Here is a 230,686-nt window from a genome sequence, read left to right as displayed (position 1 = left end):
GCCTCCACCTTGTTGCAATCGCATCAACCCATTGTGGCCTTTATTGTAGCGTGCACGGCAATTGTGCTGCCCGGCTTGTACCTGACCGGGGTGATTGCCATGCAGGCCAATGTATTACGCACGGTACCCAAAGCCTACAGCGATGTGATTGCGCGCCTGTTTTCACAACTGCACCCATGGATGATGGCGGATGTTTTTATCGTCGCCGCGCTGATCAGCCTGGTGAAGCTGACCGGCATGGCCGATGTGCATCTGGGCGCCTCGTTCTGGGCGTATTGCGTGTTTGCGCTACTCTTGCTGATGACGACACGCTCGGTGGATATAGACTGGCTGTGGTACCGGCTGGCAGGCGAACCGGAAACCCCGGAAGATATCCGTTGCGGCATCACCGCCGCCGAGCAGCATGTCACCGGCTGCCCGACTTGTGGGCTGATCAACCACCTGGCTAGTCATCCTGATAACGAAGGCCATCATGCCAGCTGTATCCGTTGTGGCACGCTCTTGCATGCGCGCAAGCCGCACAGCCTGCAGTTCACCTGGGCGCTGTTGCTCACCGCCATCATTTTATATATCCCGGCCAATGCCTACCCGATGATGATTACCACCGCGCTGGGGCAAAGCCATGCAGCCACCATTATCGGCGGCATGATGGAGCTCTGGCAGCATGGCTCGCAACCGATTGCGGTCGTGATTTTTGTCGCCAGTGTACTGGTGCCCATCCTCAAAATGCTGGTGTTAATCCTGTTATCGTGGCTGGTCAAACACCCGGGGCCACTCAATGCCCTGCAAAAAACACGGCTCTATCATCTAACCGAGTTTGTCGGCCGCTGGTCCATGGTGGATGTGTTTGTGGTCGCCATCATGGTGGCACTGATCCAGTCCGGCAACCTGATGTCGGTGTTGCCCGGCCCCGCCGCGCTGGCCTTTTGCGCCGTGGTGATTACCACCATGCTGGCCGCAATGGCGTTTGATCCGCGCCTGTTATGGGATACTCAAGGAAAACAATATGACTGATACGTCTGATGACAATTTATTGGCCCGGGTAGGCAAGCAGGCCCGAGTTTCACCGATCTGGATCGTACCCATTGTTGCGTTGCTGATAGGCTGCTGGCTCATCTATGACAACTATACGCGTGCTGGCAAGCAAATCACGCTCTCAATGTCCAACGCCGAAGGCATAGAAGCCGGCAAAACCAAAATCAAGGTACATAGCGTCGATATCGGTCTGGTCGAGCAAGTCAAACTGTCCGAAGACCTTGGGCACATCCAGGTCATCGCCCGCATCGCGCCAGATGCGCAACCGCTGCTGGTCAAAGATACGCAATTATGGGTAGTCAAACCCCGGATCGGCCTTGAGGGCATCAGCGGCCTCAATACCGTGATCTCAGGCGCCTACATCCAGTTGCAACCGGGCAAGGGTCATGAAGAAACAGACGAATTTACCGTGCTCGACCAGCCCCCCATTTCATTGAATGGCGCCGGCGGCGTACATATTAATTTGATCGGCACCGTCGGCAACGCCTTGCGCATTGGTGACCCGGTCACCTATCAGGGCCTGCGCGTGGGCCGGGTGGCGAGCGCCACCTTTGACCCCAAGCAACGCAAAATGCAGCATGAGTTGTTTATCGAGCAGCCCTACGACGTGTTGATCACTGAAAACACGCGCTTCTGGACCACCGTTGGCATAGACCTCAAGTTGGATTCCGAAGGCTTCAAGGCCAGCATCCCCACCGTGGAGTCGCTGATTGCAGGCGGGGTTAGCTTTGGCCATGCCGACAACCGGCCCATGGGTAAACCGGTGCCGTCCGAAACCACCTTTGAGCTGTATGCCAATGAAGAAGCTGCCCGCCAGCAAACCTACGACCAATATCTGGAATATGTGCTTCTGGTGGATGATACGGTGCGCGGACTCTCCAGTGGCGCGCCGGTCGAGTTCCGCGGCTTGCGCGTAGGCACGGTGATGCAAGTGCCGTGGAAATTCAACTCGCCCGCACGCAAACAGGACTTTAACTATGCGATTCCGGTGCTGATTCATCTCGAACCTGGCCGTCTGGCAGACAGTGGCAAGGCGGACCTCAACGAGTGGAAATCGCGCCTCGGCATTATGCTCAAAAACGGCCTACATGCCACGCTCAAATCTGGCAACCTGCTGACAGGCTCATTGTTTGTCGACTTGAACATGGACAAGCACGCACGCAAAGTCAACTACAAAGCCAAAACCTTTGAAGGCTTGCCAGTATTGCCCACAAGCGCGACCAGCCTGGCACAGATCGAAGAGAAACTGTCTGATCTGCTGGATAAACTGAATAAGCTCAATGTCGAGCCAGTATTAAGCGGCCTCGATAAAAACCTGCAACAATCCGAGCAAACCTTGCGGGAGATTCGTGCGCTGAGCCAGCAAGTGAACCAGTTTGTGGCACAACCAGAGTTCCAGCAAATGCCGGCCAACCTGAACCAGACCATGCAAGAGTTGCGCACCACCATCAAAGGCCTGTCGCCCGACTCACCGGCTTACCAGGAGCTGAGCAGCACCCTGCAACGGCTGGAAAAGGTCTTGCGCGAAGTCCAGCCGCTGGTGCGTACGCTGAATGAGCAGCCCAATGCCATCCTGTTTGACCGCAAACCCGGTAACGACCCGCTGCCACTGGCACCGGCAACTCCATAAGGACAGTTTTCATGCATATGCCTTTTTCTTTCTTGCGTACGACAATTTGCCTGCTCTGCAGCCTGTCGCTGACCGCTTGTCTGGGCAACCGCCCGCCGGTCAATACCCAGCGCTACAGCCTGCCAGAAGTCAGTCTGCCAAATACCACCACACCCCCTACGCGCATCCTTATTCTGGGCAATCTGGTGCTGGCCGATGCGCTGGACAGCGACCGTATTCTGATCCAGCTCGATGACATTACCATTCAGCCCGCGCGTGACCATTTATGGAGCGCTTCGCTGTCTGAAGAATTACGGCAAGGCCTGCGCAGCCGGCTCGCCCAACGCCTGCCTGACACCCTGGTCACCGATGCCTTGCCCGGCACCAAGCTGCAAGCCAGCCGCTTGCAATTGCGCATAGATCAGTTTCAAGGACATATGCGTGGCGAAGCGATCATGAGCGGCCAATGGCAATGGCTGTCCGCCGATCAACGCCCGCTCAAAATCCAGCCGTTTCAATTTACCACCCCGCTCACAGAAAACGGTTACCCGGCACTGGTCCGCGCACTGGGGCAAGACTTGGACAAATTATCTGACCAGATCGCCAGCCAGATCAAAGCAATGCCAAGCCAACCCTGAAACATGATTTAGTACACCACCCCCTTTCACTCAAACAGCGTCCCAGACAAGGGCGCTGTTTGGCCTATAACGCATCACCCGCAACCACACCTTCGTTAGTAATTCTTTGCGTTTCTTAATCCATTTCCCCACAAGAGAGACAGGAACTTTTCAGGTAAACTGACTTGTTAGATTTACTCTTGATGGATAACAGTCTTGCAACGCTTTCTCCTCTGTGCCCTGATGCTGCTCTTGACCTGGCTGCCCACGCAAGCCCAGGCTGACGCGCAATTGTCGGGCACAACCTGCATGAGCAGCGAGGGCGAAATCGTAGGTAATATTCCGCTGCAAGGCGGCCGCTTTGTGTGTCAGGGCGTGCTCAAGATCACGCAGGCCGGTCAGTATGTGATTGACTTTAAAAACACCTCTACCCTGGCCCAGTTCCAGCACGAAATTTCTGATGGTCACCACACCATGCATGTGCTGTCAGGCGGACTCAGTAGCGAGCATACCGACCAGCTTCTGCTCAGGCATGGCCGCCTCGTAGCACTGCAGCCGGGGACCTACCGGCTCATTACCTGGCTGCAATCCCCTTATTATCTGGCGCAACCAGAAGTGTTTGTGACTGACCTCGCCAGCCACCAGCAACAAACCAATGTCAGCACTGCCGTGAGCCTGTTGCTGCTCGGCATTTTGCTGGGGATTTTCAGTTACTACATGGCCATCGGCATCATGCCCGGCCACGTCACCGAGCGCATGTATGCCTTGTTTATTCTGGGCAACCTGATTTTTCAAAGCGCGGTGCTCGGCCTGTTCAAGCAATTGTTTGACTGGCACTGGTTCTACCTGACCAGCCTGCCTATCCTGTTTTCTAATCTCGCTTATATCAGCTTTGTCTGTCATTTACTCGGCATCAGCCCGTTTCGCCATAGCCGGCTTTATCAGGTTTCGATTGCGGCCAGGCTGACGCTACTGGGGCTCATGGTGTTCGCCATGATCTACCCCAACTGGATGCTGGAAATGGACAGGCTAGGCGTGGCCATTTTTCTGGTCTTTGGCCTGGTGTGTGGCATCCGTTTGAGCTTGCAAGGTCAGCGCGTGGCGCAGTTATACCTGCTGGCCATTTCCATTTTTGGCGTGCTAGGTGGTTTGACGATTACCGCAGATCGCCTCAGCTCAAACGCCTGGACCGTAGAGCAACTCGGCCTCATCGCAGTGACCGTGGAAGCCGTCGCGCTGTCACTGCTGGTGGCATACCAGATCAACCGTCTGCACAAAGAAAAAGAACACATGCTGGCCGAGCTCGAATCCACGCGCTCGCTGGCCATGACAGACCGCCTGACTGGCGTGCCCAACCGACATGCGTTAGAGAATCAAATGCTGCATTTCCCCGAGCATGGTTGCCTGATGTTCCTCGATATCGACAACCTCAAGCATGTCAACGACCAATATGGCCACGAGGCCGGGGATCAACTGCTCAAGAGTTTTAGCCGCATCCTGACGAACAAGCTGGATACGCATGGCAAGCTTTACCGCCTGGGGGGCGATGAATTTGCCATCGTCTGCCATGAGGATGATGTGGAATGGTGCCAGCACCAGTTGGAATACACGCACTTGCACCTGCAAAAAGAAGGCATCGTTGGCGCGGGCACCAGCGTAGGCATCGTGTTTGCCCACGAAGCCACAGACACCGAATCGCTGATGCGCATCGCTGACAAACGCATGTATGCCGATAAGCGCGCACGCAAAAATCGCAAAGAAATGGTACAGGTCTTTACGCACTAAGCCTGCGCAACAAAGCGCCGTTGGTTTTTTGCGACGTCATTGACACAGATGCAGCCCTGAACGCCAATGCGCGCCCTGATACATGCCATCCGCGCCTAAATCCGTTACACTCTATTCTGCACGCGCGCTATGCTAAGCCTGCACCGTCCGTGACTTTAATCTTGATGGTTAAAACCAAAAGAAGTCCTCGCGCAACGACCCCATTGATCTTGCCTTATGGCGCGCTGCCCAACCATAAGAGAAACCAATGCCATTACTGACATCGCTACTGATTCTGATCGTCACCGCCCGCCTGCTCGGGCAAGTGTTCAGTCGCTTTAGCCAACCCGCTATTATTGGCGAAATGTTAGCCGGGGTATTGCTTGGGCCCAGCCTGCTCAACCTGATCACGCCCAGCCCAGCGCTGTCTGGCATCTCTGAGTTTGCCGTGTTCTTAATCGTGCTGTCGGCCGGGCTGGAGATGAACTTCAAGGAGGTCATAGATTCCATGCGCGGCAAAGGTGCAGTCATTGCGCTGCTGGGCTTTTTATTGCCACTCACAGGCGGCATTCTGGTCGGGGTCGGCTTTGGTCTGGATGTCAGCCGTACAGTGTTTCTGGGCCTGTGTGTCTCGATTACAGCGCTACCGGTCACCGTCAGCATTCTGCAAAGCTTCAAACTGCTGGACTCCACCATCGCACGCTATTCAGTCGCCACGGCGATCTTTAACGATATCGCCGCGCTGCTGGTGTTAGGGGTGATTCTCAACTTGCCCGAACAAAAATCCTATCAGGCCGTGGCCGCTGCCACGTTTAACGCGAGCTGGAAGCTGATTTTGCTCATGACGCTGATTGTCAGCATTAGTGTGCTGATCAAGCAGGTCATTCAAAGAGGCATTCTTATCGACCAACTGTCAGAAAAGCTGGTCACCATCATCGGCAACGAGGCCCTGTTCGGCTTGCTGCTCCTATTGGTACTCGTATTTGGTTCAGTCAGTGCCGCGCTCGGGTTTCACTTTATCATCGGCGCCTTCTTTGGTGCCCTGCTCATAGACCGCACCTTTTTTTCACCCGAACGCTACAAAGAACTAGAGCTCACCTTAAGCTCCATCACCGGTGGCTTTCTAGCCCCGGTATTTTTTGCCTATCTCGGGCTGGAATTCAAAATCCAGGTCATAGATTCAGTCTGGTTTGTCGCTGTGGTGCTGGTGGTGTCGATAGTGACTAAAATCCTGGCCGGCTGGCTAGGGGGTCGCCTCATAGGCCTGAGCAAAAGCGATGCACTGGGCATCGGCTTTATCCTCAACGGCCGCGGCGTGATGGAGCTGGTCATCGCCAGCATCGCCTACGAACGCGGCTTTATCGGGCAGGACTTGTTCTCAGTGCTAGTGTTGATGGGCGTAGTGACAACAATGATCACGCCGCTCATGTTCCGCAAATGGGTGATGCCAAAACTCCCCAAGACAACGAATACAAGTAATCCTTAATCAATAACAAGGCTCGCAGGTTTTTATCATCGCCTGCGCGAGCTGGTAGCCGCTCATCCATGCGCCTTCTACCTTGCCGCCATTGAGCCAGTCGCCACACATACCTAGTTGCTGGGCGGCATCCCAGGCAAAGCCCTGGTGCAGATAATTGGCACAATCCGCATAGCGCCAGCGGTGCACACTGTGTTCCATGGGCGCTTCACCGCCCAAGGCCTGGAATGCCGCCAGCAACGCCAGCGCAACCTCCTCTGGTGCACGCTCAATATTGGCCTCGGACCATTCAGCGCTGGCATGCAATACCCAGACCTCCTTGACCGCACTGCCCTCAGGCAAACGCCCCGGCTTGCTACTGTCTCTTGCCACCCAACTCAGCGGGCCCGCATTCACAAACAAGCCATCAAACGGCAAATCGAGCGTATGTGTATAGCGCCCCATCAAGGCCCAGCAGCCACGCATGTTTACACTGGCCGCCAGCGCCTGCATCTCCAGATTAAAGCCTAGCAGCGCCTGTGCCTGCGGTGCCGGAATCGCCAGCACAACCTTATCAAACACCTGCGGATACGCGCCGTGCTCTTTGCTGTGCACGCGCCATTTCCCCTCGGCAAAGGTAATCTGCTGCACCGTCTGCTCCAGCTCCACGGTTAAAGACTGCGCCATCTGCCGCGCCGGGCGCGTATTGCGCGGCACGCCAACATAACGCTGTTTTTCAGACAGCTTGGCGCGTAAACCGGTCTCATTCGCCTCGTAAATGCGCCCTTGCCATTCAGCCACCACGCCCGCCTGCAACCACTTTTGCACCTGTGTCACAAACGGCTGCTGGCTCACCGTAAAATACTGTGCGCCATGGTCACACTGCCAGCCCTCGCCCAATCGCGTAGACACGCGCCCCGAAGGCCCACGGCTCTTTTCAAACACCGTCACCAGATAACCGGCCTGCTGCAACGCCTGGCTGCAAGACAAGCCTGCCATCCCCGCACCAATCACCGCAATATTTTTCACGCCACCCACCCCTGTTTCCACACTGCGCGGTCTTGCAACGCATGCCAGTCAATCACCTGCACGCGCCCAGTCATGACCGCTTCTAACTCAACGGTTTCAATCACTTGCGTCTCCTCGTCACCCATCTTCTCATCGCTTACGATGAGCTTGGTCACCATAAAGTGTTTTTCTTTATTCACGGGCTTTACCGCTGTCCACTTAGAATGTAACAGCTTTTTAGGATTAAGCCGCAATGGTTTTGTTTGCATGATCGTGTGACAACGTAAATCCAACAATTTATCCACTATTTAGAGAGATTTCTAACGCATGCTAACCGTTGCAAGCCCCCCCGAACTCGGGATTGACCAGCCTCACTGACCAGCATAGTCTCAAAAAGATTAAAAATCATTTAAATACCATTTGAGAGGAGTCAGGCATGCATCAAAAAGGCATATTCAAACTACTCTGTCAGGGCTTAGTATTATCTTTATTCACCATCGCTATGCCAGCCAAGGCAGTCGTATACTCGGTATTTGGCAATATTAACTTTGTCGCAAACGGATCAAACGTCAGCCTGCTGACGGGTCAAACCATCCGCGACGCACTCACCAACCAGTATGCCGGGTTTACCGTCGATGTTGATACCACAGTGGCAGACACCAACCCTGCCGTAAATCAAATCGAACTGCGCAACGCAGTGACCTCCACCGCAGTCATCGGCAACACCAGCCTTGCCCTGAGCAACAACCCGTGCCTTACTCTTGACATTGACTGCCGTGTCACCTCAACCAAAGACGGATTTAACGCCAACTTTGATACACAACTCATCAGCAGCCAACTGCACAGCACCGCTGCACTCGGCCTGAATGGAACCCTCAGCTTTTTTATTAATACCAGCGGGCAAGATTTATTCGTGTTTGCACGGCAAAAAGTCATAGACCCATTTGATGGCAATACAACCGTCAATTTCTCGGTGTTTTACAATGAAGGGGGCAGTGGCTTTGGCTCGCAACGTGTGAATTTTCAACTGGCTAACATCACAGCAACACCTGTGCCAGAGCCTGAAACTTATGCCATGCTTGGCTTGGGCCTATTGGTCTGTGCAATGATCAGTCGACGCAAACGGACGCAGCGTTAACCCTCATGTGCTGATAATACCCCCCTTAAAAGGAGTATTCAGCGTGCCAACTCGCCCCATGTTTTTTACATGGGGTTTATTTTTTAAATGGTATCGATAGTGCCCACATTAGGTTGATTGTCTTTTTCGTTTATTTCGTTTAATCTAATACTATATCAAATTTGATTAAGAGACATTCAAAATGAACACACTACAAAATGTGGTGCATTTACCCTCTAAGCCAGAAATTGAAGCCGCCAAGCACTCCAGCCGCATGCTCAGCAAATACGCTGATGCTGACCGTGTGCAACTGACTTTGCGCGCTAACAATGGTGTGGCAGAGGACATTGTATTACCTGGCCAGGTCATGCAGATGTTGCTGGATATCGTCTCTGAAATGGCCAAAGGCAACGCCATCAGCCTAGTGCCAATTCATCATGAACTCAGCACACAAGAAGCAGCCAATCTGCTCAATGTCAGCCGCCCGCATTTAGTCACCCTGCTAGAAAAAGGTGCCCTGCCGCATCGCAAAGTCGGCGCACACAGAAGAGTATTAGCCAGTGATGTGTTGGCTTATAAAGAAGCATTACTTGCCCAACGGAATACAGCATTAGATGGACTTACCGAGCTCTCTCAAGAATTAGGGATGGGATACTAAACAGATGGCACGCTTTGCCGTCTTGTTTGACGCTTGCGTGCTCTACCCAGCGCCACTACGCGATAGTTTAATGCGTCTGGCAAACTGTGATTTATTTAAAGCCTATTGGACAGATGCAATCCACGAAGAGTGGATAAATGCGCTTGTGCGCGATGGAAAGTACCCACGTGAAACCCTTGAGCGCGTGCGCGACCTGATGGATGGCCACGTGCCAGATGCAAAAGTAGAAGGCTATGAATGCTTGATTGAAGGCTTAACGCTGCCTGATCCAGATGACCGCCACGTGCTGGCCGCAGCCATCAAATGCAAAGCCGATGCGATCGTAACCTTTAACCAAAAAGACTTTCCTGCAGAAGACTTAAAAGCTTTTCAGATAGAAATCATTCATCCGGATGATTTTATTTACTACCAGATAGACATGGCACCCGCCATTTGCTGCAAGGCATTTAGAGACCAACGAAACGCGTTGAAAAAGCCACCGATGGCTGTTGAAGAGTTTTTAACCTGCTTGCAAAAACAACAATTACCGCAAACCGTTTCATTGCTTAAGCAGTATTCTGAGTTGATTTAAATACGTGCTCGGCCACTCTGCCCACAATTATTCAAAGGGCTGTAAGTAGGTAATGTTTTTATTTTTTAAAATCGGAATAATTCATGCAAATAGTGCCTGCTACAACACTCCTTGAAATCTCAAAAGACTTTGTTGATCATAGGTCCAGACGAGAACAAAGCTGGTACTGGTACTCGGAAGAGGATCACGGAGGAGCAATCCCATTTGCTGTACAAAGCTTGTATCGTGGGCAAAATAAACGTTACTTGCCAATGTTACCTTCTATTGCCCGGGGAATGATCTCTCAAAACACTGGAGAATTATGGAAATACGCTATTTCTGATCAAGCTAGAATTGTACTTAGACTTGCTCAATCGTGGTGGTTTTCCCGAGAGCTTAATCATCATCCAATTACATCCCATGCGGCTAATCAAAAACTAAAACTTGATCGAATTGCACTTGCACAACATTATGGGATTCCAACTGGATACCTTGATCTTACAGATGACTTCAATGTCAGCGCTTTTTTCGCCACTTGCTATGAAACTAAAAGTGGCTGGCAACCAGTCACTTCAGGAATGGGAGTCATCTATAGAGTAAACCCCTTAGAGATTAGCAATTACTTTCCTTTAGGCCCTCAGGCTTTACCAAGACCAACAGAACAATGTGCTTGGGTTACAGAGCTTCCGTTTTGCCACGCTTTTGATGATTGGCCTAATGTGAGAATGATGAACTTTAATCATGAAAAACATATCGGCGAATACTTTCTTGAGATGTTTTCTGGAGGTGAGAAATTATTTCCGCCTGACCCACTAGCTGACGTTGCTTTGGAAATTCTTGCTTGTCGAGAAATTCCTGGCGATCTTATTGAAAAAGCATTGGAGTCATTCGCAAAAGACCCTCATGGCATTAGGATAGGACATTTAAAAACAATACGTAAAGAACTGACGAAGATAACGACATTAAACAACTATAGAAGATTACTGACGGACGAGAAGGTATCTTCACTTATTTCAGATACTGAATGGCGTTTAAAAATGCTGCAACCTGTCACAGCCAGAGCTCGCACTATTCGTCGAGTACCAATCCAATAGAAGACAATAGTTTTTAAACCTCTTGTGATTTATGGCTACATCACCATATAAGTCGAAACACTTAGTATCACCAACAATCATCCGCGTTAAAATACCGCCACACTCGTTTTATTAGAATTAATATGGATAAACGTATCCCCGTCACGCTGCTCACTGGTTTTTTGGGTAGCGGCAAAACCACCCTGCTCAACAAGCTTCTGCATAACTCCGCGATGAAAGACACCGCAGTCATAATTAACGAACTCGGTGAAGCAGGCTTGGACCAGATTTTTGCCAATAGCCAGATTTCGCAAACCATAGAGAGCGAGCATATTGCCGATAACACGGTGTTGTTGAGTTCTGGCTGTTTGTGCTGCTCGCTCAAAAACGAGCTGGCCGACACCATGCGCGATTTGTTTTTTAAGCGCAGTTTGCAGGCAGTGCCTGAGTTCAATCGCCTGGTGATTGAAACCACGGGCATGGCAGACCCTGGCCCGATTTTAGCCAACCTGATGAATGAGCCTGTGATTGAATCAGTCTATCGTCTGGACGCGGTGGTAGTGACGATTGATGCGGCTTATGGCTTGCAGCAGATTGCCGAGCAGAAAGAAGCACTCAAACAAGCTGCCGTGGCGGATGTGTTGCTGATTACCAAGCGTGACACGGCTACGCCAGAGCAAATTGAGGCCTTGCAGGCCAAGCTGAGCGAGATCAACCCGAATGCGACGCAGCAATTTGTGTTGCATGGCGAGATAGACCCGATGCAGATTATTGATGTAGGCTTATTCGACTTTGCCAGCAAGCAGGCGAGCCCGCAGCGTTGGTTGCGTGCCCCGGCCAGTGGGTTTAGTGCGGCGAAAAAAGGCACCTTGCCCAAAGCGCCTGCGCATGATGGGGTGAGCACGTTTACCGTGTATTTACCCAAGCCGATGGCTTATGCGGATTTTAAAAGTGTGATTTTAAAGCTGTGCCAGACGCATGGTGAAAAGCTGCTGCGCATGAAAGGCATTTTGCATGTGGAAGATGCGCCTGCGCCGCTGGCGATCCACGCCGTGCACTTTACGCCCTACCCGCCCACCTTGCTTGAGGGATGGGATGAAGAGGAGCCGATTAGCCGCGTGGTGATTATTGGCAAGGGGATTGATGAGGAAGCAGTGCGTGAAATGTTGACGCAATTCTAGCGGTTTGTGTTTGAAACCGTTGGGCATTTAAAGAGTTTATTAATCGCTATTTACGTTTGGAGTTTTCATGGCGAAGTTTTTGGAAAAAATTTTAGAGAGTTTGATTTTTAAGAGCCGTTGGCTGATGGCGCCGATGTACCTCGGCCTGGTCGGCGGGCTGGTCATTTTACTGGTGAAATTTGGCCAGGAGTTTATGCATATTGCCGGGCATCTGGGCTCGCTCACCGAGCAAGAAACCGTGCTCTCGCTATTGGCGCTGGTGGATATCACCTTGGTGGGTAACTTGCTGATTATGGTGATTTTTAGCGGCTATGAAAACTTTGTCTCACGCATTGATACGGCTGATAGCGAAGACCGCCCTGAATGGATGGGTAAAGTCGATTACTCCGGCCTGAAACTCAAACTGATTGGCTCGATTGTGGCGATTTCTGCCATAGACCTGCTTAAGGCTTTTGTGCACCAAAGCTCTGGTACCGCCACGTTTAGCACCGAGCAAATGGCTTGGCTGGTGGGCATTCACCTGACCTTTATCATCACCGGCGTTTTGTTTGCCTGGATGGATAAAATTGCCGGGCATGGGGATGACCACTAAGCCCTGCCCGGCTTGACTGAACAGCGTTGCTTGTCTTTAAAAGGCTAAACTACAAAACCCGCTGCGGCGGGTTTTTTGTTGCCTTAGAAACCTATTAAATCTTGCAAAAATAACAGCGTTTAAGGAACCTGTTAGCTATCGCGTTAATCATATTGACAACTTTATTGGGGTGGTTAAATATGAAAATTCCTGTTTTCACTTTTATTGTTTTTTTAATTCCATCGCTGTACCAAAACACGCATGCCGACGAACATGCGACAACGCCAGATTGCAATAAACTGTCGCCTAATTACAGCATGAATTATCTGGATGAAAACACCGATGGCATGATTTCTTTGCAGGAGTATTTGCAAGGCGACCCGACGCATCAGAAAAAAATGTTTGAGCATATGGATGTCAATCATGATGGTGTGCTGGATGTTGCGGAGCAAAAAGAAATCGAGCAGGTGTATCAGCTCATGCATGAGAAGCGTGCAGCGAGCAGCCACAAAACCTGAGCCAATAAAAAAGCCCCATCACTGGGGCTTTTTTTTACATGCGGCTGATTAAGCCTTTTTAAAACGGCGGGCGACAATCGCGCCCAAACCCACGAGCATCAAAGCCATGCTTTCTGGCTCTGGCACTGGGGTGACAACTGAGGAAAATGGCGTCAAGTTAGCATTGAAGCTATAGTTACCACCACCATTGATGTTGAATCTCAGGCTGTAAGTACCTGAGGCCAGGTTGCTAAAATTGAATCTATAGACATCACCGCTGGCAGCAGTAAAATCTGCCAGGCCTTTAATCAGCGTATTGTTTTTGTAAAGACCAAACACAAAGTCCTGGTTACCATTTTTCTGCAGGGCACCGTCTAGGTCGAGTGAGCCCAGCAGATTAAAAGCGGTATTCTGTGGAGCAAAGTCAATGATTTCAGTTTTACCCGAAGCTGCTCCTGGCTCATCGTAGCCATTTGTGATTGTAATCGTAGCTGCATTTGCATTTAAAGCTGCAAACATGACCCCTGCACAAGTCAGTTTCCAAAACATATTTATATCCCCAATTTGTTTATATAGTTACTACGATAACAATTATACTTTAAAGTAACATTTAAGCCTAATCCCCTGATCAGACTAAGCACAGGCTTGGTTGCGATTCATACATCGACGATAGTCCATCTCAAGCATTCTTCCTGCCAGCGGATCAGCGTCTATAGCGTGTTTGTTTGATCTATTGAATACAGACACTAACCCGTCTCATATCCCAGCATGCCTTTACACCTGATTAGTCTCTAATCCTATTGGTATCGCGATAATAATTACAAGATAAATTTATATCAATGAGGGTGAAAAATGGACTGGAATATTTTTAAAAAGCTTAGCAAACAACCTTCTCAGGAAACACTGCTCAGGCAGCTGGATCAAGAAGGACAACTGCGCGCGATTGATAAAGTCATGGGCGTGATTGAGTTTGACCTGGAGGGAAACATCCTTGCGGTCAACGACAACTTTGCGGCGGTGACGGGTTATAGCAGGCAGGAGCTGGTCGGCCAGCACCATCGGCTGCTGGTGGATGCCGCGTATCAGGCAAGCCCGGAATATCAGGCACTCTGGCAAAAGCTTGTGCGCGGCGAGCCAGATCAAGGCCTATATTTGCGCAAGGGCAAAGACGGCAAACAAATCTGGCTGCAGGCCAGTTATAACCCGATTCTCGATAAACAGGGCAAACCATTCAAGGTTGTTAAATACGCCACTGATATCTCGGCAGAAAAACGCAAGAACGCTGACTTTGCAGGCCAGATTTCTGCGATCGACAAGGTGATGGGAGTGATTGAATTTGACCTTGACGGGAGAATCATTGCCGTGAATGACAACTTTGCCGCAGCCACTGGCTATAGCAAGCAGGAAATCATCGGCAATCACCACAGCATGTTTGTTGAAACCGCTTATAAAAACAGTGCGGAATATAAACAGTTTTGGGACAAACTGGCCAAGGGTGAGGCCGATAACGCGCAATACAAACGCATCGGCAAAGGCGGCCGAGAGGTTTGGCTACAAGCCAGTTACAACCCCATTTTTGATGCGACAGGCAAACCGTTCAAAGTCGTCAAATATGCCACCGACATCACCGCTGAAAAAAGAAAAAATGCGCAGTTTGAAGGACAAATTGCGGCCATCAACAAGGTGATGGGCGTGATTGAATTTGACCTCAAAGGGAATATCACACATGTAAACCCCATTTTTGCCGCAGTCACCGGTTACAGCGCGCAGGAAATCATCGGCAATCACCACAGTATGTTTGTCGAACCGGCTTATAAAAACAGTCAGGAATATAAACAGTTCTGGGAAAAACTGGCGCGCGGCGAAGCCATGAGCGGCCAATGCAAGCGCTTGGGCAAAGGCGGCAAAGAGATCTGGTTGCAAGCCAACTACAACCCGATTCTGGATGCCGCTGGTAAGCCGGTGAAGGTGATTAAATACGCCACCGACATCACGGCAGAAATCGTTAAAAATGCAGACTCTGCCGGACAAATTGCGGCCATTAGCAAAGTGATGGGGGTGATTGAATTTGATTTAAAAGGCACGATCACCCATGTCAATGACAACTTTGCAGCCGTCACTGGCTACCGCCCGCAGGAAATCATCGGCAACCACCACAGTATGTTTGTGGAGTCAGCTTATAAAAATAGTCACGAATATAAACAGTTCTGGCAAAAACTGGCACGTGGTGAACCTGATAACGGCCAATATCTGCGTGTAGGCAAAGGGGGTAAGCAGGTCTGGCTACAAGCGAGTTATAACCCGATATTGGATATGGAAGGCAAACCCTTGAAGGTGGTGAAATACGCGACTGACATCACCGACAAAATGCTAGAAGCACAAGCCATGAAACAGGCGGTCGATGAAACCGGAGAGGTGGTGGCATTAGCTAAAGCGGGTGACTTGACCAAGCGCATCAAGACAGATGACAAACAAGGAGAGATCAGGGAATTGTGCCTGGGGGTCAACAGTATTGTCGACACCATGGCTGAGATCCTCGCTGCCATCAAAATTGCCGGAGAGACCATCAAGACCGCCGCCAGCGAGATTTCTGTGGGTAATAATGATTTGTCTCAACGTACAGAAGAGCAAGCCAGCTCGCTGGAAGAAACCGCGGCCAGTATGGAACAGATTGCCTCTACGGTAAAACAGAATGCTGAAAATGCCAAACAGGCTAACAGCATGAGCGCGCAAGCCAGCGAAATTGCTGCACGCGGTGGCGAGGTATTTGGCAAGGTGGTCATCACCATGTCCGAAATTACCGAGAGCTCGTCACGGATTGAGGAAATTATTTCAGTGATTGATGGCATTGCTTTTCAGACCAATATTCTGGCCTTGAATGCAGCCGTGGAAGCCGCCCGTGCGGGGGAGCAAGGCCGTGGCTTTGCCGTCGTCGCCAGTGAGGTGCGTAACCTGGCCCAACGCTCAGCCAGTGCGGCCAAAGAGATTAAACAACTGATTGTAGATTCTTCTGAAAAAGTCTCGAGCGGCTCTCAGTATGTCAATCAGGCAGGCAGTACGATGGACGAGATGATAGGCGCGATACGTCAAATTTCGGACTTAATCACTGAAATCACTTCTGCTTCGCGTGAGCAAAGCATAGGCATCGAACAGGTGAATACTGCAGTGACGCAACTGGACGAAGTCACGCAACAAAATGCCGCCCTGGTCGAAGAAGCGGCCGCGGCGGCCATGTCACTGGTAGACCAGGCCGAGCAATTAAACGAGAAAGTCAGTCACTACAAATTGAATCACAGTGGCAATACTGCCGGACAACAAAACCAGTTCACGCTACAAAACACGCAAAAAAGACGGGCGTAGCGGCTCATATCAGTGCCACTACCCGTCATGAAACGGATGCCCGGAGCGTATGGGCATCCTTTTTAGGCATAAACGGCTGGCTTCCCCTTGATGCCCTGTTCTGGCTGGCGATCAAGGGGGCTCACCCTACAATTGCACGCGGCTACCCAGCTCAATCACGCTATTGGCCGGGATATTGAAAAACTCGACCGCACTGCTGGCATTGCGCGACATCACCGAGAATAACTGGTCACGCCAGCGTGGCATGGCACCACCTACATCCGGCACGATAATCTCGCGGCTCAAGAAATAAGAATTGGTGAACGGATCCAGCGTCTTGCCATCCAGCGCCACCGAGCGCAAGGCTTGCGGAATATCAGGATGTTGCATAAAGCCATACCGTAACTGGATTTGCCAGAAGCCTTCTGCCAGCCGCGTCACCCTCACACGCTCTTCTGCGCTCATAAACGGCACCTCCTCAAACGTGACATTTACAAACAGGTTATGCTGATGCAGCACCTGGTTATGCTTGAGGTTGTGTAACAGCGCTTGCGGCACAGTCTCAAGATTGGAGACCATGTAAACGGCCGTGCGCTGGACGCGGGGCAGCGTACAGTGTGCCAGTGACTCGATAAAAGGCAGCAATTTGGGGTCAGACTGCGCAATGCCGTTGAGCAGGCTAAAACGGCCTTTTTTCCAGGTGGTCATGAACAGGATCAACACCACACTGAGCGCAACCGGAAACCAGCCACCTTGCATAAACTTCATGGAGGCAGAACTGAGCAAAATACCATCTACGCTCGCCAATACGGCCGTCAACAAGCCTGCCAGCCACAGCGGAAACTGCCAGCGCTTGCACATAACGATAAACATCAGGATGGTGGTAATCAGCATGGTGCCCGTCACGGCAATGCCATAGGCCGAGGCCAGTGCCGATGAGCTTTGGAAAGCCAGACAGACAATGATGACGGCGATCAGCAGCGCCCAGTTGACGGAGGGCATGTAGATTTGGCCGGACTCGCTGGCTGAAGTGTGAATAATGCGCATACGAGGCAAAAACCCTAATTGAATCGCCTGACGTGTCATGGAGAAAGCGCCAGAAATCACTGCTTGCGAGGCAATAATGGTGGCCAGAGTGGCCAAAATCACGGCGGGAATCAGCAAGGGCTCGGGAAACGACAGGTAAAACGGATTGTTGACGGCTTCAGGATGATGCAGCAGCAAGGCGCCCTGGCCCAGATAATTTAAAATCAGGCACGGAAATACCAAGCCCAGCCAGGCCAACTGAATGGCCGGACGGCCAAAGTGACCCATGTCTGCATACAAGGCCTCGGCCCCGGTCACGGCCAGCAAGATGGCGCCAATCGCGATAAACACACCAGCCCCGCGTGATTGCAGAAACTGCCAGGCATACTGCGGATGAATGGCCTGCAATACTTCTGGCGCCTGGCTAATTTGCCAGACACCGATACAGGCCAGCGCCAGAAACCAGCTAATGACCACCGGGCCAAAAAAACGCCCGACGGCATGCGTGCCATGGCGCTGAACCCAGAACAAGCCGATCAGGATGCCGATTGAGATCGGCAGCACCTGCGCAGCCAGGGTGGGCGACGCCACTTGCAGGCCTTCTACGGCAGACAGCACCGAAATGGCCGGCGTCAGGACACTGTCGCCATAAAACAGCGCCGCCCCGAGGACGCCGAGTAATAACAGCACAGTGCTACGCTTGTCTTGTGGACGCAAGCTGGAGACCGCCAGCGACAGCAAGGCCATGACGCCGCCCTCGCCTTTGTTATGAGCCCGCAGCACGAGCAGGACGTATTTAAACGTCACCACAAACATGAGTAACCAGAAAATAGACGAAATCGCGCCAAGGATATTGGGCTGGTTGAGCGGCACACCGGTGCTCTCGCTAAAAATGACCTGTACGGTATAGAGCGGACTGGTTCCGATATCGCCATAGACGACACCGATCGCCCCTAAGGCCAAGGCGGCCAGACTGCTTTTTTTGGTGGAAAACGTTTCCATCACATCCCCTTATGGTTGATTGATGGCGCAAGTGTGCAATCAGGCGTATATCAATCGCATATACATGATGCAATGTTTACAACGCCTATGGTCATGGCGACAATGATTAAGCCAGCCGGTAGCCGATCCCCAGCTCAGTTAAGACGACTTTAGGCTCAGCGGGCTGATCTTCGAGCTTGGCGCGTAAACGGCCGATGTGAATACGCAGGTATTGCGTATCGTTGAGATATTCTGGCCCCCACACCGCTTGCAGCAATTGAGCATGGGTAAAAATGCTGCCAGGTTTACTGGCCAGTTGCATGAGCAAGGCGTGCTCGATGGGCGTCAGGTGCAAGGGCGCACCAGCCTTGGTCACAATTCCGGTGGCACGGTTAACGCTGATACCGGCGTACTGATACACATGGTCGCGCATTTGCATCATGGCAGAACGCCTAAGGGCCGCCTGTAATCTGGCCAGCAATTCCTGCAAGCCAAATGGCTTCATCAAATAGTCATCTGCGCCCAGATTAAGACATTGCACTTTGTCTGCCTCATCCTGCCGTGCGGACAGCACCAGTATCGGCACATCGGAATAACTGCGCAGATGCGGAATCAGTTGTTCGCCCTGCCCGTCTGGCAAGCCAAGGTCGAGTATCACCATGGCAAAGCCGCTGGCCTGCCTGGCCTGAGCCAGGTCACGTGCATGCTGCACGTGATAGCCATGCGCAGACAGCGCGGGCAGCAGAAACTGGTAAACACCCGGATCATCTTCGACCAGCAACAGATGTGGGTGCGTAGAATGATCGACTGGTTGGCTCATCCGGCTTCCCCTGCACTCAAGCTGGTAGCGGGCACAAATGGAAACAACATACGCACACAGGTACGCCGGGCGACTGCCGTTTTATCTAACGGGCCTGCATTTAATGGGGGCTGATCTGACTGCTGCGTCAGTTGCAATTGCCCTTGATGCAACTGCATGATGGTATTGACGATACTCAGGCCAAGGCCAAAGCCACGGCTACCACTGCCCGCAGGACGGCGCGAGTGAAACGAGGCAATCTCAAAATCTGGTGCAAAGCCGGGACCTTCGTTGATCACCGACAGTACCAGCCAATCCGCTTCCCTTGCCAGCTGCAATGCCACGGGCGTCTCAGTGCTGCGCCATTGCAAGGCGTTATCCACCAGATTAGAGAGCGCATGCGCCACCAGCACCGCATCCATATGCACCAGCCATTCTTCGCCCTCTGCAACAGCGGCAAACGCCAGTGATACGGGGGGCGTGCGCTGCAAGTAGCGGTGCATCACATGTTGTACCACCTCTTGCAACGATTGCCATTCGCGATGCAAGGCGCGCTCGCCCGCTTCCAGCTTGACCAGAGTCAGGATATTTTCTGTGGCCTGGCTTAAATAACCGGCTTCTGCCAGGATGCTTTGCAGTAACTGTGTGGACTGTGCGGGTGCCAGCGTAATCTGCTGGTCAGCCAGCACATTGGCCGCGCCTAAAATTGCCGTCAGTGGCGTACGCATATCATGCGACAAGGCGGTCAGCAGCGATTTTTTGAACTGGGCCTCAGTGGTCTCGCGGGCGGCGTCTGCCAGGGCAATCTGCTGCCTGAGCTTGAGCGTGGCGTCAGCACATTGTTGTACCAACCGCTGTAAAAAATGCAGGTCTGGCGCGTGACCGACAGGCACAGCCACCACCAGCACTTCGTGCTGCGGGAAACCAAACGGTAGTAAACATTGGCCCAGCGCTGGCCAATCCTGAGTGCCTGCGCCGATGGCACGCTGGTAATCGAGTGCCCATTGCACACTGGAAGGCTGTACAAGCAGCGTGGACTCACCGGCCAGTCGCTGCAATTGCATGTCGGGCGCCAATTGCACCACACAAACCTGCCAGCCCAATCCCTGTTGCACATGCTGGCAAGCGGCCTGCAATAACGCTGCAACGCTCAAGTGGCTGGATAACACTTCGGCCAGTGATTGAAAAAAACGGGATTGTTGTGCGGCCAATTGTGCCTGTTGCCTTTGCCGCTTGAGCTGTTGCATGGCTCGGCTCACCGTCAATGCCAGCACGGCAAACACTATGAGCATCACCCACGATTGCAGGCTAGCCACGCGCAAGGTGTACAGCGGTTCAATAAAACAGTAATTGATCAGCAGGACAGCGGCAATCGCCGTCAGCATGGCGGTGGCAAAGTGCAGGAAATAGGCCGCCCACAACACCCATAGCATATACAGCAAGGTGAGCAGCGTGACACCCAGGCTGGCAAAATGCCAGACACCCACCCAGGTGGTGAGGGCCATGCCCGACCACAGTACTAGCTGATATTGCCAGTCTGGCCGATGCGACGTTGTGGGGTTAACAAAGCCGTCTGCCATCTGCTGCTCCGGGCGCTAGCGGCCGTAAATATCCTGATTTTTATAATTGGGCCCAAAGAACTCTTTCATCAAAAAGTCTTCGAGACCCGCGCTGTCAGCAGGCCGCGCTGAAAGCGTGACAGTACGGCCCAGGCGGTTGGATATCCAGTCAAAATCACCGTTATAGTGCTCACGGATGATACTGATCATTCGTCTGACCATCACCAGGCGGATATCTTCACCACTGCGCGCTTCCACCTCGTAGTACTGCGTATTGGCCGAGGTGTAATCATTGACCCAGCCCTTGAAGCTGAAGGTTGCATTCAAGGGATCCATGCGGCGGATCTGGAACAAGCCGTTGGTACCGAACTTGAGATTGTTCATGATGTTTTTGGTGCGGCGCTCATCCTCGGAAGGACCACGCTCGGCCGCTGCAGCAGCATCATTGGCCTGTTTGGCCGAGATCTCATCCGCATAACGGTCGGTCTGCTTGCGCTTGATAAAACTTGAAAAGTCTTCCACCGGCGGTGGCGGCAAGTTTGGCGTAGGCTCTGGCCTGGGTTGCGGCTTGGGCTCGGGCAATTTAAAGGCGCTATCCGGCCGCTGTGACTGAATAATCTTTTTAGGCAGCTTGAGCTCAGATTTGGGCGGTGGCTTCGGTTTGGGTTCAGGCCGCGGTTGCGGAGTGGGCGGAATCTCAGGCGGCGGCGACACCACTTTGGGTTTGGTCGGCGCCGGCACGCCCAAGTCGAGCACAATATTCAGCGGCGCTTGCGCGGGCTCCTCAAGCGGCTTGAGCAAATCGAGTAAAAAGCCCCAGAACAGGATGGCGTGTATCAGCAGCGACACCAAAATCGCCCACATCAGGCGTGCCGGGATGCGCAACACGCGCTCGCGTTGCTTGGGCTTTAGCCAGTTAGGCGTACTAAATGGTTCAAAGGGAGAAGGCTGCATGAACAGGGTTGGTCACAGGTTAGCAGTGGTCACGCGATACTATTGCATTTCTTGCCAGAGTTTTTCAAGACGTTTGATTGAGACAGGATAAGGCGTCCTTAATTCCTGCGCAAATAATGATACACGCAACTCCTGTAATTGCCACGCAAAGTCTTGTAACTGGTTGGTTACAGGCAGATGCGCCTTGCGCAATTGCTCAATTTTTTGCTGCCAGCGCTGCTCCAGTTGTACCAGCGCCTGCGTATGGCGGCCATCACGCTCTATGCTGGTCGGATATTTGTCTATGCGCAGCTTGATCGCCTTGAGATAACGCGGCAGATGCGGCAATTGCTCCCACGGGGTCCGGCTAAAAAAACCGTGATACAACAAACCCTGTAATTGTTGCTCGCAGTCGCGTTTGATTTTCTGCGTCACCGGCGTCATTTTCTGTAACTGGGCAACCAGCACCTGATACTCATTGGCAATCAGTTGCGCCTGCCGGGTCAGCGCCTCGGTCACCGCTGGCAAGCGGGTCCGCGCCCGTGTTTTCAGTTGCATAAACTCGGCATTGCTGCGCGGCAAGTCGTCCTCGGCAATAAAGGCGCGGTCAGCAATACATTGCAGCATGTCTTCACGCAACTGGTCAGGATTCATGATGGCGCGCAACAGCAAGGCATACTGGTTAAAGCCTGGCAGGCCTTTTTCCAGTTGTTTGACCTGCTCCTTGAGCTCAAAACGCATCAGGCGGCAGACGCCTTTACGGTGAGCGGCCAAGGCGGCTTCTGGCGTATCAAACAGCTTGATGGCCACGCTGTCACCATTGTCTTCGAGGCCCGGATAGCCGGTCAGTTGGCGGCCATCTTTGCTAAAGGTAAGGGTGGCTGGCAAGTCGCCAAAATCCCACTGCTTGAGCCCGGATTTTTCAATGCCGGGCGAGCCGGTTCTAAACGTCAGTTGCGCGGCCGAGCCCAGTTGTTTTTTGAGCTGATTCCAGTCGCGGCCCATGCCTAGCTCACGGCCTTTTTCGTCGACCACGCTAAAGTTCATGCGGTGATGTGGTTCCAGGCCCGCCAGGTCAAACTCTTCCGGCTTGAGCTTAAGCCCGGTTTTTTGCTGGATAAACTCAGCCAGAGCGGGCAATAATGGCTGCGCAGTCTGCTTGGATTCGAGGAAGCCGGTCACGAACTCCGGCACCGGGACACAGACGCGGCGCAGGGTTTTGGGCAAGGCTTTAATCAGTGCCGTCACCTTGTCACGTACCATGCCCGGCACCAGCCATTCAGTGACGGTGGCATCAAGCTGATTGAGCAAGGCCAGCGGTATCGTCGCCGTCACCCCATCCAGCACATGCCCGGGTTCAAAGCGGTATTTAAGTGGCACGACTTCGCCGTCTACCACCATGGTCTCGGGAAACTGTATCTCGGTAATGGCACTGGCGCCATGGCGCATCAGCGATTCGCGCGTCAGGTACAACACCTTGGGATTGGCTTTTTCAGCGTCCTGCCGCCACTTTTCAAACGCAGCGCCATTATAGACACGGTAAGGGTCTGCAATCGACGGCACCACCTGGTCATAAAATACAAACAACTGGTGTTCGTCGACCAGCACGTCCTGACGTCTGGCTTTATGTTCCAGCGCCTCCACTTCGGCGATCAGGCGACGGTTAGCTTCAAAAAACGGGGCCCGCGTGTCAAACTCCATATTGGCCAGGGCTTCACGGATAAAAATTTCACGCGCTTCGGTCGGCGCAATCGGCCCATAATGTACGCGGCGTTTGGGCACAATGGTCAGCCCGTACAAGCTCACGCGCTCCCAAGCCACCACTTGCGCGGTTTTGCGGTCCCAGCGCGGGTCGCTGTAATGGCTTTGTGTAATGCCACGGCCGCCGCCTTCATGCGCAATTGGTTCTATCCAGTCCGGGTCAATTTTTGCAACGCAACGGGCATACAGCTTGGTGGTGTCGACTAACTCGGCGGCCATCACCCACTTGGGGCGGTTTTTCTTGAGCACCGAGCCCGGTGCAACGGTAAAGCGGATCCCGCGCGCGCCGGCATAGGTCTCGCTATCGCCATCTTTAAAGCCGATATTGCCAAGCAAGCCGGACAGTAACGCACGATGGATTTGCGCATAATTCGCTTCTTGCTGATTGGGCTTGATATCAAGCTCATCCACCATTTCCAGCAACTGCGCATGCAGCTCACGCCATTCCTTCAGGCGCAAAAAGGAGAGAAAGTTCTGATGGCACTGATTGAGCAAATCACGGTTGGACTTTTTGCTTTTGAGCGCCTGCTCATACCAGTCCCATAGCTTGAGATAACTCATAAAATCAGAATCATCCGCCTTGAATTTGGCATGCGCATTGTCGGCGGCCTCGCGTTTATCCATGGGCCGCTCACGCGGATCCTGGATGCTGAGTACGCTGGCAATAATCAGAATCTCACGCACACAGCCTTCTTTTTTTGCGGTCAGAATCATGCGCGCCACACGCGGATCCAGCGGCAAGCGCGCCATCTGCCGACCCAGCTCGGTAATCTCCCGACGCTCGGTCACCGCCCCCAGCTCCTGCAGCAACTGATAGCCATCGCTGATCAGGCGTGAAGAAGGCGCCTCAATAAACGGGAATTCACCGACATCCCCCAGCCGTAAATCCGCCATGCGCAAAATTACACTGGCCAGCGAGCTACGCAGAATCTCGGGATCGGTAAACGCCGGACGCTGGTTAAAATCATCCTCGCCGTACAAGCGCACGCAAATGCCGTTAGACACACGCCCGCAGCGCCCTGCCCGCTGCTTGGCCGCCGCTTGCGAAATTTTTTCAATCTGCAATTGCTCGACCTTGGCGCGTGGGCTATAGCGGTTGACTCGGGCCAGTCCGGTATCAATCACATACTTGATACCAGGCACGGTTAGCGAGGTTTCCGCCACGTTGGTCGCCAGCACAATGCGGCGCTGGCCGCTGGGCCGGAAAATCTTTTGCTGGTCCTCTATGCTCAAGCGCGCGAATAGCGGCAAAATCTCAATCGACTTCAGCTTGGGCGAGCGGCCCTGGTATTTACGCAGATGCTCGGCGGTATCACGGATTTCACGCTCACCCGGCAAAAACACCAGAATATCGCCATCCCCCAGACGCAACAAATCCTCGGCGGTATCGAGGATGGCATCTTCCATGACTTCCTCTTCGTCATCCTCTTCCAGCCAGCGCGTCTCGGTACGCGGCGGCTTGCGCTTGATGCCCATCAGGTCCTGCGCAAAACGGTCTATGTCATCCAGCCCGTCATCAATCGGCACTTCCACGGCCACCATGGTGGTTTTGTTGCCCAGCGGCCGGTAACGGATTTCCACCGGATAAGTCCGGCCAGACACTTCAATCACTGGCGCGCCATCAAAGTGGTTCGAGAAGCGGTCTGCATCAATCGTCGCCGAGGTGACGATGATTTTCAAATCTGGCCGCTTGGGGAGTAACTGTTTGAGATAGCCCAACAGAAAATCAATATTCAGGCTGCGCTCGTGCGCCTCGTCGATAATGATGGTGTCATAGCCGTTAAGGAATTTATCGCTCTGCGTCTCCGCCAGCAAAATCCCGTCCGTCATCAACTTGACGTAACTGCGCTCGGACAACTTGTCGTTAAAGCGCACCTTGTAACCGACCACCTCACCGAGCGGACTTTGCAGCTCCTGCGCAATGCGCGACGCCACCGAGCGCGCAGCAATCCGGCGTGGCTGGGTATGGCCAATCAAGCCACTCACCCCGCGACCGAGCTCGAGGCAGATTTTGGGTAATTGTGTGGTCTTACCCGAACCGGTTTCACCACAAACGATCACCACCTGATGCTTGGCAATCGCCGCCGCAATCTCATCCTTTTTGCCACTCACTGGCAACTCTGGCGGGTAATCAGGCCGGGGTAACGCCGCCTGACGTGCCTGCAAACGCTGCTGGGAAGCCTGCACCTTGTGTGCAAGTTCCACCAGCGCTTTATCCACGGGTTTATTTTGTTTTAAAGCATCACGTAGCTGCTGCAAACGACGCTTGAGCGGAAAGCGATCAGCCAGCATGCACTGGGGGAGTTGTTTTTCGAGTTGGCTGATGAGTTGGATGGGAGAGACGGCAGTCATAGGGAGGTGATTTTATCATGGCATGCGAATTGGCATGCAGCCTAGCTGCTTACATATAACTTAAGTTTCTCTAGTTTAATGTATGTTTTTTCGCCTTAATGGCGAGTTACTTTTTTTGCTTGCCCCAAAAAAGTAACCAAAAAGAGGGCACCCAGCCATCCCGGCCTTCGGCTGCCTTGCGTTGTTGGCTACGGCCGCTACGCTTAACATCGCTACGCGAGTTAGCCTACGCCGTAACAGACTGCTTAGCAGTCTTAGTTATCAACAAAGTAAGCGGTCACGAAACTCGCCCTAGCAGCTTGCACACACCGCAAGCTGCCGCGGAGCTCAGACAGTCGCTCCCTTATTTCTTACTTTGTCTCCGCTACTCAGCGTGATGAATGGGATTTGACTCGCCAAACTCACATAGTAGAAATTTGGAGGGTACAAAAACAAAATTCTTTTTATTCAATGCACAATCGATGGTGCTCATGGGTTTTCGGGCCCCTATCTGCCGCGCCGAGTAGCGCAGGCAAAATAAGATGGAGCGAGCGGCTGTCCGAATCCCGCGGTGGCCTGCGTTTTGTGCAGGCCGCTAGGATGAGTTCTGCGAGCGCTTATGCCTAAGTCCGGCAAAGCAACGGACGATAGTCCTAAACCGAGCAACGCAGGAAACAAGCGGAAGTTGGGGTGCACTTTCTTTTGGTTACTTTATCTTTGTGCAAGCAAAGAAAAGTAACTCGCCTACAGGCGAAACAGAACATCACATACAACACACACCAATCCGCGTGGGCATTCATGCCCACCCTACAACTTCTACTTTTCACCTAAGATTGAACGGGATGCAGGGCAAAGAAATTAACTCGCCGACAGAGGAAAATGACCTATCCAACATTCATAAACCTCTAATTAAAATTCTAAAAATTACTTCCTCACACACTCCTCCACTCCCGTATTGCCACCTTTAAACCCAGGCTCAAAATAAAACTTCCTAAAACTCAACTGCCCCTTGGCATTTTTCTTAAACTCGGCAATCCCGGTTCCATAATCATGCGTCTTGCCGCCATATTCGCCATTTTCCATCGGCAAGGCAAAATGCATCGCCGCATGCATGCCGTGCACGGCAGCGTGGCCTTTATAGGTGCCATAGTCCGGCACAGCCAGTTCAAAATCATAGCTGGCATCCGCGCCTTTACTATGTTCCGGGCGCAATTTCATGGTAACTGTGCCGGTGTATTTGCCTTCATGTGCATCGTCACCGGTACAGCTGTAAACACCGCTTAAATCCATCGCATAGGCGTTGATTGCAACAAAAACGCCGACCAATCCAAGCATCCATTTCATTGTGTGATCCTTTCTGTGTCAATTATTCCGGTGGCCGTACCCGTACAAAGCGCGCAAATTTGGGTTTGCCGTTTTTGGTGAGGTCGCGGTAGGAATAGGTCACCTGGCTGCCGATCGGCGGCGGGTTTGCGCGATCGCTATCTTTAAAGCCGGTGCCAAGTTTAAAACGTATCCCTTGCGCGGTTTCTACCAGTAACGCGCCCATTTTACCTTGGTATTTACCTTTGCCGGGCACGTAGGCAATGACTTTGGCTTCGGCATCCAGCTGTGGCTTGAGTTTGAGTAGCACATGGCTACGGCCGGTCAGATAAGGTGCATCGGCTTGATGCAACATGAGGCCCTCGCCTTTGCGGGCCACCACCCAGTCCAGCGTGCGTTTGAGGGCAGCGGCATCTGCCACGCGAAACTGTTTGATGGCTTTGAGATACGGGCTCTGCTGACGCTTGACCAGTTGCTCGATGTGCTGGGCACGTTGAGTGAAAGTGCCTGGGGCCATTGGCAGTTCAAACACATAATAGGCCACATGCCGCCACTCTGCTTCATCAGGCTGGGCGCGGCGCACGGTGGCAGAGAGTCGTTCAAATTGTGCGCGGGCGATCCACAGTTCACCATCCAGGGGCTGTTGGGGGAATTTTTGCACAAACCAGGCCGGCGCGTGGATGGGATGGCCCTGTCGACTGATCAGTTGTTTGCCATCCCACACGGCGCGTATGCCGTCTAGCTTTTCGCTGACCAAGTAGTCGTTGACAGCGATGCCTTCGTGGTAGACCTGTGCCAGCAGGATTTCTGGTACCTGCGCATAGGCTGGCATGCCAGGCTGACTGATCAGCCACAGTAAAAAACAGATGCGCATCCATATCATCATCACCGCCCCAATTGTTAATTTAATTTAACAACCGTAAGTTAGCGGAATTTAACTAGGTAGGCAATACACGGATGGCGAAAACGAGCATCCTGGAGGCTGCTGGTGCAAACAATCAGACACGGCTATAACAACTGGCACCACAGTTTGTCGTGATGCATGACGTCCATCCACAGCGCCACCAGGCTGAGGGCGACCAGCAAGCCGCCACTCAGGCGCATGCCTGCCGCTTCACTGAACCAGCGCGGCAGGCTTTGCTGGCCCGCGCGCCAGAAAAAGGGGGCCAAGGCGAGGATGGTGGCGGAACCGGTCGCGAAGGCAATCATGACCAGTGCGCCTTGCAGCCATTGCGACTGGAGGGAGGCCAGCATTACCGCCGAGTACAGCAAGCCGCAAGGTAGCAAGGCCCAGACGATGCCGGTCACAAAATAGCCCGACCTGGCATGCGCGGTATGTTGCTTGATCCATGCCCAGACCAATTGGGCCCGCTGCACCGCCCATTGTGGCTGTCGGCCGAGGATAAGCAGCAACACGCCCCAGGCGAAGATCAGCGTATGCGAGAACGTCCACAATGGTTGAAACAGATGGCTCTGATTGGATAACCAGGCCAAACCGCGCAAGGTTTCGGCAGCAATCGCGCCGAGCAAGCCATAGCCGAGCATACGGCCCAGGTAAAAACTCCATGGGATGGTCTGTACGACACGCAGAGGGATGGAACGCGGGGGACTAGAAAGATTCGGCGGCGTTTGCATGGCGCCGCAAGCAGCGCCACACATCAGCACACAGTGCGGGCCGCCTGCCAGCCCCATGACAAAAGCAGTCAAGAGTAAACTGGCTAACATGCCAGCAGTTTAAAGGATTTTGGAAAACCTTGCACGGTTGGCATCGTGCTGCAAATAACGGTCAAACACCATGGCAATGGCGCGCACAAAATACCAGCCCATTTCGGTGACTTTGAGGCCATCGTCTTCGAGTACGACCAGGCCTTGTTTCTCTTTCTCGGCCAATTGCGCAATTTCTGCCTGAAAATATTGCTTGAAATTGACCATGTAAGACAACTCAATGGATTCGTAACTCAGTTCACCATGGCACATGACCGCCATGATCACGGCACGGCGGATCAGGTCATCGCGGCTTAATGCCAGCCCTCGCACAATCGGTAACTGGCCTTGGTCAAGAAAGTCGTAATACTCTTCGAGGGTTTTGGCATTCTGGCTGTAAGTAGCACCGATCTTGCCAATCGCGGAGACACCCAAAGCCAGAATATCCTGATCAGCCATGGTGCTATAGCCCTGAAAGTTGCGGTGTAACCTGCCCTGTTGTTTGGCAATCGCCAGCGGGTCATCAGGCAAAGCAAAATGATCCATGCCGATAAAGACATAGCCTGCCAGCATCAGCTGCTGAATCGCTTCTGACAGCATTTGGATTTTATCTACGGCATGTGGCAAGTCCGCTTGCAAAATCCGGCGTTGCGGCTTGAAACGTGACGGCAAGTGCGCGTAGCCATATAACGCGATACGGTCTGGCCGCAATTGAATGATCTGGGCGATGGTCTGGCGGAAGGTCGCCGGGGTTTGCTTGGGCAAGCCGTAAATCAAGTCGGTATTGATAGAGGCAAACTCCAGGTCGCGCGCATGTTGCATCAGGCTTTCAACTTGCGCATAAGACTGCACCCGGTGCACGGCCTGCTGTACCTCGGCATCAAAGTCTTGCACGCCAAAACTCAGGCGGTTAAAGCCCAGCTCGCGCAAGTGTTGCAAGCGTTGCTGATTGACGGTACGTGGATCAATTTCAATCGAGTATTCACCGTCTTTGGCAAAGGCAAACGCCTGCTTGAACATCTGCATGAGTTGGGTCAACTCGGCATCATTGAGAAACGTCGGCGTGCCCCCGCCCAGATGCAACTGGTTGACGGTTTGCTTTTTGGCAAACTTGTCCAAGTGCAAATCAAGCTCGCGTTGCAGGTAGTTGAGGTAAACCGCGCCTTGCTCATAGCGCTTGGTGACTATCTTGTTGCATGCACAATAAAAACACAGCGAGGCACAAAACGGGATATGCACATACAACGAGAGCGGCTGCGTCCAGTTGCTGATATTGCGCTGCTCGGCCGCCTTGAGATAAGCAGCGGCGTCAAACGCCTCAACAAAGCGGTCTGCTGTCGGATAAGAGGTATAACGAGGCCCGGAGACATCATAGCGCTCAATATGCTCTTGAGTAATCAGCAACGGGGAGTTCATGGTTTCTGGCAAATTCTTTCCTATCAGTATCCCGAAACTGGACTTTACGGGTTCATCTGGCGCTACTGTGCCATAAACCAATGCAGGGCTTTTTGACACACGTCAAATGCAGCTTGCGTCGCCTGCTGCATAATGCGCCTAAATACAAAAGGAAGAGGTCACACCATGTTCAATGAAATCGCAACCGAAGAGGCGTATAATTTGCCGCATGTTCAACGTCAGTCAAGGACGCCCTCCATGCAAGCAGAATCCAGTTTCAAGGTTGCCTGCTCCAATTGTAACTTGCGTGAACTGTGCCTGCCGGTAGGCTTGAGCACAGATGAAATGACTAAACTGGATGGCATGGTTGCCACCCGCAAAAAAATCAAGCAAGGCGGTCACTTGTATAGCAGTGGCGATGCTTTCACCACGCTTTATGCGATCCGCACTGGGTTTTTCAAGACCTGCGTCGTCTCGGAAGATGGCCGTGAACAAGTCACCGGCTTTCAGATGGCCGGTGAAATCATGGGCTTGGATGGCATTGTCAGTGACAAACACAACTGCAACGCCATTGCCCTCGAAGACGCCGAAGTCTGTGTCATGCCCTTCAATCATGTCGAAGACCTGTCGCGTGAGATTCCTGTCTTGCAACGCCATGTGCACAAAATCATGAGCCGCGAGATCGTGCGCGAAAACGGCGTCATGATGTTGTTGGCCAATATGCGCGCCGAAGAACGCCTGGCGGCGTTTCTGCTCAACTTGCTGCAACGCCTGCATGCACGCGGCTACTCCAAAAGCGAATTGATTTTACGCATGACGCGTGAAGAAATCGGCAGCTACCTGGGCATGAAACTGGAAACAGTCAGCCGTACTTTCTCCAAATTTAGTGATGAAGGCATTATTGAGGTCAAGCAAAAGAATATCCGTATTCTGGACCACGAAAAGCTTAAAACCATCTTCAACGCCAGCACCTGCTAGGCGGCAGCTGACTGTTGTAAGCACTGAGGGATGCCACTGCCTTCGTCTCTATTTGAGGCCTTACAGCGCATGGCCGCGCAACAAGCCTGGCAATATGTTTATCCCGTGTGGTCCCGCCGTGCGCAGGGCCTTTCCATCGGCATCAACCTGCACCCGAATCAATGCTGTAACTGGCATTGCATTTATTGCCAGGTGCCGGGGCTGCATCGCGGCCCCTCCCCTGTCATTGACTTGGACCACCTGCAAGAAGAATTAAGCGCCTGCTTGCACTGGCTAAGACAGCACTTACACGCAGCAAAGCGTATATTTTCGGAAGATGTGCAGGATATCGCTTTTGCCGGAGATGGCGAACCGACCACCTCGCCGCAATTTCCTGAAGCCTTGGCACTGGTTGAGCGATTGTTGAGCCAGACATCACCAACAGACCGTCCGGCACGGGTCAGGCTCATTACCAATGGCAGCCAAATGCATCTGACCACGACACAGCAAGCCTTAAAGGTACTGCAACAGATGGGGGGAGAAGTCTGGTTTAAGCTGGACGCAGGCAACGATCCGGAAATGCTGGCAGTGAATGATGCGCGTTTGCCACTTAGCCTGCATCTGCAACGGCTGCAGGCTTGCAGCATGGCTTGCCGGACCTGGGTGCAAACCGCTGTGATGCAGCGACGTATCGCGGACCAACTGGTCACCACCCCCGCATTGGCCGGCTATGTGCAGGCGTTGCTACCTCTTAAAGAGAACATTGAAGGCATTTTGTTGTATGGCATCGCCAGACCTAGCCAGCAAGACACGCTGGCCAGCATTCAAGCACCAGACATCCGGCTATTACAGCAGTATGCTCAGGCTTTGCGCACGCAAGGTTTCAACGTGCGCCTATTTGCCTAAACGCTGATCCCCTACCCGCAATGCTCGCGCCTGAATCAGGGATTAGTGCTCGTCAGCGCTGAGAGATAGGCAGACAGTTTACTGTTCAGCAGGTTTCAGACCGGTCTGCGCATGGTTACGCGCCTGGATGGCGGGCGCCATGGCATCTGTCTGGCCGTCTTGCGCTTGCGCATCCAGCGTTTTGTTGATTTCTATGCCCTTGCGGTAGTAATCATCAATCGCTGGATCAGGATGCGTAATCGCCAGATACAAGGTGATGAAAGAAGCCACAATCACGGCAGAAGGGCCGCCTATAATCATCCAGACATAAGGGTTGTGATACCATTTTTTCTGGTCAACCGCTTTAGCGGCCGGTTTCTGCTGTGCTTGGTGTTGTGACAATCTTTGCTCCATTAGTTGCTCGGCACAATAAAGACCGACTTTTCTTTGACCGCTTCGCTGGTTTGTAAATCCGTCATTTCGAAAAAGATTTTATGCGAACCAGCTCTGGTGACCCCATCAGGCAACTCCAGCTCAATCACCACATTGCGTGTCTCAAACGGCCGCAAGCCTTTGAAGTCCTGGCTATTCTCGTCAGCAAAATGCACCGCCAAGCCTTCGAGCCCCGTGACCTTCAATGCGTAGTCATGCACGGCTTCGGTATCATTTTCAAGCTTGAGGTTATACACGTTCTCAATCATGCCTTCATCAGTGTAGCGAGACATGACTGCACGATCACGTAACACATCCAGCCTGAAATCAGGCTTGAAGTAGAGACTGACTACCATACCGATGGTGAGCGCCAATAAAATCGTTGTATAAATAATCACGCGTGGGCGTAGCAAACGTTGCAGCATTTGCTGACGGCTCCAACGGTTGGTGATGCCGTTCTGCGTGGAGTATTTGATCAAGCCCTTGGCATAGCCCATTTTGTCCATCACATCGTCGCATGCATCAATACAGGCACCGCAACCAATACACTCGTACTGCAAGCCTTTACGGATATCAATTCCGGTCGGACACACTTGCACACAAATACTGCAATCAATACAACTGCCCAGGCCATTGGCATTCTCGCCAGCTTTTTTAGAGCGTGCACCACGCGGTTCACCGCGTGCCTCGTCATAGGTCACAATCATGGTGTCATCATCAAACATGGCACTCTGAAAGCGGGCATAAGGGCACATATATTTGCAGACTTGCTCACGCATATAGCCTGCATTGCCATAGGTGGCAAAGCCGTAAAAACAAATCCAGAACGTTTCCCAGCCACCCAATTGCCAGTTCACAATATTGGGCACCAGCTCGCGAATGGAGGAGAAGTAACCGACAAACGTCACGCCTGTCCACAAGCCAAAGGCGATCCAGGCAAACTGCTTGAGCGATTTGCGCGTGAGCTTGTTCAGATTCCATTTGCTATCATCGAGGCGCATACGTGCGATACGATCGCCTTCGATTTTATTTTCCATCCACATGTAAATCTCGGTATACACCGTTTGCGGACAGGTGTAGCCACACCACAAGCGACCGGCAATGGCCGTAAACAGAAACAGCGACAGCGCAGACACAATCAGCAAAAACGACAGATAGATCAAGTCCTGCGGATGAAAAATCAGGCCGAAGATATAAAAGCGTTTGGCATCAAGGTCAAACAGCATGGCCTGACGACCATCCCATTGTAACCAGGGTACGCCATAAAAAAACAGTTGCGTAGCCCACACCATGACCCAGCGCCAGTTGTTGAACATACCGGAGACGCTACGGGCATAGATCTTATCTGCGGATTTATAAAGTGACAAAACCACCTCCTGTTCAGGGATGGTGGTTTTGTTCACAGCGTTTTGTTTAATATCGCTCATGGGTTATCTGCATTCGCCTATTTGTTGGAAAGACCCCAAACATAAGCAGTCAGCAGATGAATTTGCTCTGGGCTGAATTTTTCTTTCCAGGCTGGCATCACGTTGTTTTTACCTTCATGAATACGCTTGATAATCGCGGCTTCACCTTGACCATGCAACCAGATGTTGTCTGTCAGGTTAGGTGCACCAATCGCCTGATTGCCCTTACCTTCTGGGCCATGGCAAGCAGCACACACCACAAATTTGTCTTTACCGGCATTGGCACGACCAGAGTCATGAATACTGCCAGACAAGCTCAATACGTAGTTGGCGACGTTTTTCACATCTTCTTCAGAACCAACAGCAGCAGCCATGGGAGGCATGATGCCATTACGACCATTGTTGATAGTCAGCTTGATCGTATCAGGTGAACCACCATACAACCAGTCATTGTCGGTCAGGTTAGGAAAGCCACGGCTCCCTTTGGCGTCAGAACCATGACAAGCAGCACAGTTGTTCAAGAAAATACGCTTACCGATGTCGCGGGCTTCAGGAATCTTGGCCACTTCTTCTACCGGCATGGCTGCATATTTGGCATACAGCGGGGCGATCTTGGCATTGTTCTTTGCCACTTCAGCTTCGTACTGCTTGACTTCCGACCAGCCGAACTTGCCATTGTAAGTCCCCAGGCCAGGAAACAGGTACAGATAGGTCAGGCCAAAAATTACGGTAATGATAAACAACCCTACCCACCACATTGGCAGCGGATTGTTCATCTCCTTGATGCCATCCCATTCGTGACCATTGGTGTTATCGCTATCCAAAGGCACTTTGACGCGGCTTGCGAAAATCAGCAAACCGACACAGAAAGCAATCCCGCCCAAGGTAATGGTCGAAATCCAGATCGGCCAAAAACCATTTACAAAATCATTCATGATGTTTTCCTTAACCTTTCCGCGCAGTGTTTAGTCTTGGTCGAACGGCAGATTTTGCGCGTCCTTGAATTGCGCGGAGTTGCGATTGCGCCATGCCCAAATCAAAATTGCCACAAACAGGACGAAACTCAGTACTGTAAAAAATATGCGTAGTATGTTGATATCCATGGCGCGTCTCCTTATTTCAGGTGTGTACCCAACACTTGCAGGTAAGCCACCAGTGCGTCCTGCTCGGTTTTGCCTTTGATTTCATCCCCTGCAGCCTTGATCTGCGCGTCGGTGTAAGGCACGCCAACTTTACGCAGCGCAGCCATATGGTCACCAATGGTTTTGTCGTCAACCAGGTTTTCTTCCAACCATGGATAGGCTGGCATGATGGACTCAGGCACGACATCACGTGGGTTGTGCAGGTGCACACGGTGCCAGTCATCACTGTACTTGCCCCCTACACGGTGCAAGTCAGGACCCGTACGCTTACTGCCCCACTGGAACGGGTGATCATAAACATACTCACCAGCAACCGAGTAGTGGCCATAACGCAGCGTTTCAGCGTGGAAAGGACGAATCATCTGTGAGTGGCAGTTGTAGCAACCTTCACGCAGATAAATGTCACGGCCAGCCAGTTGCAACGCGTTGTAAGGCTCCAGACCACGGATAGGCTCGGTGGTTGACTTCTGGAAGAACAAAGGCACGATTTCGACCAGACCACCAAACGAGATCGTGATGAAGGTCAGCACGATCAGCAGGAAGTTGCTGGTTTCAATCTTTTCGTGAAAATTGCCACTATTGTTTTGATGCGTAGCCATAGTGAATTCCTTAAGCGTGAGCAACCACAGCTGGCACTTCTACAGTGACTGCTTTGCCGTTAGTTGCTGTTTTATATGTATTCCACAACATGATGATCAAACCGCTCATGTACAGGAAACCACCCAATGCACGTGTGAAGTAGTATGGGAACTTGGCTTTCACACTTTCAACGAAGGTGTACGCCAATGTGCCGTCAGCGTTCATGGCACGCCACATCAAGCCTTCCATCACGCCGGAAATCCACAACGCAGCGATATACAACACCACGCCGATGGTTGCCATCCAGAAGTGCACTTCAATCGCTTTCACGCTGTACATTTGTTTTTGACCAAACAAACGTGGAATCAGGAAGTACAGGGAACCGATAGACACGAAACCAACCCAGCCCAGCGCACCAGAGTGCACGTGACCCACGGTCCAGTCAGTGTAGTGAGACAAGGCGTTCACAGTCTTGATCGCCATCATCGGACCTTCAAAGGTACTCATACCGTAGAAAGACAATGAAACGATCAGGAAGCGCAAGATAGGGTCTGTGCGCAGTTTGTGCCATGCGCCAGACAAGGTCATGATACCGTTGATCATGCCACCCCAGCTTGGTGCAAACAGGATCAGAGACAACACCATACCCAAGGACTGTGTCCAGTCAGGCAAAGCGGTGTAATGCAGGTGGTGAGGACCCGCCCACATGTAAGTGAAGATCAGTGCCCAGAAGTGAACGATAGACAAGCTGTAAGAGTAGACAGGACGCTCAGCTTGTTTAGGCACAAAGTAGTACATCATGCCCAGGAAGCCCGCAGTCAGGAAGAAACCTACCGCGTTGTGACCATACCACCACTGCACCATCGCATCCTGTACCCCGGCGTAAGCAGAGTAGGACTTCATGAAACCAGCAGGAATCGCAGCACTTTCAACGATGTGCAACAAAGCCACCGCCAGAATAAATGCACCGTAGAACCAGTTAGCTACATAGATATGCTTTACTTTACGGATACCGATAGTACCGAAGAAGTTGACTGCATAAGCAATCCATACCAAGGCAATCAGGATATCGATTGGCCACTCCAGCTCGCCGTACTCCTTACCCTGGGTATAACCCAAAGGCAGAGAAATGGCAGCAGCCACGATAACAGCCTGCCAGCCCCAGAAGGTGAAGCTGGACAACTTGTCGCTGAACAAACGTGTCTGACAGGTACGCTGAACAACATAGTACGAGGTAGCAAATAAAGCACAGCCACCAAACGCGAAAATCACTGCATTGGTATGCAGTGGTCTCAAACGGCCAAAAGAGGTAAACGGCAGGCCCAGGTTCAGCTCTGGCCACACCAGCTGGGACGCAATAATCACGCCCATCAGTGTACCCACAACACCCCAAACCACTGCCATGATTGCGAACTGGCGGACTACACTATCGTTGTAGGTCGCAGCCTTCACGGTTGCATTTTGCATGGATTTCTCCCAATGATTAAAACAAACACCCAACACTAAAAAAACTTCTAGTTGTTCACCCTGATATTCTCAGAGATGTCACAAATTTGATTTGACTCACATCAATACTGCTTAAGAATCCCCGTTCCTGCTTGAGAATTCCTAATCCTGCTCGAGAATTCTGGACCCCTCTTCCTCAAGGTCTTCAAATTGCCCGGTTTGAATGGCCCACCACAAGCCACCCAAAATCACAAACACCAGCAACACTGCCAGTGGGATCAGTAAGTATGCAATTTCCATTGAGCGATGCCTAACCTTTCTGCCAGGCCGACTTATCCCAGTCGGTCAATCGCAATGCATTTAACAGTACCAGCAACGAACTGGCCGCCATCCCCAACCCGGCTAACCAGGCAGGCAACAGCCCCATAATCGCCAAAGGCACCCCGGCCGCGTTATACAACGCCGCCCACAACAAATTCTGTTTTACGATGAGGATGGTTTTTTTGCAGTGTGAAATGAGCGAAACCAGCACGCCGATATCATTGCCCAACACTACCATATCGGCCTGTGCCTGCGTCAAAGGGACGCCGGAACCCATTGCAATAGAAGTATGCGCTGCTGCAATGACAGGGCCGTCATTCAAACCATCACCTACCATCAACACTTTCCGCCCCTGTTGTTGCAGCTGCTTGACATGCTGCAGCTTATCTTCTGCTTTTTGTAACCCTGCTGCTCGCTGGATACCCAGTTGTGATGCAAGGTTTTTAACGGCCGCTATTCTATCACCAGATAACAGTTGAATATCAAGCCCGGATGCAATTAATTGTGAAACAGCCGCCTTGGCGTGTGGCTTCACTTGCTCAGACAACGCCAATGTTGCCAACATTTGGCCATTGCTAGCCAGATAGACCACTCGCAACGCCTCGTGTTCCGGCTTGACCGTGATCCCGCAAAATTCAGCATTGCCCAATTTTAATGGCATGGAATCACCAGACTGTGTGATCAAGGTCGCAGACATGCCACCCCCCACAATTTCTTGCCAGTCCTGCATCTCCAGCTGGTCACTCGCGTCTTGCCGGGTAGCAAATCCATGCAAGGCCTGCGCCACCGGATGCAGGGAATCACGGCTCATGCTGGCAATCACATCCAGCAGCCACTGATGATCTTGCCCGGCGGCCATTTCGACCGCGCTGACCTCTTGCAAGCTCTCGGTCAGGGTTCCGGTTTTATCAAATACAATGGTGTCAATTTCGCTGAGGGCCTGAATCGCCTGCAGACGGCGGATCAGCACCCCGCCTTTGGCAAAGGTACCCGCACTGGCCAGCATGGCGGCAGGCGTTGCCAGCGACAAGGCACAAGGGCAAGTCACCACCAGCACCGCCACTGCTGACATAATCGCTTTGGCCGGATCGGTGGTCCACCAGAAAACCAGGGCATACAGCGCGGCCAGCAGCACGCCCCACAAGAAGGGTTGCGCCACTTTATCAGCCAGCAAGGCGATGCCAGGTTTCTCGGTTGAAGCAGAGGCCATCAGGTTCACCAGCGCATGATACTGCGTACCCTCACCCACTTGCTCCACCTGCATTTCAATCGCCGAAGTCAGGTTACCCGAACCGGCAATCACAGTCGCGCCGGCAGGTTTCAACACCGGGTCCGACTCACCTGTCAGCATGGATTCATCGGCACTGGTATTGCCGACCAGCACCTTGCCGTCGGCGGCAAACACTTCGCCAGGGCGCACATATAGCACATCACCTAAATTGATATTGCTGGCGGCGATTTGCACCCACTCGCCTGCTTCATTCTTCTTGAGAACCGCATGTGGCAAGCGACGCATCATGTTTTCCAGCGCGCCTGCCGTGCGGTTGCGCAGCTTCACATCCAGCCAGCGGCCAACCAGCAAAAAGCTGACAAACATGGTCAGAGAATCGTAATAGACCACATCGCCCCACCAGCCACCCGGCACAAACGTGGCCAGCGTACTCATGATAAAGGCAGCCAGTATGCCCAGTGACACCGGCACATCCATGCCTAACTGGCGTTGTTTGAGACTGTTCCAGGCCTGGGAGAGAAACGGCGTCGCAGAAAACAGCATCACGGGCAGTGTCAGCACCCATGACGCCCACTTCATCAACTGCACCATATCAGGGGCCATGTCATTACTGCCGGTCCAATAAGTCGGATAGGCATACATCATGACCTGCATCATGCAGAAGACGGCGACCACCAGGCGCCACAGCATCTTGCGCTGCTGCACAGTTCTGTCGCTGATGGCGTTGTATTCGTTAAGCGGAAGCGCTGGGTAGCCAATCTCGTTAAGACCGGCAAACCATTGCGAGGGGGAGGTTTGATGCGCATCCCATACCACACGGACGCGCTTGGAAGCGGCACTGGCATGCACAGCCAGCACACCACGCATTTGTTTCAATGCCTGCTCAATGCGACCACTGCAGGCGGCACAATGCATGCTATCAACCCAGACATGCGAGGTCCACACCTCGTTGGCAGAAGCATCACGCTGACTAAACCGCTCCCACTCGGACTGGACATCCAGCCCCTGCCAGGGATTTGCACTGCTCACTGCTAAAGGGGTTGCCATTGGGTGATGGAGCATCCGTGAAACAATCTATAACTTTATATTATATGATTGAATATAATATAAATCAATGTGTTAGCGAACTTTTCAAGCTGTCATTAAAGCAGCAAACGATCTTCTCTTTGTTGATTTGGCGCAAACATCGCGTCCATGACAGCCCAAGAAAACCGCCTGATGCGCATGCAACCATTATTTCACACGCATCCCCGCTTGCGCACCACTGTCAGGTGAGAGGATATAAGGCCCACCACGCTCATCGCTGGCGGCCAACACCATGCCCTCACTCATGCCAAACTTCATTTTGCGTGGTGCCAGGTTAGCCACCATCACAGTCAGCCGCCCCACCAGCGTCGCCGGGTCATAAGCGGACTTGATACCGGCAAACACCTGACGCGGCTTCTCTTCGCCAATATCGAGTTGCAGCTTGAGTAACTTCTCTGCACCCTCTACGTGCTCGGCGCTGACAATTTTGGCAATCCGCAAATCCACCTTGCCAAAGTCATCAATCGAAATATACGCCCCCTCTTCTGCCGCCTTGGCTTCGACTTTCGCTTCTACCTTTACTTCAGGTTTGGCAGTCGCTGCCGCTTGCAGGCTTTCTTTATTTGCTTCGACCATGGCTTCGATTTGCTTGGCCTCCAAACGCGTCACCATATGACTATATGCCTGGATCGTTTGCGCAGCCAGACCTTGGTTCACATGTGACCACTGCAAGGCTGGCACGTTCAAGAAAGCCTCCACCGCACTGGCGATATTTGGTAACACCGGCTTCAGATAAATGGTCAACAGACGGAACATTTCCAGCGCATTACTGCAAATGGTATGCAGCTCAGCCGCCTTGCTTTCGTCTTTAGCCACCACCCACGGCGCCGCTTCGGCGACATAGCCATTCGCCGCATCGGTCAGCTTCATGATTTCACGCAAAGCACGCGCAAAATCACGCGCAGCATAGGCTTCGGCAATCACAGGCGCGGCGGCGCGCATTTCATCAATCACAGCATGCTGCGCCGGAATGACCTGATTATTAAACTTCTTGGCGATAAACCCTGCCGTACGGCTGGCGATATTGATATATTTACCCACCAGATCACTATTCACCCGGGCAACAAAATCTTCCAGGTTGAGATCGATATCCTCCATGCTGCCATTCAGTTTAGCGGCATAGTAGTAGCGCAAGTATTCAGGATTTTTGACATGTTCCAAGTAGCTACGCGCCGTGATAAACGTGCCGCGCGACTTGGACATTTTTTCGCCGTTCACAGTCAAAAAGCCATGCGCAAACACCTGCGTAGGCGTGCGGTGACCGGAATATTCCAGCGTGGCTGGCCAGAACAAGGCATGAAAATACAGGATATCCTTGCCGATAAAGTGATACAGCTCGGTCGAAGAATCCTTTTTCCAGTACTCATCAAAGTCCAAACCAGCTTTGGCACACAGATTTTTGAAGCTGGCCATGTAGCCAATTGGCGCATCCAGCCAGACATAAAAATACTTGCCTGGCGCATCCGGGATTTCAAAGCCAAAATAAGGCGCATCGCGCGAAATATCCCAGTCAGAGAGTTTGTTCTCCCCCACCTCGCCCACCCACTCACTCATCTTATTGGCCGCTTCGGCTTGCAAGGTGCCGGATCGGGTCCAGTCACGCAAAAAGTCAGCGCACTCGCTCAGTTTGAAAAAGTAATGCTCGGTTTCCTTACGCACTGGCGTTGCCCCGGACACTGCCGAGAATGGATTAATCAGGTCAGTCGGGCTGTAAGTTGCGCCGCACACTTCACAGTTATCGCCATACTGGTCTTTGGCGTGGCACTTGGGGCACTCGCCTTTGATAAAGCGATCCGGCAAAAACATGCTTTTCACCGGGTCAAAATATTGCTCTATGGTTTTGCTGGCGATTTTGCCGTTGGCCTTGAGCGCTTTGTAAATGCCAGAGGCCAGTTCGCGGTTTTCTTGCGAGTTGGTGGAATAGTAGTTATCAAACTGCACCAGAAAATCCGCAAAGTCCTGGCTGTGCTCGGCATGCACTTTCTCAATGAGCGCTTCGGGTGTGATGCCTTCTTTTTCCGCACGCAGCATGATAGGCGTGCCATGGGTGTCGTCCGCACACACGTAATGCACAGTGTGCCCCTGCATCTTCTGGAAACGCACCCAGATATCGGTTTGGATATACTCTACCAAATGACCTAAATGAATACTGCCATTGGCATAAGGGAGTGCAGAAGTGACCAGAATTTTGCGTGTCATGACAACAGGGTTTCAAGTAAAAGCGCTATTTTAGCAAACCATAAGACACTTCAGCGATTCCTGGCCAGATATTTGATACAAGCCAACACCGCGCCCGCACCAGATTGGTTTATTAAAGCCAACCTGGCTGATTACAACCAAATTAAAATCATAACCATCTTCTGACTACTATCATTAAATTTGCAGGCGAAACAAGTATTTACCGCCACCAGCCTACCCAATATTTATTCAGGAACAATCTTTGCGTGTGTTTTGCCGTTTATAAAACCCCTTATCGCGTATCGCATGTTCTGGCATGGTATCAATCTACATTGGGCATATACGACGTTGCTTCCTGGCATCCGTCGCAAAACGCTTTGCCCGCATCATGCAAAAGATATTTTGCATGATGGCTTTTTACGTTTCGCCCTGACCACTAGCCCACACCGCAACCAGGAACCACATGCCTACCTGCGGACCATCGTGCAAAACCTGATTCTGGAGCAATACCGCAAAGACAGCTACTTTGCTAACTATCAGCAACAGGCAGAGCTTGAAGAGCCTGTCACGGTGTCAGCTGAGCACCTGGCTGATATCAAACAGCGCTTGGAACTCGTGACCCAAATCATTCAGGACCTGCCGCCCAAATGCCGCCAGGTGTTTATCATGTACCGCATTGAAGGCTACGCGCAAAAAGACATCGCCGAGCAGATGCACATCAGCCTGAATATGGTCGAACGGCATCTGATCCGCGCTTTGCTAGACCTGCGCGCGGCCCGTGAGCAGTTTCTCAAATAAGCGCATGTCAGCTCACAAAAAAATATCGGAAACCGCTGCCCGTTGGTTTATCCGCATGCAAGAGGCAGCGCCCGATGCGCCTGAGCGTAGCCAGTTTGAGGCCTGGCTGATGCAACACCCATTACACCAGCAGGAATATGCAAGCATCAGCGACGCCTGGCAAGGCATAGACTCCATAGGCGACCTGCAAACCATGGCGCAGGCCAAACAGGCCGATGTTTTTTTCAAACAAAGCGAGCGCAGAAAATCGAGGCAAAAACTGGCAGGCACGGTGGCCGGCGTGGTCGCGGCGCTGTGCATAGGCTGGGCAGGCCTACACCAGTATCAGGTTTGGCAAAGCACGCCCACGCTACAACTCGCCGCGCAGACCACTACCGCCCAACTCACCACGCAAACGCTGGACGATGGCAGCCTCGTCACACTCAACGCCAACTCACGCATCGAGATCAAGTACTACCGCAACCAGCGCCACATTGACCTGCTGCAAGGCGAAGCCGTGTTTGAAGTGCAACCAGACCGCGACCGCCCCTTTGTGGTAGAAACCCAGCGCCTGAAAGTCACCGTGCTGGGCACGCGCTTTGCCGTTAACAAGCTCAAACAACTTGAGCGTGTGAGTGTCGATCACGGCAAGGTACAAGTGCTCGACAAGCAAGACCAGCAAGGGCTGATTCTGCAAAATAACCAGGTCGCTGAAATTAACCAGCACGGCCTACAAGCTCGCCCACAAGTGAGCGCCCAGGACTATTTCCGCTTTATTAGCGGCACCTTGGTATTTAATCAGGCATCGCTGTCAGAAATCGCCGAAACCCTCTCGCGCTACCAGCAACAACCAGTCACCAGCGATGATCGTTCCAGCGAAAAAATCAGCGCCGTGGTCGCCATTAAAGACAGCAACAGCTTTATCGCCACCCTGCCCCGTATCGCAAATGTCCGCGTGCACCGCAGCCCAGAAGGTATTCAACTAGAAACGTACCCCGTAGCCAAATAAACCAAGCGTACATCATTACATTTTTTTGCAATCAACATATCAGGGTTTTGACTCCCCATGCATTAAGGCAATAACAAGCCAAAAAGTAACGGGGAAGTCAGATGCATACACCAAAAAAATTGATTCTGGGCGCAGCCATCGCCGCCTGCTTTAGCAGCCAGCCTGCCTGGATCAACCCTTTATGGGCAGCAGAACTTAATACCAAACTGCCACAACCCGAAGAAGAAATACTCTTTACACGCACAATCTCAATCGATCTGCCTAGCCAGCCGCTAGCAGCCTCTTTAAAAGCCATCAGCACAAAACTTGGTATCAACATCACATTCAATGACGCTTTAGTCGATGGCAAAAAAGCGCCCGCCATCAGCGGTACCATGCTGACAAAAGAGCTATTTAAAAAATTGTTGGCAAACAGCAATCTTGAAGCCAAATTTAACCAATCAACCCTTTATATTCAACCCTCAGCTAAAACAGCCAAAGAGCTAAAAGACGAAAAAACCAGCCTTGATTTGGATAAAGTCGAAGTGCGCGCCAAGAAGTTTTACGAGGTGGGCCCCATGCCTGGTTTGGCACTGACGAAAGAAGAGATTCCTGGCAATGTGCAATCTCTGACAGCCAAAGATATTAAAGAGGCGCATACCCTAACAATCACTGACTTGATGAACCAAAAGCTGCAATCCGTCACAGTCAATGACTATCAAAGCAATCCATTTCAGATGGACTTGCAGTACCGTGGTTTTACGGCCTCACCGCAAATAGGCACTGCTCAAGGGATTTCAGTATTTTTGGATGGCATCCGTGTCAACGAGCCGTTTGGAGATGTGGTGAACTGGGACATGATTCCCATGAATGCTTTGTCATCTTTGGAAATGATTCCAGGCTCAAACCCAATTTATGGATTGGGGACACTAGGTGGCGCATTAACGATGCGTACAAAGAGCGGGTTTGATGGCAAAACGCTGGACGCCGAAGTGCTGGCAGGGTCATTTGGTCGCAAACAATTACAGATTTCAGCAGGTAATAATAATGGCGTAGTCGCTGGCTTTGTTTCTGGTAACTTCTTTCTCGAAGATGGCTGGCGAGATAATTCACCAAGTAAGGTTAATCAGGTGTTTGGTAAGGCTGAATGGCAAAGTGAGCGGGCAAAAATAAGTTTTTCTGGGCTATACGCGGGTAATAAATTAACCGGTAATGGTCTTTTGCCGCAACAAATGGTCGATCAAAATCCTAAGCAGGTGTATACCTCGCCCGATGAAAGTAAAAATGATCTCTTCCAGTTCCAGTTAAGTGGTATTTGGGATGTCACCGACACATTCAATATTTCTGCCCAAATTTATAACCGCAAAAGTAAACGTATTAGTCACATGTCGGACATTAACGAGAACTTTGGCGGCGCTTCTCAGGGGCCGGCAAAAGCAACTGTTCGTGACAACAACCGGCAAATACTTCCGGGTCTTCCTGACGTGAATAATGATGGTCTGCCTGATTACAATAACTATGCCTATAACATCGCAGCAAGTGCTAATAACATAGCATTGGCTTATGTTAGGGATGGTTCAAACAATATTATTGGTACAGCAGAATGTACTGATTTATCTACAGGATGTGCTGATGACCTTGTCCGCGGAACAAGTTTTGCAGAACAAGCCAGTTATGTGGATGCTAACGGTAATAAACAATTCGTAACCGATCAGAAGCAAGTGGACGCTTTGGATGGTTCTGGAACAAAAGTATGGAACTGGATTTATGACCCCCGAAAAGACTCGGATAACTTTGGTGAAAAGTCAAACGTTCCAGATGCTTTTAATGCTGCCGTGACACCAGAGTATGCCGCGCTAGTTAGAGAGCAATTTGAAAATAGAGGTGTGATTGTTGCTACAAATAACTCAACGGGGACAGTCTCAAGCGGTGTGCATGCTGGTACCGGGAGCCCTTCATTCCAATACACTGGAGTAAACAGGGATGTGGGCGGGATAATATTGGGTGCCTACACGGATGCAGATGGCTTTTATCATGATTATTGGGAGTTAACTACAGTTAATACTGCTAACGTAGCAGGGACACCTATCGATGGTATTACTGGAGTGGGGCAATTTCCAACATTCTCCCCTGTTGTAGTAGGTGCCAATGGGCAGGGTATTGCTCGTGATGGCAAATTCGGCGCTGGAGGCGGAACCGAAACCGGGTACATTGAGGGCACCCCTACCGCCATTTTTACTGATACAGAAGTAGAGCAGCTGGGTAAAGGGGCTTCATTACAGTTTAACTGGAATCTAGACAAGCATAAGTTTATGGTGGGTGCTTCTCTAGATAAATCTGATAGTGATTACTACAGCAAGCAGTATTTGGGGCTGCTAGATGCAAATCGGCGTGGCTATGTGGCACCTAATTTATTGGGTTGGGAGTATTTTGCGAATAGTCCAGAACGTGGTTTTCCGCTCAATGATTTTACGGGCGATTCGCTCACTAAAAGTTTGTATTTAAGTGAAACATGGTCCCCTACAGAAAAACTTAACTTCACTTTCTCTGCACGTTACAACCGTACCTATGTGAATAATGCCTTAGCGGTTAATCGATTAAGTTCGTTCGGTGATATCAACCGTATTCTTAATATCCTAAATCTTCCAGCGCTTTGCCCAGATACTGACAATGATGGCATTGTAGATGCAAATGAATGCCCCAACGGGTTGGATGACTATATTGTTTTATTCAATGAATCATTGGCAAATATAGATCAATTTGGACAAAATACTGCTGCATTGCGTCCGCCAGAAGTAGAGAAGTTTAAATATCGTTCTTTTAACCCTTCAATCGGTGCGACATGGCAAGCGCGCGATGATTTGAATGTTTATGCCAACATGGGGCGCGGTGCCCGCACACCTACCGTCATCGAATTGGGTTGTGCTTATGACCCCACACCTCTCTCAGATGGTCGCCCACGTTCTTTGGCCGAACAGCGGGTATGTAATCTACCTGGAGCCCTCTCTGGCGACCCTTATCTCAAGCAGGTTCGATCAACCAGTTTCGAAATTGGTGCCCGTGGTCAATTAACTGACAATATTGAATGGAACGCTGCGCTTTATCGTACCGACCTCACAGATGATATTTATTTTGTTGCGGTGAATGCGACCGCCAGTTATTTCCAGAATATTGGCGATACCCGCCGGCAAGGTCTTGAAATGGGCCTCAAGGGTAAATGGGGTAAGGCCACTTGGGGGGTGAACTATGCGCTGACAGATGCAACCTTTCAGTCTAGATTTAAGCTTGCAAGTGCGCATAACAGTAGTGCTGGCAATGTTTACGATATTAATAGCCAGACAGGTGTAGGGACTTATCAACAAATCACTGTGAGTCCTGGCGATCGCATGCCAGGTGTTGCATTACATAACCTTAACGCAAATTTCGCTTACGACATTACCAGTAACTGGCGCGTAGGCCTGAATGCGGTTGTGCATTCTGAGGCATTTATTCGTGGTAATGAAAATAATAAACACCGCGCCGGACCTGCATCACCCATCACCGGGCCATTTTGTAATAACGGTAATACCGTCTGTACGGTCCAGCGTGCTGACTTTGGTGAAGGTAAGACAGATGGTTATGCGGTATTTAATCTCAACACCACCTACAAAATCAGCCCTGAATGGACGCTAGGTTTGCGTGTCAATAATTTATTTAACGAACAGTATGCGAGCGCAGGGCGTTTGGGACTCAACGCTTTCTCACCATCTATTCGCGGGGTCATTGGGGAAAGTGGTTTTAACTACAACAGTGCTGATTGGCAAGGAGCAAGCTTTCTAGGAACAGGTGCGCCGCGATCGGCTTTCGTGACGTTGAGTTATGAATTTCAGCCTAAAAAACTGGAGGGGTTGAATGAATAAAATGACTATTCACTTGCATAAGCCTTGATCAAACAAATCTCAGAGGGATAGACTCGAGCAAGGGGGCAGACTCGTTTGAAAGTGTTTAGCATGACTTTTCAAGACGCTCAGCAAGCCATACTTTAATAATTGAGCCTGGTCACGCCCAGCCGTAACGCCTCTCGGTCAAGCGACTCAATCATCCATGTAGGAAAATCGACATTCACCCTTTTTTGCGCTTGCATGACGCGTGTTGCTTTTGATAAATCCAGCGCAGCAGTGATATCAACCCCGTCATCAAACTGCTGTTCAAAATCTTTAGCCTTCATAAAGTTCCACCTCCTCGTTACGTGAGCGACGAACAGATAAATCTTAGAATAATTGGGCAAAGTAAAAGTAGAAAAATCTCACTTTTACTCTGACCCCGCTGCACGCCGTTAATCTTCGCACCTGCGGCGCAACATAAGCGCCTGCATTCCTACTCCAAAATACTTTCTTTTGATTTATACCAAACCATTTGCCATGGTGAGTGACATACTACTCAAATGATCAGTGAAAACGAGAGGGTTGCGCATATGTCTAAACACATGGTTTTAATGGACGAGCATGAGCTGAAATGCATCAATCGTTATTGGTCGGCGTGTAATTATTTGGCTGCGGGGATGATTTACTTGCAGGAAAACCCGCTGTTAAAAAAACCGCTGGAAGCTTGTCATATCAAGCAACGTCCATTAGGCCATTGGGGTTCCAGTCCAGGATTGAGTTTTACTTATATCCACATCAATCGCATGATCAAAAAATATGATTTGAATGCGATTTTTATCGCCGGTCCCGGGCACGGCGCACCCGGTGTACTGGCGCCCGTCTATTTGGAAGGCACTTGCAGCGAAATTTATCCCGACAAAGCGCAAACTGAACTCGGTATGCGCAATTTGTTTAAAGACTTTTCTTTCCCGGGTGGATTTGGCAGCCATTGCACGCCTGAATTGCCGGGTTCCATTCATGAAGGCGGTGAACTGGGGTATAGCCTTTCGCATGCCTTTGGGGCTGCGTTCGATCATCCGGATTTATTGGTCGCTGTGATGGTCGGTGATGGTGAGGCGGAGACTGGCCCCTTAGCCACCGCATGGCATTCAAACAAGTTCCTAAACCCTATTCGAGATGGGGCGGTGTTACCGGTATTGCATCTCAATGGCTACAAAATTAACAATCCCACCGTATTGGCGCGGATATCACACCAGGAACTGGAAGAGTTGCTCAAGGGCTATGGCTGGACACCTATTTTTGTGGAGGGGAATGATCCCGAGCGCATGCATCAGGAGATGGCGCAAGCCCTTGAAACCTCTATTAAGTCAATTAAGGATATCCAGCAAAACGCGAGAACCAAAAATGATACCAGCCGCCCTCGCTGGCCAATGATTGTGTTACGCAGCCCCAAAGGCTGGACTGGCCCCAAAACGGTGGATGGGCATCAAGTGGAAAACAGCTGGCGCGCGCATCAAGTGCCAATCAGCAAACCTGCAGAGAACCCTGAGCATCTTGCGCAATTGGAATCGTGGTTGCGCAGCTATCAACCTGAAAGCTTATTTGATGCAGAGGGGCGCCTATTGCCTGAGCTGGCTGAGTTAGCCCCTCGCGGCACCAGTCGCATGAGTGCCAATCCGCATGCCAATGGCGGACTGTTACGCCAACCGCTGGCTTTACCAGACTACCGCCAGTATGCGGTCATGGCATCACGGGCAGAAGGTGCCCTCCACTCCAATACGCAACCGCTGGGTTGCATGCTGCGCGACGTGCTATCGGCCAACCCCAACAATTTTCGCGTATTTGGGCCTGATGAAACCAGCTCGAACAAGCTGCAAGACGTGTACACCGCCAGTAAAAAGACCTGGCTGGCTGATAGATTGCCTGAGGATGACGATGGTGGCGAGCTGGCGGCAGATGGCAAAGTCATGGAGTATTTGTCTGAGCACACGCTAGAAGGTTGGCTGGAAGGTTACCTGCTAACAGGCAGGCATGGTTTCTTATCCACTTATGAGTCATTCGTACATGTGATCGACTCTATGTTCAATCAGCATGCCAAATGGCTGGATATGTCAAAAAAAGTCAGTTGGCGTGTGCCGGTTTCTTCTTTGAATTTATTGATTACTTCTACTGTCTGGCGACAAGATCATAATGGTTTCACGCATCAAGACCCAGGCTTTCTAGACCTTGTGGTTAACAAAAGTCCGGAAATTACCCGTATTTATTTACCCCCCGATGCCAACTGCCTGCTCTCTGTGGCTGACCACTGTTTGCGCAGCACAGATTACATTAATGTGATTGTCTGCGACAAACAAAAACACCTTCAGTATCTGGATATTGAAAGTGCGACTATCCATTGTACAAAAGGGCTGGGGATTTGGGACTGGGCCAGCAGCGACGCGGGCAGCGAACCCGACTTGATTATGGCATGTGCGGGTGACATTCCTACCAAGGAAGCGCTTGCGGCCACCCAGCTGCTCATGCACCACTTCCCTGCGCTCAAAATCCGTTTTATCAATGTCGTCGATTTATATAAATTGACACCGGATAGCGAGCATCCGCATGGCTTATCCGATAAGGAGTTTGACCGCCTGTTTACCACGGACAAACCCATCTTGTTCAATTTCCACGGCTACCCCTACCTGATTCACAGGCTCACTTACCGGCGCGCCAATCACGCCAACCTGCACGTGAGGGGCTATCGCGAAAAAGGCAGTATCAACACACCGCTGGAACTGGCCATCCAGAATAAGATTGACCGTTTCAGCCTGGCGATTGAGGCCATTTACCGTATCCCCGGCCTACGCAATATCGGTGCCCATGTGCAAGAGGAACTCCTGAACCGCCAGCTCGCCTGCTGTGAATACGCCTATGAGCATGGCGTGGATATGCCTGAAGAGGATGAGTGGCAATGGCAGAAGTAAACACACAAAACATGTTGAATGATGACCAGTCTTTACTGGTGATCAACTGTGGCTCGTCCAGCCTCAAAGCGGCCTACTTTGCATCCGACAAAGCCCGCCAGAATTACCATTATCGTATCGACCCAAACCTTCCCGTCATAGAGGGCTTTGAGTCTGCATTTAAACAGCTTTTTGCAGAGTTGGGGGCTGCCCGCCCAACCCGTATCGCGCACCGTTTTGTGTTTGGCGGCCATATTGAGGACACGGCGCGTTTACTGACAGTGGAAGAACAAGATCGTCTTGAAAAACTGATTTCGTTCGCACCCTTACATCTCCCACTCAACTTGTTGGGGGTCAGGCTTTGTGCAACTCACTATTCTGCCCACCCCCGACTGTCGCAGTGGGCATGTTTTGACAACGGTTTTCATTACAACCTGCCTGCATTGGCATACCGCTACGCCATCCCCGAATCAGCGCAGCTACGTCGATTTGGCTTTCATGGCTTGAATTATGCGCATATCGCCAAGCAGCTACCTGGATTGCTGGACCATACGATCACGCAAGGCCGTATCGTTGTGGCCCATCTTGGCAGCGGATGCAGTGTCTGCCTCCTTGAAAACCTGCAATCAGTGGATACCAGTATGGGCTATAGCACAGCGGGCGGCATCCCGATGGCGACGCGTAGTGGCGACCTTGATCCCGGCGTGATGCTGGCACTCGCAAATCAGTTGAACAGCGGGCAACTGGAGGATTTGATTTTTCACCAAAGTGGCCTGCACGCCCTCTCCAATGGCGAAAGCAGCGACATGCAAACGCTGCTGGACAGCGATAGCCCTGCTGCAAAATTTGCGCTGGATTACTTTGCCTGTAGCGTGCGTGCCATGATAGGAAGTTATGCCGCGAAAGCAGGCGGCATTGATGCATTGGTGTTTACAGGAGGCATAGGCGAACACGCCAGCAAAATAAGAGCATTGATTTGTGACCCGCTCTCATTTTTAGGTTTTAGCTTGTCCGCAAGCGCCAACCAAACCCATCAAACCTGGATCAGTGACCACTCCTCCAAACCTATTCTGGTCATTCCTGCTGATGAAGAAGCTGAAATGGCTGCCGAGGTCACCCCTAAAAACTGATTTATTCCCTCCTTCTGCCTTGCACTTGCTATATGACTTGCACCTTAAAAGTACGCAACACCGCTTTTTCCAGCTCAATCACTAAAAACATCAAGATGGCGAAGGCCAGAATAAATAACCAGCTAGCAACATCAATAGGTTCAGTACTGAACACCGATTGCATCCACGGCGAATAAGTAAATAAAGCTTGCAAGACGATCATCACGCCACAAACGACTAAAGTGATTCGATTCTCGATGAAGGCTGAAATCCGCATGGATGAATGCGTAAAGTATTTAACATTGAATAAATAAGCCATCTGGCACAGGATCAGCATATTGACGGCAGTTGTTCTAGACATCGCCAAACTGTGCCCACGCAATAACTCCCACTCAAAGGCTGTAAAAGTGAATGCCATGAGCAGGGCGCTGACAATAATAATTCTTGTTGCAAACAGCTTGGTAATCAGGGGTTCTGTGGGCAATCTGGGCGGCCTTTGCATCACACCGCGTTCAGGCCGCTCAAAGGCAATGGCAAGCGAAAACGTCACGGCTGTGACAGTATTGATCCATAAAATCTGACTAGCTGTGATGGGCAATGATAATCCGCCAAGGATGGCAAGTAGAATGACCCCGGCTTCCGCAACATCGGTCGGCAAAATAAACAACATCGACTTTTTGATATTATCGAGTACCACTCTCCCTTCTTTGACTGCGTTGCTGATGGTGGCAAAGTTGTCGTCGGTTAACACCAGATCAGCCGCTTCGCGGGCAGCGGCAGTGCCTTTATTACCCATCGCCACCCCAATATCAGCGACCTTGATCGCAGGCGCGTCATTGACCCCATCGCCGGTCATGGCAACCAACTCGCCAAGCGATTGCAACGCTTTCACCAGGCGCAATTTGTGTTGCGGCGATGCTCTGGAAATCACATCCACCGTTTTCATCTGTTCGCGAAGCTCAGCATCATCCATTTTTTCTATCTGTTCGCCAGAAAGGATGGCACTGGCATTCAAACCTATCTGTTTGGCGATGGCACTGGCAGTGATGGCATGGTCGCCCGTGATCATCACCACACGCAACCCGGCGGCCTGGCACTCTGCGACGGCTGCCATCGCTTCCGCACGCGGAGGATCCAGCATGCACACCATGCCAAGCAGTTCAAAATTGTCATCCATCGCAGCCATCGACAATGTGGTGCTATTCGTGGGCAGGATGCGTCTGGCTAACGCCAGCACGCGTTCTCCGCGTTTGGCAGCTTCTGCCATGCGTGCTTCCCAACGCTCAAGATCCAGCGGACCTGACAGATCGCGCTGACAATGCGCCAGTACAGTTTCTGGTGCGCCTTTGAGCAACACCACACCTTCACCCTTCTGACTGTGATGCAAAGTCGCCATGTATTGATGCTCAGACTCAAACGGTATGCAATCCAGCCTGGGGTAGCGTTGATGCAAGTTCAGTTTGTCTACGCCGGCTTTAGCGGCGAGCGTTTGCAGTGCGCCTTCTGTAGGGTCGCCTATCAGCTCCCAGGCGCCCTCCTCGTTTTGCTCAACCCCCGCATCGTTACACAGCGTGGCGCACATGAGCAAACTCTGTAGGTCATGGGCAAGAGTCACATCAAGCCACTCGCCATTTTTAAAAAAGTCGCCTTTAGGGGCGTAGCCCAGGCCAGATACGTTGAGCGTTTGCTCTGGCAAGATGACCGTCTCCGCAGTCATTTGATTACAGGTGAGCGTCCCCGTTTTATCAGAACAGATCACGGTCACGGAACCCAGTGTTTCTACTGCGGCCAGTCGACGGACAATTGCCTTGTTTTTCGCCATTACCCGCGTTCCAATGGCAAGCACGATAGCCACAATCGCAGGCAAGCCCTCTGGAATGGCTGCCACCACCAAGCCCACCACGGCTACAAATAAGTCCAGCAATGGCATCTGTCTCACCCAATAACCAAAGGCAAAAGAGAAGACGCCGATGATTAAAATAAGCAGCGTCACTTGTTTTGCAAACAGGCCCAGGCGACGGGTTAATGGCGTCTCTAAGCTTTGCTCATCGCTGACCATGGTGCCGATTTTGCCGATTTCGGTCTGTTTGCCCGTGGCTACCACAACGCCATGCGCATACCCCGCGGTGACCAATGTACTGGAATAGGCCATACAAAGGCGGTCTGCAACAGGCGCCTCCACCGCAACAATGTCTATATTTTTTTCAACAGGGACAGACTCACCTGTTAGCGCGGCTTCCATGACAAAGCAATTTTTCACCTGCATCAGTCGCAAGTCTGCAGGCACGAGATCACCGGGCTCCAATATCACCACATCTCCAGGCACCAATAGACTGGCGTCTATGTCTGCTTGCTGCCCATCACGCAACACTTTTGCCCGCGTTGCCATTAACGAGCGCACTGCTTTTAGCGCTTCCTCAGCCTTTCCCTCCTGCACAAAGCCGATCAGTGCATTAATTATGATCACCGCCGCAATCACCCCTGCATCCACATAATCATGCAGCGTAAAAGTAGCAATGCCCGCCACCATCAAAACGTAAATAAGTGGATTATGAAATTGCAAGGCTAACCGGAGCCACATTGACTTTGCGCTGGGCTGGGGCAATCGATTCTCACCAACCATGCGCAAACGTGCCATGGCAACAGCGCTGGATAAGCCTGTTTTTTGGGTATCAAAGGTATCTAGTACTGCTGGTAATGGCAGGGCATGCGACGGACTGTCTTGAATATTGATCAAACCATGTCTCCTTAGCACCTTGGCAAGATAGAGCAAGTAACCGCGAAACACGCAAGCAATGAGAAAAGTTGCCGCTGTGATGGGCAAACTCTCGGTAAGATTCTAATTCGATTTGAGGTGCATGCTTTGATATAAGATAAAGCAATGCAACATGAGGCATGTCATCACATGCTCATGTTGCAGACGACAAGACCAATTATTGCGATCCAATATGCATTAATCTGGTCTATAGGGTGACATATAACAGCCTGATTGAAAACCCTGCCTTTAGCTTAACCCGAGGCTGCTTGAAGACAGGGTGCCTTGCATGAAATCGGTTTAACCTTTTGGAATCAGCACCGCACTCATGGTATGGATCACACCGTTATCAGCATTGATTTCATCACCAATGACTTTGACGTTTTCCACTTTCACGCCATCACCCACTGTGAGTTTCAAATCTGCGCCTTCTAGCGATTTAACCTTGCCAGCGCTCACGTCTGCCGAGGTAATTTTGCCTGGATAGATATGGTAGCTGAGCACTTTTTTGAGCTCGGCTGGGTTAGCCATTAACGCTTTAAGTTTTGCTTTAGGCAACTTGGCAAAGGCAGCATCGTTAGGGGCAAACAGGGTGATCGGGCCTTTTTCGTTCAGCGTACTTTCCAGGCCAGCGGTCTTCACGGCTTGCAAAAAGGTTTTGAAGTCGCCTTCTTGATCCACAGTTTGTAGCAAAGTGTCTGCATTAGCGTGGTGGGTGTAGCTGATAGCCAGCAAAGTGAGTGCAAGTAGTTTGTTCATGCGTGTTCTCCAGAATTATTGTTTAACTGAATCAAAAGCTTTTATTACCGAGACTTTTAGCGGCTGGTGTGCGGCTGTCGTCGATGTGCTTACCTTAGCAAGCCAGCCTTACGCTTAACTTACCGGGGCATGGTCAAAACTTACAGCGAGCTTAACACCCATGAAGCATGTGTGCAGGGATGATCAGTTGGACAATGGTTATCGCAGCTTTAAAGCGAGATGTTCATAAACCCGTCATGCAGGCTTGGCATGATCATGGCACCTTGTTGCGGAGCTTGTGTGATGACGATGTTGATTGTGACGGACACTTTTCAGCAAACCAATGGCGTGTCTACGACCTATAAAAACCTGCGGCGGGTGGCCAAATCACGCAACTTGCGGTTTCGGGTATTGCATCCCAGTCTTTACCGCTGGATTCCTTTACCGTTTTATCCAGAAATTCAGCTAAACATTCAACCTTTTCGCTTATGGCGTACGCTTAACCGTATCCAGCCCAAACAATTGCATATTGCCACCGAGGGCGTCATGGGCCTGGTGGCGCGCCACTGGTGCAAATCGCGCGGGATTGCGTTTACGACCTCCTATCACACGCGCTTTCCTGAGTACCTCGAATTAATGTGGCGGATCCCCGCACGCTGGACCTATGCTTATTTACGCTGGTTTCACCAGGGTGCACATGCCACCTTTGTCACCACCGAAAGTATGCGCCAGACCTTGCAGACGCATGGATTCAAGCATCTGGTGATTTGGTCGCGGGGCGTCTCAGAACAGTTATTGAGCGTTGCGCAGCCGCCAGTGGCCGGACAAAAATTGCGCGTGTTGAACGTCGGCCGGGTGAGCCGTGAAAAAAACCTGGATGCGCTATGTGAGCATCAGGATCAGTTTGATATTACTATCGCTGGCGATGGTCCTTATTTAAGCCAGCTTAAGCAAAAATACCCGCGCGTCAATTTTGTCGGCTATCAATATGGCAAGGCACTGGCGGCGTTGTATGCACAGCATGATGTGTTTGCCTTCCCCTCCCGCACCGATACATTTGGCATTGTGATGATAGAGGCCATGTGCAACGGCCTGCCCGTCGCAGCATTTGATGTGACGGGCCCCAGAGATGTGATCAAACATGGCTTTTCAGGCATGTTGGCCGAAGATTTTACGCAAGATCTTGCGCAAGCTATTGTGCAGTGTTCATCGCTGGATAAAGAGGCCATACGCGAGCAGGCCCGCAGCCAGTGGAGCTGGGCGCATTGCTTTGAGACGTTTCAAAAACACTATCCTGACCATAGCTCCTGTGCGCGCTCACAGCCCGCCACGACCAACGCAGAGATTGCATGACGAATCAGGGGGGATGGAGTAGAATTCCTGATTTAATTAGTCAGGCATTTCTGCGGGAATTCAAGGCATGGCCATCAGCGATATTGTGATTCAAAGCACGCTCAAGTTGAGCATAGACCCTAATACTGGCAAGGATTTTGTCAGCAGCAAATCAATCAAAAATATACAAGTCAATGGCAATGATGTCAGCCTGGATGTGGTGCTAGGCTACCCTGCAGCGACACAACTGGACCTGATTCGTGCACAAATTACCGAGGCATTAAAAAGCATTGCCGACATTGGCAAAATCACCGTCAATGTTGGCAGCCGCATTGTGGCGCATAGCGTGCAACGCGGCGTCAACTTACTGCCTAACGTGAAAAACGTGATTGCCGTGGCGTCTGGTAAAGGCGGCGTGGGCAAATCCACCACGTCAGTCAATCTGGCACTGGCCTTGGCTGCTGAAGGCGCCACCGTCGGCTTGCTCGATGCGGATATTTACGGGCCTAGCCAGCCACAGATGCTAGGCATTTCCGGCCGCCCGGATAGCGCCGATGGCAAGAGCATAGAACCGATGCGTGCGCATGGCATCCAGGCCATGAGCATCGGCTTTCTGGTCGATACCGACACGCCCATGGTGTGGCGCGGTCCGATGGTGACCGGCGCTCTGGAGCAATTGCTGCGCGATACACGTTGGCAGGATCTGGATTATTTGGTGATTGACCTGCCTCCTGGCACCGGGGACATCCAGCTGACTCTGGCACAAAAAATTCCGGTCACCGGCGCGATTATCGTCACCACCCCACAAGACATCGCCCTGCTCGACGCGCGCAAGGGCCTGAAAATGTTCGAAAAAGTCGGCATCCCGATTTTAGGCATTGTAGAGAACATGAGTACGCATATCTGCTCCAACTGCGGCCATGAAGAGCATATTTTTGGCGCAGGCGGCGGCGCCTTGATGGCTAAAGACTACAACGTGGAGTTGCTCGGCAGTTTGCCGCTGGATATCAATATCCGCATGCAAGCAGACGGTGGCCAGCCTACCGTAGTCGCCATGCCGGATGGCGCCATTGCAAAAACGTATAAAGAAATTGCACGCAAAGCAGCAAGCAAAATCGCCATTGCCAGCCTGGACCACAGTGCCAAGTTCCCCAACATCGTCATTCAAAATACATAATCAATCAAGCCGACAGACTGCAATGACCGCCAGTGAACATGAGATTGCAGAAACGCTGATCGGCAAGGATTATGACGCCATGGACGCGCACACCCAGCGCGTCGCCCGGCACCTGACCGAGCGCAGGCATGTGTCTCGCAATACGGCAGATGAGAGTGACGGTAGCATGACCACCGCTCAACGGGCCGCCGATGCAGTAGCTCGTTTTGGCGGCTCCTGGACGTTTATTTTTGTGTTTGCTCTGGTGCTGATCGCCTGGGTCGTGCTGAACTCGGTCATTTTGCTCAAATATGACCGTGCGTTTGACCCCTATCCTTATATTCTGCTCAATCTGTTTTTGTCTATGCTGGCCTCGATACAAGCCCCCATCATCCTGATGTCGCAGAACCGGCAAGCAGAAATAGACCGCAAACATGCAGAGCATGACTATGAAGTGAATTTGAAAGCAGAATTGGAGATTTTGCTGCTGCATGAAAAAATGGATGGCTTGCGCGAGCAACAGTGGCAGGAACTCATAGACTTGCAGCAACAGCAGATTGGCTTGCTCGAGCAGTTACTGGCCGAGCAAAATAAAAAACCATCTTAGCGACAGCACGCACAGGGTGATAAAAAAAGCCACAAAGCGTTCTCTGCGTGGCCTTTATGTTCTCGGGAGCTTAAAACGATTTAGCTCAAAACCACACCAAAGCAATACACATCCACGCCATTCGGTGACTGGATTAATGTCGCCGGAATCGCTACACCTTTACGCCAGTTATCCACCGCCTCCTGCTTGCCCGCACCCGTCACCAGAAACATGACCTCATGCGTATCGTTCAGCCGCTTTTGGCTAATCGTAATACGATCCGCGGGCGGTTTGGGCGAGTTAAACACCGGCACGGCATCAGCACTGTTATCAACCGCCTGGCCTGGGAATAAACTAGCAGTATGCCCATCTTCACCCAGCCCCAAAATCACCAGATCAAAGGTGCGCACGCCTTTAAGGATCTCGCTATAAGCCAGCGCGCCAGCCACATTGCCAAGCTCGGCCGGAATATCATGAATCTGACTTTCAGGAATCGCCACATGGCTTAACCAGGCATCGCGCGCCATTTTGCTGTTGCGCTCCACATGATCGACTGGCAAACAACGGTCATCATTATGATAGACATGCCATTTTGACCAGTCGGCATCAGCTTTTGCCAACAACTGATATACCGCCTTGGGTGTACTGCCGCCTGCCAGTACAATCAGAAAACTGCCATGTTTGGCAATGGCGGCGTCAGCAGCAGCCAGAATTCTGTTAAGTGCTGCCTGGTTGATTTCTTCCTGGGATTGAAACGTGTGCCAACGGGTTTGAGCATTCAAAGACATAGAAAACCTGTAAAAAACAATACAAAAAAGCTTGCGCAGCCTTTTAGACCGTGACTGCATTTGTTATAATTATAGCTGACTCGACATGATAATTCTGCAAAATTATCCGAAGCACTGATCGGGTTCATGCCATCCAAAAGATGGGTGTCTCTTAAACTATCCTCACACCATAGGAAAATCCGAATGAAATTAGCAATGATTGGCTTGGGCAAAATGGGCGGTAACATGGCTGCTCGCTTGCTGCGTCACAAAATTAACGTGGTTGGTTTTGACTTTAACACCGAATTCGTTAACAGACTGGTTAAAGAAGAAGGCCTGGAAGCAGCGACCTCCGTTGCGGATGCAGTTAGCAAACTCGAAGGCCAAAAAATTGTTTGGTTGATGTTGCCCGCTGGCGAAATCACCGAAAATCAAATCAAAGATTTGATCCCGATGCTGAACAAAGGCGACATCATCGTCGATGGCGGCAACTCAAACTACAAACATAGTCAGCGCCGTGGCGCAATGTTGGCCGAGCATGGTATCGGCTTTATCGACTGTGGTACTTCCGGCGGCGTTTGGGGCCTGGATAACGGCTACTGCCTGATGTACGGCGGTGAAAAACAATATGCTGATGTATTGGCTCCATATGCACAGGCATTGACCCACGCGGATCGCGGCTGGGCACACGTTGGTCCTGTCGGTTCTGGTCACTTCACCAAAATGATCCACAACGGGATCGAATACGGCATGATGCAAGCCTTTGCTGAAGGTTTGGACCTGATCAAAGGTAAAGAAGAGTTCAACCTGGACTTGGCACAAATCACTGAACTGTGGCGTCATGGTTCCGTGGTGCGCAGCTGGTTGCTCGACTTGACGGCTGAAGCACTCAAACAAGACCAAAGCCTGCAAGAAATTGCACCATACGTTGCTGACTCCGGTGAAGGCCGCTGGACCGTGGTTGAAGCGGTTGAGCAAGGTGTGGCAGCGCCAGTGTTGACCACTGCATTGCAAGCACGTTTCAGAAGCCAAGACTCAGAAGGCTACAGCTACAAGCTGCTGTCACTGATGCGTAATGCATTCGGTGGCCACTCAGTGAAAACCAAGTAAGTGATATAAGCCTCTCATCATGAGAGGCTTTTGCTTATTTGTTCATAGCCACATGCTGACACGACTAAGTTTAAGAACTTATTAACGCTAGTCATAAACATATGGGAAAGGCCTGCCCTTTCCCGTTTACATTTTTATCTTAAGGTTAGAAATGACGAATAAAATTGATCCATGCACCCTGGTATTATTTGGCGCGAGTGGCAACCTTGCCCGCGTAAAATTGTATCCTGGTTTGTTCAGGCTAGACCTGCTGGGCCGCCTGCCTGATGACATGAAAATTATCGGCGTTGGCCGTCAAGTGGTTGATCTGGATGCCTGGCGTGCAGACATCAAATCCATGCTGGATTCCAAATTCAAAAAAGGGTATGACCAGAAAGTCTTCGAGCGCTTTATCGCCCGTAACTTCTACCATGCCAACCCACCGACTGACCCAGACGCGTTCAACAAACTGAAAGCCACGCTGAGCGACGAAAAAGTATTTCCGCAGAACCTGGCTTACTTCCTCTCAGTACGTCCGGTAGACTTTGCACCAGTCGTTGAATCACTGGCCAATGTAGGCCTGACTCAGGAAGACAAATACTGGCGCCGCGTGGTGATCGAAAAACCATTCGGTACCGATCTGCCATCTGCCAAAGAACTGCAGGCTGCCATCACCAAGCACCTGAAAGAAAGCCAGATTTACCGTATCGACCACTACCTGGGCAAATCCGCGCTGCAAAACATCTTGCTGCAACGCTTTACCAATACCGTGTTAGAGCCGATCTGGAACAACCAGTACATTGACCACGTGCAAATCACCAACACCGAAATGCTGGGTGTAGGCGACCGTACGCAGTTCTACGACAGCACAGGTGCTCTGCGCGACATGTTGCAAAGCCATATTCTGCAAACCTTGGCACTGACAGCCATGGAGCTGCCAAAAGACCTGTCACCGGAAGGCGTGCGCGACGCTAAAATCAAGTTGCTTGAACAGATTCGTCCGATTCCGGTTAACGAGCTCGAGAAGCATGCTTTCCGCGCGCAATACAGTGCCGGTGAAATCAATGGCGAAAAAGTGCCAGGCTACCTCGAAGAACTGGGCAACAATGACAGCGTGGTAGAAACCTATGCTGCCTTGAAACTGTTTATTGACAACCCACGCTGGAAAGGGGTGCCTTTCTACATCCGCACCGCCAAGCGCCTGCACGAAGCCGATACCCGTATTGCTATCCGTTTCAAAAAAGCGCCATTGCAAATCAATGACCAGGACCAAAACTGGCTCATCATCGGCATCCAGCCACGTGAGTGCATCAAGCTCGAAATCCAGTCCAAGATTCCTGGCCTGGATGTACAAACCCGTACCATCCAGCTGGATGCAGCCAACCGTTGGGACGCAGACGACTCCGTAGATGCTTACGAGGCCTTGCTGCTGAACCTGATGCAAGGTGACAACTCCAACTACCTGCATATTTCTGAAGCCGAAGCACAATGGCGCCTGGTGGATCCAGTGGTGAAAGCCTGGGCAGAAGACAAGCGTCCGGTCCATCAGTACCCTGCCGGTAGCCGCGATCCAATCGAGTCCAAAGTGATTTTTGAAGCGGAAGATCAATTCTGGCGCTACAGCATTGAATTGGGCGGCGATAAGTAAACCTTGGGGGCTCATGCCTCCTCGGTAGATTAATTCGCCTCAAAGCCAAAAAAATTTGCAAATTTAACTCTAATTGTTGTTATTATTTGCACTCACTAAAAGCGGAGTTTAAACTCCGCTTTTTTCTCTTTATTGCATGCGTTGATGACGCAAATGACTGGATATCGTAATGAGCATTAAGTCTGATAAATGGATACGCAGGATGGCTGAACAACACGGCATGATCGAGCCGTTCGAGCCCACGCTGGTCCGCGAGGTGAATGGTCAAAAAATTGTGTCTTACGGCACCTCCTCTTACGGCTACGATATCCGTTGTGCGGACGAATTCCGCGTGTTCACCAACATCAATAGCACCATAGTCGACCCCAAGGCATTTGACCCACAGTCTTTTGTCGAGGTCTCAGGCAAAGGTTATTGCGTCATTCCTCCCAACTCGTTTGCACTGGCACGTACGGTCGAATATTTCCGTATCCCGCGTTCCGTGTTAACGATTTGCCTTGGCAAGTCTACTTACGCGCGCTGCGGCATTATTGTCAACGTAACACCGTTTGAACCTGAGTGGGAAGGCTATGTAACGCTGGAGTTTAGTAACACAACACCGTTGCCAGCCAAGATTTATGCGGGTGAAGGCTGTGCACAAGTGCTGTTCCTGGAGTCTGATGAAGTCTGTGAAACCAGTTATAAAGACCGTGGTGGCAAATACCAAGGTCAAATTGGTGTCACATTACCAAAGATATAATCACACTCTTGAACACAATCAGAACATTTCACCACAGAGGCACAGGGTTAAGCGCTGACTTTCCCTGTGCCTCTGTGTCTTAAGCGGTAAAAGGATTCCTTTATGAAATTTAGATTTCCCATTGTGATTATTGACGAAGATTTTCGCTCAGAAAACTCGTCTGGCCTGGGCATCCGGGTGTTGGCCAAAGCGATTGAAGAGGAAGGTCTGGAGGTGCTTGGTGTGACCAGCTACGGCGACCTCACCTCTTTCGCGCAGCAGCAAAGCCGTGCCTCGGCGTTTATCCTGTCGATTGACGATGAGGAGATCGTTGAAGAGAAACCAGAAGCCATCGAGCAGCTGCGTAATTTTGTACAGGAAATCCGTTACCGTAACGAAGAGATTCCGATCTTTTTGCATGGCGAGACCCGCACCAGCCGCCACATTCCAAATGATGTGCTGCGTGAGTTGCATGGCTTTATCCATATGAACGAGGATACGCCAGAGTTTGTGGCACGCCTGATTATCCGCGAAGCCAAGGCCTACCTGGACAGCCTGCCACCGCCCTTCTTCAAGGCGCTGACGCATTACGCGGCTGATGGTTCCTACTCCTGGCACTGCCCCGGTCACTCCGGTGGCGTCGCGTTTCTGAAATCACCGGTCGGCCAGATGTTCCACCAGTTTTTTGGCGAGAACATGCTGCGGGCAGACGTGTGTAACGCGGTAGATGAACTCGGCCAATTGCTGGACCATACCGGCCCGGTCGCCGCTTCCGAGCGCAATGCCGCACGTATTTACAACTGCGATCACCTCTATTTTGTCACTAACGGCACCTCGACCTCGAACAAGATCGTCTGGAACTCCACCGTCGCGCCTGGTGACATCGTGGTGGTTGACCGTAACTGCCATAAATCCGTATTGCACTCCATCATCATGACCGGGGCGGTGCCGGTATTCCTGATGCCAACGCGTAACCACTTTGGCATTATCGGCCCGATTCCGAAAAGCGAGTTTGCCTGGGAAAATATCCAGAAGAAAATCGAACGCAACCCGTTTGCCACCGACAAAAACGCCAAGCCACGCGTACTGACCATCACGCAATCCACCTATGACGGCGTGCTATACAACGTTGAAGAAATCAAGGAAATGCTGGATGGCAAGATCGACACCCTGCACTTTGATGAAGCCTGGCTGCCACATGCGACCTTCCATGACTTTTATGGTGACTACCACGCGATTGGCGCAGACCGCCCACGGTGTAAAGAGTCCATGGTGTTCTCTACCCAGTCCACACATAAACTGCTGGCTGGCCTAAGCCAGGCCTCGCAGATTCTGGTACAGGATGCTGACCAGAACCGCCTGGACCGCGATGTGTTCAACGAAGCTTATCTCATGCACACCTCTACCAGCCCGCAATACTCTATTATTGCCAGCTGTGACGTGGCTGCCGCCATGATGGAAGCCCCAGGCGGCACCGCCCTGGTAGAAGAATCCCTCAAAGAAGCCCTGGACTTCCGCCGTGCCATGCGTAAGGTGGATGAAGAGTGGGGTACCGACTGGTGGTTTAAAGTCTGGGGCCCAACAGATTTGTCCGAAGACGGCCTGGAAGAACGAGATGCCTGGATGCTGAAAGCCAATGAGCGCTGGCACGGCTTTGGCAACCTGGCCGAAGGCTTTAACATGCTGGACCCGATCAAAGCCACCATCATCACCCCCGGGCTGGATGTAGATGGTGAATTCTCAGAAGAATTCGGCATCCCGGCAGCGATTGTGACCAAGTACCTGGCTGAACACGGCGTGATCGTCGAAAAAACCGGTCTCTACTCGTTCTTTATCATGTTTACCATCGGCATTACCAAAGGCCGCTGGAACACCATGGTCGCCGCATTACAACAGTTTAAAGACGACTACGACAAAAACCAGCCATTATGGAAAGTGCTGCCGGAATTTGTGCAGAAGCATCCACGCTACGAACGCGTCGGCCTCAAAGATTTGTGTACACAAATTCACGAAGTCTACAAAGCTAATGACGTCGCCCGCCTGACTACAGAAATGTATCTGTCTGACATGGTGCCAGCCATGAAACCAACTGACGCCTTCTCAAAAATGGCCCACCGCAAAATTGAGCGCGTGGCCATTGATGAGCTCGAAGGCCGCGTGACAGCTGTGCTCTTAACCCCATACCCGCCAGGTATTCCACTGCTGATTCCAGGTGAACGCTTTAACAAGGTCATTGTGAACTACCTCAAATTTGCACGCGAATTCAACGAGAAATTCCCCGGCTTTGAGACCGATAACCATGGTTTGGTGAAGCAAGTCGTGGATGGTAAAGCCGTGTATTACGTGGATTGTGTGCAGCAGGAAGATTAGCTCTTTAGCTTCACTCAGCTATTTTTTACTGAGCTTTCTTTTTTGTGAGCTTCAGCAAAGGCAACTTAATGGTTGCCTTTGCTATTTTACCGAGACCTCTGTTTCGCCTGTGAGCGAGTCACCTTTCTTTGCGTACATTGAACAAGGTTGTATTAGGCATTAACAGGATGGGTGAATGATTTATTTCGCCTTTTAGGCGACCGTTCTTTCTTATGCTTGTCCAGAAGAAAGAAGGCAAAGAACAAGACACCCTAGCTTCCGCTTGTTTCCTGCGTTGCTCGCCAAAACAAGCGGTCACGAAACTCGACCTGGCAGCTCACAAAATACGTGAGCTGCTGCGGGACTCGAACAGTCGCTCCCTTCTTCCTTGTTTTGGCTGCGCTACTCGGCGCGGCAGATAGGGGCCCGAAAACCCATGAGCGCCACCGTTTGTGGGCTAAAAAGAAAAGAATTTGAGTTTTTGAACGGTCCAAATTTCAACAGTGTGATTTTGATGAGATAAATCCCATCGCATCACGCTGAGTAGCGCAGACGAAGTGGGGGATGTCGGCCATCGGCTGTTCGAGTTCCGCGGTGGCTTGCGTTTTGTGCAAGCCGCTAGGGCGAGTTTCGTGACCGCTTACTTTGTTGATAACTAAGACTGCAGCGCAGTCTGTTACGGCGTAGGCTAACTTGCGCAGCAATGTTAAGCGTAGCGGCCGTAGCCAACAACGCCAGGAAGCCGAAGGCCGTGATGGCTGGGTGCCCTCTTCTTTGGCTACGGCCGCCACTTTGTGGCTTAACCTAAAGGTTAGCCTACGCCGCAACACTCCGTTAGTTGTGGTTACTTTCTGTGGGGCAAGCAACAGAAAGTAACTCGCCTAGAGGCGAAAAAGAAAGGTGGAATTCCGTAAATATCTAAGAAGACTTGCAGCAAATTCAATACGCGCTCTTCAATTTTAATCAGATTAGTATTAACCTTGCATGAATTCGGCCTACGCCGGAATGACGAAAAACTGGACTAACTTGGATTGAGATTAAGCATCGAAAAAACAATAACCTTATTCTTTTTTCGATGCATCAAGCCAAAGGCTTCTATCATCGCCGCTGATAAACCATATCACTATAATGCAAGCCATTCTCCGAGGTATTCCCTTCCTCACTCACCAATTCCCACTCATGCATCTCGATTTCCGGGAAAAATGCATCCCCGCCGACATGAGCATATACCCGCGTAATGTATAGCCGCGTGACATAAGGCAGGCCCTGTGCATACAACTCCGCGCCGCCAATCAGAAAGGGTTCTTCATCACCGGCACAGGCTGCAAGCGCTTGTGGCAGTGAATGTACAACCTTGGCCCCTTCAACCGCGTATTCAGTATCGCGAGTGACGACTACCGTGGTGCGTCCGGGCAACAAGCGACCCAGCGACTCATAGGTTTTGCGGCCCATAATAATGTGATGGCCCATGGTCAGTTGTTTGAAGCGCTTGAGGTCTTCGGGCAGGTGCCAGGGCAACTGATTATTGTGACCAATGACACGGTTGTCTGCATGGGCGACGATCAGGGAAAGGGCTTGCATGGTGATACTCACTAAAAAGCCGACAGGCGCTTGAGGTCACGAATGATGGCCTCGCTATGCCCGTCAGGGTTGACGTTGCTGTAGGACTCGGCAACGACGCCTTGCGGGTCAACAATAAAGGTCATGCGCTTGGCGGCCTGGAAGACGACAAGGTTAAACAAGGCGCCATAGGCATCAGCCACCTGACCATTGCTGTCCGCCAGCAACGGAAAAGACAAGCGGTGTTTTTGCGCAAATGCGGCATGGCTGGCAACGGTATCGACACTGATACCTACCACCTCGGCACCCAGGGCATGGATCTGCTGGATATCATCCCTAAACTGGCAGGCTTCGCGTGTACAACCAGGCGTATCATCTTTGGGATAAAAATAAAGCACCAGCCATTTACCCTGCCATTCGGAGAGTTGCCTCAGGTTTCCTTGGGCATCGGGCAGACTGAATGCGGGTGCTTTCATGCCGACGCTGACACGTGTAGAAGGCTGCTGATATTGGCGATAGCCCCAGACGGCTAACCAGAACAACAGGCCGTACATGATCAGTTTGATCAGCATTGAGTTTCCTTTCTTTGGGTAAATGACATTCAGGTCGTTGACGCTGACAGCTGCTTATTGTACCTTAATCCGCCATCCATCCATTTAAGGTCGCCCGCAATCGCTTGAAGTGTTGCCAGTTATCCCATGAACAATGAAGCCATTGCAAAACTGCTGAAACTGATTGCTGCCGATCCGCAGAAGTGGGATGCCTATCAAAAGCTGGCAGGCCTAATGCTGCAAAACCAGGAGTTTCATGCGGCTGAGCAATATTTGCTGCAAGCGATCAGTCTGCGGCCTGACCTGCTGGAACTGCGGGTGCAGCTAGGCAACCTGCATATGCGCACGCAACAGTTCAAGGCGGCGCATGAGTGCTACAAACAAGCCATTGCCCTGGATGCCAAACAGGCACAGCTTTATTACCTGGATGCACGCGCACTGAAAAACCTGGGCAGAACGCAAGAAGCCATTTTGCGCCTGCGTACCGCCATCAAGCTTGACCCGCAACGACTACCCGCTTTTACCGAATGTACTGACCTGATGCTGCAACTGCAGCAAGTCGACCAGGCAGCCAATGTTTTACGACAGGCAGTGGCGGCACATCCGGAGCATGCCCATTTTCACTATCGTCTGGGGGTGTTATGCATGCAACTGCAACAGACAGGCGATGCGCTACTATGTATGAATGAGGCGATCCGCATACAGCCTGACTTTGCCGATGCCTATCATCAGCGCGCCTTGATTCTGCAATCACAGGGCAAGCCACAAGAGGCCGTGCTAAGTTTTGATGAAGCTATCCGCTATCAACCAAATTTGCATTTACCGTACAACAACCGTGGCGTAGTGTTATGCCAACTGGGGAAGTACACTGAAGCGATTGCCGATTTCCGCCTGGCTTTGCAGTTGAACCCTGGGTATGCAGCTGCCCAATGCCACCTGGGCTTGGCGCTGTATGAAAACAGGCAGCACGATGAGGCTTACGCCTGCCTGGAGACGGCGCTTAAATTGGCGCCGAATCATGCACAAGCCAGATATACCATGAGTATGCTGCGATTGGCACGCGGAGAATTCGAAAACGGCTGGCCGCTGTATGCGGCGCGTTTTCAAGTGCTTGCGGACAAACACCGGCCAGATTTAAACTTGTTATGGTCATCGGCAGGCGCTCTGGTCGGCAAAACCATTCTGATCTGGGCCGAGCAGACGTTGAGCGACACTCTGCAATATTGCCGTTATCTGCCTATGGTTCAAGCCTGCAAACCTAACCATCTGGTATTAGCCGTCCCTGAGGCTTTATTTGACCTGTTTAATGAGTATTGGGCGCATGATGCAACGATTCTGGTCGTTTGCCAGGATGGACGTAGCCTGCCGCATTTTGACGTATTCTGCCCCATGCTGAGCTTGCCAGCGGTGTTTAACACGCAACTGGATACGATACCGGCCGGCTTGCCTTATCTGGGGGTAGAGGCACGCCACAGTGAACCCTGGCAACAATTACTGGGGCCTGGCCGTCGGTTGCGCATCGGGCTCAACTGGTGTGGCGAGGCGACGAACAAATATGATCAGTGGCGCAGTATTCCGCTCTTTCTGATGGCGCCTCTGCTGAATATGGAAGTCGAATGGCACAGCTTGCAAAAAGAGTTCAGGCGCGAAGACCATATCATGCTCAAACGGTTTCCCATGCTGGAATGTCATCACCCGGAATTAATAAACTTTACCGCCACTGCGGGGCTGATCATGCAAATGGATCTGGTGATATCAGTTGACACCGCCGTCGCGCATTTGGCTGCGGCCTTAGGCAAAGAGGTCTGGTTATTACTGCCGCAACATGCGCATTTCCGCTGGTTACAACAGCGCGAAGACAGTCCGTGGTATCCAGGCATGCGCCTGTTCAGACAGGGGGATGACGAAGCTTGGGAGCAAGTGATTGACCGGATACATCAGGCCGTCACCGATGTGCTGGCCCAGCGTCATGAGCGCCTGATCGCAAGCGAACAAGCCGCACAAGACTAATGTTGTGGCACGCCGACGATATGTTTGACGCGCTCAACATCAACATGCAGCAACTCGGCAATATCTTTGTAGTCATCGGGCAAGGCAGCATTATCCCAGCCGTCGGCAGAATGTCTGGCCAGATTCACGGCTAACTGCACATTGCGCACCCTGGGCAGGTCTGCGCGCGCTTCGTCCATCAGGTCACTGAGCAATGGCGGCAAGTTAAAGACCTGCACCAGCTCGGCCTGTAACTCCAGCAATCTGAAACCCAGCACCTCTTGTTGAACAACCCGGCTACGCAACGTTTTATCTGCGTCCTGGCGCTGGCTGATTTCGCCCATCGCATCCGGGTTAAAGCACCACATGAGCATTTCGGCAAAATCATGCAGCGAGGCTGCCACCCTCACCTCTTCTGCGTGCAAATCCATCAAATGCGAGGCAAACTCTGCGGAAAAATAACCGGCACGGTGAGCCCGTATCATGAGCTTGAGCAAATCGATCAAGGCGGACATATGCTCATGCAACACATCCTCCACATGCGGAACGGTAGGAATCTGCGCGAAAAACGTGCCAGTGCCCATCATGATAATTGCCTGCTCGACCTGTACCAGGTCCTGTAACTGATGACGGCTGCGATGATTATTGGCGTACGCCAACACCTTGAACATCATGAGCGGATCATTAATGACCACACGTGTAATGTCACGGGCGCCCGTTTCATCTTCACGCGCCTGTAATTGAGCGATCTCTCTGGCCGTCTGCCGCAAGACCGGAATCTCTGCCGCCTTAAAAAAAGCCACCCAATCTTTAACGGTGCGGTTGGCTCTTGCTTCGGTGAGTGTCACCATAAGTGTGCTCCAGCTAAAATCATGCCCGAGTATAAATCATTGCCATCAAGTGCCATGTCGGGATCAATTACACTAATGCCAGTCAGTTTCTTTTATGACTCAACTCTATTAACGGCGTTCTTGCGCATTCCTTGAGCGAAGTAGGCCAAACATCATGACTGCTATGTGTCTATGTTAGAATGTTGTTTTAGTTAATGATTCCGAAAGCCTGTCTGGGAAACGGATTAACGTAAGAGCGGTCACTCGTTTATGGCAATTGTTCTGCATACCCCCGAAGAAATTGAAAAAATGCGCATCGCAGGTCGTCTGGCCTCAGAAGTGCTGGATTACATCACACCGTTTGTCGTGGCGGGGGTGACCACCAACAAACTGGACCAGCTTTGCCATGATTACATCGTCAATGAACAGCAAGCGATCCCGGCCCCATTAAACTATGCACCAGATGGCCATGCACCCTACCCCAAGTCTATTTGCACCTCGATTAACCAGCAAATCTGCCATGGGGTCCCTAGCGAAAAAGAGCTTAAAAATGGTGATATCGTCAACCTGGACATCACAGTCATCAAAGACGGCTATCATGGCGATACGTCACGCATGTTTATGGTCGGCAGTGTCTCACCACAGGCCAAGCGGCTGTGCGACCTCACCTACCAAGCCATGTGGCGCGGCATTGAAAAGGTCAAGCCTGGTAACACGTTGGGCGATATTGGCTATGCGATTCAGTCATTTGCCGAAAAAAATGGTTACAGCATTGTGCGTGAGTTCTGCGGCCATGGCATCGGCAAAAAATTTCATTGCGAACCCCAGGTGTTGCATTATGGCAAACCCGGGGCAGGCTTGACGCTCAAGCCTGGCATGATTTTTACCATCGAACCCATGATCAATGCTGGACGCCGCGACATCAAATTCATGCCGGATGGCTGGACCGTGGTCACCAAGGACCGTAGCCTGTCGGCACAATGGGAGCATACCGTACTCGTCACTGAAGAGGGCTTTGAAATCATGACCGTCTCAGCGGGTACGCCAGCCCGGCCCACGCTCTAAGGCACGCATGTCGATGGTCAGTCCCGCATGACAGTCATTGGCAAGGAACATCTCAAGCATTGGCGAGCGTCAGTACAACTGACACGTCAACAACTGGCCGATGCTTATCTGGCCAAGCCGCAAGCCAAACGCCTGCTACAACAACATACGCGCTCACTCGATCTACTGCTTAAACAGATTTGGCAGGCTTATGCCCTGCCAGACAGTGCTTGCCTGGTTGCGGTCGGCGGCTATGGCCGTGGCGATATGTTTCCCTACTCGGACATTGATTTGCTGATCCTGATGCCGGAAAACAGCGATGCTGCGCTACAGACGCTGGTTGAATCGCTGATTGGCACCTTGTGGGATATTGGTCTCAATATCGGTCATAGCGTGCGCAGCCTCAAAGAGTGCCTGGACGAAGCGCAGCTGGATGTCACCATCATGACCAACCTGCTGGAAGCCCGCTGGCTGAGCGGAGACAAAAAAACTTTCCAGTCCTTGACGCAGTTACTGCATGCACAGCTGGACCAAGCCCGTTTTTTTGCTGAAAAACTGCGTGAGCAACAAATCCGTCATGCCAAATTTCATGACACGGCTTACAACCTAGAACCCAATGTCAAAGAGAGTCCAGGCGGCCTCAGGGATTTGCATATGGTTCTTTGGGTCGCGCAAAGCCAGGGCTTGGGCAGTGATTGGAACGCGCTTGCCCAGGCGGGGTTATTAAGCCGGCATGAAGCCATTCAACTCAAAAAACACGAACGTTTGCTGCAAAATCTGCGCATCCGCCTGCACCTGATGGCCAAGCGCCGGGAAGACCGCCTGGTATTCGACTTTCAAAACACGCTGGCGGAGCAGATGGGCTATCAGACCAATCCGCAAAAACGTGCCAGCGAACAGTTAATGCAAGGCTTTTACCGGAGTGCCAAAGCGGTCATCATAGAAAATGAAGTCCTGCTTAAATTACTGCATGCACGCATTCAGCCAGAGACCAAGCCGCCGCAAGCATTAACTGAAGACTTTAGCCTGTCTCAGGGCTTGCTGAGTGCAAATGCGCCAGACCTGTTTCAACGCAAGCCCGAAACCATCTTGCAATGTTTTCAACTCCTGCAGCAATACCCGGAAATTACCGGCTTTAGTGCGCCGCTCGTACGTGCATTGCAGGCGGCACAGCCGCTGATCAACCATCAATTCAGACAACGCGCCAATCACAAAGCCTTATTCCTGCAGATTTTGCACAGCCGCGAAGGTGTACACCGCAGCCTGCGACGCATGAACCGGTATGGCATCCTCGGCCGCTATATCCCGGTATTTGGCCGCGTCATCGCACAAATGCAGCATGATCTGTTTCATGTCTATACGGTAGATGAGCACACGCTGAATGTCTTACGCAACCTCAGACGCTTTGCCAAACCCGATTTAAGACACGAATTTCCGCTGTGCAGCCAACTATTTAATGCATTCAGCCAGCCACATTTGCTCTATCTGGCGGCCATTTTTCACGACATTGCCAAAGGCCGTGGCGGCGATCATTCGCTGCTGGGCACCCTGGACGCGCGCCGATTCTGCAAACAACATGGCTTAAGCAAAACGGATACAGAGCTAGTCGCTTGGCTGGTTGAGGCACATCTAAAACTGTCCAGCACGGCACAAAAAAGTGATTTATCCGACCCCGATGTGATTGAAGCCTTTGCGCATCTGGTGGGGACAGAATATCGCCTGACAGCGTTGTACTTACTGACGGTGGCCGACATTCGCGGCACCAGCCCGAATGTGTGGAATGCGTGGAAGGCCAAACTGCTCGAGAGCCTGTTTTTGCAAACGCGGCGAGTGCTGCAACAATCACTGAATACCGAAGCCCAGCTCAGCTTACGCAAGCAGGAAGTGTTGCAGAAACTTAGCAGTTTCAACCTTAAAGAGTCTTCCGTGGCAGCCCTGTGGCAAGCCTTTGGCAATGGCTATTTCAGTCGTTTTGACAGTGATGAAATCGCCTGGCAAAGCCGATTACTGATTCCGCATCTCAATACCGAACAAGCCATTGTGCGTGCCCGGCTCAGCCCTAAAGGCGACGGCATTCAGGTGATGATCTACAGCCGAGATCAAAAAGAGATTTTTGCCCGTATCTGCCATTTTTTTGACAGCATGCAATACAACATTGTACAGGCCAAGATTTACACCACCGCTCACGGCTATGCCCTGGATAACTTTATTGTGCTGGAACCTGAAACACGGCAGATCAGCTATAACGGCTTATTGAAGCATATTGAACAAGGGTTGAATACGCAATTGATCAGCCATGAGGCGATTCCCGCGCCAATTCGCGGCCGGGTCAGCAGGCAAGTCAAACATATGCCGATTAGCACGCAAGTGAGTTTTAAAGCCGTGCCCAATCCACAGGACGCAGACCAGCCTTTTCAACAGCTGGATATCATCGCCAATGACCGCCCAGGATTATTGGCCAGTATGGCGCTGATTTTTCAGCAACATGGCATTGCATTACATAATGCCAAGATCAACACCTTGGGCAACCGGGTAGAAGATAGTTTCTTGATCTCTGCGTGTAATAACGGCCTGCTTGATGCAACATCCATCACCAACTTGACGCAAGCACTCCATCAAATATAGCCGGCTCACTCAAAATGGTAATGCTTTTTCAACGGCTGTTTGACTTCCCACACACAATCCAGCCCACTGGCAAAGGTGACTAAGTCACCCGCCCCAAAACTTACCGGCTCGCCATCTTTAGGTGTCACGGTCACCTCCCCTTGCAAGATGTAAGCAATCTCGCTATTGCTATATTGCCATGGGAAAATAGAGACTTCTTTTGACCAGGTTGGCCACTGATCCACACCAAGTGCGGCGAGTGTCTCGGCGCTGGGACGCTCGACCTTAATTTGATTCACAGGATGATGACTCATGTGTATTCCTTTCTTGCTTAGGATAACGGAGGCCCATCAACAAAAAACCCTGCCGGATTGACAGGGTTTTCATCATACGCCCACTTCAATTAAAAGTGTTTGTAGTGTTTTTTCAATTGCTTGACCACTTCCCACTGGGATTTCAGGCCTTTTGGAAACTCTACGTAGTCACCCGCTTTGATGGTAACAGTTTCGCCACCAGCTGGCGTCACTTTGAATTCACCTTCCAACACATAGGCTTTTTCAGTCATGGTGAAGTCGAGTGGGAATTTTGATGGAGGGCAATCCCAAATGTTCCAGCTGGACACGCCCAGCTCGTTCAATTTCTCTTGGGATGGGTTGCTATCGATAATGATTTGAGCCATGACGGTTCCTTCATGTAAATATAAAAAACTGCAAATAGAAATGCCGCAAAACTGCGGCATTTCATGTCTGGCGGAAGAGGTGAGATTCGAACTCACGGAGGGCGTGAACCCTCGACAGTTTTCAAGACTGTTGCATTAAACCGCTCTGCCACTCTTCCCGAAAGCGCGCATTATAGCAAACAATCAGTCATCTGGAAGCGTTATTCCAGGAAAAAGTACATCATTAAAGCCAAATTTTGTCAGATCACGGATACGCATGGGGTAAAGCACGCCAAATAAGTGGTCACATTCATGCTGGACCACCCGCGCATGAAAGCCGCTCACCGTGCGGTCAATCACGTTGCCTTGCGGGTCAAAGCCACGGTAATGCAGGTGCTGATAACGTGGCACCAGGCCGCGCATGCCAGGCACAGACAGACACCCTTCCCAACCCTCTTCTTCTGCCTCATCCACAGGTGTGAGTTCGGGGTTGATCAAAATCGTAAAAGGCACGGCTTCGGCATCCGGATAACGCGGATTGGCACCGACGCCGAACATCACCACCTGCAAACTGACACCAATTTGTGGCGCGGCAATGCCTGCGCCCTGCATATGCGTCATCGTGTCGTGCATATCCTGAATCAAGGCATGCAACTCGGGCGTATCAAACTCGGTGATCTTGTCTGCTACCCGATAAAGTAAAGGCTCGCCCATTCTCAGCACAGGTTTGACTGCCATTTCTGCTCCTCTGACTGCCGTTTAAGCCACAGAACAATCATTATCTGACAGGTATTGCGCAATGACGGCACGGACTTTATCCATGGTTTGCTGCAGCAAAGGCATGACCTGCTCAAACTGGATAGATTGTGTACTATCGCCGCGACCAGCCGCAAAATTGGCTACCGGGCAGATGGCCGCATAAGACACGCCCAATTCACGCGCCAATACCGCTTCCGGCATGCCGGTCATGCCGACAAGGGTGGCACCATCCCGCTCATAGCGGTCTATCTCTGCGGCGGTCTCCAGCCGCGGCCCTTGCACGCAAGCATACACACCACCATCCACCACGCTGCAGCCCACATCGGCAGCGGCTTTGAGACAGCGTTCACGCATGGCTTGTGAATAAGGTTGTGTGAAGTCTACATGCCGCACAGGCAGCTCTATGCCATCGTGATAGGTGTTATTGCGGCCATAAGTGTAATCGAGTATCTGGTTAGGCAAGACGATATCTCCCGGGATCAGATTACGCGTAATGCCGCCCACCGTGGCCACTGCCAGCAAATCACAGACGCCGACCGAATGCAGGGCCCAGACATTGGCCCGGTAATTGATCGCATGTGGCGGAATCGTATGCCCACCACCATGACGGGCTAAAAACACCACCTCTTTGCCATTGATTTCGCCAAAGACTAAGGGCTGCGAAGGTTCCCCATATGGCGTGCGCACGATCAAGCGCTTAGAAATGTTCAAATTATCCAGTGCGGTGAGCCCAGTGCCCCCAATAATGCCTAACATAAGTTCTCTTTATGATTGTTCATCTGCAAGGCGTAAGCGTATCATGGATTTATGGCATACTTAAGCCATGCATGCCTTTTCCAAGCCCGCCCAGCCCCAACCTAGCCTGACACTGGCGCACACGCATTACGAAAACTTTCCGGTTGCATCCTTGCTGTTACCGGCCCATTTACGTCATGCAGTGACGGTCATTTACCAGTTTGCGCGCGAGGCAGACGATATTGCAGACGAAGGCAACGCGAGCGAAATCGAGCGCCTGCAAGCCCTGCAGGCTTATGAAGATGAGTTATTATTGATCCAGGCCTATATACAGCCCTCACAGCCATTGTTTCAATCGTTGCAAGCGGTGATCCGGACTCACACTCTCGATGTTCAACTGTTAATCGACCTCATCGATGCTTTCAAACAGGATGTGGTGAAAACCCGTTATGCTAACTTTGAGGAAGTACTGGATTATTGCCGCCGCTCGGCAAATCCGGTTGGCCGCCTGATGCTGCAACTGTATGGCAGTGACAGCACGCAACATCGGCTGTGGTCCGATCAAATATGCAGCGCGCTGCAACTGATTAACTTTTATCAGGACATTGCGCTAGACCTGCAAAAGCATGGGGCCGTCGGACGGATTTACCTGAGTCAGGAGGACATGCTGGCGGCAGGCATCAGTGAGCAGGATTTGCGAGCTCAACGGCTGGACAGACACTGGCAACAGTTCTTTTTGTCACAAGTGGGGCGTGCTGAGGCCATGTTAAAGGCTGGCAAACCGTTAGGTCGCGCCCTACCTGGACGGATCGGTTTTGAGTTGCGCATGATGATTGCCGGTGGCGAACGTATCGTGCATAAATTAAAATCCTGTCGTGGCGATATTTACCATCACCGCCCGACCTTGAAAGCCTATGATTGGCCACTGATTTTGCTGAAAGCCCTGTTTAAACGATGACGCCGCAACAATATTGCCTGCAAAAAACCCGTGAAAGCGGTTCCAGCTTCACGCTGAGTTTTGCTTTTTTACCCAAAGCCAAGCGCGAGGCGATGACGGCGCTGTATGCCTTTTGCCGCGAAGTGGATGATGTGGTGGATGAGTGTACCGACTACCAGATCGCCCAAACCAAGCTTGGCTGGTGGAAACAGGAAGTTGAGCGGCTGTTTCATGCCACGCCGCAACATCCGGTGACGAAAGCCTTAGAGCCCGTCATCAAAACCTATGGTTTGCAAGAAAGCCATTTCATTGAAATCATCGATGGCATGCAAATGGATACGCAATACAATCGCTATGCGGATTTTGAACAGCTGGGCCTGTACTGTTACCGTGTGGCAAGTGTGGTCGGCTTGCTGTCAGCGCAAATTTTTGGCTATAAAAATCCGGCAACCTTGCAATACGCGCATGACTTGGGCATGGCGTTTCAACTGACCAATATCATCCGCGATGTCGGCGAAGATGCGCGGCGCGGACGCATTTATATTCCACTGGATGAGCTGGAGCGTGACAGTGTCACCGAGCAACAACTGCTTAATAGCGAAGCCACGCCGCAAACGCAGGCCTTGCTGCTCAAGCAGATTGCCCGCGCGGAACTGTTTTATGACAAAGCCCTGCAGCAGCTCCCGCCAGAAGATCGGAAAGCCCAATTACCAGGATTGATGATGGCGGCCATTTACCGAACACTGCTGCAGGAAATCAAACAAGATCCCAACCTGGTACTTAACCATAAAATTGCGTTGCCGCCATTTAGAAAGCTCACCTTGGCGCTGGGCGCCTGGTTTAAATCCCGCCGTTCATGAGTGCAGTGTTATCCAGGGCTAATCAGAAAACATCCCAAACCGTTAGCGCCACCGCGAAGCTTCGCAGAGTAGCGGTGATTGGCGCCGGTCTGGCCGGGTTGTCTACGGCGTTGCGCTTAGGTCAGCAAGGCTATCAAGTATGCGTCTTTGAGGCCGCCCCGCAGGCAGGTGGCCGTGCACGTGGGGTATTGCACTCTTCAACCACGCTGGATAACGGCCAACATCTCTGCCTGGGCGCCTATCATGCCACGCTGGCCTTGCTACGCGATGCCGGCCTGGATCACAGGCATGTGTTCAAGCGCTTGGCGCTGGCATTGCACATGCACGATGGCCAGCATCGTATTTCGCTGGTCACCCCAGAATGGCTACCCGCCCCGCTGCATCTGCTGTGGGGCTTAATCACCGCGACGGGACTGGACTGGCAAAGTAAATGGCGCGCCATCTGCTGGATGCGGCAGTTACAAAAAACCGCTTTTACGCTTGCGCAGGATATGCCGGTATCCGGCTTACTGGCTCAAGCACAACAAACGCCACTGGCGATCAAGTACTTGTGGGAGCCCTTATGCCTGGCTGCACTGAACACGCCGCTAGCGCTTGCCAGTGCACAGGTATTTTTAAATGTACTCAGGGATAGTTTTCAGCATCGTCGTCAGGACAGTGACTTTCTAGTGGCTAGATCTGATTTGTCCACCGCCCTCATTCAGCCGCTGTTAACGCAGCTACAAACACGGGGGGTTACAGTCAGGCTAGGGACCACTGTCACCGCCATCGAGGCTTTTGAACATGGTTGCAAACTGACACATCAGCAACAAGAAGTGTTTGATGCGGTGGTGCTTGCGGTCGGACCACACCAACTGAAAACCATCGCAGGCGCACCTACGTTGCCCTGGCGCGAGTATCAACCCATTACCACCATTTACCTGCAATTCAGCGAGCAGATGCGCTTGCCGCACCCCATCATGGGCTTATGCGGCGGCTGGGCACAATGGGTGTTTGACCGCGGGCAGTGTTGTGACCAGGCCGGATTGCTCGCCGTAGTCATCAGTGCGCATGCGCCCTTTGAGATGGACAAGGCCGTCCTGGTCACACATTGCCTTAATGAGATTAATGCTGCGCTCGGCAACTACGACATGGCATTGCAGCAAACGCCTCTGTGGACAAAAATCATCACAGAAAAACGCGCCACCTTCAGTTGCAGCCCGGCTTTAAAGCGGCCTGGCCCTCAAACCGCACATGCCCGCATCTTTTTAGCCGGAGACTATGTCGCGAGCCCTTATCCGGCCACCATAGAAAGTGCGATCCGTAGCGGCGAGGCCGCTGCGCAAGCAATTGCGCGATTACTGGGCTAGCAGCGCCAAGACAGGCGATTAGCCTTTACACACCACCGCCAGGTGATTATTCGCTGGTCTGTAAATCCCATCACCGCTATCAGGGAAGGTTTCGGTGTAAGACAAACGTTTGTCTAGCTCATACCCCCCGGCACACTGTTCACCCGCCTTGCGCTGGCATTGCTCCCAGGTCGTGTTGAATTCACTGCATGTCAAGGTATAGCCCGTTTTACCATTGTTGCCTGTATATTGCTGCGGGCTGACACTGGCACAAGCCGTCATTAACAGTGGCAAAAGAAAAATGATTTTTTTCATTATTTTTTCTCCTTTAATACATATCGTCATCTTATTGTCATATTTTTGTGAATCTGACTTTATTTCGGCCTACATTTTGTAGGAATAGTTGCATTAAATTTTTATGACAATTACTTTTATATAAATTAAAATTATTGGTTTATATAAATTAAAATTATTGGTGATGCACGCGATCTCTGCTCTGTATCGAACTCGCTACAAATGCCTACAAAATGCGCGGCCTTTGTAACTGACATAACCCAGTGGGTTTTTTATACTGTTTTCAATGTCATTGATTGAAAGGAGTTAAGCATGAAATATGCGACCGTCATGGCCACCGGCTTATTCGTCCACATGTCAATCTTCGCTTCAGATATATTACCGACAGAAGATTACGCAAACCTGACAGGGGAAAAAGTACGCATCCTCAAACAACTGGGCGAACATGCAGAGTGCATCCGTTTGGCTGATAACGAGCAGGCTTTGCGCGATTGCCAGGAGAAACTGAGCCAACACCAACTCACCCAGGATCCACTCGCGCGTGACCCGTCTGTAAAACAAAGAACAGCCAGAAATATAGAAAAATTAAAGACAGATAACCCGAATCAAAACGAGTTTTTTTGACACGGCCATCAAGCCGCTTGAGTGAACCGACTTCCCTGTGGTTGCCTACCCTCTTCTGGGCAACCTCATCCTTAGGCAACGATAGGACTCCCATCTATCGTTGCCATTTTTTTATGCACGCATGACGTCTATGGCCTGTTCCAGCCTATCCACGGCCTCAACCTGCATACCGGCAATGCCGCCTTTGGGCGCATTTGCTTTGGGGATAATGGCATGGGTAAAGCCCAGTTTGGCAGCTTCCTTAAGACGTTCCTGGCCCCGCTGCACGGGCCGCACTTCGCCAGCCAAGCCCACTTCACCAAAGACAATCAGCTTGTTTGGCAACGGTTTGTTTTTCAACGATGAAACAATCGCCAGTAACACTGCCAGATCCACCGCAGGTTCACTGATTTTGACACCACCGACGGCATTGATAAACACATCCTGGTCATAACAGGCCACGCCTGCATGTCGATGCAACACTGCCAGCAACATAGCCAGCCGGTTCTGCTCCAGACCCACACACAAGCGCTTGGGATTGGGCGCATGTGCCGTATCCACCAACGCCTGGATTTCGACCAGCAAAGGCCGTGTACCTTCTTGCGTGACCGTGATACAAGAGCCAGGCACCGGCGATTCATGGTGCGATAAAAACAAGGCGGAAGGATTGCTGACTTCGCGCAGCCCCTTTTCGGTCATGGCAAACACACCGAGTTCATTGACCGCACCAAACCGGTTTTTAAACGCGCGAATCAGCCTGAAACTCGAATTCTGGTCGCCCTCAAAGTACAGCACGCTGTCGACAATGTGCTCCAGCACGCGCGGGCCCGCCAGCGAGCCTTCTTTGGTCACATGGCCGACCAGAATCATGCTGATCCCAAGCTGCTTGGCCACCCGAGTGAGTTGCGCAGAACATTCACGCACTTGCGCCACCGAGCCTGGTGCAGACTGCAAAGCCTCGGAATACACGGTCTGAATCGAGTCTATCACCACCACGTCCGGCTGATGCTGCTGCAATACCTGGCTGATTTTTTCGAGATTGATTTCCGCCAGCACATCGACCTGGCTCGCATCCAGCCCCAGGCGATGTGCCCGCATGGCAATTTGCTGCGCAGACTCCTCACCGCTGATATAAAACGCTTTGAGCGATTGCGAAACCTTGCACACGGTTTGCAGCAACAAGGTCGATTTACCAATGCCAGGATCGCCACCGATGAGCACCACACCGCCCGCCACCAGCCCGCCACCCAGCACCCGATCAAACTCGGTAATGCCGGTCGCCTGACGGGACACATCCTGCGCTTCAACATCAGCCAGTTTTTGTAATTGGGCCGTTGGCGCCAGACTGGCAAACCGGCTTGTCGTTGTCGTTGCCGCTTCCGGCACCGTCTCTACCAGCGTGTTCCAGGCATGGCAGCTCGGGCACTGGCCTTGCCATTTAGGTTCGACCGCCCCACACTCGGTACAGCTGTATTGCGTTTTTGCTTTAGCCATAGTGCTTGAACGGGACCCTGGCGGTGACCGCACACAATAATTCATAGCCTATGGTCCCCGCTGCTTGCGCAACCTCATCTACAGGGACTTGCTCACCCCATAACTCCACAATGCTGCCAACGGTTGCGTCAGGGATATCAGTGACATCTACCGCCAGCATATCCATAGACACGCGCCCCAGCGTACGAGTCAATTGACCATTAACGGCAATCGGCGTCCCTGTTGGCGCATGTCGGGGATAGCCGTCGGCGTAACCACAAGCGACAATGCCGACCTTGGTCGGCTGATCTGCAGTAAACAAGCTGCCATAACCAACACTCTCCCCGGCCTGAATTGACTGCAAGGCGATAATAGCGGACTGCAAGGTCATGACAGGTTTCAGGCCCAGCATGGAAGCATGCTGGTCGGCAATCGGCGAGGCACCATACAACATGATCCCTGGGCGCACCCAATCGGCATGGGTTTGCGGCTGCTGAATCACGGCAGCCGAATTCGCCAGGGAGCGCGCATAAGGCTGATTGGCCATGACCGCCTCCACGGTGGTCATGGCCTGCTCAACGCCATCTACAATATCCGCATTGGCAAAATGCGTCATCATGACGATCTCGCGCACATTGGCGCATGCAGCAAGAGCAGCTAACGCCTGCGGATACTCTACTGGCGACAAGCCAAGCCTGTGCATGCCGCTATCCAGCTTGAGAAACACTCGAATGGGGGCACTCAACGCGGCCTGCTGCAACCAGGCAATCTGCTGCACCTGGTGCACGACAATATCCAGCCGGTATCTGTCGACTTCAAGCAATTGCTCGGGCGCAAACACCCCTTCAAGTAACAATATGGGCTGCGTATAACCCGCTTCACGCAAAGCGATGGCTTCACTAGGATTGAGCACAGCGAAAGCATCTGTTTCGCTGAGCCCTTGTGCCGCATTCAGCAAACCGTGACCATAAGCATTGGCTTTGACAACGGAGATGATCTTGGCCGCTGGCGCGTAACGTTTGACCTGCGCCAGATTGTGTCTAAGCGCAGCTAAAGACAGATGAGCAACAATCGGACGCATTAATACTCGTCCGGCATGTAGGCCGCGTTCGCATAGTCGGCAAAACGCGTATGCGCACCCATAAAGGTCAAGCGCACCCGGCCAATCGGGCCGTTACGCTGTTTGGCGATAATAATCTCGGCCGTGCCTTTTTCAGCACTGTCCGGGTTGTAATACTCATCGCGATACACGAACATGATCAAGTCAGCATCCTGTTCAATCGCGCCGGATTCGCGCAAGTCACTCATCACCGGGCGTTTGTCTGGCCGTTGGTCCACGCTACGGTTAAGCTGCGAAATCGCAATCAGCGGCACATTGAGTTCTTTGGCCAGCGCCTTCAGCGAACGTGAAATTTCTGAAATCTCAGTTGCACGGTTTTCGCCCTGACGGCCGGCTGGCGAGCTCATCAATTGCAAATAGTCGATCACAATCAGACCAAGTTCGCCTGTTTGCCGATGCAAGCGACGGGCACGCGCCCGCACGTCAAAGCTGCTTAAACCGGCCCCTTCATCAATATAAATCGGCGCCTCGTTCAATTTACCCAGCGCGGTGGTGAGCTTTTCCCAGTCCTCATCCTCAAGGTTACCGTTACGCATCTTGTGCTGGTCGAGGCGGCCAATTGAGCCGATCATACGCGTGGTCAGCTGTGTTGCCCCCATCTCCATCGAGAAAATAGCGACCGCTTTATTGGTCTCAAGCGCGACATTCTCAGCAATATTAATTGCAAACGCGGTTTTACCCATGGACGGACGACCGGCAATAATCACCATGTCACCGCCTTGCAGGCCTGAAGTCATCGAGTCAAGATCGGTAAAGCCGGTGGGGATCCCCGTCACATCAGAATGATTTTCGCGTGAGTACAGGTAGTCAATGCGGTCAGCCACTTGTGGCAAAAGCACTTGCATGCCCAAAAAGCCCTGGCTCTTGCGGTTACCGCCTTCGGCAATCTGGAAAATCTTGGCTTCGGCTTCATCCAGTAACTGCTGTGCATCGCGACCATTCGGTTGGTAAGCACTTTCGGCAATATCAGTGCCCACTGCAACCAGTTGGCGCATGACAAAGCGCTCATGCACAATTTCTGCATAGCGGCGGATATTGGCAGCAGTGGGCGTATTTTGCGCCAGCGCACCCAGATAAGCCACACCACCAACCGTGGTCAACTCACCACTGTTTTCAAGCGATTCAGCAACCGTCACAATATCGGCTGGCTGGTTGCGCTCAATCAGCCGTGCGATATGTTCATAAATCAATTTATGGTCATGCTGGTAGAAATCCTGAGGGGCCAGAATATCGGCAATCTTGTCCAGCGCTTCGTTATCCAGCAACAGGCCGCCCAGCACGGACTGCTCAGCTTCAATGGAATGTGGAGGGAGTTTTAAGAATTCGAGTTGTTCATCAGCCATCTGGCGATTATACCGAAAAGCTGACTGGCATTTTTGGGTTTCAGAACAGATGAAAGATTAAAAATACTTTAGCCACAGAGATCGCAGAGGAGATAGAGAAAAACCTCATGTACTTTATTGGTACGTTATCAAATAACGCTTTGTGGCAAAAAAGCAAAAAGGCTACCGAAGTAGCCTTTTCTTGTCATGCATGCAGATGCCTGATTAGGCTTCTGGCGTCACAGTCACAGTGATATCTACCACTACGTCGTGGTGCAATGCCACGCTCACAGCGAAATCACCAATGGTCTTAAGTGGGCCGTTTGGCAGGCGCACTTCAGCTTTTTTCACTTCGTGGCCTTGTGCTTGCAAGCCTTCAGCGATGTCCATGTTAGTCACGGAACCGAACAGACGGCCATCCACACCCGCTTTTTGAGCGACTGTCAGTACAAAACCAGCCAGTTTTTCGCCACGCGCTTGCGCTGCGGCCAACAGGTCTGCCTGTTGTTTTTCTAACTCGGCACGCTGAGCAGCAAACACTGCCTTGTTCGCTTCGGTCGCGCGTTTTGCTTTACCTTGTGGGATCAGAAAGTTGCGGCCGTAACCGTCTTTCACTTTAACCACGTCACCCAGGGAACCCAGGTTTGCTACTTTTTCCAATAAGATTACTTGCATGTTGTTCTCCTAAGCCGCCGATTAACCTGGGTGTTTGTCTGTGTAAGGCATCAGCGCCAGGAAACGTGCGCGTTTTACCGCGGTTGTCAATTGACGTTGGTATTTAGCCTTGGTACCAGTCATACGGGCTGGGATGATTTTGAAGTTTTCAGAAACGAAATCTTTCAACAGATCTACGTCTTTGTAGTCAACTTCTTTGATGCCTTCTGCGCTAAAACGGCAGTAACGGCGACGTTTGTACATATCTCTTGCCATGTGAAACTCCTTAAATTCTTTAATACTGTATTCGCTGTAACTCTTGTATGTGCAGTACCACTTGTGTGCTTTTTGCACTGCGCTGTGCCAGAAAACCCTTCACTTTGATCTGATCGCCGCTTTGCAATGGCAGATTGGCTTTTTCACCAATAATCACTGCGGGTAACTGACACTGTACCTTCCGATTCATCCCAGCCTCTAGCTGCTCTGAATCATGTTGCAATTGCAATCGCAACAAGGGCAAGCCCGCCGGTGTGTATCGCAACGTTTCAACTGCTTGAACCGTCGCTGCAATCACCAGCGTATTCACAACACTTAAGCAGCCGCCTCTGTGCTAGCAGCAGGTGCGTCACCAACGATGGTTTTGGATTTTTCCTCTTTCATCATTGGGCTTGGTGCGGTGACCGCTGTTTTCGTCGCGATGGTCAGGTGACGTAATACAGCATCATTAAATTTGAAGCCATGCTCCAACTCTTCCAGCACTTCTTGGCTGCACTCGATGTTCATCAACACGTAGTGTGCTTTGTGTACTTTTTGGATTGGATAGGCAAGTTGACGACGGCCCCAGTCTTCCAGACGGTGGATGTTGCCGCCATTACCTGTGATTTGTGCGCGGTAACGCTCAATCATCGCAGGCACTTGTTCACTCTGGTCAGGGTGAACAATAAACACGATTTCATAGTGTCGCATGAGATTTCCTTATGGTTAAAGCCACCTTCGGATCAAACTTAAGAATGCCTGATCAAAGTGTGGCAAGGTTGCAAAGCACGCGATTATAAACCCTTTTTGAAGGATTGATCAAGAACCGATTATGTTTTAGGCGGATTCTCTAGGGATTTGTCTTCTTTTGGCAGGTAATAAGGGTCAGCGACGTAGCCAGGCCCCTTCATGATAATGATCACGATCAGGCCTATCATGGCGGCACCGATAAAGAACCAGAAGGTAAACAGCAAGCCCAAAAACATGGAGTTGCGTTCCAGGTCATGAGCCAGCAAATCACCTGACTGCCACCAGTCATAAGCAATGGGGGCAGCAAACACCACGCTCCCCAATAGCCACCATTTAGGCAGTTTCTTGAGCAGCTGCCATTCTTTATAGCTAGGGTAACGCACGCCACCAGGAAGTTTTTTCAGAATACCCATGAATGTCTGGACCTTAAAGCCATCTCATCACACCAGCCTTATTTTACCTTAAGGCCCCAAGTAGTAGGAAAGCGATGTGGCCAAATCGTTCAACCCTTGCGCCATATCAAGTGCGCACTTTGCAAGGATTCCCCCATGCATGGTTAAAGAATTGCCAGCCTATGCCGTAAAACCCTTAAACCATGAAACATCGGGCAATGCTGCCCTGCTCATTACCGTTTGAGGTCATTGCATGCTGGTACAAAAAAAACAAACCCACTGGGAAGGCATTTTGCAAGCCATACAGAAATCATATGCGATTAAACGGCATATTGAATTCTTTCAATGGCTGAAACAAGATATTCATCCGCTGATGCGACATGATGCACTATTGGCAGCGTGGGGCGACTTCAGCACCGGTGAACTGCATTTTGATGTCTCTTCTGCCCTCCCGGAAATGTCCACCCAACGCTTGCTGGAAGACTCTGCCATTGTGAACTACCTGATGTGCAACCTGTACAAACGCTGGGTAGAAAACGATGAAAAATGGTTTGTGATTAACCGTTTTGATGCCACGGGCATTCATGCACAGTCACCCAACCCGTTCACGCAACAGTTGATAAAAATGCATTCGCTCATGGTATACGGCGTACGCGATACCCGTGGCAAGTCAGACTGTATTTATGTGTTTTTTGACCGTACCAAAGAATTTCATGTCCCAGACCAGATGCTGGGCATGATCATGCCGCACCTGGATGCGGCGATCCGCCGTATTGGACACCTGAAACCGGTGATTAAAGACGAGGACCTGCTGGACAGCATGGCGCAAGGCGGGTTATCAGACCGAGAGCAGGAGATTCTGCATTGGGTGCGCAGTGGCAAAACCAATCTGGAGATAGGCATGATTCTGAATATCAGTGCCAATACGGTCAAAAACCATCTCAAACGCATTTTCCAGAAACTGGATGTTTCTTGCCGGGCACAAGCGGTAGCCAAAACCGGGCTGAGCAATGGCGCCCGCAGGCCAAGCTAGACTAACCGCGTCCAGTAAAGCGCTGAATCTCGCGCATTTGACGCTTGGTCGGACGCCCCATGCCACGGTCGCGCTCGGCAAAATGCTCCGCCCCGCTCTCTTTCATCTGCTGGCGTATTCGTTGGCTTTCTTCAGTCTCGCGGTATAGCAAGGCGGCTTCGGGCGCGCCGCGCCGCACATTGCTGAGCGCCAGCACTTCCACTTCTATCTGCATATCCTTGTTTTTAATACTCACGCGCATGCCGGGCTTCATTTCGCGTGCATTTTTGGCGCGGTCGCCATCAATGCGCACCTTGCCGGCATCGACGGCGTCGGCCGCCAAACTGCGTGTTTTAAAAAAACGGGCGGCCCATAGCCATTTGTCTAGACGGCAACCGTCGTCTTTTTCTGGCGGTGCCTCTTGCTTGCGGTGATGCGTGCGTGGCATAAATCAGAAATGTTGATGGTCTTGTTGTTGCTGGATATAGGCCATACGTGCCTGATTACGTTCCAGCGTTTGCCGGTAGCTGGCGAGTGCAGCTTGCGCGCGTGCCATGAGCGTATCACCCTGATAGGTGCCATCCGCCTCTTGCACGCCGGCTTCGCAGTCGGTCAGATGGGCAATGCCTTCCAGCACATGGTCAATAGCAATAATTTTGAACATGCCATTATTCACGGCCGTGACGACGGTCTCATCCAGCAGCAGGTGACGCTGGTTACGTTTGGGGATAATAACACCCTGCTCGCCGTTTAAGCCCAAGGCCTGGCAGACGCGGAAATAGCCCTCGATTTTTTCATTGACGCCACCAATCGGCATCACTTCGCCAAACTGGTTGAGGGCGCCGGTGACGGCCATGCCTTGCTTGATCGGCAAGCCAGTCAGCGCAGATAACAGCGCAAACAATTCGGCACAGGAGGCAGAGTCGCCTTCTACGCCATTATATTCTTGCTCAAACACCAGCGAAGCGTTCAGGCTCAACGGTGCCAACGCCCAAAAACTGGCACTGAGCCAGTTTTGCAGAATATAAATGCCTTTGTCATGCGTAGGGCCGCTCATATTCACTTCGCGGTCAATATTGATCACGCCACTGCGGCCTGGATAACAACGGGCGGTAATCCGGATAGGCGAACCAAAACTGGCGTCGCCCAACTCGATATGCGTGAGGCCATTCACCTGCCCGACCACACTGCCATGCACCTGTATCAATAACTCATTATCAATAATCGAGTCACGAATCTGTGTTTCAAAAAACTGCTGACGCAACAAGCGCGCAGACAGGGCCTGCTTGACATGCGCATCGGTCACCAGACGTGCTTCAGCAGCCACTGCAGCACTCTCATGCATGAGCTGATCCAAATGCACAAAGCGCGTACTGATACGGCCTTGGTCCTCTTCTAGCCTGTGCATGAACTGCAACAGCACATTCACCGCCGCGCTCGTAAAATGTGGCATCACCTGTTGCTGGCATTTACGCGCAATATAGCCGGCCACCCAGGCATAATTGTCCAGCGTCGCGGCAACGCGGTCTTCAAACTCGACTTTTACCGGAAAGAAGTCAAAGAAATCGGGCTGCGCTTCAAGGCAGTCGTAATAATCTTCGCGGCTGGCAATCATGACAATTTTGACATGGACCGGCAAGGCGCCATGGCGATTGCCGCCAGCCCCTTGCTGTGCATGGTTGGCCCAGTCTTCAATCTGCACCTCGCGGTTACGCATGAGACGGTAAAGCTTTTCGAGCAAGGCACTGCCGTTGCCTTCGTCTTGCATCAGATCACGCAAATGCAGCAGCAACATGCCTCCATCGGCCTGGTGCACACTGCCGGCACGCAAGCGTAAGAACTCCGGCCATTGCGCCGACTCTCCTGCAGCGGTTTCCAGCATGCCAAACAAGGCGGCAAAGCCGGGGTCTTTGTCCTCAACCACAGGCTGCTTGATGCCGGAGGTGAGGTTAGCGCGCTGATCGACCAGCAGATTTACCCGAAAACGCGATAAGAAGCCGTCATTGACCAAGCCGTCAGTGCCGCTGTCGCCCTCACTGCCGACTTGCTGCCAGGCTTGCAGATACCCCAGCACCTCGGGTTTGATCAGATTAAAAAATGGCGATAACTTGGCGCTGCTTAATTGCGAGCGCAAACCATCCACGCGCTCCTCAAGCCAGGTTTCGGCCTGCGAAAAATTGACCTGGCCATTGGCATCCACCCATTGCTGCATCTCTGCCACCAGCGACTTGATAAACGACTCCATCACAGTCCGCAATTGGGCGCCCAGCCCGGCCGGCAGCTTGATGTAGTTGGCGCAGGATTGCTGGCTAAAATCATACAGCGCCACCAGGTCGGTCAGCGTGGTATCAATCCCGGTCATGGCAGAGGCTTTCATCGCCGCCAGTGTGAGCCCAGCACGACCGGAACCAGGCGTGCCCAGCACCAGCACATTACAGCCATCCTGTTGCAGCGACAGGCCCATCATCAGTGTTTTCTGTGCTTCTGGCTGTAGTTTCCAGCCGTAGTCGGTCAGGCTAAGCTCACTCGCATCCAGCAGGTCGGCGGTGGACTCAAATGACATGGGTGACAGTTTGTAGGAAACGGTCATTTCTTCAGGACTGAGGACTTGCATCATTTAGGGCTGTTTCCATTGTTGTTTTGCTTGTTCATCAGAGGCACGGGCTTCTACCCAGTGTTCGCCAAACGCGCCGATTTCTTTTTTCCAGAACGGCGCATCGGTCTTTAAATAGTCCATCATAAAAGCACAGGCTTCAAAGGCTGCCTGGCGGTGCAAGCTGGTAGCAGCCACCAGCACAATCTGCGCCTGAGCAGCCAATAGGCCGACACGGTGGATGATACGCACCCCAAGCAATGGCCAGCGACTGGCCGCCTGTTGCGCAATACCCTGCAAGGCCTTTTCGGTCATGCCAGGATAATGTTCGATTAACATCTGGCTTATTAACTGACCTTCACTGGCGTGCTCTCTTACCCAGCCGACAAAATTCACCAGCGCACCGGCCTCTGGCGAGGCTAGACGCAAGCGCTGCAACTCGCTGGCCAGGTCAAAATCCTCAGGCTGAACAGAAATATCCAGAAATGGTGGCTTGCTCAAATCAGCCTCCGGTCACAGGTGGAAAAAACGCCACCTCATCACCTTCATCAAAGGTTGCCATATCGTCGACCAGTTCATGATTGATGGCCGCACGCACTACCCCGCTGCCGTTAAACAGTTTTTGCCAGGTCTCGCCGCGGCCAGACAACCAGGACTTAAGTGCGACGATGGTTTCTATCTCATCCGGCAGCTCAACGTCTTCAGAGGAGTAATTCACCACCTCTTTGATGCGTGCAAAATATAAAATGGTGATCTTCATGTAGGGGTGCTCTTTCCAACCTCGTCTAATTCATCCAGCAACTCCAGCGTTTCCAGACCAGCCTCTGCCAGCTCGACTTTTTCAATCTGGGCGAAGCGTCTGGAAATCTTCTGGCTGCTGATATGCACGTCTTGCGCATTTTCATGCGCCTGCCGGATATTATCAGCCAGTTTTTTCATGCGGGTATCAAAGCGGTCAAAATCTTTACTTAATTTGCCCAGCTCGTCTTTGATGATATGCACCTGTTTGCGCATCTCCACATCTTTGAGCACTGCGCGTGCCGTATTGAGCACCGCCATCAGGGTGGTCGGCGACACCAGCCACACACGTTTCTGCATCGCGTAATCGACCACATCCCTATGATAGGCATGAATCTCGGCAAACACCGCTTCAGCCGGGATAAACATGACCGCGCCATCGGAGGTCTCGTTGGCGATGATGTATTTGCTGCTGATATCATCAATGTGTTTTCTGATGTCGGCCTTGAACAGCTTGGCGGCTTGCGCCTGCACCAGATCGCCCTGGCTGCTATCTATCATGCGATGGTAGTTTTCCAGCGGAAATTTACTGTCAACGGCCACTGTGCCAGTTGGCTCGGGCAAAAATAAAGCACAGTCCACGCGTGCACCGTTACTCAGCGTATGTTGCATGGCAAAACTGCTATTGGGCAACACATTGCGGATCAGCCCTTCCAGTTGCACTTCCCCATAAGCACCGCGGCTGCGCTTATCCCCCAACAGTTCCTGCAAACTGACCACATTCACACTGAGACCATCAATTTTCTTTTGGGCTTCATCAATGGTGGCCAGTCGCTCCATCACACTCACAAAGGTCTCATTGGTTTTTTTGAACCCTTCTTCCAGGCGGATAGACACCTTGCCACTCATCTCCTCCAGGCGGCCATCGACGACTTTGGTCAGTGCTTCAATGCTTTGCGTCAGGCTTTGAGTCGTCGTTTGCAAGGCGGTTTTAAGCAAGTTTTGCTGGGCAATGCCCTGCTCGGACAAGCCATTACGCAAGCTCAGGCTGAGTTGTTCAGTGCTCTGGCTCAAGTGGTCGCGCTGGGCAACCTGTAACGCCTGCATCGCTTCACGCGTCGCGGTCAGCTCTTGCGACAATTGCGCCCGCAAACGGTCTTGCTGGTCGGTATTCAGGCTTTGCAAGCGATCAGCCAGATGATTGAGTGACTGGTGCATCTCCTGCATCATCATGCGGTGCTTTTCTTCAAGCTGCTGCGCCAGTAACTGTGCCAGCGCCTGCTGCGCAGCCTGTTGTTGCCTGCGAGATTGCCACACTAGCATGGCAATAATCACCACTAATAAAAGAAGCTGAATAATTTGAAACGTCATGCAGGCATTATAGCCGATGACTGGGAGGGCCACACTGCCCGGCTGCAAATTCGGCCGCCGGGCGGCAGGCCCATCGCATGCGCCATGCGATCAGAGCAATCAACACGTATTCTTTGCGATGCCTGGGCATGCAGTCCAGACATCGCAAGCGATCAGGCCGACGCGACTAATGATGATGCGACTGCAAGCCAGGCGCATCGTGCGCTTTGGCCAGCCATTGCATTTCGGAAGGGTTGTGTTCCATATCGCCCAAATCGGCATAATCCACATGCTGGTACTGGCTCAACGCCGTCAAAGAGGTTTTGGGCGCGACTTCGACGGGCTGACCAGGCTTGGCTGCCGGTTGCAGCGCCTGCAACTGTATGCTGACCGTGTGTTGTGGATAGGTATATTCGACCTTGTAGGGCAATTTTAAGGCCGGAATCCACCAGACCTGACTACGAATACCATTGCCCAAGGTACCACTATACTTCTCAATAGCATAGCCATACTGTTCGCTGGCTTCGTCTGCCACTTTTTGCAGGCTGGCCAACTCGCTATCGGTGACCAATTGCGTCTTCAGTTGCCATGTGGCTTCATCCATTTTGATCGCCAGCAGCTTCAAATCCACATCGCTGTAATCGATGGTGCGCTGCTCGTCATGCATCAGGTAAATATAGCTGAATTGCCCACCCGGTTTTTTCTGCCACAAGCTGCTGTGGTGTGCTGGCTCGCCATTTTGATACAACTGACGAATTTCCACCTCATCCTGGTCACGCATCAGCCACCATTGCAAGTGCTTGGCGGCATCGGCCTGGCATGGCAAGGCGCACTGCACGGTGTCATAGCGTGCAGTGACGATTTCTTCGGCCTGCGCACCAGCGCTTATCATCGCCATCACCAGCGCAAAACAGCCAGCGGTTTGTTTCAATCTCATGATGATTCCATTTCTTACTAAAGGCAGAGGGCAGCTTGCGCTGCCCCACTGTTAAACCAATTGATGTTCAGGTCTATTCTAAAGACAGTCGATTAAAAACCGAATGCATCTTTCATGACTTGATAAATGTAGCTTTGCTCTTGTACCCCATGGACCAGATAGGCTTTAGGGCCGACGGCATAAATCGCAACCTCTTCACCAGCATGCGTTTCAGAGCTCAGTGGCACCAGTGCCTCCTGGTGGAAATCTGGGTCCTCAGTATCCACGCCTGACATGTCGACCACGCGGCCTGCAGCAATCGCCTCATTGTAAACCGCATCACCTGGTGAGTTAGTGTGATAGCCTGGGCCGTTGGCAAAGCTCACGGTGGTGTAAGGCTTGCCATCAGCCGCCAGCGTTGGCGTGGTTTTACCTGGCTCAACCACTTTACCCAAAATCGGGTTACCACGTTTTGGATAGCCGCCTATGGTCAGGGTGTGGCTATGGTCAGCTGTGACAATAATCAAGGTGTCGTTCAGATTCACTTTGGAAGCCGCTTCACGCACCGCATCTGACAGCGCCACCGCATCTTTAAAGGTACGGTAAGCATTGCCTGCATGAGAAGCATGGTCAATCCGGCCACCTTCCACCATCAGGAAAAAGCCATTCTGGTTTTTCTTCAAAATGTCGATGGCCTTGCCCGTCATCTCTGCCAAAGAAGGCTCACCAGCGATATCGTTAGGACGGTCTTGCTCGTATTCCATGTGGGAGGGGTTGAACAAGCCCAAGACTTTATTGGTCGTGGCTGGATTCAAGGCATTGAATGCCGATTGATTTTCGATATAGACGCCACCAAACTTGTTCACATATTCTTGCGTCAGGTTACGGCCATCGGTACGGCGGCCTTTGGCGCCTTCGATATCTTTAATACTGTTAGGCAAAAAGTAGCTACGGCCACCGCCAAAGACGACATCAACGCCATCGCCAAGCTTGCCATTGCCAAAGTTATCAATCAGTTGTGCGGCAATATCCTTGACGCCATTGCTAGCCGCCGCCGCTGACAGGTTAGCGTTGGCTTCCCAGTCACGGTTGGAAATATGTGCATAGGTGGCTGCCGGGGTGGCATGCGTGATACGGGCAGTCGACACCACACCAGTGGCTTTGCCAGCTTGCTCGGCCTGTTCCAGCAGGGTGGTTACTTTATTCGCATTGATCACGGCAGGGTTAGCCTCATTGCGCGGAACAGACTGGTTCAATGAAATGATGCCGTCATTGGTTTTCACGCCAGAAATGATGGCGGTCATGGTCGGTGCAGAGTCAGAGGTCTGCTGGTTGGTCGAATAAGTTTTGGACAGGGCCACATAAGGGAACTCTTCAAAAGACAGTTTGTTGCGCTCACCATCCTTGCCTTTGAGCTGACCTTCAAAAATACGCGCGCCAGTGACCGTCGAAATCCCCATACCGTCGCCGACAAACAAAATCACGTTTTTGGCTTTGCGTGCATTCGGTACCAGTTTTTTACTGTCGCTCAGGCTTGCTGCGCCATCGTTGAGCCAGAACTGGGCGTTTTCCTCAGCCATCAAAGGTTGTGTCAGGGAGACTTGTGTCCCCAGCAGCATGGCCAACAGAGCAGTACGTTTTAAGTTAAACAGTTGCATGATTGTTTCCTCAAAGATATTCGTTATAAGTTATTGTGCGCGTCTACGCATAATGGCGGCAATCAAACCAAGCCCCACCAGCATCAAGGCATTGGTATCCGCTTCAGGGACTGCAGAAGCCGTTTGCAAGCTAATATTGTCTACGCCGAGTTGAAGAGAACCCTGGTTGGCGACACTGGCGAAGCGCAACATGAATTGGCCACCGCCAGACAGGATGGAGGTCAGGTCAAACTGGTAGCTCAGGTAGTTGTTGGCAGCCAGCGTGCCATTGGCACCGCCCAGATACAGGCTCTGCAGGACATCGCCCTGGCTGGTAGAAAAAGGATCACTGCCCGCCTTTAAGATATCCACACGGACATGCTGGTTTGGATGATCGGTTGCGTCAACGGTGTAATCAAGGCCACCTGCATCGACAGCACTGCTGGCTGACTGATTGTTGACAAACATTTGGAAGGTCAAGGTCGCCTGGCTGACCGCCGACGTCGTAAAGTTTTGATACAAGATGTTGCTGGCCAGGCCGTTATTATCGAGCAAACCGTAATGTGTGCCCTGATAAGCGCCAACGGTGGTGTTTCCGGTGACTTCAGTCGTGGTGCCTTGCTGTGCCAGTACGCTACCAAGGATGCCAGCTTCAGCCACTTGCCAGCCGACGATGTCATAGGCGTCTACGCCCTGCAGCTCGAAGCCACCATTTTGGATTAATTCAGCGGCGTGTGCTTGAGAGAGCAAAGTCGCTCCCATCAACCCAGCCATGAGCCAAGGTTTCAATGTCATCATTCATCCTCTCGCAGATGGTTATATTACGTTTTTGTACACGGTTAAGTGCTTGTCATGTCACAAGTCATTTGCTTGTGTTAGCCCATGCATTCTTGAAAAACTCTGTGTCAGACAGGTTACGGAAACATGAAATTTATGTGACATGCCTGACTAGTTTTAAGCTGTTCAACACCCCCTAAAACATTAAAAAATGTAAGCCAGTGTTGGGTTCACGCAACCTTCATAAAACCATCACGCCCACTAGTCATGATGAGCTACGTTTCGGGCGCAGGACCACTGAATGCCTGTTACACAGCCAGGTTACGATTTCCGGGCTCAAGAATTGTTCTTGTGCTCTTGATATGGGGATGATTTATGAATTTTTTTCGTTTGTTACCAATTTCTGCTGCAGTATGGATGGCCTTAAGCGGACCAGCTTTCGCCGCGGCCAGCACCTCTGGTGTTGTGATCGGCTTGCATGGCGCCAAGCTTGCCAATACCCTGGTTTGCATTGACGCCAACCTGAATGCTCGCTGTGACAGCGGTGAAGTCAGCACACAGACCAATGCCAACGGCGAGTTTAACCTGGCAGGCCATGGTGCTCTGGTGGCGCAAGCAGGGAAGTCTGTGTACCGCGCAGCTGCCGAAAACACGACCGTTGTCAGTGCGTTGAGCACCGAAATCCTGGCGCTCATGGAAGGCAGCAATCTTGATTACATGACCGCACGCGATCGTCTGGCCGCCAGACTACACGTCAGCGGATCACAGCTCGAAGCTGACTTCACACAAACGAGCACTGGCGCCGACCTTGACAGCCTGATGACCGAAAACGATGAGCTGCAAAATCGCCTTGCCGAAGCGGTGCGTGAGGCTGGCAGCAAAGGCAATCTGAATAAAGCGCTGAGCAACCGTCTAAATCTGGACAAAATCGAGCATTTTGTCGTGATCTACCTCGAAAACCGCAGTTTTGACAATCTGTTTGGCAAATATCCAGGCGCCAACGGCCTGAATACACCGCAAGCTAAAGCGATCAAACAGGTAGACCGAGACTACACCACGACGCTGACCACCTTGCCACCGGCTTGGGGTGGCATGCTGGCCAATGGCCAGAAAAACACCGCTGGCCAGACCATCACCCAGGCACAAACCACTGGGGTGTGGCCCAATGCGCCCTTTCAGGTCGATGCCACGAGTGACCAGTTTGGCTATGGCCTGGTGACTGGTAACAACATCACCCGCGATCTGTATCACCGCTTTTTTGAGAACGCCATGCAAATCAATGGCGGCCTGAATAACCTTTATGCGGCCTTTAGTGATGCCGGTGGTTTATCCATGGGTTATTTTGATGGTAGCAAAATGCAACTGTGGGGGCTGGCGAAAAAGTACACCCTGGCAGATAACTTTTACCAGGCCGCATACGGCGGTTCATTCTTGAACCACCAGTATCTGGTCTGCGCTTGCGCACCGGCAATTTCCGCCGATACCGTCGCCAATAACAAAGCTTCTCTCAACGTCTTGACTACCCCAGTCAACGGCGTGCCACAATTGGCCCGCAACAGCTCCATGAGCGCCTCTGCGATTGGCACCAACGCCACCAACACCTCATTCAAGAGCGGCAATATTGCCCCATTGGACTACTTTGGTGCGGGTGACGGCTATCGCGCCGTGAACACCATGCAGCCACCATTCCAACCCAGTGGCAATGCGCCGGTGACCAGCGCCTCAGGTAACCAGTTGCTGTACGCCAACCCATCAGCTTCGACCACCTTGCCAGCACAAACCATCACCACCATTGCAGACCTGCTGGATAGCAAGCAAATCAGCTGGAAATGGTACTCAGGCGGCTGGAGCGACGCGGTCAATGATCGCAGCAATGTCTACAAGTCAAACAGCTTTGGCGTGGCAGATGCGACCCATGGCGACTTTCAGGCCCATCACCAGCCATTTAACTACTATGCAAATTTTGACCCAGTGGCCCATGGCACCTACCGTAACAGCCACCTGCAAGACCGTGCAGATTTGTTGAATGACATTACACAAGGCACCTTGCCAGCCGTGTCGTTCTATAAACCGATTGGCAACCTGAACCAGCACCCAGGCTATACCAACGTCACCAATGCGGATGATGAAGTGATGACCATCATCAGCCAGTTGCAAAACAGCCCGCAATGGAATAACACCCTGGTATTGATTACCTATGATGAATTTGGCGGCCAGTTTGACCATGCCGTGCCCCCAAAAGGCGATTTGATCGGGCCAGGCACACGTATTCCGGCCTTGATCATTTCACCTTTTGCCAAAAAAGGCGCAGTCGATCATACCCAGTATGACACCGGTTCTGCCTTGCGTTTTATCACACACCGCTACTCACTGCCACCATTGGACGGCCTGAAAAAGCGTGATGAAAGCTTGCAAAGCCATGGTGCCAACATCATGGGCGACCTGACCAACGCCCTGGCATTCTAATCATTACAACATACGGCGCAGTTGGGTATCCCCAATTGCGCTGAATGAATCTTAACTTCTGGAGAAGAATCATGATCAAATCTTTGGGCTTTGCCACCCTGCTGGCCTTCACCTTCGCATCCAACAGCAGTGTTGCGGCCACCCCTACCATCGTGTTTTCAAGTGCTGACTATGTGAGCGAATCTGCCGCTTTCGGTAGTTACATCATCGATAACACGGATTATCTGGGTGTACGCCTCACCTTGAGCAGCAGCATGGATATTTCCTACATTGGCGGTAACTTCAGCCAATTCTCCGATGGCAATATCTTTGGGGCGATCGTCAGAGCCGGTGACTGGAATAGCAGCACCCTGGGCGCCAACAGCCTGGCACATACCGTCTTTGCAGCGACCGGTGGCGATCAACTCGCTTCACTGGGCAGCACCGTTCATCTGGCCGCAGGCAGCTATGACATCATCTTTGGTTCCGGTCAATTTGGCGCGACTGGCTACAGTGCACTGGTTGACACACAAGATGCTGCCAGCACCAGCAATATGTTCCAAAGTACCGACGCAGGCGTGACCATCAGCGCGCTGTCCGGCACGGCTGTACGCGTAACCGCCGCCGCAGTGCCAGAAGCCAGCAACACTGCGATGATGCTGGCCGGCCTGGGCTTGACTGGCCTGATGCTGCGCAGACGCCAGTCCAAATAATCACATTTTGTGCCCAACAAAGCGGATGAGCAGCCTGTTTATCCGCTTTTTTACTCACCTCATTCACAACCATGCTCAACTTGAAAACATTATTGCTGACCGTGCTTTGCTTCTCTTCTTTGCAATTGTCAGCTCAGGAAGATGAAGCCTTAGTCCCGCCGCTGGTACAAGAACCCCAGGCGGCCAGTACGCTGTCACCCGCCTCACGCACCCAGGCATTGACGGCGCTGGGCAAACGTCTGTTTCATGATCCGCAACTATCGGCTTCGGGCAAATTATCCTGCGCCAGCTGCCATCAGGCCCAGCACGCGTTTACGCCAGGCAACCCGCAGCCGGTTCAAAAGGGTGGCGACCATATGCAGTTAATGGGAACACGGGCAGTGCCTACCCTGATGTACTTGCAATCCACCCCGCCTTTCACAGAACACTACACCGAAGATGAGGGCTTACAGCCTGGCCTGGATAATGGTCCGGCAGGCGGATTCACCTGGGATGGCCGCGTCAACACGCTGGCCGAGCAAGCAAAAATCCCATTATTTTCAAGCAATGAAATGGCCTCGACACCGAGCCTGCTGGCCAAAAGAATACGCCAGGCTTATCCCCAGGCGTTCAGCCAGTTGTTTGGCACGGCCAGCTTGCAAGCCGACGCCGCCATCACGGATGCGGTTTTATTGGCGCTGCAAACCTACCAGCAAGATGCGACAGAATTTGCGCCCTACTCCAGCAAGTTTGATCACGTCATGCAAGGCCAGGCCCGCTTTACCGCGTTGGAGGAAAAAGGCCTGCGGCTATTTATGGACCCCAACAAAGGCAACTGTGCCAGTTGTCACCAGGCAGCAGTCGTCCATGGTGCCCTGCCGCAATTTACCGATCATGGCTATGCTGCACTGGGTCTGCCACGCAATCCACACATCGCGCAAAATCATGACCGGCACTATTACGACCTCGGCTTGTGCGGCCCGGCCAGACAGGATTTGAATGCAGAGTACTGTGGCTTGTTTAAGGTGCCGACGCTGCGCAATGTGGCGCGCAAAAAAAGCTTTTTCCATAATGGCGTGGTACACACCCTCAGAGATGCCGTGCGCTTTTATGCTGAACGCGATACGGCACCAGAAAAATGGTATCCGCATGACCGTACCGGCAAGCGCCTCAAATTCAATGACCTGCCAGAAAAGTATCAAGACAATATCGAGATGAAAGCCCCGTTTGGCCAACAGCCTGGTGACCCCGCCCCGCTGGATGCAAAGGAGATCGACGCGATTGTGGCCTTTTTAAAAACGCTCAACGATGAAGCGCGCACTGGCAGCCGCCTGGCCAGAGCACCATAATCGCAGCGCGCTATCCCCAAAAAGAAAAAGCCCCGACGGGTCGGGGCCAAAGAGACTTTAAACTTGAAAAACACGCCACAATTACACAAAAGCATCCAAAATGCTGACAATGAGCAGGATGAGCAATCCAAACCATAATACTTTTAGATTAAACCCTGTCATTTCTTGTGTCCTTGCGATGTGTGTAGAATACTTGCCTGGTTAAGCCGCCACAATGGCCCGTTCGGGTCATCTGTTTCAACCTCCGACCACGCCAGGCCAGACTGGCAAATGTGAGCATGACCACCATGGCTGATTAATGTTTTTACCGAATATCCAGACATTGCAGTCCTTAAACCCACTCCCGTGCCCGGCACTCGCTTTTAAGGTAGGCATAGTAAACCGGCGCAGCGACGATGCCTGGCAGCCCAAAAGTGGCCTCCATCAGTAACATGGCGACCAGCAACTCCCAGGCATGCGCGCGGATTTGCCCGCCAACAATACGTGCGTTTAAAAAGTATTCCAGCTTATGAATAACAATTAAAAAGGCTAGCGAGCCCATGGCGATCACAAAGGAATGGCTGGTACTGACTATGACAATCACGGTATTGGACATCAGGTTGCCCACCACGGGCAGCAAGCCAACCAGAAAGGTAATCGCAATCATGGTCTTGGTGAATGGCAGATGTACGCCGCACAACGGCAAAATCACGATCAGGTAAATCGCGGTCAGGCTGGCGTTGACCGCGGAAATTTTCACCTGCGCAAACACGATATTTTTAAACGCCAGCGCAAACAGCGTGATGCGATTGAGCAGGCTTTGCGCAAGCGGTTTATGGTTACCGTGTGTTTGCACATCATGCAAGGCGACCATGGCCCCGATCACCATGCCGATCAGAATATGCGCCAGATGATGCCCGGCCTCCTTGCCCAGCAATTGCCAATCTGCCGAATGTGAACGTAACCACTCAATCACGGTTTGCTGCAAGGTAATCGCATCATCTGGCAAACGCTCGTTGAGCCAGGGCGGCAACACTTTGCGCGAGTCTTCAATGATTCTAGCCAGTTGATCAAACAACATGGCCAAACCGCCGCTGTCACTGCGGATCAGCGTCACAATCCCCATGCCCAAGGCAACCAGCAGGCCGATCACCAGCGTGGCAATCAGCATGACTGCCAGCCATTTGGCATATTTACCCGGCAATTTGCGTGCAATCAGCGGCGAAATGACATGAATCAGCTCAAACACCAGCATGCCGACCAGTAACGCGGGCAATAATTGCACCTGCAATACCAGCCACATTAACCCTACCATGAGCAAACAGGTGGCAGTATCCAGTCGTTGGGTTTGGTTCACGTCGAACTCCGGTTCCTCAGTTGTTCAGTCTATTGCGCGACTAAAACTTGGCGCGTATTTGTTGGGCGGCATCCAGGGGCAGCTTGAGCAGAAAATGCACAGCCTCATCAAACTGCTTGTCCAGAATTTCGCCCTGGCACTTTTGTACTTCGCGGGTCAGTTCATCTACCCGTTTATAACTGGTTGAGATCTTCAGTTGCACCATCTCGACGAAAGGCATGCTTCCGGCTTGATCCATGGCCTGCTTGGCCGTGCCGCCATACGCCCGCACCAAGCCGCCAGTGCCTAAATTGATGCCACCATAATAGCGCACCACCGCCACACAGCAATTGACATAATTCTGCCCATCCAGCATTTGCATGATGGGTTTACCCGCCGTGCCTGCCGGCTCACCGGCATCTGAAAACCGCGCGACGATGCCCTCTGGAGTTTTCATGCGAAACGCATACGCCAAGTGGCCGGCAGTTTGATGCTCGCTGGCAAACTGACGTAAAAACAGGGCCAGTTCGCGCTCGTTTTCACAGCGCTTGGCGCGGGCGATAAAGCGGGATTTATTGATGGTTTGATCGGCTTGACCGAGTTGGCTAAACGTTTGCATGACACAGACTTCAGGATAACCCCTGTATTCTACCATCTGCATCGACGCTAATCCGGCTGCTGGCGGGCTGTTTGGGCAAGCCGGGCATGGTCATCACGTCTCCACAGATAGCGACTACAAAGCCTGCACCACGCGACAAACGCAGCTCTCGCACATGCAATGCATGATCCGCGGGCACATTGCGCAACTTGGGATCACACGAGAACGAATACTGCGTTTTGGCGACACACACCGGCAAGCCCTGGCTGACTTCTGCCAGACGGGCAAGTTGCTGTTGTGCCAGCGCACTAAAGGTCACCCCGCTGGCCCCATAGAGTTTTTGCGCAATGGTGTCTAGCTTTTCAGTCAGGGACAAATCGTCTGCATACAGTAACCAAGGCGTCGATGCTTGTTGGGCCTGGTCAGCCACCGCGTGCGCCAGCGCAATCGCCCCGGCGCCGCCCTGTGCCCAGTGATGGCAGACATGCAGACTGGCGCCCAAGGCTTGTACGGCTGCCTGTACTAACGCGATTTCGGCCTCGGTATCCGCGGTAAAGTGATTCAGCGCCACCACCACCGGCAAATTGAAATGCTGGCGTAAATTCGTCACATGCTTGCGAAGGTTGGCCACGCCTACCTGTAAAGCGGCGAGGTTTTCGCGGTTCAAGTCCGCCACATCCACCCCACCGTGATATTTCAAGGCGCGCACTGTAGCAACGATCACCGCCACATCCGGCCGCAGGCCAGACTGGCGGCATTTGATATCCATGAATTTTTCTGCACCGAGGTCGGCACCGAAGCCAGCTTCAGTCACCACATAATCCGCCAGACGCAAGGCGGTTTGTGTCGCTACCAGAGAGTTGCAGCCATGAGCAATATTGGCAAACGGCCCCCCATGTACCAGCGCCGGCGACCCTTCCAGGGTCTGTACCAGATTGGGTTGAAAAGCATCTTTAAGCAAGGCGGCCATGGCGCCTTCAGCCTGCAAGTCACTCGCCAGAATCGGGCTGCCTGCTGTACTCAAGCCGACCTGAATCCTTCCCAGTCTAGACGTCAAATCGGCCAGATCGGTCGCCAGGCAAAAAATGGCCATCACCTCACTGGCGACGGTGATATCAAAGCCGGTATGGGTATTATTTTCCAGCGTGAGCCGTCTTAAGGCGCGATCATTCATATCTATACAGCGGCGCCAGCTGACGGTGTCAAACTGCAGCGCATTGCCCTGATATATATGGTTATCTACAAGGGCAGCCAGCAAATTATTGGCGGCACTGATGGCATGAAAATCACCGGTAAAATGCAGGTTGATATTTTCCATCGGCACCACCTGCGCATAGCCGCCGCCGGTCGCCCCGCCTTTCATCCCAAACACCGGACCCAGAGAGGGTTCACGCAAACAGGCCATTGCCTGATACCCCGCCTGATTCAAGGCATCGGTCAATCCTATCGTGGTCGTGGTTTTGCCTTCGCCTGCCGGGGTCGGATTGATCGCCGTGACCAGGATCAATTTGGCTTTGGCAGGTTGCGCCTGCAAGCGGTTGACGGTGGCCTGCGTCAGTTTGGCCATATGCTGACCATAGGCATGCACATCGTCCGCCACCAGCCCAAGTTTGCTGGCTATGTTAACGATGGGCGTTAGCGTGGCGGCCTGGGCGATCGCGATATCACTGAGCATGTCTCTTCCTGACTGACTTCACGGTTAACGCTTGCTTTTGCCATTCCCCATGATGGAGCCTAGCACGCCACGGATAATCGCCCGCCCCAGTTGTGAGCCGATGGCGCGCGCGGCTGATTTGGCCGCAGACTCCAGCACCGAGTCTGAGCGGCTGGTTTTACCGCCTAGAATGCCGCCCAAATCAAAGCCTGAACTTTCTTCCTGTTGTTGTGCCTGCGTCGCAGCACTGGCCTGCTCCGCCCGCTGCTTGAGAATCTCATACGCAGATTCACGATCCACCAGCTTGTCGTATACGCCCACAACTAGAGACTGCGCCATCACCTGCTTGCGCTCCACATCGGTCGCCGGTCCGATCCGGCTCTCGGGTGGACAGACAAACACGCGCTCAACCGGCGTCGGCGCGCCTTTTTCATCCAAAAATGACACCAGCGCCTCGCCCACGCCTAACTCGGTAATCGCTGTGGCAACATCCAGCTTGGGATTGGCACGAAAGGTTTGAGCCGCCACTTGTACCGCTTTCTGGTCGCGCGGGGTAAACGCGCGCAAGGCATGCTGCACCCGATTACCCAATTGACCCAACACCACATCCGGAATATCCAGCGGGTTTTGCGACACAAAGTAGACGCCCACGCCTTTGGAGCGCACCAGGCGCACTACCTGCTCGATTTTTTGCATCAGAATGGTCGGCGCATCATTAAACAGCAAATGCGCCTCATCAAAGAAAAACACCAGTTTTGGCTTATCCAGGTCACCGACTTCAGGCAGTTTTTCAAACAACTCGGAGAGCAACCACAGCAAAAGCGTCGCATACACACGCGGCGAATTCAGCAACTTGTCCGCAGCCAGAATATTGATAAATCCCAATCCTTTGCCATCGGTTTGCATCATGTCTTCGAGATTCAAGGCCGGCTCACCAAACAGCACATCGCCACCTTCTGTCTCCAGTTGCAACAAGGCTCGCTGAATGGCACCAACACTGGCGGTAGAAATATTGCCGTACTGGGTCTGATAGGTGGCGGCATTTTCGGCACAATGTTGCGCCATGGCGCGCAAATCCTTTAAATCCAGCAGTAGCATGCCATTGTCATCGGCGATTTTGAAAATCGCATTCAAGACACCGCCCTGCACCTCATTAAGGTTCAGCATGCGTGCCAGCAGCAACGGCCCCATCTCACTCAAGGTGGTGCGCACCGGATGGCCTTTTTCACCAAACATATCCCAGAACATGACTGGATAGGCTTTATTCGCATAGCCAGTCAGCGCCAGCTGCTGCACACGCGCCTCGACCTTGGCGTTGCCACCGCCAACCTGACTCATGCCAGACAAATCGCCCTTCACATCAGCCATAAATACCGGCACACCAATACGCGAAAACTGCTCCGCCAGGCTTTGTAAAGTGACCGTTTTACCTGTCCCGGTAGCCCCGGCGATCAGGCCATGACGGTTGGCCATTTTGGGCAGCATCACACTTTCGATGTCATTATTTTTTGCGATGAGCATAGGTTGAACCATGGAATGCACTCTTAACAATTAAAGTTAAGTTGAGTATAGGGGATGGCTCTAAAAAGGGGAAGATTGTTGTTTTGCCTTAAATGAGAAATCGTTTAAAAAACTTTTAACCACAGAAACACCGAGAAAAGCGATGAGTGTGCACCACAGTAAATCAGAACATAGCGGATTGATGTTGTTCCCTCTGTGGCCTATGTGTTCTCTGTGGTTAAAAAATGTTTTTGTAAGAACTATCAAAAATCCCCACGTCGGGCTTTTTCCATCAACTCAATCAAGGCATTTTCAAGCTGTTGTGCCGAGGCTTGCGCCCTGGCGGTGGGATGCTTGATATTTTTCAAGTCATGCGTGGGTCTGTCCAGCCCCAGATAAAGTTGCCGCTTGCCGTGCGCATCCGGCTTTTCATAAATGGCCAGGCGGCAAGGCGCAAACACCAGAAATTCGGGGTGATCGAGGATAATTTCGGTGCCCATGCTCAGGTTACAAAAGGTGCGGACTTCTTTGATGCCTTGCGGATCCTGGCCGCGCTGTTTCATATGGTCACCAATCGGGAAGTTGGCAGGGTTTACAAAATTCATGCCCTCAGAGAGCGATTTAAGGCTATCTACCAGATCCTGATAACTCACGCCAGGCTGCACCGGCACTTCATAAATGGCGTTATCGAGATCCACATCTGGCATGCCATGACCAATGACACGGACATGCGCCGGCGCGGCCCAAACCGAGCAATGGATAAAAAAACAGAGGCAACACCATCCCTTGAGGTGACTTAAACGCATGAAAGACCTCTCTATCTGTGAAGACTATGCAGCATTACAGCATGCCGCTACGCAGACCAATGTGACGCGCATCACAAGTCCTGATGCAAGGCCCGTTGCACACTGCGCTTGTCATATTGCGGTGACAGCATGGTAATAAAGTTAAGCATGTAATCACGCAAAAAAGCATCCCTGCGCACACCCAGATAAGTGGTGCTGTCAGGAAATAGATGGCTGCAGTCCAGACTTTTTAGCGGTGCATCGCGGGTTTCCTCATAAGCCATATTGGCAATCAACCCAATACCCAGCCCCAGATTGACATAGGTTTTGATCACGTCTGCATCAATCGCCGTAAACACCACATTGGGCTGCAGACCGGCATCGTGAAAGACTTTAGACACCAGTGTGCCGCCAGTAAAGGCAAAGTCATAGGTGATCAGCGGATAGTTGACCAGATCTTTCAGGCTGATGGTTTTCTTTTCCAGCAAGGGATGTTGCGACGGCACGACCAGGCACCGGTTCCAGCTGTAGCATGGCAAGCACGACAAACGGTCATCCTTGCTGATGTTCTCGGTCGCAATGCCGATATCGGCTTCTCCGGCAGCAACCTGTTCGGTGACTTGCGACGGGTTGCCCTGATGAATCGTCAATTTCACATTGGGATACTGCGCCATGAACTGCTTGACCGCAGCAGGCAGGCGATAACGCGCTTGCGTATGGGTAGTGGCAATGGTCAGTTCACCACTGTCTTCGCGGCTGTATTCGTCGCCCACCCGTTTGATATTCTGCATGTCCAGCATGACACGCGCGGCCAGCTCGACAATTTTACGGCCAGGCTCAGTCACGCCGATGAGGCGTTTGCCATTACGCTGAAAAATCTGCAATCCCAACTCTTCCTCTAACAGCTGGATTTGCTTGCTAACCCCAGGTTGGGAGGTATGCAATGCCTCAGAGGCAGCAGAAATATTCAAATGCTGCCGCACCACCTCATGCACATACCGTAACTGGTGAAACTTCATAGATCACCCTTTATAACCAAAAGCTATATCATAGAAGAATTTATTATTAAATCAACACTTAAAAACTTGTTATGATGCCGCGCTTAACTTTTCAAGATACTCCTCATGGAATTCGGATACATATTGGCAGGCTTTGTCGTGGGCTTTTTGGTTGGTCTGACGGGCGTTGGCGGCGGCTCATTAATGACGCCAATTCTGTTGCTTATTTATAACATCAAGCCCGCCGTCGCCGTAGGGACAGACCTGCTCTATGCCTCGATCACAAAATCTGTGGGGATTTTTGCGCATGGCAAACTGGGCAATATTGACTGGCGTATCGTCAAACGCTTGGCCATGGGTAGCGTTCCAGCGTCTCTGTTAACGCTGTGGGCCTTGCACAGCATGGATTTACAGTCAGGCGAAGTGGTATCCACAATCAAATTCTGGTTAGGCATTGCCTTGATGGTGACCTCAGCGGCCGTGCTGTTACGCAACAAATTAATCGCCTTAGTCTCCAAAGACGAATGGATTCCAGCCCATTACGTACCTCCGGCCACCGTATTACTCGGGGTTGTACTGGGCGCGCTGGTCACGCTGACCTCGGTCGGTGCGGGCGCGCTGGGGGTAACAGCGCTGATTCTGCTATATCCCAAGGAGAAAATCACCACGATTGTCGGCAGTGATATTGCGCATGCCGTCCCGCTGACGCTGGTGGCCGGTCTAGGCCATGCCTCCCTGGGCACCATAGACTACCAGTTACTCGGCACCTTGCTGATCGGTTCCATACCGGGCATTTACCTGGGTAGCCATATGAGCTCACGTGTTGCAGAACACTGGGTACGTATTGCCTTGGCTATGATATTGATTTATGTAGGCTTTAAGCTAGTTTTCCATTAAAATACTGCCTCTTCGCTTTTTGCGAACAAAGTGACTCAAGCATGTACAAATACGATCCTATAGACCAACAAATTGTCAATGAACGTGTCGCCCAGTACCGCGACCAGACCCGCCGCTATTTGGCAGGCGAACTCACGGATGAAGAGTTCCGCCCGCTGCGTCTGCAAAACGGCCTGTATATTCAGCGCCATGCACCGATGCTGCGGATTGCCGTACCTTACGGACTCATGTCCAGCAAACAATTACGCAAACTGGCAGACATTGCCAAGCGCTATGACCGTGGCTATGGTCACTTTAGTACCCGTCAGAACTTGCAGCTCAATTGGCCCAAACTGGAAGACACCCCGGAGATTCTGGCTGAGCTGGCGACCGTAGAAATGCACGCCATTCAAACCTCAGGCAACTGCATCCGTAATATCACGACCGACCAGTTTGCCGGCATTGCGCCCGACGAGATCATTGATCCGCGCGCCATTGCTGAAATCATGCGCCAGTGGAGTACCTTCCATCCTGAATTCGCCCTGTTGCCACGTAAGTTCAAGATTGCCGTCTCAGGCACTGAACAAGACCGTGCGATTGTGCAGGCGCATGACATTGGCCTCGAATTTTACAAAGACGCACAAGGCCAGATGGCGATCAAAGTCTGGGTGGGTGGTGGCTTGGGCCGTACACCGATCCTGGGCACTGTGATTCGCGAACATCTGGAATGGCAACATGTGTTGTCTTACTGCGAAGCGGTGATCCGTGTCTATAACATTCACGGCCGTCGTGACAACATCTACAAAGCCCGCATCAAGATTCTGGTGAAGGCGCTGGGCATTGATGAATTCAGACGCCAGGTAGATGAGGAATGGGCCCACCTCAAAGACGGTCCACTCACCATCACTCAAGCCGAACTAGACCGCGTGGCGCATTACTTTGAGCCCATGCCATACAAAACATTACCAGCGCATGATGCCTCTTTTGATGCTGCCGTAGCCAGCAATCCGGCATTTGCTGCCTGGGTCAAACGTTGTGTCCATGCGCACCGTGTTGCAGGCTATCGCGCGGTGACCTTGTCACTGAAACCACACGGCAAAGCGCCTGGGGATATCACCAGCGAGCAAATGCACGTGGTGGCTGACTTGGCCGATGCCTACAGTTTTGGCGAGCTGCGCTCCTCTCACGAGCAAAACCTGATTCTGGCCGACGTGCAATTGTCTGACCTGTTTGCCGTGTGGGAAAAAGCCCGCGCAGCCGGACTGGCCACGCCTAACATCGGCTTGCTGACGGACATTATCTGCTGCCCTGGCGGTGACTTCTGCAGCCTGGCCAATGCCAAATCGATTCCGATTGCTGAAGCCATTCAGATGCAGTTCGACAATCTGGACTACCTGTATGAAATCGGTGACCTTGAGCTCAATATCTCTGGTTGCATGAATGCCTGCGGCCATCACCATGTCGGCCATATCGGCATTCTGGGTGTGGATAAGGATGGTTCGGAGTGGTACCAGGTCACCATTGGTGGCAAGCAAGGTAATGATGCCAGCATCGGTACCGTGATCGGCCCTTCATTCTCGGCAGAAGAAATGCCAGGCGTAGTCAAACGCCTGATTGAGGTCTATGTGCGTGAGCGTAGCGACGAAGAGCGTTTTATCGACACGGTACGTCGTTTGGGCGTAGCGCCGTTCAAGGCCCACGTCTACGCTGAGAAGGAGTCTGCATAATGAGTCAATTAATTCAACTGGGCAGCAACGGCCAGGCCAGCATTGTGGCAGATACTTGGACCCGCGTGGTCCCACCGGCCCCGGCTGAAGAGTCTGTCCGCAAGCAGGCTGGGAAAGTCGTGCTGTTCAAACTGACTGGCGAGCAAACCTATAGTCCAGAACAAATTGCGAATACGCAGATACCAGCCACCGGCAAAATTCTGGTGCCGCTCGCTGTCTGGCAGGCCCGCAAGGCAGAGTTGCAAGTGCGCCTGGCGGCTGGCGAGCTCGGCATTGTGCTGGCCACCAACGAAACCGCCGAGACACTGCAAGCCGAATTTGCAGATTTGAATACCTTGCCAATCATTGCGATTTATGTGGAACGCTTTGCCGATGGCCGCATTTTCACCTTGGGCAACTGGCTACGCACGCGTTACGGGTTTAAAAACGAATTGCGCGCGATTGGCGATGTATTGCGTGATCAATTGTTCTTTCACAAGCGCGCAGGCTTCACCAGCTTTTTAATTCGTGCTGACCGCTCGGCCGAAGATGCACTGGCCAGCCTGAATGACTTCAGCCAGCCCTATCAGGGCGCGGTAGGTGATGTGCCAGTGTGGAGAAGGATACAGCGCGCATGAGTTTCGGCGTCAGCATGCTCAAACCGGCAGCCAGCAATCCTGCGACACGCCCTGAGCTGACAGAAGCCCTGGTTGCTTCTGTCCAGGCCAAGCGCGCCCAAGTAGTAGCCCTGCTTCAGTCTGCGGCGGCAGAGTTTCCGGCCATCACTTTTGCCAATAGCTATGGCGCTGAAGACATGGTGTTGACTGACTTGATCGCCAAAGAGGCCCTGCCCATCGAGATTTTCTCACTGGACACGGGTCGACTGCCCGCAGAAACCTACACCCTGATGGGGGAAGTTGAGCACACCTACGCCACCAAACCGGTGGTGTTTTTCCCCAAGCATGAAGCCGTAGAGCAGTATGTGCGTAGCCAGGGCATCAATGCCTTCTATGACAGCATAGAACTGCGTAAGGCCTGCTGCCATATGCGCAAAGTGGAGCCGCTGCAACGTGCACTGGCTGGCAAACAAGCCTGGATCACCGGCATGCGTGCTGAACAAGCCACCACCCGCAGCAATTTGCCTGTCCGTGAATTTGACGCAGGCAACAAACTGGAAAAATTCAACCCGCTTAGTGACTGGACAGAAAAAGAAGTCTGGGCCTATATCCGGTTGCATGAAGTGCCTTACAACGCCCTGCATGACCAGTTTTACCCCAGCATTGGCTGTGCACCTTGTACGCGTGCCGTCGCCATGGGTGAAGATATCCGTGCCGGTCGCTGGTGGTGGGAAGATCCGACCAGCAAAGAGTGCGGTTTGCACGTAAAGAAATAGTTAACTGCCGGTAAAACGTTAAAGCAGTAATGAGCGTGTATCTACGTTGATCGGCGGTAAAAATTTGATTGGTAATAAATTAAGATGACAACGAAACAACCTTTATCACATCTCGACTGGCTCGAAGCTGAAGCCATTCATATCCTGCGTGAAGTGGCTGGTCAGTGCGCCAACCCTGTGTTGCTGTTCTCCGGCGGCAAGGATTCGTTGTGCATTTTGCGTCTGGCAGAAAAAGCCTTCCGCCCAGGTCGCTTCCCTTTCCCGCTCATGCATATCGACACCGGTCACAACTATCAGGAAGTGGTCAATTTCCGTGACCAGCGCGCTGCCGAGCTAGGCGAGCGCCTGATTGTGCGTTCAGTGGAAGACTCCATGAAGCGTGGCACTGTGGTGCTGAAAACGCCGGATGAGCCACGCAACAAACATCAGTCGGTGACCCTGCTGGAAGCCATTGAAGAGTTCGGTTTTGACTGCTGCATCGGCGGCGCCCGCCGTGATGAAGAAAAAGCGCGCGCCAAGGAACGGATCATGAGTTTCCGTGACGAGTTTGGCCAATGGGATCCGAAAAACCAGCGGCCGGAATTATGGAACCTGTACAACGCCCGTGTGCACAAAGGGGAAAACATCCGCGCCTTCCCGATCTCAAACTGGACGGAAATGGATGTCTGGCAATATATCGAGCGTGAAAAACTGGAGCTGCCTAGCATCTACTTTGCCCACCAGCGCGATGTGGTGATGCGTCATGGTGCGATTTTCCCGGTCAACGTGCCGCTGACTTCTGGCGAATTGATCAACCAGCCCAAGGCCGGTGAAGAAGTCATCAACATGCAGGTACGTTTCCGTACCGTCGGTGACGTCACCTGTACAGCGCCCGTCATTTCTGATGCCGATGATGTGAGCAAAATCGTGGTAGAAACCGCCACCACCACCATTACCGAGCGTGGCGCAACGCGTCTGGACGATCAAACTTCCGAGGCTTCGATGGAGCAGCGTAAGAAAGAAGGTTATTTCTAATATGACAACACAACACAACGACTCTTTGCTGCGCTTCATGACCTGCGGCAGCGTGGATGATGGCAAAAGCACGCTGATTGGCCGCTTGCTGTATGACACTAAAACCATCCTGGCAGATACGCTCAACAACATTGAACGTACTTCGAAAAAACGCGGTATGGAAGCCGTGGATCTCTCCTTGCTGACCGATGGTTTGCAAGCCGAGCGCGAACAAGGCATTACCATTGATGTGGCTTACCGCTATTTCAGCACCGGTACCCGCAAATACATCATCGCCGATGCCCCTGGTCACGAGCAATACACCCGCAACATGGTGACCGCCGCATCAACGGCTAACCTGGCGATTATCCTGATCGATGCGCGTAAAGGCGTACTGACCCAAACCCGCCGCCACAGTTATCTGGCGCATCTGGTCGGCATTCCCCATATTGTCGTGGCAGTGAACAAGATGGATCTGGTCAATTATGACCAAGCCGTCTTTGACAAAATCAAGGCGGATTACACGGCATTCGCCACCGAGATCGGTCTGGCGCAAGCGCGTGACATCAAATTCATTCCCATGTCTGCACTCAATGGTGACATGCTGGTAGACCGTCTGGAGAATCTGAACTGGTACCAGGGCGAAACCTTGCTGGAGCTGCTGGAAGCGGCCCCGGCTTCAAATAGCGAGGCATCAGAAGCCTTCCGCTTCCCGGTACAGTTTGTCTGCCGCCCACATGATTCAGCCAATCCCGACCTGCATGATTTCCGTGGCTTTATGGGGCGCGTTGAGTCCGGCGAAATCGCCGTCGGTGATGCGGTCACAGTATTGCCGAACGGTTACCAGTCTAAAGTCAAGGCGATTCAACTGGGCGCCGAGCAACTGCAACGTGCGCAAACGGAGCAAAGCGTAACCCTGCTGCTTGAAGATGAAATTGATACCTCACGCGGCGATATGATCGTGAAAACCAGTCAAGCGCCTGAAGCCGTCAAACACATTGAAGCACATGTCTGCTGGCTGTCAGAAACCCCATTGTCGCCGGCACGGACTTACATAGTGCGTCACACCACGCGCGAATCCAAAGCCAAAATCGGCAGCATTCAATACAAGGTAGACGTCAATACGCTGGAGCAACAGGCGACTACTGATCTCAAAATGAATGATATCGCCCGCGTAAGCTTTAAGCTGGCGCAACCGCTAATGGTAGACAGCTATGATAAAAACCGTGCCACCGGCGCGTTTATCGTTATTGACGAGAGCACCAACAACACGGTTGGCGCAGGCATGATTGTCTAAACCAGCGCAAGCGGATGTCACACAAAGCCATCCATCGTCAATTTGGCTAAATTGCAATAAAATATCGTTTTGGCCCTAAAAGCCCACAAAGGATTTAAAACATGACTTATGTAGTAACCGAAAATTGTATTCAGTGCAAATATACCGACTGCGTAGATGTGTGCCCGGTAGACTGCTTTGTTGAAGGCCCTAACTTTCTGGCAATCAACCCGGATGAGTGCATTGACTGCACGCTGTGTGTGGCCGAATGCCCGGCAGAAGCCATTTTCTCTGAAGATGATGTGCCAGCCAACCAGCAGCACTTTATCGAACTCAATGCCCGTTTGGCAAAAGTCTGGCCGACCATTACCGCACGCAAGGAACCCTTGCCGAATGCCGATGAAATGAATGGCAAATCCGGCAAGACTGAACTGCTGGTCGAATAAGTTTTTCTGGCCTTGAGGTCACAAAAAAGCCGCTTTTAAAAAGCGGCTTTTTTATTGCGACTGGCATCCAAGTGCTTAACTGTCCATGGCTATGAGCAGTTTTTTAACTGGTGCATAACTGCGCCTGTGCTCAGGCGTGACGCCATGTAAGGCCAGGCGCTCAAGATGCAACGCGGTGGGATAGCCTTTATGCTGGGCAAAGCCATAGTCGGGATATTGCGCGTCTAATTCCAGCAATGAAGCATCTCTGGCGGTCTTGGCCAAAATAGAGGCTGCCGAAATTTCAGCCACTTTGCTATCGCCTTTGACAATGGCTTCACAAGGGATCTGGAATGCAGGTTTACGATTACCGTCCACCTGGATCAGTGTGGCCTGTACATCAAACTGGTCGCACATGGCCTGGTAAGCACGCTGCATGGCGAGCAGGCTGGCCTGCAAGATATTGATCCGATCAATATCTTGCGCACTGACGCTGGCAATGCCCCAGGCCAAAGCCTGTTGTTTGATGGTGATCGCCAGTGCGTCACGCTTGGCTTCAGATAACTTTTTCGAGTCTGCCAGGCCTGCGATAGGTCTGGACGGATCCAGAATGACTGCGGCGGCATACACTGCGCCAGCCAAAGGTCCCCTACCTGCTTCATCAATACCACACAGCATTTGCATCGCGTTAAGCCTGAAGAAACTGTCTAATCACAGCCGCCGCTTTTTGCGCGCTGTTTTGCTTGAGCTGCGCGTGAATATGGCGATACTTTTCTTGTAGCGCACTCAAGCCAACTTTATCAGCCAGCAGATTGTAGAGTGTTTGCGCAATGCGCTCCGGAGTCGCGTCATCCTGTAACAATTCAGGCACAATAAACTCACCAGCCAGGATGTTAGGCAAGCCAACATAAGGCTGCAGACGCATACGTTTAAGCAATTGCCAGCTCATATTGGACATCTTGTAGGTAATGACCATCGGCTTCTTGAGCAACGCGGCTTCCAAGGTTGCTGTGCCTGAGGCGACCAGCACCGCATCTGCGGCTGTCATCGCATCATGTGCGTGGCCGAACATGATTTGCAGGTCTATGCTGGTCTCAGGTTTTTGCGTTAATAACTGGTGCCAGGCACTGGTAAAAATATCACGGGTTTCTCGCGTCACCAATGGCACCAGAAACTGCGCTTGCTGGCCGTTTTCACGCATCAGGCGATCAAATACAATCGCTGTTTCCAGAACAAGTTCTGCATGAAACGTCACCTCTGACTGGCGGCTACCAGGCAGCATCGCAATCACCACTGTGTCTTTTTTGAGTTTGAGTTTCTCGCGGGCTTGCTCAACAGGCGGCTCCATCGGTAGCGCATCCGCCAGAGGATGGCCGATATAGGTGACAGGCACGCCGACCTGCTGGTAAAGCGCAGGTTCAAACGGAAACAAGGCCAGCATATGTGAAACCGCCCGCTTGATTTTGTGAATCCGGTTTTTACGCCACGCCCAGATAGAGGGGCTGACATAATGCACAGTCGCGATGCCCTTGGCTTTGAGCTTACGCTCCAGCCAAAAGTTAAAGTCTGGGGCATCAATACCGATGAATACATCGGGCTTTTCAGTGAGAATCTGCTTGTACAACTGGCGGCGTAACTTGAGCAGGCCCCATAGATGCTTGAGCACTTCAAGATAGCCACGTACCGATAAACGTTCGATCGGGAATAAGGATTTGGCACCCAGGCTCATCATTTTAGGACCCGCAATGCCAAAAATCTCGACGTCAGGTTGCGCTGCTTTCAGCTCCTGAATCAAGTGATAGCCCAGCAAGTCTCCGGAGGCCTCTCCCGCCACCATTGCAATCTTAGCCATAATGTGTGTGAATTAACGGACAATGCCGCGCGTGGTCTGCGCGAGAAAACGGGTCATCAAGCCAATTTCCGGGCAGGATGTTTCCATGTCAGCCAAGGCCGCTTTTGCTTCTTCTAACGACAAGCCTTGACGATAAAGCACTTTATAGGCGCGCTTGATTTGCTGTATGGTCTCAGCACTAAAGCCTCTACGCTTGAGGCCCTCGGCATTAATCCCATGCGGCTGCGCGTCATACCCCGCTGCCGTCACATAGGGCGGAATATCCTTGAACACCACAGACCCAACCGCGGTAATAATATGCTCACCGATCTGGCAATATTGGTGGATTAAGGTAAAGCCGCCAAGAATGGCATGATCATAAATAGTGACATGCCCTGCCAGCGAGGAGTTATTCGCCATGATGGTATGGTTGCCAACGATGCAATCATGGGCAATATGTACATAAGCCATAATCCAGTTATGACTGCCGATTTTGGTCGTGCCTTTATCCTGAACCGTGCCACGATTAAAGGTACAAAACTCACGGATGACATTGTGATCACCGATTTCCAGCAGCGTAGGCTCATCCTTGAATTTTTTGTCTTGTGGCTTTGCCCCTAGCGATGAGAATTGAAAAATCTCGTTATGCTTACCAATGGTGGTGGGGCCTTCAATCACCACATGTGAGGCGATTTTGGTACCCGCATCAATACGGACACCCGCACCTATGGTGCTATACGCGCCCACTTCGACCGAGCTATCCAGCTCGGCTTTGGGATCAATAATTGCGGTAGGATGAATCAAACTTTGCATGTTTCGCCTGCTACGCCCTCATGAGCGCAGTATCATATCGTTATTTTTCAATGGCTTTCAGGATACACATCATGTTGGCCTCGGCCACCACTTCGTCTCCTACTTTGGCCACGGCGACATATTTCCATATACCCTTCAGGATACGGTCAATTTTGACATTGAGCACGATCTGATCACCTGGGGACACCGGCTTTTTAAAGCGCACATTGTCTATGCCAGCAAAATAATATACGGAGTCATTGGTCGGCTTGGTACCCATCGTTTTAAATGACAGGATGGCTGCCGCCTGTGCCATGGCCTCAACAATCAAGACGCCCGGCATCACAGGGTGGTATGGAAAATGGCCTGGAAAATAAGGCTCGTTGACCGAAACGTTTTTGACGGCGGTGATCTCTTTACCCAACTCCATAGACAGTACGCGGTCAACCAGCACAAACGGATAACGGTGCGGTAAATGTTCTAGTATCTCATGAATATCCATGCTATTCATTGGGTTCTCAGCCATAGTCTCTCTCAATCTTTTGAATGTCTCTGTATATTGCTAATTGCTTGCTCAAGCTGCTTGAGCTTGAGCTGATATTGTTCCAGATGCCGGATATTGGCCGCGGTCCGCAACCAGTCTGCATGTTTTTGGAATGGCATGAGCGCCGTATAAGTGCCTGCCTGCTGGATAGAGCGCATAATCATGGAACCAGGCGAGATGGTGACACCATCTGCAATCTGCAGATGGCCCAAAATCATGGCCGCGCCACCGATTTTGCAATGTTCACCGATCACTGCACTTCCTGCGATGCCCACGCAGCCAGCAATCACCGTATGCGCGCCAATGCGGACATTATGGGCGACCTGTATTAAATTGTCCAACTTCACACCGTCTGCAATGACCGTGTCATCCAAAGCGCCGCGATCGACTGTGGTATTTGCACCGATATCCACGTGATTTCCGATCACTACCCGGCCTATCTGCGGTATTTTAACCCATTCGCCCTGCGCTTCTGCGTAACCAAAGCCATCATTTCCAATAATACAGCCAGAAAACAAATGGCAATGGCTGCCAATCTGGCTGCCATGCTTGACCACCACACGCGGTTCCAGCACGGTATGCGCACCAATGCTTACATCGTCTTCGATCACGCAACCGGCACCAATTCTGACCCCTTCGCCCAGCACAACGCGGTCACCAATATAAACCTGCGCCTCAACGGTTAACTCGGACTCATGCTGTACCGCTTGCCCAAGCACGGCGGTTGCATGAATCTGGTTCTGGTAAGTACGCGGCGGATTCAATAGCGCGGACAGCCTTGCGAAGTAGGCATAAGGATTATCCGTCAGAATACACGGCAGTGCCGTTAAATGCTGATGCTCAGGCCGTAAAATGATGGCAGATGCCTGAGTGGCCTGTAAGGATTGTGTATATTTGGTATCGTTAAAAAAAGCAATGCTGCCTGGCTGCGCCTGCGACAAGGAAGCCATGCGAGACACGGTCAGGGCGCTCGCATGTTGTGACTGCTCGCCTAGCCATAGCTCACCGCCCAGAGACGCAACAATCTCTTGTAATGTATAGTGTTGCGCCATAAAAAAACAACCCTAGAAAACAACTTTAGAAAAATAACTCGAAAACAACATGACTAAGCAGCGGACAACCCAAAGCCAGGCAAAATCTCTATTTTTTACCTAGCAATTTCAGCACTTTATCCGTGATATCAATACGCTTGCTGGCATAAGCAACTCCACTGTAGGCGACTAGATCATAGCCTTCGTTCTCAGCCACGGTCTGAACCGCTTTATTGATACGTTCTTGCAACAAGGCCAGCTCTTCATTTTTGCGCAAATTAATATCTTCACGCAATTCACGCTGCTTGCTCTGAAATTCAAGGCGTGAATTGTTCAATTGACGCTCTTTCAGGCGGCGATCTGACTCAGTCAAATTTGAACGATCATGATCGAGCTGCGTTTCCAACTCACGAATCTGTTTTTGCAGCTTATCAAGCTCGAGTGAGCGCGGACTAAACTCTTTTTCAAGCTTTTTACCCGTCTCGGCGGTTTGCGGTGCCTCTTGCAGAAGCTTGTCCACCTGTACATACCCGACTTTGTAATAATCGGCGGCTTGTGCATGAGCACAACACAATACAATCGCTAGCACGCTAAACCAGATGCTTCTCATGAGAGTCCTCCTTTCCGCGCCAGCATGATGAGTGATTTGACACAGCATGCGTTAGAACTGCTGTCCAAACTGGAATTGCAGCACTTGTGTGTTGTCATAACTTTTACTATTCAAAGGCTTGGCCAGTACCAATTTCAACGGTCCAAATGGCGACACCCAGGTCACGCCTGCACCGGTTGAGAACCGCAAATATTCCGAGTTAATCGGATCATCTTGCCCGTAAACTCCCCCCGCATCCAAGAACACGCTCAGTCGGAACTGACTAGACTGGGTGACAAACGGCACTGGCATAAACAATTCCGCATTGCCTAAAACCTCTTTGGTGCCGCCCAGCGCATACGTTGAACCTGACGTTGGGTTTATACCTCTAGGGCCTAATGAAGAGTTCACAAAACCGCGGACACTGTTTACACCACCCAGATAAAAGTTTTTAAAGAAAGGATAGTTTTTACCACCATAACTGTTCGCATAGCCAACTTGCCCGTTTAGCATGAAGGTAAAGTTATCATTTAACTCTTTATACCAGGCATGCTGGTAAGTGGTTTTGTAATACTGCAGATTGAGCCCCGGCACACTGACCTCGCCAGAGAGTCTTTGTAACACACCGCGATGCGGGAAAAGAATGCTGTCCCTGGAGTCAAAGGTCCAGCTGGCATTGGCCACTAAGGAGTTGCTGTCACAGCCACTGGTATTACCGCAGAAGTTAATGTATTGGATCGGACTGCTGCTACTCAAGCTGACATTGGTAAAGTCTAGCGTCAGCCCGGCATTGACAAAGTCCCTTTCTGACAGCGGCATACCAAAGTTAACACCCACGCCATAAGAACGGCTGCTATAGGTACCCACATTTAACAAACTACTATTGGTATTACCAGTGTTGACATCACGCCGGTAAATATCAAAACCACGACTGATCCCGTCTGGGGTGAAGTATGGGTTGGTATAGGATAACGAGTAGGTTTTATTGTAGTTACTGGTATTAACCACCAACGCGACACGGTTACCGGTGCCGAGGAAGTTCGGCTGGTTGACGTTGAAGCCCAGAATCACGCCACTGCTACTGGACAAACCAGCACCGAACTGGACACTACCGGTGGCCTTTTCTGCAACCGTCACGTTCATATCGACCTGATCATTGATGCCAGGGACAGAAGGCGTCTCCAGCTCGACCGTGTCAAAGAAGTTCAAGCGCTGGATACGCTCTTTTGAACGCTTGATTTTATCGCCTGCATACCAGGCAGACTCTAGTTGACGCATCTCGCGTCTGACCACCGCATCACGCGTACGTGTGTTCCCTTGTACGTTAATCCGTCTGACATAGACTTTACGGCCAGGATCAACAAAGAAGGTAAATGCAACAGTATGCTCTTGCTTATTGATCTCGGGCACCGCGTTGACATTGGCAAAGGCATAGCCTTCTTCGCCCAGCTTGTCATTAATGTTTTTGCTGGCGTCGGTGACTTTTTGGCGATTGAATACTTCGCCATCCTGAATATTAATCAGTTTGCGCAGATCGTCTTCTGGCAGCAATGTCTCGCCAGCCAGCTTGGTTTTGCTGATATTGTATTTATCACCCTCGGTGATATTGATGGTGATATACACGTCCCGCTTGTCTGGCGAAATGGAAACTTGCGTGGAATCAATCGCAAACTCCAGATAGCCCTGGTTCATGTAAAACGAACGTAAGGCTTCCAGGTCCGCAGTCAGCTTTTGCTTGGAATACTGGTCATCCTTGTTCCACCAGCTCATCCAGTTTGGAGTCGTCAGTTGAAAGTTTGCACGCAAATCCTGCGTGGTAAACAAATGATTACCCACGATATTGATATCGCGGATTTTGGCTGCAGGGCCTTCGGTAATCTCAAAGCGGATAGCGACGCGGTTACGCTCCAGCGGACTTGCCGTGGCTTTAACCTCTGCGCTGTACTTGCCTTGTGACAGATACTGGCGCTTGATTTCCTGTTCGGCGCGATCTAACTGGGCTTTATCAAAAATCTGCCCTTCGGCAATGCCGATCTGCTTCAGGCCCTCTTTGATTTTGTCCGTTTGAAACGATTTGTTTCCGCTAAAATCAATTTGTGAGATAGAGGGGCGTTCCTGAACGGTGACAACCAGCACATCGCCTTCATTTTCAATACGCACATCCTTGAAAAATCCGGTGGCATAGAGGGATTTAATCGCTTGCGCAGCTTTTTCATCACTCATGACATCGCCCACCTGCATGGGCAAGTAGTTAAATACAGTCCCAGCCTCGGTGCGTTGCAAACCTTCAACGCGGATATCTGAAATGACAAACGGTTCTGTGGCGTAAGCGCTGAAATGCATCACTCCAGCTAACAAACCCAACCACAATTTGGAACTTGATTTTATTCTCATTAACTATGCTTTCAACCAATCAGGTAGCGATTAATGTCGTTAAAAAAAGCAATTAACATTAACGCGCCCAATATACCCAAACCCAGTCGCTGACCAATCGCCAGCACACGTTCAGGTAACGGTTCTCCTCGTATCAACTCCGCCATATGATACAACAAATGACCGCCATCCAATACTGGAATCGGTAGCAGATTCATGACGGCAATACTGATACTGAGCAAAGCAATAAAGCCGATGTAGGGTTTAATGCCCATATCGGCCGATTCACCAGCCGCATCGGCAATACTGACCGGGCCACTGATCGCCTTGAGTGATGCCTGACCCGTGACCATTTTTCCCAGCATTTTGAGGGTGAAGGCAATGGTCTCCTGCATTTTTTCCAACGCCCGGCCCGCCGCCTGCATCAGACTAAAGTGCCTGACCACTTGATAAGGCGTCAAATCCACTGCTGCCATATCCACAGCCGCCCCCAGACGGCCAATTTTCTGACCACCTTGCAGAGTCAGTTCTGGCAACAGTTTGACTTCATAGGACCTTTCAGCCCGCTGGTATTCCAGCTTTAGCGCTTGCTCTGGACTCGCACGGACCAGTTTGACGAATTGCTGCCAGTCTGCAATCGGCTTTTGATTCACCTTGAGGATACGATCCCCAGGCTGCAAGCCACTTTTCTCAGCCACCGAGCCAGGCAAGACCTCCCCAATCACTGCTGGCACCGTCGGCATCAAGACGGCCAAACCCACTTTTTGCATCACTTCGCCATCTGGCTCGCCCGCTAACTGTTGCAGCGGCAACTGATGCTGATGCAGCTCGCCTTGCGGGGTTTTAGTCACGACACGCAGGCTACGGTGTGCCATCCATTGATCCAGCATTTGCCACTGCACCTCTTGCCATGTCGCCACCGCTTGACCATCCAGCGATACAATCAGATCGCCTTGGCGCAGTTTGGCGGCCGCAGCCAATGAGCCAGGCTCGACCGGACCAATCAAGGGTTTCAGGCCAGTCTCGCCTTGCGCAATCAATCCCCAATAACACACGAATGCCAGGAGCAGATTGGCCAGCGGGCCGGCAAATACGATCCACATTTTGGCCGCAATGGACTGACGATCAAAGGCCTGCGACCAATCCACATCGGGACGAGAAGGCATTTCAGTCGCTTCACGGCTATCCAGCATTTTGACGTAGCCGCCGAGCGGGATCCAGGAAAGCACCCATTCTGTGGCCTGGGGATGGGCTTGAAACTTGAAAATCGGCCGACCGAAGCCGATGGAAAATTTCAGGACACGCACGCCACAACTGCGGGCGGCCAAATAGTGGCCAAACTCATGGATAGTCACCAGCACGCCTATGGCGACAATAAAAGCCCAGACCGAAGTCATACACTCGCCACCTTGCGCAAGGGGCTGACCGCCTGCGCAGCCAGCGCATGCTCAACAAACTGTCTGGCCTGCTGATCAACCGCCAGCAATTGCTCAATCGAGCTGACTGTTTCGACCGGCAGCGATTGCAAGGTACGTTCTATCAGGCATGGAATATCCAGATAATGGATTTTTTCCTGCAAAAAGGCAGCGACCGCCACCTCGTTGGCGGCATTCAGGATTGCTGGCGCCGTGCCCCCTGCGGCCAAGGCCTCATAAGCCAGACGCAAACAGGGGAAACGTTGCGTATCAGGCGCCTCGAACTCCAGCTTGGCGACGTCAATCAAACTCAAGGGTTTGACCCCAGAGGCAATTCGGTCTGGATAGCCCAAGCCATAGGCAATCGGCGTACGCATGTCTGGATTACCCAGTTGCGCCAGAATGCTGCCATCCACATAAGAGACCATAGAGTGAATCACACTTTGTGGATGCACAACGACTTCTATCTGATCTGGACGCGCATCAAACAACCAGCGCGCCTCAATCACTTCCAGCCCCTTGTTCATCAAGGTGGAGGAGTCTATCGTAATTTTTGCACCCATCACCCAGTTCGGGTGCTTGAGCGCCAAGGCAGGCGTCACTTCCTGCAATTGTGTCTGTGTATACCCGCGGAACGGGCCGCCTGACGCGGTGAGAATAATCTGATTCACACCGACATCTGCCAGCGCTTGATAGCTCTGACGCGGCATGGCCTGAAAGATCGCGTTATGCTCGCTGTCAATCGGCAGCAGGGTGGCCTGACCCTGCTTGACGGCATCCATAAACAATTGGCCAGCCATCACCAGAGTTTCTTTATTAGCCAGCAGGATTTTCTTACCCGCACGGGCCGCGGCCAAGGCAGGCAACAATCCGGCAGCCCCAACTACGGCCGCCATCACGATGCTAACGTCTTCATGCGCAGCGACTTCACTCAAGCCATCTACGCCAGACAATACCTCCACTGGCAGTTGCTCGGCAGCCAGGCATTGTTTTAGTTGTCGCGCGGCTTCCGCATCCTGCATCACAGCAAATCTTGGCTGGTATTGGGCACACTGTTGCAACATGAGGTCAACTCGACTGTGTGCTGCCAGCGCGAACACACCATAGCGCTCAGGATGCTGGGCAATCACATCCAACGTCTGCTGACCGATGGTGCCAGTGCTGCCTAGTATGGTGACGTATTGCAAATCAACCTCTTAAAATGAATGAGCTTGCGCGCAGAAGTGAAACCAGAACAGCAGGCACAGCCCGACCGGCAACGCTGGCACAACGCCATCGACCCGATCCAGCAAGCCGCCATGCCCAGGCAAAAACTGTCCACTATCCTTGAGGTTGGCTCGGCGCTTGAAAAATGACTCAAACAAATCGCCATAAATACCCACCACCGTCACCAGCCACAAGCCTGGGAAAATCCAGCCTGTAGCCACCCAGCCGCTGCCATACACAATCCCCGCATAGCCTGTGACGGCGATTAACGCCCCAAGCACGCCCTCCCAGGTTTTGCCTGGACTAATCGCTGGCGCCAGTTTATGACGGCCGAATTGTTTACCCGCAAAATAAGCCGCACTGTCAGCCAGCCAAATGGTGGAAATAATCACCAGCAGCACATAGGGATTCACCGCTTTTGCGACAACCAGCGCCATCCATAACGACAGCATCAGTCCGGCACCCACCCATGCATTCACAAAGGCACTGTTAAAAAAAATATTGAAGTACAAGGCCACTGGCACAATCAATAGCCAGAATAGGCTGGCAAGTGCAAAGACCTGTAACGATTGATAAAAAAACCAGTGAAAGCCCAAGTTAAGCAGGCCAAACAACAGGATTACGCCTGCCAGACTAGAAATTGCCAGATACACCGTGGTTTGCACACGATTAAACTGCAAAAAGCCAGACCATTCACGCAGGCAGACTAGCGACAACCCCAACATAATCAGGGCCCAAGCCAGCAATGGCAGCAAAAATAAGGCTGGCAAAAACAATCCCAGCAAGATAACCGCAGTCACAATTCTTGTTTTTAGCATATCCTTGCTTTTAGTCTCTCTAGGCGTCGCTACCATCAACCAGTTGCTCACTGGTGCGGCCAAAGCGGCGTTCACGTTGACGGTATGAAGAGAGTGCGGCTTCAAAGGCGTCATCATCAAAATCGGGCCACAAGGTGGGCGTAAAGTACAATTCCGTGTAAGCCAACTGCCAGAGTAAAAAATTACTGATGCGGGTTTCACCACCAGTGCGGATAAACAAATCCGGCTCTGGCGCATATGGCATGGAAAGGTAAGGCAGCAGATCACACTCCTCGATCTGCTTGAGGTCGGGCCGTGCCTGCATTAACTGGTTCATGGCATTGACCACATCCCAGCGCCCACCGTAATTGACAGCAATCGTCAACACCAATCCGGTATTGGCAGCCGTTTTCGCTTCGGCCTCGATCATTTTTTGCTGTAATGCCGCGTTAAAGGCACTACGATCACCAATCAATTTCAGGATCACGTTGGCGTCATGCAGTTTCTTGACTTCGCGGTCCAGGGCCTCCAGAAACAGGCTCATCAAAAAAGTCACTTCCTCCTGCGGGCGGCGCCAGTTTTCACTGCTAAACGCAAAGAGGGTGAGGTAGTTGATTTGCAGCCGGACACAGGCCTTGACCATGGCGCGCACAGATTCCAGGCCACGTTGATGCCCGGCGACACGGGGCAAAAAACGTTTTTTGGCCCAGCGCCCATTGCCATCCATAATGACGGCGACGTGCTGGGGCACTTCCTGAACAGGCGGGACTTCTTTGGTAGAGCTGGAGAAAAAACCCAAAACAGTTTCCGTTCGCGCAAATGGCTGTTAAACAGCCATCAGGTCCGCTTCTTTTTGTTGCAGAATTTTATCGACTTCCGCCACAGCTTTGTCTGTCATTTTTTGCACTTCATCTTGTGCGCGGCGCTCATCATCTTCAGAAATAGCTTTGTCTTTAATCAGTTTTTTCAGAGCATCGTTTGCATCACGGCGCACATTACGGATCGCCACTTTGGCGCCCTCGCCTTCCTGACGCACAATTTTGGCGAGGTCGCGGCGACGCTCTTCGGTCAACATAGGCATAGGTACGCGAATCAAATCACCATTGGTAGCAGGGTTAAGCCCTAAATCACAGTCTCGGATCGCTTTTTCTATTTTGGCAATCATGTTTTTCTCATAGGGCTGCACATTCAAGGTACGTGCATCGCCCAAATTGACATTCGCAACTTGATTGACTGCCACCACAGAGCCGTAATACTCCACCATCACATGATCCAGCAAGCCGGTGTGTGCACGGCCAGTACGGATTTTTGCCAGATCCACTTTCAGGGATTCCAGCGATTTATGCATTTTCTGCTCGGCAGATTTTTTAATGTCTTCAACCATTTGATTCTCCAATCGACACGCGGGGCTTAAGCCATCACGCGTGTACCTTCATTTTCACCCAGAATGACACGCTTCAACGCGCCTTCTTTAAAGATACTGAATACCGCAATCGGCATTTTCTGATCTCGGCACAGCGTAAATGCAGTTGCATCCATCACTTTGAGGTTTTTATTGATCGCCTCGTCGTAGGTCACCATATCATAACGGGTCGCTGTCGGATCTTTTTTCGGATCTGCCGTGTAAATGCCATCGACCTTGGTCGCCTTCAATACAATTTCGGCATCAATCTCAACGCCGCGCAAAGCAGCTGCCGTGTCCGTGGTAAAAAACGGGTTACCAGTACCCGCGCCAAAAATCACCACTTTACCTTCTTCCAGGTAACGAATGGCTTTACCGCGGATATAAGGCTCAGCCACCGCCTCAATATTCAATGCACTCTGCACACGTGCCGGCAAGCCTGCGTGCTTCATGGCATCCTGCAAGGCCATCGCGTTCATCACCGTGGCCAGCATACCCATGTAATCCGCAGTCGCCCGGTCCATGCCCTCTGCGGCAGGGGCAACACCGCGAAAAATATTGCCACCGCCGATGACTATGCCGACCTGTACGCCCATACTGACGATTTCTTTGACTTGCGCAACAATAGCCGTCACTGTTTCGCGATTAATGCCATATGCGTCATCGCCCATCAGCGCTTCACCTGATAACTTGAGTAATATGCGCTTGAAAACAGGTTGTGCCATAATTATTTTCCCAAACTCAAAAATGTGCCTATTTAATCACAAAAACGTCATTTTTTGGATGTTGCAGGCGCAATTAGAAATAAAACTAGTGATTCGCGGTAAAACTACAAGGCTGATCCATAAAAACCAAAATTCAGCCATAAAACAAAATTCAGCCATAAAAAAAGTGGAATCCTAAGATTCCACTTTTTGTGAGACGCGACTAGCCAGTCAATTAGACTTTTGCAGCAGCAGCCACTTCAGCCGCGTAATCGACTACGGCTTTTTCAATGCCTTCACCCACGATGTACATGCTGAAAGAAGCCACGCTTGCCCCTTTGGATTTCAGCAATTGCTCAATGCTCAGCTTGTCATCTTTCACAAAGGCCTGGCTCAGCAAAGTCACTTCTTTCAAGAACTTCTGCACCGTACCTTCTGCAATTTTTTCCAGCATGGCTTCTGGCTTGCCAGCTTCTTTGGCTTTTTCGATAGCCACACGACGCTCGGCTTCAATCAGCGCAGCATCCACACCACTGGCATCCAGCGATTTTGGTTTGGCTGCAGCAATATGCATTGCAATGTCTTTACCCAGCGCTTCGTCGCCACCCACCAGATCAACCAGCACACCAATTTTGCTACCATGCACATAGCTGAACAATTGGCCTTGTGCTTGTGTACGCACAAAACGACGTGGGGTGATGTTTTCGCCAATTTTACCAACCAGTTGCGCACGCACAGACTCCGCTGTTTCGCCACGCAATGGTAAAGCCCCTACCGCGTCAATGTCAGCAGGATTGTTTTCGTTCACAGTTTGTGCCAAGTCGCTTACAAACTTGAGGAATTCTTCGTTCTTGGCGCAGAAGTCAGTTTCAGAGTTCACTTCGATCAGTGTACCCAGTTTGCCATCAGCGGTAATGCTGATGCCTACGGTGCCTTCTGCAGCCACACGACCAGCCGCTTTGCTTGCCTTGTTACCAAAGCGTACACGCAGAATTTCTTCCGCACGAGCCATATCGCCTTCAGCTTCTGTCAAAGCCTTTTTACAGTCCATCATTGGGGCATCGGTGCGCTCACGTAAGTCTTTCACCATGCTTGCGGTAATTTCAGCCATTTATTTGCTCCTTTTATTCAACGACCTGAGCGGCCGCCATCAATATTCTTTTCACTATACAGAGACTGTGTGACAGCCAGATTGCGCCAGACACCAGCGCATTTACGTGCCCATTCTGTCAGCCTATGCAACAGAAGACACAATAGAAAAAGGGGCGATGCGCCCCTTTTCATGCCACCGGGAATTACTCAGCCACTGCCTCAGCAGGTGCAGCTTCTTCCTGTGCAGCCTTCACGATTTCAGAAATCGCGTTTGCACGACCTTCCAACACGGCATCAGCCATGCCACGTGCGTACAAGCGGATTGCGCGTGAAGAGTCATCGTTACCAGGGATGACATAAGTGATGCCATCTGGTGAGTTGTTGGTATCCACGATACCAATCACTGGAATACCCAGTTTACGTGCTTCAGTAATCGCGCCGCTTTCATGACCAACGTCGATCACGAAAATCGCATCTGGCAAGCCACCCATCTCTTTAATACCACCGATGGAACGCTCCAGCTTTTCGATTTCACGCTTGATGCCCAAAGCTTCTTTTTTACCGAACTTGTCGATGCTGCCATCAATCATCATGGCTTCAAAGTCTTGCAAACGCTTGATAGATTGCTTCACGGTTTTGAAGTTGGTCAGCATACCACCCAACCAGCGATGGTTCACGTATGAACAACCAGCACGCTGTGCTTCTTCTTTCACGATATCGCGGGCTTGACGCTTGGTGCCCACAAACAGAATACGGCCCTTGTTTGCTGCCAAAGTGCGCACATATTTCTGTGCTTCTTCAAACAGTGGCAGGGTTTTTTCCAGGTTAACAATATGAATTTTGTTACGATCGCCAAAAATGAACTCTGCCATTTTCGGGTTCCAGTAACGAGTTTGGTGACCAAAGTGAACACCGGCCTCCAACATTTGACGCATAGTCACGGACATGATTTTATCTTTCCATTCAAAGGGTTATTCATAAACTTGCAATCAAAAACACCGCATTTAACGGCACCCAATGTGATTGCAAGCAAGTGTTTGACAAAAAAGTCAATCCAAAATTATAGCGCTTAATCCGAATACTATCAAGCACTTAAGCATTTTCAGCTAAGCTGGCGTCCCCGTCAGGACTCGAACCTGAAACTAGCCCTTAGGAGGGGCTGGTGATATCCTGTTTCACCACGAGGACAGCGGCGCTATTTTAAACGCTTGTCTGCAAAACGACCACCCTGTTATTCAAAATCGCTGACGCCTCCCTCAGCCAGCTTGCCGAGCCCGATGGCTGTGAGTAACATGCACCTACAAACTTTCTAACTGACAGACAGAGATATGGATACTAACTCTATCAATCGTTATGCCTCGGCGATACGCGAGGCAATTGTTGCGCATGAAGCGGATATCGAATGCCTGGACCGCGAAATAGGCGATGGCGACCACTACATTAATATGAAGCGTGGCTGTGAAGCGATTGCAGGACTGGCAAACGAACTCAATGGCCTAGACGCATCTGATGCCCTGAATAAAATTGGCATGAAATTACTGAGCACCATAGGCGGGGCATCTGGGCCGTTATTTGCAAGCTTTTTTATGGCCATGGGCAAATCGCTTAAAACCAGTGAAGCAATCAGCATCAACCACCTTGCCGCCGCATTTGACGCTGGTGTACAAGCCATTATGCAACGGGGCAAAGCCCAGACCGGTGAAAAAACCATGCTGGATGTGCTGGTCCCCGTCGCCCAGACCTTTAAACACATGGCAGAACAAGGCCACACCCGCCCGGAAATTGCAGCCGCCCTGAAAAAGACAGCCAGTGAAGGTCTTGAGTCCACGCGTAATATGCTGGCCACCAAAGGTCGCGCGGCTGGATTGGGTGAGCGCGCCATTGGTCATCTCGATGCGGGGGCAAAAAGCTGCCAGGTCATGATTCATGCAGTATGCGATCTCGTGCTTGCCGGTTAAGGGCATTGCAGATCAAGTTTGCCCCACTCACCCCTCTACGCGGCGCACTGGGTATCAGGCTTAGCTTAGCCAGCTGTGCACGGTTTTAATCACGGAGCGAAAAATGAAAAAATTTTTAAATCAGGTTGACCAGATGCTGACTGAAAGTCTGGCTGGCTTTGCCACTGCACATCGCGAGCTGGTGCAAGTGCAATTTGAGCCGACCTTTGTCAGCCGCAAACAAAAAGCACAAAACAAGGTCGTACTGATTTCCGGTGGCGGTTCAGGCCATGAACCTTTGCACGCGGGCTATGTGGGCAAAGGCATGCTGGATGCCGCTTGCCCCGGCCAGGTATTCACCTCGCCTACCCCAGATCAGATGCTGGCGGCAGCCGAAGCGGTGCATACGGATAAAGGCGTGCTGTTTATCGTGAAAAACTACGCCGGGGATGTCATGAATTTTGAAATGGCGGCTGAAATGCTGCCGTTTGAGCATGCCACGGTGCTGACCTCGGATGACTGTGCCGTCGTCAATAGCACCTATACCTCAGGTCGCCGCGGCGTTGCAGGCACCGTCATTGTCGAAAAATGCGTCGGCAGCCTGGCGGAAAGCGGCGCTGACCTCGCCGCCTGCAAGGCGCTTGGCGATAAAATCAATCTACGCACTTCCAGCATAGGCGTCGCCCTGACCAGCTGCACGGTTCCTGCGGCAGGGAGACCCACTTTCGATATCACTGAAGCTGAAATTGAAATGGGGGTAGGCATCCATGGTGAACCAGGTCGCCGCCGTGAAGCCATGCGTGCAGCAGACGCCATCGTCACGGACATGGTCGCCGCGATTGTGCATGATATTGAAGCCAAGCAACTGCCTGGTGCGGGCGATATCCTGCTTTTGGTGAATGGCCTGGGCGCGACACCGCTAATGGAGTTATACCTGATTTATCACGCAGCCGCAGAACAGCTGACCGCCAAAGGTTATCAAGTCACCCGCAGTCTGGTTGGCAACTACACCACCGCCATTGACATGGCAGGCGCCTCGATCACGGTCTGCCTGCTGGATCAGGAAATCCTAAAGCACTGGGATAGCCCAGTGCATACTGCTGGCTTGCGCTGGGGCTGCTAACGCGATTAGCTACTTTAAACGCTGACCCTAGTCAGTCCGCTCACAGGCAGCAAAGGCAACTGCATTAATTTATTTTAAATCGCCATTTTCTCGCACATTATGATTGCTTCCTGCTTGCGGCAGGTGTATGTTAATCCAAGGGATGCAAATCCACTGTTCATATCAGTGTGGACATAACAATAAACAAAAGCAGTATATTTGAGTGATGATGCATGTCAGCAACAAACCTGTGGCGGACTTCCTGAATTCAGATTCAGTCTCGGCTTCATTTTTCAGCAAATCAGACTGGACCGCCTGATGAAGCGCCTGCTCAACCACAAACAATCGCTGACGCTGGATGTCATGTTGCAAATGGCGATCAGGGTCAGCATCGTCATCGTCGCGGTCAGTGCGCTCACTTACTGGCACATCTACAAAACGCTGGTGGCCTCCACCATTGATGGCCTCGAACATTACATCAATGAACGCGGCCAGCGTGAAAGTGCCATTTTCAAGTTGGCCGAGTCCAATCACCAGATTTTCAGGGCCACCTTTCTCGCGCACTGGCAACAAGATTTTTTCTACAATGACCGCTTCTTCTGGCAAGTCTTCCAGCGCATGCCAGACCACACCATACACCTGCAAAAAAAAGCCTACGATGGCTTTTATAATCAATCCGGCCTGATCAGCAAAGACGTCACCGCATATATCGGCGCCAAGGCCCCGATTGCCAATAAGGATTTCAGGAAGAAATTACTTCTGTCGTATGTCATGGTCGATCACTTTGGCACGTCGTGGACCAAGCAGTTTGCCAACCTGTATGTCTCCATGCCAGAAAATGTCAATATTGTGTACTGGCCAGGCATGCGTTGGGCTGACAACGCCAGTAGCAAACTGGATGTTCTCACTGAAGAGTGGGTTTACATCACCACCCGGCAGCGCAATCCTGAGCGCAAGAGTGTCTGGACTGGCCTCTACTTTGACCCGACCGCCAATGAATGGATGGTGTCACTGGAGACCCCTATTGATATCACTGAGACAAACACGCTGAATGTGGGGCATGACATTTTGCTCAATGCCCTGTTTGACCGCGTGTTTAATGACCATCTGTCAGGGACCTACAATTTTATCTTCCGCGAAGATGGGCGCTTGATTGCGCACCCGGCCAAAGAGACAGAAATGAACCGTACACGGGGCATGCTGATGATCCCTGACCTCAAAGACGGGCATTTGAGCCAGCAGTTTCAGGTGCTGACTCAATCCATCAAAAACAGGCAGCAGGCTTATTTTATTGTTGAGGATGATGACGCATTTCTGGCAGCCACACAAATAGAAGGCCCTGGCTGGTGGTTTGTCACGGTCTACCCAAAATCTTTATTGTCTGCACCGTCCATGAGTGCCGCCAGGTTTATCCTGATTGTCAGTGTACTGGCATTGGTGATAGAGCTGATCATGCTGTATCTGGTGATGAAGAAAAAAGTCATTCAACCGCTGGAGACGTTTATGGCAGCTTCCAGCGCCATTGAAGCGCAGCAGTATGAAAAAATCACCAACCATACCCTACCCTTGCCCTTTAAGTTGCAAAACGAGATTGGCAAGCTGGCGAGGATGTTCAAAAGCATGTCTGGCAGCTTGCAACAATACCGCAATGAGATGCAACGCCTGAACCATTCGCTGGAAGATCAAGTAAAAATCAGAACCCGGGCGTTGCAGCAGGCAAAAGACAAAGCGGAAAAAGAGGCTACCATAGACAGCCTGACGCAAATCCCCAACCGCCACTCTTTTTATAACCGAGCCAAAGCCATACTGCAACAGGCAGACCATACCGGTGCACCACTGTGCTTCCTGATGCTGGATATTGATTTCTTCAAAGTGATCAATGACTCTTACGGCCATCCGCAAGGCGACCAGGTGCTGATTGCCTGTTCACGGACGATTGAAAATGCCATCCGCGACAAGGACTTGCTGGGTAGACTGGGCGGTGAGGAGTTTGCCGTGGTCTTACCCGCCACAACAGCCGAAGAAGCGCGCGTGATTGCTGAACGCATCCGTACCTCGATCGCAGAGTTACGCTTTTTTACCCCACAGGGCGGCCATGAATTCAGCACGACGATCAGCATAGGCATTTCGTGCGCGAATGAAACGATTTATGCCTATGAATTGCTTTATAAGCATGCCGACCTGGCCCTTTATCAGGCCAAGCAAACCGGACGTAACCGGGTAATTTGCTACAACAGCCAATGGCAACCACCCGTCACAGATGCGCAAGCCTGGAATGCAGGCGAATAACGCGTTTCTCAGTCAGACTTGGCCCAGGAACTGCTGCCCCAGTAACTTCTGCCAAAGCGCCTTGACCACGGTTCTCTGCGGCAGTAATTCCGCATCTTCAACAATGGCATCTTGCCCTTGCAACTTGGTGTGATGGATCAGTCTCCGGTATTCACGGTAGGCTGCCGCAACCGCTTCTGCCATGGTTGCAGAGTCAATCAGCCCCAATTCGGCACAGCGCTCCAGCAAGCCGATATTGCCAATATTTTCGGCCAGGCCGGGATGCTTAGCCCCGTGCAATAACACCAGATATTGCACCATAAACTCGACATCAATAATGCCGCCTGGCCCTTGCTTGAGATCAAAGCGGCCAAGCTTGGACTTGTGGGCTTCGCGCATTTTCTCGCGCATGTGCACAATATCTTGCTTGAGCGCAGTTGCATCTCGTGGCTGCACGATGATCTCACGGCGGATCTGTTCAAAGGCCGCGCCGATGTGTTCCAAGCCCGCCACAAAACGTGCACGCGTCAGTGCCTGATGCTCCCATACCCAGGCTTTATGATGCTGATACTCCCTGAACGCGGCCACCGTACTGACCAGCAAACCACTATTGCCATCTGGGCGTAACTGCAAGTCGGTCTCATACAGCAAGCCGGCATTGGTCAGCGTGTTAAACCAGGTATTCAGGCGCTGAGCAAAGCGCGCATAGACCTCCGGGGCCTGCTCCGCGTCATCTTCATATAGAAAAATAATATCCAGATCCGAGAGATAGCCTAATTCTTTGCCGCCCAGCTTGCCGTAGCCGATCACGGCGAACTGGGGCGTATCGCGGTGTTTGATCGCCAGGTTTTGCCACACGGTCTGTACACTGACCTGCAAGATCACGTCGGCCAGTGCGCTTAAGTCGTCCGAAATCGCCTCCAGCGACAACGCTGTCATCACATCCTGCGCCGCAATTTTAAGCACGCTGGCATGCTTGAAATGTCGCATCGCATCCATTTGCGCTTCCACATCGCCGTGCAAGGCTTGCATCTGGCTTAGCAGCTCGGTTTTCAATTGGGCTGCATCCAGTCGCTTGAACAAGGTCTGCTTATTGAGCAACTCATCCAGCAAAATGGGGTGGGCAGAGACATACTGTGCAATCCACGGGCTGGCGGCACACAGTTTGACGATCAGCGACAGGGCATCAGGAAACTCTGCCAACAAAGCCAGATAGCTGGCGCGGCGGCAAATACTTTCCAGCAAGTCCAGCGTGCGAATCAGCGCGGTATCCGGCGTGGTGCTCTGTTGCTGTGCAGCTTCCCGCAACAGTAATGGCATCAGTTGATCCAGCCGGCGACGGCTTTGCTCGGGCAATTGCTGGATGCGTTGGCTCGCCCGCGTCTGCTGCAACAAATGCACGATATCGCTGCCACGCGTATAGCCTTGCGCAGCCAGCCATTGCTCACTGTCAGCGGCACTCAGCGTCCCTTGCCAAACAGCCGTTTCCTGTTGTAAATCCTGTTGCTGTTCGTCCTTAAAGGTTTCATCAAAAAAACGTTGTATGCGGTCTCTATGCAGATTGAGTTCGACTATAAAACTGGACCAGTCCGGCTGCTTGAGCATCTGCAGCAAGTAACCACGGTAGGTCTCAGACTCAGGCAAATCCTGGGTTTGCTGATCGTCGATGTACATGAGTCTATGCTCTAGGTTGCGCAGATAGACATAACTTTGCTTGAGGGCAGAGACTTCGTCTGCGGGCAACATGCCGCGCATCGCCAAGCAGTCGAGCACCGCCAGCGTCGGCTTGATTTGCAAATCCGGCACTTGACCACCACGGATCAGCTGGAACAACTGCGCGATAAACTCGACCTCGCGGATGCCGCCCCGCCCCAGCTTGATATTGTCCGAGAGCTTGCGCTGCAGCACATCGCGCTGAATTTGCAGCTTGAGGTCGCGCATGGAGGCGTAAGCGTTAAAATCCAGATATTTGCGGAACACAAACGGCTTGATCAGCCTGGTCAGTGCAGCGTCTGGCCCATGGACAACCCGGCCTTTAATCCAGGCGTAACGCTCCCACTCCCGCCCATAATTCTGGTAGTAATCCTCCAGCGCATCGAGGTTGCAAACCAGTGCGCCTTCCGAGCCAAACGGGCGCAAGCGCATATCCACGCGAAAGACAAAGCCTTCCGCCCTGACTTCATCCAGCGCCACAATGACCTTTTTACCCAGTCGCGTAAAAAAGTCCTGGTTACTGATGGACTTTTCTCCATTGGTGTTACCTTCTTCTTCATAGGCAAAAATCAGGTCTATATCAGAGGAGACATTCAATTCACGCCCGCCCAGCTTGCCCATGCCGACCACGATCAGTTGCTGCGGCGCGCCCTTGGCTGAGCAAGGCTGCCCATAGATATCAGCCAGGCGGGCGTGGTAGAAGGTGATAGCCGCAGCAATTGCCGACTCGGCAAGCGCGCTTGTGGTTTCCACCACCTCGGCAAAATCCGCCAGACCATTCAGGTCACGCACGATCAAATGTGCCATCAAGCGCTGCCTGATCAAGCGGATTTGTTGCAGAAAAACAGATTCTTCACTATTTTTTTCAATTAAAAACAGATCTTTGACATCTTGAGTCTTATATGTCTTATATAAGTTATCTAACAGATCAGTTACAAAATCTGGATGTTTTGTAACGAATCTGGCAAAAAAGGGGCTACAAGCAGCCGCATGCAGCAAATAGGCGGCCTCTGTAGACGCGACCTGCTTTTCTGTTAGAATTTGGGCAAGCTGTTGCATGGGCTGTGGCTCTAGTAACGGGATGTGTGCTCGGAGAGTTTGTCAATCAGAACCAAAATAATAACACCTGAGGTTCGCTCACACTTTCATTTTTTGACATTGATTTTTGGGGGGACGCTATGTCTATCGAATCTGTACTTCATGAACACCGCGTATTCGCGCCGGGCAAAGAGTTTTCAAGCCAGGCCGCGATCGGCAGCATGGAGGAATACCAACGCCTGTGCCAGGAAGCGGCACAGGATTACGAAGGATTCTGGGCCAAACTGGCTCGCGAGCTATTAATCTGGCACAAACCGTTTACCAAGACACTCAATCAGGACCATGCCCCCTTCTACAAATGGTTTGAAGATGGCGAGTTAAATGTGTCCGCCAACTGCCTGGACAAGCACCTGCAAACCATCCCCAACAAAACCGCCATTATTTTTGAGGCGGATAACGGCGATGTGCGCAGTGTGAGCTACAAAGAACTCTACCACCAGGTCTGCCAGTTTGCGAATGGCCTCAAGTCACTCAAGCTGGTCAAGGGTGACCGCGTCATTATCTATCTGCCCATGGGCATTGAAGCCGTGGTCGCCATGCAGGCCTGTGCCCGTCTGGGCATTATTCACTCGGTGGTGTTTGGCGGCTTTTCTGCCAAAAGCCTGAATGAGCGGATTATCGATGCTGGCGCGGTGGCGGTGATTACCTCAGACGGCCAATACCGTGGCGGTAAAACGCTGCCGCTCAAACAAGCAGTCGACGAAGGCATTGCCATGGGCGGCTGTGACAGCATCCGCCATATGGTGGTGTTCAAGAAAACCGGCATGGACGTCGCCTGGGATAGCACCTGTGTCTGGTGGCATGACCTGATTGCAGGCCAAGCCGACACCTGTGAGCCGGTGATGGTAGACGCAGAACATCCGTTGTTCCTGCTCTACACCTCAGGTTCGACCGGTAAACCCAAAGGCGTGCAACATAGCTCGGCGGGCTATCTGCTGCACGCCATGAACACCATGCGCTGGACCTTCGATATTAAGCCCAACGATATTTACTGGTGTACGGCCGATGTGGGCTGGATCACCGGTCACAGCTATGTCGCTTACGGCCCGCTTGCCATGGGGGCGACCCAGATTGTGTTTGAAGGTATTCCGACCTATCCGAATGCAGGGCGTTTCTGGGAAATGATTCAGCGCCACAAAGTCAGCGTGTTCTACACCGCGCCCACCGCGATCCGCTCCCTGATCAAAGCCGGTGAAACCGACTTTACCACGCACCCCAACCACTTCGATTTAGCCAGCCTGCGTTTGCTGGGCACCGTCGGCGAGCCTATCAACCCCGAAGCTTGGATGTGGTACTACGAACAAGTGGGCGGCAATCGCTGCCCGATTGTCGATACCTTCTGGCAAACTGAAACCGGCGGCCATGTGATAACCCCGCTACCAGGTGCGACTCCCTTGGTGCCAGGCTCCTGCACCCTGCCCTTCCCTGGCATTGATATCGACGTCGTAGATGAAACCGGTAAAGCCATTGCCTGGGGCAATGGCGGTCTACTGGTGATTAAAAAGCCGTGGCCCTCCATGATCCGCACCATTTACAACGATCCCGAACGTTACAAAGCCAGCTATTTCCCGGCTGAACTGGGTGGCAACCTGTACCTGGCGGGGGATGGCGCCGTGCGTGATGCTGACACTGGTAATTTCACCATCATGGGCCGCATTGATGACGTATTGAACGTGTCCGGCCACCGCCTGGGCACCATGGAAATCGAGTCTGCGCTGGTCGCCAACCATTTGGTGGCCGAGTCTGCGGTGGTCGGCAAACCGCATCCGATCAAAGGTGAGTCTGTGGTGGCTTACGTCGTGCTGAAAGGCAAGCGCCCAGAAGGCGAAGAAGCCAAGAAGATCGTGGCCGAATTGCGTGACTGGGTAGGAAAAGAAATTGGCCCGATTGCCAAGCCGGATGAAATCCGCTTTGGCGACAACCTGCCCAAGACTCGCTCGGGCAAAATCATGCGCCGTTTGTTGCGTAGCCTGGCCAAGGGGGAAGAGATTACCTCTGACATTTCGACCCTGGATAACCCGGCCATCCTAGAACAGTTGAAACAGGCCGTCAATTAACCCTCTGCTGCCGATGGAAGGGTTAATTATTCTGATTATTTTCGCAGCGGTGGCGATCTTCCTCATGCGAAAATAATCCGGCTAAGTGTTTGATTAGCCAACCCAGATTTTATATCTGGGCGGCAGACCTACTTGAATGTCAACTTGCGCAGTTCGCGTCTTTTCTGCTTAATTTTTTTGGCAATAGAATGACTATTGCCAAAAAAATTGCACAAAAACCCATCAAACTGCACGTCGTTGCCTTTTCAAGTCCCAATATAAAATCTGGGTTAAAATAGCACTTTTTTCCAAAGCGCTATTTTTTCATGTCCAGTTTGCAGCAAGAAGTTGAACGCCGCCGTACCTTTGCCATTATTTCGCACCCGGATGCGGGTAAAACCACCCTCACCGAAAAACTGCTGTGGTTTGGTGGCGCGATTCAGGTCGCGGGTGAAGTGCGTGGTCGTAAAGCCGCCCGTCATGCCACCTCGGACTGGATGGAACTGGAAAAGCAGCGCGGCATTTCCGTTACCTCATCTGTGATGCAGTTTCCCTATCGTGAACACATGGTGAATTTGCTGGATACCCCCGGCCACGATGACTTCTCCGAAGATACTTACCGCACCCTGACCGCCGTGGACTCGGCCGTCATGGTCATTGACTCGGTCAACGGCGTCGAAGCGCAAACCATCAAGCTGCTCAATGTCTGCCGCATGCGCGACACGCCCATCATCACTTTTATCAACAAGCTGGACCGTGAAAGCCGCGCACCGATAGAGTTACTTGATGAAATCGAGACCACCTTGGGGATGGAATGCGCGCCCATGACCTGGCCGATTGGCATGGGCAAGACCTTCCGCGGCGTCTACAGCCTGGTGAATGACAGCATCCTGTTCTTTGATCCCCGTGCTGAAAAAGGGACTTCTGAAACGATTCAAGGCCTGGATAATCCACGTCTGGACGAGCTGATTGGCTACCAGGCGCAAGAATTGCGCGTTGATATTGAGCTGGTCCGCGGTGCTTCCAACGAATTCAACAAAGAGCGCTATCTGAGCGGCAAGCAAACGCCTGTGTTTTTTGGCTCCGCGGTGAACAACTTTGGCGTGCAATCCTTGCTGGATGCAGTAGTAGATTTATCGCCACCGCCACAGGCACGCAACACGGCGACACGCGCAGTCGCCGCCAACGAAGACAAGTTTGCCGGCTTTGTCTTCAAAATTCAGGCCAATATGGATCCCAAACACCGTGACCGCATTGCCTTCTTGCGCGTGTGCTCTGGCCGCTTTGAACGTGGTATGAAAATCAAGCAAGTCGCCACTGGCAAGATGCTCAACGTTAACAACGCCATCACCTTTATGGCGCAAGACCGCACCATCATGGATGAAGCCTATTCTGGTGACATTATTGGTATTCCCAACCACGGCACCATCAAACTTGGCGATACCTTTACCGAAAATGAGGCTCTCAAGTTCATTGGCATTCCGTCATTTGCGCCTGAATTTTTCCGGCGTGCACGGATTAAAAATCCGATGAAAATGAAGCAGTTACAAATCGGCCTCAAACAGTTATCCGAAGAAGGCGCGGCGCAATTATTCCGCCCGCTGCTGTCGAATGACCTGATTTTGGGCGCAGTGGGGATGCTGCAGTTTGACGTGGTAGCACACCGTCTGGAGCATGAATACGGCGTCGATATGGTATTTGAGCCCTATGACTGCTATACCGCGCGCTGGCTCAAAGGCTCGGATGCGGATTTGAAAGCCATTGCAGATAAATATGGCTTTAACGTTGGCCTGGATAGCGCGGATGATTATGTCTACCTGGCACCCAACCGCGTCAACCTGCAAATGGCGCAGGAACGCTACCCGGATATCCAGTTTATGGAAACGCGCGAAATCGCCTAGCGAATCGCTTTATTATCCGTATAGCCTCTGTCCTCGCCCCGTTAAGCACCGCTTACGGGGCGTTTCTTTTACTCGTGCGCAGTGTTTAGACGACTTTTGACCCGTTGCTCAAGGTCATCCATCAGCGTATAAATCAGCGGTACGACAATCAGGCTTAACAAGGTGGAGGTCACCAGCCCCCCTATCAGCGCATAAGCCATGGGCGTACGGAATCCAGTCCCCGCCCCGGCGCCGATGATCACTGGCAGCATGCCCGCAATCATGGCAATCGTGGTCATGATAATCGGTCGGCTACGCTGCTGGCAGGCGGCAATGATCGCCTCAACTCTGGACAAGCCTGCGGAGCGGCATTCAATGATGGCGTCGACAATAAGGATGCCATTTTTGCCGACGATGCCCATCAACATGAGGATGCCGATCACTGCAGGCAGAGAAAGCGCCTGATGGGTGAGCGCCAGCGCCAATAGCGCGCCACAGATGGATAAGGGCAAGGCCATCATGATGGTAAAGGGCTGCAAGAGCTTTCTGAACAGCAGTACCAACACCATCCATACCAGGAACAAGCCGCTCAGCATGGCCATGCTAAAGGTACTGAACATTTCACTCAGCATTTCGGAATCGCCAGTTTCACTGAGGCTGATGCCCGCAGGCAACTGCTGCAGGGTCGGCAATTGCAGTACCGTCTGCATCGCATCGCCCAAGGAAATGCCATTCAGATCAGCAGAAATGACGATTTGCGGCATACGGTCATAGCGCGTGATGCTGGCATAGTCATGCATCAATGACAAATTGGCCACAGCATCCAGCGCGACAATCTGCTGGGTATTGGTCGTCACCGGCAGCTGACGCAAGAATGCCAGCGCAGACTGTTCAGGCACTCTGACAGCACAGCGGACCGGGACGGACTGATTATCCAGCAACACATGTGCCAGTTGCTCTTCACTGCCGCCTTTCAAGGCGATCTGCAGCTCCTCGGCAATCGCACTGGTGGTGACGCCCAGGCGCGCTGCTTCATGCGGCTTGGGCGTCACCACCAGATTGCTTTTCATGGCCGGCACCGTGGACAACACGTTAGAAAACGCCGGCAGTTTGCGCATGTCATGTTCCAGTGCCAACGCAGTGCGGTACAAACGTTGCGAGTCATGCCCGGTTAATACCAGACCAAAAGCCTTGCTGCCATTTTCATTTAAGGCACTCAATCTCACATTGGGTACGCGGCGCAACTCATATAACGCTTGCAGCTTGAACTGATCGACACCGATGTTGCGCTGTGACCGCGCCACCAGCTTGACTATCATGGTCGCGCGATTGACTTGTCCTGCAACCATGGTCTCGGCGTCACGTCCACCAATCCAGGAATACACGCTGCTAACCTCAGGCTTGCTTAGCAAGGCTTCAGTCACCTGCTCAATCGCAGCATCGGTTTGTTTTAACTGTGCTTCCGCAGGCAGCTCCACCTGCAACATGAAAAAGGCTTTATCTTCTTGCGGCATAAAGTCTGCTGGCAAGATCAATAACAGACTGGCCGAAAGCAGCAGTAACAGCCCCACCAGCAACAGGCTGATCCGTCTATGCTTGAGCGACTGTTCCAACCATCCTTGATAAAAGTGATACCAGCGGCCTTGCTGTGCCACTGGCGGAGTCGACTTTAGAAAGTAGGCGGCCATCACCGGTGTGATGAAACGTGCGACCAATAAGGAGAAAAAAGTCGCCGTTGCGACCGTGATGCCAAATTGAATGAAATACTGGCCTACCAGCCCGCCCATAAAACTGACCGGGACAAAGACGGCAATAATGGCAAAGCTGGTGGCAATCACGGCCAGGCCAATTTCATCCGCCGCGCGCATGGCGGCTGGATAAGGCGCTTGGCCGGTTTCCATATGGCGGATAATGTTTTCAATCTCGACAATCGCATCATCCACCAAGACCCCCGACACCAGTGACAGGGCGAGCATGCTGACCAAGTTCAAGGAAAACCCCAGCCAGTGCATGACAATAAACGTCGGGATCACAGAGAGGGGAATGGCAATGGCGGCAATCAGGGTGGCACGGGTGGAGCGCAAAAAGGCGTACACCACCAAACCTGCCAACAACACGCCTTCCAAAAAGGACATCATGGCAGAAAAATACGTTTTTTTGGTAAAGTCGATCTGCGTCTGCACCCGATCGGCCTGGATATGCGGCTGCGTCTGTTGCCAGCGCTGTATGGCCTGCTCAATCGCCTCTGCGACTTTTAATTCATCTGCTTTCGCCGTTCTATAAATCGCAATACCAATGGCTGGCTGACGATTAAGCCGCGTTAATTGCTGGGCAGGTTTGAAGGTATCAAGCAGATTGCCGAGGCTGGACAAGGTGACATAGCGATGCTCTCCCACAGCAATTTCCAGATGCGCCAGGGCATCCACGGACTGCGGATCACCTTGCACGCGTAGCGATGTCTGTTTGCTGCCCAGGCTAAACTGCCCAGCCGGAGCCTGCGCAATATAGGCCTGTATTTGCTTATTCACCGTGGCGGCACTGACACCCAGTGCATATAGCTTCTCCGGTAACAGCTCAATGTGAATTTCACGGTCATAGCCGCCCTGGCGTTCAATTTTCTCCACGCCCTCCACCGCCATTAAAGCGCTGACCAGGCCTTTGTCTACCTGTTGTGTCAGCGAGGGCAGTGAAAGCGTGCCGGATTGAAAGGCATAGGTCATTAATGGCGTATTGTCATCTTCGGACTGCTGGATCAGGGGTTCTCCAACATCGCTGGACCATTGACGGCGTAGGCTGGCAACTTTCTCGCGCACCAGTGACAACACAGTACGGATATTGGTGCCATATCGAAACTCAATCTGCGTGACCGAGACGCCGTTTTCGATATAGGACGTGACATGCTTGATATTCGGGATATTGGCCACGGCATTTTCTACCGGGATGGTCACCTGCCGCTCAATGGTTGAGGAGGAGGCGCCCGGCAACGCAATCGATACCGAGACCACTGGAATTCTGACCGTGGGCATGCCGTTTACCGGCAAACGATGGAAACAATCCGCGCCCCAAACAAGCAGGATGAAGGTCGCCAAGGCAATCAGCAAAGGGTTGGCGATCGCCCAGGAAGAAAGCTTTAATTTCACTTAGTGTACTGCCGCAATGACGTTGACTGGTTCACCTTCGCGGATAAACCCGGCAAATTTATCAATGAGGCGCATGCCAGGGCTGACCCCGGACAGTATCTCCACTTCCCCATCCAAACGCTGCCCGATAGTAACGGCAATGCGCTTGGCATGTCCTTGCTCGACGCTGTAGACATAATACTGGTCGCCTTCTACGGCAATGGCGCTATCTGGCACACGGATGGCATTGCGTTGCGGCAGGGTGACCAGCACGGTGGCGGCTTGTCCTGGGCTCAGCGCCGGGGCTTTGGAAAAAGCAACTTTGAGATGCAACATCTGGTTTTCATCGTGCACCATGATGCCTTTTTTACGGATATGGCCAGCATAGCTTCGTTCTGCATCCTTGATTTTCACCTGCACTGGCATGCCATGCGTTAAGGACGCAGCCACCTCAACGCTGGTTTCGATGTCGACCTCGAGCGTGCCATCTTTGGCCAGTAAAAACTGGGATTGATTGGTTTGACTGAGCAATTGGCCAACGACCGCATTTCTTTGAATCACCAGCCCTGACACCGGGGCCACCAACTCTGCCTGTTTGATTTTGAGATCCGCTTCATCCACCTGCGCATTGGCTGACAACAGATCGGATAAGGCCATCCTTAAACGGTTGCGGGCCGTGTTAAGCTTGCTCTCTGCGGCCTGTTCGGTTTGGATACGTTGCTCCAGTAATTCTTTTGAAATCAGCCCATCCTCTGCGACTTTTTCACCGCGGACGCGTTCAGTCCGCGCCTGGTCAAGCGTTTTCTTGGCATCATCGAGCGCCGCTTCCGCTTCACTAAACGCCACAATCGCCCGCTGCTTGCTGGCAAGCGATTGTACCCGTTGCACTTTGGCCAATTGGGTATCCACCACCGCCAGTTGCTGACCGGCCTTGACGTGATCGCCCTCGTCAACTAACACTTTGGTAATCCGGCCTTGCATCATGTCCGCGTACACCGGTACCTGCTCCTGCGCAACCACTTTACCAAACAACTCCAATGTCGAATTGAGCGGTTTGTTTTCCACGGTGATAGCTGTCACCGTCAGTCCTGCATTGCTGGGTCTGGCAGATTCTGAGTGCGTGCTAAAGTGCCAGACCATCAAGATCGAGGTCAGCACCACAATGGCTAAGGCCATGCGTGTGCGCAAAAACAGGGGCAATTGATCGATGAGCCGATTGTTCATTCGTACCTTATTGTGTATTTTCCGTAGCCTGTTGATCAGGATTCAGACTGACAGTCCCGGAGAGCGCTTTATTTGCAAAAGCATACCCCCTCATCCAGGCCTGTTTGGCGTCTATATATTGTAATAAGGTCTGCTGGTTTCGCATATCCTGCTTGAATACATCCATCTTGCTCAGATAGCCGACATCCACCGCACGTTGTAACTTGGCAGACTGTGCCTGCCACCGGCTCAAAGCTTGCTCTTCCGCCAGTAGCTGTGCTCGGCTTTCATTAAAATTCACCAGCGCATTTTCAGTTTCTTCAATTGCCAGTAATACAGCCTCCTTGTAAGCCAGCAATGCCTCCCGCAGTTGCGACTCACGCTGATTTACCACTTCCCGTCTTAACCCCCAATCCAGCAGGGGGATATTGATAGAAGGGGCAATATAGGTCAATGATCCAGTGTGCCTCAAGCTTTCACCCGTCACCCGCCCTGCAACCATCAGAGCGCCCTCAATAGATAATTTTGGATACAGGTCAGATTTGGCGATACCCAACGCCCCGGTTGCTTTCAATACCTGTGACTCTGCCATCTTGATATCTGGACGCTGGCGGATAATTTCTGCAGGGACGCGCATTGGTAACGAGATGGATTGCACATCCTCGGCAAGCTTGCCAGCCGGACGTGACTGTAATTCTGTCAACCAAGCCTCAGCTGGTTCCGCCTGGCCACAGAGCACAGCCAGTCTTTGCAAGGCCATTTCCTGGTTAAGGCGGTTTTGCCTGCGCATGCGCTGGGCACCCTGAACTTCCGTCATAAACGACTCAGCAGTTTCTGGAGAAGTAAACCCACCGCTCACGCCTTTATTCGACAGTGTCCGCAAGTTGGCATATCCCGCTTCGGCGAGTGCCAGCTGTTTTTCACGCTGGACAGCTGCATCCAGCTCAGCGTAAACGCGGACCAATTCAGCCGCTAATGACAATTGCCTGCTGGAGACGTCTGCCTCTGCAATTTGTAAATCAGCCTGCGTAATTTGCCGCTGACCGGCGCCCTGGCCAAAGATAGGCAGCTCCCAAATCAGGTCAAAGCCAGCCAGAAATGCCCCGGAAGCGGCATGGCGCGATTGACCGGAGGAGCTATTCCCCACTGCAAGCATGCGCGAAAGGCTATTCGGACCGGCATATAAACTGAGCTGCGGTTTTTCGGTCGCCAGCTCATGTGCCTGCAAAGAACGGGCATAGCTAATCCGCTCACTGGCTTGCTGTAGCGTTAGATTTTGCTTGAGGGCGGTTTGCATGAGCTGGTTTAGCAGTGGATCCTTGAATGCAAGCCACCACGCTGTTTCGGCCGCTGACAGTTGCGTGGCCGATGTAGTGTGCGCCTGACGCCACTGAGCCGGTGCTGGCGTATCCAGTGCAGGCATCTCTGTATGAAGGCACGCACTCAAGCTGACCGCCACCAGCACACTCACCATCGTCGTGCGCATGCCTGAGACTAGCGTTGAGACTGTACCCGCCCTGGCCATCTGCCAGCGTGCCAGAAGTCGCACCAGTCGAGCTGACTGACGGATCAAACGCACGCTGTGCATCAGTATATCCAGCCCCATTACACAACAACCCTCAAGGATAACCAGACAGAGCCAAGCCGCGTATACCTCACGTGCTTCATCCAATCAATCCGTTTTTTGTGCATAAATAACCAAAGGGATGTTCAAGGATGCTGAAGAACAGGGGCAACCAGCGGGGATAGATTGAAAGCGTGTCCATGCAGAGGATTGCAGCGACATAAACATGGTCGGCGGTTTGCGGGGAGAAAATTAAAAATATGCATAGGACACCTGAGTGGGCGATAGTTTAGAATCTTCTCTCAAACGAGTAAACAGATTTAAACATTTTAAAACAGCATTCAGTGCTGATCACGGCTGAATGTATTTTACTTACCAGGATACCCAAATTTGAAACATGCCTGCCCTTGTTACAGCGGAAATGCTTATGCAGCCTGCTGCCAGCCTTTACACCAAGGCTTACCCGCCCCCGATGCCGAGCGCCTGATGCGCTCTCGCTACAGCGCTTATGCCCTCAGATTGCCTGACTATATTTTACAAACCTGGCACACTGAGACACGGCCGAATAGCCTGACACAAGCAGATTTGCAGGGAATTAAATGGTTAAAACTCGAGGTGCTTGCACATCACCAACAGGATGCCACCCATGCTGAAGTCACTTTTGTGGCGACTTATCAAAGTGGTCAGCAAAAGAAGACGACCATGACTGAACACAGCCGTTTTGAATATCTAGACGGGCGCTGGCTGTATTGCGGCCAGGTAGAGGCTTAAAAACGGCTGCTATGCGCCTGCTGCAAACAGATTAGTGCGCAGGACCGTAATCACTGACCAATCGGGCAAACAGGGGACTGACCGGTGCCTGCCTGGACTGCAGTTGCGTCTGACTCAACCAGTCGATAATCGCCAGATTGAGTTCATAAGGGGAAATGCGGTCATCCCCATCCTGGTCTAACCTGTGGAGCAGACTGCGCACCTCTGCTTGACTGAGGTCTTTCAACGCGCGCTGCAAGGCACGCTGATCCAAAAAGCCGCAGTGTTCCAAATCGATGCGCGAAAAGATGTTTTGTGTGATTTGCGCACTCACAGTACAAAGAATACTCGCCATGTCGCCACCTCCTGCTTGATGTCATCATCACCAGGCCATTGTAAGCGCGGCATAACGGCAACGGTGTATCGTAATGTAGCGGTTTGTATCGAATGGCGATTGTCCGGCCCGGGCATGACCGGACAATCGGAGACTAATGCTCGCGCACCAGCACGCCAACCCGCGGCGCCCAGCCGGCATTCGCCTGCTTCTTGGCGGTGACCAGCGTCAACATCGAAGGGTCATACACATCGACGTTATGGGTCACCGGCGTCGTGAGCAGGTATTGTGCCTTGGTCGCCTGCAGGAACCTGGCCACGCGCTTGATGTTGAAAATATCCAGGTGTGCAAACGGCTCGTCAATAAAGACAAACCCACCTGGCCGGGTTTCTTCCATCATCAGCGCCACCAGCAAAATCAGTGACTTCATGACCTGCTGACCGCCAGAAGCATCCCCATCATTCATGCCAGACAAGCCTTTGTCGTCAAAGCCAAACCGCACTTCGAGCCCAGCTTGTGACAAGGTCAGATCATCTGCCTCCAGCGCGACCGGCGCACAATCGACGTCGACATCGGCCATTTTGGCCAGCTCTTTAAGGTTTTTGCTGTACTTGCTCACCGAGTAACGCAAGCGGCCAATATAGGCTTCACGGGCATGTTCGGTTTGCGTTTGTGCAGCGCGGTTGTCACGTTCGCGGCTTTCAACATCCTCTTTTTGCGTCAGGTAATCCGCCTGCATCTTGTCGCGCATGGCGATTACATAAGGGTCGGTCTCCCAACTTTGCGTTTCCAGTCGCTTGGCTATCTGTTCAATTTGAATATCCACCAAGCGTGGGCTCTCCCACTTTTCGAGCAACTGCTTGTTGGCCGCAGTTTCCTGCCAATCTGCGGGCAATTTCTGCTGGTCGTGACGGATACGCTCCAACCGACGCTCTTGTTCAGCCCAGCCTTCCCGGTTTTCTTTATCGACAATGTCTTTTTGCAACTGGGCAATCTTGTTGCGTATGCTTTCCTGAGCACGGATAGACTCGCGGATACGTTCCTCCAGCTGTGTATTCAGTTGCGACACTTCATACAACTTCTCGCCGACCGCCTGCCGTTGTGCCTTGACGTCCGCATACTGCCGCTCAACGCTGGCAAACTGCTCGGCACGTGCCGCCAGTTGTGCGGCTGCATCGACCCCGGCCAGCGCATTTTTGAGGGTTTGAATCTGCTGCCGCAACGGATGCAGTTCATCCTGCAAGGCATTGATCTCGGTTTCGATCTGTTGCAGGTTATGGCGCAAGCTGTCCAGCCTGGCTTTACCAAACCTGGGTTCATTCGGGGCCGCATGCCGGCCACCACGACGCTCACGCAAGTAGCCCTGACGTGTCACCCAGTCCTCACCGCGTGGCAAGGCAACGCCGGCGGCAGTATCCTCCACCCGTTGCGTGCGTTCCAGCATCGCCAGCATCCAGGGCGCCACCGGTTGTTTGAGTTTAATCACTTCCAGCAAGGAGCCTTTGGGCGGCAAACCGGCCAACTGTCTTTCCGGCACAATCAGGTGACGATACTTCAGACTTTCACCCAGCGCAAAGGCCGTCTCGGCCTGTTTTTCACTGTGCAGCATGATGACATGCGCAAACGGTGCCAATACCGCCTCAACGGCTGTTTGCCAACCGGCATCCGTCACTTCCAGAATATCGGCCAGTGTGTCATGCGCAATATTAGCCTTACTCAGCGCCTGCCTGAACTCCGTCACTTCGTGTGGATCTGCCCGGCGCCCGCTGCTCAGGTTTTCCAGGGTATGTTGCCATTGCTGCTGCTGCTGCTGTTTGGCCCATAACCGGTTTTGCAAGGCACTACGCTGCTGCTCAAGCTGCCCCAGCTCGGTCGTTGCTTGCACCACGTCGGCACTCAATGCCGCTTGTGCTTCAAGCTGCTTCTTCTGCTCGAGGACCGCTTCCAGCTTGCCCTCTTCCTTGTTGAGCTGGTTAACCTGCTGGCTCAAGTCGGCTTCATGCAGACGCGTGGCTTGCTGCTGGCTCTGCAAATGCTCGGCCTGGGTTTTGTGATAGTCCAGTTCACTGGTCTTGGCCGACAGGTCTGCCTGCAGACCTTCACGCTCTTTACGGTTGGCATCCAGACTGCGGGCTGCACGCTCCGCTTCTTCCTGCAACTGGTAAAACTCCAGCCGGGGTTTCACCTCATCCACCAGCAAGGCCTGCTCCTGGGTCAGCTGCTGCCATTCCAGATAGCGGTTCACACGCTGCTCCTGGGTTTGCAGGCTGTGTTCCAACGCCTTCAGGTTATTTTGTGTGTATTGCAACTCCTGTTCGGTGGCCCGCTGATGCTGCCTGGCCTCCTGATAGCGGGTCAGAATCTCTTTGTCACCAAACACATCAAACACCAGGTCTAGCAACTCGCGCGGCTTGTATTCGCATAACTTGTCGGTCTGGCCTTGCTCCAGTGACAGCACACGGGCAATGGCGGGCGACAATCCGGCCTCATGCAGCAGACGCTGATAGTCACGTACCCCAAATTCCTGGCCCTGTTGCGCCATGTCCTTGAGTGCCACTTCACCATCGGCCACCCAGTAATGCCGTACCCAGTCACCGCCTTTTTTCTCTATATGGCAAGCCAGTGTGATTTTGTCCTGCATGAACGGAATGCCGAATGGGCGCTTGCTGCTCCCGACAGGGCGACTGTTGTCTACCACGCCCAGCAACCAGCAAAAATCTTCGCCGTTGCGACGCACATAGCGCTTGTAATCCCGTTTCCCTGAACCAGAGCCTGAGCATTCCAGCGCCAGCAAGGTCCGCATGGCATCCAGCAGCGTGGTTTTGCCCGAGCCATTGGGCCCGACAATGGTAATAATGGAAGCATCCAGCGGCACCACAAAACGTTGCCAGTAATCCCAATGTACGACTTCCAGTCGATTTAGCCTGAACATCTTATTGATCGTCTTTCTGTGTGTTCATTGATTTAAGAAGTTGCCTGACCCGCGCCAGCGCTCTGCGACTGTTCGCGGATCAGATCACCCAGGGCGCCCTGGATGATGCGCGGGGCCATTTCGGCATAGTCAAACACCAGGTCGAGTAAAGGACCTTCGTAAATAATCTTGTTACGGCGTTCGATGAGTCCCAGGCGCGATAACTGTGGCAAGGCAAAATTACTGATACGGCCTTTGCCGCCTAGCAACTTGCCAAAATCCTCAAGCAACACGTTTTCGGGGATGCCGCGTGACAACTCCTCTGACGGCTCGGCTTTGACTAGCGTGCCAAATAACTCGCCTTGTGACTCCAGTGCGGCTTCCCGCCCCAACTGGCGTTCGCGCTTGGGCAGGATAATCAAGGCCCACAGCACCACGGTCAGGGCCAGTGTATCTTTGGGCAACCCAATATTATTACTCAGCCATTGCTGACCATCATCCATCACAGCACGTTCTGCGTCCTGGTGCAGCCCCACCGCCACGTGGCTGGCGTAAGGATTATCCAGCAAGCGCAAACCGCAGGCCTTGAGGTTGTTTTCGAGCGAGACCCGAAAGTCCAGGTCGAACAGCACGCGCCTGATGACTTCATCAGAACGCGGTAAATAACGATGAGCAATCAGTCTGGCGGCCAGTTGTTCGCTTGTTTGTTGCATGCGGTTAACCCTCCTTGGCTGGCGTATGTTTAATTAATTGACCGGCGGTCATGGCGGCCACCTCGTTTCGATGTACGGCTTGCAGTGGCGCATCCAGTGCGTGCGTTAGGCGGAACGGTTGTTCTGCCAGCGCATTCAAGTCGGCATCCTCATGTTTTTCACCTAAAAAGGTCAGCAGAGAGTACCGGTAAGACGCTTGAGCAAAGCCACCACCAACGACCACGTCTGGCAATGCGCTATCGTCCTCGAGTTGTGCCAGCACACGCGTAAGGTCGGTGAGTTGTGGCGGGTAAGAAAAGGCTTCGGTTTGCGCAGGGGTGACTTCCACATCCGGGGGCATGACAGAGACTTTAGGCACTGCCACTTCACGTTCTAGCACGTCATCGGCAATATCCAGCATCACGTCGGGCAGTACAAACAGCGGTTCTGGTGTCACCGCCATCCGCGCGCCCATTTGCGCCAGCGACTCAACGCTGCGTTGCTGCAACCAGGCGGATAACTCAGTGGAGCTCAGGCCGCCTTGCGACAGCATGACCCGCTGCCTGGCCACTTTGGCCAGTTCACGCTGAAAGACCGAGGCCATATTGAGTAAACGCGACTGCTGGCTGGCAATTTTATGCACAATTTGCCAACCGGCATCATCCATGCCGTTTTCTGAAATGGTATTGATCAGTGCCGTGGCTTTTTCAATCCAGGGTTGCGCCTTGCTCAATCTGGCCTGCGCCGACTTGAGCCTGAACTCGGAGCCTGAGGCAATCGCTTCCTGGAAAAAATGTTCGTATTCGGTGAGTTTGGCCAGCACATGACTCAAGTGCTCGGCACTGAGTTCACCGACGGCACTGCCGCCCGCCGCCTGCGACATCAGGTAGCCCAACTCGTCATCGGCCTCGCCAAACCGCAACAAGCCACTGATGGCAGACAACACCATGCGGCCCGCGGCAGAAATCTGGTACACGCGGCGGTCTGCGTCCCATTGCAGCAAGTCGTGGCTGCGCAAGCGGTGCAACACGGTTTCCAGCTTGGTGGCATCAATAAAAGAAAGGTGATTTTGCAACTGGGCTGGCGTCCACTCGGGCAACTCTGCCCGCGCTGCAATTTCACGCATCACGGCGAGGCGAATCATGACTTCATCACGGCCGCCGCGGAACAGCCCGATCAGCACATCGATGATGTGTGAGGACTGCAACAAGGGAAACAATGCATCAATATCCTGAACATAGACTCCCGGTTTGAGGAACTCCTCAAACGCGTTTACATCACTGACTTCTGACATCTATTACAGGCCCTGCTTCAAGCTTTCCATGATAAACGGATCGAGATCACCATCGAGCACGCCTTGCGTATTGCCGATTTCAACATTGGTACGCAAGTCTTTGATCCGTCCTTGATCCAGCACATAGCTACGAATCTGGTGACCCCAACCAATATCGGTTTTGGCATCTTCCAGCGCCTGCTTTTCTTCATTACGTTTGCTGAGTTCCAGGTTATACAAGGCGCCTTTCAGCATATTCATCGCTTCTTCTTTGTTTCTATGCTGTGAACGGTCATTCTGGCATTGCACGACCACCCCCGTTGGCAAGTGGGTAATCCGCACGGCAGAATCAGTCTTGTTAATATGCTGACCACCGGCACCACTGGCGCGATAAGTATCAATGCGCAAATCTGCAGGATTGATTTCAATTTCAATCGAATCGTCCACTTCCGGGAAGATTTGCACGCTGGCAAAGCTGGTATGTCGCTTGGAGTTGGCATCGAATGGCGACTTACGGACCAGGCGATGCACGCCGCTTTCGGTGCGCAAGGTGCCAAAGGCATAATCCCCAGTCACTTTAATCGAGGCGCCTTTAATCCCGGCAATGTCGCCTTCAGACTCCTCAAGCACCTCGACTTTGAAACCTTTGCGCTCTACGTAACGCAAGTACATGCGCAGTAACATGCCGGCCCAGTCTTGTGCTTCAGTGCCACCGCTGCCGGACTGAAACTCAATAAAGCAATTGTTGGCGTCCATCGGCTGCGAGAACATGCGCTTGAATTCCATCTCGGCAACGATTTTTTCTATCTTCTGGGCATCAGCCTCCACACTCAGCAATGTGTCGTCATCCCCTTCTTCACGCGCCATGTCAAACAATTCACGGCTATCGGACAATGACTGAGACACATCATCCAGCGTCATGACCACGCTTTCAAGCATGCGTTTTTCCTTGCCCAGATTTTGCGCTTTTTCTGCGTTATCCCAGACTTTAGGATCCTCGAGCAGGCCGTTAACTTCGGCTAAGCGTTGCTGCTTGTTCTCGTAGTCAAAGATACCCCCGAAGCGCTTCGTGGCGTTGGGTCAGGTCGCTCAGTGCATTGGCAATACTATTAAGGTGTTCGGCTTCCATTTTCTGTGCGTATAAAAATGTAAAAACCAGCATTATAACGCAGCTATGCCCTTGGTTCAGGCGTAACTTACGCTGCCCACACTCAGACGGCCCCATATTTTTGTCACAATCATTGTCACAAAATAGTAAAATTACTGTCACAAAACTTTTGAACGTATAGGGAGTCCTCAATGGCGAATGCCACTTTCGGCCGCATCATGGCCGCGATCAGCCCCAGAAACGATAACTATTTTGTCCTGTTTAACCGTTTGGCTGATTGTGCAGTCCGTGGCTCCAAAGTCCTTGCGCTGATGGCGGCCGTTGTTGATCAGGCAGGCTTTGAAACGCATTTTGCCGAAATCCGCAAAATCGAATCCGAGGCAGATGAATACACCAAGGAAATTTTGCTTTCACTGCATAAAACCTTTATTACCCCGTTTGACCGCCGCGAAATCCGTGAACTGGCAATGGCGCTGGATGACATCATTGACTTTATGGAAGCCATTCCGCAAAGCGCCGAGATTTATGGTCACAGCAAGTTCACCCCCGAAATGGTCGCCCTGGCACAGATCTTATTAAGGGCAGCAGAAAAGGTAAGGGATGCGGTGCATATGCTGTCAGACATGAAAAATGCCGAACGCATTCTGCGCACCTGTGAAGAGATCAGCCAGATCGAAGGCGAAGCCGATCACATCATGCGCTCAGGCATGCACAGGCTGTTTGCCGAAGACAGTGACGCGCGCAGTCTGATCCGCTCACAAAAACTGTACGACCTGTTTGAAGAAGCGGTCGACAGCTGCGAAGACGTCGCTGACGTGATTCACGGTGTCGTGCTAGAACGCATCTAGGACACGACCATGGATCATGTGATTGTGGTCATGGCAGTGCTGGTCATCGTGGCGCTGATCTTTGATTTTATGAACGGCTTTCACGATGCCGCCAATTCGATTGCGCTCATGGTGTCTACCCGTTTACTGACGCCACAGGCGGCCGTCATCTGGGCCGCGTTCTTTAATTTTGTAGCCTTTCTGTTTTTTGGGCTGCATGTGGCCGACACGGTTGGCAAAGGCATCATAGACCCTAACATCGTCAACAATACCGTAGTGTTTGGTGCCTTGTTCGGGGCGATTGCCTGGAATGTCATTACCTGGTGGTTCGGCATCCCCTCCTCGTCCTCGCACGCGCTGATCGGCGGCCTGATTGGCGCAGGCATGGCCCACTCCGGCACCCAAGGCGTCATTTTCGGCAGTAAGCTCATCAGCACTGGCATTGCCATTATCTTGTCGCCGTTATTTGGCATGTTGCTGGCGCTGTTGCTCTCTATCGGCATCATGTGGGCGTTCCAGAAATCCTCGCCCTATAAAATCGAAAGCCGCTTTAACAAGCTGCAATTTATCTCCTCTTCTTTATTCAGCCTTGGCCATGGCGCCAACGATGCGCAAAAAACCATGGGCATCATTACCGTGCTGCTGTTTGCCAATGGCTATCTGCAAGGTGACTTTCATGTGCCCTTCTGGGTGGTGATTGCCTGTCAGCTGGCCATGGGGCTGGGCACTCTGTTTGGGGGCTGGCGCATAGTGCGCACCATGGGCATGGGCATTACCAAAATCCGCCCCACTGGCGGCTTTGCGGCCCAGACCTCAGGCTCGATTGCGCTGTTCCTGGCCACCAGCCTGGGCATCCCGGTGTCGACCACGCACACCATTACCGGCGCCATTGTCGGCGTCGGTCTCTCGCGCCGCATGACCGCGGTGCGCTGGGGCCTGGCGTCACGCATTGTCTGGGCGTGGGTGCTGACGATTCCTTGTGCCGCCATCATGGCAGCCATCGCCTACCATATTGGCGAAAATGTGCTGTAAGCCGGACGTAAGCTAAAAAGGACCTGCCCAAGGTCTTTTTTGGCTTTTGTCACATTTCTGTCATATTAAGTTTTTATGATTCCGTCATCACATACAAACCACACTCAAATACAGGAGTCCTTAGATGAAAACCCGTTTGTTCCGCAATACCATGATAGCCGCACTGGTCGCACAGGCCTTTACCTTCGCGCACACCGCAGCGGCTGCGGACAAAATCATCAAAATTGATGGTTCCAGCACGGTTTACCCAATCACCGAAGCCGTTGCCGAAGAGTTTCAACGCAGCAAAGGCGTGAAAGTCACTGTTGGCGAATCTGGCACTGGTGGCGGCTTCAAAAAATTCTGCCGCGGCGAAACCGATATTTCCGATGCTTCCCGCCCGATCTCACAAAAAGAAATCGACGCCTGTAAAGAAGGTGGCGTTCAATTCATCGAACTGCCTATCGCTTATGATGCACTGACTGTGGTTGTGAACAGCAAAAACGACTGGGTGAAACAAATCACCGTCGCCGAACTGAAAAAAATCTGGGAACCAGGTTCCAAAGTGAAAAACTGGAAAGAAGTGAACGCCACTTACCCAGACAAAGCCATCAACCTGTACGGTCCAGGCACGGCTTCCGGTACGTTTGACTACTTTACCGAAGCAGTTAACGGCAAGGCAAAAGCTAGCCGCACAGATTACACACCGTCAGAAGACGACAACGTACTGGTGCAAGGCGTTGCCGGTAACGTGGGTGGCATGGCCTACTTCGGCATGGCCTACTATCAGGAAAACACTGACAAGCTGAAAGCGGTGCCAGTGGTTGCCAAAGAAGGGGCTAAACCAGTGTTGCCTTCTGAAACGACTGTGATGGACGGGACTTATCAGCCATTGTCACGTCCACTGTTCATTTACGTGAACGCGACAGCTGCTGCGTTTAAACCAGAAGTGAAAGCCTTTGTGAATTACTACCTGGAAAATGCGCCACTACTGGTGAAAGAAGTCAAATACGTGCCACTGCCAAAAGAAGATTACGAAGCAGTGAAAACACACTTCAAAGCCATGAAACCAGGCACAGGGTTTAACGGCACAGCAGAAGTCGGTATCAAAATTACTGATTTGTTGTCCCGAATCAAGTAATGATGACAAAGGGGCTTAAATGCCCCTTTTTTACTGACAAGCCGGCCTGAACAACCGATTATCCGCTAAAATCCACCCCTGACAGATCACACTATGGCGACTCAAGCAATGCAAGTACCTGCGCAACTGACTATCAGCCCACGACTGGCGAAGAATATTCGTCGTAACGTCAAAGAACGTATTATTGAATTCATCCTGATGACCGCCGCGCTGGTCGCAGTGGCAACCACGTTTGCAATTGTGGGGGTTTTGCTGTTTGAATCATTGAGTTTCTTTAAAACAGTGTCTGTCGTCGATTTTTTAACCGATAGCCAATGGACGCCACTGTTTGAAGATGCGCACTACGGCATCATGCCGCTGGTTTCCGGCACTTTGACCACCTCCGCGATTGCGCTGGCCGTGGCTGTGCCAATTGGCACCGTTTCGGCAATTTTCCTGTCAGAATTTGCTTCACATAAAACCCGTGAAACCATCAAGCCGATTCTGGAATTGCTGGTGGGGGTCCCTACCGTTGTCTTTGGTTACTTTGCCTTGTTTTTTGTCACTCCCATGCTGCAAGCCATTTACCCTCAGCTACCCAGCTTTAACATGCTGGGCGCCGGGATTGTCATGGGCGTCATGATTATTCCTTACATTGCTTCCATGTCCGAAGATGCCATGCGCGCCGTGCCCATGAGCATGCGTGAAGGTTCTTATGCCATGGGTGCAACCCGTTTCCAGACCGCGATTAAAGTGGTCACACCCGCCGCAGTCTCAGGTATTGTGGCGGCCTATATTCTGGCGATTTCTCGTGCAGTGGGTGAAACCATGGTGGTTGCCATTGCAGCAGGCCAACAGCCTAACCTGACCTTTAATCCGCTAGACAGCGCTGCCACGATTACCGCCTACATCGTACAAGTGGCCATGGGTGACTTGCCGCATGGCAGCATAGGCTACCAGAGTATTTTTGCCGCCGGCCTGGTACTCATGATCATGACACTGTCTTTCAATATCGTGGGTCACTGGGTACGCAAGAAATACCGCGAGAATTACTAAACAAAGACTCGTAAAGTCTGCCCGTTGTCTTATTACTGAAATATCACCACCATACACTGCCGGTAACCCTTGCTTACCGGCACTTGCGGAAGTTATACCAAATGGAACATAAAGCCTCAGTCCTCGAAAATCTGGCCGAAGTCCGCGCCATGATTAAACGTCATAAGCGTAATGACGCTCTGTTTGCCGCCATCGGCCTGATCTGCCTCATGCTGGGCCTGATTACGCTGATGCTGCTGTTCTGGCAACTGATTGCGGATGGCTATCCAAAATTCAATCTGGACTTTTTGACTGAGTTCCCATCACGCCGTGCGGCCAGAGCCGGCCTGCTGTCTGCCTGGGTAGGTTCTTTGCTGGTCATGTCCGTCACTTTCCTGACCGCAGTCCCTGTCGGAGTTGCTGCTGGCCTTTATCTCGAAGAATATGCGCCGAAAAACTGGTTTACCGACCTGATTGAAATTAACGTGTCCAACCTGGCCGGTGTGCCTTCGATTATCTATGGCCTGCTGGCGCTGGGTCTGTTTGTCTACATGCTGGACTTTGGTCAAAGCATCCTGACCGCAGGTCTCACCCTGGGGTTGCTGATTTTACCGATTGTCATTGTCTCAACCCGAGAAGCGATCCGCTCTATCCCGCTGTCTATCCGTGAGGCGGCCTACGGCGTTGGCGCAACCAAATGGCAAGTCGTATATGACCACGTATTTAAATACTCTTATGGCGGTATCCTGACCGGTATTATTATTGGCATGGCACGTGCACTGGGTGAAACAGCCCCCATCATTACTATTGGTGCGCTGACCTTTATTGCCTTCCTGCCACCCAGCCCGATCACGCTGGAGCCGCCTTTCCTGAATTTCGAATGGTTATCTTCAGGCTTTACTGTGATGCCGATTCAAATGTTTAACTGGTTGTCCCGCCCTGACCATGCGTTCCATGTCAATGCGGCAGCCACCGGGGCGCTGATCATCATCGTCACACTGTTAATGAATGGTACAGCCATCTGGTTGCGCTATAAAATCCGTAAAAATATTAAATGGTAATGCCACACAAGAATTAGGAAACTTCATGGCCACTGTCACTACTGCAATTAAAGCCGAAGCACGCGATTTAAACTTTTTTTATAGCAACGGCGCACGCGCACTCAAAGGCATCTCCATGCCTTTGTACGAGAACAAAATCACCGCGCTGATTGGCCCTTCAGGCTGCGGAAAGTCCACTTTTCTGCGCTGCTTCAACCGTATGCATGATTTGTATCCTGGCAACAAATACCAGGGCCAGATCGTGATGCATCCAGACAACACCAATGTGCTGGATTCAGGCGTAGACCCCATTGAAGTGCGTATGCGCATCAGCATGGTGTTTCAGAAGCCTAACCCCTTCCCAAAATCCATCTATGAAAACGTGGCTTATGGCCTGCGTGTGCGTGGTGAAAACAACAAACGCATTATGGATGACAAGGTTGAAGAAGCTTTGAAAGGCGCAGCGTTGTGGAACGAAGTCAAAGACCGCTTGCATGACCTCGCTTTTAACCTGTCTGGTGGTCAGCAACAACGGTTATGTATCGCCCGTGCCTTGGCCACTGATCCAGAAATCATGCTGTTTGACGAGCCCACCTCTGCGCTGGACCCGATCGCAACAGCCAACATTGAAGAACTGATGGTCGAACTGCGCAGCAAACTGACTATTCTGGTGGTGACGCACAACATGCAGCAGGCAGCACGTGTGTCCGACTACACCGCTTACATGTATCTGGGTGAGTTGATCGAGTACGATGACACTGACAAGATCTTCACCAACCCCAGCCGCAAGGAAACCGAAGACTACATCACCGGCAAGTTTGGTTAATTGCCCGTGCTATAAAAAACGCCGCAGATTGCGGCGTTTTTTATGCGCGTTAATCATGCGCTTTCACAACACGTGATGCGCATTGAGCCGCCTTCAGCCCAATAGCTAATCCAGCATGCTTGGGCTCCAGAACGCTTGTGATACATAGGGTGAGGTCAACAATTGCTGAATCACCGCTTCCAGCTCGGCTTCACGGATGGCACTGGCCAGCAACATGGCCTCAATTTCAACACAATCGTTGCCAAATGCATGCATCTGCAAATGCTTGGTCGGATATTTGGCTTGCTCCAGCGTGCTTTCAAGCAAGCTCATCGCCTCTTTCTGATAACGGCGCGCAGCAATCACATACACCGTCGTTGTCGCCTCCACATGCAAGGTATTGATGGGTTTGCGGTTGATCTGATTGACGACCGGGCGTAACAAGGTATTGGTCGCCAGCACAAACAAGGTACCCAAGAAGGCTTCCAGCAACAGGTCAGCACCGGCACACGCCCCCACGGCCGCAGAACCCCATAGCGTAGCCGCCGTATTCAAGCCTCGCACATTGCCCTCTTCACGCATGATCACGCCCGCGCCCAGAAACCCGATACCGGAGACCACATAGGCCACCACATGCACCGCGCCATCATGCGACATGAGCCGATTGGCCATATCCACAAAAATGGCGGCGCCAATGGCCACCAGCACATTGGTGCGCAAACCGGCGGTGCGTTGGCGGTATTGCCGCTCAAAGCCGATAATAGCCCCGCAAACAAAAGCCGTCGACAAGCTCAACAATGAGTCGAGTAACGACACCAGATTAATATTTTGCATCGCTTGCAACGTCATGCGACATCCCTTTTCCTAACAACACTCTTGTCAAAACAACGCGCTTGGTCTGTGTGAAGACCGTCCAATAAAAAAGCGCCACGAAACTCGTGGCGCTTTGATCAGACGCTCAACCAGGATCAGATGATGATCGTGATTCAGGCGGTACGACGCAACCCTGGTTCAAGGACAAAAAAGTCAGGATTCAACGCTGCCAGCGGCTGTTTCAATTTTTCAATCTCGGCGGCAGGCGCGTGCACTTCGAGACGGATAATTTTGGCCAGTTTCAGTGCCTCGGCTAAGGGAGCGGCCACATTCTCAAGATGTGCGAGCAGTGATTCCGCATCCCGGTAGCCTTCGCGGCAATGCGCGATATTACCATTGAACGAAAAAGCATAGTGCAGGCAACCCGGTTCCTGTCGTGTTTTTTCCACGAATGTTGCGCCCAGTGCTTTGAATGCTGCCAGATGTTCGGCTTGTACCTCAAAATAAGGCACCAGCGTACAGCATTGATCGGTTGTAAACATGTTTGATTCTCCTGATGTGTTTTGTATTGAGTTTGTTAAACACAAACTTGCACACATCTTGGCTGGGCAATGCCCGAGCGTCAAGCGTCAATCTTCCCGATCGTAGACAAAGGCGCGCGTCCGCGTATTAAGCCGTTGCGGAAGCGGCCAGACTCAAATGCGAGAGCACCAGTCGCTGGTAGCACTCAATCAACTTGGTCGCCTGCGCATCGCTGGACCAGACTTGCTCCACATAGCGCTTGCCTTGTTTCCCGATGCGTTCGCGCAATTGGCGATCAATGAGCAAGGTTTGGACTTGCTCGGCGAAATGCAGTTCGTCATCTTTGGCAATCAGGGCGCCCTGCTCCTGACGCAGGATAGAAGCCGTGCCCAGCTCGGCAATCGCGACCACGGGCGTGGCCTGCGCCATGGCTTCAAGCAGCACCAGTCCTTGAGTCTCGCTCTTGGAGGCAAACACAAAAATATCAGCCGCCTGATAGGCCGCATTGAGCCCAATGGCACGGTCCAGGTAGCCCAGGAACATGACATGCTGTTGCAAGCCCTTGTCGCGGCTCATTTTCTTCAGCATGGCTTCTGCCGGGCCTTCACCCGTGATCACCAGCAAGACTTCAGGATGGTCCTGAATCACCAGAGAAAGCATTTCAAGCAGGAACTGGATATTTTTTTCATGTGCAACGCGGCCAACAAACAGCAACAACGGACGCTGAGCGGGAATGCCATACTTCTCACGGAAAGCGGCACCATCACCGGGAATAAAACGTGAGGCATCCAGCCCGGTCGGGATCACGGTAATCGGTGTCGTCACCCCGTATTGTTGCAACACATCACGCATTTGCGCCGAAGGCGATACCACGGTATCCACCTGCTGGCATTGCTTGCGCGAGACCGATTGTGCAATCCGCACCGCCAGACTGCGAGGCACCCAGGGCAAATAGTGGTGCATGTAGTCCTCAAAAAAGGTGTGATAGGTTTCTACCGCAGGCACCTGCAATTGTTTGGCAATTTTAAGCCCCGCATAATGCGCAATAAACGGCGTATGAATATGGACCAGGTCGTAGTCACCCGTATGCAAATGCCCGGCATAGTCCATCAAGGCAGACCATTTCATCAAATAATCTTCAGGATCAAACACGATTTTGCGGGCATCGATGCGCGTAATCCACTGCTCGTCTTCTGTTTGAGACTGCTCAATCGCCACCGGATATTTGGGCGCAATCAGATGCACCACATGGCCTTGCTGGCGCAAGCTTTGCGCAAATGTGCGGATGCTGGTGGATACGCCATTGACGCGTGGAAAGTAGACATCTGAAATCATTAATATTTTCATGACAAATGCTGTATTGCACAGATTCCATATTAAAAACTTTACAGAGTCTAACAACGCTTCATGATGATTTTATGACCAAAATCACTTTCATATCAATGTCATACAGACTTCATGCAACTGTCACTTAGCAGGCGCAAAGTGCGCCCATGTTACTGCGAGCCTTACTGATCACCTGTTGCCTGTTATTCGCCCTGCCTGGTGAAGCGCATGCATGGGGATTGTATTCGCATGTGGCTTACACTCACCAGTGGTTACAAAGCCTGCCGCTACAAACACTGCCCTTGCTTCCTTTGTCCTGGCTGGGCGTGATCCAGCGTTACCCTTCACTGGTGATGGCTGGTGCCTGTCTGCCCGACCTGGCTGTGGTTTCACGCTCATTCAGCCATAGCCATGGCTGGGGCATCGGCCAGCAGCTCCTGCAAAGCAAAAATGAGCGCCAGCGTGCATTGGGCGTGGGCTATAACCTGCATCTGCTCACAGACGTAGTGGCCCACCAGCACTTTGTGCCGACGTTTGAGGCCAAGTGGCAACACCACAGCCTGCTCACGCACGCCGCGGCCGAGTGGGCCATGGATGCCTATTTGCACCAGCCCGAGATTCCGACCCCAGGCAAACTGTTGCGTATACATCGCAATACCATCGTCGACACCCTGAGCCAGGGTCTGCATTGTGATGCCAGCATCGTGCAGCGCGCCGTCAGCCGCCTGGCCAGTGCCGACCAGGCCTTGCGTTTTTCTCGCATCCCGAATTACCTGTTACAACGTTATCGCAGGCTGGATAACGAGTTTGAACACAAACTGGCGTATTACCGCAGCCAGGTCTCGCTCGCCCTGCACGATATGCCGCAGCTGCTCAATGGCCACTTTCCGTCTTTGCATGCTGAACATATTCACCTGAGCATGGAGCAGCTGGATGACTGGCGCCGCAAATGCCTGCAAGATGCCCGCTTAAGGCCTACGAGGGCGATCCAGGCCTTTGAGCAATATCAGCACCAATGGTTTAACCAGCCTGATTGCTGACGCCACGCAATCAGGCCGCTCAAGCGGTCATCCACACCGCATGGCTTGAAACTTAACGTTTAAACGCCATCTAAGCTAAGACCTCCTCATAAAAGATTCCAGCTCAACCATGCCTCCCCTGCGTTTTTTAATCATCACCACAACCCTGATCGGGTTACTGCATTACTACATTGGCAGCCGCTTGTTGTCTGGCCTGGACTGGTCAAGCACAGTGTTATGGCTGGGATGGCTGGCACTGGCACTCTCCGCCTTGCTACAACCTGTCGCTTTCCTGGCACGGGGCTTACGTAGCGAAACCCTCCGAGACCGAGTGAGCTGGATCGCCATGACGGTGATGGGGCTATTTTCGTCTTTGCTTGTATTCACTGTGCTGCGGGATGGATTGCTGTTGGCCGTCGCCGGCTTACATGCGACAGGAGTCGTTAAGGTTGACTTTTTATGGCTGGAACGGCAAACCGCGTTCGCTACTTTGCTGATTGCCTGCGTCATCAGCCTGATTGGGTTTTTTCACGCACGTAAACTGGCTCGCGTCATCCATGTCAGCGTGCCGTTACGCAACTTGCCGGCCGCCCTGCATGGCTTCAAGATTGCACAAATCAGTGATATTCATGTCGGCCCGACCATCAAGCAGCCCTATCTGTCACGCATCGTTGAAGCGGTGAATGCGCTGGAAGCGGATTTGATCGCGATTACCGGCGACCTGGTGGATGGGCGTGTGCATGAACTGGCGGAACACACGCGCCCACTGGCGCAGTTATCAGCGCGCCATGGCAGCTTTTTTGTCACCGGCAATCATGAGTATTACTCCGGCGCCCTGGCCTGGATTCATGAACTGGAACGTCTTGGTATACGCGTTTTGCTCAATGAGCATGTACAACTGCTGCACGGAGAAGCCACCTTGGTAGTGGCGGGTGTGACAGACTATACGGCTGGCAGCTTTTACGAGGATCACCACAGCGACCCTCAGGCCGCCATTGCCGGTGCGCCTGCCGCGGCGCCTAAAATCCTGCTCGCGCATCAGCCACGATCTGCCGAAGCCGCCCAGGCGGCCGGCTTTGATTTGCAGCTATCCGGGCATACACATGGTGGCCAGTTCTGGCCCTGGAAATACTTTGTGCCCTTGCAACAACCCTATGTTGCCGGGCTGCACCGCCTGCAAGACTTATGGATTTATGTCAGTCGCGGCACCGGCTATTGGGGACCCCCCAACCGCTTTGGTTCCCCTTCTGAAATTACCTGCCTGACCTTGATGCCTGCACAGGATTAACTGCGCGCCCCTGCCGTTCGCCGCATGCGCAAATCGGGCACATACGTCGCCAGTATCAGCACCAGGGCAGACAGCAGGTAAAAGCTGCGTAAAGGGTAATCGGTGACAAAGCTGGCGGTGGCTGGCTTGGCCGCCAATGCCTGGTAAAAAGCTGGCTGGTCTACGCCTTTGACATAACTGCCTTTAAACTCGGCCGCCAGTGATTTTAAATAGTCTTCCTCCAGTTGCGACAGCATGCGGTCATACTCGGCGTAAGCCACAGGAGGGTCTGGCTCATCCTGGCTGGGGTCGGCATAAGTCACGCCAACAGCCCCCGCGTTATTGTTGTCGCTCACCGGCCAGTCCCCGACGCGTTTATTGGCAGAGTTGTAGCGTGGAATCGCCACTTTTTCTGCGCCGCCTACACCGACAAAGGTGAAAAACTCCCCAATCTGTACCCCACTCAAATCCTGTTTGATCGTCACATTGACGCGCGGCGCTTCATCGCCATCCGTAAAAAACAGCATCTGCGCCGGTTGATTGAGCGCATCATAGACATGGGTCGCCGCATGCACCGCAAAGCTCAGGCGACTGTTGCCTTTCCAGGCCATGCGCCATTCCAGGTGGTCGATGCCGTCGGTAATCACATCCAGGTTTTTGCATACCTCCAGCGGTGTTTGCAGCATGGCGATATTATCCGAGGCAAAAATGCCCAGGCTAAAGTATGTGCCGCAAGGCGATCTCTGCACCAACTGCTTCATTAAATGCTGGCTATAGGCCAGGCGACTCACAGTCTGCTGATTCAGCCGTTCATCCTCTGCATTCATGCTTTGTGACACATCGGCAATCATCAAATAATGCTGCACCTGCTGCTTGAGCTGGACCTCAGGCTTGAGCAGCGCCAAGCCGAGCAGGCCGAGGGCCAAACCGTAGCAGACCGGCTCATAATGTTTGCTTAACCATGCCCATCCACGCATCAGGGTAATCCTATCGGTAAGTTACTGAGTTCCATATGCGATTGCTCCTTGCTACCGGCTTGCATGCCACGTGCCATGACCGAATGCAGCAGCGACAAGTTGAATTTTGCCGTCTGGTCATCCGGTTGCAAACGCAAGGCCTGCTCATAAGCAATTTTGGCCTGGCTAAACGCATAGCGGGCTTCATCCTGAAACGAGCCATCTTCGTTGACCGTGCGTACGAGGCCGGACAAAAACAGGTTGTTGCCGATATTAAAGTGGATATGCGGCAGTGCATTGGCAGGTGGCGATGCCTCAAGGGCCTGACCATAGGTTTGCACCGCATGTTTATAGTCGCCATGTTGACCCTGGTCATACGCCGCAGTAAATTTCTGCAGATAAGCCTGGCCGCCCGTTTTAATCACCTCGCCAGCGGCGATCTGGGCGTTGAGTACGCGTGTAGCGTGTAATTGCCAGCCAAAATACAGTGTTCCTGCCAGGCCTGCCAGCGTCAGGCCCAGCCAGAGTGTATTGGCATGTTTGCGATAGATGCTCATTCGTATACCTTTATCTGTTTAATCAACAACAGGGCCAGCCCCAGCAATAACGCTACGATGATCAAATCCCTGGCGTAATCATGGCCCGGAATCATGATGTCGTACTGAATCAGGTTCTTTTCCTTGGCGTCAATCTCACGCAAGGCGGATTCAAGTGCGGTGGCGTTATCCGCTTCAAACGCCTTGTATTTGATATTGAGCGACTGAAAAAAACGGTCCAGCGCAATCGCCTCGGGCAGATGGTCATCGTCATAGCTGTTTTGCGTAAAAATGCTGATGTCGTCCGGCTCACGCAACACAATCCAGTACAAATTGAGCTTTTTACCCACCAGCTGTTTGCGAATCTGGTATTTGACGCGCGGGCTTAACTTACCGGCGCCGTCGGACAGCAGCACAATGGCGCGTGAGCCGGTACTGGGAATCTGCTCGAACAAGGTCACGGCATGCGTAATACCTGCCCCGATATTGGTCTGGTTGATGGCGGGCCCCGTCGCTGCCTGGATCGCAGCGTGAATACCGTCGCGGTTGGTGGTGATTTTCATGCCATACAACGCTGAATTGGTAAACCCCACCACCCCCATCATGTCATCAGGCCGTGAGTCAATAAAGGCGGTAATCAGCCGTCTGGCCGCCGCAGACTTGATTTCAGCGGCGCGCCCGCCCACGCTTTGCCCGGCAAACGGATGGTCCATACTGACGCTGCGGTCAATCACAAACACGCTTTGCGCGCCCTTGCCGATTTTCTTTTCCTGATGACTATCGCCCTGCAATCCGGCCAGGGCCAGCACCAGACACAATAGCATCAGACTCGTTGCGACCTTGACCAGCAGATGAATGCGCTCGGAGAACGGATCGTCCGGCACCATCTCAAGCCACGAGTAAGCTTGCGCATGGCGGCTGGTCAGCAAAAACGGGACGGCAATCACCGGCAACAGGAGTAAAAACCAGGGACTCAGGCTGTGCATCAGACGCCCCGCTCACAACTGCGCAACTGACGTGTCAACATCTTGCATTGCTGCAGATAATCGGCTGCCGCAGGCAGCTGGTTACCATAAAGCAGCGTATTGGATTGCGCATAAAACTGCTGAATCTGGTCGGTATACGCCGCAAATGCAGGCTGTTTGGCGACAAACATAGGGACCTGACTGGCCAGCATCTGCTGGCCAAAATGCTGGTTAAAGGCTTGCTGCATCGCCAGTGCCGCCCGGCTTGCCCCCTCCTGGGTGGCGGGCAAGCGTTGCAGGCGACGATAGGCCTGAGCGAACGGGCCATTCAGCATGGGCAACCAGGCCCAGCTGGCATTGCGGTATAGCAAAATTAAACTGCCCAGCAAAGCCAGCCCCCCACTGACCAGCAAGCCTAGGCTTAAGGGGTGTGTGTCCAGTAAGGCTGCGCGGTGCTGGCCCAGCAAGGTAGGTTTGGCCGGTTGCATGCGGTCAGGCAGTTGCGCCATCAGCCAAAAGCGCCAGGCGGGTAGCGTCACGCTGGCGCCACTCGTAAACACAATCTGTTCGGGCGGTAAGGCTAATTGCACGGGCTGGCCGCTGCTGGCAAACACCTGATACTCAAACGTCAACGTATACACCGTTTTGCCCGCTTGTCTGGCATGCGTCTCTTGCACCTGCCTTAACTCGATACCGTTACGCTGCACGCCCTTGATTGGCAGCTTGTCTGGCTGCAGTTGCAGCGACTCAGGGACAGACAGCGTGATGCGCCGTTGCAGGACATCGCCAATCTGAATGCCTGCATAGTGCGCAGGATTTTGCAGATGCAACACCTGGATGGCCTGGGCTGCAGAGGAGGCGACCGCTTGAGGGGCAGCCGCATCCTCTTTGGCCAGGGATTCGGCCTTGACTGGTGCTATCCAGATCAAGCCGGTTAAGCAAACTATCAAAAATGGATTCATCGCTACACGCTATTGAATAAGTTGTTCAAAATAATCGGAAAGCATCGCCGCTTCAAACGCGCCTGTGACATACAACGGGCGAATCTCAAACCTGGCGAATAATTGATCCAGCGCTTGCTTGCGCTGCTCAAACTGCGCCACAAAGCGGGCACGCAAAGCGGGCCGGAAAAAAATAGTTTTTTGCTGCCCGGTCTCGGGATCTTGCAAATTGCCAAAGCCCAACCGTGGCAAGCGCTCATATTCCTGTGGATCCCATAACACCAGCGGAATCACCTGATGGTTAGACAGACTGTTCAGACTTTGCTCAATCAGCGACAAGGGCAGATGAAAATCCGAGATCCAGAACACCAGTCCTTTTTGCTGCCCCAGCCAGGCCGTCGCCTCTACAATCCCTTGTCCATCCTGAGGCCCCGCCTCAACTTCTGTCAGTTGCGCAATGGTGTCAAAGGATTGCTGGGCGTGGTGCCCGGGCGCCAGGCTGAGCTCTGGCAGCACACGATGCTGGTAGCAGACCATGCCGAACAAATCGCTGTTTTCATGGGCGGAGCAGGCAACCGCAGCCGCTATCGCCTGCAAGGTTTCATACTTGCTGACGTGCCCCTTGAACTGCATGGAACTGGACAAATCACACAAGGCATACAGCGGCGTGGAAGCCTCTTGCTTGAAAACCCGGATCTGGATCTGTTCATAAGGGTCACGCAAGGTTTGCCGCAAATCCAGCCGTCTGGCATCTGGATAATCAACCAGCGAGACATGCTTGCTGAACTCATCACCAATGCCGCGCTGAACCCCCTGATGCGCTCCGCTATGCACACTGGCTGAACGCCACGGCACCTGGTAAAAAAAGGACTGTACTTTATCGGGCATCATGGTCTGGCATCATGCGGCTTTGGCCCGTTCAGGGACGCTGACCGTGGCAAGAATCTGCTGGGTCAGCTCTCGGGACAGTTGCGTACGGCGGCTCTCGAACATCGGATTCAATACCAGGCGGTGCGCGATGATTTCATGAAAGACAGCATGGATATCCTCTGGATACAAATGCTCGCGCTGCATGAGCCAGGCATGCACGCGCGCGGCCTTGAGCAGCATCCCCATGCCGCGCGGGCTGGCGCCGGTATGAATCAGGCGGTTAACATCCACACTCTCCAGACGCACGCCAAACGCTGCCGGGGATTGCGTCGCCTGCCATAAATCCAGCGCATACTCCTGTAACACGTCACTGGCCTGAATATGGCTTTGCAGCACATCTGAAAACGCATTCAGCTGGTCATAGGCCAGCACGCCGGACTGGACTTGCTGCGTGAGGCGCTCTGCATGCTGGAATTTGACATCAAACATCAGAGCCTTGCGCAAATCGCGATCGTCTGGAATATCAATCGGGATTTCCATCATGAACCGGTCGCGCGCCGCGGAAGGAATCTCGAAGGTTTCATTTTTCTCGACCTGGTTACGGTCCGCAAACACCAGCATATGCGGCAAGCGGTATTCTTTTTTGAAGGCGGTGACATGACGCTCGGCCATGACCCGCAACATCAAGGCATGGACTTGCGGGCGGGCACGGTTGATTTCGTTGAAGAAAAAGACCGACAGTTGCTCACCGGCGCGCAGCAATGGCCCCTCTTCGACCTTGGGGCGACCATCTTCACCGAGAAAAGTATGGTAAATGAGGTCATTGGGCATCAGGTCTACCGTGCCCTCAATCCGCTCATAAGCGCCGCCCAGACCGCGCGCAATCGATTGCAGCAAGGTGGTTTTACCCACCCCCACGCCGCCTTCGAGCAAGACATGACCGCGGGCAAAAATGGCAATATTAATGGCGCGGATGGCCTGGTCCTGACCCACCACCACTTTTTTCACTTCATGCTCCAGCGTCAGCGCATGATCGCGCCAGTCCGCCAGTTGGCTTGCTACAGATGCAGATGTCATTGTCTATCCCTTGTTAAGCAATGCAGCCAGGGCTATGATGCCAATCGGGCCGCTGAAAAGATGAATGAACCCCTGCTTGCATTTTAGCCAGTCACACGATAATATGCAGACAGGTCTGTTCACTTTTTTCCAGTCTACTTCAGCCAACAAAAAAAAAGCAAGCGAATTTTAGGGGTCACCGGGTGAATTTTTTAGCGATTGTGAATCAGACCAGGCAGTCCATGACGCGCAGGGGCATGACCTATGCCAGCCAGGCGCTGTGGCACTTGGGGCTGCGGCAATGGGCAAAACATGCCCCGTTTTACCAGTTGCGTGATGCACTGATGGATTGGAACCAGCAACGCATTCAACGCAGCGGCAAGGCGGTTGCGTTAAATGCGCAGGATATTGCGGCATTACGGCAATTACTGGAGCAGGCGCAACAGCAATCCAGTGCAGCCCTGCCAGCCGCCCTGCTCGACCAGTGGTTTTTCCTGGCCGTTGGCGCGATACAGGTGCATACACAAACTGGGTCAGCGCGTGCATGGCAATTGTTTGAGCAGTCTGTGCATAGCCAATTGGGCAGCACAACATGGCAGCGCAGCTGGTCATTTGGCGCACTGGTCACCCTCTGCGTGATCTGGATGAGCTTGAGTACAGCCCCACACAAGCCTGTCACAGAGGAGGCCTCCCCATTAGAGACCGCAGTCAGCCATGCTGGCGGCGGCACGGCGGACCCGGTGACATTGAGTTTACTCAACCTGGCCTACCAGAAAATGCAAAGTGGCAGTTGCCAGTTACCGCAGGCAGCGATGTTACCAGAAGCCCAGCGTCAGGCCTTTTTGATGTTTGTGACTGAAGGCAAGGTGGATGTGGACCAAGTGGAGCATTTAAGACAAGCCCTGGGCTATGTCAGCTGCTTGTATCCGCAAGAGTTGATGCGTCCGCAAGGACGGGATCGTTTACCAAGAGAATAAAAATTCTAGCCCTGAATCGGGAAAAAGGGATATACCAGATGAACATGCGAGATAAAATTCTGAACATTGCAAGCACGCTGTTTGACAGCCGCGGCATCCAGGCTTCTGGCGTGGATACCATTATCCTCGAAGCCGGAGTTGCCAAGGCGACGCTATACAAACACTTTCCGAGCAAAAATCTGCTGATTACCGCCTATTTGCGTGACAAATCGGACAAATTTTACGCCTGGCTTACCGCTCAACTCACCTCACGCAAGGCAGAATCGCTGGAGTTATTGCTGTTATTGTGTGAATTGATGGAGCAATGGATCAGCCAGCCCGCGTTTCGCGGCCTGCCCTTTCACATTGCCGCCGTCGAGTTTCCTGAGCAAGATCATCCGATCAATCAATACTCAGTGGTGCTATCCAAGGAGTTGCAAGGCTTTTTATGCAAGATTGCCCGCGACGCAGGCGCCAAAGACCCGGAAGCCCTCGGCCAGCAATTGACCATTCTGTTTGAAGGCGCCGCCCTGGTGGAGCGCCTCACACCCAATACCGGCGCCGCCAACCGTGCCAAACTGGCGGCCATGACCTTGGTGCGTAATGCCATTTAACGAAGCTCAGTCGTTGTTTGGGTCGGCATGAAGTCTTGCGTCAATCACCGGCCCATGGTGCTGGCTATCGACGCAAGCGCCTCCTGACTCGCCATGCACGGCTTTTATGGTCATGCCTTGATGGACAGTCATTACCAGCTTGGCCAGTAAGCCTATCTCTACACTAGCCGCAATTTCTCCCGCTTGTACCGCAATCGCAAAGCGCTCGCCTAATTTGTGCTCCATGGACATGCGATAGCCATTCAAAAAGGCTTTCATGGCTTCGGCTTCGGTGCTGCAAGCCTGTGCGCCTTTGTATAACCAGATACCCGGCAGGATGGTGGGTTTTAGCCAGCATATTGGCGGCTTGCGTAAGGATGCGCTTATATCACCTGTCCCGCGGTCGGCTGGCTCAGCGCCGCTACCAGAAAGGCGGCAGGCCCCTGCACGTATCGCTCGACGGCCTTCTGGTACATCGCTTCCATCAGCGTACTCTTACGGCCATATTCATAAACATGTTGGCAGAGATGCCAGCAAGGGGGAGCACTCAGGAGGCCACACTGAAAAAAGCGTCTACTTAGAATATATACATGCCGATACCGAACTGCCCACCTTACCGCAAACCTTGGCTACCGTTCTTTTTACAGCCAATGTCATTCGAACTGACACTAGAAAACTGCCAATTCTGTCAGCATCTTGTTGCTCACAGCTTGTCTGCTAAGCTTAACCCAATGGGTCTTGCCCTCGCCTGAATAAACACACCCGCCCTGCCTTGCAGGGCTTTTTCTTCGCTGCAATCCCTGCTGTATTTTTTCAGCAGGCTCAGCACTTGATATATTTCCATATTTGTGGAAATATAGAAAAATGAATAAAGAACAAGCGCTCATTGCACTGTCTGCCATTGCCCAATCAGCACGACTGGACATTTTTAGATGCCTGGTCCAGGCAGGGCCGGAAGGCCTGGCGGCCGGCGTGCTGTCAGACGCATTACAGATTGCGAATAGCACGCTGTCTTTTCATTTGAAGGCGCTGACCCATGCCAACCTGATTTGCGCCCGCCAGGAAAGCCGTTTTATTTATTACACGGCCAACTATGCACAGATGAATGGCTTGCTGGCTTATCTCACCGAAAACTGCTGTGGCGGCGATAGCACCTGTTGCCCTGAGCTGCAATGTTTACCAACCTCCAAGGAAACCCGATGAAACGTATGCACCTGCATGTCCGCGTGACCGATCTGCCACAGAGCATCCGCTTTTATTCGACGCTATTTGGGATTGGTCCTAGCGTTGAAAAGGCTGACTATGCCAAATGGATGCTTGAAGATCCGCGCGTGAATTTTGCCATCAGTGCCCGCGGCCAGGCACCTGGGCTGGATCACGTTGGCATACAAGTAGAAACCGCCGATGAACTGGAAGTGATTCAGGCACGATTGCAAGCGGCAGACATGGCGGTGTTATCACAAACCGACACCACTTGTTGTTATGCCAAATCGGATAAACATTGGGTGCAGGACCCCTCTGGCCTGGCCTGGGAAAGCTATTTGACGCTGGAAAGTGCACCTACGTTTAACGATGCAGGGAAAACAACTGCTTCAGCCCCCTGCTGCACCCCGATGGCACAGCCAGTCAGTATTCAAATCAAAAAGAAGGATGTTTAAGCCGATGACAAATCAAGCTTCAGGTATTGGAAATTTTGAGCGCCATCTGACCTGGTGGGTACTGGCGTGCATTATCACCGGCATCGCACTGGGCAAACTTGCCCCAGATTTTTTTCAGGCATTGGGAGCGTTGAAATGGGCAGAGGTGAACTTGCCCGTGGCCGCCCTGATCTGGCTCATGATTATCCCCATGCTGCTCAAGGTGGATTTTGGCGCCATGCGCGAGGTACTGGGGCATGCCAAAGGCATCACGGTCACCCTGGTGATTAACTGGCTGGTGAAGCCGTTTTCCATGGCTTTGCTCGCCTGGCTGTTCATTCGTCACCTGTTTGCCGACTGGTTACCCGCCGAGCAGATTGACAGTTATATTGCCGGGCTGATTTTACTGGCCGCCGCACCCTGTACAGCGATGGTATTTGTCTGGAGCAATTTATGCCAGGGTGAGCCCAAATTCACCTTGTCGCAGGTGGCTATCAATGATGCCATCATGCTGGTCGCGTTTGCCCCCCTGGTCGCACTCCTGCTGGGCCTCTCCAGCATCATCATCCCCTGGCAAACCTTGCTGGTGTCAGTGAGCCTGTTTATCGTTGTGCCACTGATATTGAGCCAACTGCTACGGCGTTGGCTGCTGGCAAAAGGGCCTCATCGATTCGCAGCCACCCTGCAAACCATCCAACCCTTTTCCATGGCGGCATTATTGTTGACGCTGGTGTTGCTATTTGCTTTTCAAGGCGGGCAAATCCTGTCGCAACCGTTGGTGATTGCCTTGCTGGCAGTGCCGATTTTGATCCAGGTCTATTTCAACGCCCTGCTGGCCTACTGGCTGAATAAACAATTCAAGGTCGCCCATTGTGTGGCGGGCCCCTCTGCACTGATTGGCGCGTCTAACTTTTTTGAACTTGCTGTGGCGACAGCGATTGCTTTGTTCGGGTTTGACTCGGGCGCCGCACTTGCAACAGTGGTCGGCGTGTTGATAGAAGTGCCAGTCATGCTATCTATCGTCGCCATCGTAAACCGTTCCAAACATTGGTATGAAAGTGTGTAATATGCGCATCCTGTTTTTATGTACCGGCAACTCCTGCCGCTCCATCATTGCCGAAGCCACCTTTAATCACCTTGCGCCGGCAGACATGCGGGCACAAAGTGCCGGCAGCCATCCTACGGGTGAGGTGCATCCTCGCTCAATTGCCCTGCTGCAGGCCAAAGGCATTGCCACAACAGGCTATTTCAGCAAGTCCTGGGACGAGATTGGGGAAACACCTGACATTGTCATCACCGTCTGCAGCAACGCAGCCGGTGAAACCTGCCCTGCCTATCTAGGCAATGTGCTCCGGGCACATTGGGGGGTGGATGATCCAGCCAAGGCGACTGGCACCGAGGCTGAGATTGCGGCCAGCTTTGAGCAAGCCTACCGGATTCTGCGCACGCGTATTGAAGCCTTCCTTAAGTTGGAAAGCACAATATATCAGGACAGAGTAGCGCTACAGACCGTCTTGCAGCAGATAGGTCAACTCAGTTAAGTAGCGCGTATGCTAGGTGACAGCGCTTAAAAAGGTTTACGCGGCTCAAGGTGGCGGAAAATAATCCGGCCTTTGTCCATGTCATAAGGGGACATTTCAATGGTGATTTTATCGCCAGCCAAAATACGGATTTTGTGTTTGCGCATCTTGCCGCCGGTATAAGCGATCAACTCGTGACCATTATCCAGCTTCACCCGATAACGGGCATCAGGCAAAATTTCCGTCACTGCACCCTGCATTTCGATTAATTCTTCTTTAGCCATCGCTATCCCCCTAAAAAGTAAGTCGTTTCAAAATAAAAAAGCCCGGAAACTCCGGGCTTTTCTCGGAGGCTGTATTCACAGCCTTGCCGAAAACCATTGAATTACTCAATGATTTGAATGTTTGCCGCTTGTTTGCCTTTAGGGCCTGTTGCCACTTCAAAGCTTACGCGTTGGTTTTCTTTGAGTGTTTTGAAGCCAGCAGATTGAATTGCAGAGAAGTGCGCGAACAAATCTTCGCCGCCGTTATCCGGAGTAATAAAACCAAAACCTTTAGAGTCGTTAAACCATTTAACAGAACCTGTCACCATAATAAATCCTTGTACAAAAAATAAAAATGCGGGCGGTTGCCCATTAAAACGAGGATCAAGATGGCGAGAAGTAACGATAGAACCAAAAGATAGAACCGGGGAACAACAACACTACTTGAACTTCGTGAGTTGGTACTATGCACGTAATATCAAATATTAGCAACAAGTATTTGACAAATTGAAAGATGCCGCGACAATCTTCGTCAAAAACAGCATATTGCCTTGATCAAGGCTCAGGCTTGGCGTGCCGCATTGGGCCTCATTCCCAAGACTGCGGGATCGCGCTCACCAGATAATCCATAAATGCGCGCACCTTGTTGGTCATGGCGTACTTGTCGCGATAACAGGCATAAAACTCTAAGGGGACGCTCTCGGCTGCCATCGCCTCCGGCTGTTGGGCGGAAGGCTGAAACAGCGGGATCAGCGTTCCCTTTTTAATCGCGTCATTGACGACGAATGCGGCCAGGCGCGCAATTCCCGCCCCCGCCAAAGCAAGTTGAAAAATGGAGTCGATATCATTGCAAACGATGCTAGGGATGATTTCAGGCTCGTATAACATGCCATTGCGGTTAAAACTCCAGTTCAACAAGCGTCCATCCACCGGGATGCGGAACAACAGGCAATCATGTTGCGATAAGTCTTCTGGGGTCTGAGGCAGGCCTTTGCGTTGCAGATAGTCCGGTGCAGCACAAAATAGCACGGGGACGGTCGCGATTTTCCTGGCAATCAGTCCTGGCTCTAGCTGCTGTTTGAAACGGATGCTGATATCGATATCCTCTGCCACATGATCCAGGCTACGATCAGACAGAATCAGCTCCAGAGACACTTGCGGGAAACGGCGGCTAAATGCCGGGATCAACGGCATTAAGACATGACGGCCAAAAGCCACCGATGAACCAATCCGTAAGCGCCCCTGCGGTTGCCCGTGAAACTCGGTAATGGCCGATTGTGCCTTGGCCAGCACGTCTACCAGATGCTGGACCTCTGCATAATAAAGCGCACCACTTTCTGTCAGCGCCAGCTTGCGCGTGGTTCGCATCAACAAGCGCGTCCCCAATGACTTTTCCAGCCGCTGGATATTCTGGCTGGCCGCTGCCGCTGTAATGCCTTGCAAACGCGCACCCGCCGCAATACTGCCGGCCTGTATCGCTTTTACAAAGCTTTCTATGCTTCTTAAGGTATCCATAAACTATCGAATAGCATGATTGATTCGATAGTTTAACTTTATAGTGATTAAATCTTCAAGCCTCTACCCGGCAACTGTGTGAGCTTTTATAGTGTCACCACACATTAGGAGAACCACCATGAATCAAACCAGAACGACTTTCCGCAAGATCCCTAAGCAATTTACGCCTTATGTGTTTGCCTTTTTTATGGCAGGCATCATGGCCTTTTTGATGTCTATGGTCATTGTGGCCGCCAACAGTGGCTTGCAAGCCGGTTATGTGACGCGTGTCATCCACGCTTATACACTCGCGATGCCTGTCGCTTTCTGTTGTGTGCTGATTGTGCGACCAATTGTCATGCATTTGGTGAATCAGTTGGTCGACACCCATTGATGGCGTGAGCGGCCACAAACAAAAACGGATACCAAGGTATCCGTTTTCACGCAGACTAAAGCATGTGTATGACGATTAAAACAGCGGTGCGTACAAAGCGACCAGCGTGTACCCAATCAATCCTCCTGCCAAGACATCACTCGGATAATGCAAACCCAGTACCACACGTGAGATGCCAACTAACACGACAAACGGATAAACGACAGGAAACAGTTGCGGGTAATAATGCACGGCCACCATGCCAAACGCCACCGCGTGCAAGGTATGCCCTGAAGGAAAACTGAAGTAATCCAGCGGCGTGCCACTCAACAAGACATCCTGACGCACCTGAAAGGGTCGTGGACGACTGGTGCGATGTTTCAACCATTTATAGACCAGTGTACCGCTCAGTCCTACGGTCAACATATGCAGGCAGACGTAAAGACCGTGCTGGCCCTGGCTGATGGCAATCACCAGCATGAGCAAATACCAGAACATGCCATCGCCCATACGCGAAATGGCGCGAAACAGGTTGCGTATCAGGCGATATTGTCCGGTATGGCTGACTTTGACACACAGTCGACTATCGACCGACTGCACCCATCCCAGTGTTTGTTGTAGTTTCAGCATCGCAGGTCCTTTCCGGGGCTTCCCCCGACTATGCTTGTTGGGTAAGCCTAGTCTGAACCGGATGCTTTAAATTAGCGTGAAAGATTGATGAATTAAATATGACGGGTGCTTATGCGATGAGCGCATGCCAAGGAGTAGCCCTTGTACATTCACGCAGGCTTTATTTCCAGAGTACCCGATAGACAAAGCCCGGGAATGAAAACACCAGAAACAGGCATAGCGTGACACTGTAGAACTCCCAGCCTTGCGGCCAGACTTGTCCCATCACATAACGCTCAACCAGGTAGCCAATCAGCAGCGTGATGAAATAGGCAGGCAACATGGCGGCAAAACGCTGCCATAGCTGCTGAATATTGCCGACCAAACCCAGCCACTTATCCGAAATCCAGGCCAGGTTTGCCAAAAACAACATGAGCAACAAAAAAATGAGTTTGGTAGCCATCTTATTGCAGACTCATCAGCAAGCTATGCCCGCAGACGCCTAATAGAATTTCAGGGAACAAGCCCAAGCCCAGTAACGCCAGGGTATGCACACTGAGGATAAAGCGCATATCGATCGGTGCGGACAGCGGTGTATGGTCTTCCGGTGCATCAAAATACATTTTACGCACGATGTTGAGATAGTAGAACGCACCAATAGTCGCCATCAGCACGGCAAACACCACCTGCCAGGTGAAGCCAGCCTGCCAGGCGGCCTGCAATACGGTGAATTTGGCATAAAAACCAATGGTAGGCGGAATACCGGCCATGCTGAACATAATGATCAACATGAGGAAAGCAAACCATGGATGGCGCTGGTTAAGCCCTTTGAGATCGTTGATCTCTTCGGCTTCAAAGCCCTGACGGCTCAATAACAGAATGATACCGAAGCCGGCAATTGACATCAGGACATAGGCACTGATGTAAAAGAAGCTGGAAGCAAAGCCATTGGCATTGGCACTCATCATGCCGAACAGAATGAACCCAACATGCGAAATCGTGGAATATGCCAACATACGCTTGAGGTTGGTCTGCACAATCGCGCTAAAGTTACCGATGATGATGGACAACACCGCCATTAACATCAGCATATCCTGCCAGTCCATGGCCAGCGGATGCAGACCTTGCACCAACAGACGCACGGTCATCGCATAAGCCGCCAGTTTTGGCACGGAGCCAATTAACAGTGTCATCGGAGTTGGCGACCCCTGATAGACATCGGGCACCCACATCTGGAACGGGACAGCGCCAAACTTGAAGGCAATACCGGCAACCAGAAACACCAAGCCCATGATCAGCACAGGGCTCTTGGGCTGCTGACTAATGCTGTTGGCAATATCACTGACATCCAGGCTGCCAGTCATGCCATACAGCATACTCATGCCATATAGCAGCATCCCTGAAGCGAGTGCACCTAACACAAAATATTTCATGGCCGACTCGGACGCTCTTGGATTATCGCGATCAAAGGCTACCAGAGAGTAGAGGCACAGTGACAGCAATTCCAGGCCCATATAAATGGTCAGCAGGTTGTGGCCTGACACCATGATCATCATACCGAGCAAGCCGAACAGGACCATGGCATAAAACTCACCACGATAGAGGTTACGGTCTTGCAGGTATTTGCGGGTATATACCAGGATCAACGAGGTGCCCAGATACATCATCATTTTGATGACGTCTGACAAGGTATCGTCAATAAACATATGCGAGAAGGCAAAGCCCACCGCTGGTGTATGTGTTTTAAAAGTCAGGAAGGCGGCCGCAAGCAAGGTCAGCTGACTTAATCCATAAATCATGAAGCGGTTTTGTGGCAGGATGAACAAATCCAGCAACAAAATAAACATGGCCATGCCCAATACAACCATTTCCGGCAACAGGGCGAGCAAGTCAAATTGCATATTATCCATTTTTTAAAATCCTGCTTTTAATAGCCTGTGACGGGCAATTTGGAAATCGCCATATGTTTCAGGAACTCTGTGCTGGTTGCCTGCATCACTTCGGTCAGTGCTTGTGGATAGACGCCGAAACCAATCACCAAGATGGCCAGAATACCCAAGATCAGGAACTCACGTTTGCTGAGGTCGCTCAGTTCGGCCACGTGATGATTCGTCACATTGCCAAAGAACACACGCTTGGTCATCCACAGCGTATAGGCTGCACCAAATATCAAGGTCGTCGCGGCAAAGAAAGCCACCCAGAAATTGAATTTGACTGCGGCCAGAATCACCATAAACTCGCCCACAAAGCCGGAGGTGCCAGGCAAGCCACTGTTGGCCATGGCAAACAACACAGCGAATGCGGCAAACACAGGCATCTTGTTAACCACGCCACCATACGCGGAAATTTCACGGCTATGGACGCGGTCGTATAACACACCTACGCTCAGGAACATCGCAGAAGAAATAAAGCCATGTGAAATCATTTGCACCAAGGCCCCCTCAAGCGCCAACTGGCTAAACATGAAGAAGCCCAAAGTGACAAAGCCCATGTGCGAGATCGAAGAATAAGCAATCAGCTTCTTCATGTCTTTTTGCACCAGCGCGACCAGTGCGATGTAGACCACTGCAATCAGCGACAGCGCGACCATGGCTGAAGTGAAGTAATGGGCTGCATCCGGAGCAATCGGCATGGCAAATCGCAGAAAGCTGTAGCCGCCAAGTTTCAGTGCAATGGCCGCCAGCACCACAGAACCACCCGTAGGTGCCTCAACGTGCGCATCCGGCAACCAGGTATGCACTGGCCACATCGGGATTTTCACCGCAAATGCCATGAAGAAGGCAATGAAAATATAGATTTGCGCTTGCAGGCTGAGCGGTAACAAATAGTAATCAGCCAACTCGAAACTGCCAGTCTGGTGATACAGGTAAATAAAAGCGACCAGCATCAACAAGGAGCCCAGCAAGGTATACAGGAAAAACTTGATGGTAGCGTAGACGCGGTTAGGCCCGCCCCAGATGCCAATCACCAGGAACATCGGAATCAGCATCGCTTCCCAGAAGACGTAATACAGAATCGCATCAAGCGCGGTGAACACACCAATCATGATCCCGCTCATGATCAGGAAGGCCGCCATGTACTGTGCCACATGTTTGGTAATCACTTCCCAACCTGCCAGTACCACAATCACCGTGGTAAAACTGGTTAACAGCACCAAAGGCATTGAGAAGCCGTCGACCCCCAGGTGGTAATGCATATTGAAGGCCGGTACCCAGGGCAGCAATTCTTCAAACTGGAAGAAGCCGTCGTGAATATCAAACTGCGTGTACAGCGGCACAGTCACCAGAAAACTGACCAGGCTACCTACCAATGCCAGCCATCGAGTCAATGTGGCCTTTTGGTCACCGCCTAGCAACAACACCAGCACGCCAGACAATACCGGCAGCCAGACGGCCAGACTTAACCAGGAAATACTTGTGAGGTCGGCTTGCATCATTAGTTAATTTTGATAAAGAAAGTCATAAGAAGGAATACGCCAATAATCATGGCAAAGGCGTAGTGATAAATTAAACCGGATTGCAGCGTGCGTATCTTGGCAGCAATCTTGCCCATGGTATTGGCTGTGCCGTTGACCATGGCGCCATCAATCAACGTGATGTCACCAAACTTCCACAACAAGCCGCCTAGACAGCGTGAACCTCCGGCAAAAAACTTCTCGTTAAAGCTGTCAAAACCGTATTTGTTTTCGAGGATGTTGTAAATCACGATAAAGCGGGCTTTGATTGCAGCAGGGATATCCGGACGCTTCATATAGAAGAACCATGATAGTGCCACCCCGGAGGCCGCCAGGAAAAATGGCAGGCTGGTAAAGCCATGAATCGCCATGCCAGCCGGACTATGCATGAACTCGTGGTAGTGATGGGCGAGGTGCTCCATGGCAGGATGCGCTTCAGGATTCACAAAAATCACATTTTTGAAGAAATCACCGTACAGCATCGGTTCCAGTGCAATGTAACCAATCACCAGTGAGGGGATCGCCAACAACGCCAATGGCAAGGTAACGACCCAGCCTGGCTCATGCGGATCATCGTTTGGTCCTAGGCCATGATGATGTTCTTCGTCGTGTGCATGGTCATCATGATGCGCGTCGTCATGGTGTGCGTCTGCATGTGCGACATGTGCATGGTCATCATGTTTGGCATGGCGCCACTTTTCCTCACCGTGGAATACCAGGAAGTACAAACGGAATGAATAGAATGCGGTGACAAACACACCGACAATCACGGCAAAATAGGCAAAACCACTGCCAGGGATATGCGACAACTCAACCGCTTCGATGATGCTGTCCTTGGAATAAAACCCGGCAAAGAACGGCGTGCCAATCAAGGCCAGAGAACCGATCAAAGAGGTGATCCAGGTGACCGGCAGGTATTTCTTGAGGTTACCCATGTTGCGGATATCCTGGTCGTGGTGCATACCCATAATCACCGAACCGGCACCCAGGAATAACAACGCCTTAAAGAACGCATGGGTCATCAGATGGAAAATGGCTACAGAATAGGCTGATGCACCCAATGCAACAGTCATATACCCGAGTTGCGACAAGGTCGAATAGGCCACCACGCGCTTGATATCGTTCTGGATAATACCCAGGAAGCCCATGAACAGCGCAGTGATCGCACCGATCACCATCACGGTTGATAAAGCAGTCGTAGACAACTCATACAATGGCGACATACGTGCAACCATAAAGATACCCGCAGTCACCATAGTGGCAGCGTGAATCAGCGCAGAAATTGGCGTTGGACCTTCCATGGAGTCTGGCAGCCAGACATGCAGCGGAACTTGTGCAGATTTACCCATGGCACCGACAAACAATAACAGGCAAGTGACTGTCATCAGGGACCAGTTGCAACTACCAATCAAATTAACTTGTGTATTGGCAAACTCAGGGGCACGCTGAAACACGGTGGCGTAATCGAGGCTACCAAAGTAATACAGCACCATGCCTATACCCAACAGGAAGCCGAAGTCCCCTACCCGGTTAACCAGAAAGGCTTTCAAATTGGCGTAAATGGCGGTGGGACGTGTAAACCAGAAACCAATCAGTAGGTAAGACACCAGACCGACCGCCTCCCAGCCAAAGAACAACTGCATGAAGTTGTTGCTCATGACCAGCATCAGCATGGAGAAGGTAAACAGCGAAATGTAGCTGAAGAAGCGGCTATAGCCTGGATCTTCTTCCATGTAGCCGATGGTATAAATATGCACCATAAGTGATACAAAAGTCACCACGACCATCATCATCGCACTCAGGTTATCAATCAGGAAGCCCACTTCAAAATGCACGTCACCGGAATTGAGCCAGGTATACACCGCTTCGTTGAGCGTGAAGCCATTCAGGGTTTGGTTAAAAATGTAGGCAGACAAGGCGAATGCCGCGCCGACGCCAGCGATGGTCAACACATGTGCGGCCCAGCGCGGTAAGTAATTCCTGAAGAGGCCAACAGCGGCCGCAGCCAGCAAAGGCAACATCGGAATCAAGATCAGGATTTGTTTTATTGTCATCACGCTTAACCTTTTAATTGATCCAGATCATCGACGTTGATGGTACGCAGGTTGCGGAACAATACGACCAGAATCGCGAGACCAATTGCTGACTCCGCCGCAGCCACCGTCAAGATGAAAAAGACGAATACCTGACCACCAATATCATTGAGGTAATGCGAAAAAGCCACAAAATTCAGGTTAACGGCCAACAGCATCAACTCAATTGCCATGAGCAAAATAATGACGTTTTTGCGGTTGAGGAAAATACCAATCACACTGATGGCAAACATCAGCGCCCCCAAAATCAGGTAGTGAGACAAACCGACCATGATTATTTACTCTCCTCTGCAGACGGTGCTGGCACTTCAACTTCAGCAGGCATAGAGATAATACGCAATCTGTCGTTACGCTTCACTTTGACCTGCTCGGCCGGATTCATGGATTTGTTGTCTTTACGCTCGCGCAAGGTCAACACAATGGCGGCAATCATCGCCACCAGCAACACGACCGCAGCCAATTCAAACGGCAGCAAATAGTCGGTATACAACACCTTGCCCAACGCAGCCGTATTACTGAAGCCTGCCGGTGCAGACACTGCCTGACTGGGATTGAGGTTTTTGGCAGAAAGCACCATCATCATTTCAGCCATCATGACCACGCCAAAGGTCAATGCCAATGGCAGGTTAGACCAGAAGCCTTCACGCAATTTGTCGATATTGATGTCCAGCATCATCACCACAAACAGGAACAGCACCATCACCGCCCCCACGTACACCAGAATCAGGGCAATGGCGAGAAACTCGGCTTCAAGCAACAACCAGATGCCTGCCGCCGTAAAAAACGCCAGCACCAGAAACAGTGCAGCATGCACGGGGTTACGCGTAGTAATCACGCGGATGCCAGAGAACAGCAGAATCGCAGCCAGCACATAAAAAACAATATCGGTAAATAACATTTAGGATTCCTGTCCGCGCTTATCGATAAGCTTTATCCTGGGCGCGGTCTGCTGCAATTTGCGCCTCGTATTTGTCACCCACTTCGAGCAACATTTTTTTTGTATACAGCAAGTCGCCGCGCTGCTCGCCGTGGTAGTCAAAAATCCGGGTTTCCACGATGCTATCCACTGGGCAGGATTCTTCACAAAAACCGCAAAAAATGCACTTGGTCAGGTCAATGTCATAACGCGTGGTACGGCGGGTGCCATCATCACGCTGCTCGGATTCAATCGTAATCGCCATCGCCGGACAGACGGCTTCACACAGCTTGCAGGCAATGCAGCGCTCTTCACCGTTCGGGTAGCGGCGCAACGCGTGCAAGCCACGAAAACGGTTGGACTGCGGCGTACGTTCTTCCGGGTATTGAATAGTAATTTTCTTGGCGAAGAAATAGCGTCCGGTCAGGGCCATGCCTTTGAGCATCTCCCATAACATCAAACTGCCTAATGTATTTTTAATTGCGTTCAACATGGTAAGGTTTCCAAATACGTTGTCCGTGCGATTGTCCAGTTAGTGGAATAAATAAGCCCACTGGGTTTGCATCATGCCACCGACCACAATAATCCAGACCAGCGTGATGGGAATAAATACTTTCCAACCCAAACGCATGATCTGGTCATAGCGATAACGTGGAAAGGTAGCGCGGAACCACAAGAACAGGAACAACAGGAAAGCGACTTTTGCCAGCAACCATAAAATACTATCAGGCAAGAACGGCACCGGGGATAACCAACCGCCCAAGAACATCAATGCGGCCAGCATGGACACCAGCATCATATTGGCATACTCAGCCAGGAAGAACACCGCAAAGGCCATGCCAGAGTACTCTACATGGAAACCTGCCACGATTTCAGACTCACCTTCGGCGACGTCAAACGGTGCGCGGTTGGTTTCAGCCACCGCACTAATAAAATAGACTACAAACAGCGGGAACAACGGCAGAAAATACCAGTGCCAGAAGCCTCCTTCTTGTCCCATCACGATCTTGCCCAAATTCAGTGAGTTGGCACACATCAAGACACCGACCAGTGTAAACCCCATGGCAATCTCATACGAGACAATTTGTGCTGCGGAACGCAAGGACCCCAGAAACGCATATTTTGAGTTGGACGCCCACCCGGCGATAATCACGCCGTAGACAGCAACTGAGGTCATGGCCAGTATATAGAGTAAGCCTGCATCGACATTGGCCAATACCAAAGTGGCATCAAAAGGCACCACGGCCCAAGCTGCAAACGCCGGAGCAATTGCCAGTACTGGACCAATAAAAAACAATGCTTTATTAGACGCAGTCGGCAGGATAATTTCTTTAAAAAGCAATTTGAGGCCATCTGCCAATGGTTGTAACAAGCCCCAGTAGCCCACACGGTTGGGACCGATACGCACCTGCATGTAACCAATCACTTTACGCTCGGCCAGTGTGAGGTAGGCAACGCCTATCATCAATGGCAGCACAATCGCCACAATTTTAATCAGTGTCCACACGACCAGTTGTACGTCTGTCCAGTAGGAACCAAATAATTCAGCAAAGAAATGCATGTTATGCCATCTCGGTCAGTTGTTTTTCGTAAATTGCCACTTGCTCGGCAGACGCTTTTTCAATGGTGATATCCCCCATCAAATCACCCAGACCCGCAGTGAGTGGATGCGCTGCAGCCACACGCACACAGCCTTTGGCAACGTGGTTATCCAGACGCGCTTTAAGCACGGCACTGCCTTTATCCTGACGGGCGACAACGATGTCGCCATCTTGCAAGCCAAGCTCTGCCAATTGGTCAGCATGCATCCGTGCCATCGGACGGATGTTGTATTTGGTTTTTTGCAAGGGCGCAGAACGGCGCACGATCGGGTCAGACTCGTATTGTGGCACTTCACCAATTCGCTGCAGGCCTTGTTTCTTGATATTCACCTGAATTTCGACCAGCTCTTTGAGGTTGTTGTTGAGACTGCGCCAGACCACGGCTGAGGGCTTCTCACCATTAAAGATGGCATTTTTCACTTCGTCGGAACTGTTGTATTCAAAGCCAGGCAAGTCCAGCGTATTTGCCAGCACACGCAGGACTTTCCAGCCTGGGCGCGCTTCGCCGAGAGGACGCGTCACGGCCTGGAAGCTCTGTACACGCCCTTCCATGCTCATAAAGCTGCCTGAGGTCTCGGTGAACGGCGTGATCGGTAACAGGATATCGGCGTTGTCGAGTGCTGCAGACTTGTAAGCCGTCAAGGCAATCACGCACTCTGCTTTGGCGATGGCATCGGCTGCCAGTGCGGCATGCTGACAATCCAGCTCAGGCTCGATATTGAGCAATAGATATGCTTTGCGTGGGACTTCCAGCATGGCGCGCGCGTGCATGCCAGTGGCTGTAGGCATGACACCCATCAAATGCATGCCGGTGCTGTTTGCCGCTGGCGGTAAAATACCGCCTTTCGCACCGCTGATGCCGCCAATGGCTTCAGCCATACTGTACATCTCGGTAAAACGGGGATCACTCAAGGCCATATTGCCTAGAAAAATACCAACCTTGGGTGCAATCAGGATCAAGTCGTCGCTGATACCTGCCAGGCACTCTGCAATTTTTTGCGTATTGGGACGCACCTGAATTTCTTCGAGTAACTTGTTCAGGGTGGGTGGCAAGCATAGCGACAGTTTTTGCAACCCGGACATGGCTTTGAGTATCTGGCCCAACACATTCACCATGTCGTTCGGGCGCACAATGACTTTATGTGCAATGTCCATCAATGGATCGTTATCGAGCGGGCTGACAATACATAATTCCGCCCCTCTTGAAACCGCCTTGCGGATACGTTGTGCCAGCAAAGGATGTTCATTGCGGATATTCGAACCAATCAGCAGGATGCGATCCAGCTCTTCGATTTCCTGAATATTGCAGCCCATCCATGGGGTGCCGGTACGTTTGCCATCCAGGCGGAAGTCTGTCTGGCGCAGGCGGTAATCGACGTTGCCACAGCCCAAGCCATCTGCCAGCTGCTTGATCAGGTAGCCTTCTTCCATGGTGCTATTCGGAGAAACCAGCACGCCCAAGGCATCACCGCCATATTGTTTGGTAATGTCTTTGAGCTGACCCGATGCAAACTCAATGGCTGTTTTCCAGTCAGTTTCCTGCCATTGCCCGTTGTGCTTGATCATGGGCACCTTGAGGCGGTCTGGACTGTTCAAGCCCTCGTAGGAGAAACGGTCACGGTCAGACAGCCAGCACTCGTTAATCGACTCTTTTTCACGCGGTAACACACGCATGACTTTATGATCTTTGACGTGGACTTCAATGTGCGAGCCCAAGCCATCGTGCGGCGCAATCGAAGGTCTGCGCACCAGCTCCCAGCTGCGTGCAGAGTAACGGAAAGGCTTGCTGGTCAGCGCGCCTACCGGGCACAAATCAATAATATTGCCACTGAGTTCGGAGTTCACAGACTGGTCAACATAAGCGGTAATCTCGGCATGCTCGCCACGATTGACCAAGCCCAGCTCCTGCATGCCGCCTACCTCTTTCAGGAAGCGCACACAGCGGGTACATTGGATACAACGTGTCATGTCAGTGCTGACCAGCGGACCAATGTTTTTGTTGAAGACCACGCGTTTTTCTTCGGTATAGCGTGAGCCAGACGCGCCATAAGCGACGGCAATATCCTGCAAATCACATTCACCGCCCTGGTCGCAAATCGGGCAATCCAGCGGGTGGTTAATCAGCAAAAACTCCATCACGCTTTGCTGAGCTTCCACGGCAGATTTACTACGGGTGTAAATCTTCATGCCATCCGCCACCGGGGTTGCACAGGCAGGCAGCGGTTTGTTGAATTTTTCTACCTGCACCAGACACATACGACAGTTGGCGGCCACCGACAGCTTTTTGTGGTAACAAAAACGCGGGATGGCGATCCCTGCCGCATCGGCCGCATCAATAATGGTGCTGCCATGTTCGACTTCTAGAGGTTTGCCGTCAATTTCGATGTTTAGCATGTGATTACCGTTAAGCTTAAAACCGTTTATTTACCATCTACCATGGATTTGCCATGCTGGATGTAATACTCAAATTCGGGACGGAAGTGCTTGATGAAACTCAACACAGGCGTTGCTGCAGCATCGCCCAAAGCACAGATGGTTCGGCCAGAAATGTTGTTACTTAAATCAGTCAGCAAGTCGAGATCTTCCATCTTGCCTTTGCCATCGACAATACGCTCGATAATGCGGTACACCCAACCGGTGCCTTCGCGGCAAGGCGTGCATTGCCCACAGCTTTCTTCATAAAAGAAATAGCTTAAGCGCTTGAGTGTTTTCACCATGCAGGTGGTTTCGTCCATCACAATCATGGAACCTGCACCCAGGCTGGAGCCGGCTTTGCTCAAGCCATCATAGTCCATGGTGGCATTTTCAATGGCGCTCGCTGGCATGACCGCAGTGGAAGGGCCACCTGGAATCACCGCTTTGAGTTTGCGACCTTTCCAAACACCACCGGCCATGGTCAGCAGGTCCTTAAAAGGTGTCCCCATTTTGATCTCGTAGTTACCTGGTTTTTCAACATGACCAGACACCGAGAATAACTTACTGCCACCAGAATTAGGCACGCCTAAATCTGCAAATGCCTGACCGCCATGCTGCATGATCCAGGGGATAGAAGCATAGCTCTCGGTATTGTTGACGTTGGTCGGCTTACCAAATACACCGTAGCTGGCCGGGAATGGGGGTTTGAAACGAGGCTGGCCTTTTTTGCCTTCAATCGACTCAATCAGGGCCGTTTCTTCACCGCAGATATAAGCACCGTATCCATGGACAGCATAGAGATCAAAGCTAAATTCAGTGCCGAACAGGTTTTCACCCAGGTAGCCAGCTTCACGCGCCTCAGCTAACGCAGCCTCAAAAATCTCATAATCCTGCCAGATTTCACCGTGGATATAGTTATACCCCACGCGAGCACCCAGCGTATAAGCGGCAATCGCCATGCCTTCGATTAACTGGTGCGGGTTATACCGGATAATGTCACGGTCTTTAAATGTGCCTGGCTCGCCTTCGTCAGTGTTGCAAACCAGATATTTGGTGCCGTCGTAATAACGCGGCATAAAGCTCCATTTGAGGCCAGTCGGGAAGCCTGCACCACCTCGACCACGCAGATTGGATACCTTGACCTGGCTGATGATATCCGGGGCCTTCACTTTTTCGGTCACCAAGCGCTTGAGCTGGGCATAGCCGCCTAATTTCTCATACGTTGCCAGGGCGGCAGAGTTGTCTTCGCTAAGTGTGCGCAAAGTTACTAATGTCTGGCCGGCCAAATCAGTTTTGATCACTGGTTTACTATTCAAGGAAGCATTTGAAGTCTTAGCCATATTCCGTATCCTAGCCCTTGTTTAGCTCGTTAATGAGGGCATCCACTTTTTCGGTGGTCAGAAATTCATGCATTTCACTGTTATTCACATGTAGTAACGGTGCGCCACCGCAACAGCCCATACACTCGCCTTCTTTCAGGCAGAATTTACCATCCGCTGTGACTTCGTTGAAGCCCACACCCAACTTGTGCTGCAAGTGCTCGACAATCTCATCCGAGCCACGCAACATGCAAGAAATATTAGTACAGACTGTAATTTTGTATTTTCCGACTGGCTCGAGATCATACATATTGTAGAAGGTAGCGACTTCTAACGCCGCGATTTCCGGAATGCGCAAGTACTTGGCTACTTCGGAAATACTTTCCTTGGATAACCAGCCACGCTCCATCTGGACGATGCGTAATGCAGACATCACCGCTGCCTGACGCCTGTCAGCTGGATATTTGGACAGTTCGTATTCAATCTTTTCAATCGATTCTGCACTGAGCATGCTTTTACCTTACTATCTTTTCGATCCGCGCTATCACGTTGTTCGGATTATCTGTCGATCTCACCGAACACAATATCTTGTGTCCCAATGATGGCTACCAGGTCGGCGATCATGTGGCCTCTGGTCATCTCATCCAATGCAGCCAAATGGGCAAAGCCCGGCGCACGGATTTTCAGGCGGTAGGGTTTATTGGCACCATCTGAAACCATATAAATCCCGAACTCGCCTTTGGGATGCTCAACCGCAGCATAGGCCTCCCCTGCGGGAACATGGAAACCCTCGGTAAATAACTTGAAGTGGTGGATCAAGTCTTCCATATTGGTTTTCATGCCTTCGCGGTTTGGCGGGGCAATCTTATTGTCATCTGTAATGACTGGCCCTGGGTTCTTGCGTAACCAGTCTATGCATTGTTTGATGATACGGTTGGATTGACGCATTTCTTCCACACGCACCAGATACCGGTCATAACAGTCGCCATTGACGCCAATCGGGATATCAAAGTCCATCTTGTCATAGACTTCATAAGGCTGTTTCTTGCGTAAATCCCAGGCAATGCCAGAACCACGCAACATGGCACCGGTCATGCCCAATGCCAATGCGCGCTCCGGTGTCACCACGCCAATACCCACTGTCCGCTGCTTCCAGATACGGTTATCGGTTAACAGTGTTTCATATTCATCTACATAGGTCGGGAAGCGATTGGTAAAGTCTTCAATGAAATCCAGCATGGAACCCTGACGGTTTTCATTGAGCTTGTTAATTTCTTCTGCACTACGGAATTTGGTGGTTTCGTGTTGCGGCATTTTTTCCGGCAGGTCACGATATACGCCACCCGGGCGGTAATACGCCGCATGCATACGGGCGCCAGACACGGCCTCATACACATCAAACAAATCTTCACGCTCGCGGAACGCGTACAGGAAAACCGTCATGGCGCCGACGTCCAGCGCATGTGCGCCCAGCCACAGCAAGTGGTTGAGAATACGGGTAATTTCGTCGAACATGACGCGGATATACTGCGCGCGCACTGGTACCTCAATGCCGAGCATTTTTTCAATCGCCATGACATAGGCGTGCTCATTGGCCATCATGGAGACATAATCTAGCCTGTCCATGTAAGGCACGCTTTGCAAATAAGTACGGTTCTCAGCCAGTTTTTCAGTGGCACGGTGCAGCAGGCCAATGTGTGGATCGGCGCGCTGGATCACTTCACCATCCAGCTCCAGCACCAAACGCAACACACCGTGTGCCGCAGGGTGCTGCGGGCCGAAGTTCATCGTATAGTTCTTAATTTCAGCCATACTAACCATTCCTCAGCTTGCAAGATTCAGCCCAAAACAAGGCGGAATTGCACAGACTGTATGAGTCAAAACGGCAAGCAATGACAACGCCGCATTGAATTGAAGCTTGCAAGTGATCAGCCATGGTGAGCACCTTCATCACGAATAATCCTTGGCACATTATTGCGCAACTCTACCGACACTGGCTGGTAGATGACGCGCTGCTGAACAGGGTCATAACGCATTTCAACGTTACCAATCATGGGAAAATCTTTACGGAAAGGATGACCGACAAAACCGTAATCTGTCAGCAAACGACGCAAATCGGGGTGATTTTCAAACATGATGCCGTAGAGGTCAAAGGCTTCACGCTCAAACCAGTTGGCGACCGGCCAGATATCGACCAAGGTCGGAAACACAGGAAAGTCATCGTCAGCTGCAAACGCACGGATACGCACACGCTGATTCAAACTGACCGAAAGCAAATGCAGCACCACAGCAAAGCGCTGACCCTCCCAGCGGCCATCGCCATACTCCAGATAATCCACCCCACACAAGTCAATCAGTTGCTCAAATTTGAGCTCCGCATGGGTTTTCAATTTTTCAGCCACGGCCAGCAGGTGTTTCACATGAACTTCCACCGTGAGTTCACCCAACTGTTGCTCCAGCCTGACCACACCCTCACCCAAGGCCAACTTGAGCTGTGCAGACAAATGTTCGAGTTTTGCAGACATAGTTAATTTCTAGGGCTTAGTATGTTGTCAGAGCGCGTCACCATCAGGTTCTGGCAATCGTATTGGTACGCTTGATTTTCTTTTGCAACTGGATAATGCCGTATAGCAAAGCCTCTGCAGTGGGTGGACAGCCAGGCACATAAACATCCACTGGCACAATACGGTCACAGCCACGCACAACCGCATATGAATAATGGTAGTAACCACCACCATTGGCACAGCTGCCCATAGAAATCACCCAGCGCGGCTCAGCCATTTGGTCATAGACCTTGCGTAGCGCAGGCGCCATTTTGTTCACCAGCGTACCTGCCACAATCATCACATCAGACTGACGCGGACTCGGGCGGAACACAATCCCGAAACGGTCCAAGTCATACCTAGAAGCGCCGGCATGCATCATTTCGACCGCACAGCAAGCCAAACCGAATGTCATAGGCCACAATGAACCAGTACGGGTGTAATTAATCACCGTATCCAGCGTGGTGGTAACAAAGCCTTTTTCTAATACGCCTTCAATGCTCATTTTGCATTAATCCCATTCAAGGGCGCCCTTCATCCATTCAAAGATGAAGCCGACCACCAATACAAATAAAAACACCATCATTGCCCAGAAGCCAGCAGAGCCAATTTCTTGGATCACCACCGCCCATGGAAAAAGAAATGCAATTTCGAGATCAAACAAAATAAACAGAATGGCGACAAGATAGTAGCGCACGTCAAACTTCATGCGCGCATCTTCAAAGGCTTCAAAGCCACATTCGTATGGAGAGTTTTTTTCCGCATCAGGTTTGTGCGGAGAGAGAATTTTACCGGCAAGCAACGGACCAAGACCAACGCCCAGCCCCACCAGGATAAACATCAAAATCGGGAAATAGTTTTCTAACACTGATTTGCCTTCATCGATCATGTTAACAAGTTATTTCAATGCAGCTAGCCGCCCATTAAAACACTCCCAAACCATCTATTCCCTGCCAGAGCAAAGTTGCAAGCAACTCTATCTGGTGCCGTCGGCGAGACTCGAACTCGCACGACTTTCGTCACTACCCCCTCAAGATAGCGTGTCTACCAATTTCACCACGACGGCCAATGTTTAGTTAGGAATATCTTTGGGTGTGTTTTCAACCGGCTTGGCCACTTCTGCAGCCTCACCTTTGGCCGGAGCCTGTTGGGTCACTGTGGATTTAACCACACTGCCAGAACTTGCTTTATGGCTGGACATAAAGGCCAGCGTCAAGCTAGTTGCAAAAAACACTGAAATAAAAATCGATGTCAGCTTGCTCAGCAAGTTAGAGGACCCAGACACGCCGAATAGACTGCCGGAGGCTCCACTGCCAAAAGCGGCGCCCATATCGGCACCCTTACCATGCTGCAATAAGACCAGGCCAATCACGGCAGCAGCTGCCAGCACATGAATGACGAGAATGACGTTTTCCATATTTCTTTAATCCATTAAGTAATAACGATTTGGCTTTTGGCTCTTTCGCTATCTAGATGACGCTATTTTCAGGGACGGCCTGACATATTTTTATAAATTGCTCTGCATCTAGCGAGCAACGACCGACCAGCGCGCCATCAATTTCCTTCTGATTCAACAATTGTACCGCATTTTGCGGGTTTACGCTGCCCCCGTAGAGGATTTTTAGCGTGTCCGCCGCCGTTTTATCGGAGGCGGCAACCGACTCTCGAATAAACTGGTGCATGGCGACTGCCTGCTCCGAAGTGGCCGCCAGCCCGGTGCCAATCGCCCAGATCGGCTCATAAGAAACAATGCTGCCCGCAAAGGCCTCTCCGCCAAATAAGCGGATGATGGTTTCCAGCTGCTTGCCAACCACACGTTCCATAACGCCTGCTTCACGCTCCAGCAGCGTTTCACCCACACATAAAATAGGTGTTAAGCCATGCCGTTTGGCCATCATGAATTTTTCAGCAATGTTTTCATCGGACTCACAATAAGCCGTGCTGCGCTCCGAGTGGCCAATAATCACATACCTGGCGCCAAAATCGGTCAGCATTTGCGCCCCTACTTCACCGGTGTAGGCACCTTCCTCATATTTCGCAACATTTTGTGCGCCCCAAGCGACAGAAGTTCCCGTCAACAGGGTTTGAATTTGCGCCAGATAGGGATAAGGCACGCAGACCACGACCTCCGCGCGCGTACAAGCGGCCAAGGCTGGCAGATAGGCCTGAATCAATTGCTGGTTACGCATGAGATTGCCATGCATTTTCCAGTTGGCAACCACCAGTTTTTTTGAGGCCAAGGATGTTGAAGTAGATGAAACAGTGCTGGTGCTAGACATGCAGAATTAAGCTCGCAGAGGCATGATGTGGATGCATATATAACGAGCCAGAGAGGCCCGCAAATATTCGGTTGTGCGGATTTTACGCTCGCGCCCCCTGAGCAGCAAGCATTAGTCGCCAAGTAAAGCTTGTCTACCCCGTCAACACAAGGTAGACACGAGTACGATCAGGCACTTAAGAAAGGATAGTCAGTGTAGCCATGCTCGGTACCGCCGTAAAACGTTTTGGAATCAGCCTCATTGAGTGGAGCATTTTTTGCAAACCGCTCAACCAGATCCGGGTTGGCAATAAACGGAACACCATAAGCGACTGCATCTGCATGGCCACTGGCAATCGCCGCATTCCCGCGAGCCTTGTCATAACTCAGGTTTGCGATATAACCGCCCTTAAACAATTTACGCATCGCCGCAAAATCAAATGGCTCAGCTTTGCCACCGCCATGAATGCCCCCTTCCACCACATGCAGATAGGCCAGCTTGAAGCGATTCAGGGCATCCGTGACATGATTGAATGTTTGCTGCGCCTGGCTATCATGCATATCATTAAATGGGTTCACCGGTGACAAGCGCACCCCCACTTTGTCTGCGCCTATTGTATCCACCACCGCCTGCACCACCTCGAGCAGTAATCGCATACGGTTTTCTACCGGCCCGCCATATTGATCCTGGCGCTGATTGCTACCGTCGCGCAAAAACTGGTCTAGCAGATAACCATTGGCCGCATGCACTTCTACACCATCAAAACCCGCTGCAATGGCACATTTTGTGGCATGAATATAATCCTGCACGATGCCAGCCAATTCGGACACCTCCAGTGCGCGCGGGGTCACGTAATCTTGTAAACCCTGGTAGGTAAATGCCTGGCCGGCAGGCTTAATTGCTGAAGGCGCCACTGGCAATGCCTGATTGGGTAACAGGCTGGGGTGTGAAATACGGCCTACATGCCACAACTGAATGACGATTTTTCCGCCCTTGGCATGCACAGCATCAGTCACTTTTTTCCAACCAGCCACCTGCGCATCAGTATAAATGCCTGGCAAAGCAGGATAGCCATGCGCCATCGGTGAGATCGGGGTCGCTTCGGTAATAATCAGCCCGGCAGTCGCCCGCTGCTCATAATAGGTGACATTCATTGCTTGTGGTACACCGCCCTCGCCTGCACGGTTACGTGTCAGTGGGGCCATTGCAATACGGTTTTTGATCTCAATGCTGCCCAGTTTGCCCGGGTAAAATAAATCCAATGTCATACTCGCTCCTCATTCCCTGCATACAATAAACACTGCGCGAACAAAACGTCCGCGCATGGATTTAAAATTATTTTGCTTTCACACCCTCAACCAACAAGGTGATTTCAATGTCGTCACCGACCGGCGCATTTGCGCCCGTCGCCCAGCCAAAACCATAATCAGAAGCTTTGATGGTCAAATGCCCCTCAAAACCTGCGCGCTGGCCACCCCATGGATCGGCGCCATAGCCCAACACTTTCACGGGAATATCCACCAGTTTGGTCACGCCATGCATGGTCAGCTTACCCTGCATCACTGCCTGCGTCTGGTTGCTGGCCGTGATCTTGGTGCTCTCAAACAAAATCTGGGTATATTTGCCCACATCCAGATACTTATCCGCCTTGATATGTTCATCACGTTTGCCAAACCCAGTATTCACACTGCTGACATTGATCGCAGCACGTACGGTCGCCGTATTCAGATTGGTAGGATCCAGGGTAATGACGCCACTGACATCATTAAAAGTCCCTGAAGTTTTGGAAACAACATGACGGATACTGAAATTGGCAAAACTGTGGGTGCCATCGATATTGTAGGTATCGGTCACCGCCCAAGCCTGAGTAGCCATCATCAAGCCGAGCGTCAAAATTAACTTTTTCACTGAGTTCTCCTTGTTAGATCGTGAATTAGGATAGGTTTTTAATGAGGCCGTAGTTAAGCGGCTTTCGCAAAACGTAACGCAACACTGGCCACACGTTCACCCAGGTGCTCTGCCGTGAGCAGGTCACTCTGAATCGGCGCCAAGTCCGGGCCCTGGTCAGCATTCGCCTGCGCCATGGCACCTAAAAAGCTGCCCAAACGGTTTAAGTCGTTGACCGAACCATTACTGTTATTGTTCCCCGGCAGCAAATCCTGGCCTACCCAAATCATGCCATGCTGTGCGGCAAACACAGCCAACTGGATCAAGGTACTAAGCTTGTCACCACTCTGGCTGGCAGAAGTGGTAAAGCCAGCCGCAATCTTGTCTTTCCAGTCACGGGTATACCAGGCCTTGGAGCTGGCATCCATAAAGGTTTTAAACTGGCCTGAAGCCGAACCCATATAGGTTGGGCTGCCAAAGATAATGGCGTCGCTGGCCTTGAGCAGATCCCACTGCTGCTGCGCCTCATCCACAGTTAACAGATTGACGGTCACACCCGCAACCTTTTGCGCGCCACGGGCCACGGCTTTGGCTTGCTCAGCGGTATGACCATACCCACTGTGATAAACAATTGAAACTTGAGTCATGTCATTGCTCCTTTAAAAAATGTAAAAACGATTATTCGACCATTTCAGGCAGATCAAACCATAATATTTCGCTGTCTTGGGCAGCAAGTATCGAGAGAGAAGCCAGGGCATCTACCTTGAGGGCATCCCCTGTCTGCAACTGTTGACCACCGATCACCACTGTGCCGGATGCAATATGGAGGTAAGCACAACGTCCCGCATTGACCTCAACCGGCAAAGCAGCCTCTGCTGTCAGTACCGTGGCATACAATGACAGATCCTGATGTACTTTTAATGACCCGGCGCGGGCATCAGACGAAGCAATCAAGGCCCAGCGGTTTTGCTTGTCAGCCAGCGGGATGGTTTTATCTTCATACGCCGGTGCCAAGCCTTGCGTATCAGGTGTGATCCAGATTTGTAGCAAATGGGCCGTGGTCTGCGAGGAGGCGTTCATCTCACTATGACGGATACCCGTGCCCGCACTCATGCGCTGCACATCCCCCGCGCGAATCACTGCGCTGTGGCCCATGCTGTCAGTATGGCGCAACTCCCCCGCCAACATGTAGGTAATAATTTCCATGTCCTGATGGCCATGCATACCAAATCCCGTGTCAGGGGCGATTTTGTCGTCATTGATCACCCGCAACACCGAGTAGCTCATATGCTCAGGGTCGTAATAACTGGCGAAAGAAAAACTGTGAAAGCTTTGTAACCAGCCATGATTAGCATAACCACGACTATTTGAAGGGCGAACATGCAACATTTATTCACTCCATTTGAAAGTTTAAATGTATGATAAAAAAACACTTAATCTTTAGATAGCAAAACATTTTGCATCACTTGTTCAGATTTTTTGATGAAGCTGTTAGCACTTAAACTGCGATGAACCACCCCGCCCTTTTTCAACCTTATCCCTTCAGCTATGGCCATTAAACTGAGTCTCGAAGCCCTTGAAGTCATTGATGCGATTGACCGCAAAGGCAGTTTTGCCGCCGCGGCTGAGTCGCTATACCGTGTCCCCTCGGCACTCACCTACACCATCCGCAGACTGGAAGAAGATTTGGGGCTGGAGCTTTTTGACCGCAGTGGCCACCGCGCCACGCTAACCGAAGCCGGTGCCGAACTGCTTAAAGAAGGCCGTTATTTGCTAGATGCCGCCCATGCGCTGGAGCGCCGCGTACAACGCGTTGCGACCGGTATTGAAACTGATATTGCCATTGCGATTAGCGATTTATTCGATTTCGACCCGGTACTCAATCTACTACAAGCCTTTTACCAGCAAGGCTTTGGCACTCGGGTGAAGCTGGTCCGTGAGGTGTATGGCGGGAGTTGGGATGCATTACAGACGGGGCGGGCTGATATCTCTATCGGCGCTCCAGGAGATGCGCCGCCTGGCGGCGGCTTCTCTACACATTTGCTCGGACAACTGGAATTTGTGTTTTCTGTGGCCCCGCATCATCCGCTTGCTGCATTACCAGAGCCGCTCAGCGCCAGTGATATTGTGCAGTATCGCGTTGTAGCGGCCGCAGATAGTTCACGCAACCTGCCCCCAAGGACCTCAGGCATTCTTTCCGGCCAGGATGTACTCACCGTGCCTGACATGCAGACAAAATTAAAGGCGCAAATGGCAGGAATTGCCATCGGCTATCTACCCAAATTTATGGCACAAGCGGCCGCTGCGCAGGGCAAACTTGTGCTAAAACAGGTATCAGAACCGAAACCGGTGGGACCCACTTTTATTGCCTGGCGCCAACAGCGGCCCAGCGAAATGGGCAAAGCCATGCAATGGCTGCTCAAAGCCTGTTGCGAGATTCCACTGGAGCAATTGCTTAGCAAATGATTTATCATCCTTGCTGTCGCATTGATTGGATCCAATATGTCGCAAGAACAACTACCTGAAGAATTTGCACCACTCAACCGCATCGCCATCAAGGCCATGCTTTGGCTCAATGGGTTCGCGCATATTATTATCGGCCTTGCTCTGGCCACTTCTGTATTGATGTTTACCTGGCTATTTTTCCTCGACGTGAAGGAAGCGGCTTACGCACATAATCTGGTTCATGGCTTTTTGCGCGCCTTGGGCACCTTGATGCTGTTATGGTCCATCTCTGCCCTCATCTCGGCAGAAATTCGCTACCTGCGCGGCCACAAATTACTGGTAGAAACCTTTGTCGAGGTGGTACTGGTCATGTTTTTGCGCAAACTGATTGTGCTCCCTGTACAAGATGCCACACCGACTTATGAAGAAATCGCCATCTGGCTGGCCGGCGCATTTGTCATGGGGCTGGTGTACATACTGATCCGCCTCGCCGATAAAAATAGTAGTAGATAAGCATGCAAGACGAAGCATTTATGCGCATTGCCATCGCGCTGGCAAATGAGGCAGCAAACCTGGGCGAGGTCCCGGTCGGCGCGATTGTGGTCAAAGAGGGGCAGATTATCGGCAAAGGCCGCAACGCCCCCATCAGCCTTAATGACCCCACCGCCCATGCGGAAATCCAGGCCATGCGTGAAGCAGCGCAGCACTTAGGTAACTATAGACTGGTTGGCTGCACTTTATACGTCACCCTTGAGCCGTGTGCCATGTGTAGCGGCGCCATACAACATGCCAGAATTGCGCGTCTGGTTTACGGTGCCAGCGACCCCAAAACGGGTTGTTGCGGCAGTGTAGTGAATTTGATGGCGGAGCAGAAACTCAATCATCACTGTGTGGTGAGTCATGGCGTCTTGGCTGATGAGTGTGGCGCGTTATTAAGTGATTTCTTCAGGCAGCGTCGCTTAGCCAAATCAAATGGATAACGACCAGATCACAAGCGCTTATCACAGCCATATAAAACAACAAACCCGCCAAAGGCGGGTTTGTTTTACAACGGATACAGCTTAAAATTAAACAGCTTTGCGACGGCGAACGATGCCACCAATCAGACCCAAGCCTGCCATCATCATGGCAAATGTTTCAGCTTCTGGTACAACGGTTGCAGATGTAGCCAACACGTTCAAACGGTAGTTCAAGCCATTACCTGAGCCATTAGTGAAGCTATTACCCCAGTAGCCGCTTGAAGCCATACCACCACCGTTTTGAGCGGTGTTACCACGGATACGAATCCAGAAATATGCATCAGGCGCATTAGTGTCGCCATTATTGCTTACAGCATTTGCCAGAAACTGATCCACTGAGAAACCTGTGTAGCCAGCAACACCACCGTTCAGATAATCAATCGTTGAGAATTGACCATTGGTAAAAGTGCTGGTTGCAAAATTGATTTCTTGTCCCCAAGCAGCATCACCCGTCGCACCACCCCAACCTTTTTGAGGGGTACCACAGCTGGCGCCATAACTGACGCAACCGTTTTCTTCCCACTCAATATCGTTTGTGCCTAAACCAGCCACATTACGGTAGTTATCATTCCCTAAATTTTCTGTACCTGCAAAGTTCATCTCGTAAGATGAAATCCAAACTGCACCGGTATTACCAGAAGCAAACTGGCTCAGATTATTCAAGCTTACAGTAACACGAACACCACTGGCACCATCACCTAAGTTCAAGTCAGCCAAATCAGTCATCGTAATAGACCCTACACTGCTTGAAGTTGTGCCGTAGTTATTTGTAGCAATAAAGTTCAAATCAAAGGTTGCAGTTTTAGCAGAGGCTTGAGTTGACAGAGCCAATAATGCAGCCAGTACAGAAGTTTTAATTACATTTTTCATAGAGATTCCCCTCAAAAAGTGGGCGGAGTTACCGCCCTTATTTAAAAAATATTTTTCAAGTTAAAGCGAGTATGCTTTTTTAGTTATTAAGCTTGTTTCTTTTGACGACGCGCTGCAGCAATCACGCCTAAACCTAACATCATCAAAGCAAAATTTTCTGGTTCAGGCACTGGCGTGACGGTAGTTGGCACAAACCCTCCAATAAAACCACCTGCAGGGTCTTGACCCTCTTCACCAGCCTGATAAAAGCCAATTGCCTTAGCACCAAGGGTGTATGCAGTTGCATCAGTCTTTACTAGGAAAAGGCCGGACCATGGATTCTCTTCTGTCAAGCTGAAGTCACCCATTTGACGAACGGTACCTTCAGAGAGTGCAAACACTGATCCACCTGCTGTAGAGTCTGTTTTAGCGGCTTGATACATTCTCAAATCATAATCAGAAGAGTATGTCCACGCTGCTGCTGTGTTATAGCCAGTAAAGCCGTAACGATAGAGATAGTTAGCTTCTTCACTGTTGTCTTCACGGTTCAAATAACGAGTACCAAATACCAAGGTGTTATCTGCACTGTCACGATAAACAAAATCAAAAATGTCAGCTTGTGCAGACCCTGGTGCCAAATCGACCCCGCGAGTAACTTTCCAGTCCACCAAAGTCAATGTCCCAGTCGATAAAGTAGTGCCTGCGCTAAAAGTACGGTAATTAATTAAACTAGCGACAATATCGCCGCTACCACCATCAGCAAATGAGGTGGAAACATCATCGTAGCCAGTTAAGTAAGTTGCTGAAACTGTCTCTATATAGAGCTTATCGGCGTTTTGGTTATTTGAGCCCTGAACGAAGCCTCCTAAAGCAGCAGAAACATTAGTGCCATTACCATTGGTCAGTGTTTGAAAGTTGCCAGCTTCTGCAGACATCGCAGTCATTGCGAGCAACGTTGAGCAGATTAATAATTTAAGCTTCATGCTTGATCTCCTATCAATTTTTATATCAACAAAATTAAACGTTATAAATTCATGGCTGTTTAGCTTTACAAAATGGCTAATTATTTTTTGCGTCTTGCCATAAGTCCTGCCAAACCAAGACCGCAAAGCAGCATACCCAGCTCCGATGGTTCTGGAACCGGTGTTACTGAAATCACACTGAGCACACCTGAGGTAGCGTCATAATTCCAACTAAGGCCATTCTGCAAAGGATTAAGCGCAACAATTTGAGCAAAAGCACCACTTGAACTTGTGAAGTCAAATAAATCGAACGAATCACCGGCATTACCTGAATAGCCATTGATAAAGGAAAGCTTGAGAATGCCTCCAAATGTCAAGTTGCCATTAACAGTCAAGTGATCATAATCAGTGCCCTGTATTAATCCGCCGATTTCAACAAGCGTTTCATTAGCGGTACCAAAGACAACATCACCATCAATAGTTACTGCACCTGGGCTATTCCCTGCTGAGTACCCGCCATTGAATTCAAAAACTCCACCACCACCCAACTGAGCGCCAACACGCTGATTGAATTCTCCATTGAACGTTACTTTTGTTTGGGGTGTGGTTGTGATAACAGCACTCGAGTTTGCAACTACGGCACCGTTGAACTGAGTGTTTCCGTAACTTACGTTCAGTCCACCACTGATATTCATATCATTCGCGTAAGTTCCACCATAAGTATTAATTTTTTCACCCGAGAGGATGCCTGCTTCTAGTTTAGTTGGTGCATATCCTGACAACTTGACTGATAGGACAGATTGACCCTCTTCACCACCCTGGCGAATTTCGATAGCGTTGTTAATGACTTTAAAAGCAGTGGCGTTGGTTCGAATTAAATATAAGCCTGATAATGGATTACCCTCAGAGGCATTAATATCAGATCTAAAATCAACAACATTTGGATCATAAACGTCGGCGCCTTGGCCTAGCCCCTTATTGGATGAGGCAACGCTGTAAAGTCTTAAATCTGAATCTGATAGACGTGTCCAACCAGCCTGTACGCTAAATCCGCTGTAGCCATAACGAAAAATGTCGTTCGCTTCTGCAACATTTCTCAAACCATCTGGACGAGTTCCGAAAAACAATCTTGAACCAATCACAACAGAATTTGTGGTGGAGTCAATAAATACATAATCCGAAAACTTTCCTGAATAATAGGTAGCACCACTACCACTCAAAAAGTTTGTATCTACCTGATTAATTAAAGACAAGGATGATGGGAAATTATAGGTACCATCCGCCTTCAAAGTCCCGGTCGGGATGTATAAGGGATCGTTTGTTGAGTTGGCAACACCGCCACATCTAATCAACACAGAGTTGGCCCTGCCACAGCCAGGTGTATTTCTTGCAGTCGGCAAATCAACGAAAGCAGCACTTGCTTCCGATGCCACCAAAAATGACCCGAACACTGCGGCCAGCAGACTGGTTATATTTACCGTTTTCATAATTCTCCTCACATACCTTTGTACTAATCAGTTATCAATAGAGACTTTGCAAAAGCCATGCCAAATAGATAAAAAATACAAATAATCATTAAAATCATATATTTAATAGAGTCAAAAATAATATCGAGCTAAAAGCCTATTTTTTAGGTTGTTTTAAACCAACTTCCGAGAGCCAATTGGTTGATAAAAACAACCACCTAATCAAGCTTGGTTTTTCTTGACTTCCAGTCCAAGTCATAACTCAATCCAAACCATATGGCTCGCGGCGCACCAGGACCAATAAACGTGGTGTTCTTCCATTGATCAGAGTTGTAGTTAAATCCTGCAGAATCAGTTGCAGCCCCACCACTGGCTGGGGTAAATGGGGTTCGACCAAGATTTCCCGCTGTGGCATATTCACGGTCAAATAAGTTATCGAGTCGCGCAAATGCGGAAAATCCGTTATCAAACTTGTAATTGGCGCGAATATTAAAAACGGCGTAACCGGGAATGGTTCCTTTGCCGATATAGTCATAAGGATCACGGTTTGTGCCAGACACTACAGTGTTTGTTGCTGCACGTGGCTGGTGTTCGTTATTCTCATTTCCCCGGACATAAGATGATGAGTGCAACACCATATTCAATGTCATATCAAACTTTTTAGTAGGCGTATAATTCCAACTCGCTTGGATAATATGGTTAGGCATTCCTGGCAACTCATCACCAGGCTTCACATATACATAATTCTGGGAATCAACAACAACGTTAGAACTGTTATTGGGGTTAATTATTGATGAGGGCGACTCAAAGGTCGCTTTCATCCAGGTGTAGTTAAAGCTGAAGCGGTGTGCGTTCCAAGTACTCGAAAAACTCGCTTCAACTCCTTGCCTAAGGGTTGCCCCAAAATTATCAAATACCCCTCGATTCTTACGACCTAAGGGTACAAATAGAATATCGTTTGAGAGCTCTGTTCTAAAAAGACTCAGATTCCAGTTGAGAGGTTGATTGCCTAAAAAGCTCTGCAATACCCCTCTGGTTCCTGCCTCGTAAGATGTAGATCGTACCTGCTTGAGATAAGGGTCAGCCGTAAGTGATGTTGGGATCGCGCAACCAAATTGGAAATTTACGTCGTTAACGATTTGCGTTCTGTCAATAGCACAACCAAGCTCAATGACCGAAGGGGTACGTGCCCCCCTACTTACGTTGCCATAAGCTACCAAATTTGGCTTAACTTCCCATGCAAAGCCTGCAGAGGGATTGAAGCTTCGGTACAAATAATTTCCTTTTGTACAAATGAAACGCGCTTCAGAGTCACTGTCATTCTCTGCACACCTGTCATTGTCAGAATCAAAATAACTAGTTGGATTATCAAACTGATATAACGCCTTACCACGCTCTGACTCAAGATAATTCTTAACTCGAGTATGATTGAACCTTGCTCCAAGTGTGAAATGAACAGTTTCGACAGGTGACCAAGTATCACTCAAAAAAATACTTTTTGTAGTGCTACTACCGGTTAGACGATTTCTGACTATCGGAAATTCTGCGGCAATCAAGCCATAGTCTGTGTAATAACTTGAGTTTTCAATCAACCGACGGTCAGGGCCAATATCGGCAAACATTTCACTTTGCTTAAAATTAATATCATTCGTGTCATAAGTGACACCAGCAGTGAATTGATTTTTATCGGTGACGTGATTTAACTGAAATGCAAGCCCTTTTGAGCCCTGATCCAAGTTCGAATTACTTAATACACCATTAGGCAATAAACCTGCACAACCAGAACCTGGACTATCAGAGTTAGTGCCGCCATCAGGATAGCTCCCATCAGCACACAATGGCGTTGAAATGCCGATACGATTAGACATCGCCGGGAAGCCATCGTAAAAGTCTGAACCAATAGCCCCCTGCTTAACACTGCGACGATACGTCAACCCAGAAAGTGTTAGATTATCATTTAGATCAAATCTACCCGTAAGATTGTAGTGCTCAAGCCCATTCTTGTTCTGATCAGGAGATGTAAAAACTGCTCGCCTATCTTGCTCATACATTTCATAAGGCACTACACCATTACCCGTTAAAGCGGTGTCAACATTCAAAGCCGTCAAACTAACCTCACCATAGTCACTTCGTAAATTAGCGCTGGTGAATAATTGACGTACATTGGAAGGAGAGTTATCTCTCCAGCCATCCTCTTTGAAATGGTTATAGGCTACAAATAATCCTAACTTGCCATTATTGAAGCCATTTGAGAACTGAGCCTGCTCCCTTCCCCAAGATCCTCCCATTATTTCTGCATGCAACTGGTTATGCGTAAAACCATTTTTCGTGGTAATTGCTAAAGCACCGCCAAGTGTATTCAATCCGAATAAAGGATTAGAGCCAGGGATTAAGTCAAGACTGGCTATAGCATTCATGGGAATGAAATCCCAATTTACAACCTCTCCAAAAGCCTCATTAACCCTTACACCATCTAAATACACAGAGATACCCTGCGGCGTACCGATTTGAGGTGAAGCTGTAAAGCCACGAAAATTTAGATCTTGTTGAAAAGGATTACCGGTGTAGTCATTAATAGTCACAGATTGCATTGTGCTATTCATTAAGTCAGTAATATTGACTGATTTAGAATCCGCAATTTCTTTACCACTGATACTTTGAACATTAGTGGTCATTTGCTCCCGGTCTATGACTAATCCGGGCAAAGGTGTAATGACAGTTCTTCGCTTAGCCTTGACCTCTACCTCATCTAATTCAATGCCCTTTGTTGACTCAATAGCTTTGACTTCTTTACTAGAGACAACAGCATCATTGGTATCTGCCGCGATTGAAAAACAAGAATAAACCCCTAAAAGCAATACTGATTTTATTTTTTTATTAAGCACTTCACCCCTCCATGTGGAGGAGATACTGCAAAAACCGAACCACTTAATTAAGTGTATTTTTTATTAATAAAATCAATAATTTAAAAATATCTCACATTAAAAGCAGTAATGCATATGGCTGAAATAAACCACGCTGGCTAAAAACAACCAATCACAAACTCTTTTTTCGCATGAACTAAATTGATGCAAATAAAAAACCCGCCAAATGCTTGGCGGGTTTTTTGAGATGGAAAAACTCAGAACTTAGTCGCGGTTGCCTAATACTGCCAGCAAAATATTCAACAGGTTCACAAACAGGTTGTAGATATCCAGATACAGATTCAAGGTCGCCATCACATAGTTGGTCTGACCGCCACGCACGATCTGGTTCACGTCGTACAAAATGTAGCCGGAGAAAATCAGTACTGAGACACCAGAGATTGCCAATGACAAGGCTGGAATCTGGAAGTACATATTAGCCAAACCAGCGACAATGGCCAGAATCAGACCTATCATCAGGAACTTGCCGATACCGCTGAAGTCACGGGCTGGGGAAGAACCAATGCCAGCCAAGCTTAAGAAAGTGATCCCAGTCCCGGCAGCAGCCAAGCCTACAATTTCAGCGCCGTTGCGCAGATGCAGGGCAAATTGCAGGATAGGGCCAAGCATCACACCAAAGACAAACGTCAGTGCCAACAACAACCACACGCCTACACCGCTGTTCTGGTTAACCGCAATCAGTTTAAACATACCAAACATGACAGCCATAAAACCGATAAAGAACATGAACGGGTGTGCCGCCATCCAGCCAAAATTCATCTGCAGGCCAACATAGGCACCGATCACGGTTGGCACCATGCTCAAACCCAGCAAGGCGTATGTATTGCGCAGTACGCGATTTTGCGTTTCGGATAATTGACCGTCACGACCTAAAACTTGCATATCTGACATAGTGTATTTCCTCTTTTCAATTAAAACTAAAAGCAGCTTCTGTAGTTAAGATAATGGCAAACACCTAAAGTTTCAAGGCTTTGCGTGACATTTGTGTGAACAATCGTTCAGTTTACAGCTTCCACAGCCCGTAAATGACTACCGCAATCAGCACGATGCGCGTGATTTGATAAACGGTTTTATTCCACTTTTTAAAACGGCGGCGGTACTGACCGATCACCCAGGCATAATGAAACAGGCGGTTAATGACGCCGGTCTGGTCCCCGGCTTCATTTGGCGAGCTGGCCGCAGTAACGATGGTATTGGCCAGAAACCGATTGACTGTCTGCGCCCAGCGGTAGCGCATGGGGCGCTCAATGTCGCAAAACAGAATCACACGCGTTTCATCGGTCTTGTTATAGGCTTCATGGATATAGGTTTCATCAAACATGACGGCCTGTCCATCACGCCAGCTGTAATCCTCACCATCAACGCGGATAAAACACTGATCGTCATTAGGGGTGGCAAGCCCTAGATGAAAGCGCAAAGAGCCAGCATAGGGATCACGGTGCGGACGAAGATGCGCGCCCGGCGGCAGCTCGGCAAACATGGCAGCTTTGACGCTGGGGATGCTTTGCAGTAAGGCGACTGTTTTTGGGCAGTAAATGCTGGCAGAGGGATGATGTGCGTCATACCACTTAAGATAAAAACGTTTCCAGCCGGTTTTAAAAAACGAGTTAAACCCGGCATCGTTATTGGTCTTGGCCGCAGCAATGCGCTCCTGTTCGCGTACATACAACGCTTCTTCACGGATCTCTTGCCAGCGGTCGGTGATCGCTTTCAGTTCCGGGAAGTCATGCACCGGCAAATACGGCGTGGTCGGCGCTTTGGAGAACAGGTATAAAAATACATTGAATGGCGAAACAATGCCGGAATGGTCAAATATCTGGCGATAAAAGCGGTGCCTAACCTTGCCCCTGAAGTGCACATAACTGACCGAAGCCAAGAAAATGCCAAGAATGATCCATTTCATAATTGATACCGATGTTTACGCCGTGATTAGATTGTCATCAATAATTGTCTAGCTTACCGCAACCGTCCGGCTTCAAGCAAACAAATCCGCCTCTTTTTGACCGACCATGGCCACACGCTTGACCGCTTCTACATAGGCCGCAGACTCACGTAATGCCACCATATCCTGCGGATGATGACCACCATGCATACGTGCCAGGCGCGCAATACTTTGTGCAGAAATCTTCCACGTTAACTTGTTCAACAATTCATCGGCCAAGTCCGGGCGGTTGCATAACAACACCATATCGCACCCGGCGTCCAAAGCAGCCATGGTTCGTGCAGTGACGTCGCCTGCCACGGTGGCGCCCTCCATACTCAAGTCATCACTGAAAATCACACCATTAAAACCCAAGCGCTCACGCAGCACTTTTTGAAGCCAGCGGGACGAGAAGCCGGCCGGTTTATCATCGACCTTGGGATAAATCACATGTGCGGGCATCACCGCATGCAAGCCCTCGTCTATCATGCGTACAAACGGCTGCATATCGTTTTGTGCAATCTGGTCAAACTCGCGATCATCCACCGGAATGCTCACATGCGAATCTGCCACCACAAAACCATGCCCGGGGAAATGTTTGCCTACCGCAGCCATGCCAGCCTTTTTAAGGCCTTGCATCAGGCTAAACGCCAACTCATTAATCGCCTGCGGATCACGGTGAAACGCGCGATCCCCAATCACCAGGCTGTCGCCATAGTCCATATCCAACACTGGCGTAAAGCTGAAATCCACGCCATGCGCCCTTAGCTCTGCGCCCAGCACATACCCGGCCTCTACCGCCAGCTCTTTCGCTTTGCGTGGGTTTTTGTCCCAAATATGGCCAAACTCGCGCATGGGCGGGATTTTGGTAAAGCCTTCTCGGAAGCGCTGCACGCGACCGCCTTCATGATCCACGGCAATCAGCAGCGGCGGCTGACGCACCGCATGTATACTGGCTGTGAGTGCCTTGAGCTGCGCGCAACTCTCAAAGTTACGCGCAAACAGAATCACCCCGCCGACTAGCGGATGTTGCAAGCGGCGGATATCGTCGGCGGTGAGTTCCTTGCCGACCACATCCAGCATGACGGGACCTAAAGACATAACAAATTCCTATTATTCAAAATTCAAACGCATTTTAACCGATAAAGACTGGTTACTTCTTTGGCACGGGCAGCATATAACGGATCCGATTGATCGCTGGCCTTGGCATGTGTTGGCGCAATATCCAGCTTGTCGACCACCTGCAACCCTGCTTCATGGATCCATGTATTTAAGGCCTCAGGCTGGCGCAAGCCAATCTGCTCAGCCAAATTAGACATTATCAGCCACCCCTCGCCCTCAGGATTTAAATGCGCTTTCAAGCCACTTAAAAAGCCTTTCAGCATCTTGCTTTCGGGGTCATACACGGCATGCTCAATCGGCGCATTCGCTTTGGCAGGTAGCCAGGGAGGATTACAGACAATCAGGTCCGCACTACCCGCTGGAAACAAGTCTGCCTGCATGACTTGAATATGGCTTTGCATATTCAACCGCTGGATGTTTTCGGTGGCACACGTCAATGCTCGCGGCTGGTTGTCCGTTGCGACGACTTGCTTGACGCCCCGCGCTACTAAAATGGCGGCAATCACCCCCGTGCCGGTACCAATATCCCAGGCCACCTGCGGACTACTAAGCGGCGCCTGGTCAATGAGGTCGAGATACTCACCACGTATGGGCGAATACACCCCGTAATGCGCATGTATATTGGCATTCAGCGCATGAATCGGCACGCCTTTTTTACGCCATTCATGCGCGCCCACCATGCCTAGCAACTCACGCAATGAGAGCACAAGTCTTGCAGGCAGTTTGCCTGTGTTGTCATCCACAATCAAAGCCGCCTGCACAGCCGCTTTAACGTCTGGCGCACGCGGTAAATCGCAGGCACCATATTTAAGCTCGATTAATACTTTATTCGTAATATTGGCACGACCGATCTGGCGCGCGCGATGCTGGTGAAACGCTTCCAGCAGGCTAGCCGCCGGTTTGACTGGTTTTCGGTCTACACGCCGCGTAATCGCTTGCAGCAATTGCTTGGCATTTTGAAAGTCACCGCGATATAGCAAGGCGGTGCCCTCACACGCCAGACGGTAGGCTTCATCCGCTTTGGTGGTGTCGTCTGCAATCACCACGGCTTTGGGCGCAGGGTTACCCGCTTCTGACTGCCAGTCAGCGGCTTGTGTTTTGTTTTTTTCGTACCAGTTAATCAGGGTCAATGGGGTTCCGATAATCAGAAGTTGTCAAAGGTAGCCAGTTTAAAGCTTAAACGGGCTAAAGTCGGTATGGGTATCGTAATAGTCTTCTTTTTCTGCCCGTTTGAGAAAAGCGACGATTTTATAGGTGACTGGCGTGAAAGCGACTTCTACCAGCACTTTGGCCGTAAATTGCGCCAGCACAATTTGCGGCATCATGGCATCTGGGAATTCGCCTGAGCCATAAAAGGCCAGCGGAAAAAATAACATGGTATCAACCGCCTCGCCAAAAATGGTCGAGCCTATGGTGCGGCTCCATAACCAGCGGCCACTGGTCAACACTTTCATTTTGGCCAGGACAAATGAATTCACAAACTCACCGGCCACAAAAGACACCAGCGAAGCCAGCGCTATGCGGGCGGTCGAGCCAAACACAGATTGATAGGCCGCCTGATCATGCCAGTCCGGTGCGGGCGGCAAGGCCACAATCACCCAGGCCATCAGGCTGGCAAAAGCCAGGCAGATAAAGCCGGTCCAAATGACGCGACGCGAGGCGGCATAGCCATACACCTCAGTGAGGATATCGCCAAAAATAAAACTGATGGGGAAAAACATGATGCCCGCGCCAAACGTGAGTGCCCCCAGCACAGGGGCGTGGATTTCAGTGATTTTACCGGGGCCGATCAGGTTGGAACAAACCAGCACGACCGCAAATGCGGCCATGATCAGATCGTAATAACGGTATTGTTTTTTCATGCTTGCACTCCCTGACGCACATCCAGCTTGTCCCGCAGGACATCCCCCCCCAAGTTAATTGCTAGGATCAGACTCATCATGCACACGCCTACGGTCAACACATAATGGGGGGCGACCAGCATAAAGCGCACCGCATCACGCAACATGGCACCCCATGAGGCCTCCGGGGCCTGAATCCCCAGGCCAAGAAAGGACAGCGAAGCTTCGGCAATCATGACACTGGCCATGCTGTAGGCGGCCTCAACCATTAAAATCGACAGCACTAGCGGCAAGATGTGGCGCAACATGATGCGCCATGCACCAGCGCCCAATGACTCGGCCGCCAGCACATGCAGGCGCTGGCGTAGTGCCAGAGCTTGCCCGCGCGATAGTCTGGCGTAGGTCACCCAGCCGGTCAGACATAAGGCCAGGATCAGGTTATTGAGACCCGCACCCAGCACGGCGGCAAACGCAATCGCCAGCAAGATCCCGGGAAACGCCAGAAAAATACTGGTGATTTGCATGAGTACATCATCCAGTCTGCCGCCATGATACCCGGCCAGCAAGCCTATCGTCAGCCCTATCGCCATGGTCATGGTCGTCACAATCACCGTCACCATGAATGACACTTCCACGCCATGTAACACGCGTGCCAGAATGTCACGGCCCAGATCATCAGTCCCCAGCCAGTGTTGTGCACTTGGCCACTGCAAAATCGCATCCAGATCAATCTGGTTGGGACTCATCTCGACCAGGCGACCAAGCAGTACCGCCAGCAGCCAAAACGCCAGGGTCAGCAGCGAAAAGGTCTTCATGCCTGACCTCGCGTGCGTGGATCCAGCCAGCGATAGGCCAAATCTGTGCCCTGGTTAATCAGTACATAGCTCAAGGCAATCACCAGCACACAGGCTTGCGTCACCGGGTAGTCGCGTTTTTCTATGCTATCCACCAGCAGGCGGCCGACGCCATTCCAGCCAAAAATGGTTTCTGTGATCACCGCCCCGGCCAGCAAACTGCCCATTTGCAGACCAACAATGGTCACCAGCGGCAACAAGGCCGCCCGCAGGGCATGTTTAAGGATCACTTGTTGCTCACTTAAGCCTTTGGCGCGCGCCGTGCGGATATAGTCTTCATGCAAGACCTCGAGCAAGCTGGTGCGTGTCATGCGCGTAAGAATGGCACTTAAGCCCAAGCCCAGAGTCAGCGCGGGCAACACTACACTTGCCGCGCTTTCCATCCCGCTCACGGGCAACCAGCCCAGCCAGACGGCAAACACCAGCATGAGCAAGGGCCCGAGCCAGAATGCAGGCATGGCCGCGACACGGATACTGAACAAGGTGATCATCACGTCTTGCCAATGTCCTGCCTTGAGTGCAGACCAAACGCCCAGCGGCACACCAATACTGATGCCTATGCACAAGGCCGACACCGCCAATAGCATGGTCGCTGGATAGGTTTGCAGCAACAAGGTTGAAATATCGGTATGCTTGTGTATGGAGACGCCAAAGTCACCATGCAAGAGATGGGCGGTATATTGCAAAAACTGCTGCCACATTGGCTGATTCAGGCCGAGTTCTGCTTTGAGTGCCTCGCGGTCGGCCGCACTGGCAGACTCGCCCAGCATGACATCCACCGGATCGCCCGGCACCAGATGTAGTAGCAGGAATGTCAGGCAGAGCACCCCCAACACCACAGGCAGCAATGTCAATAAACGCTTAATCATCCGCCTCGTGCAGATGGACTGGGGTACCCACAGGCACCAGATCAAATAACTCAATCAGGTCAGTATTGCGCATGCGTACACAGCCGTGCGATCCGGGCTTGCCAAGCTCGGTGCTGTCAGGCGTGCCATGAATGTAAATATACCGCTGCATGGTGTCTACTTCTCCGAGGCGGTTTTTACCTGGCTCGGTACCACTGAGCCATAAAATGCGGGTTAGAATCCAGTCACGTTCAGGAAACGCCTGTTTCAAGGCTGGTGTAAAAATCTCTCCCGTGGGCCGGCGGCCAACGAATACGGTGTTTTCCGGCGCACCCTCGCCAATTTTGGCGCGAACAATATGGGTACCTAGCGGTGTACAACCGCTGTTTTTGACACAGCCTACCCCATTCGCCGCCGTTGACACTGCGTACTGTTTGCGCGGCTGGCCCTGGTCATCAAACAAGGTCAGTGTTTGCGCCGGAATTGAAATATCAATATACATAGTTATTATTCTAAGGCATTTAATCGCAATTGCATGGCCGTTGACCGCAGATTTGCAAGTCGAGCGTCTGGGGCAATATAAATTGCATTACAATCGTTGCACCAATGCTTTTAAACTCGGCCCTCTATCGCAATCCCTCAATCCTACAGGTGCGCCATGCAACATCATGAAAAACATTTTTTACAGCGCAGTGGCTGGTTACGTGCAGCCGTATTAGGCGCCAATGATGGCATTATCTCTACCGCCAGTTTGCTGATGGGCGTGGCAGCGGCAGGGACTGCGCAACAGGCATTAATGATGACGGGCATCGCCGGGCTGGTCGCGGGGGCGCTATCCATGGCTGCCGGCGAATATGTCTCGGTGAGCTCGCAAACCGATATTGAACAGGCCGACCTGGCGCGTGAGGCGCAAGAGCTCACACAAAACCCTGAAAGCGAGTTGCGCGAACTCACTGGCATTTATATCCAGCGCGGTTTGTCGCCTGCGCTGGCAAAACAGGTCGCGCAAGAGCTGTCACAACATGATTCTTTAGAGGCACATGCGCGTGACGAATTAGGCTTGCATGACATCAACCAAGCTAAACCACTGCAAGCCGCATTTGCCTCGGCATTAGCCTTTTCTAGCGGCGCGCTATTGCCATTGCTGACCACGCTACTCGCCCCGCATGCACAAGTGCAGTCGTGGCTGATGTTCAGCACCTTGCCATTTTTGGCCTTGCTAGGCATGGTGGCAGCACGTACTGGCGGTGCCAGTGTCAGCAAAAGCGTCATCCGCGTGGTGATCTGGGGCGCGCTGGCCATGGTCGCCACGGCGCTGATTGGCCACTGGTTTGGTGTTCAGGCCCCGGTTTAAGCAAGCTTAATGTGGCGCAGCGTGAAAAGCCACTTTGGTCAACCCATCCCAATTGCCATCCGGCGCCGGGGTATAGCGTTTAATTGATCCTCGATAGGCGGCAAACTGACCTTCATACCAGAGTGGAATCACGGGCAACTGCTGGTGGACACGTTGCGTGACGGCAGCCCAGTCTTCTTTCTCCAGCAAGGCATCCAGTTGGGCATCCTGATACCGCCCTCGGTTAAAACCTGTGGGCGGGATACTCTTGGAGCCAAAGACTTTGCCGTAGATTTCCGGGGTTTTAATGCCCACCCAGGTTAAGCCGTAAAGTTGAAAATTGCCTTTTTGCACATCGGCAAAAAAAGTGCCCCAATCCAGGCTCTTGATTTGCAAGTCTATGCCTGCGGCTTGCATCTGTGCCTGCAAAATCGTCGCCAGCCGCACCCGTTGCGGGTCTGTGCTGGTTTTATAGATCAGCGTCAATGGCAGCTTGACCCCGGCAGCTGCTAATAACTCCCTGGCGCGAGCAGGATCGTAATGATATGGCTGCAATTGCGCATTGCCCGCATAATGCTCGGGCGGCAGGATGGCACTGGCTTGCCGACTTTGACTGACCATGACTTTATCGATGATGGCCTGAGGATCAATCGCATACGCAATCGCTTGCCGCACGCGCGCATCCTTTAAAAAATCTGCCTGGGCATTAATGCCCAGATAAGAATAATTGGCGCCCACCCCGGTATTCACCGTGATATTCGCCTGTGTTTGCAGATACTTGACCAGCTCAGGCGGTAAATCGCCCTGAATCAAATCGGCCTCACCACGCTTGAGCTTGAGCACGCGCACATTCGGGTCTTTGACTTCTTCAAAGCGCACCTTGAGTCCATCTCCCAATCGCTCCAGCACCAGCGCAGATGACCAGCCATCGAACTTGAACGGCCCACTGCCCACTGGCGCATGGCTAAAGTCATGCGCAGCCGCAATTAATCGTGCGGGGAGGATGCCGACAATCATACGCGCCGCGAAATGGGGATCGGCATGCGCCAACGTAAAGTCTATGGTCTTAGCATCCGGGGTGCTAATGCGACGAATATGCCTGAATTCGGCAGTATGGGGCGAGTCTTTGAGTGTGAGCAGGCTATCGTAAGTCGCTTTCACATCGGTGGCAGTCAAAGGCTGGCCATCATGAAATACTGGGGCCCGCAGCAAGTGAAAACGGTAATGCAGGGCATCCAGTTGCTGCCACGAAGCCAACCCGGCGACCTCGTGTGAAGCGGCATCAAACTCGACCAGACGCTGATAAACCAGGCGATTGACCCGCTCTGAAGCCGCATCGGTGGCATAGCGCGGATCCAGATTGAGTGGCGCCTGCGCCACTGCAAACACCAGTGTATTCGGTGCATTGGAGGAATGACAGCTGGCCACCCCTACCCCTAAACAGATCAACGCCAAAAGGTGCGCCAGCTTGAGCCAGCGCAGAGGAACAGCTAGCACATCAATCCTTCTCAAACACAGCAATCGATTCAACGTGCGCCGTATGCGGAAACATATTCATCACCCCGGCCGCCTCTAAGCGGTAACCCTTGACCTGAGTCAGAATGGCAGCATCGCGTGCCAGCGTGGAAGGGTTACAAGAGACATAAACAATGCGCGAGGGCGCGTGACTGTCATTAGGATCTTCAGCCTCGGGCAATGCCTTGATCAGTTCAATCGCACCATCACGCGGGGGATCAATCAGCCATTTGTCAAACGCGCCCAAGGCCAATAATAACTCAGGCGTCATATCAAACAGATCAGACTCGGCAAACTCGACATTGGTCACGCCATTGAGGCCTGCGTTTTCAATCGCCCGCTTCACCAGCGCCTGCGCACCTTCCACCCCATATACCGTGGCGCCACTGCGCGCAATCGGCAAGGTAAAATTACCGAGCCCACAGAAAAAATCGGCAATGCGCTCACCCGCCTGCGGCTGCAACAACTGCATGGCACGACGGATCATGACGCGGTTGATGGCAGGGTTGACCTGCGTAAACTCCGTCGGATTAAAGGGATACTCCAAACCAAACTCAGGCAGGCTGTAGTGCAATTTATCGCCATGATCAAACAAAGGCTTGACCGTGTCGGGACCTTTGGTTTGCGTCCACATTTGCACACCATGCGCCTCTTCAAAGGTTTTCAACAAGGCCACATCGGCCTCGGTCAGCGCTTCCAGAATGCGTAGCACCAGTACCGTAGCATCTTCACCTACCGCCAGTTCAATCTGTGGCAGCGACTGTTTAACCGAGAGCTGTCCAATCAACGCTTTCAACGGCAAGATCAAATCCGACACCGGTTGGGTCAGGACTTCACAGCTGTCCATAAAAGTGACATAGCTGCTGCCCTTTTCATTAAAGCCCACCAGCACCCCACCCTTTTTCTCGACATAGCGCACGCGTAAACGGGCTTTGTGCCGGTAGTGCCAAGGCGTGCCCTGAATAGGCGGTAAAATCTTGGCAGGTTTGACACGGCCAATATGCCACAAATCATTTTCCAGCATGCGTTGCTTGGCTGCGACCTGTGCCGAAAACTCCAGATGTTGCATGGCACAGCCACCGCAAATGCCAAAATAAGCACAGCCAGGGGTTACGCGCTGACTCGAAGCTTTCAGCACCTCAGTCGCGGTCGCCAGCTCATAAGTCGATTTGACATGGTGCGAAACAAACAGGACTTCTTCAAATGGCAGGGCCCCTTCGATAAAAATCACCTTACCATCGACATGGGCAACGCCCCGTCCTTCCTGGTCGAGTGATTCAATGCTGGCATGGCGCGGAGTTTGCGCTGCCTTGGCAGCGGGGGATAAATTGGATGATCGTTGACGGCTATTTCTCATAACCTGTTATTTTACCTGATTTGGGCATACAATCGTTTCAAGGTCTAATCAAAATGAGGAGGTCACCATGTTAAAAAAATATTGCCTTTCACTCGCCATCTGCCTCTCGCTATTCGCGGCCGGGGTGTGCCATGCCGATGAGATTTCCATCCAGCAGGATGTGCATGGGGTGCAATACGTCACTGGCGGCATAGGCTCAGAAGAAGTAGAGGCCATGGAAGCCTTTAAAAAACAATTCAATTTGTATTTTCTGTTTTCCGAGGGCAAGGCGGGTCGCGTCATTGATGATATCCAGCTGGCCATTCTGGACAGTAAAAATCAGGAAGTATTTACGCTAGACCATGCCGCACCGAGACTGTTGCTCAACTTGCCGAGTGGCAAATATCAGGCGGTTGCCAGCTATCTGGGTAGCGAGCAGCGCTACCGTTTTGTGCACGACGCAAAAAAATCTAAACGCATCATTCTTAATTGGAAAAACAAGATTGATGAGGATACTGTCGAGCCGGTCACTGACGATCAAAGCGCTGAGGAACCCGCACCGACAGCGACGCCTTAAACAGTGGAATCCATTGCGTCCCAGGCAGCCATAAACTGCTGCCAGTGTTCGCCAGGATAGGCTGCCAGCGTATCCCGCACCAGCTGGATTTCTGACTGGTAACCGGCCTCATTCAAATGCCCACGCATTTTTAAAAAGCGCAGGTACACCAAATGCGTATTGGCAACATCCGTTTCGCAATAATCGCGGATCGCCTTGACTTCACCGTTAAGATAGGCCTGCCAGACCTTGCTGCCATCCATGCCAAGCTTGCCTGGAAAGCCACACAGCTGGGCCATGTCATCCAGTGGGGCATTGGCACGTCCGCTATACATGGCCAGTACATCCATTAAATCCAGATGGCGCATGTGATAACGGCTGATGTAGTTATTCCATTTAAAATCCTTGTCGTCTTCGCCCAGATCCCAATAGCGTGGCGCAGCAATGCCATGCACCATGGCGCGGTAATGCAGCACCGGCAAATCAAAACCACTCCCATTCCAGCTCACCAGGTTAGGGGTGTATTTTTCAATCCCGTCAAAAAAGCGCTGGATAATTTCAGCTTCACTGGCTTGCTCATCGCCCAGCGTCCAGACGCGAAATTGGTTCCCTTCACGCAAGGCGCAAGAAATCGCACACACGCGCTGCAAATGATGCGGCAGAAACTCCGTGCCATTGTGCTGGCGCCGCTGATGAAAAGCGATATTCGCCACCTCGTCGTCGCTCAAACTGGCTGGCAGATCATGTAACTGGCGGATCCCGGCAACATCGGGAATCGTTTCAATATCAAACACCAAACTAAGCATCGGATTTCCTGTTAAAGAGTCGCTTTTAAAATAGCACAGCGCCAGTGCTGACAGCAATCTATGCAGTCAGCTTGTAGAAAAAAGACTGCGTTTGTATCAAAAGATACAATTAGTGCACTTTTGTATCAATTGATACATTTAAATATATGATTTATAAGGGTTTTTTATGTTTTTTTAGTCTATCAAAATGAGAGATGCCGTATTAATCTGTATCCGTTCAGTCAACAAGAGCATTGCCAGGGAGCAATTGCTTCAGCCCTGAACCTTTAAAAACTTACGGAGTACTCATCATGACATCTATCAGTTCAATAGGCAGTAACAACTACATTCAATCGCTTTCGCAAGTGGGGCAGCGCAATGGTATGCAACCGCCGCCCCCTCCACCAGATGGCGACAAACAAGGCAAGGATGGCGGCGGATTTTTGGGGGCGATAGACGCAGCGCTGAAAAGTGCTGGCATTTCAGGCGGCCTGGAATCCCTCTTCGACAGTCAGGGGAGTAACAGTGCAAGTACCAGCACAGAGAGCACAGATACAAGTAGCACAACAAGCACGAGTACAGATGCCAGTGATGCATTGAGCAGTTTTTTACAAAACCTGATGGGCGCCCTGCAATCACAGGGGACGGCTGACACCAATACAGAAAGTACGAGTGACAGTACAGACAAGACGAGTATTGATGCCACCACAACAGCAGGCGTACACCGTCATTTCGGCGGCCATGGCAAACAAGATATGGAAGCAAAACTACAAAGCTTGATTAGCGCTTTAAATACAAGTAGTGATTCGAGCAACACAACGGCCAGTAACACGAACACCAGTGGATCAACAAACCAGAACAGTGCGCTGGAGAGTAGTTTTCAGTCATTGGTTAGCGCACTCGGTGGCAGTAGCAGCAATGCCAGCTTGAGTGGCTTTTTGCAGGCCTTATCCTCCAACATGCAAAATCGTGGTCCAGCAGGGAACGTCGTCAGCACTGAGGCTTAGAGATAACAGCATCTGGCCCCAGATCCACCGCAACTACCACTGTGAGCGACTCTGTAATGGTGGTAGTTGTCGCTTGATTCCGATAATTTGGAATCAAGCTTGCCCCCTGATTAAAGCGCGGTCAGGCAAATTCCAGTTGCATAATATCCGTCTCAGAATCTTCCTCCAGCCATTCCGCAGGCGCTTTATGCAATCGGATAGGCGTTTGCATTTCTTCACCGTCAAACGTCAGAATCGCGTAACTGACTTCCTGGGGCGCGGCCATCGGCGTGAATTTACCAAAGCCAAAGTGCGCATTGCGCATGACTTGCCATGCACCAGAGGGTTCAGTGTATTCAGGCTTGGAAAAGTAATGTGCAATTTGCTTGTCGGTGGCGGCCTTGAGCGCACAGTCTTGCTCACGCGACAGCACCGACCAGCGATAATCCAGTCCATCCGCAATTGGTTGCAGCTGCATCAAATACCAGTGCACGTTTTCGCGCGCCAATTGGATCAATGATCGCACCCGACCGGTGTGATGATTCAGAATGTAGTAAATCCCCAGGTCTTGCTGATGAATGCTTTCACCCAGACGGGGTAGAACGAAAAGATTAGTTGGCACAACAAACTCCTTTCATTGGGACACGCACTTTGATTGTATGCAATGAACATGCCTGAAACTGAAATCAATGACTTTTACCTGTTTGTTCTCAATCTAGATGAGAGAAGCAACCGGCCGGAATTGTTCAATGCGGCACACTTTGGGGTCGCTATTGGCAGTGGTGATTTGCTTTAAGCAATTGATTTGATTGATGACATACCTACCGTTTACCGGGAGGCAAGCCAAAAATAAGCATCGTGGTCATTTTGAGCCGGCCTGTGCAGCCACAGCACCACTGTGACCATCTATGGCAGTAGATAAGTTGCCTTTTTAGTCATTTAGCGCGGCTTTATGCACCATCCTGACACTTTATCTCTCTTTGGTCTTAGATGACCGATTTGTGACAGCCCAGACCTACAAACATAGTCATACCAAAAGTTACGTAATTTAACCTTTTCTGCTAAAGTAACAAAAAAACAAATCATTCCTCAATCAGACCGTAAAGGCACTTCTATGAAACTATTGCGTACAACTTCTCTCTTGGGACTATTGCTGATGTCAACCGCCAGCGCTGTGAGTGCCGCTGAGCCAGAAAGTCAGCATGGCTTGCAACAAACACCGTTTTATTTTGGTTTGGATGTCGCTTACCTTCGACAAAAAAATCAAACACGTGACTTCAAGGAAGCGTGGTTTGATGAGTTTGGCACAACCCCCTCGGTAAAACAGGATAGAAATGCAGGCGCAGGACGGATATTTGCGGGCTATAGCGTCAATGAAAATCTTTCCCTGGAACTTGCGTACTTCAAGACCACTAAAGAAAAAATCGACGCCTCTGATAACATCAGATCAGCGAGCATCAAATACGATGCCAAAGGCGTTGAGTTATCAGGCTTATTCAGCCCTAGCCAATTCCCCAATTTTTTTGTTAAAGCGGGTGCCATTTACTCAGAGTTGGATGCACGTATTAGCGCATCGGCGGGTAACAATGTAGGAAGTAGCTCAGTAAACGATAAAGGCTGGGGCTATGTCGCCGGCTTTGGCTACAAGTATCCGATCAATCAAGTGGTCGATATTAAAGCGACCTATGCCTACTATGGCAGAGTGGCTGGCGACAGTGACTCACACCTGAACCTGTTGTCTCTGGGCTTCCAGTATCACTTTTAAGCTTCTGCTGGCAGGCGGCTAACATCGTCTGCACAAAACAATCAAGCCGAAATGGAGCTTTCCATTTCGGCTTTTGCATGTTCAGACCGCTTATTTCTTAAGCCACTGTCCATCCTTCTGCACAAACCAGCCCGCTTGCGCTTTATCCATCCAGCGTTGGGCAAAGGTGCGCTGAATCTCGCCTGTCCACTCTGGATGCCCATTGGCGGCAGCAATGCCCTGGTAGAGCTGGGTGCGATCGTTGTTCTCCTGATTGACCAAGCTGGTGACCATGTTACGTTGTGATAATGGCACTCCGCTGGCCTCTTTGATGGCAATATAGCCATCCGCGGTAAAGCCGATTGCGCCTGACTGGTAGTAAGGCAGTAATTGCGGATGGCGCGCTTGCATGCTGGCTTTAACTGCGGCCAGTGCAGGCGTGTTGATATCCAAATCTGCGGCCGCCAGTGCGGCAGTCGGTGCGGCAACCAGCAAAATGGTAGTCAGCACAGAGATTGCAGACTGACGATAACGGCACAACGCATTAAACAGTGCATGGATCATGGTTTGATCTCCTGAACAGAGGGTGACACAGGGTCTTGAGTCGTCGCAGGCGGGGTCGGTGCGGTCGAGCTGGCTGGCAGTTGCCAGACCTCATCAATCACCTTGTCAGCCGCTTTTTCAGCGGCAGCGGCGGGAAAGTAAATATTAATGGTGACACATGCACTGAGCAGCATGGCCAGGCTGAGTATCAAACGCTTGAAGACGACGCTGTGCCTTTGAACCGTGTTTTGTTGTTGCCTACCCATCACGCGAATTCCTTTCTTTAAAACTATCGCCATTGAGTGCGCTTATTTGACGATCATTTTGCTATTGCTATCAGTGATCCGCCGCATGCGGGCCAGCATATCTTTCCAGCTGACATATTCGGTATAGCCATTCACATTGACTGAGGGAATCCCCTCACCTTTGACGATGACGAATCCGCCCGGAATCTGCTCAACGCCGCCCATTTTACAAACATCCCCACGCAGCTCGCAGCTTAAGCCCATTTTTTCATAGCCAAACTGTTTGAAAAAACGCAAAAACGTCCGTTGCAGGGCCGCCGCCGTGCCCTCACCACCCAAGGCAGTGATGTTTTCAACCGCGCGTTGAGACACTTTTTTCTCAAAAGGGCCATCCGCAGTCTGTATCACAGCATTCATAGAGACAGGCTTCCAGTTTTGTAAGCGCAAATGCTGGACATCACCTTCTAGTTTGCCGGTAATCGAACCAAAATTAAACGTCCGCGTGATCTCACCCATATCAATCTCTCGCATGCGCAGATTGGCATGCAGCTTGGGGACAGCCCCCAGCGGATCATCGACTTCCAGATCAGAGAGCGCGACTTGCCCTTTAAACAAGCTCAACTGCATCTCCCCATCCATGCGCAAGGCATGGTTGGCATAAGTCACGAGTGGAATCTGGCCTTTGATCTCACCACGCATGACAGGCCAGCCGAGCGCCTGGCTAAAGGTGCGCATGCTGATGGGCTGCATGTCCATCTTCAGGTGCCAGACCATGCTCTGATGTATCCAGGCGGCAGACACGTCTTCAAAGATCAAGGCGCCATCCAGCACAGGCAAGCTCAAAGTTGGACTGGTAATCGAGAACCGATTCACGTTTGCCTGCCATTGCGTTTTTCCGAGCGGAATCTTAAGCACATGGCCAGAGGCATAGCCCATGCTGATCTGCTGCGGCTGATCGTAATCCCAGGGAATATGCGCATTCAGATGGGCAAAGCCAAACTTGCCACGTTGATCTTCAACCGTGGCATCCGCAACATCCAGCTGAAACTTCACCGGCTGCAGGCCTTTGGCCTCAAAAGACCAGTCGGCTTTGCCATTCACCTTGAGCTGTCCGAACACGGAATCAGGCAGCAAAGGCTGGATAAACGACTGGTAAAGGCCGTTAAAATCGACGTCTTTGGCATCCAGCTTTAAAAACTCAAAGCGCTGGCTATCCAGATTAAACCGGCTTTGACTGTGTAACGTGCCTACGCCTTGCAATGACAAGGTCGCTGCTTCAATCTCCAGGATGGGCGATGCATACAGGCCACGGATTTCAAATCGCTTGTTGCCCTCGGCAAAATAAAATGGTTGCCAGAACAACTCGCCTTGCTGCCATTCAAATACGCCTTGCCAGCGCCAGCCATTCGCCACCTCATGCGCAGCAATATGCATCACGCCGGTCAGTCTCTCTGCCGCGTGCAAGCCTGCGGCATCACTGAATTTGGCGTCTTTCACCGCCAATTGCAGCTCAAGCCCTCTGCTGGCCTTGGTGTTCGATGCAGTGTGCCAGGTCGGCATCACCGTCAGATTAAACGGGATATGTGAACGGACATCATGATACAAGCCATCATTACACTGCCAAGTCTCCTGACTGGCTTGTGTCGGCAACTGGCAATACACGTGGAACTTGCCCCAGACCTCATCTTGCATCGCTTTGACTTCAGCATCAACCGTCACCACTGGTTGCCGGGTTTGCAGACGGTAATCCAGATAGATACGCGGGCGACGTACCTGGTAATCAGGCATTTTTAACTGCTCTGAGGTAATCAGTAGGCTGGGGCGCGCACTGATCTCCAGTGTCATATCCGGGTGATCGATGCTGGCATTGCCCAACTGCAAGCGCTCGGCATGAATTTGTACATGCTGTTTGCGCTGCAAGTTGACCACCGCATGCGGGTGGTCGAGTTGAAAGAAATCGCCCTGAACGCTCTCGGCACTGAGGCTAAGCTCGGTCATGGCCCAAAGCGGCATCGACCAACAGCACAGCAGCAGTGCCCACAGGCGCATCAATCGGGAAACACGCCTGTAGACAAGTAGCGGTCGCCACGATCGCACACAATGGTGACAATCACCGCATTATTCACTTCTTTGGAGAGTTGCATCGCCGTATACAAGGCACCGCCGCTGGAAATCCCGGCAAAAACGCCTTCTTTGGTTGCCAGTTTGCGCGTGGTCTCTTCTGCATGCTTCTGGCTCACATACCGCAACCCGTCTATGCGTTTGGGGTCATAAATTTTAGGCAGATAGGCTTCTGGCCATTTGCGGATCCCCGGGATTTGCGCCCCCTCCTCCGGCTGCACGCCGATGATCTGAATTGCAGGATTTTGCTCCTTGAGAAAGCGCGAAGTGCCCATAATCGTGCCAGTGGTGCCCATGCTGGATACAAAGTGTGTCACCGCTCCGGCGGTATCACGCCAGATTTCCGGCCCGGTCCCTTCATAATGCGCTTGCGGATTATCCAGATTGCCAAACTGATCCAGCACAATGCCCTCGCCTTCTGCTTGCAACTTCAGTGCCACATCGCGTGCCAACTCCATACTGCCGTCTTTGGGTGTCAAGATCAGTTCAGCGCCATATGCCTTCATGCTTTGACGGCGTTCAACGGACTGGTTTTCCGGCATCACCAACACCATTTTGTAACCGCGCATGGCCGCCACCATGGCCAGTGCAATGCCGGTATTGCCACTGGTCGCTTCAATCAGCGTATCGCCTGGCTTGATTTGCCCGCGTTGCTCTGCCCGCACAATCATGCTGTAGGCAGGCCGGTCTTTAACTGACCCGGCCGGATTATTGCCTTCCAGCTTGAGCAAGATCGTATTGCTCGGATTCGGGTTCATACGCTGCAAAGCCACCAGCGGCGTGTTTCCAACAAAATTGTCCAGGGTCAGGTAAGGTTTCATAGGGACCGATAATCTGTTTTCGGGGATGAAGTAAGACCACTCCGAAACATAAAAATTTGTGAATGCGCGCGTACGATGACACGCAGCAGCTTAATATATGTAAAATTCAGCGGTAATGTACAGCTAACGACAAAGTCTCAATTTTACATAATCTGATCGCATCACAAAAACAATTATTCTTTAGGATACCGGATGTTGAAAAAGTGGTTTAGCCAAGTGCTTGTCATGATGTTGCATCCCATCAAGCTTTTTCCAGCGTCCGGCGATGCGGACCACATGCGTTACAAGGTGGTTTTCCTAAACAACGTGTTCACCTTCTTTGGCATCGTGTCTTTTAGCATGGGCATCATCCGTTGGCGCGTGCATCCGCTCATCGGCATCGTGGATATTGTGTTTGGTCTGATTGCGTTTGCCTTGCTATGGGCCTTGCGCCGCAACAAACAACGCGTCGAACTGATCTCTGGCATTGCACTCTGGTTATGCTTTCTCCAGTTTTTGACGGTCTATTTTCTGGCGACTGGCAACAGTACCCGGAGCGGATTATTGCTCCTTATTCTTGCTGGAGCGTTTTACCTCAAAGGCAGGCAGATGGGCTACCAGATGCTGGCGATTTTACTGTTGCTGGTGGTGGGCAATCACTTAACGCATCTCTTCCCCTCAGAATATGGTCATTTGGATATTCTGAGCTTGTGCCTCTACCTGCTTGGACAGTTTTTCATCATCCGCAATTACGAATGCCTGCGTGAAAGCCAGACCAATCATTTAAAAGCCCTGAATACCGATCTCGAAGCACTGGTCAAACAGCGGACCGAACAACTGGCTGCGGCCAATACGGCCCTGCAAGTTGAAAAAGAAAACTTAAAAACGCTGTCCAGCACCGACTTTTTAACTGGTTTGAGCAATCGTCAGCACTTTGAAACAGTGTTTGCTGAGCATACCCACACGGTCGGCAGGAAAATCTCGGATGCGCTGATTCTGATAGATATAGACCGTTTTAAATCCATCAATGACACGCATGGCCATGTCATCGGTGACCAAGTGATTAAAACCGTCGCCGAATGCATCAAGAAAAATACGCGCCTGTCTGACATTGCCGTGCGCTGGGGAGGCGATGAAATGATGATTTATGCGCCCCGCATCACCCTTGCTCAGGCGGCAAAGCTGGCCGAAAAAATCCGGCAGCAGGTGCATGCCAGATCTTTACCCGACATTGGCCAGATCAGCATCAGTTGCGGCGTGGCAATGTTGCGGATGGGGGACAGCTTGACACAATTGCTGCATCGAGCAGACCAGGCACTGTATGAGGCCAAGCAGGCCGGACGCAATCAGGTCGCTATCTCCGCCGCAGAATAATCATTACAATGGCGGCCACTTGCCGCTGCTTTCTATCTATGACCATTGATTTTATGCTATTTAAAAACGCACTTCCCGCCTGTCTGACGCTGTTTACAAGCTGCCTGTTTACCAGCCCACCCCTGCATGCCGAACAATGGCATACGGTGCAAGGACGGGAAAAGTTTCTGACTGTGTCGGTTGATTTAGACTCCATGCAAGTCGGCCAGCACGAAGACATTATCCTTTTCAAGCTGCGTACAGACGATCATGACGATACGATTGCGACCAAATTGGTACAAGCCTCCTGCAGCGAGTTTTCGATGGAAGTTGAACGCGAAGTGGTATTTCACAAGTCCGAGCTTGCCTCAGAGACGCTGGACTGGAAAAACGATCAGACGCTCAAGCAACGGCCAGATTATGCCTCTGCCAGACTGTCGTTCTGGGGGGTGACGCAAGCCTACGGCCAGGCCATTTCGCTGGCATGCCGCATGACGGGCAATCGCGCACCGGAACGTCTGCAAAGCATGCAGCAAGACCAGTGCAGCGTCTCTAACCCGCTGTATAAAGTCGCCTGTGCCAGCCATCCCAATTGGCGGGCCAATTACAAATTGTATCTATCCCGCTCGCACGACGTCATCCATAACTGTGGCATTTCTGACGAACGCATGACCAAGCAGGCGGCCTGGTTGTTAAAAAGCGTGATGCGCTGTCAGGATGAGCGCTGCGGCAACGAAATTCTGGAATACTGGATTAACCAGCGTGGCCGCGATATTGCCAGTGTGATCCATATGCAAAAGACCTCGGGCAAGGCCTGGACTATCCCCAGCGAACCCGTCCCCTTGTGCCAATCGCTGAATCAGGCTGATCAGGCAATCGCCAGCCTGCAAACCGAAGAGGTGTATGCCAAAGCCAAATATCTGGGTTGCCTCAAGCGCGAGACTGCCAAGCTTAAGGCCGCCAGCGTGCCGGCAGAGAGCATCTCGCAACAAGCCGAGCAGTCATGCGAAGCACATTTTAAAGCCTGGCATGACGCGATTGAAAAACAAGCGGCCATGCTGGATGAAAGCACACCCGAAGTTGAGATCGAGACTTTTGCTATCCAGCGCGACGGCTACGAAATAACCAGCCAGCATACACCGCAAACAGAATAAAACTGATCAGGCCCAATTGGGGCAAGGTTAATCCCAGAAACGTCCAGTCTATGGCGGCACAATCGCCCGTACCACGAAATACCAGGGTGAGTGCTTTTTTCAGCGGGAAGTTTTCAAACATGTAATCAAAGCCGACACCACAATCGGCAAAGATTTCTTCTTTGTGTGCCTGTAGCCACCAGTGGCGTATCGCCACCCCCGCGCCGCCCAGCGCCGTCAACACCTCGATCAGGGCCAATCCGGCATGTAGCCAAGATCTGGGGAAGACAAAGGCGTGCAGCAAAAACAACAAGCCCAGGCTCATGAAAATGATGCGTTGCGAGATACACAAGGGGCAGGGTTCAAGCTGGTTTTGTACTTGAATATACAAGGCGAGTGCCACAATGCCAAATCCGGCCAAAAATCCCAATACATAGCCGCCACGCCCTTTAAACCATGCTGCCATTGCCCGCTCCTACCTAATGATTAAATGCAAATTGTAATGGATAACGCAGCTAAGAGGCAGTCTGGGTGAGGGTGGTTCCCGGTTTTTTAAGTTGGCCGGGATCTCCCGGTCAAACAGCACAAACAATCAGCAGATAGATTCAGGAGTTGGCCGCCGGGCTCTGCCCGTCACGCATGGCCGCAGTTTGCCTGATTTCGTGATGTTTTTTCTTGTAGTAACGCGCCACGCGCTTCACATAGTCGCGTGTCTCCGGGTAAGGCGGGATGCCCTGATGCCTGGACACCGCATGTTCCCCGGCATTGTAAGCCGCTACGACGCGCTCGACATCGCCATCAAAGTAATTGATCAACCAGCGCAGGTAGGACAAGCCCCCTTTAATATTTTGCTCGGGATCATAAGCATCCTTGACGTGAAACCTGACCTGGGTCTCGGGTAGCAATTGCATCAGGCCCTGGGCCTTTTTGCGTGAAGTCGCTTTGGGATTAAAGCCGGACTCCACCGCAATCACAGCCATCGCCAAATCAATGTCTACCCCATAAGCTGGCGCATGTTTTTTGACCAGCGTGTAAATAGGGCCGCGTTTACGGAACAACACTTCAGCCGCTGACTGCCCCTGGTTTTGCATGCAGGCGGGCAGCTTGGCCACGGAGGCATCACCAGCGCCCTGATCCAACCAGATCCGGGCATCGCGATGGCCTTGAATCGCCGCCAGGCTGAAAAAACGCGCGGCAATATCATGATTTACCTCCACGCCTTTGCCCATGCTGTAAAACCAGCCCATGGCAAATTGCGCATCAGGATCACGGGTTTCTGCGGCCAGCGCACAATAATGGGCGTGCGCCTCGGCATAACTGCTGATCCCTAGCGCATTTTTTGTGCCTGTCGCCAGACTCACCTGTAATTTAATGAATTGCTTGTAAGCGTCATTCTGCATCACCGCCTGCTCGCGCTTGTAGCTGGCCATGACAGGATTCGTGGTCTCGACCGCGGCCACTTCCGTCTCGGGCGGCGATTTGTCAGACGCTTCATCCGCCTGCGCCTGCGCAACCAGTCCCAAGCCATGCACAGCACTTGTGTACAGACAACACATAAAAAATGATCGCGCAAAAAATAAATATTTTTTCATTCGCATACAATCCTGAGGGAAATGACCTTGTTTTAAGGTCAGATAGTCTCAACCATTCCCATGCTGCTCATATCAAGACGCCGCTTTTACGCAAAAGTGCCCCCCTATCTTGAATCAGTGTTCAGCATCCCTTCACAGAGCGCCTCTGCTCAGACACCGGCCATTCGATGAAAGACATAGCCAAATCCAGCGGGGCTGAGAGATAATGTGCAGCTATGGCTAGCTTGTTATCGACATCATTCAAACAAATCTTGAGTGTCAGCGACCTCACCCGACTCACAAAAGAGTTGCTGGAAACCAGTTTTCCCCTCTTTTGGATCTCGGGCGAGCTCTCAAACTTCACCCGTGCCACCAGTGGCCACTGGTATTTTTCGCTCAAGGATGAACGTGCACAAATCCGTTGTGTGATGTTTAAAGGGCGCAATAGCGTATTAGGCATGGTGCCGCGCGAAGGGGACCTGATTGAGGCGCGTGCCACGATCACGTTGTATGAAGCCAGAGGCGATGTACAACTGACGGTGGAATTTATGCAGCCCGCTGGCCTGGGCAAATTATATGAAGCTTATGAACAACTCAAGCAACGCTTACAAAACGAAGGGCTGTTTGCTGCCGAGCGTAAACAAGCCATTCCAGCCAATCCGCAACGCATAGGCGTGGTGACCTCAGCGGATGCCGCCGCCTTACGCGATGTGTTAACCGCCATCCGCCGCCGTGCGCCGGCCATGTCTGTCATCATCTACCCGACGCCGGTGCAAGGCAAAGGCGCTGCCGAACTGATTGCGCAAGCCATTCATCTGGCTGATCAGCGGCAAGAGGTTGATACGCTGCTGATTTGCCGCGGTGGTGGCAGCATAGAAGACTTATGGTCATTTAATGAAGAGGTGGTTGCACGCGCAATCGCCGCTTGTCGCCTGCCGACCATTAGCGGGGTGGGCCATGAAACAGATTTCACCATTGCCGATTTTGTCGCTGACTTGCGCGCGGCCACACCGACAGCGGCAGCCGAACTGGCCTGCCCGGATCAGGCGCAACTTCGCGATCAACTCAGGCAATTACAATCAAGGCTGGGCCAGGCCATGCAATCTTGCTTGCGCCAGCAAAGCCAGACCCTGGACTATTTGTCCAGACGCCTGATCTCCCCCACCCAGCATCTGCAACAACAGCGCCGCGGTCTGCAGCAATGGCAACACAGACTGCAACTGGCCATGCAGCAAGGTTTACAAACGCAACAACGCAAACTGCAATACCTGTCCGCCAGCCTGCAACAACTCAACCCGCATCAGGTCTTGGCCAGGGGCTATGCCATTGTGCAAAAAGCCGATGGCCGAGCAGTGACCACTGCCAGTGAACTCAGCCTGCAGACGCCCTTGAAACTGACCTTGCATCAAGGTCAGGCAGAGGTAGTGGTGACGCAAATCAGCCCCGACTAAGCGCTCCACTTTTCGTGTAATCGTCCACATGCATTTAGGTCTTCAAGATAATTTGCGTCAAAATCTTTGGTGAAGCTCTAAAATTACCCGATAATAATCGTTTGTCTTTAGCTGTTCACACAATGGACCATACAAAAAATCAGCAAACGGCGCTCCATACCATGGCTCTCGCCGCGCTAGGCGTCGTTTTCGGTGACATTGGCACCAGCCCGCTTTACACCATGAAAGAAGTCTTTGCAGTCGGGCACCACCCGCTGTTACTGACACAAGCTAATGTCTACGGCATCTTGTCGCTGATCACCTGGGCGCTATTGCTGATTGTGTCGTTCAAATATGTGGCCTTTATCATGCGGGCAGATAACCGTGGCGAAGGCGGCATCATGGCGATGCTGTCTTTGGCCAGCCGTTATGCGGGCGGCGAACCCGACCAGCGCAAACGCATCATGCTGCTAGGCATTATCGGGGCCTGTATGTTTTATGCCGACGGCATGATCACCCCCGCCATTTCCGTGCTCTCAGCGGTTGAGGGCCTGGAGGTGGCAGCACCGCAACTGGATAGCTGGATCGTCCCCATTACTTTGTGCGTCCTGTTTGTACTGTTCTGGGCACAAAGCAAAGGCACCGCTGTCGTCGGTGCTTTTTTTGGTCCTATCATGCTGACCTGGTTCTCGGTATTAGGCATTTTGGGCATCCTCAATATCAGTCATCATCCCGAAATTCTCAAGGCTTTAAGCCCCTTCTACGCTTATCAGTTTTTTGCCACCCAGCCCAAAATTGCGTTTATTGCGCTCGGTGCGGTGGTGCTGGCCGTGACCGGTGCCGAAGCCTTATATGCCGACATGGGTCACTTTGGCCGTAAACCGATTCGCCTGGCCTGGTTTTTGTTCGTGTTGCCTGCACTGATTTGCAACTACTTTGGGCAAGGCGCACTTATTCTGGCCGAGCCAGAGTCCATTCAAAACCCGTTTTACCACCTGGCCCCAGACTGGGCCTTGTTCCCGCTGATTATCCTGGCAACCCTGGCGACCGTGATTGCCTCCCAGGCCGTGATTACCGGCGCGTTCTCTGTTTCGCGCCAGGCGTTGCAACTTGGCTTTATTCCGCGCATGCATGTTTCGCACACCTCAGAGCAAACAGAGGGCCAGGTCTACATGCCGCGTGTCAACTGGGGCCTGATGGTCGCAGTCATGGGCCTGGTGCTGATTTTTGGCAGCTCTGGTGACCTGGCGGCAGCCTACGGTATTGCCGTGACCGGCGATATGGTCATCACGACCTTGCTGGCAGCCGTGGTGTTCCACCACCTGTGGGGCTGGAGCAAACTCAAAACGGCCTGTCTGATTTCGCTATTTCTTGTCATTGACCTCTCGTTTTTTGCGGCCAACATTCTCAAAATCCCGGATGGAGGCTGGGTGCCTTTGCTGATCGGCATCATCATCTTCACGCTGATGCGTACCTGGAAAACCGGGCGCAGACTGCTTTACCAAATTCTCAAGTCCGAATCCATGGAGCTGATCCCCTTTGTGCAAGCGATTGGGGCGCACCCGCCCGCCCGCGTCAACGGCGCAGGCGTGTTTATGACCCCCAACCCGGATGGCGTGCCACATGCGCTGCTGCATAATCTCAAACACAACAAGGTACTGCATGACAAAGTGGTGATCCTGACCGTGCGTTTTGTTGATTACCCCTACACCACGCTGGAAGAGCGCGCCTCGATGGAGGTGCTGCCTTACGGTTTTTACCGCGTGACCTTGCGTTATGGTTATATGGACGAACCAGACTTGCCACGTGACCTGCCGTTGACCGAACCATTCGGCCTCACGCTGGACACCATGGATACCTCGTTCTTTATCGGCAAGGAAATCCTGCTGGCCTCAGATAAACCCGGCATGGCGTTCTGGCGTAAAAAAATCTTTATTGGCTTGTTTAGAACGGCAGAGTCGATTACCAACCAGTTCAAATTACCGCCTAACCGGGTGGTAGAGCTAGGCTCGCAAGTCAAAATTTAACCAGAATGCCTGATACTTAAGAGTTAAGCATTCAGCGATCACCGAAGACATGCATTCCGCACTGAATGGGTAGACTGATCGCAGCAACTGAATGGAATGCTCATAAAAACGAATGGTCACTGCCAATACGTGACCTAGAAACAAGAGGAGAAACACATGCCGACCATTAAAACCCTGGGAATCGCCTGCCTGTGCGCCTTGTTGTCTGCCTGCGCCAGCACCACCAACAATAGCGTCTCGGGCGTACAGCGTAGCCAGCTCTTGCTGTTGCCCTCAGCGACCGTGGATAAAATGTCTGCGCAATCGTATACGCAAACCCTGCAAGATGCGCAAAAGAACCATACCCTTAACGCAGATAAGGCCTTGCTGAATCGCGTGACTACCATTTCTCACCGCCTGATCGCCCAGGTCGGCGTGTTCCGGCCAGATGCCACCAAATGGAAATGGGAAATCAATGTCGAAAAAAATGACCAGCTCAATGCCTATTGCATGCCTGGCGGCAAGATCATGGTGTTTTCCGGTCTGGCCGAAAAACTCAATGCCACCGATGATGAGTTAGCCGCGGTGATTGGCCACGAAATCTCGCATGCCTTGCGTGAGCATGGCCGTGAGCGTATGTCACAAGCCTATGTTCAGCAGTTCGGTTTACAGGCACTCGCTGCCTACATAGGCGGCACCGCGGGCAATATGGCGGCACAAGGCGCCAGTATGGGCAGCCAGCTGTTCTTCTCCTTGCCCAATGGCCGTGAACAGGAGCGTGAAGCGGATCGCATAGGGCTGGAGCTGGCGGCGCGCGCCGGTTACAACCCGGAAGCCGCAGTCAGCTTATGGAAGAAAATGATGGCGGCCAACAAGGAAGCGCCCCCGGAATTCTTAAGTACGCACCCTTCCAGTGAAAACCGTATTAAAGACCTGCAGGCACTGGTGCCCAAGGTCATGCCGCTCTACTTAGCTGCCAAAGGCAAGTAAGTGCTGGCGTAAAGGGCCGTCTTTCATCGACGGCCCCTGCCCTTTCAAAATTAGGTTAAAATTTCGGGTTTACTGTTTTTCAATCGAACAAGAGAAGATTATGGATCCACGTCAAAGCATTATTGAAGCGGCTTTTGAAGACCGCGCCAACATCAACCCTGCCAATGCTCCGGCAGACGTCAAAGCCACCGTGGCTTCTATTCTGGATGATCTGGATGCGGGCAAACTGCGTGTGGCTACCCGGATTGGCGATAGCCAGCAATGGGAAACGCATCAGTGGATCAAAAAAGCGGTCTTGCTGTCCTTCCGCCTCAAAGACAACTATTTGATGGATGATGGCGTCACCCGCTACTTCGACAAAGTGGATCCAAAATTTGCCAACTACACCGAAGAAGACTTCAAGGCAGGTGGCTTCCGCGTGGTGCCTAACGCCATTGTGCGCAAAGGCTCTTTCATTGCAAAAAATGCTGTCTTGATGCCGTCTTACGTCAACATTGGCGCTTACGTTGGTGAAGGCACCATGGTAGACACCTGGGCAACCGTAGGTTCCTGCGCACAAATCGGTAAAAATGTGCACTTATCCGGCGGTGTTGGCATTGGTGGCGTACTGGAACCTGTACAAGCCGGTCCAACCATCATTGGCGATAACTGCTTCGTCGGTGCGCGCTCAG

The 230,686-nt window shown here is 51.7% G+C and carries 216 protein-coding genes and 3 tRNA genes (2 of these 219 running past the window's edge); 80 read left to right on the top strand and 139 right to left on the bottom strand.

Annotated elements, in window-relative coordinates; translation table 11 throughout:
• From ACFQ1T_RS08965 to ACFQ1T_RS08945, 5 genes are all read left to right on the top strand, one after another.
• A protein-coding gene (locus ACFQ1T_RS08965) for a PqiA/YebS family transporter subunit (RefSeq protein ID WP_379075820.1) crosses the window boundary here: on the top strand, positions 1-1,014 show its 3' portion. Its footprint begins 267 nt before the window's first position; the window shows 1,014 of its 1,281 coding nt (coding positions 268-1,281); its start codon lies off the left edge, out of view; it ends in the stop codon at positions 1,012-1,014.
• On the top strand, positions 1,007-2,665 hold the full coding sequence (gene pqiB / locus ACFQ1T_RS08960; RefSeq protein ID WP_379075817.1) for an intermembrane transport protein PqiB: 1,659 nt from the start codon (positions 1,007-1,009) through the stop codon (positions 2,663-2,665). Before ACFQ1T_RS08965 ends, pqiB begins: the two co-directional genes overlap by 8 nt.
• Before the next feature lie 11 nt (positions 2,666-2,676).
• The gene (locus tag ACFQ1T_RS08955; protein WP_379075814.1) at positions 2,677-3,282 is read left to right on the top strand and encodes a PqiC family protein; all 606 of its coding nucleotides are present in this window, start codon (positions 2,677-2,679) and stop codon (positions 3,280-3,282) included.
• 195 nt (positions 3,283-3,477) lie between these two features.
• Positions 3,478-5,046 (top strand): GGDEF domain-containing protein, encoded by a 1,569-nt coding sequence (locus ACFQ1T_RS08950; RefSeq protein ID WP_338654472.1) that lies wholly within the window; start codon positions 3,478-3,480, stop codon positions 5,044-5,046.
• A gap of 247 nt (positions 5,047-5,293) precedes the next feature.
• The gene (locus tag ACFQ1T_RS08945; RefSeq protein ID WP_379075810.1) at positions 5,294-6,511 is read left to right on the top strand and encodes a cation:proton antiporter; all 1,218 of its coding nucleotides are present in this window, start codon (positions 5,294-5,296) and stop codon (positions 6,509-6,511) included.
• Here ACFQ1T_RS08945 and ACFQ1T_RS08940 read toward each other — a convergent pair whose 3' ends face one another.
• Together ACFQ1T_RS08940 and ACFQ1T_RS08935 are read right to left on the bottom strand one after the other, a co-directional pair.
• The gene (locus ACFQ1T_RS08940) at positions 6,512-7,531 is read right to left on the bottom strand and encodes an NAD(P)/FAD-dependent oxidoreductase (protein WP_379075807.1); all 1,020 of its coding nucleotides are present in this window, start codon (positions 7,529-7,531) and stop codon (positions 6,512-6,514) included.
• Positions 7,507-7,689, bottom strand: a complete 183-nt coding sequence (locus ACFQ1T_RS08935) for a TIGR02450 family Trp-rich protein (protein WP_313988036.1) — start codon at positions 7,687-7,689, stop codon at positions 7,507-7,509. The genes ACFQ1T_RS08940 and ACFQ1T_RS08935 overlap by 25 nt, the downstream gene beginning before the upstream one ends.
• A gap of 236 nt (positions 7,690-7,925) precedes the next feature.
• On the opposite strand from ACFQ1T_RS08935, the gene ACFQ1T_RS08930 reads away from it, so the two are divergent.
• The 7 genes from ACFQ1T_RS08930 to ACFQ1T_RS08900 all read left to right on the top strand — a co-directional run bounded on the left by ACFQ1T_RS08930 (position 7,926) and on the right by ACFQ1T_RS08900 (position 13,157).
• Positions 7,926-8,627, top strand: a complete 702-nt coding sequence (locus tag ACFQ1T_RS08930) for a PEP-CTERM sorting domain-containing protein (RefSeq protein WP_379075804.1) — start codon at positions 7,926-7,928, stop codon at positions 8,625-8,627.
• Between the two features lie 181 nt (positions 8,628-8,808).
• The gene (locus tag ACFQ1T_RS08925; protein WP_379075800.1) at positions 8,809-9,264 is read left to right on the top strand and encodes a helix-turn-helix domain-containing protein; all 456 of its coding nucleotides are present in this window, start codon (positions 8,809-8,811) and stop codon (positions 9,262-9,264) included.
• A gap of 4 nt (positions 9,265-9,268) precedes the next feature.
• Complete coding sequence (locus ACFQ1T_RS08920) at positions 9,269-9,835, top strand: PIN domain-containing protein (RefSeq protein ID WP_379075797.1); 567 nt, start codon at positions 9,269-9,271, stop codon at positions 9,833-9,835.
• Positions 9,836-9,918: 83 nt separating this feature from the next.
• The gene (locus ACFQ1T_RS08915; RefSeq protein WP_379075794.1) at positions 9,919-10,908 is read left to right on the top strand and encodes an FRG domain-containing protein; all 990 of its coding nucleotides are present in this window, start codon (positions 9,919-9,921) and stop codon (positions 10,906-10,908) included.
• Between the two features lie 122 nt (positions 10,909-11,030).
• Positions 11,031-12,068 carry a CobW family GTP-binding protein gene (locus tag ACFQ1T_RS08910; protein ID WP_379075791.1) on the top strand — a complete coding sequence of 346 codons (1,038 nt, stop codon included), beginning with the start codon at positions 11,031-11,033 and terminating at the stop codon, positions 12,066-12,068.
• A gap of 67 nt (positions 12,069-12,135) precedes the next feature.
• Positions 12,136-12,660: a TIGR00645 family protein gene (locus tag ACFQ1T_RS08905; RefSeq protein WP_194747933.1), complete on the top strand. Its 525-nt coding sequence runs from the start codon at positions 12,136-12,138 to the stop codon at positions 12,658-12,660.
• 179 nt (positions 12,661-12,839) lie between these two features.
• Complete coding sequence (locus ACFQ1T_RS08900; protein WP_379075788.1) at positions 12,840-13,157, top strand: hypothetical protein; 318 nt, start codon at positions 12,840-12,842, stop codon at positions 13,155-13,157.
• Positions 13,158-13,205: 48 nt separating this feature from the next.
• On the opposite strand, the gene ACFQ1T_RS08895 is transcribed toward ACFQ1T_RS08900, so the two are convergent.
• Positions 13,206-13,685, bottom strand: a complete 480-nt coding sequence (locus ACFQ1T_RS08895) for a PEP-CTERM sorting domain-containing protein (RefSeq protein WP_379075786.1) — start codon at positions 13,683-13,685, stop codon at positions 13,206-13,208.
• A 303-nt stretch (positions 13,686-13,988) separates the two neighbouring features.
• Between ACFQ1T_RS08895 and ACFQ1T_RS08890 the strand changes: the two genes are divergently transcribed.
• Positions 13,989-16,496 carry a methyl-accepting chemotaxis protein gene (locus tag ACFQ1T_RS08890; RefSeq protein WP_379075783.1) on the top strand — a complete coding sequence of 836 codons (2,508 nt, stop codon included), beginning with the start codon at positions 13,989-13,991 and terminating at the stop codon, positions 16,494-16,496.
• 126 nt (positions 16,497-16,622) lie between these two features.
• Here the strand turns inward: ACFQ1T_RS08890 and ACFQ1T_RS08885 are convergent, their stop codons facing one another.
• The 9 genes from ACFQ1T_RS08885 to hemN form a co-directional block, all read right to left on the bottom strand.
• Positions 16,623-18,503, bottom strand: a complete 1,881-nt coding sequence (locus ACFQ1T_RS08885) for a potassium transporter Kup (RefSeq protein WP_194747939.1) — start codon at positions 18,501-18,503, stop codon at positions 16,623-16,625.
• Between the two features lie 106 nt (positions 18,504-18,609).
• Complete coding sequence (locus tag ACFQ1T_RS08880; RefSeq protein WP_194747940.1) at positions 18,610-19,302, bottom strand: winged helix-turn-helix domain-containing protein; 693 nt, start codon at positions 19,300-19,302, stop codon at positions 18,610-18,612.
• Complete coding sequence (locus ACFQ1T_RS08875) at positions 19,299-20,861, bottom strand: DUF4118 domain-containing protein (protein ID WP_379075779.1); 1,563 nt, start codon at positions 20,859-20,861, stop codon at positions 19,299-19,301. Before ACFQ1T_RS08875 ends, ACFQ1T_RS08880 begins: the two co-directional genes overlap by 4 nt.
• Positions 20,862-20,876: 15 nt before the next feature.
• Positions 20,877-21,794 carry a hypothetical protein gene (locus ACFQ1T_RS08870; protein WP_194747944.1) on the bottom strand — a complete coding sequence of 306 codons (918 nt, stop codon included), beginning with the start codon at positions 21,792-21,794 and terminating at the stop codon, positions 20,877-20,879.
• A gap of 39 nt (positions 21,795-21,833) precedes the next feature.
• Complete coding sequence (gene hrpA, locus ACFQ1T_RS08865; protein ID WP_379076914.1) at positions 21,834-25,826, bottom strand: ATP-dependent RNA helicase HrpA; 3,993 nt, start codon at positions 25,824-25,826, stop codon at positions 21,834-21,836.
• A gap of 963 nt (positions 25,827-26,789) precedes the next feature.
• Entirely contained in the window at positions 26,790-27,209 is a 420-nt protein-coding gene (locus ACFQ1T_RS08860) for a hypothetical protein (protein WP_194747946.1), read from the bottom strand.
• A gap of 22 nt (positions 27,210-27,231) precedes the next feature.
• Positions 27,232-28,074 carry a DNA ligase gene (locus ACFQ1T_RS08855; RefSeq protein ID WP_379075776.1) on the bottom strand — a complete coding sequence of 281 codons (843 nt, stop codon included), beginning with the start codon at positions 28,072-28,074 and terminating at the stop codon, positions 27,232-27,234.
• 122 nt (positions 28,075-28,196) lie between these two features.
• Positions 28,197-28,913 (bottom strand): sulfite exporter TauE/SafE family protein, encoded by a 717-nt coding sequence (locus tag ACFQ1T_RS08850; RefSeq protein WP_194747948.1) that lies wholly within the window; start codon positions 28,911-28,913, stop codon positions 28,197-28,199.
• A 9-nt stretch (positions 28,914-28,922) separates the two neighbouring features.
• Positions 28,923-30,308, bottom strand: a complete 1,386-nt coding sequence (hemN, locus tag ACFQ1T_RS08845; RefSeq protein ID WP_379076911.1) for an oxygen-independent coproporphyrinogen III oxidase — start codon at positions 30,306-30,308, stop codon at positions 28,923-28,925.
• A 237-nt stretch (positions 30,309-30,545) separates the two neighbouring features.
• Between hemN and fnr the strand changes: the two genes are divergently transcribed.
• Together fnr and ACFQ1T_RS08835 are read left to right on the top strand one after the other, a co-directional pair.
• Entirely contained in the window at positions 30,546-31,265 is a 720-nt protein-coding gene (fnr, locus tag ACFQ1T_RS08840; RefSeq protein ID WP_194747950.1) for a fumarate/nitrate reduction transcriptional regulator Fnr, read from the top strand.
• Positions 31,266-31,295: 30 nt separating this feature from the next.
• On the top strand, positions 31,296-32,150 hold the full coding sequence (locus tag ACFQ1T_RS08835) for a hypothetical protein (protein ID WP_379075772.1): 855 nt from the start codon (positions 31,296-31,298) through the stop codon (positions 32,148-32,150).
• Positions 32,151-32,228: 78 nt separating this feature from the next.
• Here the strand turns inward: ACFQ1T_RS08835 and ACFQ1T_RS08830 are convergent, their stop codons facing one another.
• The 9 genes from ACFQ1T_RS08830 to metG all read right to left on the bottom strand — a co-directional run bounded on the left by ACFQ1T_RS08830 (position 32,229) and on the right by metG (position 41,971).
• Positions 32,229-32,450 carry a FixH family protein gene (locus ACFQ1T_RS08830; RefSeq protein WP_228518788.1) on the bottom strand — a complete coding sequence of 74 codons (222 nt, stop codon included), beginning with the start codon at positions 32,448-32,450 and terminating at the stop codon, positions 32,229-32,231.
• Between the two features lie 92 nt (positions 32,451-32,542).
• Positions 32,543-33,988: a cytochrome c oxidase accessory protein CcoG gene (gene ccoG / locus ACFQ1T_RS08825; RefSeq protein ID WP_379075769.1), complete on the bottom strand. Its 1,446-nt coding sequence runs from the start codon at positions 33,986-33,988 to the stop codon at positions 32,543-32,545.
• A gap of 17 nt (positions 33,989-34,005) precedes the next feature.
• Complete coding sequence (gene ccoP, locus ACFQ1T_RS08820) at positions 34,006-34,902, bottom strand: cytochrome-c oxidase, cbb3-type subunit III (RefSeq protein ID WP_338654506.1); 897 nt, start codon at positions 34,900-34,902, stop codon at positions 34,006-34,008.
• 30 nt (positions 34,903-34,932) lie between these two features.
• A complete protein-coding gene (locus ACFQ1T_RS08815) occupies positions 34,933-35,070 on the bottom strand; it encodes a cbb3-type cytochrome oxidase subunit 3 (protein WP_194747960.1) in 138 nt (45 codons plus the stop codon).
• 11 nt (positions 35,071-35,081) lie between these two features.
• Positions 35,082-35,708, bottom strand: coding sequence for a cytochrome-c oxidase, cbb3-type subunit II (gene ccoO / locus ACFQ1T_RS08810; RefSeq protein ID WP_194747962.1), 627 nt, complete (start codon positions 35,706-35,708; stop codon positions 35,082-35,084).
• A gap of 10 nt (positions 35,709-35,718) precedes the next feature.
• Entirely contained in the window at positions 35,719-37,155 is a 1,437-nt protein-coding gene (gene ccoN / locus ACFQ1T_RS08805) for a cytochrome-c oxidase, cbb3-type subunit I (RefSeq protein ID WP_194747965.1), read from the bottom strand.
• A 141-nt stretch (positions 37,156-37,296) separates the two neighbouring features.
• A complete protein-coding gene (gene ccoS / locus ACFQ1T_RS08800; protein WP_194747968.1) occupies positions 37,297-37,434 on the bottom strand; it encodes a cbb3-type cytochrome oxidase assembly protein CcoS in 138 nt (45 codons plus the stop codon).
• Between the two features lie 10 nt (positions 37,435-37,444).
• Positions 37,445-39,733, bottom strand: a complete 2,289-nt coding sequence (locus tag ACFQ1T_RS08795; protein ID WP_379075763.1) for a heavy metal translocating P-type ATPase — start codon at positions 39,731-39,733, stop codon at positions 37,445-37,447.
• A 186-nt stretch (positions 39,734-39,919) separates the two neighbouring features.
• Positions 39,920-41,971: a methionine--tRNA ligase gene (gene metG, locus ACFQ1T_RS08790; protein ID WP_379075760.1), complete on the bottom strand. Its 2,052-nt coding sequence runs from the start codon at positions 41,969-41,971 to the stop codon at positions 39,920-39,922.
• A 285-nt stretch (positions 41,972-42,256) separates the two neighbouring features.
• Between metG and ACFQ1T_RS08785 the strand changes: the two genes are divergently transcribed.
• The 3 genes from ACFQ1T_RS08785 to ACFQ1T_RS08775 all read left to right on the top strand — a co-directional run bounded on the left by ACFQ1T_RS08785 (position 42,257) and on the right by ACFQ1T_RS08775 (position 47,614).
• Positions 42,257-42,748, top strand: coding sequence for an RNA polymerase sigma factor (locus ACFQ1T_RS08785; protein WP_379075757.1), 492 nt, complete (start codon positions 42,257-42,259; stop codon positions 42,746-42,748).
• Between the two features lie 4 nt (positions 42,749-42,752).
• Positions 42,753-43,736 (top strand): FecR family protein, encoded by a 984-nt coding sequence (locus tag ACFQ1T_RS08780; protein WP_379075754.1) that lies wholly within the window; start codon positions 42,753-42,755, stop codon positions 43,734-43,736.
• A 101-nt stretch (positions 43,737-43,837) separates the two neighbouring features.
• On the top strand, positions 43,838-47,614 hold the full coding sequence (locus ACFQ1T_RS08775) for a TonB-dependent receptor domain-containing protein (RefSeq protein WP_379075751.1): 3,777 nt from the start codon (positions 43,838-43,840) through the stop codon (positions 47,612-47,614).
• A gap of 122 nt (positions 47,615-47,736) precedes the next feature.
• On the opposite strand, the gene brnA is transcribed toward ACFQ1T_RS08775, so the two are convergent.
• Entirely contained in the window at positions 47,737-47,922 is a 186-nt protein-coding gene (gene brnA / locus ACFQ1T_RS08770) for a type II toxin-antitoxin system BrnA family antitoxin (protein ID WP_379075748.1), read from the bottom strand.
• 246 nt (positions 47,923-48,168) lie between these two features.
• Here brnA and ACFQ1T_RS08765 point away from each other — a divergent pair, with 246 nt between their 5' ends.
• Both ACFQ1T_RS08765 and ACFQ1T_RS08760 read left to right on the top strand, forming a co-directional pair.
• A complete protein-coding gene (locus ACFQ1T_RS08765; protein WP_379075745.1) occupies positions 48,169-50,541 on the top strand; it encodes a phosphoketolase family protein in 2,373 nt (790 codons plus the stop codon).
• Positions 50,529-51,650, top strand: coding sequence for an acetate/propionate family kinase (locus ACFQ1T_RS08760; RefSeq protein ID WP_379075742.1), 1,122 nt, complete (start codon positions 50,529-50,531; stop codon positions 51,648-51,650). Before ACFQ1T_RS08765 ends, ACFQ1T_RS08760 begins: the two co-directional genes overlap by 13 nt.
• A gap of 28 nt (positions 51,651-51,678) precedes the next feature.
• Here ACFQ1T_RS08760 and ACFQ1T_RS08755 read toward each other — a convergent pair whose 3' ends face one another.
• Positions 51,679-54,366, bottom strand: coding sequence for a cation-translocating P-type ATPase (locus tag ACFQ1T_RS08755; protein ID WP_379075739.1), 2,688 nt, complete (start codon positions 54,364-54,366; stop codon positions 51,679-51,681).
• A 318-nt stretch (positions 54,367-54,684) separates the two neighbouring features.
• On the bottom strand, positions 54,685-55,143 hold the full coding sequence (locus ACFQ1T_RS08750; RefSeq protein ID WP_379075736.1) for a fasciclin domain-containing protein: 459 nt from the start codon (positions 55,141-55,143) through the stop codon (positions 54,685-54,687).
• A 282-nt stretch (positions 55,144-55,425) separates the two neighbouring features.
• Here ACFQ1T_RS08750 and ACFQ1T_RS08745 point away from each other — a divergent pair, with 282 nt between their 5' ends.
• From ACFQ1T_RS08745 to ACFQ1T_RS08735, 3 genes are all read left to right on the top strand, one after another.
• Positions 55,426-56,475 (top strand): glycosyltransferase family 4 protein, encoded by a 1,050-nt coding sequence (locus ACFQ1T_RS08745; protein WP_379075733.1) that lies wholly within the window; start codon positions 55,426-55,428, stop codon positions 56,473-56,475.
• A 67-nt stretch (positions 56,476-56,542) separates the two neighbouring features.
• On the top strand, positions 56,543-57,631 hold the full coding sequence (gene apbC, locus ACFQ1T_RS08740; protein WP_275355630.1) for an iron-sulfur cluster carrier protein ApbC: 1,089 nt from the start codon (positions 56,543-56,545) through the stop codon (positions 57,629-57,631).
• A gap of 22 nt (positions 57,632-57,653) precedes the next feature.
• Complete coding sequence (locus tag ACFQ1T_RS08735; protein ID WP_313988113.1) at positions 57,654-58,217, top strand: DUF1003 domain-containing protein; 564 nt, start codon at positions 57,654-57,656, stop codon at positions 58,215-58,217.
• A gap of 80 nt (positions 58,218-58,297) precedes the next feature.
• Here ACFQ1T_RS08735 and pgl read toward each other — a convergent pair whose 3' ends face one another.
• A complete protein-coding gene (gene pgl, locus ACFQ1T_RS08730; RefSeq protein WP_379075729.1) occupies positions 58,298-58,984 on the bottom strand; it encodes a 6-phosphogluconolactonase in 687 nt (228 codons plus the stop codon).
• Between the two features lie 183 nt (positions 58,985-59,167).
• On the opposite strand from pgl, the gene gnd reads away from it, so the two are divergent.
• The 4 genes from gnd (at position 59,168) to ACFQ1T_RS08710 (ending at position 64,788) form a co-directional block, all read left to right on the top strand.
• The gene (gene gnd / locus ACFQ1T_RS08725) at positions 59,168-60,073 is read left to right on the top strand and encodes a phosphogluconate dehydrogenase (NAD(+)-dependent, decarboxylating) (protein WP_194747997.1); all 906 of its coding nucleotides are present in this window, start codon (positions 59,168-59,170) and stop codon (positions 60,071-60,073) included.
• Positions 60,074-60,224: 151 nt separating this feature from the next.
• The gene (gene zwf, locus ACFQ1T_RS08720) at positions 60,225-61,700 is read left to right on the top strand and encodes a glucose-6-phosphate dehydrogenase (RefSeq protein WP_379075725.1); all 1,476 of its coding nucleotides are present in this window, start codon (positions 60,225-60,227) and stop codon (positions 61,698-61,700) included.
• A 169-nt stretch (positions 61,701-61,869) separates the two neighbouring features.
• Positions 61,870-62,439, top strand: a complete 570-nt coding sequence (dcd, locus tag ACFQ1T_RS08715) for a dCTP deaminase (protein WP_275355635.1) — start codon at positions 61,870-61,872, stop codon at positions 62,437-62,439.
• A 102-nt stretch (positions 62,440-62,541) separates the two neighbouring features.
• Complete coding sequence (locus ACFQ1T_RS08710; protein WP_338654538.1) at positions 62,542-64,788, top strand: arginine/lysine/ornithine decarboxylase; 2,247 nt, start codon at positions 62,542-62,544, stop codon at positions 64,786-64,788.
• A gap of 1,077 nt (positions 64,789-65,865) precedes the next feature.
• Here ACFQ1T_RS08710 and ACFQ1T_RS08705 read toward each other — a convergent pair.
• Both ACFQ1T_RS08705 and ACFQ1T_RS08700 read right to left on the bottom strand, forming a co-directional pair.
• Positions 65,866-66,348 (bottom strand): dihydrofolate reductase, encoded by a 483-nt coding sequence (locus ACFQ1T_RS08705; protein ID WP_379075720.1) that lies wholly within the window; start codon positions 66,346-66,348, stop codon positions 65,866-65,868.
• An 11-nt stretch (positions 66,349-66,359) separates the two neighbouring features.
• Positions 66,360-66,899, bottom strand: a complete 540-nt coding sequence (locus tag ACFQ1T_RS08700) for a peroxiredoxin (RefSeq protein ID WP_275355638.1) — start codon at positions 66,897-66,899, stop codon at positions 66,360-66,362.
• 126 nt (positions 66,900-67,025) lie between these two features.
• Between ACFQ1T_RS08700 and ACFQ1T_RS08695 the strand changes: the two genes are divergently transcribed.
• Positions 67,026-68,888, top strand: coding sequence for a tetratricopeptide repeat protein (locus ACFQ1T_RS08695; protein WP_194748009.1), 1,863 nt, complete (start codon positions 67,026-67,028; stop codon positions 68,886-68,888).
• On the opposite strand, the gene ACFQ1T_RS08690 is transcribed toward ACFQ1T_RS08695, so the two are convergent.
• The gene (locus ACFQ1T_RS08690) at positions 68,885-69,718 is read right to left on the bottom strand and encodes an HDOD domain-containing protein (protein ID WP_275355641.1); all 834 of its coding nucleotides are present in this window, start codon (positions 69,716-69,718) and stop codon (positions 68,885-68,887) included. The two genes, ACFQ1T_RS08695 and ACFQ1T_RS08690, sit on opposite strands and share 4 nt — an antisense overlap.
• Positions 69,719-69,967: 249 nt before the next feature.
• Here ACFQ1T_RS08690 and map point away from each other — a divergent pair, with 249 nt between their 5' ends.
• The gene (gene map, locus ACFQ1T_RS08685; RefSeq protein WP_275355642.1) at positions 69,968-70,762 is read left to right on the top strand and encodes a type I methionyl aminopeptidase; all 795 of its coding nucleotides are present in this window, start codon (positions 69,968-69,970) and stop codon (positions 70,760-70,762) included.
• 27 nt (positions 70,763-70,789) lie between these two features.
• Positions 70,790-73,366, top strand: a complete 2,577-nt coding sequence (locus ACFQ1T_RS08680) for a [protein-PII] uridylyltransferase (protein WP_379075714.1) — start codon at positions 70,790-70,792, stop codon at positions 73,364-73,366.
• Between the two features lie 5 nt (positions 73,367-73,371).
• Here the strand turns inward: ACFQ1T_RS08680 and ACFQ1T_RS08675 are convergent, their stop codons facing one another.
• The 5 genes from ACFQ1T_RS08675 to ACFQ1T_RS08655 all read right to left on the bottom strand — a co-directional run bounded on the left by ACFQ1T_RS08675 (position 73,372) and on the right by ACFQ1T_RS08655 (position 75,518).
• A complete protein-coding gene (locus ACFQ1T_RS08675) occupies positions 73,372-73,659 on the bottom strand; it encodes a cupin domain-containing protein (protein WP_379075711.1) in 288 nt (95 codons plus the stop codon).
• 89 nt (positions 73,660-73,748) lie between these two features.
• On the bottom strand, positions 73,749-74,024 hold the full coding sequence (locus ACFQ1T_RS08670) for a cupin domain-containing protein (protein ID WP_194748017.1): 276 nt from the start codon (positions 74,022-74,024) through the stop codon (positions 73,749-73,751).
• A gap of 68 nt (positions 74,025-74,092) precedes the next feature.
• Positions 74,093-74,182, bottom strand: a tRNA-Ser gene (locus tag ACFQ1T_RS08665).
• 25 nt (positions 74,183-74,207) lie between these two features.
• A complete protein-coding gene (def, locus tag ACFQ1T_RS08660; protein WP_379075708.1) occupies positions 74,208-74,741 on the bottom strand; it encodes a peptide deformylase in 534 nt (177 codons plus the stop codon).
• A gap of 21 nt (positions 74,742-74,762) precedes the next feature.
• Positions 74,763-75,518, bottom strand: coding sequence for an S-methyl-5'-thioinosine phosphorylase (locus ACFQ1T_RS08655; protein WP_194748021.1), 756 nt, complete (start codon positions 75,516-75,518; stop codon positions 74,763-74,765).
• A gap of 67 nt (positions 75,519-75,585) precedes the next feature.
• On the opposite strand from ACFQ1T_RS08655, the gene hpnC reads away from it, so the two are divergent.
• The 3 genes from hpnC to hpnE are packed head-to-tail and all read left to right on the top strand — an operon-like array spanning position 75,586 to position 78,643.
• Positions 75,586-76,455: a squalene synthase HpnC gene (gene hpnC, locus ACFQ1T_RS08650; protein WP_379075705.1), complete on the top strand. Its 870-nt coding sequence runs from the start codon at positions 75,586-75,588 to the stop codon at positions 76,453-76,455.
• Complete coding sequence (gene hpnD, locus ACFQ1T_RS08645) at positions 76,452-77,294, top strand: presqualene diphosphate synthase HpnD (RefSeq protein ID WP_275355651.1); 843 nt, start codon at positions 76,452-76,454, stop codon at positions 77,292-77,294. Before hpnC ends, hpnD begins: the two co-directional genes overlap by 4 nt.
• Positions 77,291-78,643, top strand: a complete 1,353-nt coding sequence (gene hpnE, locus ACFQ1T_RS08640; RefSeq protein ID WP_379075701.1) for a hydroxysqualene dehydroxylase HpnE — start codon at positions 77,291-77,293, stop codon at positions 78,641-78,643. The genes hpnD and hpnE overlap by 4 nt, the downstream gene beginning before the upstream one ends.
• Before the next feature lie 18 nt (positions 78,644-78,661).
• Here the strand turns inward: hpnE and ACFQ1T_RS08635 are convergent, their stop codons facing one another.
• Positions 78,662-78,937, bottom strand: a complete 276-nt coding sequence (locus ACFQ1T_RS08635; RefSeq protein ID WP_275355654.1) for a hypothetical protein — start codon at positions 78,935-78,937, stop codon at positions 78,662-78,664.
• Positions 78,938-79,228: 291 nt separating this feature from the next.
• On the opposite strand from ACFQ1T_RS08635, the gene ACFQ1T_RS08630 reads away from it, so the two are divergent.
• Positions 79,229-79,540, top strand: a complete 312-nt coding sequence (locus ACFQ1T_RS08630; RefSeq protein WP_194748031.1) for a hypothetical protein — start codon at positions 79,229-79,231, stop codon at positions 79,538-79,540.
• Positions 79,541-79,651: 111 nt separating this feature from the next.
• On the opposite strand, the gene radA is transcribed toward ACFQ1T_RS08630, so the two are convergent.
• The 8 genes from radA to ACFQ1T_RS08590 all read right to left on the bottom strand — a co-directional run bounded on the left by radA (position 79,652) and on the right by ACFQ1T_RS08590 (position 85,506).
• A complete protein-coding gene (gene radA, locus ACFQ1T_RS08625; protein WP_379075697.1) occupies positions 79,652-81,013 on the bottom strand; it encodes a DNA repair protein RadA in 1,362 nt (453 codons plus the stop codon).
• Complete coding sequence (gene alr, locus ACFQ1T_RS08620; RefSeq protein WP_379075694.1) at positions 81,006-82,073, bottom strand: alanine racemase; 1,068 nt, start codon at positions 82,071-82,073, stop codon at positions 81,006-81,008. Before alr ends, radA begins: the two co-directional genes overlap by 8 nt.
• The gene (dnaB, locus tag ACFQ1T_RS08615; RefSeq protein ID WP_194748036.1) at positions 82,073-83,455 is read right to left on the bottom strand and encodes a replicative DNA helicase; all 1,383 of its coding nucleotides are present in this window, start codon (positions 83,453-83,455) and stop codon (positions 82,073-82,075) included. Before dnaB ends, alr begins: the two co-directional genes overlap by 1 nt.
• A gap of 204 nt (positions 83,456-83,659) precedes the next feature.
• Positions 83,660-84,109, bottom strand: coding sequence for a 50S ribosomal protein L9 (gene rplI, locus ACFQ1T_RS08610; protein ID WP_194748038.1), 450 nt, complete (start codon positions 84,107-84,109; stop codon positions 83,660-83,662).
• Between the two features lie 21 nt (positions 84,110-84,130).
• The gene (rpsR, locus tag ACFQ1T_RS08605) at positions 84,131-84,364 is read right to left on the bottom strand and encodes a 30S ribosomal protein S18 (RefSeq protein ID WP_024929836.1); all 234 of its coding nucleotides are present in this window, start codon (positions 84,362-84,364) and stop codon (positions 84,131-84,133) included.
• Positions 84,365-84,383: 19 nt separating this feature from the next.
• The gene (gene priB, locus ACFQ1T_RS08600) at positions 84,384-84,662 is read right to left on the bottom strand and encodes a primosomal replication protein N (RefSeq protein WP_379076906.1); all 279 of its coding nucleotides are present in this window, start codon (positions 84,660-84,662) and stop codon (positions 84,384-84,386) included.
• A 17-nt stretch (positions 84,663-84,679) separates the two neighbouring features.
• Positions 84,680-85,054, bottom strand: a complete 375-nt coding sequence (gene rpsF, locus ACFQ1T_RS08595) for a 30S ribosomal protein S6 (protein ID WP_194748042.1) — start codon at positions 85,052-85,054, stop codon at positions 84,680-84,682.
• A gap of 119 nt (positions 85,055-85,173) precedes the next feature.
• A complete protein-coding gene (locus ACFQ1T_RS08590) occupies positions 85,174-85,506 on the bottom strand; it encodes a hypothetical protein (RefSeq protein ID WP_275355669.1) in 333 nt (110 codons plus the stop codon).
• A gap of 232 nt (positions 85,507-85,738) precedes the next feature.
• Between ACFQ1T_RS08590 and epsA the strand changes: the two genes are divergently transcribed.
• Positions 85,739-86,518 carry an XrtB/PEP-CTERM-associated transcriptional regulator EpsA gene (epsA, locus tag ACFQ1T_RS08585; protein WP_338654593.1) on the top strand — a complete coding sequence of 260 codons (780 nt, stop codon included), beginning with the start codon at positions 85,739-85,741 and terminating at the stop codon, positions 86,516-86,518.
• A 1-nt stretch (position 86,519) separates the two neighbouring features.
• On the opposite strand, the gene ACFQ1T_RS08580 is transcribed toward epsA, so the two are convergent.
• The 8 genes from ACFQ1T_RS08580 to ACFQ1T_RS08545 form a co-directional block, all read right to left on the bottom strand.
• A complete protein-coding gene (locus tag ACFQ1T_RS08580; RefSeq protein WP_338654596.1) occupies positions 86,520-86,945 on the bottom strand; it encodes an RNA-binding S4 domain-containing protein in 426 nt (141 codons plus the stop codon).
• A gap of 3 nt (positions 86,946-86,948) precedes the next feature.
• Positions 86,949-89,114, bottom strand: a complete 2,166-nt coding sequence (locus ACFQ1T_RS08575; protein WP_275355674.1) for a Lon protease family protein — start codon at positions 89,112-89,114, stop codon at positions 86,949-86,951.
• Positions 89,115-89,591, bottom strand: a complete 477-nt coding sequence (locus ACFQ1T_RS08570) for a molybdenum cofactor biosynthesis protein MoaE (RefSeq protein WP_379075687.1) — start codon at positions 89,589-89,591, stop codon at positions 89,115-89,117. It abuts the gene before it with no gap.
• Position 89,592: 1 nt separating this feature from the next.
• Positions 89,593-89,850 carry a molybdopterin converting factor subunit 1 gene (gene moaD, locus ACFQ1T_RS08565; RefSeq protein ID WP_275355676.1) on the bottom strand — a complete coding sequence of 86 codons (258 nt, stop codon included), beginning with the start codon at positions 89,848-89,850 and terminating at the stop codon, positions 89,593-89,595.
• A complete protein-coding gene (locus ACFQ1T_RS08560; RefSeq protein ID WP_194748054.1) occupies positions 89,847-91,199 on the bottom strand; it encodes a DNA recombination protein RmuC in 1,353 nt (450 codons plus the stop codon). The genes moaD and ACFQ1T_RS08560 overlap by 4 nt, the downstream gene beginning before the upstream one ends.
• A gap of 166 nt (positions 91,200-91,365) precedes the next feature.
• A complete protein-coding gene (locus ACFQ1T_RS08555) occupies positions 91,366-92,115 on the bottom strand; it encodes a hypothetical protein (protein ID WP_379075683.1) in 750 nt (249 codons plus the stop codon).
• Positions 92,116-92,207: 92 nt separating this feature from the next.
• Positions 92,208-93,752, bottom strand: coding sequence for an alkaline phosphatase (locus ACFQ1T_RS08550; RefSeq protein WP_194748058.1), 1,545 nt, complete (start codon positions 93,750-93,752; stop codon positions 92,208-92,210).
• A 30-nt stretch (positions 93,753-93,782) separates the two neighbouring features.
• The gene (locus ACFQ1T_RS08545) at positions 93,783-94,529 is read right to left on the bottom strand and encodes a hypothetical protein (RefSeq protein ID WP_379075680.1); all 747 of its coding nucleotides are present in this window, start codon (positions 94,527-94,529) and stop codon (positions 93,783-93,785) included.
• Positions 94,530-94,883: 354 nt separating this feature from the next.
• On the opposite strand from ACFQ1T_RS08545, the gene acpA reads away from it, so the two are divergent.
• The 3 genes from acpA (at position 94,884) to ACFQ1T_RS08530 (ending at position 98,994) form a co-directional block, all read left to right on the top strand.
• Entirely contained in the window at positions 94,884-96,974 is a 2,091-nt protein-coding gene (gene acpA / locus ACFQ1T_RS08540; protein WP_379075677.1) for an acid phosphatase, read from the top strand.
• Between the two features lie 71 nt (positions 96,975-97,045).
• The gene (locus ACFQ1T_RS08535) at positions 97,046-97,666 is read left to right on the top strand and encodes a PEP-CTERM sorting domain-containing protein (RefSeq protein ID WP_194748062.1); all 621 of its coding nucleotides are present in this window, start codon (positions 97,046-97,048) and stop codon (positions 97,664-97,666) included.
• 80 nt (positions 97,667-97,746) lie between these two features.
• Positions 97,747-98,994, top strand: a complete 1,248-nt coding sequence (locus ACFQ1T_RS08530) for a cytochrome-c peroxidase (RefSeq protein ID WP_379075674.1) — start codon at positions 97,747-97,749, stop codon at positions 98,992-98,994.
• A gap of 331 nt (positions 98,995-99,325) precedes the next feature.
• Here ACFQ1T_RS08530 and ACFQ1T_RS08525 read toward each other — a convergent pair whose 3' ends face one another.
• The 6 genes from ACFQ1T_RS08525 to ACFQ1T_RS08500 form a co-directional block, all read right to left on the bottom strand.
• On the bottom strand, positions 99,326-100,330 hold the full coding sequence (locus ACFQ1T_RS08525; protein ID WP_313988187.1) for an AI-2E family transporter: 1,005 nt from the start codon (positions 100,328-100,330) through the stop codon (positions 99,326-99,328).
• A 40-nt stretch (positions 100,331-100,370) separates the two neighbouring features.
• A complete protein-coding gene (locus ACFQ1T_RS08520) occupies positions 100,371-100,928 on the bottom strand; it encodes an IMPACT family protein (protein WP_313988190.1) in 558 nt (185 codons plus the stop codon).
• Positions 100,929-100,938: 10 nt separating this feature from the next.
• A complete protein-coding gene (locus tag ACFQ1T_RS08515; protein ID WP_313988192.1) occupies positions 100,939-102,582 on the bottom strand; it encodes a formate--tetrahydrofolate ligase in 1,644 nt (547 codons plus the stop codon).
• Between the two features lie 24 nt (positions 102,583-102,606).
• The gene (locus tag ACFQ1T_RS08510) at positions 102,607-104,094 is read right to left on the bottom strand and encodes a helicase HerA-like domain-containing protein (RefSeq protein ID WP_313988194.1); all 1,488 of its coding nucleotides are present in this window, start codon (positions 104,092-104,094) and stop codon (positions 102,607-102,609) included.
• A gap of 230 nt (positions 104,095-104,324) precedes the next feature.
• Positions 104,325-104,867, bottom strand: coding sequence for a DUF302 domain-containing protein (locus ACFQ1T_RS08505; protein WP_379075670.1), 543 nt, complete (start codon positions 104,865-104,867; stop codon positions 104,325-104,327).
• Between the two features lie 71 nt (positions 104,868-104,938).
• Positions 104,939-105,865: a CysB family HTH-type transcriptional regulator gene (locus ACFQ1T_RS08500; RefSeq protein ID WP_379075667.1), complete on the bottom strand. Its 927-nt coding sequence runs from the start codon at positions 105,863-105,865 to the stop codon at positions 104,939-104,941.
• A 105-nt stretch (positions 105,866-105,970) separates the two neighbouring features.
• Between ACFQ1T_RS08500 and ACFQ1T_RS08495 the strand changes: the two genes are divergently transcribed.
• The 7 genes from ACFQ1T_RS08495 to fdxA all read left to right on the top strand — a co-directional run bounded on the left by ACFQ1T_RS08495 (position 105,971) and on the right by fdxA (position 112,534).
• On the top strand, positions 105,971-106,741 hold the full coding sequence (locus ACFQ1T_RS08495) for a sulfite exporter TauE/SafE family protein (protein WP_194748074.1): 771 nt from the start codon (positions 105,971-105,973) through the stop codon (positions 106,739-106,741).
• Positions 106,742-106,782: 41 nt separating this feature from the next.
• A complete protein-coding gene (locus ACFQ1T_RS08490) occupies positions 106,783-108,447 on the top strand; it encodes a nitrite/sulfite reductase (RefSeq protein WP_275355694.1) in 1,665 nt (554 codons plus the stop codon).
• On the top strand, positions 108,447-109,064 hold the full coding sequence (locus ACFQ1T_RS08485) for a DUF934 domain-containing protein (protein WP_379075662.1): 618 nt from the start codon (positions 108,447-108,449) through the stop codon (positions 109,062-109,064). Before ACFQ1T_RS08490 ends, ACFQ1T_RS08485 begins: the two co-directional genes overlap by 1 nt.
• Positions 109,061-109,819 carry a phosphoadenylyl-sulfate reductase gene (locus ACFQ1T_RS08480; protein ID WP_379075659.1) on the top strand — a complete coding sequence of 253 codons (759 nt, stop codon included), beginning with the start codon at positions 109,061-109,063 and terminating at the stop codon, positions 109,817-109,819. The genes ACFQ1T_RS08485 and ACFQ1T_RS08480 overlap by 4 nt, the downstream gene beginning before the upstream one ends.
• Positions 109,820-109,903: 84 nt before the next feature.
• Positions 109,904-110,833, top strand: coding sequence for a sulfate adenylyltransferase subunit CysD (gene cysD, locus ACFQ1T_RS08475; RefSeq protein WP_194748082.1), 930 nt, complete (start codon positions 109,904-109,906; stop codon positions 110,831-110,833).
• 1 nt (position 110,834) lies between these two features.
• Positions 110,835-112,109 (top strand): sulfate adenylyltransferase subunit CysN, encoded by a 1,275-nt coding sequence (gene cysN, locus ACFQ1T_RS08470; RefSeq protein ID WP_194748083.1) that lies wholly within the window; start codon positions 110,835-110,837, stop codon positions 112,107-112,109.
• A 101-nt stretch (positions 112,110-112,210) separates the two neighbouring features.
• A complete protein-coding gene (fdxA, locus tag ACFQ1T_RS08465; RefSeq protein ID WP_194748085.1) occupies positions 112,211-112,534 on the top strand; it encodes a ferredoxin FdxA in 324 nt (107 codons plus the stop codon).
• A gap of 75 nt (positions 112,535-112,609) precedes the next feature.
• On the opposite strand, the gene rnhB is transcribed toward fdxA, so the two are convergent.
• The 16 genes from rnhB to ACFQ1T_RS08385 form a co-directional block, all read right to left on the bottom strand.
• Positions 112,610-113,197 carry a ribonuclease HII gene (gene rnhB / locus ACFQ1T_RS08460; RefSeq protein ID WP_379075654.1) on the bottom strand — a complete coding sequence of 196 codons (588 nt, stop codon included), beginning with the start codon at positions 113,195-113,197 and terminating at the stop codon, positions 112,610-112,612.
• 4 nt (positions 113,198-113,201) lie between these two features.
• Complete coding sequence (gene lpxB, locus ACFQ1T_RS08455) at positions 113,202-114,365, bottom strand: lipid-A-disaccharide synthase (RefSeq protein WP_194748087.1); 1,164 nt, start codon at positions 114,363-114,365, stop codon at positions 113,202-113,204.
• Positions 114,366-114,377: 12 nt separating this feature from the next.
• The gene (gene lpxA / locus ACFQ1T_RS08450; protein ID WP_194748089.1) at positions 114,378-115,157 is read right to left on the bottom strand and encodes an acyl-ACP--UDP-N-acetylglucosamine O-acyltransferase; all 780 of its coding nucleotides are present in this window, start codon (positions 115,155-115,157) and stop codon (positions 114,378-114,380) included.
• Positions 115,158-115,197: 40 nt separating this feature from the next.
• Complete coding sequence (fabZ, locus tag ACFQ1T_RS08445; protein WP_194748091.1) at positions 115,198-115,662, bottom strand: 3-hydroxyacyl-ACP dehydratase FabZ; 465 nt, start codon at positions 115,660-115,662, stop codon at positions 115,198-115,200.
• 8 nt (positions 115,663-115,670) lie between these two features.
• Positions 115,671-116,732, bottom strand: a complete 1,062-nt coding sequence (gene lpxD / locus ACFQ1T_RS08440) for a UDP-3-O-(3-hydroxymyristoyl)glucosamine N-acyltransferase (RefSeq protein WP_379075649.1) — start codon at positions 116,730-116,732, stop codon at positions 115,671-115,673.
• An 88-nt stretch (positions 116,733-116,820) separates the two neighbouring features.
• Entirely contained in the window at positions 116,821-117,321 is a 501-nt protein-coding gene (locus ACFQ1T_RS08435; RefSeq protein ID WP_275355704.1) for an OmpH family outer membrane protein, read from the bottom strand.
• Between the two features lie 51 nt (positions 117,322-117,372).
• Positions 117,373-119,643 carry an outer membrane protein assembly factor BamA gene (gene bamA, locus ACFQ1T_RS08430; RefSeq protein WP_194748462.1) on the bottom strand — a complete coding sequence of 757 codons (2,271 nt, stop codon included), beginning with the start codon at positions 119,641-119,643 and terminating at the stop codon, positions 117,373-117,375.
• A 62-nt stretch (positions 119,644-119,705) separates the two neighbouring features.
• Entirely contained in the window at positions 119,706-121,070 is a 1,365-nt protein-coding gene (rseP, locus tag ACFQ1T_RS08425) for an RIP metalloprotease RseP (protein ID WP_275355706.1), read from the bottom strand.
• A complete protein-coding gene (gene ispC, locus ACFQ1T_RS08420) occupies positions 121,067-122,275 on the bottom strand; it encodes a 1-deoxy-D-xylulose-5-phosphate reductoisomerase (RefSeq protein ID WP_379075644.1) in 1,209 nt (402 codons plus the stop codon). The genes rseP and ispC overlap by 4 nt, the downstream gene beginning before the upstream one ends.
• Before the next feature lie 9 nt (positions 122,276-122,284).
• A complete protein-coding gene (locus tag ACFQ1T_RS08415; RefSeq protein WP_379075641.1) occupies positions 122,285-123,112 on the bottom strand; it encodes a phosphatidate cytidylyltransferase in 828 nt (275 codons plus the stop codon).
• Between the two features lie 19 nt (positions 123,113-123,131).
• Positions 123,132-123,890: a polyprenyl diphosphate synthase gene (uppS, locus tag ACFQ1T_RS08410; RefSeq protein WP_338654650.1), complete on the bottom strand. Its 759-nt coding sequence runs from the start codon at positions 123,888-123,890 to the stop codon at positions 123,132-123,134.
• Positions 123,891-123,917: 27 nt separating this feature from the next.
• Complete coding sequence (gene frr, locus ACFQ1T_RS08405) at positions 123,918-124,487, bottom strand: ribosome recycling factor (RefSeq protein WP_379075638.1); 570 nt, start codon at positions 124,485-124,487, stop codon at positions 123,918-123,920.
• Positions 124,488-124,501: 14 nt separating this feature from the next.
• Positions 124,502-125,218: a UMP kinase gene (gene pyrH / locus ACFQ1T_RS08400; protein WP_194748107.1), complete on the bottom strand. Its 717-nt coding sequence runs from the start codon at positions 125,216-125,218 to the stop codon at positions 124,502-124,504.
• 214 nt (positions 125,219-125,432) lie between these two features.
• On the bottom strand, positions 125,433-126,308 hold the full coding sequence (gene tsf, locus ACFQ1T_RS08395) for a translation elongation factor Ts (RefSeq protein WP_194748109.1): 876 nt from the start codon (positions 126,306-126,308) through the stop codon (positions 125,433-125,435).
• A gap of 184 nt (positions 126,309-126,492) precedes the next feature.
• Complete coding sequence (rpsB, locus tag ACFQ1T_RS08390; protein ID WP_194748110.1) at positions 126,493-127,236, bottom strand: 30S ribosomal protein S2; 744 nt, start codon at positions 127,234-127,236, stop codon at positions 126,493-126,495.
• A gap of 165 nt (positions 127,237-127,401) precedes the next feature.
• Positions 127,402-127,477: transfer RNA gene (locus ACFQ1T_RS08385), tRNA-Arg, on the bottom strand.
• Positions 127,478-127,617: 140 nt separating this feature from the next.
• Between ACFQ1T_RS08385 and dhaL the strand changes: the two genes are divergently transcribed.
• The 3 genes from dhaL to ACFQ1T_RS08370 all read left to right on the top strand — a co-directional run bounded on the left by dhaL (position 127,618) and on the right by ACFQ1T_RS08370 (position 131,617).
• Entirely contained in the window at positions 127,618-128,247 is a 630-nt protein-coding gene (gene dhaL / locus ACFQ1T_RS08380) for a dihydroxyacetone kinase subunit DhaL (protein WP_194748112.1), read from the top strand.
• 103 nt (positions 128,248-128,350) lie between these two features.
• Complete coding sequence (dhaK, locus tag ACFQ1T_RS08375; protein WP_379075633.1) at positions 128,351-129,349, top strand: dihydroxyacetone kinase subunit DhaK; 999 nt, start codon at positions 128,351-128,353, stop codon at positions 129,347-129,349.
• Positions 129,350-129,547: 198 nt separating this feature from the next.
• Positions 129,548-131,617, top strand: coding sequence for a diguanylate cyclase domain-containing protein (locus ACFQ1T_RS08370; protein WP_379075630.1), 2,070 nt, complete (start codon positions 129,548-129,550; stop codon positions 131,615-131,617).
• A 12-nt stretch (positions 131,618-131,629) separates the two neighbouring features.
• On the opposite strand, the gene glnE is transcribed toward ACFQ1T_RS08370, so the two are convergent.
• On the bottom strand, positions 131,630-134,368 hold the full coding sequence (glnE, locus tag ACFQ1T_RS08365; RefSeq protein ID WP_379075627.1) for a bifunctional [glutamate--ammonia ligase]-adenylyl-L-tyrosine phosphorylase/[glutamate--ammonia-ligase] adenylyltransferase: 2,739 nt from the start codon (positions 134,366-134,368) through the stop codon (positions 131,630-131,632).
• A gap of 119 nt (positions 134,369-134,487) precedes the next feature.
• Here glnE and acs point away from each other — a divergent pair, with 119 nt between their 5' ends.
• Entirely contained in the window at positions 134,488-136,464 is a 1,977-nt protein-coding gene (gene acs / locus ACFQ1T_RS08360; RefSeq protein WP_313988254.1) for an acetate--CoA ligase, read from the top strand.
• Between the two features lie 305 nt (positions 136,465-136,769).
• The gene (locus ACFQ1T_RS08355; protein WP_275355729.1) at positions 136,770-138,344 is read left to right on the top strand and encodes a peptide chain release factor 3; all 1,575 of its coding nucleotides are present in this window, start codon (positions 136,770-136,772) and stop codon (positions 138,342-138,344) included.
• Between the two features lie 68 nt (positions 138,345-138,412).
• Here the strand turns inward: ACFQ1T_RS08355 and ACFQ1T_RS08350 are convergent, their stop codons facing one another.
• The 3 genes from ACFQ1T_RS08350 to ACFQ1T_RS08340 are packed head-to-tail and all read right to left on the bottom strand — an operon-like array spanning position 138,413 to position 144,233.
• Positions 138,413-141,463, bottom strand: coding sequence for an efflux RND transporter permease subunit (locus ACFQ1T_RS08350; RefSeq protein WP_379075622.1), 3,051 nt, complete (start codon positions 141,461-141,463; stop codon positions 138,413-138,415).
• On the bottom strand, positions 141,464-142,666 hold the full coding sequence (locus ACFQ1T_RS08345; protein WP_313988260.1) for an efflux RND transporter periplasmic adaptor subunit: 1,203 nt from the start codon (positions 142,664-142,666) through the stop codon (positions 141,464-141,466).
• Between the two features lie 7 nt (positions 142,667-142,673).
• On the bottom strand, positions 142,674-144,233 hold the full coding sequence (locus ACFQ1T_RS08340; protein ID WP_379075619.1) for a TolC family protein: 1,560 nt from the start codon (positions 144,231-144,233) through the stop codon (positions 142,674-142,676).
• A 366-nt stretch (positions 144,234-144,599) separates the two neighbouring features.
• Between ACFQ1T_RS08340 and ACFQ1T_RS08335 the strand changes: the two genes are divergently transcribed.
• Positions 144,600-144,980 carry a YchJ family protein gene (locus ACFQ1T_RS08335; protein WP_275355736.1) on the top strand — a complete coding sequence of 127 codons (381 nt, stop codon included), beginning with the start codon at positions 144,600-144,602 and terminating at the stop codon, positions 144,978-144,980.
• 31 nt (positions 144,981-145,011) lie between these two features.
• On the opposite strand, the gene ACFQ1T_RS08330 is transcribed toward ACFQ1T_RS08335, so the two are convergent.
• From ACFQ1T_RS08330 to prfB, 5 genes are all read right to left on the bottom strand, one after another.
• A complete protein-coding gene (locus tag ACFQ1T_RS08330) occupies positions 145,012-145,314 on the bottom strand; it encodes an EF-hand domain-containing protein (protein WP_194748130.1) in 303 nt (100 codons plus the stop codon).
• Positions 145,315-145,447: 133 nt separating this feature from the next.
• Complete coding sequence (locus tag ACFQ1T_RS08325) at positions 145,448-148,225, bottom strand: ATP-binding protein (RefSeq protein ID WP_379075616.1); 2,778 nt, start codon at positions 148,223-148,225, stop codon at positions 145,448-145,450.
• A gap of 32 nt (positions 148,226-148,257) precedes the next feature.
• Positions 148,258-148,917, bottom strand: coding sequence for a hypothetical protein (locus ACFQ1T_RS08320; RefSeq protein ID WP_379075613.1), 660 nt, complete (start codon positions 148,915-148,917; stop codon positions 148,258-148,260).
• Positions 148,918-148,921: 4 nt separating this feature from the next.
• The gene (locus tag ACFQ1T_RS08315; RefSeq protein ID WP_194748136.1) at positions 148,922-150,190 is read right to left on the bottom strand and encodes a hypothetical protein; all 1,269 of its coding nucleotides are present in this window, start codon (positions 150,188-150,190) and stop codon (positions 148,922-148,924) included.
• Between the two features lie 3 nt (positions 150,191-150,193).
• Positions 150,194-151,298, bottom strand: a protein-coding gene (prfB, locus tag ACFQ1T_RS08310; protein ID WP_194748464.1) for a peptide chain release factor 2 whose coding sequence is annotated in 2 segments (ribosomal slippage) — positions 150,194-151,216 and positions 151,218-151,298 — 1,104 coding nt in all. Because the reading frame shifts where the segments join, the coding sequence is not laid out codon by codon here.
• A gap of 170 nt (positions 151,299-151,468) precedes the next feature.
• On the opposite strand from prfB, the gene ACFQ1T_RS08305 reads away from it, so the two are divergent.
• The 6 genes from ACFQ1T_RS08305 (at position 151,469) to pstB (ending at position 157,136) form a co-directional block, all read left to right on the top strand.
• Positions 151,469-152,125: a DUF47 domain-containing protein gene (locus ACFQ1T_RS08305; protein ID WP_194748138.1), complete on the top strand. Its 657-nt coding sequence runs from the start codon at positions 151,469-151,471 to the stop codon at positions 152,123-152,125.
• Between the two features lie 9 nt (positions 152,126-152,134).
• On the top strand, positions 152,135-153,136 hold the full coding sequence (locus tag ACFQ1T_RS08300; RefSeq protein ID WP_379075609.1) for an inorganic phosphate transporter: 1,002 nt from the start codon (positions 152,135-152,137) through the stop codon (positions 153,134-153,136).
• Between the two features lie 124 nt (positions 153,137-153,260).
• Positions 153,261-154,256, top strand: a complete 996-nt coding sequence (locus ACFQ1T_RS08295; protein ID WP_194748142.1) for a PstS family phosphate ABC transporter substrate-binding protein — start codon at positions 153,261-153,263, stop codon at positions 154,254-154,256.
• Positions 154,257-154,364: 108 nt separating this feature from the next.
• Positions 154,365-155,291: a phosphate ABC transporter permease subunit PstC gene (pstC, locus tag ACFQ1T_RS08290; protein WP_194748465.1), complete on the top strand. Its 927-nt coding sequence runs from the start codon at positions 154,365-154,367 to the stop codon at positions 155,289-155,291.
• 101 nt (positions 155,292-155,392) lie between these two features.
• On the top strand, positions 155,393-156,331 hold the full coding sequence (gene pstA / locus ACFQ1T_RS08285) for a phosphate ABC transporter permease PstA (protein WP_194748144.1): 939 nt from the start codon (positions 155,393-155,395) through the stop codon (positions 156,329-156,331).
• A gap of 25 nt (positions 156,332-156,356) precedes the next feature.
• Positions 156,357-157,136: a phosphate ABC transporter ATP-binding protein PstB gene (gene pstB / locus ACFQ1T_RS08280; protein WP_194748145.1), complete on the top strand. Its 780-nt coding sequence runs from the start codon at positions 156,357-156,359 to the stop codon at positions 157,134-157,136.
• Positions 157,137-157,241: 105 nt separating this feature from the next.
• On the opposite strand, the gene ACFQ1T_RS08275 is transcribed toward pstB, so the two are convergent.
• From ACFQ1T_RS08275 to ACFQ1T_RS08265, 3 genes are all read right to left on the bottom strand, one after another.
• On the bottom strand, positions 157,242-157,964 hold the full coding sequence (locus tag ACFQ1T_RS08275; protein WP_228518754.1) for an MgtC/SapB family protein: 723 nt from the start codon (positions 157,962-157,964) through the stop codon (positions 157,242-157,244).
• 137 nt (positions 157,965-158,101) lie between these two features.
• Positions 158,102-158,470 (bottom strand): putative quinol monooxygenase, encoded by a 369-nt coding sequence (locus ACFQ1T_RS08270; RefSeq protein ID WP_194748146.1) that lies wholly within the window; start codon positions 158,468-158,470, stop codon positions 158,102-158,104.
• 127 nt (positions 158,471-158,597) lie between these two features.
• Positions 158,598-159,797 (bottom strand): glycosyltransferase, encoded by a 1,200-nt coding sequence (locus tag ACFQ1T_RS08265; protein ID WP_194748147.1) that lies wholly within the window; start codon positions 159,795-159,797, stop codon positions 158,598-158,600.
• A gap of 146 nt (positions 159,798-159,943) precedes the next feature.
• On the opposite strand from ACFQ1T_RS08265, the gene ACFQ1T_RS08260 reads away from it, so the two are divergent.
• Both ACFQ1T_RS08260 and ACFQ1T_RS08255 read left to right on the top strand, forming a co-directional pair.
• Positions 159,944-160,816, top strand: coding sequence for a zinc dependent phospholipase C family protein (locus tag ACFQ1T_RS08260; protein WP_313988285.1), 873 nt, complete (start codon positions 159,944-159,946; stop codon positions 160,814-160,816).
• Between the two features lie 109 nt (positions 160,817-160,925).
• Positions 160,926-162,083 (top strand): metallophosphoesterase, encoded by a 1,158-nt coding sequence (locus ACFQ1T_RS08255; protein ID WP_379075603.1) that lies wholly within the window; start codon positions 160,926-160,928, stop codon positions 162,081-162,083.
• On the opposite strand, the gene ACFQ1T_RS08250 is transcribed toward ACFQ1T_RS08255, so the two are convergent.
• From ACFQ1T_RS08250 to ACFQ1T_RS08225, 6 genes are read right to left on the bottom strand one after another with little or no spacing between them, the layout of a single operon-like run.
• On the bottom strand, positions 162,080-163,039 hold the full coding sequence (locus ACFQ1T_RS08250) for a vWA domain-containing protein (RefSeq protein ID WP_379075600.1): 960 nt from the start codon (positions 163,037-163,039) through the stop codon (positions 162,080-162,082). The two genes, ACFQ1T_RS08255 and ACFQ1T_RS08250, sit on opposite strands and share 4 nt — an antisense overlap.
• A complete protein-coding gene (locus ACFQ1T_RS08245; RefSeq protein WP_194748151.1) occupies positions 163,039-163,575 on the bottom strand; it encodes a hypothetical protein in 537 nt (178 codons plus the stop codon). The genes ACFQ1T_RS08250 and ACFQ1T_RS08245 overlap by 1 nt, the downstream gene beginning before the upstream one ends.
• Positions 163,572-164,540, bottom strand: a complete 969-nt coding sequence (locus tag ACFQ1T_RS08240) for a vWA domain-containing protein (RefSeq protein WP_379075597.1) — start codon at positions 164,538-164,540, stop codon at positions 163,572-163,574. Before ACFQ1T_RS08240 ends, ACFQ1T_RS08245 begins: the two co-directional genes overlap by 4 nt.
• Positions 164,540-165,469, bottom strand: coding sequence for a hypothetical protein (locus ACFQ1T_RS08235; protein ID WP_379075594.1), 930 nt, complete (start codon positions 165,467-165,469; stop codon positions 164,540-164,542). The genes ACFQ1T_RS08240 and ACFQ1T_RS08235 overlap by 1 nt, the downstream gene beginning before the upstream one ends.
• A gap of 21 nt (positions 165,470-165,490) precedes the next feature.
• The gene (locus ACFQ1T_RS08230) at positions 165,491-166,351 is read right to left on the bottom strand and encodes a DUF58 domain-containing protein (protein ID WP_313988301.1); all 861 of its coding nucleotides are present in this window, start codon (positions 166,349-166,351) and stop codon (positions 165,491-165,493) included.
• Positions 166,352-166,360: 9 nt separating this feature from the next.
• Positions 166,361-167,407, bottom strand: a complete 1,047-nt coding sequence (locus ACFQ1T_RS08225) for an AAA family ATPase (protein WP_379075591.1) — start codon at positions 167,405-167,407, stop codon at positions 166,361-166,363.
• 182 nt (positions 167,408-167,589) lie between these two features.
• Here ACFQ1T_RS08225 and ACFQ1T_RS08220 point away from each other — a divergent pair, with 182 nt between their 5' ends.
• The gene (locus ACFQ1T_RS08220) at positions 167,590-168,363 is read left to right on the top strand and encodes a hypothetical protein (protein WP_379075588.1); all 774 of its coding nucleotides are present in this window, start codon (positions 167,590-167,592) and stop codon (positions 168,361-168,363) included.
• Positions 168,364-168,401: 38 nt separating this feature from the next.
• Positions 168,402-168,956 (top strand): TetR/AcrR family transcriptional regulator, encoded by a 555-nt coding sequence (locus ACFQ1T_RS08215; RefSeq protein ID WP_275355772.1) that lies wholly within the window; start codon positions 168,402-168,404, stop codon positions 168,954-168,956.
• 6 nt (positions 168,957-168,962) lie between these two features.
• On the opposite strand, the gene ACFQ1T_RS08210 is transcribed toward ACFQ1T_RS08215, so the two are convergent.
• Positions 168,963-169,214, bottom strand: a complete 252-nt coding sequence (locus ACFQ1T_RS08210; protein ID WP_379075585.1) for a hypothetical protein — start codon at positions 169,212-169,214, stop codon at positions 168,963-168,965.
• Positions 169,215-169,799: 585 nt separating this feature from the next.
• On the opposite strand from ACFQ1T_RS08210, the gene ACFQ1T_RS08205 reads away from it, so the two are divergent.
• The 4 genes from ACFQ1T_RS08205 to ACFQ1T_RS08190 are packed head-to-tail and all read left to right on the top strand — an operon-like array spanning position 169,800 to position 172,113.
• A complete protein-coding gene (locus tag ACFQ1T_RS08205; RefSeq protein WP_379075582.1) occupies positions 169,800-170,138 on the top strand; it encodes an ArsR/SmtB family transcription factor in 339 nt (112 codons plus the stop codon).
• Complete coding sequence (locus tag ACFQ1T_RS08200; protein ID WP_379075579.1) at positions 170,135-170,593, top strand: ArsI/CadI family heavy metal resistance metalloenzyme; 459 nt, start codon at positions 170,135-170,137, stop codon at positions 170,591-170,593. Before ACFQ1T_RS08205 ends, ACFQ1T_RS08200 begins: the two co-directional genes overlap by 4 nt.
• 4 nt (positions 170,594-170,597) lie before the next feature.
• Complete coding sequence (gene arsB, locus ACFQ1T_RS08195) at positions 170,598-171,638, top strand: ACR3 family arsenite efflux transporter (protein ID WP_313988317.1); 1,041 nt, start codon at positions 170,598-170,600, stop codon at positions 171,636-171,638.
• Between the two features lies 1 nt (position 171,639).
• A complete protein-coding gene (locus tag ACFQ1T_RS08190; protein WP_379076902.1) occupies positions 171,640-172,113 on the top strand; it encodes an arsenate reductase ArsC in 474 nt (157 codons plus the stop codon).
• 26 nt (positions 172,114-172,139) lie between these two features.
• Here ACFQ1T_RS08190 and infA read toward each other — a convergent pair whose 3' ends face one another.
• The 3 genes from infA to ACFQ1T_RS08175 form a co-directional block, all read right to left on the bottom strand.
• On the bottom strand, positions 172,140-172,376 hold the full coding sequence (gene infA / locus ACFQ1T_RS08185; protein WP_018985695.1) for a translation initiation factor IF-1: 237 nt from the start codon (positions 172,374-172,376) through the stop codon (positions 172,140-172,142).
• A gap of 101 nt (positions 172,377-172,477) precedes the next feature.
• Positions 172,478-172,684: a cold-shock protein gene (locus ACFQ1T_RS08180; RefSeq protein WP_018985697.1), complete on the bottom strand. Its 207-nt coding sequence runs from the start codon at positions 172,682-172,684 to the stop codon at positions 172,478-172,480.
• Positions 172,685-172,943: 259 nt separating this feature from the next.
• Positions 172,944-173,870: a LysR family transcriptional regulator gene (locus ACFQ1T_RS08175; protein ID WP_379075576.1), complete on the bottom strand. Its 927-nt coding sequence runs from the start codon at positions 173,868-173,870 to the stop codon at positions 172,944-172,946.
• Between the two features lie 118 nt (positions 173,871-173,988).
• Here ACFQ1T_RS08175 and ACFQ1T_RS08170 point away from each other — a divergent pair, with 118 nt between their 5' ends.
• Positions 173,989-174,243 carry a DUF2798 domain-containing protein gene (locus ACFQ1T_RS08170; protein ID WP_275355790.1) on the top strand — a complete coding sequence of 85 codons (255 nt, stop codon included), beginning with the start codon at positions 173,989-173,991 and terminating at the stop codon, positions 174,241-174,243.
• A gap of 75 nt (positions 174,244-174,318) precedes the next feature.
• Here ACFQ1T_RS08170 and ACFQ1T_RS08165 read toward each other — a convergent pair whose 3' ends face one another.
• The 23 genes from ACFQ1T_RS08165 to ACFQ1T_RS08055 form a co-directional block, all read right to left on the bottom strand.
• On the bottom strand, positions 174,319-174,852 hold the full coding sequence (locus tag ACFQ1T_RS08165; RefSeq protein WP_313988330.1) for a phosphatase PAP2 family protein: 534 nt from the start codon (positions 174,850-174,852) through the stop codon (positions 174,319-174,321).
• 160 nt (positions 174,853-175,012) lie between these two features.
• Positions 175,013-175,294, bottom strand: a complete 282-nt coding sequence (locus tag ACFQ1T_RS08160; protein ID WP_194748165.1) for a DUF2818 family protein — start codon at positions 175,292-175,294, stop codon at positions 175,013-175,015.
• Between the two features lies 1 nt (position 175,295).
• Positions 175,296-176,741 carry an NADH-quinone oxidoreductase subunit NuoN gene (gene nuoN / locus ACFQ1T_RS08155; protein ID WP_379075572.1) on the bottom strand — a complete coding sequence of 482 codons (1,446 nt, stop codon included), beginning with the start codon at positions 176,739-176,741 and terminating at the stop codon, positions 175,296-175,298.
• A 17-nt stretch (positions 176,742-176,758) separates the two neighbouring features.
• Positions 176,759-178,267 carry an NADH-quinone oxidoreductase subunit M gene (locus ACFQ1T_RS08150; protein WP_194748167.1) on the bottom strand — a complete coding sequence of 503 codons (1,509 nt, stop codon included), beginning with the start codon at positions 178,265-178,267 and terminating at the stop codon, positions 176,759-176,761.
• The gene (gene nuoL, locus ACFQ1T_RS08145) at positions 178,267-180,339 is read right to left on the bottom strand and encodes an NADH-quinone oxidoreductase subunit L (RefSeq protein WP_275355797.1); all 2,073 of its coding nucleotides are present in this window, start codon (positions 180,337-180,339) and stop codon (positions 178,267-178,269) included. Before nuoL ends, ACFQ1T_RS08150 begins: the two co-directional genes overlap by 1 nt.
• A 5-nt stretch (positions 180,340-180,344) precedes the next feature.
• On the bottom strand, positions 180,345-180,650 hold the full coding sequence (gene nuoK, locus ACFQ1T_RS08140; protein WP_194748169.1) for an NADH-quinone oxidoreductase subunit NuoK: 306 nt from the start codon (positions 180,648-180,650) through the stop codon (positions 180,345-180,347).
• Between the two features lie 2 nt (positions 180,651-180,652).
• Positions 180,653-181,276, bottom strand: coding sequence for an NADH-quinone oxidoreductase subunit J (locus ACFQ1T_RS08135; protein ID WP_379075567.1), 624 nt, complete (start codon positions 181,274-181,276; stop codon positions 180,653-180,655).
• Positions 181,277-181,295: 19 nt separating this feature from the next.
• The gene (gene nuoI / locus ACFQ1T_RS08130) at positions 181,296-181,787 is read right to left on the bottom strand and encodes an NADH-quinone oxidoreductase subunit NuoI (RefSeq protein WP_228518756.1); all 492 of its coding nucleotides are present in this window, start codon (positions 181,785-181,787) and stop codon (positions 181,296-181,298) included.
• Positions 181,788-181,826: 39 nt separating this feature from the next.
• On the bottom strand, positions 181,827-182,855 hold the full coding sequence (gene nuoH, locus ACFQ1T_RS08125) for an NADH-quinone oxidoreductase subunit NuoH (RefSeq protein ID WP_313988343.1): 1,029 nt from the start codon (positions 182,853-182,855) through the stop codon (positions 181,827-181,829).
• Between the two features lies 1 nt (position 182,856).
• Positions 182,857-185,289, bottom strand: a complete 2,433-nt coding sequence (gene nuoG / locus ACFQ1T_RS08120; protein WP_379075563.1) for an NADH-quinone oxidoreductase subunit NuoG — start codon at positions 185,287-185,289, stop codon at positions 182,857-182,859.
• A 26-nt stretch (positions 185,290-185,315) separates the two neighbouring features.
• Complete coding sequence (gene nuoF, locus ACFQ1T_RS08115; protein WP_379075560.1) at positions 185,316-186,650, bottom strand: NADH-quinone oxidoreductase subunit NuoF; 1,335 nt, start codon at positions 186,648-186,650, stop codon at positions 185,316-185,318.
• A 10-nt stretch (positions 186,651-186,660) separates the two neighbouring features.
• The gene (nuoE, locus tag ACFQ1T_RS08110; protein ID WP_194748174.1) at positions 186,661-187,140 is read right to left on the bottom strand and encodes an NADH-quinone oxidoreductase subunit NuoE; all 480 of its coding nucleotides are present in this window, start codon (positions 187,138-187,140) and stop codon (positions 186,661-186,663) included.
• 47 nt (positions 187,141-187,187) lie between these two features.
• Positions 187,188-188,441: an NADH-quinone oxidoreductase subunit D gene (locus tag ACFQ1T_RS08105; RefSeq protein WP_338654742.1), complete on the bottom strand. Its 1,254-nt coding sequence runs from the start codon at positions 188,439-188,441 to the stop codon at positions 187,188-187,190.
• A 116-nt stretch (positions 188,442-188,557) separates the two neighbouring features.
• Positions 188,558-189,154 (bottom strand): NADH-quinone oxidoreductase subunit C, encoded by a 597-nt coding sequence (locus ACFQ1T_RS08100; RefSeq protein ID WP_275355805.1) that lies wholly within the window; start codon positions 189,152-189,154, stop codon positions 188,558-188,560.
• 43 nt (positions 189,155-189,197) lie between these two features.
• On the bottom strand, positions 189,198-189,677 hold the full coding sequence (locus ACFQ1T_RS08095) for a NuoB/complex I 20 kDa subunit family protein (RefSeq protein ID WP_018985714.1): 480 nt from the start codon (positions 189,675-189,677) through the stop codon (positions 189,198-189,200).
• Between the two features lie 6 nt (positions 189,678-189,683).
• Positions 189,684-190,040, bottom strand: coding sequence for an NADH-quinone oxidoreductase subunit A (gene ndhC, locus ACFQ1T_RS08090; RefSeq protein WP_029148540.1), 357 nt, complete (start codon positions 190,038-190,040; stop codon positions 189,684-189,686).
• A 113-nt stretch (positions 190,041-190,153) separates the two neighbouring features.
• Positions 190,154-190,238 (bottom strand) — tRNA-Leu (locus ACFQ1T_RS08085).
• A gap of 6 nt (positions 190,239-190,244) precedes the next feature.
• The gene (secG, locus tag ACFQ1T_RS08080; protein ID WP_275355808.1) at positions 190,245-190,589 is read right to left on the bottom strand and encodes a preprotein translocase subunit SecG; all 345 of its coding nucleotides are present in this window, start codon (positions 190,587-190,589) and stop codon (positions 190,245-190,247) included.
• A 52-nt stretch (positions 190,590-190,641) separates the two neighbouring features.
• Positions 190,642-191,451: a triose-phosphate isomerase gene (gene tpiA / locus ACFQ1T_RS08075; protein WP_379075554.1), complete on the bottom strand. Its 810-nt coding sequence runs from the start codon at positions 191,449-191,451 to the stop codon at positions 190,642-190,644.
• A gap of 167 nt (positions 191,452-191,618) precedes the next feature.
• The gene (locus ACFQ1T_RS08070) at positions 191,619-192,698 is read right to left on the bottom strand and encodes an alkene reductase (protein WP_379075551.1); all 1,080 of its coding nucleotides are present in this window, start codon (positions 192,696-192,698) and stop codon (positions 191,619-191,621) included.
• Between the two features lie 67 nt (positions 192,699-192,765).
• On the bottom strand, positions 192,766-193,338 hold the full coding sequence (locus tag ACFQ1T_RS08065) for a YceI family protein (protein ID WP_194748180.1): 573 nt from the start codon (positions 193,336-193,338) through the stop codon (positions 192,766-192,768).
• A gap of 53 nt (positions 193,339-193,391) precedes the next feature.
• Positions 193,392-193,964 carry a flavodoxin family protein gene (locus ACFQ1T_RS08060; protein ID WP_194748181.1) on the bottom strand — a complete coding sequence of 191 codons (573 nt, stop codon included), beginning with the start codon at positions 193,962-193,964 and terminating at the stop codon, positions 193,392-193,394.
• A gap of 31 nt (positions 193,965-193,995) precedes the next feature.
• Positions 193,996-194,706, bottom strand: a complete 711-nt coding sequence (locus tag ACFQ1T_RS08055) for a pirin family protein (protein ID WP_379075547.1) — start codon at positions 194,704-194,706, stop codon at positions 193,996-193,998.
• A gap of 159 nt (positions 194,707-194,865) precedes the next feature.
• Between ACFQ1T_RS08055 and ACFQ1T_RS08050 the strand changes: the two genes are divergently transcribed.
• From ACFQ1T_RS08050 to tadA, 3 genes are read left to right on the top strand one after another with little or no spacing between them, the layout of a single operon-like run.
• Positions 194,866-195,783: a LysR family transcriptional regulator gene (locus tag ACFQ1T_RS08050; protein ID WP_379075544.1), complete on the top strand. Its 918-nt coding sequence runs from the start codon at positions 194,866-194,868 to the stop codon at positions 195,781-195,783.
• Positions 195,784-195,819: 36 nt separating this feature from the next.
• Entirely contained in the window at positions 195,820-196,275 is a 456-nt protein-coding gene (locus ACFQ1T_RS08045; protein ID WP_194748184.1) for a phosphate-starvation-inducible PsiE family protein, read from the top strand.
• 2 nt (positions 196,276-196,277) lie between these two features.
• Positions 196,278-196,742, top strand: coding sequence for a tRNA adenosine(34) deaminase TadA (gene tadA / locus ACFQ1T_RS08040; RefSeq protein WP_313988374.1), 465 nt, complete (start codon positions 196,278-196,280; stop codon positions 196,740-196,742).
• 87 nt (positions 196,743-196,829) lie between these two features.
• On the opposite strand, the gene ACFQ1T_RS08035 is transcribed toward tadA, so the two are convergent.
• The 12 genes from ACFQ1T_RS08035 to ACFQ1T_RS07980 all read right to left on the bottom strand — a co-directional run bounded on the left by ACFQ1T_RS08035 (position 196,830) and on the right by ACFQ1T_RS07980 (position 210,070).
• Positions 196,830-197,651, bottom strand: a complete 822-nt coding sequence (locus tag ACFQ1T_RS08035) for a PEP-CTERM sorting domain-containing protein (protein ID WP_379075540.1) — start codon at positions 197,649-197,651, stop codon at positions 196,830-196,832.
• An 86-nt stretch (positions 197,652-197,737) separates the two neighbouring features.
• The gene (locus tag ACFQ1T_RS08030; RefSeq protein ID WP_379075537.1) at positions 197,738-198,613 is read right to left on the bottom strand and encodes a PEP-CTERM sorting domain-containing protein; all 876 of its coding nucleotides are present in this window, start codon (positions 198,611-198,613) and stop codon (positions 197,738-197,740) included.
• Positions 198,614-198,693: 80 nt separating this feature from the next.
• Positions 198,694-200,079 (bottom strand): PEP-CTERM sorting domain-containing protein, encoded by a 1,386-nt coding sequence (locus tag ACFQ1T_RS08025; protein WP_338654764.1) that lies wholly within the window; start codon positions 200,077-200,079, stop codon positions 198,694-198,696.
• A gap of 197 nt (positions 200,080-200,276) precedes the next feature.
• Complete coding sequence (locus ACFQ1T_RS08020) at positions 200,277-202,943, bottom strand: TonB-dependent receptor (protein ID WP_379075534.1); 2,667 nt, start codon at positions 202,941-202,943, stop codon at positions 200,277-200,279.
• 243 nt (positions 202,944-203,186) lie between these two features.
• The gene (locus ACFQ1T_RS08015) at positions 203,187-203,873 is read right to left on the bottom strand and encodes a Bax inhibitor-1/YccA family protein (protein ID WP_275355822.1); all 687 of its coding nucleotides are present in this window, start codon (positions 203,871-203,873) and stop codon (positions 203,187-203,189) included.
• A 112-nt stretch (positions 203,874-203,985) separates the two neighbouring features.
• On the bottom strand, positions 203,986-204,885 hold the full coding sequence (lpxO, locus tag ACFQ1T_RS08010) for a lipid A hydroxylase LpxO (protein WP_379075531.1): 900 nt from the start codon (positions 204,883-204,885) through the stop codon (positions 203,986-203,988).
• A gap of 72 nt (positions 204,886-204,957) precedes the next feature.
• The gene (gene nagZ / locus ACFQ1T_RS08005; RefSeq protein WP_379075528.1) at positions 204,958-206,004 is read right to left on the bottom strand and encodes a beta-N-acetylhexosaminidase; all 1,047 of its coding nucleotides are present in this window, start codon (positions 206,002-206,004) and stop codon (positions 204,958-204,960) included.
• Between the two features lie 23 nt (positions 206,005-206,027).
• On the bottom strand, positions 206,028-207,155 hold the full coding sequence (locus ACFQ1T_RS08000) for a methyltransferase (protein WP_379075525.1): 1,128 nt from the start codon (positions 207,153-207,155) through the stop codon (positions 206,028-206,030).
• Positions 207,156-207,194: 39 nt separating this feature from the next.
• Positions 207,195-207,887 carry a queuosine precursor transporter gene (locus ACFQ1T_RS07995; protein WP_194748192.1) on the bottom strand — a complete coding sequence of 231 codons (693 nt, stop codon included), beginning with the start codon at positions 207,885-207,887 and terminating at the stop codon, positions 207,195-207,197.
• Positions 207,884-208,681 carry an ABC transporter permease gene (locus tag ACFQ1T_RS07990; protein WP_379075521.1) on the bottom strand — a complete coding sequence of 266 codons (798 nt, stop codon included), beginning with the start codon at positions 208,679-208,681 and terminating at the stop codon, positions 207,884-207,886. The genes ACFQ1T_RS07995 and ACFQ1T_RS07990 overlap by 4 nt, the downstream gene beginning before the upstream one ends.
• Positions 208,678-209,589 (bottom strand): nickel ABC transporter permease, encoded by a 912-nt coding sequence (gene nikB / locus ACFQ1T_RS07985; protein WP_379075518.1) that lies wholly within the window; start codon positions 209,587-209,589, stop codon positions 208,678-208,680. The genes ACFQ1T_RS07990 and nikB overlap by 4 nt, the downstream gene beginning before the upstream one ends.
• On the bottom strand, positions 209,582-210,070 hold the full coding sequence (locus ACFQ1T_RS07980; RefSeq protein WP_379075515.1) for a L,D-transpeptidase family protein: 489 nt from the start codon (positions 210,068-210,070) through the stop codon (positions 209,582-209,584). Before ACFQ1T_RS07980 ends, nikB begins: the two co-directional genes overlap by 8 nt.
• Positions 210,071-210,226: 156 nt before the next feature.
• Here ACFQ1T_RS07980 and ACFQ1T_RS07975 point away from each other — a divergent pair, with 156 nt between their 5' ends.
• The gene (locus ACFQ1T_RS07975) at positions 210,227-210,922 is read left to right on the top strand and encodes a VIT1/CCC1 transporter family protein (RefSeq protein ID WP_379075512.1); all 696 of its coding nucleotides are present in this window, start codon (positions 210,227-210,229) and stop codon (positions 210,920-210,922) included.
• 6 nt (positions 210,923-210,928) lie between these two features.
• On the opposite strand, the gene ACFQ1T_RS07970 is transcribed toward ACFQ1T_RS07975, so the two are convergent.
• A complete protein-coding gene (locus ACFQ1T_RS07970; RefSeq protein ID WP_379076899.1) occupies positions 210,929-212,329 on the bottom strand; it encodes an ABC transporter substrate-binding protein in 1,401 nt (466 codons plus the stop codon).
• 70 nt (positions 212,330-212,399) lie between these two features.
• Positions 212,400-213,773 (bottom strand): 23S rRNA (uracil(1939)-C(5))-methyltransferase RlmD, encoded by a 1,374-nt coding sequence (gene rlmD, locus ACFQ1T_RS07965; RefSeq protein ID WP_379075509.1) that lies wholly within the window; start codon positions 213,771-213,773, stop codon positions 212,400-212,402.
• A 67-nt stretch (positions 213,774-213,840) separates the two neighbouring features.
• Here rlmD and ACFQ1T_RS07960 point away from each other — a divergent pair, with 67 nt between their 5' ends.
• Positions 213,841-214,329, top strand: coding sequence for a hypothetical protein (locus ACFQ1T_RS07960; RefSeq protein ID WP_313988406.1), 489 nt, complete (start codon positions 213,841-213,843; stop codon positions 214,327-214,329).
• Here the strand turns inward: ACFQ1T_RS07960 and ACFQ1T_RS07955 are convergent.
• Complete coding sequence (locus tag ACFQ1T_RS07955) at positions 214,326-215,114, bottom strand: 3'-5' exonuclease (RefSeq protein WP_338654781.1); 789 nt, start codon at positions 215,112-215,114, stop codon at positions 214,326-214,328. The two genes, ACFQ1T_RS07960 and ACFQ1T_RS07955, sit on opposite strands and share 4 nt — an antisense overlap.
• 290 nt (positions 215,115-215,404) lie before the next feature.
• Between ACFQ1T_RS07955 and ACFQ1T_RS07950 the strand changes: the two genes are divergently transcribed.
• Positions 215,405-216,100: a hypothetical protein gene (locus ACFQ1T_RS07950; RefSeq protein WP_379075504.1), complete on the top strand. Its 696-nt coding sequence runs from the start codon at positions 215,405-215,407 to the stop codon at positions 216,098-216,100.
• Positions 216,101-216,221: 121 nt separating this feature from the next.
• Here the strand turns inward: ACFQ1T_RS07950 and ACFQ1T_RS07945 are convergent, their stop codons facing one another.
• Complete coding sequence (locus ACFQ1T_RS07945; RefSeq protein WP_379075501.1) at positions 216,222-216,701, bottom strand: hypothetical protein; 480 nt, start codon at positions 216,699-216,701, stop codon at positions 216,222-216,224.
• A 48-nt stretch (positions 216,702-216,749) separates the two neighbouring features.
• On the opposite strand from ACFQ1T_RS07945, the gene ACFQ1T_RS07940 reads away from it, so the two are divergent.
• Together ACFQ1T_RS07940 and ACFQ1T_RS07935 are read left to right on the top strand one after the other, a co-directional pair.
• Complete coding sequence (locus tag ACFQ1T_RS07940; protein WP_379075498.1) at positions 216,750-216,875, top strand: hypothetical protein; 126 nt, start codon at positions 216,750-216,752, stop codon at positions 216,873-216,875.
• Between the two features lie 318 nt (positions 216,876-217,193).
• Positions 217,194-217,844, top strand: coding sequence for an outer membrane beta-barrel protein (locus tag ACFQ1T_RS07935; RefSeq protein ID WP_379075495.1), 651 nt, complete (start codon positions 217,194-217,196; stop codon positions 217,842-217,844).
• A gap of 90 nt (positions 217,845-217,934) precedes the next feature.
• Here ACFQ1T_RS07935 and ACFQ1T_RS07930 read toward each other — a convergent pair whose 3' ends face one another.
• From ACFQ1T_RS07930 to cysM, 4 genes are read right to left on the bottom strand one after another with little or no spacing between them, the layout of a single operon-like run.
• Positions 217,935-218,387: a YdbL family protein gene (locus tag ACFQ1T_RS07930; protein ID WP_313988421.1), complete on the bottom strand. Its 453-nt coding sequence runs from the start codon at positions 218,385-218,387 to the stop codon at positions 217,935-217,937.
• A complete protein-coding gene (locus ACFQ1T_RS07925) occupies positions 218,384-218,632 on the bottom strand; it encodes a hypothetical protein (protein ID WP_194748204.1) in 249 nt (82 codons plus the stop codon). Before ACFQ1T_RS07925 ends, ACFQ1T_RS07930 begins: the two co-directional genes overlap by 4 nt.
• A gap of 42 nt (positions 218,633-218,674) precedes the next feature.
• Positions 218,675-220,609 carry a hypothetical protein gene (locus tag ACFQ1T_RS07920; protein ID WP_379075492.1) on the bottom strand — a complete coding sequence of 645 codons (1,935 nt, stop codon included), beginning with the start codon at positions 220,607-220,609 and terminating at the stop codon, positions 218,675-218,677.
• A 50-nt stretch (positions 220,610-220,659) separates the two neighbouring features.
• The gene (gene cysM / locus ACFQ1T_RS07915) at positions 220,660-221,553 is read right to left on the bottom strand and encodes a cysteine synthase CysM (RefSeq protein ID WP_275355846.1); all 894 of its coding nucleotides are present in this window, start codon (positions 221,551-221,553) and stop codon (positions 220,660-220,662) included.
• A gap of 225 nt (positions 221,554-221,778) precedes the next feature.
• On the opposite strand from cysM, the gene ACFQ1T_RS07910 reads away from it, so the two are divergent.
• Positions 221,779-222,906, top strand: a complete 1,128-nt coding sequence (locus ACFQ1T_RS07910) for a GGDEF domain-containing protein (protein WP_275355848.1) — start codon at positions 221,779-221,781, stop codon at positions 222,904-222,906.
• 53 nt (positions 222,907-222,959) lie between these two features.
• Positions 222,960-224,039: a hypothetical protein gene (locus tag ACFQ1T_RS07905; RefSeq protein ID WP_379075488.1), complete on the top strand. Its 1,080-nt coding sequence runs from the start codon at positions 222,960-222,962 to the stop codon at positions 224,037-224,039.
• On the opposite strand, the gene ACFQ1T_RS07900 is transcribed toward ACFQ1T_RS07905, so the two are convergent.
• The gene (locus tag ACFQ1T_RS07900; protein ID WP_379075485.1) at positions 223,984-224,484 is read right to left on the bottom strand and encodes a disulfide bond formation protein B; all 501 of its coding nucleotides are present in this window, start codon (positions 224,482-224,484) and stop codon (positions 223,984-223,986) included. The genes ACFQ1T_RS07905 and ACFQ1T_RS07900 overlap by 56 nt on opposite strands.
• Before the next feature lie 139 nt (positions 224,485-224,623).
• Positions 224,624-225,574 (bottom strand): lytic transglycosylase domain-containing protein, encoded by a 951-nt coding sequence (locus tag ACFQ1T_RS07895; protein WP_379075482.1) that lies wholly within the window; start codon positions 225,572-225,574, stop codon positions 224,624-224,626.
• Positions 225,575-225,825: 251 nt separating this feature from the next.
• On the opposite strand from ACFQ1T_RS07895, the gene xseA reads away from it, so the two are divergent.
• The 4 genes from xseA to dapD all read left to right on the top strand — a co-directional run.
• Positions 225,826-227,040, top strand: coding sequence for an exodeoxyribonuclease VII large subunit (gene xseA / locus ACFQ1T_RS07890; protein WP_379075479.1), 1,215 nt, complete (start codon positions 225,826-225,828; stop codon positions 227,038-227,040).
• 122 nt (positions 227,041-227,162) lie between these two features.
• Entirely contained in the window at positions 227,163-229,046 is a 1,884-nt protein-coding gene (locus tag ACFQ1T_RS07885; protein ID WP_194748211.1) for a potassium transporter Kup, read from the top strand.
• Positions 229,047-229,202: 156 nt separating this feature from the next.
• Positions 229,203-230,015: a M48 family metallopeptidase gene (locus ACFQ1T_RS07880; RefSeq protein WP_313988443.1), complete on the top strand. Its 813-nt coding sequence runs from the start codon at positions 229,203-229,205 to the stop codon at positions 230,013-230,015.
• A gap of 100 nt (positions 230,016-230,115) precedes the next feature.
• Positions 230,116-230,686: the 5' portion of a 2,3,4,5-tetrahydropyridine-2,6-dicarboxylate N-succinyltransferase gene (dapD, locus tag ACFQ1T_RS07875; RefSeq protein WP_194748213.1), read on the top strand. The gene runs 257 nt beyond the window's last position; 571 of the gene's 828 nt are visible here — the first part of the coding sequence; the start codon lies at positions 230,116-230,118; its stop codon lies beyond the right edge, outside the window.

It is taken from the genome of Methylophilus glucosoxydans, from assembly GCF_042676145.1.
GTDB classification, from domain to species: domain Bacteria; phylum Pseudomonadota; class Gammaproteobacteria; order Burkholderiales; family Methylophilaceae; genus Methylophilus; species Methylophilus glucosoxydans.
This window is presented reverse-complemented; position numbering and strand designations above follow the sequence as displayed.

Coding starts and splice junctions, on each gene's coding strand:
- ACFQ1T_RS08930 (WP_379075804.1), top strand. CDS start 7,926: ATGCATCAAAAAGGCATATTCAAACTACTCTGTCAGGGCTTAGTATTA.
- ACFQ1T_RS08095 (WP_018985714.1), bottom strand. CDS start 189,677: ATGAGCATTGAAGGCGTATTAGAAAAAGGCTTTGTTACCACCACGCTG.
- lpxA (WP_194748089.1), bottom strand. CDS start 115,157: ATGCAAAGTTTGATTCATCCTACCGCAATTATTGATCCCAAAGCCGAG.
- ACFQ1T_RS08745 (WP_379075733.1), top strand. CDS start 55,426: ATGACGATGTTGATTGTGACGGACACTTTTCAGCAAACCAATGGCGTG.
- fnr (WP_194747950.1), top strand. CDS start 30,546: ATGCAAGCAGAATCCAGTTTCAAGGTTGCCTGCTCCAATTGTAACTTG.
- ACFQ1T_RS08700 (WP_275355638.1), bottom strand. CDS start 66,899: ATGCTGATCAAACTGATCATGTACGGCCTGTTGTTCTGGTTAGCCGTC.
- ACFQ1T_RS07950 (WP_379075504.1), top strand. CDS start 215,405: ATGACATCTATCAGTTCAATAGGCAGTAACAACTACATTCAATCGCTT.
- nuoL (WP_275355797.1), bottom strand. CDS start 180,339: ATGACAATAAAACAAATCCTGATCTTGATTCCGATGTTGCCTTTGCTG.
- rpsR (WP_024929836.1), bottom strand. CDS start 84,364: ATGGCAAGAGATATGTACAAACGTCGCCGTTACTGCCGTTTTAGCGCA.
- alr (WP_379075694.1), bottom strand. CDS start 82,073: ATGCGTCCGATTGTTGCTCATCTGTCTTTAGCTGCGCTTAGACACAAT.
- ACFQ1T_RS08910 (WP_379075791.1), top strand. CDS start 11,031: ATGGATAAACGTATCCCCGTCACGCTGCTCACTGGTTTTTTGGGTAGC.
- ACFQ1T_RS08670 (WP_194748017.1), bottom strand. CDS start 74,024: ATGGCTCAAATCATTATCGATAGCAACCCATCCCAAGAGAAATTGAAC.
- ccoP (WP_338654506.1), bottom strand. CDS start 34,902: ATGAATGATTTTGTAAATGGTTTTTGGCCGATCTGGATTTCGACCATT.
- def (WP_379075708.1), bottom strand. CDS start 74,741: ATGGCAGTCAAACCTGTGCTGAGAATGGGCGAGCCTTTACTTTATCGG.
- ACFQ1T_RS08270 (WP_194748146.1), bottom strand. CDS start 158,470: ATGTTTACAACCGATCAATGCTGTACGCTGGTGCCTTATTTTGAGGTA.
- brnA (WP_379075748.1), bottom strand. CDS start 47,922: ATGAAGGCTAAAGATTTTGAACAGCAGTTTGATGACGGGGTTGATATC.
- ACFQ1T_RS08245 (WP_194748151.1), bottom strand. CDS start 163,575: ATGAGCATCTATCGCAAACATGCCAATACACTCTGGCTGGGCCTGACG.
- ACFQ1T_RS08680 (WP_379075714.1), top strand. CDS start 70,790: ATGACAGTCATTGGCAAGGAACATCTCAAGCATTGGCGAGCGTCAGTA.
- ACFQ1T_RS08340 (WP_379075619.1), bottom strand. CDS start 144,233: ATGCACAGCGTGCGTTTGATCCGTCAGTCAGCTCGACTGGTGCGACTT.
- arsB (WP_313988317.1), top strand. CDS start 170,598: ATGACAAATCAAGCTTCAGGTATTGGAAATTTTGAGCGCCATCTGACC.
- ACFQ1T_RS08735 (WP_313988113.1), top strand. CDS start 57,654: ATGACCGCCAGTGAACATGAGATTGCAGAAACGCTGATCGGCAAGGAT.
- hrpA (WP_379076914.1), bottom strand. CDS start 25,826: ATGCTGGCTGATCGCTTTCCGCTCAAGCGTCGTTTGCAGCAGCTACGT.
- moaD (WP_275355676.1), bottom strand. CDS start 89,850: ATGAAGATCACCATTTTATATTTTGCACGCATCAAAGAGGTGGTGAAT.
- ACFQ1T_RS08870 (WP_194747944.1), bottom strand. CDS start 21,794: ATGCAGCCTTCTCCCTTTGAACCATTTAGTACGCCTAACTGGCTAAAG.
- ACFQ1T_RS08345 (WP_313988260.1), bottom strand. CDS start 142,666: ATGAACAATCGGCTCATCGATCAATTGCCCCTGTTTTTGCGCACACGC.
- ACFQ1T_RS08230 (WP_313988301.1), bottom strand. CDS start 166,351: ATGATGCCCGATAAAGTACAGTCCTTTTTTTACCAGGTGCCGTGGCGT.
- ACFQ1T_RS07975 (WP_379075512.1), top strand. CDS start 210,227: ATGCAACATCATGAAAAACATTTTTTACAGCGCAGTGGCTGGTTACGT.
- ACFQ1T_RS08180 (WP_018985697.1), bottom strand. CDS start 172,684: ATGGTGACAGGTTCTGTTAAATGGTTTAACGACTCTAAAGGTTTTGGT.
- ACFQ1T_RS08690 (WP_275355641.1), bottom strand. CDS start 69,718: ATGGTGACACTCACCGAAGCAAGAGCCAACCGCACCGTTAAAGATTGG.
- pstC (WP_194748465.1), top strand. CDS start 154,365: ATGCAAGTACCTGCGCAACTGACTATCAGCCCACGACTGGCGAAGAAT.
- bamA (WP_194748462.1), bottom strand. CDS start 119,643: ATGCATTTCAGCGCTTACGCCACAGAACCGTTTGTCATTTCAGATATC.
- ACFQ1T_RS08705 (WP_379075720.1), bottom strand. CDS start 66,348: ATGCAAGCCCTTTCCCTGATCGTCGCCCATGCAGACAACCGTGTCATT.
- ACFQ1T_RS08100 (WP_275355805.1), bottom strand. CDS start 189,154: ATGTCTGCAAAACTCGAACATTTGTCTGCACAGCTCAAGTTGGCCTTG.
- ACFQ1T_RS08325 (WP_379075616.1), bottom strand. CDS start 148,225: ATGTTCAGGCTAAATCGACTGGAAGTCGTACATTGGGATTACTGGCAA.
- ACFQ1T_RS08675 (WP_379075711.1), bottom strand. CDS start 73,659: ATGAGTCATCATCCTGTGAATCAAATTAAGGTCGAGCGTCCCAGCGCC.
- ACFQ1T_RS08775 (WP_379075751.1), top strand. CDS start 43,838: ATGCATACACCAAAAAAATTGATTCTGGGCGCAGCCATCGCCGCCTGC.
- ACFQ1T_RS08750 (WP_379075736.1), bottom strand. CDS start 55,143: ATGAACAAACTACTTGCACTCACTTTGCTGGCTATCAGCTACACCCAC.
- nuoH (WP_313988343.1), bottom strand. CDS start 182,855: ATGCATTTCTTTGCTGAATTATTTGGTTCCTACTGGACAGACGTACAA.
- ACFQ1T_RS08305 (WP_194748138.1), top strand. CDS start 151,469: ATGGCGAATGCCACTTTCGGCCGCATCATGGCCGCGATCAGCCCCAGA.
- radA (WP_379075697.1), bottom strand. CDS start 81,013: ATGGCTAAAGCAAAAACGCAATACAGCTGTACCGAGTGTGGGGCGGTC.
- ACFQ1T_RS08225 (WP_379075591.1), bottom strand. CDS start 167,407: ATGACATCTGCATCTGTAGCAAGCCAACTGGCGGACTGGCGCGATCAT.
- ACFQ1T_RS08925 (WP_379075800.1), top strand. CDS start 8,809: ATGAACACACTACAAAATGTGGTGCATTTACCCTCTAAGCCAGAAATT.
- ACFQ1T_RS08160 (WP_194748165.1), bottom strand. CDS start 175,294: ATGGCTACCAAACTCATTTTTTTGTTGCTCATGTTGTTTTTGGCAAAC.
- ACFQ1T_RS08915 (WP_379075794.1), top strand. CDS start 9,919: ATGCAAATAGTGCCTGCTACAACACTCCTTGAAATCTCAAAAGACTTT.
- ACFQ1T_RS08830 (WP_228518788.1), bottom strand. CDS start 32,450: ATGATTATAGGCGGCCCTTCTGCCGTGATTGTGGCTTCTTTCATCACC.
- ACFQ1T_RS08850 (WP_194747948.1), bottom strand. CDS start 28,913: ATGTTAGCCAGTTTACTCTTGACTGCTTTTGTCATGGGGCTGGCAGGC.
- rnhB (WP_379075654.1), bottom strand. CDS start 113,197: ATGCAAATGCTGTGTGGTATTGATGAAGCAGGTAGGGGACCTTTGGCT.
- ACFQ1T_RS08260 (WP_313988285.1), top strand. CDS start 159,944: ATGTTACTGCGAGCCTTACTGATCACCTGTTGCCTGTTATTCGCCCTG.
- pstB (WP_194748145.1), top strand. CDS start 156,357: ATGGCCACTGTCACTACTGCAATTAAAGCCGAAGCACGCGATTTAAAC.
- acs (WP_313988254.1), top strand. CDS start 134,488: ATGTCTATCGAATCTGTACTTCATGAACACCGCGTATTCGCGCCGGGC.
- lpxO (WP_379075531.1), bottom strand. CDS start 204,885: ATGAAATGGATCATTCTTGGCATTTTCTTGGCTTCGGTCAGTTATGTG.
- ACFQ1T_RS08150 (WP_194748167.1), bottom strand. CDS start 178,267: ATGATGCAAGCCGACCTCACAAGTATTTCCTGGTTAAGTCTGGCCGTC.
- nuoK (WP_194748169.1), bottom strand. CDS start 180,650: ATGGTCGGTTTGTCTCACTACCTGATTTTGGGGGCGCTGATGTTTGCC.
- pyrH (WP_194748107.1), bottom strand. CDS start 125,218: ATGGCACAACCTGTTTTCAAGCGCATATTACTCAAGTTATCAGGTGAA.
- ACFQ1T_RS08330 (WP_194748130.1), bottom strand. CDS start 145,314: ATGGCGAGTATTCTTTGTACTGTGAGTGCGCAAATCACACAAAACATC.
- infA (WP_018985695.1), bottom strand. CDS start 172,376: ATGGCTAAAGAAGAATTAATCGAAATGCAGGGTGCAGTGACGGAAATT.
- ACFQ1T_RS08070 (WP_379075551.1), bottom strand. CDS start 192,698: ATGACATTGGATTTATTTTACCCGGGCAAACTGGGCAGCATTGAGATC.
- ACFQ1T_RS08500 (WP_379075667.1), bottom strand. CDS start 105,865: ATGAAGTTTCACCAGTTACGGTATGTGCATGAGGTGGTGCGGCAGCAT.
- ACFQ1T_RS08485 (WP_379075662.1), top strand. CDS start 108,447: ATGAGTCAATTAATTCAACTGGGCAGCAACGGCCAGGCCAGCATTGTG.
- ACFQ1T_RS08695 (WP_194748009.1), top strand. CDS start 67,026: ATGAACAATGAAGCCATTGCAAAACTGCTGAAACTGATTGCTGCCGAT.
- ACFQ1T_RS08510 (WP_313988194.1), bottom strand. CDS start 104,094: ATGGTTCAACCTATGCTCATCGCAAAAAATAATGACATCGAAAGTGTG.
- secG (WP_275355808.1), bottom strand. CDS start 190,589: ATGGAAAACGTCATTCTCGTCATTCATGTGCTGGCAGCTGCTGCCGTG.
- ACFQ1T_RS08415 (WP_379075641.1), bottom strand. CDS start 123,112: ATGCTAAAAACAAGAATTGTGACTGCGGTTATCTTGCTGGGATTGTTT.
- ACFQ1T_RS08165 (WP_313988330.1), bottom strand. CDS start 174,852: ATGCTGAAACTACAACAAACACTGGGATGGGTGCAGTCGGTCGATAGT.
- ACFQ1T_RS07910 (WP_275355848.1), top strand. CDS start 221,779: ATGATGTTGCATCCCATCAAGCTTTTTCCAGCGTCCGGCGATGCGGAC.
- ACFQ1T_RS08590 (WP_275355669.1), bottom strand. CDS start 85,506: ATGGGTATTCTGAAAAAACTTCCTGGTGGCGTGCGTTACCCTAGCTAT.
- nikB (WP_379075518.1), bottom strand. CDS start 209,589: ATGATTAAGCGTTTATTGACATTGCTGCCTGTGGTGTTGGGGGTGCTC.
- ACFQ1T_RS08030 (WP_379075537.1), bottom strand. CDS start 198,613: ATGAAGCTTAAATTATTAATCTGCTCAACGTTGCTCGCAATGACTGCG.
- ACFQ1T_RS08890 (WP_379075783.1), top strand. CDS start 13,989: ATGGACTGGAATATTTTTAAAAAGCTTAGCAAACAACCTTCTCAGGAA.
- ACFQ1T_RS08495 (WP_194748074.1), top strand. CDS start 105,971: ATGGAATTCGGATACATATTGGCAGGCTTTGTCGTGGGCTTTTTGGTT.
- ACFQ1T_RS08895 (WP_379075786.1), bottom strand. CDS start 13,685: ATGTTTTGGAAACTGACTTGTGCAGGGGTCATGTTTGCAGCTTTAAAT.
- ACFQ1T_RS08055 (WP_379075547.1), bottom strand. CDS start 194,706: ATGTTGCATGTTCGCCCTTCAAATAGTCGTGGTTATGCTAATCATGGC.
- nagZ (WP_379075528.1), bottom strand. CDS start 206,004: ATGTCTTTAGGTCCCGTCATGCTGGATGTGGTCGGCAAGGAACTCACC.
- rseP (WP_275355706.1), bottom strand. CDS start 121,070: ATGACTTCGGTCTGGGCTTTTATTGTCGCCATAGGCGTGCTGGTGACT.
- ACFQ1T_RS07930 (WP_313988421.1), bottom strand. CDS start 218,387: ATGATCCATGCACTGTTTAATGCGTTGTGCCGTTATCGTCAGTCTGCA.
- ACFQ1T_RS08555 (WP_379075683.1), bottom strand. CDS start 92,115: ATGAGATTGAAACAAACCGCTGGCTGTTTTGCGCTGGTGATGGCGATG.
- nuoF (WP_379075560.1), bottom strand. CDS start 186,650: ATGGCTAAGACTTCAAATGCTTCCTTGAATAGTAAACCAGTGATCAAA.
- ACFQ1T_RS07990 (WP_379075521.1), bottom strand. CDS start 208,681: ATGAAGACCTTTTCGCTGCTGACCCTGGCGTTTTGGCTGCTGGCGGTA.
- ACFQ1T_RS08580 (WP_338654596.1), bottom strand. CDS start 86,945: ATGCCACGCACGCATCACCGCAAGCAAGAGGCACCGCCAGAAAAAGAC.
- ACFQ1T_RS07980 (WP_379075515.1), bottom strand. CDS start 210,070: ATGTATATTGATATTTCAATTCCGGCGCAAACACTGACCTTGTTTGAT.
- hpnE (WP_379075701.1), top strand. CDS start 77,291: ATGAGTGCAGTGTTATCCAGGGCTAATCAGAAAACATCCCAAACCGTT.
- ACFQ1T_RS07895 (WP_379075482.1), bottom strand. CDS start 225,574: ATGTGTTGTCTGTACACAAGTGCTGTGCATGGCTTGGGACTGGTTGCG.
- ACFQ1T_RS08815 (WP_194747960.1), bottom strand. CDS start 35,070: ATGGATATCAACATACTACGCATATTTTTTACAGTACTGAGTTTCGTC.
- ACFQ1T_RS08015 (WP_275355822.1), bottom strand. CDS start 203,873: ATGTCAGATATGCAAGTTTTAGGTCGTGACGGTCAATTATCCGAAACG.
- ACFQ1T_RS08275 (WP_228518754.1), bottom strand. CDS start 157,964: ATGACGTTGCAAGCGATGCAAAATATTAATCTGGTGTCGTTACTCGAC.
- pstA (WP_194748144.1), top strand. CDS start 155,393: ATGGAACATAAAGCCTCAGTCCTCGAAAATCTGGCCGAAGTCCGCGCC.
- metG (WP_379075760.1), bottom strand. CDS start 41,971: ATGACACGCAAAATTCTGGTCACTTCTGCACTCCCTTATGCCAATGGC.
- ACFQ1T_RS08835 (WP_379075772.1), top strand. CDS start 31,296: ATGCCACTGCCTTCGTCTCTATTTGAGGCCTTACAGCGCATGGCCGCG.
- ACFQ1T_RS08435 (WP_275355704.1), bottom strand. CDS start 117,321: ATGAGAAGCATCTGGTTTAGCGTGCTAGCGATTGTATTGTGTTGTGCT.
- ccoO (WP_194747962.1), bottom strand. CDS start 35,708: ATGGCTACGCATCAAAACAATAGTGGCAATTTTCACGAAAAGATTGAA.
- ACFQ1T_RS07880 (WP_313988443.1), top strand. CDS start 229,203: ATGCCGACCATTAAAACCCTGGGAATCGCCTGCCTGTGCGCCTTGTTG.
- ACFQ1T_RS08635 (WP_275355654.1), bottom strand. CDS start 78,937: ATGAAAAAAATCATTTTTCTTTTGCCACTGTTAATGACGGCTTGTGCC.
- ACFQ1T_RS08550 (WP_194748058.1), bottom strand. CDS start 93,752: ATGCAACTGTTTAACTTAAAACGTACTGCTCTGTTGGCCATGCTGCTG.
- ACFQ1T_RS08710 (WP_338654538.1), top strand. CDS start 62,542: ATGAAATTTAGATTTCCCATTGTGATTATTGACGAAGATTTTCGCTCA.
- ACFQ1T_RS08295 (WP_194748142.1), top strand. CDS start 153,261: ATGAAAACCCGTTTGTTCCGCAATACCATGATAGCCGCACTGGTCGCA.
- ACFQ1T_RS08945 (WP_379075810.1), top strand. CDS start 5,294: ATGCCATTACTGACATCGCTACTGATTCTGATCGTCACCGCCCGCCTG.
- epsA (WP_338654593.1), top strand. CDS start 85,739: ATGCTGGTACAAAAAAAACAAACCCACTGGGAAGGCATTTTGCAAGCC.
- nuoE (WP_194748174.1), bottom strand. CDS start 187,140: ATGCTCAGTGCAGAATCGATTGAAAAGATTGAATACGAACTGTCCAAA.
- nuoI (WP_228518756.1), bottom strand. CDS start 181,787: ATGTTGAACGCAATTAAAAATACATTAGGCAGTTTGATGTTATGGGAG.
- ACFQ1T_RS08560 (WP_194748054.1), bottom strand. CDS start 91,199: ATGACGTTTCAAATTATTCAGCTTCTTTTATTAGTGGTGATTATTGCC.
- ACFQ1T_RS08035 (WP_379075540.1), bottom strand. CDS start 197,651: ATGAAAAATGTAATTAAAACTTCTGTACTGGCTGCATTATTGGCTCTG.
- ACFQ1T_RS07940 (WP_379075498.1), top strand. CDS start 216,750: ATGCCTGAAACTGAAATCAATGACTTTTACCTGTTTGTTCTCAATCTA.
- rpsF (WP_194748042.1), bottom strand. CDS start 85,054: ATGCGACACTATGAAATCGTGTTTATTGTTCACCCTGACCAGAGTGAA.
- ACFQ1T_RS08780 (WP_379075754.1), top strand. CDS start 42,753: ATGTCAGCTCACAAAAAAATATCGGAAACCGCTGCCCGTTGGTTTATC.
- tpiA (WP_379075554.1), bottom strand. CDS start 191,451: ATGTCTAGCACCAGCACTGTTTCATCTACTTCAACATCCTTGGCCTCA.
- ACFQ1T_RS08265 (WP_194748147.1), bottom strand. CDS start 159,797: ATGAAAATATTAATGATTTCAGATGTCTACTTTCCACGCGTCAATGGC.
- glnE (WP_379075627.1), bottom strand. CDS start 134,368: ATGCAACAGCTTGCCCAAATTCTAACAGAAAAGCAGGTCGCGTCTACA.
- pqiB (WP_379075817.1), top strand. CDS start 1,007: ATGACTGATACGTCTGATGACAATTTATTGGCCCGGGTAGGCAAGCAG.
- ACFQ1T_RS08170 (WP_275355790.1), top strand. CDS start 173,989: ATGAATCAAACCAGAACGACTTTCCGCAAGATCCCTAAGCAATTTACG.
- ACFQ1T_RS08765 (WP_379075745.1), top strand. CDS start 48,169: ATGTCTAAACACATGGTTTTAATGGACGAGCATGAGCTGAAATGCATC.
- ACFQ1T_RS08025 (WP_338654764.1), bottom strand. CDS start 200,079: ATGAAAACGGTAAATATAACCAGTCTGCTGGCCGCAGTGTTCGGGTCA.
- ACFQ1T_RS08255 (WP_379075603.1), top strand. CDS start 160,926: ATGCCTCCCCTGCGTTTTTTAATCATCACCACAACCCTGATCGGGTTA.
- ACFQ1T_RS07995 (WP_194748192.1), bottom strand. CDS start 207,887: ATGAAAAAACAATACCGTTATTACGATCTGATCATGGCCGCATTTGCG.
- ACFQ1T_RS08860 (WP_194747946.1), bottom strand. CDS start 27,209: ATGAAATGGATGCTTGGATTGGTCGGCGTTTTTGTTGCAATCAACGCC.
- ACFQ1T_RS07925 (WP_194748204.1), bottom strand. CDS start 218,632: ATGGGTAGGCAACAACAAAACACGGTTCAAAGGCACAGCGTCGTCTTC.
- ACFQ1T_RS08575 (WP_275355674.1), bottom strand. CDS start 89,114: ATGATGCAAGTCCTCAGTCCTGAAGAAATGACCGTTTCCTACAAACTG.
- ACFQ1T_RS08875 (WP_379075779.1), bottom strand. CDS start 20,861: ATGGCAGACGGCTTTGTTAACCCCACAACGTCGCATCGGCCAGACTGG.
- rlmD (WP_379075509.1), bottom strand. CDS start 213,773: ATGAGAAATAGCCGTCAACGATCATCCAATTTATCCCCCGCTGCCAAG.
- hpnD (WP_275355651.1), top strand. CDS start 76,452: ATGACGCCGCAACAATATTGCCTGCAAAAAACCCGTGAAAGCGGTTCC.
- ACFQ1T_RS08505 (WP_379075670.1), bottom strand. CDS start 104,867: ATGCGTTTAAGTCACCTCAAGGGATGGTGTTGCCTCTGTTTTTTTATC.
- ACFQ1T_RS08490 (WP_275355694.1), top strand. CDS start 106,783: ATGTACAAATACGATCCTATAGACCAACAAATTGTCAATGAACGTGTC.
- tsf (WP_194748109.1), bottom strand. CDS start 126,308: ATGGCTGAAATTACCGCAAGCATGGTGAAAGACTTACGTGAGCGCACC.
- tadA (WP_313988374.1), top strand. CDS start 196,278: ATGCAAGACGAAGCATTTATGCGCATTGCCATCGCGCTGGCAAATGAG.
- ACFQ1T_RS08900 (WP_379075788.1), top strand. CDS start 12,840: ATGAAAATTCCTGTTTTCACTTTTATTGTTTTTTTAATTCCATCGCTG.
- rplI (WP_194748038.1), bottom strand. CDS start 84,109: ATGCAAGTAATCTTATTGGAAAAAGTAGCAAACCTGGGTTCCCTGGGT.
- ACFQ1T_RS08210 (WP_379075585.1), bottom strand. CDS start 169,214: ATGAAAGCCTTTTTGAATGGCTATCGCATGTCCATGGAGCACAAATTA.
- ACFQ1T_RS07935 (WP_379075495.1), top strand. CDS start 217,194: ATGAAACTATTGCGTACAACTTCTCTCTTGGGACTATTGCTGATGTCA.
- nuoN (WP_379075572.1), bottom strand. CDS start 176,741: ATGGATAATATGCAATTTGACTTGCTCGCCCTGTTGCCGGAAATGGTT.
- lpxB (WP_194748087.1), bottom strand. CDS start 114,365: ATGGCTAAGATTGCAATGGTGGCGGGAGAGGCCTCCGGAGACTTGCTG.
- ACFQ1T_RS08880 (WP_194747940.1), bottom strand. CDS start 19,302: ATGAGCCAACCAGTCGATCATTCTACGCACCCACATCTGTTGCTGGTC.
- fdxA (WP_194748085.1), top strand. CDS start 112,211: ATGACTTATGTAGTAACCGAAAATTGTATTCAGTGCAAATATACCGAC.
- ACFQ1T_RS07955 (WP_338654781.1), bottom strand. CDS start 215,114: ATGCTTAGTTTGGTGTTTGATATTGAAACGATTCCCGATGTTGCCGGG.
- ACFQ1T_RS07900 (WP_379075485.1), bottom strand. CDS start 224,484: ATGGCAGCATGGTTTAAAGGGCGTGGCGGCTATGTATTGGGATTTTTG.
- apbC (WP_275355630.1), top strand. CDS start 56,543: ATGGCCATCAGCGATATTGTGATTCAAAGCACGCTCAAGTTGAGCATA.
- ACFQ1T_RS08955 (WP_379075814.1), top strand. CDS start 2,677: ATGCATATGCCTTTTTCTTTCTTGCGTACGACAATTTGCCTGCTCTGC.
- ccoS (WP_194747968.1), bottom strand. CDS start 37,434: ATGGAAATTGCATACTTACTGATCCCACTGGCAGTGTTGCTGGTGTTT.
- xseA (WP_379075479.1), top strand. CDS start 225,826: ATGGCTAGCTTGTTATCGACATCATTCAAACAAATCTTGAGTGTCAGC.
- ACFQ1T_RS08320 (WP_379075613.1), bottom strand. CDS start 148,917: ATGCAACAAACAAGCGAACAACTGGCCGCCAGACTGATTGCTCATCGT.
- ACFQ1T_RS08050 (WP_379075544.1), top strand. CDS start 194,866: ATGGCCATTAAACTGAGTCTCGAAGCCCTTGAAGTCATTGATGCGATT.
- ACFQ1T_RS08905 (WP_194747933.1), top strand. CDS start 12,136: ATGGCGAAGTTTTTGGAAAAAATTTTAGAGAGTTTGATTTTTAAGAGC.
- rpsB (WP_194748110.1), bottom strand. CDS start 127,236: ATGTCCGTGACTATGCGTCAAATGTTGGAGGCCGGTGTTCACTTTGGT.
- ACFQ1T_RS08855 (WP_379075776.1), bottom strand. CDS start 28,074: ATGATGATATGGATGCGCATCTGTTTTTTACTGTGGCTGATCAGTCAG.
- ACFQ1T_RS08520 (WP_313988190.1), bottom strand. CDS start 100,928: ATGCAAACGTTTAGCCAACTCGGTCAAGCCGATCAAACCATCAATAAA.
- ACFQ1T_RS08105 (WP_338654742.1), bottom strand. CDS start 188,441: ATGGCTGAAATTAAGAACTATACGATGAACTTCGGCCCGCAGCACCCT.
- ACFQ1T_RS08355 (WP_275355729.1), top strand. CDS start 136,770: ATGTCCAGTTTGCAGCAAGAAGTTGAACGCCGCCGTACCTTTGCCATT.
- hpnC (WP_379075705.1), top strand. CDS start 75,586: ATGCATGCCTTTTCCAAGCCCGCCCAGCCCCAACCTAGCCTGACACTG.
- ACFQ1T_RS07905 (WP_379075488.1), top strand. CDS start 222,960: ATGCTATTTAAAAACGCACTTCCCGCCTGTCTGACGCTGTTTACAAGC.
- ccoG (WP_379075769.1), bottom strand. CDS start 33,988: ATGAGCGATATTAAACAAAACGCTGTGAACAAAACCACCATCCCTGAA.
- ACFQ1T_RS08545 (WP_379075680.1), bottom strand. CDS start 94,529: ATGATGACATTGAAACCTTGGCTCATGGCTGGGTTGATGGGAGCGACT.
- lpxD (WP_379075649.1), bottom strand. CDS start 116,732: ATGGCGCAACACTATACATTACAAGAGATTGTTGCGTCTCTGGGCGGT.
- ACFQ1T_RS08655 (WP_194748021.1), bottom strand. CDS start 75,518: ATGTTAGGCATTATTGGGGGCACTGGGCTCACCGCACTGGATAATTTG.
- dhaL (WP_194748112.1), top strand. CDS start 127,618: ATGGATACTAACTCTATCAATCGTTATGCCTCGGCGATACGCGAGGCA.
- ACFQ1T_RS08885 (WP_194747939.1), bottom strand. CDS start 18,503: ATGGAAACGTTTTCCACCAAAAAAAGCAGTCTGGCCGCCTTGGCCTTA.
- dnaB (WP_194748036.1), bottom strand. CDS start 83,455: ATGGCTGATGAACAACTCGAATTCTTAAAACTCCCTCCACATTCCATT.
- ACFQ1T_RS08300 (WP_379075609.1), top strand. CDS start 152,135: ATGGATCATGTGATTGTGGTCATGGCAGTGCTGGTCATCGTGGCGCTG.
- cysM (WP_275355846.1), bottom strand. CDS start 221,553: ATGAAACCTTACCTGACCCTGGACAATTTTGTTGGAAACACGCCGCTG.
- gnd (WP_194747997.1), top strand. CDS start 59,168: ATGAAATTAGCAATGATTGGCTTGGGCAAAATGGGCGGTAACATGGCT.
- nuoG (WP_379075563.1), bottom strand. CDS start 185,289: ATGCTAAACATCGAAATTGACGGCAAACCTCTAGAAGTCGAACATGGC.
- ACFQ1T_RS08920 (WP_379075797.1), top strand. CDS start 9,269: ATGGCACGCTTTGCCGTCTTGTTTGACGCTTGCGTGCTCTACCCAGCG.
- ACFQ1T_RS08515 (WP_313988192.1), bottom strand. CDS start 102,582: ATGCTCAGTGATATCGCGATCGCCCAGGCCGCCACGCTAACGCCCATC.
- ACFQ1T_RS08480 (WP_379075659.1), top strand. CDS start 109,061: ATGAGTTTCGGCGTCAGCATGCTCAAACCGGCAGCCAGCAATCCTGCG.
- ACFQ1T_RS08190 (WP_379076902.1), top strand. CDS start 171,640: ATGCGCATCCTGTTTTTATGTACCGGCAACTCCTGCCGCTCCATCATT.
- ACFQ1T_RS08250 (WP_379075600.1), bottom strand. CDS start 163,039: ATGCGTGGATGGGCATGGTTAAGCAAACATTATGAGCCGGTCTGCTAC.
- ACFQ1T_RS08200 (WP_379075579.1), top strand. CDS start 170,135: ATGAAACGTATGCACCTGCATGTCCGCGTGACCGATCTGCCACAGAGC.
- hemN (WP_379076911.1), bottom strand. CDS start 30,308: ATGAACTCCCCGTTGCTGATTACTCAAGAGCATATTGAGCGCTATGAT.
- ACFQ1T_RS08785 (WP_379075757.1), top strand. CDS start 42,257: ATGTTCTGGCATGGTATCAATCTACATTGGGCATATACGACGTTGCTT.
- pgl (WP_379075729.1), bottom strand. CDS start 58,984: ATGTCTTTGAATGCTCAAACCCGTTGGCACACGTTTCAATCCCAGGAA.
- ACFQ1T_RS08135 (WP_379075567.1), bottom strand. CDS start 181,276: ATGTTATTTACCGATATTGTTTTTTATGTGCTGGCTGCGATTCTGCTG.
- ACFQ1T_RS08315 (WP_194748136.1), bottom strand. CDS start 150,190: ATGTCAGAAGTCAGTGATGTAAACGCGTTTGAGGAGTTCCTCAAACCG.
- ACFQ1T_RS08535 (WP_194748062.1), top strand. CDS start 97,046: ATGATCAAATCTTTGGGCTTTGCCACCCTGCTGGCCTTCACCTTCGCA.
- ACFQ1T_RS08795 (WP_379075763.1), bottom strand. CDS start 39,733: ATGGCAACCCCTTTAGCAGTGAGCAGTGCAAATCCCTGGCAGGGGCTG.
- acpA (WP_379075677.1), top strand. CDS start 94,884: ATGAATTTTTTTCGTTTGTTACCAATTTCTGCTGCAGTATGGATGGCC.
- ACFQ1T_RS08045 (WP_194748184.1), top strand. CDS start 195,820: ATGTCGCAAGAACAACTACCTGAAGAATTTGCACCACTCAACCGCATC.
- ACFQ1T_RS07920 (WP_379075492.1), bottom strand. CDS start 220,609: ATGACCGAGCTTAGCCTCAGTGCCGAGAGCGTTCAGGGCGATTTCTTT.
- map (WP_275355642.1), top strand. CDS start 69,968: ATGGCAATTGTTCTGCATACCCCCGAAGAAATTGAAAAAATGCGCATC.
- cysD (WP_194748082.1), top strand. CDS start 109,904: ATGACAACGAAACAACCTTTATCACATCTCGACTGGCTCGAAGCTGAA.
- zwf (WP_379075725.1), top strand. CDS start 60,225: ATGACGAATAAAATTGATCCATGCACCCTGGTATTATTTGGCGCGAGT.
- dcd (WP_275355635.1), top strand. CDS start 61,870: ATGAGCATTAAGTCTGATAAATGGATACGCAGGATGGCTGAACAACAC.
- ACFQ1T_RS08205 (WP_379075582.1), top strand. CDS start 169,800: ATGAATAAAGAACAAGCGCTCATTGCACTGTCTGCCATTGCCCAATCA.
- ACFQ1T_RS07960 (WP_313988406.1), top strand. CDS start 213,841: ATGTTAAAAAAATATTGCCTTTCACTCGCCATCTGCCTCTCGCTATTC.
- ACFQ1T_RS08630 (WP_194748031.1), top strand. CDS start 79,229: ATGAAATATGCGACCGTCATGGCCACCGGCTTATTCGTCCACATGTCA.
- ACFQ1T_RS08215 (WP_275355772.1), top strand. CDS start 168,402: ATGAACATGCGAGATAAAATTCTGAACATTGCAAGCACGCTGTTTGAC.
- fabZ (WP_194748091.1), bottom strand. CDS start 115,662: ATGGCTGAGAACCCAATGAATAGCATGGATATTCATGAGATACTAGAA.
- ACFQ1T_RS08175 (WP_379075576.1), bottom strand. CDS start 173,870: ATGGATACCTTAAGAAGCATAGAAAGCTTTGTAAAAGCGATACAGGCC.
- cysN (WP_194748083.1), top strand. CDS start 110,835: ATGACAACACAACACAACGACTCTTTGCTGCGCTTCATGACCTGCGGC.
- ACFQ1T_RS08060 (WP_194748181.1), bottom strand. CDS start 193,964: ATGACTCAAGTTTCAATTGTTTATCACAGTGGGTATGGTCATACCGCT.
- ACFQ1T_RS08240 (WP_379075597.1), bottom strand. CDS start 164,540: ATGCACAGCCTGAGTCCCTGGTTTTTACTCCTGTTGCCGGTGATTGCC.
- dhaK (WP_379075633.1), top strand. CDS start 128,351: ATGAAAAAATTTTTAAATCAGGTTGACCAGATGCTGACTGAAAGTCTG.
- ACFQ1T_RS08760 (WP_379075742.1), top strand. CDS start 50,529: ATGGCAGAAGTAAACACACAAAACATGTTGAATGATGACCAGTCTTTA.
- ccoN (WP_194747965.1), bottom strand. CDS start 37,155: ATGCAAAATGCAACCGTGAAGGCTGCGACCTACAACGATAGTGTAGTC.
- ACFQ1T_RS07885 (WP_194748211.1), top strand. CDS start 227,163: ATGGACCATACAAAAAATCAGCAAACGGCGCTCCATACCATGGCTCTC.